This is a genomic window from Brevibacillus sp. JNUCC-41 (assembly GCF_014844095.1).
Classification (GTDB): Bacteria; Bacillota; Bacilli; order Bacillales; family DSM-1321; genus Peribacillus; species Peribacillus aracenensis.
On the sequence record NZ_CP062163.1, the window covers coordinates 5,175,048 to 5,405,733 of the forward strand.

249 protein-coding genes and 3 riboswitches (2 of these 252 only partly in view) are annotated in these 230,686 nt (G+C 41.1%); of the genes, 39 read left to right on the forward strand and 210 right to left on the reverse strand.

Features of this window, described 5'->3' with window-relative positions; genetic code table 11:
* The 10 genes from panD to JNUCC41_RS24955 form a co-directional block, all read right to left on the reverse strand.
* Positions 1 to 209 carry the 5' portion of an aspartate 1-decarboxylase gene (panD, locus tag JNUCC41_RS24910; RefSeq protein ID WP_076365694.1) on the reverse strand. It extends 175 nt beyond the left edge of the window, so only the first 209 of its 384 coding nucleotides appear in the window; it begins with the start codon at positions 207 to 209; its stop codon lies beyond the left edge, outside the window.
* A 26-nt stretch (positions 210 to 235) separates the two neighbouring features.
* Positions 236 to 1,084 (reverse strand): pantoate--beta-alanine ligase, encoded by an 849-nt coding sequence (panC, locus tag JNUCC41_RS24915; protein WP_192205326.1) that lies wholly within the window; start codon positions 1,082 to 1,084, stop codon positions 236 to 238.
* Complete coding sequence (panB, locus tag JNUCC41_RS24920) at positions 1,081 to 1,917, reverse strand: 3-methyl-2-oxobutanoate hydroxymethyltransferase (protein WP_192205327.1); 837 nt, start codon at positions 1,915 to 1,917, stop codon at positions 1,081 to 1,083. The genes panC and panB overlap by 4 nt, the downstream gene beginning before the upstream one ends.
* Before the next feature lie 331 nt (positions 1,918 to 2,248).
* Entirely contained in the window at positions 2,249 to 3,229 is a 981-nt protein-coding gene (locus JNUCC41_RS24925; RefSeq protein WP_192205328.1) for a biotin--[acetyl-CoA-carboxylase] ligase, read from the reverse strand.
* Complete coding sequence (locus tag JNUCC41_RS24930) at positions 3,214 to 4,395, reverse strand: CCA tRNA nucleotidyltransferase (protein ID WP_192205329.1); 1,182 nt, start codon at positions 4,393 to 4,395, stop codon at positions 3,214 to 3,216. The genes JNUCC41_RS24925 and JNUCC41_RS24930 overlap by 16 nt, the downstream gene beginning before the upstream one ends.
* 13 nt (positions 4,396 to 4,408) lie before the next feature.
* Positions 4,409 to 5,548 carry an N-acetyl-alpha-D-glucosaminyl L-malate synthase BshA gene (gene bshA / locus JNUCC41_RS24935; RefSeq protein ID WP_192205330.1) on the reverse strand — a complete coding sequence of 380 codons (1,140 nt, stop codon included), beginning with the start codon at positions 5,546 to 5,548 and terminating at the stop codon, positions 4,409 to 4,411.
* A gap of 4 nt (positions 5,549 to 5,552) precedes the next feature.
* The gene (gene bshB1, locus JNUCC41_RS24940) at positions 5,553 to 6,266 is read right to left on the reverse strand and encodes a bacillithiol biosynthesis deacetylase BshB1 (RefSeq protein ID WP_192205331.1); all 714 of its coding nucleotides are present in this window, start codon (positions 6,264 to 6,266) and stop codon (positions 5,553 to 5,555) included.
* Positions 6,250 to 6,675 carry a methylglyoxal synthase gene (locus tag JNUCC41_RS24945; RefSeq protein ID WP_192205332.1) on the reverse strand — a complete coding sequence of 142 codons (426 nt, stop codon included), beginning with the start codon at positions 6,673 to 6,675 and terminating at the stop codon, positions 6,250 to 6,252. The genes bshB1 and JNUCC41_RS24945 overlap by 17 nt, the downstream gene beginning before the upstream one ends.
* Before the next feature lie 18 nt (positions 6,676 to 6,693).
* A complete protein-coding gene (dapB, locus tag JNUCC41_RS24950; protein WP_098370765.1) occupies positions 6,694 to 7,494 on the reverse strand; it encodes a 4-hydroxy-tetrahydrodipicolinate reductase in 801 nt (266 codons plus the stop codon).
* Positions 7,487 to 7,846 (reverse strand): nucleotide pyrophosphohydrolase, encoded by a 360-nt coding sequence (locus tag JNUCC41_RS24955; protein ID WP_076366321.1) that lies wholly within the window; start codon positions 7,844 to 7,846, stop codon positions 7,487 to 7,489. The genes dapB and JNUCC41_RS24955 overlap by 8 nt, the downstream gene beginning before the upstream one ends.
* Before the next feature lie 167 nt (positions 7,847 to 8,013).
* On the opposite strand from JNUCC41_RS24955, the gene JNUCC41_RS24960 reads away from it, so the two are divergent.
* Positions 8,014 to 8,886 (forward strand): YitT family protein, encoded by an 873-nt coding sequence (locus tag JNUCC41_RS24960; RefSeq protein ID WP_192205333.1) that lies wholly within the window; start codon positions 8,014 to 8,016, stop codon positions 8,884 to 8,886.
* 136 nt (positions 8,887 to 9,022) lie between these two features.
* Here JNUCC41_RS24960 and JNUCC41_RS24965 read toward each other — a convergent pair whose 3' ends face one another.
* From JNUCC41_RS24965 to JNUCC41_RS25125, 33 genes are all read right to left on the reverse strand, one after another.
* Complete coding sequence (locus tag JNUCC41_RS24965; protein ID WP_192205334.1) at positions 9,023 to 9,697, reverse strand: zinc metallopeptidase; 675 nt, start codon at positions 9,695 to 9,697, stop codon at positions 9,023 to 9,025.
* 85 nt (positions 9,698 to 9,782) lie between these two features.
* Positions 9,783 to 10,568: a sporulation protein YpjB gene (gene ypjB / locus JNUCC41_RS24970; RefSeq protein ID WP_192205335.1), complete on the reverse strand. Its 786-nt coding sequence runs from the start codon at positions 10,566 to 10,568 to the stop codon at positions 9,783 to 9,785.
* A gap of 119 nt (positions 10,569 to 10,687) precedes the next feature.
* On the reverse strand, positions 10,688 to 11,281 hold the full coding sequence (locus JNUCC41_RS24975) for a lipoprotein heptaprenylglyceryl N-acetyltransferase LhaT (protein ID WP_192205336.1): 594 nt from the start codon (positions 11,279 to 11,281) through the stop codon (positions 10,688 to 10,690).
* A 176-nt stretch (positions 11,282 to 11,457) separates the two neighbouring features.
* Complete coding sequence (locus JNUCC41_RS24980; RefSeq protein ID WP_192205337.1) at positions 11,458 to 12,225, reverse strand: menaquinol-cytochrome c reductase cytochrome b/c subunit; 768 nt, start codon at positions 12,223 to 12,225, stop codon at positions 11,458 to 11,460.
* A 56-nt stretch (positions 12,226 to 12,281) separates the two neighbouring features.
* Positions 12,282 to 12,956, reverse strand: coding sequence for a menaquinol-cytochrome c reductase cytochrome b subunit (qcrB, locus tag JNUCC41_RS24985; protein ID WP_034307974.1), 675 nt, complete (start codon positions 12,954 to 12,956; stop codon positions 12,282 to 12,284).
* Positions 12,957 to 12,959: 3 nt separating this feature from the next.
* Entirely contained in the window at positions 12,960 to 13,466 is a 507-nt protein-coding gene (locus JNUCC41_RS24990; protein WP_192205338.1) for a Rieske (2Fe-2S) protein, read from the reverse strand.
* Positions 13,467 to 13,626: 160 nt separating this feature from the next.
* Positions 13,627 to 14,088 carry a YpiF family protein gene (locus JNUCC41_RS24995; protein ID WP_192205339.1) on the reverse strand — a complete coding sequence of 154 codons (462 nt, stop codon included), beginning with the start codon at positions 14,086 to 14,088 and terminating at the stop codon, positions 13,627 to 13,629.
* Positions 14,089 to 14,249: 161 nt separating this feature from the next.
* On the reverse strand, positions 14,250 to 14,801 hold the full coding sequence (locus JNUCC41_RS25000; protein ID WP_192205340.1) for a ReoY family proteolytic degradation factor: 552 nt from the start codon (positions 14,799 to 14,801) through the stop codon (positions 14,250 to 14,252).
* 41 nt (positions 14,802 to 14,842) lie between these two features.
* Entirely contained in the window at positions 14,843 to 16,114 is a 1,272-nt protein-coding gene (locus tag JNUCC41_RS25005) for a tetratricopeptide repeat protein (protein ID WP_192205341.1), read from the reverse strand.
* Positions 16,115 to 16,483: 369 nt separating this feature from the next.
* Positions 16,484 to 17,770 carry a 3-phosphoshikimate 1-carboxyvinyltransferase gene (gene aroA / locus JNUCC41_RS25010; RefSeq protein WP_192205342.1) on the reverse strand — a complete coding sequence of 429 codons (1,287 nt, stop codon included), beginning with the start codon at positions 17,768 to 17,770 and terminating at the stop codon, positions 16,484 to 16,486.
* 23 nt (positions 17,771 to 17,793) lie between these two features.
* Positions 17,794 to 18,897, reverse strand: a complete 1,104-nt coding sequence (locus JNUCC41_RS25015) for a prephenate dehydrogenase (RefSeq protein ID WP_192205343.1) — start codon at positions 18,895 to 18,897, stop codon at positions 17,794 to 17,796.
* A 47-nt stretch (positions 18,898 to 18,944) separates the two neighbouring features.
* Positions 18,945 to 20,057 carry a histidinol-phosphate transaminase gene (hisC, locus tag JNUCC41_RS25020; RefSeq protein WP_192205344.1) on the reverse strand — a complete coding sequence of 371 codons (1,113 nt, stop codon included), beginning with the start codon at positions 20,055 to 20,057 and terminating at the stop codon, positions 18,945 to 18,947.
* Between the two features lie 84 nt (positions 20,058 to 20,141).
* The gene (gene aroH, locus JNUCC41_RS25025; protein ID WP_192205345.1) at positions 20,142 to 20,510 is read right to left on the reverse strand and encodes a chorismate mutase; all 369 of its coding nucleotides are present in this window, start codon (positions 20,508 to 20,510) and stop codon (positions 20,142 to 20,144) included.
* A gap of 24 nt (positions 20,511 to 20,534) precedes the next feature.
* Positions 20,535 to 21,614, reverse strand: a complete 1,080-nt coding sequence (aroB, locus tag JNUCC41_RS25030) for a 3-dehydroquinate synthase (RefSeq protein WP_192205346.1) — start codon at positions 21,612 to 21,614, stop codon at positions 20,535 to 20,537.
* Between the two features lie 3 nt (positions 21,615 to 21,617).
* Positions 21,618 to 22,790 (reverse strand): chorismate synthase, encoded by a 1,173-nt coding sequence (gene aroC / locus JNUCC41_RS25035; RefSeq protein WP_192205347.1) that lies wholly within the window; start codon positions 22,788 to 22,790, stop codon positions 21,618 to 21,620.
* 255 nt (positions 22,791 to 23,045) lie between these two features.
* Complete coding sequence (locus JNUCC41_RS25040; protein ID WP_192205348.1) at positions 23,046 to 23,819, reverse strand: CheR family methyltransferase; 774 nt, start codon at positions 23,817 to 23,819, stop codon at positions 23,046 to 23,048.
* A gap of 186 nt (positions 23,820 to 24,005) precedes the next feature.
* Complete coding sequence (ndk, locus tag JNUCC41_RS25045) at positions 24,006 to 24,452, reverse strand: nucleoside-diphosphate kinase (RefSeq protein ID WP_076365651.1); 447 nt, start codon at positions 24,450 to 24,452, stop codon at positions 24,006 to 24,008.
* Positions 24,453 to 24,548: 96 nt separating this feature from the next.
* Positions 24,549 to 25,511, reverse strand: a complete 963-nt coding sequence (gene hepT / locus JNUCC41_RS25050; RefSeq protein ID WP_192205349.1) for a heptaprenyl diphosphate synthase component II — start codon at positions 25,509 to 25,511, stop codon at positions 24,549 to 24,551.
* Between the two features lie 34 nt (positions 25,512 to 25,545).
* Positions 25,546 to 26,256 (reverse strand): demethylmenaquinone methyltransferase, encoded by a 711-nt coding sequence (locus JNUCC41_RS25055; RefSeq protein WP_192205350.1) that lies wholly within the window; start codon positions 26,254 to 26,256, stop codon positions 25,546 to 25,548.
* Positions 26,257 to 26,259: 3 nt separating this feature from the next.
* Positions 26,260 to 27,090 carry a heptaprenyl diphosphate synthase component 1 gene (locus tag JNUCC41_RS25060; RefSeq protein WP_192205351.1) on the reverse strand — a complete coding sequence of 277 codons (831 nt, stop codon included), beginning with the start codon at positions 27,088 to 27,090 and terminating at the stop codon, positions 26,260 to 26,262.
* Between the two features lie 247 nt (positions 27,091 to 27,337).
* Complete coding sequence (gene mtrB / locus JNUCC41_RS25065) at positions 27,338 to 27,586, reverse strand: trp RNA-binding attenuation protein MtrB (protein ID WP_076365643.1); 249 nt, start codon at positions 27,584 to 27,586, stop codon at positions 27,338 to 27,340.
* 19 nt (positions 27,587 to 27,605) lie between these two features.
* Positions 27,606 to 28,172, reverse strand: a complete 567-nt coding sequence (gene folE / locus JNUCC41_RS25070; protein WP_076365641.1) for a GTP cyclohydrolase I FolE — start codon at positions 28,170 to 28,172, stop codon at positions 27,606 to 27,608.
* A gap of 307 nt (positions 28,173 to 28,479) precedes the next feature.
* The gene (locus JNUCC41_RS25075) at positions 28,480 to 28,752 is read right to left on the reverse strand and encodes an HU family DNA-binding protein (protein WP_034308023.1); all 273 of its coding nucleotides are present in this window, start codon (positions 28,750 to 28,752) and stop codon (positions 28,480 to 28,482) included.
* A 505-nt stretch (positions 28,753 to 29,257) separates the two neighbouring features.
* Positions 29,258 to 30,736 carry a stage IV sporulation protein A gene (spoIVA, locus tag JNUCC41_RS25080; RefSeq protein ID WP_192205352.1) on the reverse strand — a complete coding sequence of 493 codons (1,479 nt, stop codon included), beginning with the start codon at positions 30,734 to 30,736 and terminating at the stop codon, positions 29,258 to 29,260.
* Between the two features lie 232 nt (positions 30,737 to 30,968).
* Entirely contained in the window at positions 30,969 to 31,694 is a 726-nt protein-coding gene (locus JNUCC41_RS25085; protein ID WP_427557190.1) for a hypothetical protein, read from the reverse strand.
* Positions 31,695 to 31,707: 13 nt separating this feature from the next.
* Entirely contained in the window at positions 31,708 to 31,905 is a 198-nt protein-coding gene (locus JNUCC41_RS25090) for a DUF2768 domain-containing protein (protein WP_048681698.1), read from the reverse strand.
* A gap of 223 nt (positions 31,906 to 32,128) precedes the next feature.
* The gene (locus tag JNUCC41_RS25095; RefSeq protein ID WP_192205353.1) at positions 32,129 to 33,502 is read right to left on the reverse strand and encodes a putrescine aminotransferase; all 1,374 of its coding nucleotides are present in this window, start codon (positions 33,500 to 33,502) and stop codon (positions 32,129 to 32,131) included.
* 299 nt (positions 33,503 to 33,801) lie between these two features.
* On the reverse strand, positions 33,802 to 35,907 hold the full coding sequence (locus JNUCC41_RS25100) for a sigma 54-interacting transcriptional regulator (protein WP_228467456.1): 2,106 nt from the start codon (positions 35,905 to 35,907) through the stop codon (positions 33,802 to 33,804).
* Positions 35,908 to 36,319: 412 nt separating this feature from the next.
* Entirely contained in the window at positions 36,320 to 36,652 is a 333-nt protein-coding gene (locus JNUCC41_RS25105) for a hypothetical protein (protein ID WP_192205354.1), read from the reverse strand.
* Between the two features lie 121 nt (positions 36,653 to 36,773).
* On the reverse strand, positions 36,774 to 38,111 hold the full coding sequence (locus tag JNUCC41_RS25110) for an APC family permease (RefSeq protein WP_192205355.1): 1,338 nt from the start codon (positions 38,109 to 38,111) through the stop codon (positions 36,774 to 36,776).
* 384 nt (positions 38,112 to 38,495) lie between these two features.
* A complete protein-coding gene (locus JNUCC41_RS25115) occupies positions 38,496 to 39,548 on the reverse strand; it encodes an NAD(P)H-dependent glycerol-3-phosphate dehydrogenase (RefSeq protein ID WP_192205356.1) in 1,053 nt (350 codons plus the stop codon).
* 16 nt (positions 39,549 to 39,564) lie between these two features.
* Entirely contained in the window at positions 39,565 to 40,875 is a 1,311-nt protein-coding gene (gene der, locus JNUCC41_RS25120) for a ribosome biogenesis GTPase Der (protein WP_192205357.1), read from the reverse strand.
* Between the two features lie 498 nt (positions 40,876 to 41,373).
* The gene (locus JNUCC41_RS25125) at positions 41,374 to 41,994 is read right to left on the reverse strand and encodes a YphA family membrane protein (protein ID WP_192205358.1); all 621 of its coding nucleotides are present in this window, start codon (positions 41,992 to 41,994) and stop codon (positions 41,374 to 41,376) included.
* 111 nt (positions 41,995 to 42,105) lie between these two features.
* Between JNUCC41_RS25125 and JNUCC41_RS25130 the strand changes: the two genes are divergently transcribed.
* Positions 42,106 to 42,237 carry a YpzI family protein gene (locus JNUCC41_RS25130; protein WP_192205359.1) on the forward strand — a complete coding sequence of 44 codons (132 nt, stop codon included), beginning with the start codon at positions 42,106 to 42,108 and terminating at the stop codon, positions 42,235 to 42,237.
* Between the two features lie 67 nt (positions 42,238 to 42,304).
* Here JNUCC41_RS25130 and fni read toward each other — a convergent pair whose 3' ends face one another.
* From fni to JNUCC41_RS25230, 20 genes are all read right to left on the reverse strand, one after another.
* On the reverse strand, positions 42,305 to 43,351 hold the full coding sequence (gene fni, locus JNUCC41_RS25135; protein WP_192205360.1) for a type 2 isopentenyl-diphosphate Delta-isomerase: 1,047 nt from the start codon (positions 43,349 to 43,351) through the stop codon (positions 42,305 to 42,307).
* A 19-nt stretch (positions 43,352 to 43,370) separates the two neighbouring features.
* Positions 43,371 to 44,510 (reverse strand): 30S ribosomal protein S1, encoded by a 1,140-nt coding sequence (gene rpsA, locus JNUCC41_RS25140; protein ID WP_192205361.1) that lies wholly within the window; start codon positions 44,508 to 44,510, stop codon positions 43,371 to 43,373.
* Between the two features lie 214 nt (positions 44,511 to 44,724).
* On the reverse strand, positions 44,725 to 45,306 hold the full coding sequence (locus JNUCC41_RS25145; RefSeq protein ID WP_192208331.1) for a lysophospholipid acyltransferase family protein: 582 nt from the start codon (positions 45,304 to 45,306) through the stop codon (positions 44,725 to 44,727).
* A 2-nt stretch (positions 45,307 to 45,308) separates the two neighbouring features.
* On the reverse strand, positions 45,309 to 45,983 hold the full coding sequence (cmk, locus tag JNUCC41_RS25150) for a (d)CMP kinase (RefSeq protein ID WP_192205362.1): 675 nt from the start codon (positions 45,981 to 45,983) through the stop codon (positions 45,309 to 45,311).
* 190 nt (positions 45,984 to 46,173) lie between these two features.
* Positions 46,174 to 46,359 (reverse strand): YpfB family protein, encoded by a 186-nt coding sequence (locus JNUCC41_RS25155; RefSeq protein WP_192205363.1) that lies wholly within the window; start codon positions 46,357 to 46,359, stop codon positions 46,174 to 46,176.
* Between the two features lie 66 nt (positions 46,360 to 46,425).
* Positions 46,426 to 47,088, reverse strand: a complete 663-nt coding sequence (locus JNUCC41_RS25160) for a flagellar brake protein (RefSeq protein ID WP_192205364.1) — start codon at positions 47,086 to 47,088, stop codon at positions 46,426 to 46,428.
* A 160-nt stretch (positions 47,089 to 47,248) separates the two neighbouring features.
* The gene (gene ypeB / locus JNUCC41_RS25165; RefSeq protein WP_192205365.1) at positions 47,249 to 48,604 is read right to left on the reverse strand and encodes a germination protein YpeB; all 1,356 of its coding nucleotides are present in this window, start codon (positions 48,602 to 48,604) and stop codon (positions 47,249 to 47,251) included.
* 14 nt (positions 48,605 to 48,618) lie between these two features.
* On the reverse strand, positions 48,619 to 49,458 hold the full coding sequence (gene sleB / locus JNUCC41_RS25170; protein ID WP_192205366.1) for a spore cortex-lytic enzyme: 840 nt from the start codon (positions 49,456 to 49,458) through the stop codon (positions 48,619 to 48,621).
* A 125-nt stretch (positions 49,459 to 49,583) separates the two neighbouring features.
* On the reverse strand, positions 49,584 to 50,270 hold the full coding sequence (gene prsW, locus JNUCC41_RS25175; RefSeq protein ID WP_192205367.1) for a glutamic-type intramembrane protease PrsW: 687 nt from the start codon (positions 50,268 to 50,270) through the stop codon (positions 49,584 to 49,586).
* Between the two features lie 97 nt (positions 50,271 to 50,367).
* The gene (locus JNUCC41_RS25180; protein WP_192205368.1) at positions 50,368 to 51,333 is read right to left on the reverse strand and encodes an asparaginase; all 966 of its coding nucleotides are present in this window, start codon (positions 51,331 to 51,333) and stop codon (positions 50,368 to 50,370) included.
* Positions 51,334 to 51,360: 27 nt separating this feature from the next.
* A complete protein-coding gene (locus JNUCC41_RS25185) occupies positions 51,361 to 52,329 on the reverse strand; it encodes a YpdA family putative bacillithiol disulfide reductase (RefSeq protein ID WP_192205369.1) in 969 nt (322 codons plus the stop codon).
* Between the two features lie 151 nt (positions 52,330 to 52,480).
* The gene (locus tag JNUCC41_RS25190) at positions 52,481 to 53,758 is read right to left on the reverse strand and encodes a Glu/Leu/Phe/Val family dehydrogenase (protein WP_192205370.1); all 1,278 of its coding nucleotides are present in this window, start codon (positions 53,756 to 53,758) and stop codon (positions 52,481 to 52,483) included.
* A gap of 252 nt (positions 53,759 to 54,010) precedes the next feature.
* Complete coding sequence (locus tag JNUCC41_RS25195; RefSeq protein ID WP_192205371.1) at positions 54,011 to 54,586, reverse strand: genetic competence negative regulator; 576 nt, start codon at positions 54,584 to 54,586, stop codon at positions 54,011 to 54,013.
* A gap of 91 nt (positions 54,587 to 54,677) precedes the next feature.
* On the reverse strand, positions 54,678 to 55,571 hold the full coding sequence (locus tag JNUCC41_RS25200) for a MerR family transcriptional regulator (protein WP_192205372.1): 894 nt from the start codon (positions 55,569 to 55,571) through the stop codon (positions 54,678 to 54,680).
* Between the two features lie 98 nt (positions 55,572 to 55,669).
* Positions 55,670 to 56,485 (reverse strand): metallophosphoesterase, encoded by an 816-nt coding sequence (locus tag JNUCC41_RS25205; protein ID WP_192205373.1) that lies wholly within the window; start codon positions 56,483 to 56,485, stop codon positions 55,670 to 55,672.
* A gap of 95 nt (positions 56,486 to 56,580) precedes the next feature.
* Positions 56,581 to 57,039 (reverse strand): YpbF family protein, encoded by a 459-nt coding sequence (locus JNUCC41_RS25210; protein ID WP_063233188.1) that lies wholly within the window; start codon positions 57,037 to 57,039, stop codon positions 56,581 to 56,583.
* 142 nt (positions 57,040 to 57,181) lie between these two features.
* Positions 57,182 to 57,964, reverse strand: coding sequence for a LysM peptidoglycan-binding domain-containing protein (locus tag JNUCC41_RS25215; protein ID WP_192205374.1), 783 nt, complete (start codon positions 57,962 to 57,964; stop codon positions 57,182 to 57,184).
* A complete protein-coding gene (locus JNUCC41_RS25220) occupies positions 57,942 to 58,568 on the reverse strand; it encodes a CPBP family intramembrane glutamic endopeptidase (RefSeq protein ID WP_192205375.1) in 627 nt (208 codons plus the stop codon). The genes JNUCC41_RS25215 and JNUCC41_RS25220 overlap by 23 nt, the downstream gene beginning before the upstream one ends.
* Positions 58,558 to 60,063 (reverse strand): RecQ family ATP-dependent DNA helicase, encoded by a 1,506-nt coding sequence (locus JNUCC41_RS25225; RefSeq protein ID WP_228467458.1) that lies wholly within the window; start codon positions 60,061 to 60,063, stop codon positions 58,558 to 58,560. The genes JNUCC41_RS25220 and JNUCC41_RS25225 overlap by 11 nt, the downstream gene beginning before the upstream one ends.
* Positions 60,064 to 60,065: 2 nt before the next feature.
* Entirely contained in the window at positions 60,066 to 61,127 is a 1,062-nt protein-coding gene (locus JNUCC41_RS25230) for a YpbB family protein (protein ID WP_192205377.1), read from the reverse strand.
* Between the two features lie 290 nt (positions 61,128 to 61,417).
* Between JNUCC41_RS25230 and JNUCC41_RS25235 the strand changes: the two genes are divergently transcribed.
* Positions 61,418 to 61,666: a ferredoxin gene (locus tag JNUCC41_RS25235; RefSeq protein WP_034308087.1), complete on the forward strand. Its 249-nt coding sequence runs from the start codon at positions 61,418 to 61,420 to the stop codon at positions 61,664 to 61,666.
* Between the two features lie 122 nt (positions 61,667 to 61,788).
* On the opposite strand, the gene JNUCC41_RS25240 is transcribed toward JNUCC41_RS25235, so the two are convergent.
* Positions 61,789 to 62,370, reverse strand: coding sequence for an ECF transporter S component (locus JNUCC41_RS25240; protein WP_192205378.1), 582 nt, complete (start codon positions 62,368 to 62,370; stop codon positions 61,789 to 61,791).
* A 164-nt stretch (positions 62,371 to 62,534) separates the two neighbouring features.
* Positions 62,535 to 62,671, reverse strand: a riboswitch (FMN riboswitch).
* A 310-nt stretch (positions 62,672 to 62,981) separates the two neighbouring features.
* Between JNUCC41_RS25240 and serA the strand changes: the two genes are divergently transcribed.
* Positions 62,982 to 64,556: a phosphoglycerate dehydrogenase gene (gene serA / locus JNUCC41_RS25245; RefSeq protein ID WP_192205379.1), complete on the forward strand. Its 1,575-nt coding sequence runs from the start codon at positions 62,982 to 62,984 to the stop codon at positions 64,554 to 64,556.
* 88 nt (positions 64,557 to 64,644) lie between these two features.
* On the opposite strand, the gene JNUCC41_RS25250 is transcribed toward serA, so the two are convergent.
* From JNUCC41_RS25250 to JNUCC41_RS25335, 18 genes are all read right to left on the reverse strand, one after another.
* Positions 64,645 to 65,868 (reverse strand): GerMN domain-containing protein, encoded by a 1,224-nt coding sequence (locus tag JNUCC41_RS25250; RefSeq protein WP_192205380.1) that lies wholly within the window; start codon positions 65,866 to 65,868, stop codon positions 64,645 to 64,647.
* Positions 65,834 to 66,397 (reverse strand): RNA polymerase sigma factor SigX, encoded by a 564-nt coding sequence (gene sigX, locus JNUCC41_RS25255; RefSeq protein WP_342614122.1) that lies wholly within the window; start codon positions 66,395 to 66,397, stop codon positions 65,834 to 65,836. The genes JNUCC41_RS25250 and sigX overlap by 35 nt, the downstream gene beginning before the upstream one ends.
* 211 nt (positions 66,398 to 66,608) lie before the next feature.
* Positions 66,609 to 68,402 (reverse strand): ATP-binding protein, encoded by a 1,794-nt coding sequence (locus JNUCC41_RS25260; protein ID WP_192208333.1) that lies wholly within the window; start codon positions 68,400 to 68,402, stop codon positions 66,609 to 66,611.
* Positions 68,399 to 69,115: a response regulator gene (locus JNUCC41_RS25265; RefSeq protein ID WP_192205381.1), complete on the reverse strand. Its 717-nt coding sequence runs from the start codon at positions 69,113 to 69,115 to the stop codon at positions 68,399 to 68,401. The genes JNUCC41_RS25260 and JNUCC41_RS25265 overlap by 4 nt, the downstream gene beginning before the upstream one ends.
* Positions 69,116 to 69,410: 295 nt before the next feature.
* Positions 69,411 to 70,589 carry a c-type cytochrome biogenesis protein CcsB gene (gene ccsB, locus JNUCC41_RS25270; RefSeq protein WP_192205382.1) on the reverse strand — a complete coding sequence of 393 codons (1,179 nt, stop codon included), beginning with the start codon at positions 70,587 to 70,589 and terminating at the stop codon, positions 69,411 to 69,413.
* The gene (gene resB / locus JNUCC41_RS25275) at positions 70,582 to 72,231 is read right to left on the reverse strand and encodes a cytochrome c biogenesis protein ResB (protein WP_192205383.1); all 1,650 of its coding nucleotides are present in this window, start codon (positions 72,229 to 72,231) and stop codon (positions 70,582 to 70,584) included. The genes ccsB and resB overlap by 8 nt, the downstream gene beginning before the upstream one ends.
* Positions 72,232 to 72,249: 18 nt before the next feature.
* Entirely contained in the window at positions 72,250 to 72,780 is a 531-nt protein-coding gene (gene resA / locus JNUCC41_RS25280; protein ID WP_192205384.1) for a thiol-disulfide oxidoreductase ResA, read from the reverse strand.
* A gap of 209 nt (positions 72,781 to 72,989) precedes the next feature.
* Entirely contained in the window at positions 72,990 to 73,730 is a 741-nt protein-coding gene (gene rluB, locus JNUCC41_RS25285; RefSeq protein WP_034308106.1) for a 23S rRNA pseudouridine(2605) synthase RluB, read from the reverse strand.
* Positions 73,731 to 74,046: 316 nt separating this feature from the next.
* Positions 74,047 to 74,574: a spore maturation protein gene (locus tag JNUCC41_RS25290; RefSeq protein WP_370662592.1), complete on the reverse strand. Its 528-nt coding sequence runs from the start codon at positions 74,572 to 74,574 to the stop codon at positions 74,047 to 74,049.
* A gap of 13 nt (positions 74,575 to 74,587) precedes the next feature.
* Positions 74,588 to 75,181 carry a nucleoside recognition domain-containing protein gene (locus JNUCC41_RS25295; protein ID WP_076365572.1) on the reverse strand — a complete coding sequence of 198 codons (594 nt, stop codon included), beginning with the start codon at positions 75,179 to 75,181 and terminating at the stop codon, positions 74,588 to 74,590.
* Positions 75,174 to 76,334, reverse strand: coding sequence for a D-alanyl-D-alanine carboxypeptidase family protein (locus JNUCC41_RS25300; protein ID WP_192205386.1), 1,161 nt, complete (start codon positions 76,332 to 76,334; stop codon positions 75,174 to 75,176). The genes JNUCC41_RS25295 and JNUCC41_RS25300 overlap by 8 nt, the downstream gene beginning before the upstream one ends.
* A gap of 147 nt (positions 76,335 to 76,481) precedes the next feature.
* Complete coding sequence (locus tag JNUCC41_RS25305) at positions 76,482 to 78,128, reverse strand: FAD-dependent oxidoreductase (RefSeq protein WP_192205387.1); 1,647 nt, start codon at positions 78,126 to 78,128, stop codon at positions 76,482 to 76,484.
* Between the two features lie 178 nt (positions 78,129 to 78,306).
* Positions 78,307 to 78,870 carry an alkyl hydroperoxide reductase subunit C gene (gene ahpC, locus JNUCC41_RS25310; RefSeq protein ID WP_063233159.1) on the reverse strand — a complete coding sequence of 188 codons (564 nt, stop codon included), beginning with the start codon at positions 78,868 to 78,870 and terminating at the stop codon, positions 78,307 to 78,309.
* 447 nt (positions 78,871 to 79,317) lie between these two features.
* Positions 79,318 to 80,193, reverse strand: coding sequence for a superoxide dismutase (locus JNUCC41_RS25315; RefSeq protein ID WP_192205388.1), 876 nt, complete (start codon positions 80,191 to 80,193; stop codon positions 79,318 to 79,320).
* Between the two features lie 120 nt (positions 80,194 to 80,313).
* Positions 80,314 to 80,802, reverse strand: a complete 489-nt coding sequence (locus JNUCC41_RS25320) for a YpuI family protein (protein ID WP_141993594.1) — start codon at positions 80,800 to 80,802, stop codon at positions 80,314 to 80,316.
* Between the two features lie 22 nt (positions 80,803 to 80,824).
* Positions 80,825 to 81,241, reverse strand: a complete 417-nt coding sequence (locus tag JNUCC41_RS25325; protein WP_228467460.1) for a hypothetical protein — start codon at positions 81,239 to 81,241, stop codon at positions 80,825 to 80,827.
* A gap of 55 nt (positions 81,242 to 81,296) precedes the next feature.
* A complete protein-coding gene (gene scpB / locus JNUCC41_RS25330) occupies positions 81,297 to 81,878 on the reverse strand; it encodes an SMC-Scp complex subunit ScpB (protein WP_192205390.1) in 582 nt (193 codons plus the stop codon).
* Positions 81,865 to 82,632 (reverse strand): segregation/condensation protein A, encoded by a 768-nt coding sequence (locus tag JNUCC41_RS25335; protein WP_192205391.1) that lies wholly within the window; start codon positions 82,630 to 82,632, stop codon positions 81,865 to 81,867. Before JNUCC41_RS25335 ends, scpB begins: the two co-directional genes overlap by 14 nt.
* Positions 82,633 to 82,847: 215 nt before the next feature.
* On the opposite strand from JNUCC41_RS25335, the gene JNUCC41_RS25340 reads away from it, so the two are divergent.
* The gene (locus JNUCC41_RS25340; RefSeq protein ID WP_081108854.1) at positions 82,848 to 82,940 is read left to right on the forward strand and encodes a YjcZ family sporulation protein; all 93 of its coding nucleotides are present in this window, start codon (positions 82,848 to 82,850) and stop codon (positions 82,938 to 82,940) included.
* Positions 82,941 to 83,107: 167 nt separating this feature from the next.
* Complete coding sequence (locus JNUCC41_RS25345) at positions 83,108 to 83,644, forward strand: DUF309 domain-containing protein (RefSeq protein WP_192205392.1); 537 nt, start codon at positions 83,108 to 83,110, stop codon at positions 83,642 to 83,644.
* A 28-nt stretch (positions 83,645 to 83,672) separates the two neighbouring features.
* Here JNUCC41_RS25345 and JNUCC41_RS25350 read toward each other — a convergent pair whose 3' ends face one another.
* A complete protein-coding gene (locus tag JNUCC41_RS25350; RefSeq protein WP_076365552.1) occupies positions 83,673 to 84,017 on the reverse strand; it encodes a GNAT family N-acetyltransferase in 345 nt (114 codons plus the stop codon).
* 581 nt (positions 84,018 to 84,598) lie between these two features.
* Between JNUCC41_RS25350 and JNUCC41_RS25355 the strand changes: the two genes are divergently transcribed.
* Positions 84,599 to 85,468, forward strand: coding sequence for a DUF1002 domain-containing protein (locus tag JNUCC41_RS25355; RefSeq protein WP_192205393.1), 870 nt, complete (start codon positions 84,599 to 84,601; stop codon positions 85,466 to 85,468).
* 38 nt (positions 85,469 to 85,506) lie between these two features.
* Here JNUCC41_RS25355 and lysA read toward each other — a convergent pair whose 3' ends face one another.
* The 17 genes from lysA to spoIIM all read right to left on the reverse strand — a co-directional run bounded on the left by lysA (position 85,507) and on the right by spoIIM (position 101,227).
* Positions 85,507 to 86,835 carry a diaminopimelate decarboxylase gene (gene lysA, locus JNUCC41_RS25360; protein WP_192205394.1) on the reverse strand — a complete coding sequence of 443 codons (1,329 nt, stop codon included), beginning with the start codon at positions 86,833 to 86,835 and terminating at the stop codon, positions 85,507 to 85,509.
* A gap of 261 nt (positions 86,836 to 87,096) precedes the next feature.
* Positions 87,097 to 88,590, reverse strand: coding sequence for a spore germination protein (locus JNUCC41_RS25365; RefSeq protein WP_428834005.1), 1,494 nt, complete (start codon positions 88,588 to 88,590; stop codon positions 87,097 to 87,099).
* Positions 88,568 to 89,149, reverse strand: coding sequence for a stage V sporulation protein SpoVABEA (locus tag JNUCC41_RS25370; RefSeq protein ID WP_192205396.1), 582 nt, complete (start codon positions 89,147 to 89,149; stop codon positions 88,568 to 88,570). Before JNUCC41_RS25370 ends, JNUCC41_RS25365 begins: the two co-directional genes overlap by 23 nt.
* A gap of 43 nt (positions 89,150 to 89,192) precedes the next feature.
* A complete protein-coding gene (locus JNUCC41_RS25375) occupies positions 89,193 to 89,615 on the reverse strand; it encodes a stage V sporulation protein AB (protein ID WP_144526820.1) in 423 nt (140 codons plus the stop codon).
* Positions 89,605 to 90,225, reverse strand: coding sequence for a stage V sporulation protein AA (locus JNUCC41_RS25380; protein ID WP_192208334.1), 621 nt, complete (start codon positions 90,223 to 90,225; stop codon positions 89,605 to 89,607). The genes JNUCC41_RS25375 and JNUCC41_RS25380 overlap by 11 nt, the downstream gene beginning before the upstream one ends.
* A 155-nt stretch (positions 90,226 to 90,380) precedes the next feature.
* A complete protein-coding gene (locus JNUCC41_RS25385; protein ID WP_192205397.1) occupies positions 90,381 to 91,676 on the reverse strand; it encodes an NCS2 family permease in 1,296 nt (431 codons plus the stop codon).
* A gap of 284 nt (positions 91,677 to 91,960) precedes the next feature.
* Positions 91,961 to 92,728, reverse strand: a complete 768-nt coding sequence (sigF, locus tag JNUCC41_RS25390; protein WP_192205398.1) for an RNA polymerase sporulation sigma factor SigF — start codon at positions 92,726 to 92,728, stop codon at positions 91,961 to 91,963.
* A gap of 13 nt (positions 92,729 to 92,741) precedes the next feature.
* Entirely contained in the window at positions 92,742 to 93,182 is a 441-nt protein-coding gene (spoIIAB, locus tag JNUCC41_RS25395) for an anti-sigma F factor (RefSeq protein ID WP_034308139.1), read from the reverse strand.
* Position 93,183: 1 nt separating this feature from the next.
* Positions 93,184 to 93,534, reverse strand: a complete 351-nt coding sequence (gene spoIIAA, locus JNUCC41_RS25400; protein WP_034308142.1) for an anti-sigma F factor antagonist — start codon at positions 93,532 to 93,534, stop codon at positions 93,184 to 93,186.
* A 131-nt stretch (positions 93,535 to 93,665) separates the two neighbouring features.
* Positions 93,666 to 94,832, reverse strand: a complete 1,167-nt coding sequence (locus JNUCC41_RS25405; RefSeq protein WP_192205399.1) for a D-alanyl-D-alanine carboxypeptidase family protein — start codon at positions 94,830 to 94,832, stop codon at positions 93,666 to 93,668.
* Positions 94,833 to 95,030: 198 nt separating this feature from the next.
* Positions 95,031 to 96,335, reverse strand: a complete 1,305-nt coding sequence (locus JNUCC41_RS25410; RefSeq protein ID WP_192205400.1) for a pyrimidine-nucleoside phosphorylase — start codon at positions 96,333 to 96,335, stop codon at positions 95,031 to 95,033.
* 64 nt (positions 96,336 to 96,399) lie between these two features.
* Positions 96,400 to 97,212 (reverse strand): purine-nucleoside phosphorylase, encoded by an 813-nt coding sequence (locus tag JNUCC41_RS25415; RefSeq protein ID WP_192205401.1) that lies wholly within the window; start codon positions 97,210 to 97,212, stop codon positions 96,400 to 96,402.
* Complete coding sequence (gene deoB / locus JNUCC41_RS25420) at positions 97,213 to 98,415, reverse strand: phosphopentomutase (protein ID WP_192205402.1); 1,203 nt, start codon at positions 98,413 to 98,415, stop codon at positions 97,213 to 97,215. It abuts the gene before it with no gap.
* Between the two features lie 299 nt (positions 98,416 to 98,714).
* Complete coding sequence (gene xerD / locus JNUCC41_RS25425; RefSeq protein WP_192205403.1) at positions 98,715 to 99,608, reverse strand: site-specific tyrosine recombinase XerD; 894 nt, start codon at positions 99,606 to 99,608, stop codon at positions 98,715 to 98,717.
* Between the two features lie 5 nt (positions 99,609 to 99,613).
* Positions 99,614 to 99,844 (reverse strand): YqzK family protein, encoded by a 231-nt coding sequence (locus JNUCC41_RS25430; RefSeq protein ID WP_370662551.1) that lies wholly within the window; start codon positions 99,842 to 99,844, stop codon positions 99,614 to 99,616.
* Between the two features lie 157 nt (positions 99,845 to 100,001).
* Complete coding sequence (locus tag JNUCC41_RS25435; protein ID WP_101223459.1) at positions 100,002 to 100,460, reverse strand: ferric iron uptake transcriptional regulator; 459 nt, start codon at positions 100,458 to 100,460, stop codon at positions 100,002 to 100,004.
* Positions 100,461 to 100,579: 119 nt separating this feature from the next.
* Positions 100,580 to 101,227: a stage II sporulation protein M gene (gene spoIIM, locus JNUCC41_RS25440; protein WP_192205404.1), complete on the reverse strand. Its 648-nt coding sequence runs from the start codon at positions 101,225 to 101,227 to the stop codon at positions 100,580 to 100,582.
* 139 nt (positions 101,228 to 101,366) lie between these two features.
* Here spoIIM and JNUCC41_RS25445 point away from each other — a divergent pair, with 139 nt between their 5' ends.
* Positions 101,367 to 101,930 (forward strand): GNAT family N-acetyltransferase, encoded by a 564-nt coding sequence (locus JNUCC41_RS25445; protein WP_192205405.1) that lies wholly within the window; start codon positions 101,367 to 101,369, stop codon positions 101,928 to 101,930.
* 41 nt (positions 101,931 to 101,971) lie between these two features.
* On the opposite strand, the gene JNUCC41_RS25450 is transcribed toward JNUCC41_RS25445, so the two are convergent.
* Together JNUCC41_RS25450 and JNUCC41_RS25455 are read right to left on the reverse strand one after the other, a co-directional pair.
* Entirely contained in the window at positions 101,972 to 103,147 is a 1,176-nt protein-coding gene (locus JNUCC41_RS25450; protein ID WP_192205406.1) for an endonuclease Q family protein, read from the reverse strand.
* The gene (locus JNUCC41_RS25455; RefSeq protein WP_192205407.1) at positions 103,148 to 103,699 is read right to left on the reverse strand and encodes an NUDIX hydrolase; all 552 of its coding nucleotides are present in this window, start codon (positions 103,697 to 103,699) and stop codon (positions 103,148 to 103,150) included.
* Between the two features lie 75 nt (positions 103,700 to 103,774).
* Here JNUCC41_RS25455 and mciZ point away from each other — a divergent pair, with 75 nt between their 5' ends.
* Both mciZ and JNUCC41_RS25465 read left to right on the forward strand, forming a co-directional pair.
* The gene (mciZ, locus tag JNUCC41_RS25460; RefSeq protein ID WP_192205408.1) at positions 103,775 to 103,936 is read left to right on the forward strand and encodes a Z-ring formation inhibitor MciZ; all 162 of its coding nucleotides are present in this window, start codon (positions 103,775 to 103,777) and stop codon (positions 103,934 to 103,936) included.
* 55 nt (positions 103,937 to 103,991) lie between these two features.
* The gene (locus JNUCC41_RS25465) at positions 103,992 to 104,900 is read left to right on the forward strand and encodes an aldo/keto reductase (protein ID WP_192205409.1); all 909 of its coding nucleotides are present in this window, start codon (positions 103,992 to 103,994) and stop codon (positions 104,898 to 104,900) included.
* A 47-nt stretch (positions 104,901 to 104,947) separates the two neighbouring features.
* Here the strand turns inward: JNUCC41_RS25465 and JNUCC41_RS27200 are convergent, their stop codons facing one another.
* Positions 104,948 to 105,070, reverse strand: a complete 123-nt coding sequence (locus JNUCC41_RS27200; RefSeq protein ID WP_286182241.1) for a hypothetical protein — start codon at positions 105,068 to 105,070, stop codon at positions 104,948 to 104,950.
* 108 nt (positions 105,071 to 105,178) lie between these two features.
* Between JNUCC41_RS27200 and JNUCC41_RS25470 the strand changes: the two genes are divergently transcribed.
* Positions 105,179 to 105,604 (forward strand): Ohr family peroxiredoxin, encoded by a 426-nt coding sequence (locus JNUCC41_RS25470; RefSeq protein WP_192205410.1) that lies wholly within the window; start codon positions 105,179 to 105,181, stop codon positions 105,602 to 105,604.
* 45 nt (positions 105,605 to 105,649) lie between these two features.
* Here the strand turns inward: JNUCC41_RS25470 and JNUCC41_RS25475 are convergent, their stop codons facing one another.
* Together JNUCC41_RS25475 and JNUCC41_RS25480 are read right to left on the reverse strand one after the other, a co-directional pair.
* Positions 105,650 to 106,087, reverse strand: a complete 438-nt coding sequence (locus JNUCC41_RS25475; RefSeq protein ID WP_192205411.1) for a MarR family winged helix-turn-helix transcriptional regulator — start codon at positions 106,085 to 106,087, stop codon at positions 105,650 to 105,652.
* Positions 106,088 to 106,246: 159 nt separating this feature from the next.
* The gene (locus JNUCC41_RS25480) at positions 106,247 to 106,507 is read right to left on the reverse strand and encodes a YqkE family protein (protein ID WP_192205412.1); all 261 of its coding nucleotides are present in this window, start codon (positions 106,505 to 106,507) and stop codon (positions 106,247 to 106,249) included.
* Positions 106,508 to 106,637: 130 nt separating this feature from the next.
* Between JNUCC41_RS25480 and JNUCC41_RS25485 the strand changes: the two genes are divergently transcribed.
* Positions 106,638 to 107,537, forward strand: a complete 900-nt coding sequence (locus JNUCC41_RS25485; RefSeq protein WP_192205413.1) for an alpha/beta hydrolase — start codon at positions 106,638 to 106,640, stop codon at positions 107,535 to 107,537.
* Positions 107,538 to 107,573: 36 nt separating this feature from the next.
* Here the strand turns inward: JNUCC41_RS25485 and JNUCC41_RS25490 are convergent, their stop codons facing one another.
* The 3 genes from JNUCC41_RS25490 to JNUCC41_RS25500 form a co-directional block, all read right to left on the reverse strand.
* A complete protein-coding gene (locus JNUCC41_RS25490) occupies positions 107,574 to 107,900 on the reverse strand; it encodes an iron-sulfur cluster biosynthesis family protein (RefSeq protein ID WP_192205414.1) in 327 nt (108 codons plus the stop codon).
* Between the two features lie 206 nt (positions 107,901 to 108,106).
* On the reverse strand, positions 108,107 to 108,439 hold the full coding sequence (locus JNUCC41_RS25495) for a YolD-like family protein (RefSeq protein ID WP_192205415.1): 333 nt from the start codon (positions 108,437 to 108,439) through the stop codon (positions 108,107 to 108,109).
* Between the two features lie 28 nt (positions 108,440 to 108,467).
* Positions 108,468 to 109,727 (reverse strand): Y-family DNA polymerase, encoded by a 1,260-nt coding sequence (locus JNUCC41_RS25500; protein WP_098369880.1) that lies wholly within the window; start codon positions 109,725 to 109,727, stop codon positions 108,468 to 108,470.
* A 411-nt stretch (positions 109,728 to 110,138) separates the two neighbouring features.
* Between JNUCC41_RS25500 and JNUCC41_RS25505 the strand changes: the two genes are divergently transcribed.
* The gene (locus tag JNUCC41_RS25505) at positions 110,139 to 110,798 is read left to right on the forward strand and encodes a C40 family peptidase (protein ID WP_192205416.1); all 660 of its coding nucleotides are present in this window, start codon (positions 110,139 to 110,141) and stop codon (positions 110,796 to 110,798) included.
* Positions 110,799 to 110,878: 80 nt separating this feature from the next.
* Here JNUCC41_RS25505 and JNUCC41_RS25510 read toward each other — a convergent pair whose 3' ends face one another.
* From JNUCC41_RS25510 to JNUCC41_RS25520, 3 genes are all read right to left on the reverse strand, one after another.
* Positions 110,879 to 111,406 (reverse strand): DUF3221 domain-containing protein, encoded by a 528-nt coding sequence (locus JNUCC41_RS25510; RefSeq protein WP_192205417.1) that lies wholly within the window; start codon positions 111,404 to 111,406, stop codon positions 110,879 to 110,881.
* A 164-nt stretch (positions 111,407 to 111,570) separates the two neighbouring features.
* Positions 111,571 to 112,386 carry an SDR family NAD(P)-dependent oxidoreductase gene (locus JNUCC41_RS25515; RefSeq protein ID WP_192205418.1) on the reverse strand — a complete coding sequence of 272 codons (816 nt, stop codon included), beginning with the start codon at positions 112,384 to 112,386 and terminating at the stop codon, positions 111,571 to 111,573.
* On the reverse strand, positions 112,386 to 113,354 hold the full coding sequence (locus JNUCC41_RS25520) for an MBL fold metallo-hydrolase (protein WP_192205419.1): 969 nt from the start codon (positions 113,352 to 113,354) through the stop codon (positions 112,386 to 112,388). The genes JNUCC41_RS25515 and JNUCC41_RS25520 overlap by 1 nt, the downstream gene beginning before the upstream one ends.
* Positions 113,355 to 113,866: 512 nt before the next feature.
* Here JNUCC41_RS25520 and proC point away from each other — a divergent pair.
* On the forward strand, positions 113,867 to 114,712 hold the full coding sequence (proC, locus tag JNUCC41_RS25525) for a pyrroline-5-carboxylate reductase (RefSeq protein WP_192205420.1): 846 nt from the start codon (positions 113,867 to 113,869) through the stop codon (positions 114,710 to 114,712).
* Positions 114,713 to 114,811: 99 nt separating this feature from the next.
* On the opposite strand, the gene JNUCC41_RS25530 is transcribed toward proC, so the two are convergent.
* Positions 114,812 to 115,243 (reverse strand): VOC family protein, encoded by a 432-nt coding sequence (locus JNUCC41_RS25530; protein ID WP_192205421.1) that lies wholly within the window; start codon positions 115,241 to 115,243, stop codon positions 114,812 to 114,814.
* 288 nt (positions 115,244 to 115,531) lie between these two features.
* Here JNUCC41_RS25530 and JNUCC41_RS25535 point away from each other — a divergent pair, with 288 nt between their 5' ends.
* Positions 115,532 to 116,083, forward strand: coding sequence for a MerR family transcriptional regulator (locus tag JNUCC41_RS25535; RefSeq protein WP_192205422.1), 552 nt, complete (start codon positions 115,532 to 115,534; stop codon positions 116,081 to 116,083).
* A gap of 160 nt (positions 116,084 to 116,243) precedes the next feature.
* Here JNUCC41_RS25535 and JNUCC41_RS25540 read toward each other — a convergent pair whose 3' ends face one another.
* The 5 genes from JNUCC41_RS25540 to rnz all read right to left on the reverse strand — a co-directional run bounded on the left by JNUCC41_RS25540 (position 116,244) and on the right by rnz (position 121,105).
* A complete protein-coding gene (locus JNUCC41_RS25540) occupies positions 116,244 to 117,038 on the reverse strand; it encodes an ABC transporter ATP-binding protein (protein WP_192205423.1) in 795 nt (264 codons plus the stop codon).
* On the reverse strand, positions 117,013 to 118,044 hold the full coding sequence (locus JNUCC41_RS25545; protein ID WP_192205424.1) for an ABC transporter permease: 1,032 nt from the start codon (positions 118,042 to 118,044) through the stop codon (positions 117,013 to 117,015). Before JNUCC41_RS25545 ends, JNUCC41_RS25540 begins: the two co-directional genes overlap by 26 nt.
* Before the next feature lie 33 nt (positions 118,045 to 118,077).
* The gene (locus JNUCC41_RS25550; RefSeq protein WP_076365486.1) at positions 118,078 to 119,073 is read right to left on the reverse strand and encodes an ABC transporter substrate-binding protein; all 996 of its coding nucleotides are present in this window, start codon (positions 119,071 to 119,073) and stop codon (positions 118,078 to 118,080) included.
* Positions 119,074 to 119,281: 208 nt separating this feature from the next.
* Positions 119,282 to 120,100 carry a squalene/phytoene synthase family protein gene (locus JNUCC41_RS25555; RefSeq protein WP_192205425.1) on the reverse strand — a complete coding sequence of 273 codons (819 nt, stop codon included), beginning with the start codon at positions 120,098 to 120,100 and terminating at the stop codon, positions 119,282 to 119,284.
* A 63-nt stretch (positions 120,101 to 120,163) separates the two neighbouring features.
* Positions 120,164 to 121,105, reverse strand: a complete 942-nt coding sequence (gene rnz / locus JNUCC41_RS25560; protein ID WP_192205426.1) for a ribonuclease Z — start codon at positions 121,103 to 121,105, stop codon at positions 120,164 to 120,166.
* Between the two features lie 232 nt (positions 121,106 to 121,337).
* Between rnz and zwf the strand changes: the two genes are divergently transcribed.
* The gene (gene zwf, locus JNUCC41_RS25565; protein ID WP_192205427.1) at positions 121,338 to 122,837 is read left to right on the forward strand and encodes a glucose-6-phosphate dehydrogenase; all 1,500 of its coding nucleotides are present in this window, start codon (positions 121,338 to 121,340) and stop codon (positions 122,835 to 122,837) included.
* A gap of 43 nt (positions 122,838 to 122,880) precedes the next feature.
* On the opposite strand, the gene JNUCC41_RS25570 is transcribed toward zwf, so the two are convergent.
* Positions 122,881 to 123,042 (reverse strand): hypothetical protein, encoded by a 162-nt coding sequence (locus tag JNUCC41_RS25570; protein WP_192205428.1) that lies wholly within the window; start codon positions 123,040 to 123,042, stop codon positions 122,881 to 122,883.
* Between the two features lie 294 nt (positions 123,043 to 123,336).
* Here JNUCC41_RS25570 and JNUCC41_RS25575 point away from each other — a divergent pair, with 294 nt between their 5' ends.
* Positions 123,337 to 123,510: a hypothetical protein gene (locus tag JNUCC41_RS25575; protein WP_034308217.1), complete on the forward strand. Its 174-nt coding sequence runs from the start codon at positions 123,337 to 123,339 to the stop codon at positions 123,508 to 123,510.
* A gap of 117 nt (positions 123,511 to 123,627) precedes the next feature.
* Here JNUCC41_RS25575 and gndA read toward each other — a convergent pair whose 3' ends face one another.
* From gndA to mce, 6 genes are all read right to left on the reverse strand, one after another.
* Entirely contained in the window at positions 123,628 to 125,040 is a 1,413-nt protein-coding gene (gene gndA, locus JNUCC41_RS25580) for an NADP-dependent phosphogluconate dehydrogenase (RefSeq protein WP_192205429.1), read from the reverse strand.
* Positions 125,041 to 125,082: 42 nt separating this feature from the next.
* A complete protein-coding gene (locus JNUCC41_RS25585) occupies positions 125,083 to 126,357 on the reverse strand; it encodes a DNA polymerase IV (RefSeq protein WP_192205430.1) in 1,275 nt (424 codons plus the stop codon).
* A 309-nt stretch (positions 126,358 to 126,666) separates the two neighbouring features.
* Positions 126,667 to 126,840, reverse strand: a complete 174-nt coding sequence (locus JNUCC41_RS25590; protein ID WP_192205431.1) for a hypothetical protein — start codon at positions 126,838 to 126,840, stop codon at positions 126,667 to 126,669.
* Between the two features lie 22 nt (positions 126,841 to 126,862).
* Positions 126,863 to 127,984: a tripeptidase T gene (locus JNUCC41_RS25595; protein WP_192205432.1), complete on the reverse strand. Its 1,122-nt coding sequence runs from the start codon at positions 127,982 to 127,984 to the stop codon at positions 126,863 to 126,865.
* Positions 127,985 to 128,205: 221 nt separating this feature from the next.
* Positions 128,206 to 129,756 (reverse strand): acyl-CoA carboxylase subunit beta, encoded by a 1,551-nt coding sequence (locus tag JNUCC41_RS25600; RefSeq protein ID WP_192205433.1) that lies wholly within the window; start codon positions 129,754 to 129,756, stop codon positions 128,206 to 128,208.
* Positions 129,753 to 130,178 (reverse strand): methylmalonyl-CoA epimerase, encoded by a 426-nt coding sequence (gene mce / locus JNUCC41_RS25605; protein ID WP_192205434.1) that lies wholly within the window; start codon positions 130,176 to 130,178, stop codon positions 129,753 to 129,755. Before mce ends, JNUCC41_RS25600 begins: the two co-directional genes overlap by 4 nt.
* Before the next feature lie 167 nt (positions 130,179 to 130,345).
* Here mce and prli42 point away from each other — a divergent pair, with 167 nt between their 5' ends.
* Positions 130,346 to 130,441 carry a stressosome-associated protein Prli42 gene (gene prli42, locus JNUCC41_RS25610; protein WP_155726463.1) on the forward strand — a complete coding sequence of 32 codons (96 nt, stop codon included), beginning with the start codon at positions 130,346 to 130,348 and terminating at the stop codon, positions 130,439 to 130,441.
* A gap of 37 nt (positions 130,442 to 130,478) precedes the next feature.
* Here prli42 and JNUCC41_RS25615 read toward each other — a convergent pair whose 3' ends face one another.
* The 16 genes from JNUCC41_RS25615 to JNUCC41_RS25690 all read right to left on the reverse strand — a co-directional run bounded on the left by JNUCC41_RS25615 (position 130,479) and on the right by JNUCC41_RS25690 (position 150,009).
* Positions 130,479 to 130,994: a L,D-transpeptidase gene (locus JNUCC41_RS25615; RefSeq protein WP_192205435.1), complete on the reverse strand. Its 516-nt coding sequence runs from the start codon at positions 130,992 to 130,994 to the stop codon at positions 130,479 to 130,481.
* A gap of 31 nt (positions 130,995 to 131,025) precedes the next feature.
* Positions 131,026 to 132,015, reverse strand: coding sequence for an aromatic acid exporter family protein (locus tag JNUCC41_RS25620; protein WP_192205436.1), 990 nt, complete (start codon positions 132,013 to 132,015; stop codon positions 131,026 to 131,028).
* Between the two features lie 190 nt (positions 132,016 to 132,205).
* Entirely contained in the window at positions 132,206 to 132,928 is a 723-nt protein-coding gene (locus JNUCC41_RS25625; protein ID WP_192205437.1) for an amino acid ABC transporter ATP-binding protein, read from the reverse strand.
* Positions 132,921 to 133,580 carry an amino acid ABC transporter permease gene (locus tag JNUCC41_RS25630; RefSeq protein ID WP_076366307.1) on the reverse strand — a complete coding sequence of 220 codons (660 nt, stop codon included), beginning with the start codon at positions 133,578 to 133,580 and terminating at the stop codon, positions 132,921 to 132,923. The genes JNUCC41_RS25625 and JNUCC41_RS25630 overlap by 8 nt, the downstream gene beginning before the upstream one ends.
* A gap of 131 nt (positions 133,581 to 133,711) precedes the next feature.
* Positions 133,712 to 134,515 carry a transporter substrate-binding domain-containing protein gene (locus JNUCC41_RS25635; protein WP_192208335.1) on the reverse strand — a complete coding sequence of 268 codons (804 nt, stop codon included), beginning with the start codon at positions 134,513 to 134,515 and terminating at the stop codon, positions 133,712 to 133,714.
* Positions 134,516 to 135,144: 629 nt separating this feature from the next.
* On the reverse strand, positions 135,145 to 135,582 hold the full coding sequence (locus JNUCC41_RS25640) for a BrxA/BrxB family bacilliredoxin (protein WP_034308239.1): 438 nt from the start codon (positions 135,580 to 135,582) through the stop codon (positions 135,145 to 135,147).
* Positions 135,579 to 135,752 carry a hypothetical protein gene (locus JNUCC41_RS25645; RefSeq protein ID WP_192205438.1) on the reverse strand — a complete coding sequence of 58 codons (174 nt, stop codon included), beginning with the start codon at positions 135,750 to 135,752 and terminating at the stop codon, positions 135,579 to 135,581. Before JNUCC41_RS25645 ends, JNUCC41_RS25640 begins: the two co-directional genes overlap by 4 nt.
* Before the next feature lie 24 nt (positions 135,753 to 135,776).
* Complete coding sequence (gene meaB, locus JNUCC41_RS25650) at positions 135,777 to 136,904, reverse strand: methylmalonyl Co-A mutase-associated GTPase MeaB (RefSeq protein ID WP_192205439.1); 1,128 nt, start codon at positions 136,902 to 136,904, stop codon at positions 135,777 to 135,779.
* A complete protein-coding gene (gene scpA / locus JNUCC41_RS25655; RefSeq protein ID WP_192205440.1) occupies positions 136,904 to 139,096 on the reverse strand; it encodes a methylmalonyl-CoA mutase in 2,193 nt (730 codons plus the stop codon). The genes meaB and scpA overlap by 1 nt, the downstream gene beginning before the upstream one ends.
* Position 139,097: 1 nt before the next feature.
* Positions 139,098 to 140,975 (reverse strand): methylmalonyl-CoA mutase family protein, encoded by a 1,878-nt coding sequence (locus JNUCC41_RS25660; protein ID WP_192205441.1) that lies wholly within the window; start codon positions 140,973 to 140,975, stop codon positions 139,098 to 139,100.
* A 626-nt stretch (positions 140,976 to 141,601) separates the two neighbouring features.
* A complete protein-coding gene (locus JNUCC41_RS25665) occupies positions 141,602 to 142,888 on the reverse strand; it encodes a dihydrolipoamide acetyltransferase family protein (protein ID WP_192205442.1) in 1,287 nt (428 codons plus the stop codon).
* A 26-nt stretch (positions 142,889 to 142,914) separates the two neighbouring features.
* Complete coding sequence (locus JNUCC41_RS25670; protein WP_101222514.1) at positions 142,915 to 143,898, reverse strand: alpha-ketoacid dehydrogenase subunit beta; 984 nt, start codon at positions 143,896 to 143,898, stop codon at positions 142,915 to 142,917.
* A 12-nt stretch (positions 143,899 to 143,910) separates the two neighbouring features.
* Positions 143,911 to 144,906 (reverse strand): thiamine pyrophosphate-dependent dehydrogenase E1 component subunit alpha, encoded by a 996-nt coding sequence (locus JNUCC41_RS25675; RefSeq protein ID WP_192205443.1) that lies wholly within the window; start codon positions 144,904 to 144,906, stop codon positions 143,911 to 143,913.
* Between the two features lie 24 nt (positions 144,907 to 144,930).
* Positions 144,931 to 146,352, reverse strand: a complete 1,422-nt coding sequence (gene lpdA, locus JNUCC41_RS25680) for a dihydrolipoyl dehydrogenase (protein ID WP_192205444.1) — start codon at positions 146,350 to 146,352, stop codon at positions 144,931 to 144,933.
* 133 nt (positions 146,353 to 146,485) lie between these two features.
* Entirely contained in the window at positions 146,486 to 147,583 is a 1,098-nt protein-coding gene (gene bcd, locus JNUCC41_RS25685) for a branched-chain amino acid dehydrogenase (protein ID WP_192205445.1), read from the reverse strand.
* Positions 147,584 to 147,951: 368 nt separating this feature from the next.
* Positions 147,952 to 150,009 (reverse strand): sigma-54 interaction domain-containing protein, encoded by a 2,058-nt coding sequence (locus JNUCC41_RS25690; RefSeq protein ID WP_192205446.1) that lies wholly within the window; start codon positions 150,007 to 150,009, stop codon positions 147,952 to 147,954.
* A 205-nt stretch (positions 150,010 to 150,214) separates the two neighbouring features.
* Between JNUCC41_RS25690 and JNUCC41_RS25695 the strand changes: the two genes are divergently transcribed.
* Positions 150,215 to 150,451 carry a DUF2627 domain-containing protein gene (locus JNUCC41_RS25695; protein ID WP_192205447.1) on the forward strand — a complete coding sequence of 79 codons (237 nt, stop codon included), beginning with the start codon at positions 150,215 to 150,217 and terminating at the stop codon, positions 150,449 to 150,451.
* 43 nt (positions 150,452 to 150,494) lie between these two features.
* Here JNUCC41_RS25695 and JNUCC41_RS25700 read toward each other — a convergent pair whose 3' ends face one another.
* The 28 genes from JNUCC41_RS25700 to JNUCC41_RS25835 all read right to left on the reverse strand — a co-directional run bounded on the left by JNUCC41_RS25700 (position 150,495) and on the right by JNUCC41_RS25835 (position 175,601).
* Positions 150,495 to 151,229 (reverse strand): glycerophosphodiester phosphodiesterase, encoded by a 735-nt coding sequence (locus JNUCC41_RS25700; RefSeq protein ID WP_192205448.1) that lies wholly within the window; start codon positions 151,227 to 151,229, stop codon positions 150,495 to 150,497.
* A 113-nt stretch (positions 151,230 to 151,342) separates the two neighbouring features.
* A complete protein-coding gene (locus JNUCC41_RS25705) occupies positions 151,343 to 151,492 on the reverse strand; it encodes a hypothetical protein (RefSeq protein WP_192205449.1) in 150 nt (49 codons plus the stop codon).
* Between the two features lie 233 nt (positions 151,493 to 151,725).
* Positions 151,726 to 152,517, reverse strand: coding sequence for a sporulation transcription factor Spo0A (gene spo0A / locus JNUCC41_RS25710; protein WP_192205450.1), 792 nt, complete (start codon positions 152,515 to 152,517; stop codon positions 151,726 to 151,728).
* Positions 152,518 to 152,847: 330 nt separating this feature from the next.
* Positions 152,848 to 154,140 (reverse strand): SpoIVB peptidase, encoded by a 1,293-nt coding sequence (gene spoIVB, locus JNUCC41_RS25715; RefSeq protein ID WP_192205451.1) that lies wholly within the window; start codon positions 154,138 to 154,140, stop codon positions 152,848 to 152,850.
* Between the two features lie 161 nt (positions 154,141 to 154,301).
* A complete protein-coding gene (gene recN / locus JNUCC41_RS25720) occupies positions 154,302 to 156,017 on the reverse strand; it encodes a DNA repair protein RecN (protein ID WP_192205452.1) in 1,716 nt (571 codons plus the stop codon).
* Between the two features lie 22 nt (positions 156,018 to 156,039).
* Complete coding sequence (ahrC, locus tag JNUCC41_RS25725; protein ID WP_034308279.1) at positions 156,040 to 156,489, reverse strand: transcriptional regulator AhrC/ArgR; 450 nt, start codon at positions 156,487 to 156,489, stop codon at positions 156,040 to 156,042.
* A 327-nt stretch (positions 156,490 to 156,816) separates the two neighbouring features.
* The gene (locus tag JNUCC41_RS25730) at positions 156,817 to 157,644 is read right to left on the reverse strand and encodes a TlyA family RNA methyltransferase (RefSeq protein WP_192205453.1); all 828 of its coding nucleotides are present in this window, start codon (positions 157,642 to 157,644) and stop codon (positions 156,817 to 156,819) included.
* A 4-nt stretch (positions 157,645 to 157,648) separates the two neighbouring features.
* Positions 157,649 to 159,541 (reverse strand): 1-deoxy-D-xylulose-5-phosphate synthase, encoded by a 1,893-nt coding sequence (gene dxs / locus JNUCC41_RS25735; RefSeq protein ID WP_192205454.1) that lies wholly within the window; start codon positions 159,539 to 159,541, stop codon positions 157,649 to 157,651.
* Positions 159,542 to 160,015: 474 nt separating this feature from the next.
* Entirely contained in the window at positions 160,016 to 160,909 is an 894-nt protein-coding gene (locus tag JNUCC41_RS25740; protein WP_192205455.1) for a polyprenyl synthetase family protein, read from the reverse strand.
* Position 160,910: 1 nt separating this feature from the next.
* Positions 160,911 to 161,144, reverse strand: coding sequence for an exodeoxyribonuclease VII small subunit (locus JNUCC41_RS25745; RefSeq protein WP_034308286.1), 234 nt, complete (start codon positions 161,142 to 161,144; stop codon positions 160,911 to 160,913).
* A complete protein-coding gene (gene xseA / locus JNUCC41_RS25750; protein ID WP_192205456.1) occupies positions 161,141 to 162,493 on the reverse strand; it encodes an exodeoxyribonuclease VII large subunit in 1,353 nt (450 codons plus the stop codon). The genes JNUCC41_RS25745 and xseA overlap by 4 nt, the downstream gene beginning before the upstream one ends.
* Positions 162,494 to 162,639: 146 nt before the next feature.
* Complete coding sequence (folD, locus tag JNUCC41_RS25755; protein ID WP_192205457.1) at positions 162,640 to 163,515, reverse strand: bifunctional methylenetetrahydrofolate dehydrogenase/methenyltetrahydrofolate cyclohydrolase FolD; 876 nt, start codon at positions 163,513 to 163,515, stop codon at positions 162,640 to 162,642.
* Positions 163,516 to 163,584: 69 nt separating this feature from the next.
* Entirely contained in the window at positions 163,585 to 163,977 is a 393-nt protein-coding gene (gene nusB / locus JNUCC41_RS25760; RefSeq protein ID WP_098369841.1) for a transcription antitermination factor NusB, read from the reverse strand.
* Positions 163,978 to 164,411: 434 nt separating this feature from the next.
* Positions 164,412 to 164,816: an Asp23/Gls24 family envelope stress response protein gene (locus tag JNUCC41_RS25765; protein ID WP_222620245.1), complete on the reverse strand. Its 405-nt coding sequence runs from the start codon at positions 164,814 to 164,816 to the stop codon at positions 164,412 to 164,414.
* A gap of 37 nt (positions 164,817 to 164,853) precedes the next feature.
* Complete coding sequence (gene accC, locus JNUCC41_RS25770) at positions 164,854 to 166,206, reverse strand: acetyl-CoA carboxylase biotin carboxylase subunit (protein ID WP_076365421.1); 1,353 nt, start codon at positions 166,204 to 166,206, stop codon at positions 164,854 to 164,856.
* 14 nt (positions 166,207 to 166,220) lie between these two features.
* The gene (gene accB, locus JNUCC41_RS25775; RefSeq protein WP_192205458.1) at positions 166,221 to 166,718 is read right to left on the reverse strand and encodes an acetyl-CoA carboxylase biotin carboxyl carrier protein; all 498 of its coding nucleotides are present in this window, start codon (positions 166,716 to 166,718) and stop codon (positions 166,221 to 166,223) included.
* A gap of 620 nt (positions 166,719 to 167,338) precedes the next feature.
* Positions 167,339 to 167,923 carry a SpoIIIAH-like family protein gene (locus tag JNUCC41_RS25780; RefSeq protein WP_192205459.1) on the reverse strand — a complete coding sequence of 195 codons (585 nt, stop codon included), beginning with the start codon at positions 167,921 to 167,923 and terminating at the stop codon, positions 167,339 to 167,341.
* A gap of 14 nt (positions 167,924 to 167,937) precedes the next feature.
* Positions 167,938 to 168,609 (reverse strand): stage III sporulation protein AG, encoded by a 672-nt coding sequence (gene spoIIIAG, locus JNUCC41_RS25785; RefSeq protein WP_192205460.1) that lies wholly within the window; start codon positions 168,607 to 168,609, stop codon positions 167,938 to 167,940.
* Positions 168,610 to 168,616: 7 nt separating this feature from the next.
* Positions 168,617 to 169,225: a stage III sporulation protein AF gene (spoIIIAF, locus tag JNUCC41_RS25790; RefSeq protein ID WP_192205461.1), complete on the reverse strand. Its 609-nt coding sequence runs from the start codon at positions 169,223 to 169,225 to the stop codon at positions 168,617 to 168,619.
* 16 nt (positions 169,226 to 169,241) lie between these two features.
* A complete protein-coding gene (gene spoIIIAE / locus JNUCC41_RS25795) occupies positions 169,242 to 170,450 on the reverse strand; it encodes a stage III sporulation protein AE (RefSeq protein WP_192205462.1) in 1,209 nt (402 codons plus the stop codon).
* A 33-nt stretch (positions 170,451 to 170,483) separates the two neighbouring features.
* Positions 170,484 to 170,873: a stage III sporulation protein AD gene (spoIIIAD, locus tag JNUCC41_RS25800; RefSeq protein WP_228467710.1), complete on the reverse strand. Its 390-nt coding sequence runs from the start codon at positions 170,871 to 170,873 to the stop codon at positions 170,484 to 170,486.
* 14 nt (positions 170,874 to 170,887) lie between these two features.
* Positions 170,888 to 171,091 carry a stage III sporulation protein AC gene (spoIIIAC, locus tag JNUCC41_RS25805; protein WP_034308319.1) on the reverse strand — a complete coding sequence of 68 codons (204 nt, stop codon included), beginning with the start codon at positions 171,089 to 171,091 and terminating at the stop codon, positions 170,888 to 170,890.
* Positions 171,092 to 171,112: 21 nt separating this feature from the next.
* Positions 171,113 to 171,628, reverse strand: coding sequence for a stage III sporulation protein SpoIIIAB (gene spoIIIAB / locus JNUCC41_RS25810; RefSeq protein WP_192205464.1), 516 nt, complete (start codon positions 171,626 to 171,628; stop codon positions 171,113 to 171,115).
* Complete coding sequence (spoIIIAA, locus tag JNUCC41_RS25815) at positions 171,621 to 172,553, reverse strand: stage III sporulation protein AA (protein WP_192205466.1); 933 nt, start codon at positions 172,551 to 172,553, stop codon at positions 171,621 to 171,623. The genes spoIIIAB and spoIIIAA overlap by 8 nt, the downstream gene beginning before the upstream one ends.
* Positions 172,554 to 172,901: 348 nt before the next feature.
* Positions 172,902 to 173,459 (reverse strand): elongation factor P, encoded by a 558-nt coding sequence (gene efp, locus JNUCC41_RS25820; protein ID WP_192205468.1) that lies wholly within the window; start codon positions 173,457 to 173,459, stop codon positions 172,902 to 172,904.
* Between the two features lie 26 nt (positions 173,460 to 173,485).
* Positions 173,486 to 174,547, reverse strand: coding sequence for a M24 family metallopeptidase (locus JNUCC41_RS25825; protein ID WP_192205470.1), 1,062 nt, complete (start codon positions 174,545 to 174,547; stop codon positions 173,486 to 173,488).
* Complete coding sequence (gene aroQ, locus JNUCC41_RS25830) at positions 174,548 to 174,994, reverse strand: type II 3-dehydroquinate dehydratase (protein ID WP_192208337.1); 447 nt, start codon at positions 174,992 to 174,994, stop codon at positions 174,548 to 174,550.
* A 94-nt stretch (positions 174,995 to 175,088) separates the two neighbouring features.
* Entirely contained in the window at positions 175,089 to 175,601 is a 513-nt protein-coding gene (locus tag JNUCC41_RS25835; RefSeq protein ID WP_192205472.1) for a YqhR family membrane protein, read from the reverse strand.
* Positions 175,602 to 175,935: 334 nt separating this feature from the next.
* Between JNUCC41_RS25835 and JNUCC41_RS25840 the strand changes: the two genes are divergently transcribed.
* Together JNUCC41_RS25840 and JNUCC41_RS25845 are read left to right on the forward strand one after the other, a co-directional pair.
* On the forward strand, positions 175,936 to 176,889 hold the full coding sequence (locus JNUCC41_RS25840) for a DUF1385 domain-containing protein (RefSeq protein WP_192205474.1): 954 nt from the start codon (positions 175,936 to 175,938) through the stop codon (positions 176,887 to 176,889).
* A 138-nt stretch (positions 176,890 to 177,027) separates the two neighbouring features.
* Entirely contained in the window at positions 177,028 to 177,402 is a 375-nt protein-coding gene (locus JNUCC41_RS25845; protein WP_081395494.1) for an SA1362 family protein, read from the forward strand.
* Between the two features lie 22 nt (positions 177,403 to 177,424).
* Here the strand turns inward: JNUCC41_RS25845 and JNUCC41_RS25850 are convergent, their stop codons facing one another.
* Both JNUCC41_RS25850 and splB read right to left on the reverse strand, forming a co-directional pair.
* The gene (locus JNUCC41_RS25850) at positions 177,425 to 178,306 is read right to left on the reverse strand and encodes a patatin-like phospholipase family protein (protein ID WP_192205476.1); all 882 of its coding nucleotides are present in this window, start codon (positions 178,304 to 178,306) and stop codon (positions 177,425 to 177,427) included.
* Positions 178,307 to 178,392: 86 nt separating this feature from the next.
* On the reverse strand, positions 178,393 to 179,418 hold the full coding sequence (gene splB, locus JNUCC41_RS25855; RefSeq protein WP_192205478.1) for a spore photoproduct lyase: 1,026 nt from the start codon (positions 179,416 to 179,418) through the stop codon (positions 178,393 to 178,395).
* Positions 179,419 to 179,555: 137 nt separating this feature from the next.
* Here splB and JNUCC41_RS25860 point away from each other — a divergent pair, with 137 nt between their 5' ends.
* Positions 179,556 to 179,741 carry a hypothetical protein gene (locus tag JNUCC41_RS25860; protein ID WP_192205479.1) on the forward strand — a complete coding sequence of 62 codons (186 nt, stop codon included), beginning with the start codon at positions 179,556 to 179,558 and terminating at the stop codon, positions 179,739 to 179,741.
* A 132-nt stretch (positions 179,742 to 179,873) separates the two neighbouring features.
* Here the strand turns inward: JNUCC41_RS25860 and JNUCC41_RS25865 are convergent, their stop codons facing one another.
* Together JNUCC41_RS25865 and JNUCC41_RS25870 are read right to left on the reverse strand one after the other, a co-directional pair.
* Entirely contained in the window at positions 179,874 to 182,444 is a 2,571-nt protein-coding gene (locus tag JNUCC41_RS25865) for a vitamin B12-dependent ribonucleotide reductase (protein ID WP_192205480.1), read from the reverse strand.
* Between the two features lie 391 nt (positions 182,445 to 182,835).
* Positions 182,836 to 183,672 (reverse strand): lipoate--protein ligase family protein, encoded by an 837-nt coding sequence (locus JNUCC41_RS25870; RefSeq protein WP_192205481.1) that lies wholly within the window; start codon positions 183,670 to 183,672, stop codon positions 182,836 to 182,838.
* 203 nt (positions 183,673 to 183,875) lie between these two features.
* Here JNUCC41_RS25870 and JNUCC41_RS25875 point away from each other — a divergent pair, with 203 nt between their 5' ends.
* Positions 183,876 to 184,259 carry a rhodanese-like domain-containing protein gene (locus JNUCC41_RS25875; RefSeq protein WP_076365383.1) on the forward strand — a complete coding sequence of 128 codons (384 nt, stop codon included), beginning with the start codon at positions 183,876 to 183,878 and terminating at the stop codon, positions 184,257 to 184,259.
* Between the two features lie 163 nt (positions 184,260 to 184,422).
* Here JNUCC41_RS25875 and gcvPB read toward each other — a convergent pair whose 3' ends face one another.
* The 3 genes from gcvPB to gcvT are packed head-to-tail and all read right to left on the reverse strand — an operon-like array spanning position 184,423 to position 188,343.
* The gene (gcvPB, locus tag JNUCC41_RS25880; RefSeq protein WP_192205482.1) at positions 184,423 to 185,880 is read right to left on the reverse strand and encodes an aminomethyl-transferring glycine dehydrogenase subunit GcvPB; all 1,458 of its coding nucleotides are present in this window, start codon (positions 185,878 to 185,880) and stop codon (positions 184,423 to 184,425) included.
* Complete coding sequence (gene gcvPA, locus JNUCC41_RS25885) at positions 185,873 to 187,219, reverse strand: aminomethyl-transferring glycine dehydrogenase subunit GcvPA (RefSeq protein WP_192205483.1); 1,347 nt, start codon at positions 187,217 to 187,219, stop codon at positions 185,873 to 185,875. The genes gcvPB and gcvPA overlap by 8 nt, the downstream gene beginning before the upstream one ends.
* 17 nt (positions 187,220 to 187,236) lie before the next feature.
* A complete protein-coding gene (gene gcvT, locus JNUCC41_RS25890; RefSeq protein ID WP_192205484.1) occupies positions 187,237 to 188,343 on the reverse strand; it encodes a glycine cleavage system aminomethyltransferase GcvT in 1,107 nt (368 codons plus the stop codon).
* Between the two features lie 140 nt (positions 188,344 to 188,483).
* A riboswitch (glycine riboswitch) is annotated at positions 188,484 to 188,567 on the reverse strand.
* 3 nt (positions 188,568 to 188,570) lie between these two features.
* A riboswitch (glycine riboswitch) is annotated at positions 188,571 to 188,658 on the reverse strand.
* A 374-nt stretch (positions 188,659 to 189,032) separates the two neighbouring features.
* On the opposite strand from gcvT, the gene JNUCC41_RS25895 reads away from it, so the two are divergent.
* Both JNUCC41_RS25895 and JNUCC41_RS25900 read left to right on the forward strand, forming a co-directional pair.
* A complete protein-coding gene (locus JNUCC41_RS25895) occupies positions 189,033 to 190,721 on the forward strand; it encodes a DEAD/DEAH box helicase (RefSeq protein WP_192205485.1) in 1,689 nt (562 codons plus the stop codon).
* Positions 190,699 to 191,499, forward strand: coding sequence for a YqhG family protein (locus JNUCC41_RS25900; protein ID WP_192205487.1), 801 nt, complete (start codon positions 190,699 to 190,701; stop codon positions 191,497 to 191,499). Before JNUCC41_RS25895 ends, JNUCC41_RS25900 begins: the two co-directional genes overlap by 23 nt.
* Positions 191,500 to 191,542: 43 nt before the next feature.
* Here JNUCC41_RS25900 and JNUCC41_RS25905 read toward each other — a convergent pair whose 3' ends face one another.
* From JNUCC41_RS25905 to JNUCC41_RS25945, 9 genes are all read right to left on the reverse strand, one after another.
* Positions 191,543 to 191,728 carry a YqzE family protein gene (locus JNUCC41_RS25905; protein ID WP_063233067.1) on the reverse strand — a complete coding sequence of 62 codons (186 nt, stop codon included), beginning with the start codon at positions 191,726 to 191,728 and terminating at the stop codon, positions 191,543 to 191,545.
* Between the two features lie 116 nt (positions 191,729 to 191,844).
* Positions 191,845 to 192,231 (reverse strand): competence type IV pilus minor pilin ComGG, encoded by a 387-nt coding sequence (comGG, locus tag JNUCC41_RS25910; protein ID WP_192205490.1) that lies wholly within the window; start codon positions 192,229 to 192,231, stop codon positions 191,845 to 191,847.
* Positions 192,224 to 192,703 (reverse strand): competence type IV pilus minor pilin ComGF, encoded by a 480-nt coding sequence (gene comGF / locus JNUCC41_RS25915; protein WP_192208338.1) that lies wholly within the window; start codon positions 192,701 to 192,703, stop codon positions 192,224 to 192,226. The genes comGG and comGF overlap by 8 nt, the downstream gene beginning before the upstream one ends.
* Positions 192,651 to 192,989, reverse strand: a complete 339-nt coding sequence (locus JNUCC41_RS25920; RefSeq protein ID WP_192205492.1) for a hypothetical protein — start codon at positions 192,987 to 192,989, stop codon at positions 192,651 to 192,653. Before JNUCC41_RS25920 ends, comGF begins: the two co-directional genes overlap by 53 nt.
* Complete coding sequence (comGD, locus tag JNUCC41_RS25925) at positions 192,976 to 193,419, reverse strand: competence type IV pilus minor pilin ComGD (protein ID WP_192205494.1); 444 nt, start codon at positions 193,417 to 193,419, stop codon at positions 192,976 to 192,978. The genes JNUCC41_RS25920 and comGD overlap by 14 nt, the downstream gene beginning before the upstream one ends.
* A gap of 7 nt (positions 193,420 to 193,426) precedes the next feature.
* Positions 193,427 to 193,726: a competence type IV pilus major pilin ComGC gene (gene comGC / locus JNUCC41_RS25930; protein WP_286182430.1), complete on the reverse strand. Its 300-nt coding sequence runs from the start codon at positions 193,724 to 193,726 to the stop codon at positions 193,427 to 193,429.
* 89 nt (positions 193,727 to 193,815) lie between these two features.
* Positions 193,816 to 194,850, reverse strand: a complete 1,035-nt coding sequence (gene comGB / locus JNUCC41_RS25935) for a competence type IV pilus assembly protein ComGB (RefSeq protein ID WP_192205496.1) — start codon at positions 194,848 to 194,850, stop codon at positions 193,816 to 193,818.
* Complete coding sequence (gene comGA / locus JNUCC41_RS25940; protein ID WP_192208340.1) at positions 194,834 to 195,910, reverse strand: competence type IV pilus ATPase ComGA; 1,077 nt, start codon at positions 195,908 to 195,910, stop codon at positions 194,834 to 194,836. Before comGA ends, comGB begins: the two co-directional genes overlap by 17 nt.
* A 101-nt stretch (positions 195,911 to 196,011) precedes the next feature.
* Positions 196,012 to 196,392: a Spx/MgsR family RNA polymerase-binding regulatory protein gene (locus JNUCC41_RS25945; RefSeq protein ID WP_192205498.1), complete on the reverse strand. Its 381-nt coding sequence runs from the start codon at positions 196,390 to 196,392 to the stop codon at positions 196,012 to 196,014.
* Between the two features lie 215 nt (positions 196,393 to 196,607).
* Here JNUCC41_RS25945 and JNUCC41_RS25950 point away from each other — a divergent pair, with 215 nt between their 5' ends.
* Both JNUCC41_RS25950 and JNUCC41_RS25955 read left to right on the forward strand, forming a co-directional pair.
* Complete coding sequence (locus JNUCC41_RS25950) at positions 196,608 to 197,303, forward strand: helix-turn-helix transcriptional regulator (RefSeq protein WP_192205500.1); 696 nt, start codon at positions 196,608 to 196,610, stop codon at positions 197,301 to 197,303.
* 85 nt (positions 197,304 to 197,388) lie between these two features.
* Positions 197,389 to 197,631 carry a DUF2626 domain-containing protein gene (locus JNUCC41_RS25955; RefSeq protein WP_076365317.1) on the forward strand — a complete coding sequence of 81 codons (243 nt, stop codon included), beginning with the start codon at positions 197,389 to 197,391 and terminating at the stop codon, positions 197,629 to 197,631.
* 55 nt (positions 197,632 to 197,686) lie between these two features.
* On the opposite strand, the gene JNUCC41_RS25960 is transcribed toward JNUCC41_RS25955, so the two are convergent.
* Together JNUCC41_RS25960 and JNUCC41_RS25965 are read right to left on the reverse strand one after the other, a co-directional pair.
* The gene (locus JNUCC41_RS25960) at positions 197,687 to 198,805 is read right to left on the reverse strand and encodes a class I SAM-dependent methyltransferase (RefSeq protein WP_192205502.1); all 1,119 of its coding nucleotides are present in this window, start codon (positions 198,803 to 198,805) and stop codon (positions 197,687 to 197,689) included.
* A 375-nt stretch (positions 198,806 to 199,180) separates the two neighbouring features.
* On the reverse strand, positions 199,181 to 199,807 hold the full coding sequence (locus JNUCC41_RS25965) for an MBL fold metallo-hydrolase (RefSeq protein ID WP_192205504.1): 627 nt from the start codon (positions 199,805 to 199,807) through the stop codon (positions 199,181 to 199,183).
* Positions 199,808 to 200,044: 237 nt separating this feature from the next.
* On the opposite strand from JNUCC41_RS25965, the gene JNUCC41_RS25970 reads away from it, so the two are divergent.
* Complete coding sequence (locus tag JNUCC41_RS25970; RefSeq protein ID WP_192205506.1) at positions 200,045 to 200,218, forward strand: DUF2759 domain-containing protein; 174 nt, start codon at positions 200,045 to 200,047, stop codon at positions 200,216 to 200,218.
* Between the two features lie 44 nt (positions 200,219 to 200,262).
* On the opposite strand, the gene JNUCC41_RS25975 is transcribed toward JNUCC41_RS25970, so the two are convergent.
* From JNUCC41_RS25975 to JNUCC41_RS25995, 5 genes are all read right to left on the reverse strand, one after another.
* Complete coding sequence (locus tag JNUCC41_RS25975) at positions 200,263 to 201,435, reverse strand: YqgU-like beta propeller domain-containing protein (protein WP_192205508.1); 1,173 nt, start codon at positions 201,433 to 201,435, stop codon at positions 200,263 to 200,265.
* Positions 201,436 to 201,607: 172 nt separating this feature from the next.
* Positions 201,608 to 202,774: a M14 family metallopeptidase gene (locus JNUCC41_RS25980; RefSeq protein ID WP_192205510.1), complete on the reverse strand. Its 1,167-nt coding sequence runs from the start codon at positions 202,772 to 202,774 to the stop codon at positions 201,608 to 201,610.
* A gap of 143 nt (positions 202,775 to 202,917) precedes the next feature.
* Complete coding sequence (locus tag JNUCC41_RS25985; protein WP_192205512.1) at positions 202,918 to 204,771, reverse strand: LTA synthase family protein; 1,854 nt, start codon at positions 204,769 to 204,771, stop codon at positions 202,918 to 202,920.
* A gap of 167 nt (positions 204,772 to 204,938) precedes the next feature.
* Positions 204,939 to 205,910, reverse strand: a complete 972-nt coding sequence (locus tag JNUCC41_RS25990; protein WP_192205520.1) for an ROK family glucokinase — start codon at positions 205,908 to 205,910, stop codon at positions 204,939 to 204,941.
* Between the two features lie 15 nt (positions 205,911 to 205,925).
* Positions 205,926 to 206,135 (reverse strand): YqgQ family protein, encoded by a 210-nt coding sequence (locus JNUCC41_RS25995; protein WP_076365307.1) that lies wholly within the window; start codon positions 206,133 to 206,135, stop codon positions 205,926 to 205,928.
* A 213-nt stretch (positions 206,136 to 206,348) separates the two neighbouring features.
* Here JNUCC41_RS25995 and JNUCC41_RS26000 point away from each other — a divergent pair, with 213 nt between their 5' ends.
* Positions 206,349 to 207,209, forward strand: a complete 861-nt coding sequence (locus JNUCC41_RS26000; protein WP_192205522.1) for a hypothetical protein — start codon at positions 206,349 to 206,351, stop codon at positions 207,207 to 207,209.
* Here the strand turns inward: JNUCC41_RS26000 and JNUCC41_RS26005 are convergent.
* The 5 genes from JNUCC41_RS26005 to JNUCC41_RS26025 all read right to left on the reverse strand — a co-directional run bounded on the left by JNUCC41_RS26005 (position 207,204) and on the right by JNUCC41_RS26025 (position 210,811).
* Entirely contained in the window at positions 207,204 to 208,742 is a 1,539-nt protein-coding gene (locus JNUCC41_RS26005) for a rhomboid family intramembrane serine protease (protein ID WP_192205530.1), read from the reverse strand. The two genes, JNUCC41_RS26000 and JNUCC41_RS26005, sit on opposite strands and share 6 nt — an antisense overlap.
* 176 nt (positions 208,743 to 208,918) lie before the next feature.
* Entirely contained in the window at positions 208,919 to 209,107 is a 189-nt protein-coding gene (locus JNUCC41_RS26010) for a hypothetical protein (RefSeq protein WP_192205532.1), read from the reverse strand.
* Between the two features lie 76 nt (positions 209,108 to 209,183).
* Positions 209,184 to 209,756 (reverse strand): 5-formyltetrahydrofolate cyclo-ligase, encoded by a 573-nt coding sequence (locus tag JNUCC41_RS26015; RefSeq protein ID WP_192205534.1) that lies wholly within the window; start codon positions 209,754 to 209,756, stop codon positions 209,184 to 209,186.
* Positions 209,757 to 209,934: 178 nt separating this feature from the next.
* On the reverse strand, positions 209,935 to 210,084 hold the full coding sequence (rpmG, locus tag JNUCC41_RS26020; RefSeq protein ID WP_028391797.1) for a 50S ribosomal protein L33: 150 nt from the start codon (positions 210,082 to 210,084) through the stop codon (positions 209,935 to 209,937).
* 118 nt (positions 210,085 to 210,202) lie between these two features.
* The gene (locus JNUCC41_RS26025; RefSeq protein WP_192205535.1) at positions 210,203 to 210,811 is read right to left on the reverse strand and encodes a hypothetical protein; all 609 of its coding nucleotides are present in this window, start codon (positions 210,809 to 210,811) and stop codon (positions 210,203 to 210,205) included.
* A 406-nt stretch (positions 210,812 to 211,217) separates the two neighbouring features.
* On the opposite strand from JNUCC41_RS26025, the gene JNUCC41_RS26030 reads away from it, so the two are divergent.
* Positions 211,218 to 211,598: a hypothetical protein gene (locus JNUCC41_RS26030; protein ID WP_192205537.1), complete on the forward strand. Its 381-nt coding sequence runs from the start codon at positions 211,218 to 211,220 to the stop codon at positions 211,596 to 211,598.
* A 2-nt stretch (positions 211,599 to 211,600) separates the two neighbouring features.
* Complete coding sequence (locus JNUCC41_RS26035) at positions 211,601 to 212,053, forward strand: endolytic transglycosylase MltG (protein ID WP_192205539.1); 453 nt, start codon at positions 211,601 to 211,603, stop codon at positions 212,051 to 212,053.
* Between the two features lie 69 nt (positions 212,054 to 212,122).
* Here JNUCC41_RS26035 and phoU read toward each other — a convergent pair whose 3' ends face one another.
* From phoU to JNUCC41_RS26070, 7 genes are all read right to left on the reverse strand, one after another.
* On the reverse strand, positions 212,123 to 212,776 hold the full coding sequence (gene phoU / locus JNUCC41_RS26040) for a phosphate signaling complex protein PhoU (RefSeq protein ID WP_192205541.1): 654 nt from the start codon (positions 212,774 to 212,776) through the stop codon (positions 212,123 to 212,125).
* A 20-nt stretch (positions 212,777 to 212,796) separates the two neighbouring features.
* Positions 212,797 to 213,552 carry a phosphate ABC transporter ATP-binding protein PstB gene (gene pstB / locus JNUCC41_RS26045; protein WP_228467711.1) on the reverse strand — a complete coding sequence of 252 codons (756 nt, stop codon included), beginning with the start codon at positions 213,550 to 213,552 and terminating at the stop codon, positions 212,797 to 212,799.
* An 87-nt stretch (positions 213,553 to 213,639) separates the two neighbouring features.
* Complete coding sequence (gene pstA / locus JNUCC41_RS26050) at positions 213,640 to 214,518, reverse strand: phosphate ABC transporter permease PstA (RefSeq protein WP_192205543.1); 879 nt, start codon at positions 214,516 to 214,518, stop codon at positions 213,640 to 213,642.
* 3 nt (positions 214,519 to 214,521) lie between these two features.
* The gene (pstC, locus tag JNUCC41_RS26055; protein ID WP_076366295.1) at positions 214,522 to 215,421 is read right to left on the reverse strand and encodes a phosphate ABC transporter permease subunit PstC; all 900 of its coding nucleotides are present in this window, start codon (positions 215,419 to 215,421) and stop codon (positions 214,522 to 214,524) included.
* A gap of 138 nt (positions 215,422 to 215,559) precedes the next feature.
* Positions 215,560 to 216,522 carry a PstS family phosphate ABC transporter substrate-binding protein gene (locus JNUCC41_RS26060; RefSeq protein ID WP_192205545.1) on the reverse strand — a complete coding sequence of 321 codons (963 nt, stop codon included), beginning with the start codon at positions 216,520 to 216,522 and terminating at the stop codon, positions 215,560 to 215,562.
* 210 nt (positions 216,523 to 216,732) lie between these two features.
* Positions 216,733 to 218,907, reverse strand: a complete 2,175-nt coding sequence (locus tag JNUCC41_RS26065; protein ID WP_192205546.1) for a peptidoglycan D,D-transpeptidase FtsI family protein — start codon at positions 218,905 to 218,907, stop codon at positions 216,733 to 216,735.
* A 193-nt stretch (positions 218,908 to 219,100) separates the two neighbouring features.
* The gene (locus JNUCC41_RS26070) at positions 219,101 to 220,321 is read right to left on the reverse strand and encodes an MFS transporter (protein WP_192205548.1); all 1,221 of its coding nucleotides are present in this window, start codon (positions 220,319 to 220,321) and stop codon (positions 219,101 to 219,103) included.
* Between the two features lie 289 nt (positions 220,322 to 220,610).
* Here JNUCC41_RS26070 and JNUCC41_RS26075 point away from each other — a divergent pair, with 289 nt between their 5' ends.
* Both JNUCC41_RS26075 and JNUCC41_RS26080 read left to right on the forward strand, forming a co-directional pair.
* Positions 220,611 to 220,847 (forward strand): hypothetical protein, encoded by a 237-nt coding sequence (locus JNUCC41_RS26075; protein WP_192205550.1) that lies wholly within the window; start codon positions 220,611 to 220,613, stop codon positions 220,845 to 220,847.
* Positions 220,848 to 220,909: 62 nt separating this feature from the next.
* Complete coding sequence (locus JNUCC41_RS26080) at positions 220,910 to 221,128, forward strand: hypothetical protein (RefSeq protein ID WP_192205552.1); 219 nt, start codon at positions 220,910 to 220,912, stop codon at positions 221,126 to 221,128.
* 283 nt (positions 221,129 to 221,411) lie between these two features.
* Here the strand turns inward: JNUCC41_RS26080 and sodA are convergent, their stop codons facing one another.
* Together sodA and JNUCC41_RS26090 are read right to left on the reverse strand one after the other, a co-directional pair.
* Positions 221,412 to 222,020 carry a superoxide dismutase SodA gene (gene sodA / locus JNUCC41_RS26085; RefSeq protein ID WP_034308436.1) on the reverse strand — a complete coding sequence of 203 codons (609 nt, stop codon included), beginning with the start codon at positions 222,018 to 222,020 and terminating at the stop codon, positions 221,412 to 221,414.
* Positions 222,021 to 222,163: 143 nt separating this feature from the next.
* Entirely contained in the window at positions 222,164 to 222,649 is a 486-nt protein-coding gene (locus tag JNUCC41_RS26090; protein ID WP_098369794.1) for a DUF456 domain-containing protein, read from the reverse strand.
* Positions 222,650 to 222,810: 161 nt separating this feature from the next.
* On the opposite strand from JNUCC41_RS26090, the gene JNUCC41_RS26095 reads away from it, so the two are divergent.
* The 4 genes from JNUCC41_RS26095 to ispG all read left to right on the forward strand — a co-directional run bounded on the left by JNUCC41_RS26095 (position 222,811) and on the right by ispG (position 225,839).
* The gene (locus JNUCC41_RS26095; RefSeq protein WP_192205553.1) at positions 222,811 to 223,578 is read left to right on the forward strand and encodes a DUF1189 domain-containing protein; all 768 of its coding nucleotides are present in this window, start codon (positions 222,811 to 222,813) and stop codon (positions 223,576 to 223,578) included.
* A 362-nt stretch (positions 223,579 to 223,940) separates the two neighbouring features.
* The gene (locus JNUCC41_RS26100) at positions 223,941 to 224,066 is read left to right on the forward strand and encodes an anti-repressor SinI family protein (protein ID WP_228467464.1); all 126 of its coding nucleotides are present in this window, start codon (positions 223,941 to 223,943) and stop codon (positions 224,064 to 224,066) included.
* Between the two features lie 121 nt (positions 224,067 to 224,187).
* A complete protein-coding gene (locus tag JNUCC41_RS26105) occupies positions 224,188 to 224,520 on the forward strand; it encodes a LysM peptidoglycan-binding domain-containing protein (RefSeq protein WP_192205555.1) in 333 nt (110 codons plus the stop codon).
* A gap of 212 nt (positions 224,521 to 224,732) precedes the next feature.
* Positions 224,733 to 225,839, forward strand: coding sequence for a flavodoxin-dependent (E)-4-hydroxy-3-methylbut-2-enyl-diphosphate synthase (ispG, locus tag JNUCC41_RS26110; RefSeq protein ID WP_228467712.1), 1,107 nt, complete (start codon positions 224,733 to 224,735; stop codon positions 225,837 to 225,839).
* A gap of 64 nt (positions 225,840 to 225,903) precedes the next feature.
* Here the strand turns inward: ispG and JNUCC41_RS26115 are convergent, their stop codons facing one another.
* Positions 225,904 to 226,374 (reverse strand): DUF4190 domain-containing protein, encoded by a 471-nt coding sequence (locus JNUCC41_RS26115; protein ID WP_228467466.1) that lies wholly within the window; start codon positions 226,372 to 226,374, stop codon positions 225,904 to 225,906.
* Between the two features lie 167 nt (positions 226,375 to 226,541).
* Between JNUCC41_RS26115 and JNUCC41_RS26120 the strand changes: the two genes are divergently transcribed.
* Entirely contained in the window at positions 226,542 to 227,126 is a 585-nt protein-coding gene (locus tag JNUCC41_RS26120; RefSeq protein WP_192205559.1) for a 5' nucleotidase, NT5C type, read from the forward strand.
* A gap of 37 nt (positions 227,127 to 227,163) precedes the next feature.
* Here JNUCC41_RS26120 and JNUCC41_RS26125 read toward each other — a convergent pair whose 3' ends face one another.
* The 3 genes from JNUCC41_RS26125 to JNUCC41_RS26135 are packed head-to-tail and all read right to left on the reverse strand — an operon-like array spanning position 227,164 to position 229,224.
* The gene (locus JNUCC41_RS26125; protein ID WP_034308449.1) at positions 227,164 to 227,589 is read right to left on the reverse strand and encodes a Fur family transcriptional regulator; all 426 of its coding nucleotides are present in this window, start codon (positions 227,587 to 227,589) and stop codon (positions 227,164 to 227,166) included.
* A 15-nt stretch (positions 227,590 to 227,604) separates the two neighbouring features.
* Positions 227,605 to 228,438, reverse strand: a complete 834-nt coding sequence (locus JNUCC41_RS26130) for a metal ABC transporter permease (protein WP_192205561.1) — start codon at positions 228,436 to 228,438, stop codon at positions 227,605 to 227,607.
* Positions 228,439 to 228,459: 21 nt separating this feature from the next.
* On the reverse strand, positions 228,460 to 229,224 hold the full coding sequence (locus JNUCC41_RS26135) for a metal ABC transporter ATP-binding protein (protein ID WP_192205563.1): 765 nt from the start codon (positions 229,222 to 229,224) through the stop codon (positions 228,460 to 228,462).
* A 214-nt stretch (positions 229,225 to 229,438) separates the two neighbouring features.
* Between JNUCC41_RS26135 and JNUCC41_RS26140 the strand changes: the two genes are divergently transcribed.
* Positions 229,439 to 229,699 carry a DUF2624 family protein gene (locus JNUCC41_RS26140; RefSeq protein ID WP_192205565.1) on the forward strand — a complete coding sequence of 87 codons (261 nt, stop codon included), beginning with the start codon at positions 229,439 to 229,441 and terminating at the stop codon, positions 229,697 to 229,699.
* A gap of 98 nt (positions 229,700 to 229,797) precedes the next feature.
* On the opposite strand, the gene JNUCC41_RS26145 is transcribed toward JNUCC41_RS26140, so the two are convergent.
* Positions 229,798 to 230,686, reverse strand: partial view of a deoxyribonuclease IV gene (locus tag JNUCC41_RS26145; protein ID WP_192205567.1) — the 3' portion only. Its footprint extends 8 nt past the window's final position; the window shows 889 of its 897 coding nt (coding positions 9-897); its start codon lies beyond the right edge, outside the window — the gene reads right to left on this strand; its stop codon occupies positions 229,798 to 229,800.

The window sequence follows — 230,686 nt, forward strand, 5'->3', positions numbered from 1 at the left end:
CACACTACACCGCTGCCCCGTTCACCCGCAATCACATACGTTTCAAGTCGTGCACCATTATTATTATTCACGATGGCGACCTTTTCGTTAGGCAGAATACCCACCGCATCAATTATGTCTTCATCAATCGTAATGCTGCCTACATAATTCAAATTAGCTTCAGTTACCCGTGCACGGTGAATTTTCCCATTCATCATCGTTCGAAACATCTCAATTCCCCCTAATTTTTCATGAATCATTCCACATATAAGGTGATATTATCAATTAGTCTTGCATGCTTGAACTTTACAGCCATTGCAATGATGACGTTTCCTGCCAGCGATTCAAGTGGTTTAAGTTCCGGATATTGATAGATTTCAATATAGTCGATCACTCCACTTGTGTGGACAGCAATATGTTCATTTACCAAGGCCGTGACGGTTGCTGCATTTCTTTCACCTGATTCAACCGCCTCTTTGGCCATTAATAAACTTTGGTACAGTTCTTTAGCCTCCATGCGTTCTTGATCTGATAGGTTAACATTTCGCGAGCTCTTCGCTAACCCATCTTCTTCGCGAACGGTATCTACAGCAACTAGCTGGATAGGGAAATTAAAGTCTTTGATCAGTCCATCTATCACGGCGACTTGCTGGGCATCCTTCTTACCAAAGTAAGCTCTATCAGGAAGGATGATATTGAAGAATTTCGTTAAGACCGTCGCTACACCATCAAAGTGTCCAGGCCTTTGTCTCCCGCATAAAACATCCGTCCTGCTTTGGACAACAACCTTCACAGATGGTTCTTCACCGTACATTTCGTGGACTGTTGGATAGAAAAGATAATCCACTCCGCCATTTGCTGCGACATTTTCATCCCGTGCCAAATCCCGCGGATAAGTTTCAAAATCCTCATTAGGCCCAAATTGCATCGGATTCACAAAAATACTCAATACCACAATATCATTTTCGTTGCGAGCCTTTTCCAAAAGGGTTGCATGCCCCTCATGTAAAAACCCCATTGTCGCTACATAGCCAATGCTTTTGTGATTGCTTTTTTCCTCTCTGAGTGCCAGTTGCAAATCAGCAGCTGATGTAAAAGTTTTCATCTTTTCCCTCCATAAAGTTCAGAAAGCTGCTCTTCCTTCATTGTAAAAGTATGTTCTTCCGACGGAAAATCCTTAGATTTCACTTCATTCACAAAGCTTGTAATCGATTGACCAATCAGTTCATTTGCATCTCCATAAACTTTTACGAATCTCGCTAGCCGGTCTACCCCATACTTGATGACATCATGGTAAACGAGGACTTGACCATCCGTTTCTGCGCCTGCCCCAATCCCGATGGTAGGAATTCCTAGGTTCCGTGTGATGAATTCCCCCACTTGATGTGGAACACATTCAAATACTACTGCCATAGCTCCCGCCGCTTCACACTTTCTCGCATCTTCCAAGAGCTGTGCTGCACTTTCAGCATCTTTACCTTGCACTTTATAGCCGCCCAGAACGCCGACTGATTGAGGAGTCAAGCCAAGATGGGCTACAACCGGGATGCCCGCCTTGGTCAATGCTGATATTTTTTCAACAACATCATCCGCGCCCTCGAGCTTCACGGCATCTGCATGACCTTCCTGCATGATTCTGGCTGCATTCTTGAGTGTTTCATCCATAGATAGGTGATAGCTCATAAAGGGCATGTCCGTCACGACAAATGTATTTGGTGCACCGCGTTTAACTGCCTTTGTATGGTGGATCATGTCATTCACCGTAACTGGAATCGTTGATTCATATCCCAATACGACCATTCCTAAAGAATCGCCGACTAAAATCATGTCTACACCTGATTGTTCGGCTAACTTTGCTGACGGGTAATCATAAGCCGTCAGCATGACAATTTTCTCTTGATTTTGTTTCATTTTCAAATAATCTCCGGACAATTTCATTACGTTTCCTCCTTTTGATGGAGGAGATGAAAACATCAGCGAAAACTGGTGTCTATACATTCATGCGCAAAAAAAAGACTGACTAAAAAAGTATCTGTTTTGCTACGAAAAATGGCTTAAAAAGCCAAATATCGACACAGACTTATCTTTTAGTCAATCTTTGTTTCATCAGAAGTTTCATCCCTCCGTCCCCGTCCAGTTCTCTGGATCAAGGCAGATTTTCAAATAATTTGGTATTTATGGGGGTGCAGTTCACATTAGATACTGCCCACTTGCATTATATCAAGCCAAATTAAAAATTTCTATTTAATTTTCACGAATTTGACAAAATCTACTGAATTTCAATATCTGCTGAATATATCGAGTGTACGGTTCCTTTTCCGTCTTCAAGAAGTAAAACGCCTGAATCCGTTATGCCCAATGCTTTTCCGACAATCGTGTCATTAACCGTACTGGCCTTGATAACCTGGCCAAGACTGATCGCATAACTCTCCCATAAATCCTTTATTGGCATGAAGCCTTGATCTAAATAGAGCTCGTACAAATTTTCGAGACGGAACAATGCTCGTTGAATGACCTTGGACCTTGAAACAACCCCTCCACTTTCTATGAGAAGAGAAGAAGCCTTTTCCTGCAGTTCTTCAGGAAAATCCTCCAATTGCTGATTGATATTCATCCCCATTCCGACAATGACGGAATGGATTCTATCTGACTCCGCCTGCATCTCCGTCAGGATGCCCACCACTTTCTTGCGATTCACCAAAATATCATTCGGCCACTTTATTTGTGGCTTCAAATCAGTGGTATCCTCTATAGCCTGAGCCACAGCGACTGCGGTCAATAATGTAAGTTGCGGAGCCTCATGAATCGGGATTTTCGGTCTTAGGATCAGACTCATCCATATGCCGCTGAATTTCGGGGAATGCCAAGATCTCATTAGCCTTCCTTTTCCGGATAACTGCTCCTCGGCAACGACGAGGGTTCCCTCCTGAACGCCTTCATTTGCTAGTTGATGCGCTATTTTTTGAGTGGATTCTACAGTCTCCTGATAGTGGATCATTTTGCCGATCGTTTTTGTTTCCAAGCCAAGTTGTATTTCGCTCTCTGACACTTTTTCCGGAGCTGATATGATCCGGTAGCCTTTTTTCCTAACGGCTTCCACGTTATATCCTTCACTGCGCAGGTCTTCTATATGCTTCCAGACAGCTGTGCGCGAACAGCCAATGTATTCAGCAATTTCCTGACCGGATATGAACGCACCATCCGCTTTTGATAGGGCCTCCATCAGCATTGTTCTTAACTCAGATTGCATTTCACCAGCCACCTCTTTATTTCTTCTTTATCATTTCTTAATTCTTCATTCAAGACAGCCTTCAATATTTTTTCCAAGTATTCTTTGACCCATGGACCTGGCTTTTCTTGATGCCAATTCAATAAATCCGTTCCTGTAACGGCAAGATCCGACATTTGTTTTATAATAAGATCATTGTAGCGCTGATGTGCATTTTCCTCCGCATCCGATACATTACCGCCAGTCAGTGCCGCCTTGACTTTAGCAGCTTGTACTGTTACGCCATGACCTGCCTGAAATACATCGATGGCTGATGGTTCTTTCTTCACTAGCTGTATCGTACGTTGAATGTTTCTAATCGTTTTCAATGGCAGCTTCCATGCCCTCAAAGACTTTTCGAGTTCCTGATCCTTTGTGTGAACCATGATTATAGACCATATTTCTGCCGTTTTTAGCTGATGAAGCGGCAAGTCCAGTAAGTCTGTCAAATGATCTTTTTCACTGGAGAATAGAGGCAGATATTGATATAATCCGCTTTCCAGCAAGAGTGAGAAAGCCCTTATCTTATTGGAGCCGGCAACTAGCTTCTCGAATTCAACCAGGATTCTTTCGACAGCGATTTCACTGATGATCTGAGCATTCTCTTTAAGGGAATGAAAGGTTTCTTGATCCAGATCAAAATCAAGTTGACTTACGAACCTTAATGCACGCATCATTCTCAATGCATCCTCATGAAACCTTTCATGAGGGTTTCCAACCGTGATGATCCTTTTTTCTGCCAAATCACGCTTACCATTAAATGGATCTATGATTTTTCCGGTCTTATCCATTGCCATTGCATTCATCGTAAAATCTCTTCTTTGCAAATCCTCTGTCAAAGAACGGACAAATTGTACAGAATCGGGTCTGCGAAAGTCCGAATACCCGCTTTCCGTTCTAAACGTCGTAATTTCGTATGTACCCGTATCCGTAATGACAAGCACTGTTCCGTGGTCGATTCCGATGTCAGCCGTATTAGGAAAAATCCTTTTGATTTCCTGGGGTGTTGCGGAAGTGGCGATATCCACATCGTTTATGGGCCTGCCAAGGATATAATCCCTTACAGAGCCGCCAACGAAATAAGCCTCGTATCCTGCTTCTTCTATCACTTCCAGAATGGGTACTGATTTTAAGAATAATCGATCCATCAGCATCCCCTCCCTATTCCATGGATTTACCTTCAAGTGCTTGAATGTAGATGGCTTCATACTCTGACATGATCGTATCAGAGTGGAAATCAGTATTAGCCCTTTGCAGCGCAGCTTCAGAAAAACGTTTATGTAAAATCGGGTCACTTAAAAGTCCCACCGCTTTTTCAGCAACCATATCCACATCTCCCAATTCACAAATATAACCAGTCTCCCCATCAACGATGACTTCAGGAATTCCGCCGATATTCGTCCCGATACAAGGAACTCCACATGCCATCGCCTCGAGCAACACAAGTCCGAAACTCTCTTTTTCCGATAATAGGAATATCAAATCACTGATTGAATATAATTCGGCAAGGTTATCCTGCTTACCAAGAAACAAGACGGAATCATCGATTCCAAGATCTTTAGCCAATTTCAATACGGTTGTCACTTCCGGCCCGTCTCCTACAAGTAAAAGCTTTGCGGGCATTTTCTTTTGAGTTAAATAAAACGCCTGGATGACGTCTTTCACTCGCTTGACCGAACGGAAATTCGAAACATGTATGATCACTTTTTCATCTTCACTGATTCCGTATTCATCCTTAAGGTAATCTGAATTGGATTTATGGTAATCTCTTTCATCAATAAAATTATAGACGGTTTTGATTTCCTTATCCGGCGCGATTAATTCGTGCGTTTGCTGAACAAGGGAATTAGATACTCCAGTAACGACATCTGATTGCTCTATCCCGAATTTTATCAAATTGGTCAATGAGGGATCATGGCCTAATACGGTTATGTCCGTACCATGCAGTGTGGTTACGATCTTAACTTTATTACCCGACATCTGCTTTGCAAGGATCGCACAAACAGCATGTGGAATTGCATAATGAACGTGAAGGATATCTAACTTCTCCCGTTTTACGACATCTGCTATCTTGCTGGCAAGAGCCAGGTCATATGGTGGATATTGAAAGACTGAATACGAGTTCACTTCAACCTGGTGATAAAAAATATTACAGTACATCTTATTCAAGCGAAAAGGGAGGCTTGAAGAAATGAAATGTATTTCATGTCCTTTTTCTGCAAGCATCTTACCTAATTCAGTTGCTACGACACCCGAACCCCCAACTGTAGGGTAACAGGTAATTCCAATTTTTAATTTCATAAGCTTATTTTTCTCCTAACAAGTCGGCATCGATCAGTAACGGTTTTTTTGTCATGAATCCCTCCGCATAGGCGACACCCACTTCTTTACCGAACATCCGCTCCCGTGCCTCTACAGTCTCGATATAGCCATTAACTAGCGGTGTTTCTACAGATATTTGACTTTTATCGAATTGGCTGCCATATGCCCTAAGGCTATCCAGCTTTTTCGATATTGTAGAAGTGATATCCACGACGAAGTCCGGTTTGTGAAACCCATTGATCATATAATAGTACATATTTTGGACACGATGAGAATCCAGGCCTTCTTCTTCCATATACTTTCTTACTCCTGCCGAAAAAACTGCTTCCTCGACTAATTTTGCACAATTACCATGATCGGGATGGCGATCTTCCAAAAATGGTGCAAATACAAGGGCAGGTTTATATTGGCGAATGACCGTAATGATTTGATTTATGTATTCCGCTTTCATGTATAGTCCCCGGTCGGGTAGATCAAGAGAAATCCTCTTCACCCCAAGGATTTCAGCAGCCTTCTGCGCTTCCTCTTGCCGCAATGGAACGGTACCATTGGATGACATTTCAGCCTTTGTCAAGTCACAAATGACAATTTCCCTGCCTTGTTGCACATATTTAGCGATTGTGCCGCCCATACCGATTTCAACATCATCCGCATGTGCGCCAAAAGCCAGGATATCTATGTTACTTTTGTTTTTCATTTATCTCACCTTGTTTTTGCCGTAGTTTTAGCCAGTCCATATACCCATGTTTCAACCCTTGTATCAGCACTTCTGCCGTGCCCATATTTGTCGCCAAGGGAATTTCATATACATCTGATAGTCGTATAAGCGCCGATACATCAGGTTCATGTGGCTGTGATGTCAAAGGATCGCGGAAAAATAGGACCATGTCCATTTCTCCGCGTGCAATCATTGCACCTATTTCCTGATCCCCGCCAAGAGGTCCTGAATGAAAACGATGGACGGGCAGTGATACTTCTTGCATGATTCGTTTCCCGGTCGTACCTGTTGCAAATAATTCATGCTGCTCAAATACAGCTTTATAGGCTGTTACAAATCGAATGATATCTTCTTTTTTCTTATCATGGGCAATTAAGGCAATTTTCATCGTAAATCCTCCTGATCCCTATTCGATAATATTTTCAAGGCCGTATACAAGAACATCCAATTTCATGACGGTATCGACGGCAAGTTTGACTCCTGACATGAAGGACGCTCGATTAAAGGAGTCATGCCGAACCGTCAATAGCTCTCCATCACTTCCGAAAAGCACCTGTTGATGGGCAACCAGTCCCGGTAGCCGAACACTGTGGATATGCATGCCATCTACATTTGCACCTCTTGCCCCCTGGATGGTTTCTTTTTCATTAGGGTGCCCCTGTTGTTTTGTTTCACGTACGGCTGCAATCATGTCTGCCGTTTTGGAAGCAGTGCCAGAAGGTGCATCCAGTTTTTGATCATGGTGCATTTCTATGATCTCTACATCAGGGAAATACTTTGCAGCCATTTGGGAAAACTTCATCATCAAAATGGCTCCAATTGCAAAGTTTGGAGCGATGATGCAACCAATGCCCTTTTCTTTTGTTAATGAATCCAGCTTCGCTAAATCTTCCTTAGTAAAGCCTGTCGTTCCCACTACAGGGCGGATACCATGATTAAGTGCCGTTTCGGTATGGAACATCCCCACTTCAGGTGTGGTCAAATCTATCAATACGTCCGCCTTTATAGAAGAAAAGCATTCATTTATATCCGAGAAAACCGGTGCTTCAATACCGTGAAAACCTTCTATCGCGGAGATGCTTTCCCCGTTATGCTTGCGATCTATGACAGCTGCCAATTCAAACCCTTCTGTCCTATGTACAAGCTTCACCGCTTCATTTCCCATTCTGCCACGTGGACCAGCTACAATCACTTTCACTTTACTCATCTTTACCTTCCTCCTCCATTTTCTCTTCTTTTCTTGTCCATCTATCTTTATCACGGGTTGTAAACTTTTCCATGACCAAATCATGCGAGTTTTGAAGGTCAATCCCTAAAGAATTGGCAAAACAAATCAACACAAAAAGCATATCCCCTAATTCCGCTTCAATCGTATTCTCTTCCTCTGTTGCCTTCTTTGGTTTTTCACCATGGTAATGATTGACTTCCCTAGCCAATTCCCCAAGTTCTTCAGACATGCGGGCGAGCATGGCCAGAGGGCTGAAATATCCTTCTTTAAATTGTCCTATGTATTGGTCGACTTCCGCTTGCATTTGTTGGATCGTCTTATGCTTTTCCATATCGTCACCCATTCTTGATTTTCGTTTTCAAACATCATACCTTCTCCATGTTAGCTAAAAGTGAAACAGAAGACAACAGATACGTTCGTGAATCAAAATTGCCCATAGTTGGTTAATTAGTTATAATAAGTAAATTAATGATAGGCAAACCTTTGGAGGTATGGGACATGCTTTTGGGCTTAAAATTGAAAAATATTATATTCATCCTTTTTGGGGCTGGGATATTCGCTTTTGGCCTCGTGCATTTTAATATGCAGAACAACTTGGCCGAAGGCGGATTCACCGGTCTCACCTTGATTATATATCAACTTATCGGAATAAATCCTTCTTATTCTAATTTGGTTTTGAATATTCCTTTATTTTTAATAGGGTGGAAATATTTAGGACGCACTTCTTTCTTTTATACGATTATCGGAACGGTCGGCCTCTCCGTTTGGCTATGGGTTTTCGAAAGATACCAAATCGAAATCGATCTCGGAAACGACTTGATGCTTGTGGCATTGTTTGCCGGGGTTTTTGTTGGTGTCGGGCTGGGCATCATCTTTCGTTACGGCGGGACAACAGGCGGAGTGGATATCATCGCCCGTTTTGCCCATCGTTACTTGGGGATGGGAATGGGACGGACGATGTTCATCTTTGATGCCGTCGTCATTGGCCTGTCCATCCTAACCTACCTTGATTACCGGCAAGCGATGTATACCCTTGTTGCCGTATTTATAGGTGCCAGAGTAATCGACTTTATGCAAGAAGGTGCCTATGCTGCTAGAGGTGCAATGATCATTAGTGATAAAAACAAGCAAATTGCTGAAAAAATCATGAATGATATGGAGCGGGGCGTAACCGTATTAAGGGGATATGGGTCCTTTACCCGCAATGACCGGGAAGTACTCTACTGTGTTGTTGGTAAAAATGAACTAGTCCGCTTAAAGACTGCCATAACATCGGTGGATCCTCATGCATTTGTATCTGTAAGTGAAGTGCATGATGTATTGGGTGAGGGCTTTACCCTTGATGAAAACAAGAATCCCATTGAAAGGTAATCCTTTTATTTGTGGCATACCGATAGTTTGCAATCCTTATGAATGTTGCCCTACTAACTGAATTTTATTAGTTATGTGCAGCAAATACTTATAAAAATAAAAAAGGACCCCATCCAAGATGGTGTCCTTTTTCAAATTAATCCTCTTCCCTCATTCCTGTATACATAAGCAGAAGACGAACTAATTCCAGTACGGCTACAAGAGCGGCAGCAACATAAGTCATCGCAGCGGCACTTAATACTTTTCTCGTTTCCCGTTCTTCATCATTCCGGATGACCCCGACGGAAACGAGTTGATCCATTGCCCGAGAAGAAGCATTGAATTCAACAGGCAGGGTTATCACTTGGAACAATACAGCGGCAGCCATAAATACGATACCTGCTATTAATAAGCCTGGAATTCTGGCTAGCACCCCGATTAAAATCAAAATCCATGATATATTAGAACCGAAGTTAGCGACAGGCACTAACGCATGGCGGAAACGCAAGAATGCATATGCTTCTTTATCTTGAATCGCATGTCCAACTTCATGGGCTGCAACCGCTACACCGGCAACTGAATGGCCGTGATAGTTATCAGATGATAAACGCACCGTTTTATCCCTTGGGTCATAATGGTCCGAAAGCATTCCAGGTGTCTCTTCGACCCTGACATTGAACAGTCCATTTTGGTCCAAGATGGCCCGGGCCGTCTCAGCACCATTCATGCCAGAAGAGGCCGATACCTTTGAATATTTTTTATACGTGCTTTTCACTTTCATTTGTGCATAAATCGGGATTAAAATGATAATCGCCAAATAAATGAAATACATGGTATCCTCCTATAACTATTATTACTCTTAATTCTATGGAATGAAGGCAACCGTGTCAAATATAGTGTTCTCTTCCCGTGTCTTTTTAATCATTATGTTCTTTCCTTGGTTTTTCCCTATCACCTTTATATTTTCTCCAACCTACATAAGAAAGCGTCATGATAATGATTGAGCCTGTCGATATGATGACCCACCAAAGGGAAGGATCTGTGTCATCTTCCCCCATTTCATCAAAGATGGTGCTCAGTTCGTTTTGCAACGCATCCAGTTCCTTTTGACTTTCTCCATCACTGATTACCTCCGGACGGTATTGGTTGATGTATTGGATCCTCGTGTCCAGTTGCTGCATCGTTTCTTTAGAAAGGTCGACTTTCAAGCTTGGATATATCATTTCATATTGTGATAGGAATAAGTTCAATTGGCTATTGAATGTAATTGTGTCTTGATTGATCGCGGCGTTCTTTGTTTGCTGGAAAGAATTCATCATTTGATCTTCCATCTCTGTCCAAAGGGGCTGATGGGTAGACTTGACCGCATCAACAACAAGCCGGAACTTTGTAACAGAATTAACCTTTTCGGAATCTCCCTTGTTCATATCCTTTATTGTCATCAAGGCCTCATTATGAGCTACAGTGATAATTCGAAGTTCGTCCATGTCAAGGATCTGCTCTTTTGCTGTCTCTTTTAAAAACCGGTCAGAAAAAAACGTCAGCATCTTTTCCGAATCTCCATATCGCTTCAACTTGGTCATTTCCAAGGCTCTATCGGAAATGTCATCTAATTGCTCCAAACTTGAAGAGGATTCTGCATAGACAGGGAAATGTAAGACGACAAATAAAACAGCAATGGTTAATATGAATTTTTTCAACATGCTACTCGTCCCTCCTCATATCTCTACTAAAACGATATGAAAGAAAAAACATGAGTAGACCTCGTTCAACATAAAAAAGTTACCCCTGCTTTTACAAAGCTGTATTTAGAGTTAACTTTTTAAGGGAAGGATAGAGTGATACGCTTATTTCTATATCCAAAGTACCAGCCGACAAAAATGGAAAGTATGCTGAGCCAAAAAGTGAAATAACCTATCGAATTCATATATACCAATAAATCACGGTATATTGGCATCATTTCAAAAACATAATCGATTATGTCATTATGTATGGTCCAAATCCCTGCCACTATCATATGCCAAGGTTTTATTCGATAAAATGGTGCATATAATATACCTTGAATCGCCATCCCCAAATGAGAAGCCATTAACATGTAACCTTCCCATGGCAATGAACCTGTTGTCACGTAGGTCATCAAATTCATTACAACTGCCCATATGCCGTATTTGAATAGTGTCATTATCGCCAATGCTTCCATAAGTCCGAAATTCCTTCTTAATAGGAAACCCGTTAAAACAAATACAAAAAACAGGCTGGCAGTCGGGCTATCCGGTACAAATGCCAAAAAAATCGCTGGAGTGTTTTCCAATTGACTACCGTACCAATAATATCCATAGGCTGTTCCGAATATATTTATTAATAATAACAAAACGAGCATTTGCCGATTTGCAAGCCAACTGTAGATAACATTCATTCTTTTACCCTCACTTACATTCTCATGTATACTCATTTTACAGGCCATCAACCAGAAAACCAAGTATTCATTTCAATTTCTTCTCATTAACGCTTCAATTTACCAATAAAAAAGCCGACAACCGTGGTCGTCAGCTTCTTTTACAACATATGAAAGAAAATCTGTTGATGGCTATATTATTTTGTCGATAAACCTGATACAAATTCAGCCAATGTTTTCAATTCTTCATCTGTACCTTTGAACATGCCAGCTGGCATGGCGCCCTGGCCTTTGACTGCGATCTTAGAGATTTCCTCTGGCTTTAAACCAGTGTCAATTAAGCTTGGCGCTCCTGCTCCACCAGTTAATTCTGCTCCATGACAGCTGATACACCCATTAGAATCCATCAATTTATACCCATCGCTCTCTTTATCAATATCTGCACCTTCCACGATCGCTCCTTGCTTCTTGGAAGCTTCCCAATCGTGATGGGCTGCGGATTCCCATGTTAAATAGAAAACGCCGGCCATTGCCAATAACATGAAGCCTACAGCAAAAGGACGTTTCGCCGGGCTCCGCTCTGTACCACGATCCAGAAAAGGTGCCAAAAGCAATGCCCCGAAAGCCAAACCAGGTATTACCATGGACCCGATTGCATTATAAGGACCTGAAGCATAGGTATACTTAAGTAATTGGTAAAGGAATAGGAAATACCAGTCCGGCAGCGGAATATACCCTGTATCTGTAGGATCTGCTATCCTTTCCAATGGTGACGGATGCGCGATTGTCAGGCAAAGATAACCTACAAGAAATACAGCTCCTACCATCCATTCTTTTAAAAGGAAATTAGGCCAAAATGCTTCAGTTTTCCCAGGATATTCTGAATAATCTTTCGGAATATTCGGTTTACGGTCCGCGGAGATACGCGAGTCACCTACGAATTTCATACCTTTCCCACGATGCATTGAACAATTCCCCTCCTTTATGAAAAGGTTTATTTGGTTTTTGGTTCACCATTCTTTTATAGCGGGCCTGAAATACCTTGTTTTCGGATCATCAGGAAATGAGCCGCTAGTAAAGCAAATAATGCTGCTGGCAGGAAGAATACATGGATTGCAAAGAATCGTGTCAATGTCTGTGCTCCAACGATGGTTGGATCTCCTGCTATCAATGTCTTGAGTGCCGGCCCCATCAAAGGTACCGATTCGACAATTGTCAAAGTAACTTTCGTTGCGAATAGCGCTTTCATATCCCAAGGCAATAAATAACCAGTCAAGCCTAATGCCAGCATGATGAAGAAAATCAACACGCCGACCATCCAGTTCAATTCACGCGGTTTTTTGTAAGCTCCCTGGAAGAAGACACGAAGAGTATGTAAAAACATCATAACGATAACTAGACTTGCTCCCCAGTGATGCATACCACGGACAATTTGACCGAAGGCAACTTCATTTTGCAAATAATAAACAGATTCCCAAGCGTTTTTAATGTCCGGGACATAGTACATCGTCAAGAACATGCCTGACAAGATTTGGATGACCGTAATAAAGAAAGTTAACCCACCAAAACAATATACGAATGCAGAAAAATGATGTGCGGGGTTAACATGTTCTGGAACCTCATGGTCAGCAATATCCCGCCATAATGGCGTAATATCTAAACGCTCGTCCACCCAGTCATATAACTTTGTTAGCAATGTTTACGCCTCCCCATGCGGTTTTAGTTGACCCAAATAAAGTATTCCATCTTTTTCTTTCGTGTCAAAGACATCCAATGGTGAAACCGGCGGTGTCCCCTTCACATTCATTCCATCTTTCGTATACCTGCCATAATGGCAAGGACAGAAAAATTGATTCGGATTAGTCTTATCCGTATTCCAACCTACCGTACAGCCTAAATGTTTACAGATTGGAGATAAAGCAACGATCTTACCATCATCCGTTTTGTAAACCCATGCTGTATTTGTTTCTTCAGACTCATACCACCCATCGACCTGTTTAAAACTAAAGTCGACACGGGTTGGTTCGGTAGTCAGTTCACCTACCTTCTGTTTAGTTGCAACGTAATCCCCGCCTTTATCAGCTGATAATACAGGATCAATTGCAAACCTAACCATAGGCATCAACATACCGGCCGCCATAAATCCACCAACGCCAGTAAGTGTGTAATTAAGGAATTGACGTCGTGAAACATTACGCTTGCTCATGCGTTTTCCCCCCCTCTATTACTATACTGAGAGCCCAAAGGACCAATAAATAGCGACACTATAAAACTAGGACATTTCCATGATATCTCAATAATTTACCAAGGTCAATATTTGTAAAACCCAAAAGGTGGCAACTATGTGTCAAATTATGCGAAAAATCCTACTTTTTTTCATTTTTCCAATTATAAGAGAAAATATCAAGGATTTGGAGAACTTGCTGGTTAATCATTTCCCTTGCTTGTTCAATTTCAAGCCCCTCGAGGGGGATGGCAGGAATCCATACTAAATTATTGTCTAATTCCCGCTCTTCCTTTTTCCATTCAAAATCCGATGTAAGAAAAAAAACATGCTCGAAATCATTTTCTTTCACTTCATTGGCCCAACGCTTTAACCGCTCAACCTTATCCATTTCATCACTTATATAATGAAATGTTGGCAATAAAAGAATTCTTCCTTTCATCTGCTTTTCAATTTCCAAGCTTAAAATGGTAAGAAATTCATTCATTGAGCCCGATTGCTTCATTTGTCCTTTAAAAGATAGGGGAACCAAAGGAATCAAAACGGTATCCACGTACTCTTTTGACTGCATATACATGTCAAGATCTTTTGCTGTCCACTTCATGTTTTTCTTCACTCCCGATTATTTGAATCAACTCCTTTTCATTTTACCATTTTTTTTATAACATCTTTACCATATACCCATAGTCTTTACAAAAATGTGGATTTTATCAATATTTTATAAAAAATAAAAACCTTTCCTGATTACGGAAAGGTCAATTTATTTTATCCAAGTACTTTTAATTGATTCAATTGTTCTGTTAAGTTCTTAAATGCTTGTTCATCATGCTTATCAAGTGCTTCATCGATTTCCTTAAGCAAACGGTCCCTTTGGAAATACAACATGCTTCTTTCTAAAAATTGTTCAGCCAGCAGCTGATCTTTTTCATTCGATGCAGTTGATTTCGGCATGAAGGGATTGTTCTCGAGTACCGCTGCATATTGATAGGAAGAGTAAGCCGATTTAAAATTGAGCTGAATATAAATGTCTTCATCCCGATTTAAACGGATATCATGAAAAGATTTCTCTGCATCGGTCGTCATGATATTGGACTTATAGAACCTGAAAGGGACTTCATCCACACAATGTGTCGACATGATCAGTCCACGTGGACAATATTGTGCATTTTCTACAAAATGAACCTTTTTCATTAGTTGATCATGACTCATTAAGTAATTCAATATCCATACGCATTCTCTTCGTTTCAGTTGATAATGATTTAAAAACCACCGAATAAAATCCTTCTTCTCATTCACAGAAACAGGGGCAGCCACCATGAATTCCCTCCTCTGTCTTGATTTAGTGTTGTTTCACTTATCTACATTTCATCCGTGCTTTCACCTAGCCGCTCCAAAATCATTGCATACTCATCATTCGCCGGGTTCATCTCAAGCAGCTTATTAAATACTTCTCTAGATGTCGCTCTGTCTCCTTCTTCAATTAAAAAGAAACCATAATCTTCAAGGAAATCTTGATTGTTCTTGAATGAATTATATGCTTTATGATAGCTGGTTAATGACTCTTTAAATTGTTCGGTTTGCTGATAAGATACAGCAGCTATCCATTCAAACTGCGGATCATCCTCTCCATATCGCCTTACTTCACCAATACACTCCAATACATCTTCATACCTTTCGTGGTGCATATACAATTTCAATAGGGTGAGTGCAGCTTCCAGGTATCCCGGATCAATGGCAAGTGCTTCTTTAAATAGATTTTCCGCCTCTTCATCAAGCCCGCTTTTCAAGGCTATTTTTCCTCCGAAGAAGTAAAGTTCCTTATTGAATTCATCAGCCTTGATTCCTTCTTTGACCGTTTTCAAGGCCTTTTCCAGATCTTCAAGATGTTCATAACTCTTTGCCAGGTACAAATATAGAGAATGGTATTCATGATCTAATTCTTTCAGTTCAATAAACTTTCGTATGGCTGTCTCATAAAGACCTGCCTGAAAAGCTGTAAATGCATATTCAAATAGGGTATTGATTTCAAGTCCATCCTGTAAGGCCTTTTCAAAGTGGGGAAGGGCCTCCTCGAACTTTCCTGAACTGCTTAATGCTTCAGCAAGCCTCTGATTGACATTAACACCAGCGATTTCTTGTTCCTGTTCCAAAACCTTTATGTAATTTGCAATGGCTTCCTGATCCCTTCCTTGATGAAAGAACAGTTCAGCTAGTGCAAAATCAATGATGATCTCATCTGGAAGCATTTCCTTGGCTTGCTGTAATTTCCGTTCGCTGACCTCATCCATCCCCTGTAATTGATAAAGGTCCGCTTCCAAAAGCAAAGCACTTGGATATACTTCATCATCTGCACTTACTTTTTCAAGCAACAGCATCGCTTCATCTTCCTGGTCCATGTCAATAAGGATTTCCGCCAACGAAACAATCAATTCTCCTTCATTGGGATAGAGCTGCAGCAGATGTTCAAAAAGATCCTTTGCCTCCTCCGCAAAACCAAGCTGGAGCATTTCTTCGGCCAGCAACAATATGTCCTCTGCTGACTCTGATGATTTAATTCGATTTATATGTTTAAGAGCTTCTGTTAATTCCCCTTTTTTTAAATGCTGTATAACTTGTTCCACTGTGTTCATTGTTGAATCCTTCCTTTTGCAAGATAGACTTGGTCCCTAGTCATACACACACTCACGCCATAATGTAACATATTGTTCCATTAAGAACAAAATACCTTGTATTCGCGAGATGCATAGTAAACAGTATTCATTAGTTTACCACACTGTAGCCCTGTATTCCATTGATGAAGTCCCCTCCCATTCTCATTAAAAAAAGGTTACTAGTTAATTCTCCACGCTATGGTGAATCTCCTTTTTGATCATGAACCCCTTTTTCATTATTTTCATGACCATACAGGTAAAAAAAGCCCGGATGTTAGCGCTTTCAACACTTTTGAGCATTTAAAAAAAGTTTACAGACCAAATAAGGTATGTAAACTTTTTTTATATTTACTTTATCAATTCACTCAAATGCCCAAAAAATTGTGGATATGATACATCTATGGCATCAGGATCAGCAAGTTCAACTTCCCCATCCGTTATCAAAGCCGCTACAGCAAGCATCATCCCGATACGATGATCTCCATGGCTTGTAACCTTACCTCCATTAAGGGCTTTACGTCCTTTGATGATCAATCCATCTGCTGTCGGGGTTATATCTGCCCCAAGGATGGAGAGCTCATTCGCAACAGTATCAATTCGATTCGTCTCTTTCACTTTAAGTTCTGCTGCATCCTTGATTGTCGTTATCCCTTCAGCCTGTGTTGCCAGAAGTGCAATTACCGGTATTTCATCGATGAGTCGGGGAATTAAATCACCGCTGATGGTCGTCCCTTTTAGTCGGGAACTTCTGACAGTGATGTCTCCTGCAGGTTCACCCTCGCTCGTCTTCTTCTCTATCGTAATATCCGCCCCCATCGATTTCATGACTTCGATGATTCCTGTCCTTGTCGGATTAAGGCCTACATTCTTTAACACCACTTCACTATTTTCCGTAATCGCTGCAGCCACCATGAAGAAAGCAGCCGAAGAAATATCACCCGGCACATGGATGGAAGTCCCTTTGAAGACTTGGTTTCCGCTTACTTTAATCGTGTGACCGTCCTTTTCGATTTTCCCGCCAAACTCTTGGATCATTCGTTCTGTATGATCACGGGTCTCTTCCGGTTCGATAATGATCGTTTCACCTTCCGCCTGTAAACCAGCCAAGATTATCGCTGATTTTACCTGCGCACTTGCTACAGGCAATTCATAGCGAAACCCATTTAATTTGCCACCTCTTATGCAGAGCGGGGTGTATTCCGCTCCTTTTCGGCCATCAATGACTGCTCCCATCTGACGAAGAGGGGTGACTACCCGGGTCATTGGACGTTTGGCTATCGATTCATCACCTGCCAAAACGGCCGAAAATGGCTGTCCTGCCAAAATGCCCATCATTAACCTGATCGTCGTACCAGAATTTCCGACATCCAGAACAGATTCAGGTTCCTTTAATCCATTAAAACCTTTGCCTTCAATTTTGACGTTCTGCCCATCTTGTTCAATATGGACTCCAAGCTGCTTAAAACAGGAAATCGTACTTAAACAGTCGGCTCCTGGAAGAAAATTAGTGACTGTCGTTTCCCCTTCGGCAAGCGCTCCGAACATTATCGAACGATGGGAGATCGACTTATCTCCAGGTATGGCAATCGAACCACGTAATGTTCGGATGTTTGTTTGTAATTTTTTTGAATTCATAAAACCATCCTTTCCTATCAATATTATGCCAGGATCGTTTCATAATCTGTATGTCTAGAAATACACTCCGCAGCTTTGATTCGATCAACATCCGTTTGGAAGCTGATGACCAGCACACCGTATATCTCTTCCCTGGTTTCAATGATCCTTATGTTAGTAATGCTGATACCTTCTTGAGCCAAATATCCGGTAATCTCAGAAATTATTCCGGCATAATCCGGTATATCGATATATAAATCATAAAACGCTGGTATGGCGCCTTTTGCATGTGTGGGCAAATCATCCCTGAAAATCTTGGCATCGGTAAAGAATCGAAGGATTTCTTCACTATCTTCATTCGCAACCAGACCTTTTATATGCTCCATTTCATTCAGCCAATCATTCATTAATTCAAGTAGCACATCCCGGTTATGTAACAAAATGTCACGCCACATTTCCGGACTGCTTGAAGCAATTCTTGTAATATCTCGGAATCCGCCTGCTGCAAGCCTTGAAATCAACTTGTTTTCCTTACTGTAATGTTCTGCCTGCTTAACGAGCCCCGACGCGACAATATGCGGAAAATGACTAATGACCCCAGTCAGCTTATCATGAGTGGCCGGACTCACAACCAGAAAGTTAGCTCTTGTCCCTTGCAGCCACCCTTTAAGCTGCTCAACTTTTTCTTCTTCAATGGAATCGCCGGGAGTAAGCAAATAAAATGCGTGTTCGAATAAATGCAATTTGGCTGCCGCAGCACCGCTTTTATGGGAACCAGCCATAGGGTGCCCCCCGATGAAGGCCACCCCTTTATCTATCAATGGTTTTGCTGCCTTTACGACTGTATCCTTCGTACTTCCTGCATCCGATATGAGGACATCACTTTTTAAATCCATATCGGCCAATTGAGCTAAAATCTTCACGGTTTCATTGACAGGCACAGCAAGTAGAATCAAATCAGCTTCACGTGCTCCCGCTTCCAAAGATGATACAGACTCATCAATGATCCCCAATAGCGTCGATAGTTGAACATTCTTTTCGCTTAGGTCCATACCAACAATCACGGCTTCAGGATGTGCATGGCGTACAGCCATGGCCAGTGATCCGCCAATTAGACCTAAACCTATTACAAAAACCTTACCCTTCACTCTTCTCTCCCCCGCATCTTTTATGCTCCTCTAGGTTTGATGAAACGTTAAAGCAGCGAATCAGAAGGTGCCTCAGCTTCATTCAAAAAAGTTTTAATCGCATTAATCATTCCTTCATTTTCTTCAGTGGAACCAATCGTTACCCTCAGGCTGTTAGGAAAACCGAAAGATTTCCCCGACCTTGCGATGTACCCGCGTTCAAGCAAATATTGAAACACCACGTCGGCATCCTGTTTAAAATGGATAAAGATGAAATTACCTTGTGACGGGTAATAAGCTAAATTTTCCTTATTGCAAAATTCATAGTACCGCTTGAGCCCTTTTTGATTTTCTTCCTTGCATTTTTCAATGAAGGCTTGATCTTCCAAAGCGACGATAGCAATATTCTGTGCAAATGTGTTCACATTGAATGGTTCCCGGGATGGATCTAGTTTCTGAATAATATCCTCATCCGCCAAACCGTACCCTACCCTAAAACTGGCAAGTCCATAAATTTTTGAGAATGTCCGGAGTATGATCAAATTTTTATATTTATTAATCCATTGATTCGTTCTCGGGTAATCCTCAGCCGTTGCATATTCACAATAAGCTTCATCCAAAACGATTAGAACATCTTCCGGCACTTTTTCGATGAACGATACTAAGTCCTGTTCCGAAATGTATTTACCAGTTGGATTATTTGGTGTACAAAGCCAGACAACCGCTGTTTTTTCATCTATAACTTTAAGCATTCCTTCTAGATCATGAGCACCGTCAATATGGGGAACTTCCCTGATTTCCGCACCTTCTAACGTGGCATTATGGCGATACTGCGAAAAAGTGCCTGTTGCCATGACCGTATTCTTTCCTGCTCCCAATAGGCTCCTGGAGATGATTTGAATGTTCTCATCAGATCCATTTCCAAAAATAAGCTGAGTTTCTTTCACACCTGTATGTTTTGCAACAGCTTCCCTAAGCATCGTGGCATATCCATCCGGATAGATGGCAAACGAATGGGTTGAATTCCTAACGGATTCTTTGACTTTTTCCGAACAGCCAAAAGGATTTTCATTTGAAGCTAATTTCGTGATTTTTTCCAACCCGTATAATTTTTTCACTTCATCAGTGGATTTTCCCGGTTGATAAGACTTCAAGGAGAGGACCGCTTCATTCCATTTCAAGTAAATCACCCCTATATATTTTTTATCACTTTAAAGTAACAAAGTGCGAAAGTAGTATATCATATTCATAGATTTTAAATCATCTTATATCTGCTTTGTCAAATCTGGCCGTAATACCGTAGCCCCTGCCTGGTATACATGATGTATTTCTTTTTGAGATTTCGTCGTATTTACGTGGATCATGACCCGGATGCAAAACGGCAGGGAATTGCTCACGGGTATTTCTTTCATGCATGTAACCGGTACATAAGTCCAGCCTTCGAATTTCCTCAAGGCTTTGGCGGGGAAGACAGAGCGAATCTCTTCCGTCGCAGAAAAAAATACAGAAGCTACCATATCGGGATCAATCTCGTTGACCCGAATGATCTCCGCCATCAACTTTTCGACAGCTGAAATCACTTCCATCTCTGTGTCTCTTTCTACTGTAGTGGCACCCCTTATTCCTCTTATCACACATAGTCCCCCTTCTTTAGAACTCTATATCATATCCGCCATTTCCTCTATCAGCTCAGTGTCGGCTAAATCCATTAATAGCGGTGACCCCACTTCGTTTAGCAGAACAAAGGTAGCTGAATCATTGACCGATTTTTTGTCTGTTTTCATTAAATCAAGTAGCATTGCATGTTCCAGTCGGGTTGGAATGATTATTTGATAACCTAAAGAAGAAACCCAGTCAATAAACTCATCTAGTTTAAAATCGAGATCCACTTTTTTCCTGCTTAATCTAAGAGCATATACCATCCCGATTAAAATTGATTCACCATGCGTAAAGTTTCCGTATCCCATTGAACTTTCCACTGCATGTCCAAGCGTATGACCAAAATTCAAAAAGGCACGAATCCCGTTTTCCTTCTCATCCTCTTCGACAATTTTAGCTTTAATGCCAATTCCTTTTGTAATCATTGTCAGGAATTGCTCATCCGTTAGATCATTCAAATCAACAATATTCGACTTTAACCATAGATAAAACTCATTATCTGCTATCAAGGAATGTTTAATGACTTCCGCAAAACCTGACCTTAATTCTTTAAGAGGCAAAGTTTTAAGAAATTCAAGATCATAAATGACCGCTTCAGGCTGATGAAAGGCCCCAATCATATTTTTCCCCAGCGGGTGATTGATGGCAACCTTGCCACCCACTGCACTATCATGGGCGAGCAAAGTCGTCGGAACCTGTATAAATGGAATCCCTCTCATAAAAGTGGCCGCAACGAATCCAGCCAAGTCACCGACTGCACCACCGCCAAGGGCGATAATCAATGACTTGCGATTAATCTGATGGGATAAGCAGAAACTTTGGCATTCATAAAACACATCGAAAGTTTTAGCATGCTCCCCTTCTGGCACTACATGATGCAGGACCGGTTTTCCCGTCTTGATCAGAGCGTTTTTCACAGTTTCCAAGTGAAGTGCCGCCACTTTCTCATCAGTTATGATCAGAATCTTGTTTAGATGATTTAATTCGTGTGTTATTAATTCTGGCAATTCTTTTATTGCCCTCTTGCCAATTAAAACCGGATATTGCTTGGAAGCCGTTTTTATTTGGATGGATTCCATGATTTAAAACCCCTTTACTTCTTCCCGATATGATCTCATGTATTCTGCTAATTGCTCATACCGATCTGATGGGAATTGATCAATGATGGCAGCCGCCAGCTCCCATGCCACTACCGCCTCAGCAACTACCGCTGCAGCAGGAACCGCACAACTATCGGAACGTTCGACACTTGCTTCAAACACTTCCTTCGTATCGATATCAACACTTTTCAAAGGTTTATATAAAGTCGGGATCGGCTTCATCACACCGCGTACAACTATCGGCATTCCAGTTGTCATACCGCCTTCAAAACCGCCAAGGCGATTGGTTTTTCGGTAATAACCCTGATCTTCGTCCCATGCGATTTCATCATGGACCTCACTGCCGAATAGATGGGCCGCTTCAAATCCAAGACCTATTTCCACACCTTTAAAAGCATTGATGCTCATTATCGCTGCGGCTAGTTTCGCATCAAGTTTCCGGTCATAATGCACATAACTTCCCACACCTACAGGCATTCCTTCTACAATGACTTCAACGATTCCGCCGATGGAATCTCCTTTTTGTTTCGCTTCATCAATTGCATCCTTCATCTGTTGCTCTACGTTTTTGTCAAAACATCTAACAGAAGATTCTTCCGTTACTTGTTGTAATTGCTGAATCGTTTCGTATTTTGGCGGTTCTGCCTTCACTCCGCCAATTTCCAAAACATGCGATGCCACTTCTATCCCCAATAAAGACAATAGCTTTTTAGCGACAGCACCTGCTGCCACCCTTACTGTCGTTTCACGGGCTGAAGAGCGTTCCAGAACATTTCTCAAATCGCGGTGCCCATATTTAATCCCGCCGTTCAAGTCGGCATGACCAGGACGGGGCCGGGTGATTTTACGTTTAATTTCTTCTGCTTCCTCTTCTGAAAGCCCTTCACTTCCCATAATCTTTGTCCAATGCTTCCAGTCATCGTTCTCAACCACCAAAGCAACCGGTGAACCGAGTGTGTATCCATGTCTGATTCCCGAAGAAATGAATGCCTGATCTTTCTCGATCTGCATCCTTCTTCCACGTCCATGCCCTTTTTGCCGGCGCCCTAACTCTTGATTAATATCCTCATTCGATATCGGCATTCCTGCCGGTAATCCTTCAATGATAGTAGTCAGTTGCGGACCATGTGATTCTCCCGCTGTTAAATATCTCATCTTCCAGCCCCCTTTTAGCACTTTAAAGTGTATATGTATCAATATACCACAATTTTATGAAATATGGGTATATGTAAAACGTAAAAACCATATTGTTTGAATTTAATCACTTTTCTCTCTATTTTACAAGTACTTAAACATTTTCGATATAGTTTAATCTTTCAAATTTGAGTTCTACTGGATTTGCCTTTTCACGACAAACGAAAAGGGACTGAATGCTTATGTACAGAATCAGTCCCTTTTTATTCAAAGTATTTACTTTTTCTTATAAAAAAATGTGTCGACCGTTTCAAATTGATATTTTCCTGGGGTGAATATTTGCTCTGTACTTCCTACAAAAAAGACCCCGCCACTTTTTAGTGATGCACTGAATTTTTCATATAATAAATTTTTGGCTTCTTCAGTGAAATAAATTAGAACATTGCGGCAAACGATTATATCGAACTCCTGTTCGAACCGATCAGCGAGAAGGTTTTGCTTTTTAAATGTCACCCTTCTCTTGATTTCATCATCGACACGATAAAACTCATCCCTTTTTTCAAAGTATTTCCTTTTGATTTCTTCAGGTACTTCATTTAAGGAACGTTCAGGATACATCCCCAATTTCGCTCGTGCCAATACATTTTCATCCAGATCCGTCGCCAATATCTCTATCTGGCTAAGTGGGACCAAATTGGATAATATCATTGCAATCGTATATGGTTCCTCGCCAGTTGAACAGGCTGCACTCCAAATTTTCAACTTTTTTTTGCTTGCTAATAATCCAGGAAGGATTTTACGCTCCAACACTTCCCATCTTTTCGCATTTCTATAAAATTCGGAAACATTGATTGTCATTCTATCCAAAAACTCATTTAAAACTACGGAATTGGTTTGAATGTCTTTATAGTATTCATGAAATGAATGATACCCTCTTTTTTCATATAGAGTTGTTAGTCGCCTTTTCATTTGCCCTTCCTTATATAATGCCAAATCAATGCCTGTCAACATTTTGATATTACGAATAAACTCTTCATATTCTTGAGGCATTCCTACGACTCCCCTGCACATATTTATTTTAAGCGGTCCTTCCCTTTATATATCGGAGAGTGCCATATTTTCTTTAAACTAAAATAATTCCTCACCTTGCCGGAAAACTAAAAAAGCCATACAAAAAAAGCGGGTTCCATCGCATAATGACGATGGAACCCGCTTTTTATAGAGTGATCGTATTAATTAATAAACCCACTCGCTTACAAGTTTAGAATACTCAACAATTTCTTCTTCTTTGAAGAATAAACCGATTTCACGTACAGCGCTTTCAGCTGAATCAGATCCGTGAATGATGTTTTTGCCGACAGTTACGGCAAAATCGCCACGAATTGTTGCTGCTGCTGCATCTTTAGGATTAGTCGCACCCATCATTTGACGTGCAGTAGCGATTACGTTTTCGCCTTCCCAAACCATTGCGAATACAGGACCTGAAGTAATGAAGTCCACTAATTCGCCAAAGAAAGGACGTTCTTTGTGCTCGCCATAATGTTGCTCGGCCAATTCTTGAGAAATCACCATTAATTTTGCTCCTGCAAGAAGGAAGCCTTTCTTTTCAAAACGGGAAACGATTTCACCGATTAGATTGCGTTGAACGCCGTCAGGCTTAACCATTAAAAATGTTCTTTCCATGAATGTCACTCCTAATATGTATCATTGTTATTTGCCTATATAAGGCAATACTTTTAGAATATTACCATTGTTTGATGAGTTTCGCAACTCCCATTATCAAAACTTTCTTTTTCCGATATTTTTCGCGATGTCCGATAGAGTTTTTCTAGCCTTAATGGCAGGAAGGCCTTTCAATTCAGTAAAAGCCTTTTCTAAATACATATCACTGATCCTCGCCGCCTGTTCAATGGCACCGGAAGTTTTTATCGCATTGATTATATGGGACATTTCGTCTTTTGGCGTATCTTCCCGAACTGTTTCGATAAGCTTTTTTAACTTTGGATCTTCCATAGCAATCAAAACGGGCAAAGTGATATTACCTTGAATCAGATCACTGCCGGCTGGTTTCCCAAGCTCTTCTTCCGAAGCCGTAAAATCCAATATATCATCGGTTATTTGATAGGACATACCGACATAATATCCGAATTTAAATAGCTTTTGATGGACCCTTTCTTCAACACCTGCTGAAATGGCTCCCAACTGGCAGCTGGATGCTATGAGCAATGCCGTTTTCCGTTTGATCCTTCTAAAGTATATCCGCCAATTCTGTTCGAAATTGTACTTATCTTTTATTTGTTCAATTTCCCCTAGACATAGTTCAACCATAGTATCAGCGAGAATTTGATGCGCAAGCGGAGACTCGATAACCGCCATCATTTCCAGTGCACGAGCAAAAATGAAGTCGCCTGTGTACATGGCGACACGATTATCCCATTTTGACTTAATGGTAGCCGATCCCCTGCGTAAATCCGCATCATCCACAACATCATCATGTACAAGGGAGGCCGTATGGATGAGTTCCAAAGTCGCTGCGACATGTTTTACGACATGAATATCATAGTTGCCAAACTTCGCACCCAATAGGACGAATACCGGACGGATCCGTTTTCCACCGGATTGCAGTAAATGCAGGGAAGCTTCCCTTAAAACCGTGGAATCCGCTTCAATTGCGGCTTCCAGCTCTTTTTCTATTAGTTGCAAATCTGCATTCAAAAATGAATACATCATTTTAAATTTCATACATTCCACCCAGCTTTGTCCATTGCTATTCTGTTTATTTTGAAGGCTTGTACCCGAAATGTGTTGCTGCTACCCCACCGAAATGGGCCTTATAACTGACATTTTCCATTCCTGCCTGCTTAAACATGTTTTCAAGCTTTTTCATGCCTGGGAAATCCCGGGCTGATTCCTGCAGCCATGAGTATTCACTATAGCTTTTTGCGAATAATTTGCCGAACATGGGCATAATGAAACGGAAATAAAAATAATAGCCCTGTTTAAAGCCTAGCATCGTTGGCTGTGATGTATCCAGGCAAACGACCATTCCACCCGGCTTGGCTACACGGTTTAACTCTTTAAGCACTTGCATGTAATCAGGGACATTCCGCAGCCCGAAACCGATCGTGACATAGTCAAAGCTATTATCCTCAAAAGGAAGCTCCATTGCATTCCCATGCATTAAGGAGACTTGATCTAGATTGAGTTCGTTCACCTTTTGTTCGCCGATTTTCAGCATGTTCTTACTAAAATCCAGACCAACAACCTTTCCTTCTGGTCCTACTTCATTAGCAAGGGCAATGGTCCAGTCCGCTGTTCCACAGCATACATCCAGTGCATGGGCGCCTTTTGGGACATTCATGATGGCCATTGTAGCCTTACGCCATTTAAGATGCTGTTTAAAGCTGATGAGGGAATTCATCTTGTCATAATTTCCGTAGATCTTTTCAAAGACATGATGAACTTTTTGCTCTTTAGACTGCTCCATGTTTCACCCTTCTTTCACATATGAATTTGCTATACTCTCTGATTGTTCCAAGATGGCCTTCACTCTTTCCAGTAGCTCATCATCCAACTTTGCAAGCTTCCGCAACGAGCGCTCTACGGATTGCCTGGCATCCCACAGGCACTTGTCGAATTGGCTGCGTATCTGTTCTTCTTTTCCCGAAATGGGTACTTCCCCACCAATCGAGTCATCAAAAGGCATTTCCCTTAGGACATCAAAAACGATCGATTGACCCGACTTCATATAACTGCTCTTCTCAACATGCAACCGTTTTAAAAGCAACAGATCTTCCGATAGTTCCATCCAGGCAGGTTCACTATAGTAATCCCCCAGCTTATGAATCAGCGAAGCCTCGATCGCTTTTATCGTCATTAAAAGCGTTGGTACATCATTAATGGAACCTTGTTGGTAAAGGATGATTTTATTATCATTTATTTTTTTTATCGCGCTTGAAAGTATACGGATCATGTCAACATTACCTACACTGGCAAGCCCTTGATAATATAAGCCGCTATAGTAATCTCCGGCAAGCACTTGCAATTGACGATTTTTCAATACTTCTGGCGACTCGATTCCTTCACCCGAATTCGAGACGATCTCATGTGTATCCAGAGCTATTTGCACTAACATGGTTGAAATGATATATTGATTCCGTTTTTCGCTTGTAACGTCCAAATCGTTAAACAATCCCCAAAGCAATATCAGTTTATCTTCGTCCAAGCTTGGCTTTTGTATATACTTCAATAAATATGGATGTTGAGCTTTCGTTTCTATTAATCGTTTTAATTGCCTTATGTCGTCCGTTATGTTTAACAATTGAGATCACCCTTGCATCCCCGAAAGATAATTTTTTTCATACATATTGGTTTCTGTCTGTGTCAAATACACATTATTATACCATAAAAACAATCAGATGAAATGGTCAACGTTTATAAAATGAAACTTCCAAAAATAAGGAAACCATTGTCTTTTGCTCTTCAAAAAAATGGATGCGGGAAATTTACAGCTTGTTAAACCCATATCAGATGATTGATTTACTAATTAACCAGGCATTGAGACGCTATCATTTGTCAGGAGAATTCTTTTTGGAATCACTTTCTATCTCTCCGAATGGAGTATAGACCTTTGCATGGCCCCTGATTTTAATTGCCGAGGTATGCTCGGTGAATTGGGCGATCATCACCTCTCCCGAGTCAAGCTTTTCGGAGTGATGAAACTTGGTGTCCGTTCCCCTTGTCAACCCGATGACATTCACGCTATCCTCAATGGCTTTGATTACGACAAAATCATTCAGAATCTTTTTTTCATTCATTTTTCCTGCCCCCATGTTCTTAGTCTTTAATGAATGCCAGCACTTCAGCTCTAGTACGGTGATCCTTCGCAAACGTTCCCCTTACAGCTGAAGTCACTGTTTTAGATCCGGGTTTTTTTACACCGCGCATGGTCATGCACATATGTTCAGCCTCTACTACAACCATTACACCATGTGGCTCGAGCTTTTCCATTATCGAGTCAGCAACTGTAGAAGTGATGCGCTCTTGAAGTTGCGGACGCTTCGATACAGCCTCAACCGCCCGTGCCAATTTACTTAGGCCAGTCACTTTTCCGTTTTTCGGAATATATGCTACATGGGCTTTCCCGTAAAAAGGGACTAAATGATGTTCACATACTGAGTAAAACGGAATATCCTTTACAAGTACGAGTTCTTCATGGTCCTCCCCAAAAACAGTATCGAAATATTCCTTTGGATCCTGATTAAGTCCAGAAAAAATTTCTTCATACATTCTGGCTACACGGCTAGGAGTATCCAGCAGTCCTTCCCTCGTTGGGTCTTCCCCTACAGCTTCAAGAAGCATTTTAACCGCTTCTTCTAATTTGGCATGATCAACATTAGCCATTGTTTGTACCTCCTAAAAAATCAATAATATTATGTATTCAGATAAAAAATCCAAGGCGTTGCACCCGGATATCCATAATTACGATTATTAAAGCGACCCGTTCCCCCATACACTGACACCCTTTAAAGGCAGTTTCGTCGGAAGCGGTATTCTGATGGTCATTTCCTTGTGGCGGATTTACCATCTGTTAGCGTTTCAAAAATATTCACTGTCTTTTATATTATCACAGATGGAAATTAAGAAGCAAAAAAAGGACCGCGTTTTCACGCGGCCCTTTTCGGTTAAGCACCCGTATGTAATGGTAGAATTACTTCACTGCATCTTTCAGCGCTTTACCGGGTTTGAAAGCTGGCACTTTACTAGCTGCAATTTCGATTTCGTCACCAGTTTGTGGGTTACGGCCTTTACGAGCCGCACGTTCACGAACTTCAAAGTTACCAAAACCAATCAATTGGACTTTATCACCGTTTTTTAGAGCTTCTAAGATTGTATCAAAAACAGCATCAACAGCTTTTGTAGCGTCTTTCTTAGAAATTTCAGTTGCTGTAACAACTTCATTAATTAATTCTGTTTTGTTCATGCCATTCACCTCCTCCCAAAAGGGATCTTTATAAAAAATCATTATTACAACACTATAATAGTGATTTGATATTAGTTTCGGTCAAAAAAATTTTCATTCCCTGGCAATCATGAATTACCAAGCCCGAATAATTTCCAAATAATTCATCCAGAAACCTATAAATAGGTTGAAATCGCTGTTATAACGCGTTTTCTGTATGTAGATTATCACAAATCCTATTAGCTTAGCAAGGGAATTCAAAAAATAATGGGAATCTTTTCATTAATAATTGTATATATTATAAATTTTGTCTTTCGCTATTCATCATTTCCCTTTTTTATAGAAATTAAACTTATTATATTGCTGAAAATCGCTTAACCACAGGGTTTTTTAAGATTATACTAAATAACGGCAGATCATTTCAAATATTAGCATTCATAAATGATATTTTTTCTGCGATCCTGCCGTTCATCCCATGCAAAAAGACCAATCCATAAATGGAGTTGGTCCAGCTTTTAAACGTTTTCTATAAGATGATGGCAATCAATCCCCCACTGCCCTCATTAATGATCCTCTCCAGTGTTTCTTTCAATTTATAGCGAGCATTGTCTGGCATCATCGCTAATTTCACTTGTATGCCTTCCCTTACATAAGAACTTAGGCTTCTCCCAAAAATATCGGAGTTCCAAATGGAAAGTGGATTGTCTTCGAAATCCTGCATCAGATACCGGACTAATTCCTCACTTTGCTTTTCCGTACCGATGATTGGCGAGAACTCGGATTCGACATCGACCTTGATCATATGGATGGAAGGAGCTACGGCTTTTAGCCTGACACCGAACCTGGCTCCCTGACGGATGATTTCCGGTTCATCAAGACTCATATCGTTAAGGGATGGGGCTGCAACACCATATCCAGTTTGTTTGACCATTCTTAATGCATCGGCCACCTGATCATATTCTGCTTTAGCATACGCAAAGTCCTGCATCAATGATAACAGATGATCCTTGCCCCGGATCTCTTCACCGACAATTTCCTTCAAGATATCATCATAGAGTTCATCAGGGGCGTATAGGTCTATTTCTGCAACACCCTGACCCATCTCAATGCCTGCAAGCGCGGCACGGTCAATGAACTCGAATTCATTGAAATGACCGACTACACGATCCACATCCCTCAGGCGTTTAATGTCCTTGACGGTCTCTTTAACCGCTTCCTGGTAACTTTCCCTCAACCAATGATCCTCGCGCAGAACCATTACCCAGCTCGGGAGATTAACATTGACCTCAAGGACAGGAAACTCGTACAGGGCCTCGCGCAGTACGCTATAAACATCCGATTCCCGCATTCCTTCGACACTCATGGCCAATACAGGGATATCATACTTTTCCTGCAGGGATTCCTTCAGTGCTACCGTATTCGGGTGGTGGGGCTGAACGGAATTGACAATCATGATAAAAGGTTTGCCAACCTCCTTCAATTCTTCGACAACCCTTTCCTCGGCCTCTAAATAATCACTTCGCGGAATTTCTCCTATCGATCCATCCGTCGTAACGACTACACCTAATGTGGAATGATCCTGAATTACTTTGCGAGTACCGATCTCAGCCGCTTCATTGAACGGAATCGGTTCTTCATACCAAGGCGTGTGAATCATGCGGGGACCATTTTCATCTTCATACCCTTTAGCCCCTGGTATTGTATAACCGACACAATCGACTAAACGGATGTTCACGTCGAGGCCTTCAGCTACTTGAATCGATGCTGCCTGATTCGGTACGAATTTTGGTTCCGTCGTCATGATAGTCTTTCCGGCTGCACTTTGAGGCAATTCATCCTGTGCCCTGGCACGGTCCGCTTCTGACGGTATATTCGGAATGACGACTAGCTCCATGAATTTTTTAATAAATGTGGATTTCCCAGTCCTGACGGCACCGACCACCCCCAAGTATATATCGCCACCGGTCCGTTCAGCTATATCTTTAAAAATATCTACCTTTTCCAAGGTATCCCCTCCCGAATTAGAGTTTTGGGATTTCGTTTATCCATTTGCATTTATTTAGGACATTATATATCTATGATGTTGTCCTAAAAATTTATTCCAATTATTTCCCTGGTTCAATCCCTTCCTCCACCAGAAATTTTATATAAGGGTTGTTATTTTAAAAGTAAGATGAAATAAAGATAAATGAAATAACCCTTCCCCTACAATATATTTTGCAGAAGAAGGGTTATGCCTATTTTGTAAGAAATATTGGATTATTTGTTTTTCCATCAATTGTATATGGCAATGAATAGGCAGGGACGAACTCCGAACTCTGAACCAGCAGTTTCCGGATATCTTCACCTGGCTTAATTTCCCCCTCATGCTTCTTCAATGCCTCAAGTAAATCCGGGGTATAATCAACAAAAATACTGCCTTGACCATCGACTACAAGATATAAGTCTTTTTGTGAAAATGGGCTCGTGACCGTCGGAGCTTCCTTCAGGCCCATTTTCTCATAATCAAGAGTGAAGACATTATCTGATAACCTTTCCTTAAATGGCGGATATCCGTTGCTTTGCTGATAAGCAGTCAATCTCAAGGAAACATCCTGAATCTTCTGCGCCATCCTGACATCCAACAGCTTTACGGTCGGATCCTTTTCAACATTTACGAGGATGTATTGAAAGACGCCTCCCGATTCAAAGGCATTGTCTGGAGGTTCAGCCATATACCTCGGTGAAATCTTAGAAAATTTTATGACATATTTTTGATAAATCGGTGTTTCAGCTTCTTTTGTAACGATGGGCAGTATGCCGCCTTCATCTTTCTGAAATTGGTCCACTGCACTTTGGACTGATTGTATTTGCTCTTTATAAGGCAGTTGGTTTTGCATTTTTTGCTTTTCCGGATATAAGCAGCCAGATAATGATACAGAGACGCATAATAAACATAATATTTTGAAAAAATTTCTCATCATTTCTCCTCACCTATCAAGTGGTTGGCCCGCTAAGAACAACGATAAGGATGATCAAGCCGGCCAGAATCATAAGTATGTATGCGATAATTGCTGTCAAGACTCTCCAAAAACCTTTTAATTTATAGCGGCTTAAGTAGATTAGAAATATAGAGATAACCATAAAGCCCATAGCTATAAAGGATATCCACATTTTTTGCAGAGCAGGTGTCATATTTTCATCACTCCTTTTTCCAGAAATTATTATAACATACCAAATTACGTTAAAGGAATTAAATCCTTGTCCAATCTGTGTAATTCTCGTTTTCATGACTCATTTTTCTTGAAAAAAATTTCTGAGGAGCAATTATAAAACAAAAATATGTAAGTAATCCCCATACCCTCTCCCTCCAATTCAAAAAAAAACAGCCCTAAGGCTGTTTTTCTGCTTACATAAATTAAGATTGCAGCGTCGGCAAGACTTCTTTAAACGCTTTAATGACTGTATCGACTTCATCCAACTTAATAGTCAATGACGGCTCAATCCTTATTGTTTTGGAATTAATGAGCGTACCTGCTACCAAGATGCCTTTATCAAAGAGGGCTTTTGAGAATTCATAACCCACTTCATCTTTATGGAACTCAATACCGATCATCAAACCTTGGCCGCGGATCTCCAAAACCTTATCTTTGTGCTCATCAGCCACTTCCCTTAACCCATTTAAGAAGTATTCACCAACTTCTGCAGCACGCTGCGGTAAGTTTTCTTCCAAAAGTACGTCGATAGTCGCAATGGCCGCAGCACAAGCTAGTGGATTTCCGCCAAATGTCGTAGTGTGCATGAATGGATTGTCGAACCAGCTTTTAAACACTTTCTCATTGGCTACAACAGCCCCTGCAGGCATTACACCGCCGCCAAATGCTTTTGCTAAACAAATAATGTCCGGAACAACATCATATAGCTCGGAAGCAAACATTTTACCAGTACGGCCCATTCCAGTTTGCACTTCATCCAATATTAATAACGCATCATATTCGTCACATAATGCCCGAACCTGCTTCAAATAACCTTGCGGAGGAAGGATGACCCCACCTTCACCCTGGATTGGCTCCAATAGTACAGCTGCAACATCTTCACCGACCAACGCACAACTTTCAAACGTTTTTCTCATCATATCCACATCACCAAAAGGTACATGACGCACACCTGGAATCAATGGAATGAACGGTTTTCTGAACATGCCTTTTGCCGTTGCCGATAGTGAACCAAGGCTTTTTCCATGAAATGATTTTGTCGTGGAAATGATCGTGTGTCGGTCACTGTACATTTTGGCCAGCTTAAGTGCAGCCTCCACGCTCTCGGTACCGCTATTCGTAAAGAACGAGTATTTTAGATCTCCCGGCGTGATTTCGGCAAGGATCTTGGCAAGCATTGCACGTAATGGATCAAGTAAGTCCTGACTATGAAGGGCTTGTCTTTGCAATTGATCGGTTACAGCCTTTACAACTTTAGGGTTACGGTGTCCTACATTATAAATACCAAATCCACCTAAACAATCAATATATTTTTTTCCATTTACATCCGTAAAACAGGAATCTTGATCAGACCACTCAACCGAAGCGAATTGTGTGTCTTTAGTGACCGTCTTGCGGTATTCCAAAAACCCTGGGTTTACATGCTCACGGAAATTCTCGACCGTTTCTTTTGTTACCCACTGTGCATCTTCTTTTGAAATTTCTTTTTGTTCGATTAATTGAAGCACTTTTTTAATATAATCTTGGGTTGCTGATTGTTTAGTTTGAGTGTTTTTACTTTCTACGTTAATTGACATTTTATAATCTCCTTTTTTTATAACTTTAGTGGATGGTTAATTAAGATTGCTTCTTTATGAAACTTTGATGCTTACCTCCCTTTTTTCTTATACCTATTAATCAAGCAAGAACCATGCCAAGTTAATTAACCAATAAAATCGCATTTCTTTTTGATAAATCCATCCGATTCTATGCAAATGTGCATAGCGTTATTTCACTTTGCATAATCATCTTGAAAATCATTAATAGCTCCCCTAATTCCGTCAATAAAAATAAAAGCCGTTGACAAGTGATTGGCATCACTTGCAACGGCTTTTATTCAAAATGCATTGTTTTCAATTTTCTTATTCTGTTCAGCTAACACTTTTTGATACTTCCTGCTCACTGACGATTGACTTATCCCGAGCGCTTTAGCCGCTTTGGTCGTGGTTTTATACTGTTTCATGGCAAGCATGATCAATTGTTCTTCGACATGATCCTGTGCTTCCTGCAGTGGAAGAATTCTCGTAATAATGGGTTTCGATTGTTTAAAGTCACTGCCCACAGGTATGAACCTTTGAATGAAGTCAGCATCGATCGTCTCTTCATCTGCAGAAACAACCAATCTTTCAATCATGTTCTGCAACTCACGAATGTTCCCCGGCCAGGTATAGACTTCCAGTATATTTAATGCATCGGGGGAAAAGTGGTAATTCCGCTGATACCTTTCATTCAGTTTTTGCAGGAAATGAAAGGCTAGCGGCGGGATATCCTCCGGCCTCTCCCTTAAAGGGGGCACATGTATGGGGATGACGTTCAATCGATAGAATAAATCTTCTCTGAACGTGCCCATCTCGACCATTTTTTCCAGACTCTTATTCGTGGCTGCAACAATTTGAACATCAATGGAAATGGGCGTGGTGCTGCCGATCGGAATCACTTCCTGTTCCTGGAGGACCCGCAGCAGTTTGACTTGAAGGTGTATTGGCATGTCACCCACTTCATCAAGGAATAAAACACCTTTATTGGCCTGTTGAAAGTATCCTACCTTCCCATTTTTATCCGCTCCTGTAAAGGAACCCTTCGTATAACCAAACAATTCACTTTCGAGGAGGTTTTCCGGAATCGCCCCGCAATTTATCTTCAGGAAAGGCCGTTTAGATCGCCTGCCCATTTTATGAATGGCCTCGGCTATCACTTCTTTACCTACTCCCGACTCCCCATTGATTAATACAGTAGATGAAAAATGAGCGATTTTCTTGACTTGGCTGATTATCTGCTCCATTTTAGGACTTGCAAAAACCAACTCTTTATAAAATTGATCTTGTTTTTTGAAAGAGTCCAGTTCTTTCCTCATTTCATTTAATTCCGATTTCAATTGGGTCGTTTCCGTTATATCCCTTGATGCAATGACTATTCGATCTATATCGCCTTTTTCATTGAACACAGGAGTACCCACGGATAGGACTTTCTTATTCATTTTCGTATCCTGGACAACCGATACTTTCTTTTTTTGGTCAAGGACTAACCGGGTGACCGAAGGATTAAAAATCCCTTCATCTTCTAATTGCAAGAGATTCTTCCCTATATAATCTTTTAAGTCCTTCCCCCAGAATCCTGAGATGATGCTGTCACTATAGCGCAGCAGCTCTCCTTTTTGATTGACTACAAGTATTTCATCATAGATATTCGCCAAAATGGCATTCAAGTCTTTATTCGAGCTTTTTATCAATTCTATTTCCATGGCCATTTCCTCAACCATCGGTAAATCCTGAACGATGATGATCAGGCCTTCGACTTCTTTTTCATGGTTCAGAATCGGGCTATAGTCGACAAGCACACTCATGACATCAGTAATCTCCAACTGATTCAGAATACTGCTCCTGCTGGCAAACACGCTATGTATATGCTGCTTATTAAAGATGTTCGCAGCAGGTTCATTAATGACTTGATCAGAAGGCTTTTTTATCATCTTCAAGCCTGATTCATTAAAGTTCACGATATTTTTTTCTTTATCAGCCACAAAAATCCCCATAGGAATGGAGGTTAAAATCACATTAAGCAGGTCTAAATTTTGTTTGCTGTCCTGCTTGAATAATTCAGCTAATACATCTTCCCTTTTTACATAACCGGTTAGCAGGCCATCATCCGTTTTTATCAGTACGATAGGTTCACCGATAATTTGAAACAGATGCGGCAAGGAAATGTTAGGGTGCAATTTACAGACATTATCAATCGAAAAGGCATACTGTAAAAGCTGATCGACTGTCGTTATTTTTCCATTTAACGGGAGGTCATCCATGCGGATATACGCAAACACTTGATTCTCCTTCATAAGAAAGAAGAAAGGTTCCTGTATCTCATGAATTTTTTGGTCTGAAAATGTAGGCTGATCAATTGTTATAGTTATGAATGGTCTTATTTTATCATCCGGAATAGATAACACATTTTCACTCTCCTTTTGTAACCTAACCTATATTTTATCACAATTCCGAATTGCAAGATAAAAAATAACATGCACCATTACCCATTATCGATCATTTACCTTTATTCGTTCCACAACAAAAGGGTCCTTTAACGGACCCTTTTGACCTAAAAACATGGTATGCACCTTAGATTTATTTTATAAAGGACCGCTCACTTTTTCTTAGCCTTTATAGCATACCCCTGCTTGTTATGATTCGAGGATGGCCGTCCTCGCGCCTTGGGCGCTTTTTTATAAAGATAGGGAGGCTTCCACCATACCGTCATTACGGTTCCATACCTGTTTGCAAAGTTTTAAAAACACTATAAGAACTTAATGGTCTTTGCTTTCAAAGGTTCTGCTACCGTCACTTCTCCTTGTCCCGTATGAAATATCACAGATGGATGAAACGATGAATATGACCTTGACAAAACGTCGAAATAATCAGTAAATTCAGCGCCGATGCATAATCGGGTACAGAAGTAATGCTGTAAAGAAAATGCGGAACAACAATTAATTGACCCATTCGAATGGATGATTCATTCATCAGTATCGACTTACCTGCAAGAAAACAACCGGAATATGTATAAATAGATTTTTTCGTATACCCATTTACCAAACCTGCCGAAGGAATGATCTTTCCATAACTGCACGCTGTGAAAAGCATCACCATAAAAGCAAGCCAGCAGGCTCCCGGAACCATACCAAGTGACATATTCTTGCTCATAAGTACTAACACAAGTCGCTGACGCCATACGAAAATAGAACAACAGGCATGGGCATTAACGCCTCCTTCATTTTCCCATCAGCTATATAATAACCACCCTTGTTTCATGAATACAATAGCTTCACTGTGCTTTTTCAAAACGGAATAGCGGAGGGGATTCCGTAAACCATTTTGTCCGATACAGAAGATAGCCAATCCCAATTACCGCCCAGACAATCCCTAAAATCAATGAACTCATCTCGAGATTAAGCCAAAGGATGAAGACCGAAGCCGCGCCTAAAATCGGGGAAAGAATAGTTGAAAGAAATCCTTTAATCGTTCTGAAGCTTTTGTTTCTTATTGCGTGGACGATTACGCAAATATTCACGAAGGTAAAAGCGATTAAAGCCCCAAAGTTTATGAGGGAAGTGGCCGTAACCAAATCAAGGAATAAGGCAACCAATGATATGGACCCGACAAAAATGACATTAAAAAATGGCGTGTTATATTTGGGGTGGATAAAACCAAATAGTTTTTTCGGGATCATTTGGTCACGCCCCATGACATATAGCAACCTAGAAACACTAGCATGAGATGCAAGACCGGAGGCAAGTGTACCGCATAAGGTTCCTGCTAGAAAGAAAGCCTGAAATAACTTCCCGCCAACGAAAAGGGCAATTTCCGGAGAAGCTCCTTCAGGATCGCTAAAACGGGAAACATCCGGGAAAAATAACTGTGTAAAGAATGATGCCGTCACAAATAATCCCCCTCCGATAAGGGCAGTCAAAAAGATGGCCCGTGGTACCGTTTTGGATGGATTTGACGTTTCTTCCGATAAAGTAGTGACTGCGTCAAACCCCAAAAATGAAAAGCAAAGGATTGTAGCACCAGAAATGAGCGTCGACATTTCCAAATGTGGCCCGATGAATGGCTGAATCGACAAGACCTCTCCAGCGCCTTCTCCACCCATGACCCCTTTAACCACAAGTGCCACAAAAATAACGATGACCAACATTTGAAAAAATACAAGGAAGCTATTAAAGTTGGCTGCAAGATTGACATTGAATAAGTTAATGAATGTCATTAAAAGGACAAATGCCACCACCCATATCCACGGATATACTTCCGGAAAAAGAGCAGTTAAGTATATTTTTGTTAAAATACCGTTCACCATCGGTAAAAATAAATAATCTAGTAAAGAAGACCACCCGACAAGGAAGCCTAAATGTGGATTAATCGTTTTTTGTGTGTAAGTATAGGATGAACCTGCCTGCGGATAGATTTTCACCATTTTTCCATAACTGGCTGCAGTAAACAACATCGCTGAAAGAGCAATGACATATGCGGTTGGCACATGCCCCCCCGTTTTTTCGGAAACTATGCCGAATGTATCAAAAACAACCATCGGCGTCATATATCCAACACCAAGCAATACGATATGCCATAAATTTAAAGACCTTTTCAGTTTACCTGTTTGCATGTATCATTCCCCTTCCTTTTTTAGCGAGAAAAGTAAACCAACTTTCCTCGCCTCCCTAATAATTTTTGGTCATATTATACTTCGCAATTTTCATACCAAAAAAAATAGTCGATTTTTAACCAAAAACAAGGAAATTTGTAGAATGTTTTATGCAATACTGAATAAACTATTCAAATATTCATAAATTAAATGAAATCCGATGATTTTTTGACCATAAAAAAAGCAGAAGATATTTGGATATCTTCTGCTCATTTGACTAAATCCCCCGTGCCGAGGTCAAATTACTAGTTTACTTTCGTTGCATTGTATGCTGATACACGGCAAGGCGCATCATCAAATGCCTAATTTAATGAAATTCTTTTATGAAAACCAACAAATTGGAGGTTAATCCTGCTGCCTGCTATCCAATATGTTATAAAGTTCTTCCATCTCATTCGTTTTTGAACGATTCATCAAAAGGTCAACAGCCTTTTTCACTTCTTCCCCATTGAATAAAACATCGTACAAGGCTTCTGTGATCGGCATGTTCACTTCGTACTTTTGGGCTAGTTGATAGGCAGCTTTAGTGGTTCTGACACCTTCAACGACCATACCCATGTTTTCCAAAACTTCTTCAAGCTTTTGCCCTTTACCAAGCATATTCCCAGCTCTCCAATTACGGGAATGAACGCTTGTACAAGTGACGATCAAGTCGCCAATCCCAGCTAAACCTGAAAACGTTAGTGGGTTAGCCCCCATGGCCACCCCTAAACGGGATATTTCAGCCAATCCCCGTGTCATTAATGCCGCCTTGGCATTGTCCCCATAGCCTAAACCATCCGTAATGCCGGCAGCCAAAGCAATGATGTTCTTCAATGCCCCTCCGATTTCAACACCAACCATGTCCGGATTTGTATATACACGGAAATTATTATTGATAAAGATGTCCTGAACCCTTTCGGCAGCCTTCATATTCTTTGAAGAAACGGCAACTGTTGTCGGGTGACGGAGACTTACTTCTTCAGCATGGCTCGGTCCTGAAAGAACCACTATATCCTTAAGCCATTCAGACGAAGAGACTTCTTCGATCATTTCCGATATACGAAGCAGTGAATCAGGTTCAATTCCCTTACTCACATGAACGATTGTCAATGGTTTATCATGAACCTCTTCAATCTGACCAAGCACTTCCCTGTAGGCTTTGGTCGGAACTGCCAAAATAATTATTTCAATCCCGGCCAGCGCTTCCTTAAGGGAAGAATAACCTTTAATCCCCATAGGCAATTCAATCCCAGGCAAGTATTTTTCATTCGTATGATTTTGATTTATTTCATTGATTTGTTTCTGATTATGTCCCCACAATCTCACTTCATGCTGGTTATCGGCGATTACGAGCGCTAAAGCAGTTCCCCAGCTCCCAGCTCCAATCACTGCGATACTTTCTTTATCTTTCACCATGATATAACCACCTTTACTATTTTCTCTGGCGTCCAAAAATTCGTATTGGTGTTCCTTCAAAACCAAAGGCATCCCTAATTCGATTTTCTAAAAATCTCTCATATGAGAAATGCAATAACTCAGGATCGTTAACGAATACAACGAAAGTTGGCGGCTTGATTGCTACCTGAGTCGTATAATAAATTTTCAAACGGTTGCCATTATGAGTCGGTGTCGGATTCATCGCAACCGCATCCATGACCACTTCATTCAAGACATTTGTCTGAACCCGGATAGCATGATTCTCACTAGCCTGATCAATGACCGGTATTAAGGTATGTGTCCGTTTTTTCGTTAAGGCAGAAAGATAAATGATTGGCGCATAATCCAAGAATAGGAAATGGGCACGGATCTTTTCTTCAAAATCCTTCATCGTTTTTTCATCTTTCTCGATGGCATCCCACTTATTGACAACGATGATGACAGCCCTACCCGCTTCATGGGCATATCCGGCAATTTTTTTATCCTGCTCACGAATACCTTCTTCTGCGTTCAGGACCACAAGAACAACGTCTGAACGCTCAATTGCCCTTAATGCACGAAGTACGCTATATTTTTCCGTACTTTCATACACTTTACCTTTTTTCCGCATCCCTGCTGTATCAATAATGACATATTCTTTGCCATTATATTTATAAGGAGAGTCAATCGCGTCGCGAGTCGTACCTTCAATATCACTTACAATGACACGTTCTTCACCTAACAATGCATTGACCAGAGATGACTTACCTACGTTCGGTCTTCCAATCAAACTGAATTTAATGACATCATCAGCATAATCCTGGCCGCTGAAATTAGGGAAATGTTTGGCCGCTTCATCCAGAAGGTCACCAAGACCAAGTCCATGAGACCCGGAGATTGGGAATGGATCCCCAAAACCTAACGCATAGAAATCATAAATTTGATCTTTCATTTCTGGGTTATCAACTTTATTTACTGCAAGGACAACTGGCTTTCTCGATTTATAGAGTATCTTAGCTACTTCTTCATCAGCAGCCGTTACCCCTTCACGACCATTCGTCATAAAAATTATCACATCAGCTTCGTCAATGGCAATTTCAGCCTGCTGGCGAATTTGTTCCAGGAACGGCTCGTCACCGATATCAATTCCACCTGTATCAATTATGTTAAAATCATGTGTCAACCATTCACCAGAACTATAAATCCTGTCCCGGGTTACTCCAGGAACGTCTTCGACAATCGAAACCCGTTCTCCAACTATTCTATTAAAGATTGTCGATTTTCCCACGTTCGGACGACCGACTATCGCAATTACCGGTTTTGGCATTGCTATTCACCCTTTCTGCTACTATATCTCTGTCAAAGTCACGAAATTCATGAATGCATTTATAACGGTTGCTTTGCATTATTGATTTTCATCATTTCCTTTTAAAGGAAAAGGCTGTATCCATCATCATTTAAAGGAATCTTTCATCAGTAAGAAAATCCTAACTGATGTTCAGTTCAACTCATCAAGTATTCACGGGCAGTTTGTCCACTTGACGCCCCGGTTCCTAATGTGACGTGAAGCAGAACCCCTACATGCACAAACTTGATTATAAACAGCCCAAAAAAATGAAGAAAGCTTCGACATACGGCTTCCTCTTAAATTGTTTAGAGCATTTTACGATTTATCTACAGACCTCTAACTATCCTATAGTAACAAATTTCTCGCGAATCAACAATGATTGTATGAATAAAAGCCTTCTAATTCCAATTGGTTCCAATTATACTTCTACCTTTTGATAAAGCGGTTAATACCCCATATCATTTTTCACCATACTCTTCATTGATTAAAATTCTCTTTTCCTTGTTTCGATAAAAATTTCGATTGGGATATTAAATAAATGTATTGGCCAACCATTTCCAACATTCTCCACAATATGTTTGTGCCCAATACCAGAACTGCATTATCATGCCATGCGTAAGCAAGGGCCACATAAGGTAAAGAGTGGTAAGCAAGTAATCCAGAATATATGATATCTCCCATCATCATCCCCATTAAAAGGACGAACAATCGATGTTTCCAATTTTTAAAAAGTAATAGGATAAGATAATTCAGGAAAATACACAAAAGATAAGAGGGCTTCATGATTAGCCATATCGGATCAAGTAAAGAAAATAGTTGAAAGCTGGCATAAGCGAGAGTGATAATAAGACTTCCGCTGATCAGTTCCATCATCTTGATGATTGATTTCTTCCTAATATATACACACAGTATAAAGAAAAGGTATGGACCGCTCAAATGAACGGAAACCAATGGAGTCTCCAATTTATAGCCCGCTAATACCATAACGGCTAATAGATGAAAAAGAAAATCAAAACGAAAGGGAACCGTTTTCGGAATAAAAAACATGACAATGACCCAAACTATCCATGAAATCCAATAAAATATAATTCCATCCATGCAGTGTCCCCCTTTTAGGAACATTATGGCTGGTTTATTCAAAGTATAAACATAAAGCACGGCATTTAATGAGGAAAAACTTCCCCTTATCAATTAAAAGGAGGTGTGAACATGGGAAAAGATCGGCAAGAGAAGAAATTGAAAGAGAGTAAACGCGTGGAGTCTGACAGGGACCAATCACTGGGTCATAAAGGGGCAACAAGGATGGAAGGACCTGAAGAGGCACGAAAAAGGAATAGTTAAGTCTATCCCTAAACAAAAAGAAGCATCTCAATTTCGTTTCAATTGAGATGCTTCCTTTTTTGGTCATTCATTTAGCATATGCTGAACAATCAATGCCTCTTTGAGATAACCAATGATAGGTATTTCCTTTGATGACTAATTTCGATTTCCTTAGTTCTGGGATATTACCGCACCCGAGTGCAGTCATGATGACCTTCAAATCTTCATGTATGTAATGTATTTCTTTAATCAATTGTTCCAAGCCCAACTCTTTATAGATTTTGAGGAAATGTCCGGCCAACCCGACTCCTTTTGCTCCTAATGCCAGGCTTTTTGTAATTTCCAAAGGGCTTTGAATGCCACCAGACCCAATGACTGAAAGCTGTGGTGAAACATTAACGGCTTCGACAATCGAAGCGGCTGTCGGTATGCCCCATTCATTAAAATATCCGAGTATTTTTGCTCGTCTTTCATTCTCGATTTTAGCAAAATTCGTTCCGCCAAACCCGCCTACATCAATGATCGAAACACCCACGGAATGTAATTGCCGCGCCGTTTCCATACTCATCCCAAATCCAACCTCTTTTACGATGACAGGAATTCCGATCGTACTGTTGATTTTTTCTATTCTCGAAAGGGTACCCGCAAAATCCCTGTCTCCTTCAGGCATCGTCAATTCTTGAATGACGTTAATATGAATCTGAAGGGCATTGGCCCCGATCATTTCGCTTGCCCGCTTAGCCTGTTCGACTGTTGCTTCACCACCGAGATTACCAATCAACACACCATCAGGATTTTCCTTCCTTACAACTTTAAAAGAAGCTTGCTGGGCGGAATCCTTGATGGCTGCCATTTGCGATCCTACCGCCATGGCGATTCCTGTTTCCCGTGCTGCAATGGCTAGGTCACCATTCAATTTTTCGGTTTCAGGGCCTCCGCCTCCGGTCATGGCATTTATAAAAATTGGCGAACTTAATTCAAGTTCGCCAACTTCTGCTGTGAGGTTCACATTATTCAAGGAAATACCTGGTAAGCTTTGGTGAATAAACGAAATATCTTCTAGCCCGGTTTTATGTTGCTGTCCTGTCTTTAGCGCAAATTCTATATGATCTAATTTTCGTTGTTTTCTCTCCAAGGCTATCACCATTATTATTTTATTTTAGTTTTTTCAATTGATCACCGATCATTTCACCTAGCTGAAAGCCCTTCGATTCCTCTGGGAGCTCATAATCTGATGTGTTGTAATTGGACTGAGGTTCTTCAAGTTCCTTAATGCTCAATGATAGACGTTGATCCGTTTCATTGACTTCCAGCACTTTCACTTTGACAGACTGGCCTTCTTTAAGTACTTCCTGCGGGGTGGCAATATGCTTGTGCGATATCTGTGAAATATGGACAAGTCCTTCTACCCCTGGAAAAATCTCCACGAATGCACCGAAAGAAACAAGGCGTTTCACGGTACCTTCCAGTGTAGAGCCTTTGGCCGCTTTATCTGCAATTCCTGCCCAAGGTCCCGGAAGGGTATCCTTAATGGAAAGTGAAATCCTTTCATTATCACGATCGATGGATAGCACTTTCACCTGTACCTTATCCCCTTCGGAAACGACATCGGATGCCTTGTCGACATGCTGATGGGAAAGCTGGGAAATGTGGACAAGGCCGTCTACGCCCCCAATATCCACGAATGCACCAAAATCGGTAATCCTTTGGACCAAGCCCTCAAGCACTTGCCCGCTTTCAATCTTATCCAAAACGTTTGCTTTTTGCTTTTCCTTTTGGTCTTGGACCACTGCCCGATGTGAGAGGATTAAGCGATTCTTGTCTTTCTCAAGCTCAACGATCTTGAATGTTAAAGTTTTGTTTTTGTAATCAGAAAAGTCTTCAACGAAATAGTCTTCTACTAGAGAAGCTGGAACAAAACCACGTACGCCTAGATCTACAACGAGCCCGCCTTTGACGACATCTTTAACTTCTGCCTCAAATACGTCTCCATTTTCAAATTTCAATTCCAGGTCATCCCATGCTTTAAGAGCATCAATTTTACGTTTTGATAGAATGAGAGCTTCTTCTTCGACTTTAATGACTTCCAACTCCAACGCATCACCTTCCGAAACGGCATCTGACGCCTTTTCGACATGCAGGCTTGAAAGCTCACTGATGGGTATGATTCCATCCGTCTTGCTGTTTTCCACATCGACCATGACCTGTTTTTCTTCTACCTTTGAAACGGTTGCCCTAACTTGATCCCCAACTTTGTAATTGTTCACTTCTACCTGGTTCATATCTTCTGTCATTACTAACTCCTCCTTAACCCATGACTGATCAGCAAATTTCCTCTTCATCGGCCACATATTTTATTTAAAGTGGTTCAATAAAAACACTTTCCTAATAAAGATAAAAACAGTTTTTTTAGAGTAATAAAGTTATATTCCTTTTCATCTGAAATAAGGAACAATACCCTTATTTTATAAATTCTAACAAAATCAGAAAATTGTCAAGTATGAAGGACTATTTATGCTCGGAAATCAATTTCCGAATATGGTCCATGATGATTTTTGTAGCTTCATCAGCTGATATTTTCTGTTCGCGATATTCGGTAAAATTTATTGGAGGACCGTAAACGACTTTCAACGGACGCAAAAATTTATAAGGGCCGATGATTGCACACGGTATGATAACGGCATCAGAACGCAACGCGAAAAATCCAGCCCCCGCCAAACCTTCTCCCAATTCACCAGTTTTGCTTCTGGTTCCCTCTGGAAACAGACCAATTGCCTTGCCTTCCTTCAAAAGCTTCAAACCTTTTCTAAGGGATTCCCGATCGCTATTGCCCCGCTTCACGGGAAATGCATTTACTCTTGGTAATATACCCTTTAAAATAGGTGCTTGAAACAACTCTTCTTTCGCCATGAAATGGATATCCCTTGGAGATGTCATGCCAACTATGGGCGGATCCAGATTATCAATGTGATTGGCACAGATCAATACTCCGCCCTCTTTAGGGAAATGTTCCTTTCCGAGCGCTTTAACCCTAAACGAAGGCATTAAAATGCCTTTTACTACGTTCTTGGCAAATGTGTAAAAATCCAATGTCATCTTTTCCTCTCTTCTATTAAAGACATGATTCTTTCTGCAACTTCCTGAATCGATAATGAAGTCGTATCGATTTCGATAGCATCCGCCGCCTTTTTCAGTGGCGATACTTCGCGTTCGGAGTCCAGTTTGTCCCTTGTTGCGATTTCTTCCCTTAATTTTTCGATATCTGACGGAAAACCTTTCGATATATTTTCCTGATGCCTCCTCTGTGCCCTTTCATCCACAGAAGCGATTAGAAATACCTTTACTTCGGCGTTCGGCAAAACATGCGTACCGATGTCCCTGCCATCCATGACGACACCGCCATTTTCACCAAAGGTTTGCTGCCTGCGAACCAATTCTTCCCGGATGCTCCGGTGCTTCGCCACTTCCGAAACGGAACCGGTCACTTCATTGTTCCTGATTTGGGCTGTCACGTCCTCATTATCCAAGAACACCAGCTGTCCGTTTTCACTAGGTCTTAATTCGATTTCAGTATTGATGAGAACTTTTGATAATGCTTGTTCATCATCAAGAAGAATCTTTTGATTAAGGGCCTTATAGGTAAGGGCCCTGTACATTGCTCCTGTATCCACATATATGTAATTGAACTTTTCTGCGACAATTTTAGCAACCGTGCTTTTTCCAGCAGCAGCTGGTCCATCGATTGCGACTGATAATTTTTTTTCCATAAATCCTCCCAAGAATCCTACAATCATGCTGATTATTTAGTACCCTTTCATTTTATCACAACTAACGGGAAAATCATTAATAAAAGGGATGTGCACTTTCAAAATAAACTTTGTTCTTTTTTGATCGCTACAGCCATCAACGTTATCCTTTACCTGTAAATCTTCATACAAAAAAAGCGGATCACCGCTTTTACTTTTGGGTCCCATTGAATGTTTCAATGATTTTCGTATAATTATTGCTGGTGACACCTTCATACCTTGAGAGCTTGGTCAAATCAAAGATTTGATCCTCCCTGCTCAAAAGGAACTGGAAAACAAATAAGCAGGCCAATTGGATGATGATCACTTTAATTAATAGTCTTTCAAATGTTTTCATAAGCCGCACCCTCCATCCGTTTATATTAGCAGTATGGATGGAATCGCTGTTTTTCATTCAATCATGTTAAACATACAAGCCTTTTTTCTTTAAATCCACCTGCTTTTCAAATATAAATCTCATTAATGTCTGTACATCCTTTTTTGCAGGTTCAAGAAATTGGACGTGCAGCAGCATATTTCCATGCTTTTTCTCCGTTACGCGAATGACTTTGCTTTTCAGCCTTAAATAATGAATCTCACCTGATTTTAACGTAAGCGCCACCCACAGGTATAATTGCGAAACCGATTGAATATCAGTGCCTTTTAAAAGCCTTATCGAAGCTCCGCCCGCACTGATATCCTCAGTTAATGCGCGAAAAGGGGTAAACTCGGAATGTTCTGGATGAATGGCTGTATCCAAGGTTACATCCAGGCGCACGTATTGCCTCCGTTGGATTTTCACAAACGTTCCTGATTCGGGCAGCAATAGCTGCATCATGGGTATTCTCCCTTTCACTTTTCCAAGCACTTCTGAATCGAATACATAAACTGCCTGCTCTTCATTGGTAAATGTGACGTTGAACTGTGTCCCATCCATGAGAAATGCAATTTTTCCAGTCCCTATATTGATGGGAAAGTCGGTATAGACATAACCCGGTCCCATTTCGACAACCATACAATTGAACTTTTCTTTCTGTTGAGAGTATTTCGGTTCAAGCATTAATATATCCCCAATTTTAACCATCATCATCCACGTCCTTTTTGATCGGAAGGAAACTGCATAATATTACCTATTATTTTTCCAAATAATCCAACATTCATTTAATTTATTATGTCATGAAATAAGAAAAAGGGAAAGTGACTAAGCACATTCCCCTACAACCAATGATTCATGACAATAGTTTAAATTATATTATATTCTCGTATACCGGTTCGGAATTCTTTAATTTTTCCACCTTTTCTTCTTGACCGGTATCTGCATTAATGAAAATACGGTAGGTATCATCTTTGATCGTACCGAGAAATTCATAACAAAGAACTTCTTCACCAATATCATTGATGATTAACGCCTTTCCTTCGTCCATTATTTTTACATTATTGTTGATTTTGTCTTTAGCTTCTTTCTCGGATATATTCGGATTCCCTATTTCCCTGGTTTTATGTGATTTTAAATACTCGTCGGCTGAAAACCCTATAACGGATCCATCATCCAATGCAATTTTGACCTTGACTGAATCTGGGTAAATCTTGACACCATTTTCTGATGTTACGAAATTCAATAATGCGATATTATCGTATTGAGCACTTTCAAATAATTCAAGTGAACTGAAATCATGTTCCTTTAAAAATTCTTCGGCTTTTGTATAGGCTTGATTCAAATCAATATTTGTTTTGTTCACGTCCCTATTATTGATATACCAAATGGGGTAGCCGCCTTTTTTTGTCAAATCCATATTCAATTCGGTATCGGAATCTTTATCGAGGATGCTCACACTATAAAATCCAAAATCGGAACCTTTTCCGTTCTCTTCCACATTCACCTTCAAATTCTTGCTTTTTGAGTGTGCATAGTTTTTTGCCGTGGCAATTGCTTCTTCTTTTGTAATCGTTTTACCTTGCAAATTTTTGAAATTTTCATCCCTCTGTTGTGCAGAAGTAAAGGTCGGATTCATCTCATTCGTTTCCCCGTACCCAGATACTTTTTTCTCTACAGTCTTTAATCCATCGATGATCGTGTTATCAGAATTTTCTTTCCCTGATGCAAGAGCCATTTCGACATCCATCCATCTTAAATTGTTTTTAAGGACTAGATACTGCACTTTTCTTAACTCGCCCTGGATATCCCCTGCCTGTGTGTACAATGATTGGAGAGTCGCATATTCCTTATCATTCAATGGTTCTTTTTCAAGGTCACGTACCGCTGTTTTATAACTGAAGTCCGCAATTTTGGATAAAAATTCCTCTGTCTTATTAAAAGGAAGCAAAGTCAATGGCAACTGCCCGACATCACTTTGGGCTTCTGAAGTGATACGCCAAACATCTGTTAAAGCCGGACTTAATGAATAACGTGAATTCATTGCCAAAGTACTGCCGACCTTATCATGCAATATATCCACTTGATAGCTTAAATCATGAAAGGCTCGCTGATACGTATTTTCCGCGTTGATTAATACTGCATTTTTTTCCTTATGCTCTTGATAGCCCCAGAATGCAGTTCCCGCAACAACTACAACAAGCAGGGCAATCACTATATTCCTGATCATTTTCCTTCACCTCTTTACTTACAAAAGATATGTTTTCCGATTCTTTTAATTTGTTGCCTTGACCAGATCCATTTGCTTGTTGCTGTATCGGGATTAAAGTAATATTCTGCATTACCGCTTGGATCCCACCCGTTGATGGCGTCCACCACGGCTTCTTTCGCCCTCTCGTTCGGTGTCAGCCAAATCTGCCCATCCGCAACAGCCGTAAAGGCCCCAGGTTCAAAAATCACTCCCGAAATGGTATTAGGAAAGGCAGCACTTTCCACCCTATTCAGAATTACTGCTGCAACAGCAACCTGACCAGTATATGGCTCCCCTCGTGCCTCTCCATAAACGGCATTGGCCATCAGCTGAATATCGTTTTGAGAATATCCTCCTGGAAGATTGGCTGATGTCGTAGTTTTGGAAGGGGCCTTACCGGTAGCGGCCCCTCCGGAAGTAGATTTATTTCCTTTCGCTTTTACCTGTTTTTCAATGGGGACTCCCCCATAATAGGTGAACTCGTTCCCTTTATTGATCTGTTCGTGAACAAATTGTTTATTGAAATTAGACGCATTCGTCAACTTCTGTTTTGTTGTTGTACCCGCCAAACCATCGATTGGAAGCCCGAAATCTTGTTGAAAGTTTCGAAGTGCCCAATAAGTGCCCCATCCATAGGCTCCATCAATCTTTCCTTTATAGTAACCGATGTTTTGCAGGCGTGCCTGCAGCTCAATTACATCATCTCCAACCGCACCCTTTTGAATGACTTGGCCCGAAAAGGCATTTGTTCTTGTTTCCGGGTAAATTACGAAACAAATAGTTATACACGAAAACAGCAAAAGCCATTTCCATTTTGACGAAATTCCTTTCATCAAAAACACTCCTCTTTTTCTTGAATTAATGTAATTCTATTTTCTTCTTTACCGGTCTTTTTATTCCCAACATAAAAAAAACGGAGCGGGCAAAATATGCCAGCACTCCGTTTTGATAGTATTCGTCATTTGCTAAGGTAATGATTTTGTGAAAGTTTTTTTGCGTGAAAGTCAGACAACAAACGTGCTTTCTTTACTTTTTTCATGCCTAACCACCATAGATAAATCATGAATGGCATAATAAAGTACACCCAAAATTTTTGGGAGACTAAAATATAATCGTAAACCCCATGTAACGAAATCGGTATGATCAATGCCAATAATAAATAGACCCTATTATTCGAAGCCGAAAATTTTGCCTTGCCCAAATAATATCCCATGATCACACCGAACAAAGCATGACTGGATACAGGTAGTACCGCCCTGAGAAAAGCGTGTTCCACCCCGTTGGCCAACAGGTACAAAATATTCTCCATTGTGGCGAATCCAAGGGAGACTGCAGCTCCGTAAACAATCCCATCATATGGCTCATCGAATGCCACATGCTGATAAATAACATAAATGAGTATGAACCACTTGAAGAATTCCTCAAGCAGTGCAGCCCATAAAAAAGCATTTGCTAAATCAGTATCCAGTATGTGTTCGGTTTCGAGCACATACTGTATGAACATAATCGGCAATACAAGAAATACACCGAATAAAAATGTTTTGACCACAACCGATATCGGTTCGGTTTCATATTGATCTTTCAAATAGAAATAGCTCAGTAGCGCCAATCCTGGCGCAATAGCCGCTGACAACATGACCAGCATTAGCTGACCCTCTTTTCATCTTCTTTTCCTTAATCGTACCATGGAATGAAGAAAAACTGAATCCAAGAATCAAGTCTTCCAAATTTTATTTATTCCTTCAGTACTTAAAGAAGGTCTCATCTATATCGTTCTCGCTTGCCAGCATGACAGCTAACTTGATTCGAGCCTTCTTGCTGTCATAATCAGCACCTAATATCACACCGCGTTGTTTTAAATCAAATGCGCTGCCTTCATAATCATAAGCGGGGTAAACTTTTCCTTCTTCTGCACTTGTAGTCATGATGATCGTAATTCCTTTATCGATTGCAGCTTGTATGGAAGTAACCATTACAGGGGTAACTTGTCCCCTTCCTACACCCTCGAGCACAATTCCTTTCGCACCGTTTGCAACCGCAGCATCAATAAAGAGGCCATCAGCGCCTGTATGGCACTTGATGATATCGACCCTTGGGATAAGATTCTGAATATCATAACTCTCCCTATGCAAAGGTTTTTGATAGATGCTTACGACATCATTGTCAATTATCCCCAAATACCCATAACCAAAAGATTCGAACCCCTGCAAATTGGAGGCATGAACTTTTTTGACATACTTTGCAGAATAGATCCGCTCATTAAAAACGACCACGACACCAACATCCCTAATAAGATCACTCGCAGCGCATAAAATCGAATTCCTTAGATTGGAATATACATCTGTGCCCACCTCTTGAGGAGATCGTTGGGAGCCGGTTAATACGATAGGTCGTTGATCCTTACTCGTGACATCAAGGAAATAAGCCGTTTCCTCAAGTGTATCCGTACCGTGGGTCACGACGATTCCCGTAACATCCGGATCCTCCAATTCCTTTTGAATGGCTGATTTAAGCTGTAGCATTTTCTCAAAGGACATGGACATGCTTGAAATTTGGAAAAGATCAACCACTTTAACCTCAATATCTTTGGGCAATTCGCAAAGTGCTGCCAACTCATGGCCAGTCAATGCACCAGAGGCTAACATACCATTCACAGTTTCTTTACTGGCAATAGTCCCACCAGTGGTTATTAATGATATTTTTTCCATACGGTCACTGCTCCTCATTTAAATAATTCACTTTTCTTTAACAGCCAAATGATAGGCAATCAATCCACCATGAAACCTGCCGTTCTCGATGAAGATTTCGTTCGCATTATTTCCGGCTGCCAGAACCCCTGCAATATAAAGACCCTTAACGTTCGTCTCCATCGTTTCCTCGTTGTATGCCGGCCTTCCAGTCTCCTTATCAATAGTAATGCCCATTGATGCTAAAAAGGAATGGTCAGGATGGTAACCAGTCATTGCAAATACAAAATCATTTTTAATGACTTTTTCCTCATCCCCCACATGATAGATGACGCTGTCTTCCGTTATCCTGTCAACATTTGCATTAAATTCCATCTTGATGGTTCCATTGCGGACTAATGATTCAAATTCAGGAAGAATCCAAGGTTTGATACTTGGAGAGTAATCCGAGCCTCTATAAAGGACTGAAACCCTTGCACCTGATTTGACCAATTCCAGAGCTGCATCCACACTTGAGTTTTTGCCCCCGATGACTGCAACATCACAATTGAAGTAGGGATGGCCCTCCTTGAAGTAATGAAACACTTTAGGGAGCTGTTCACCCGGTATGCACATATAATTAGGATGATCATAGTAACCGGTCGATATGATCACATGCAAAGCTGTATACTCCCCTTTGGATGTCTTGACTAAAAACTTCCCATCTTCTCGTTTCTCCACCTTTTCCACTTTTTCGAATTTATTGACCCGCAATTCCTTCCTTCTGACTACCTCCCTATAATAGGCTAGCGCCTGATTGCGGACCGGTTTACGGTTTTCGATTATAAAAGCAATATCACCAATCTCAAGTTTTTCACTCGAACTGAAAAATGTTTGATGTGTCGGATAACGGTAAATGGAATCAACCACATTGCCTTTTTCAATGACCAAGGACTGTATTCCCACTTCTTTAAGAGCGATCGCAGCAGCCAATCCGCAAGGGCCCCCACCTATGATAATGACTTCTTCAACATTCATCTTTATTCCACTGCCTTTCCATGCACTATGTAATTCGTTCGTCTAAAAATAAAAACTCCTATCAATACATGATAGGAGTTTTTACAAATCATTTCAATGATAATGCAATGAACATGATTTTAACTATAAATCAATACTTGATTTGAATCTTTTAGATCCAACCACGGAAGCGAGAAGCTTCAGCCATTTTTCTTACGCCAATCATATAAGCTGCTAGACGCATATCAACACGTCTTGATTGTGCAAGTTCATAAATGTTATTAAAAGATTTTACAAGGATTTTTTCCAGCTTTTCGTCAACTTCTTCTTCAGACCAGTAATACCCTTGATTATTTTGTACCCATTCGAAGTAAGAAACCGTTACACCGCCAGCAGAAGCAAGGACATCAGGAACAAGTAGGATTCCGCGATCCGTTAGGATTTGTGTCGCTTCAATCGTTGTAGGTCCGTTAGCTGCTTCGACAACGATCGATGCTTTGATATCAGCAGCATTTTCTTCAGTGATTTGGTTTTCAATTGCAGCCGGAACTAAAATATCACATTCCAATTCAAGCAGTTCTTTATTTGAAATTGTGGTTTTAAACAATTTCGTTACAGTTCCGAAACTATCTCTCCGATCGAGAAGATAATCGATATCCAATCCTTCAGGATCATGAAGAGCACCATATGCATCAGAAATCCCAATAACTTTAGCACCTGCGTCATGCATGAATTTAGCTAAGAAACTACCTGCGTTACCAAAACCTTGAATGACTACCCGTGCACCTTTAATATCGATGCCGCGCTTCTTGGCAGCTTCATTGATACAAATCGTCACACCCTTGGCAGTGGCTGATTCACGGCCATGAGAACCACCAAGCACTAGCGGTTTACCCGTAATGAATCCTGGCGAGTTGAATTCATCCATACGGCTGTATTCATCCATCATCCAAGCCATGATTTGGGAATTCGTAAATACATCAGGTGCCGGGATATCTTTAGTCGGCCCCACGATTTGGCTAATTGCGCGAACATAGCCCCGGCTCAGCCTTTCAAGTTCACGGAATGACATATTACGGGGATCACAAACGATACCGCCTTTACCTCCGCCGTATGGCAAATCAACGATACCGCATTTCAAGCTCATCCAAATGGATAATGCCTTCACTTCACGTTCCGTTACATTCGGGTGAAAACGGATACCACCTTTTGTAGGCCCAACAGCATCATTATGCTGTGCACGGTAACCCGTGAAAATTTTAACCGAGCCATCATCCATGCGGACCGGTATCTTCACCGTTAATAAACGCAATGGTTCCTTCAACAGCTCAAAAACTTCTTCCGGGTAACCCAGCTTATCCAAAGCTTTATGTATTACAGTTTGGGTAGACCTCAATACGTCGTGTTTTTCTTCTTCATTTACATGGCTATTGCCTTTTGCCGATTCCATTGAAAGTACCTCCTAGAAAATCTCCATATATAAAATTATAATGTACAAATAGTCCTCTTCATGTGCTAGTATACACCTTCGTTACATTAATGCAAGAGTAAAAATGGGAATTTAAAAGTTGGAAATATTCTAAAAATGAAAACGTTATCATATCAACTGTTTTCTCACTCTTTTAGCGTATATTTTCTTCGGCGGAAAGTTGACAAAAAAGGCAAACCACATTGTTTTTACCATAATGTGGCTGCCTTTTCATCAGCTAAAATGTGTGAGCAAAACATGTATCGCTTCATTTTCGATTATACAAGTTCCATATTCATTGATGCGGCTTAGTGTCAATGTAGATGCATGGCCATACTCAGCCGCTAAAGATATGACCGTGTCATAGGTCGTGTCTTTAACATTTTCGATAAGCAAATAGTATCTTCCCTCAAAATGATAAAGAGTACTATTAAGCAATCCTTGAAAAGATAATCTGCGACATAATTGGACGATATCTTCAAAGTCACTGAAAACATACAGGATATGGGGGAAGTCATCTATTTTCACTTGTAAATCCAAGAATTCCTCTTCGTCAGTCAATAATTCCTCTTCGTCCTTTGTCACAATGATTATCAACCCTTGTGCAGGCAAAGAGAAAATTTCAATTGCAATGGAGCCACTCATTTTAAAGCTGAGTTCTTCGCACGCTTCCTCGACCATATCCTGAAATAGCTTGTGGACCTTTAAGGAATTCCCTAAAATATCTTCTTTTGTTATGCCTCTATCAATTAAATCATCAAGGGTCAAAAAAATCTTGATTTTATTATTAGTTAATCGCTCCAGCTTCATAAAAAAATGCCCCCTGGTTACCATCTTCATACATCATATGAAGCCTTGGTCGCAGGGTGCATATCCATTATTTCTCTTAAGCAGGCCGCCCTTAACCTTTCAGCCATTCCTCCCATTTCGACTGCGTGTCCCCCATTAAAACTCCGCTGAAAGCCGTACGGTTTTCCTCGGAAATGAAGCTTAGAGCCGCACCGCCAAGACCCACCTTCAAATCCGGGAAATCCTTTATTAATGTTTCAACCAGCCTAAATGTTCCATCAAGATTCTCTTTCAGTGAACATGACATGAATAGGTAAGTAGGTTTTATGATGTTTAAAACGGTAAGAAGGTCATTATCAGCAATGGATTCACCTAAATAAATGGTTTCATACCCTTTCCTCTTCAAAAAAACGGTAAAGACCAACAGTCCAAATTCATGTTTTTCACCGGGAGCACAAACAGTAAGGGCTTTCGGCAGAAAACCATTAGTCGGAATGGTATGCATAACTGAACTGATCCTGGATTTCAGGATGTTCGAAGCAAAGTGTTCATGAGCAGAAGTAATTTCTCCCCTTTCCCACTTATCCCCAATCTGAACCAATATGGAGCCAAGTACATCAACTATGGTTTGTTCGATGGTATACATACTGAATGCTTGGCTTATCAGCATATGAGCTTTATTTTCATTGAAATTCAATAGAGCTTCGATTAATTCTTCCGATAACTTAATCGCTTGTTCATTCTTTCGGTTCGTTTCAGGAACTCCAGGAGCTAGAGTGCCAGTACTTTCGAGAAGTGAAACGGCTTGGCTTATTGTAAAACCTTGCTTTGTTTTATTGATGAGCCACTTAAGGATTTGCAGATGTTTTTCAGTATACAGACGGTGCCCCGATTCATTCCTGACAGGCTCGATAAATTTATAGCGCCTTTCCCAAGCCCTAAGGGTTCCCGACTGAATGTCCAGCAGTTTTGAAACTGCCTTTATATTATATTTACCTTCTTGCATGGTTTTACAAGGCCTCCAATAACTGTACGATCATTTGTTGAAATTATAGTGGATTTTTCATGGTCTGTAAAATTCCGATATGCTCGATTAATAGCAGCCTAATAGGTCTTTTCCTCAGCTTCGCCTATTTTAGTGTCTTTCCCCCTTTTCAGGGTGAAGAGGTGCGTTTCCGGCTTTGCCTCGAGCCTTAATGGCACTGCGCTTGTCCCATAACCATTACTCGTCATATATAAACAGTCCCCCTCTTTTTCAATGCTGCCGATCTGATAGGGCCCGAATCCGAATATACGAATCTGCCCGCCATGGGTGTGACCTGACAGGACAAGACTAATATGGTGTTCCGGGGTCAACTGTTTCTTGACCAATGGATTATGGCTCACCAAAATACGAAAGTCTTCATTCCCGCAATCCGACAGGGCAAGGTCAAGCCTATCACGTTCTTCCGATATATCATCAATGCCCAGAAGAGCGATTTTGCTGCCATTTTGAGACTCAAAAGAAACAGCTGTATTATCAAGGATTTTCACACCATGTTTTAAAAGAGTCGCATCCAGTTCATGGAAGTCTCCTTCATAATCATTATTACCCCAAACAAAATAAAGGGGACCAAGTTCTTTTAGTTTCAATATATTTTTTTCTACACGCTCTAAGGGAACCCCGCTTTCCCTAATGTCACCGCCGATTATCACCAAATCTGCCTTGTCACGAGATTCCTCAATTAATTTATCCGCAACGATCCTCCGATGAAGATCGGATATAAAAAAGATCCGAACATCTCCAAAGCCTTCAGGAAAGTCTTTAAAATATAAGTCTTGATAAATCACCCTATCTTGCATAGCCGTACGCCACATGTAAATGATCGTGGCAAATGACAGCATAATGATGACTAAAAATAATCCAGATAACCATAACATCTAAGTTAAACCTTCTTTCCATCCTTATCCCAAACGTACTTTCATATAACCATAAAACCATATTACCCGCAATTAAATATGATTTAACGCGATCATCATTTATTTTCATGATATAAGTTAATATCATAATTCTTCTTCATCATTTCAAAAACCTTATGGCGGCTTTTCCATTCTTCCTCTTTTTCCCACAATTGCTTACTTTTATTAATGATTTCACAGCGTAGCAGTTGAAACTCCTTTTCAGCTTTATCAAGCTTTTTTTTAATTAATACCATATATCCATATAAACCAATTGCTGCAGCCAAAAAAAGAAAATGGCTAAAATGGTCGACGAAAACACTAAACATACTGAAAAAGGAATAGGAATAGGGTACAACGATATAAAAATATAGATAAATCATAAAAAGGGCAGCAACGATCATGGTTGCCCATAAGCTTTGAAGGTGCTTCTTTTTAAGTGCCTCGAATTTTTTCTTTCGATCCACGACATTCTGCAGCATTTGCTTTGTTGCTTGATCCGTTTTCTCATCCAATAAAATGATTGTCGATTCCATCGCATTTCCTCCTCTGCTCTTTCAAATCATGATATGAAAAAGCAGAGGAAAAAATGATAAAGTACCTGTCACGTTTACCTTTAAACTGAACTAAGTCATACAATCTTAAAAACACCCTGCCTATAAAGACAGAGTGCCATCGTTATTTCTTGATAGGAATTTTCAATACCTGACCTTTGGAAATTTCATTGCCATTCAGCCCATTCCACTCCCTGATCAGAGCAATCCCTTCCTGTGATTTGTAGTAATTCATGGAAATGCGAAATAATGTTTCCTCACCTTGAACAGTATGTAAGACAACTTTGTATCCCTCTTTATCCGGTTTCGCAGCTTGAACATTTTCGGAAGCCTTTTGCTTTTCTGTTTCTGCCTTCTTTGCTTTTTCATCAGCTATTTGCTGTGCTTTGGCCTTTTCTTCAGCTTCTCGCTGTGCTTTGGCCTTTTCCTCAGCTTCTCGCTGTACTTTGGCCTTTTCTTCAGCTTCTCGCTGCGCTTTGGCTTTTTCGTCAGCTTCTTGCTGCGCTTTGGCTTTTTCCTTAGCTTCTTGCTGCGCTTTGGCTTTTTCCTCAGCTTCTTCTTTTTCTTTCTCCGCTTTAGCCTTTGCCGATTCTTTTTCATTTAAATCATCTGCAGTAGCTGTAGTTGGAATCGATTCCTCACTAAAGACGACTTGGTCACTTTTCACAACAGGTACAGGCCTACCCTGCAGATATGTATAAAGGGTGTAAAATCCAATTGGAAGTAAAATAAAAAATAATGCTAATAATTGTATCATTGGGAACTTCTTCACTTTACTTTTTTTCTTTTTATTCTGGTGGACTTTGCTCCGTTTGGGCAATGAGGACTTGGCCTTCTGACGTTCAATTCGCGAACGGAGTTCACCAGCCTGATCGTTTTCATTTTCATTCTTTTGCACTCGGCTCATTCAAGTCACCCCCTTTCTTGCTAAACCCTCTTTGCTTTTTGTTCCTGATTAAAATACCAAGGATAAAGTCAATTAAAAAGTGAGCTGTTATCGTCACGATGAGATTATCGGTCATTTCAAATAAAAAACCGATAAAGAAGCTCAAAACCAAAACATTTAAAAATAAAAACCAATTAAAAAGGTAACGATAATGAACGGCTGCAAAAATTAGGCTCGTAAGAAGCAAACCAAAATGTGTTTGCAGCACTCCGCGGAATAATACTTCTTCACTTATCGCAACCACTAAAGTTACGGCAAAAATCATCGGGTATGACAAATTACTGAAAATGCGTTCGTTAATACCTCCATCATCCTGATAGGAAGATGGTGTCACTTTCATAAACAATATGTCAAATAACACGACAATAACTCCAGCGGGAATTCCAATTAGCAAAATGTTCAGGTCATCAAAGATAAATAAGTCGAAAAAAGCTGAACGGTCTTTAAATAAAATAATACCTAAAAAGATGGCTAACGTTAAGAGAATAATTTGCGTAAGAAACAAATTATATAGCAACTGTTTATCTGTAAGTTGTTTAATTATTTCAGCTTGCTTATTTTTCATTGCCATTTTCCTTCTTTAATAAGATATAAGCCAATTCCTTTTTCCAAGTGGAAAAGGAATTCACCGGATCCATCTTCACTTCCGGCCATACATCAGCCATTTTTTCGACATCCATCCCACAAATATCACAGCAGATGGGATTCACTTCCCGATGCATTTCTCCAAAGTAGTCCAGTATCCCTAAACGGCGACATTCCTGGGCATATATCCAGTGAAGGAATTTATACAGCTTTTCCTGATTCCTTGATTTTCTCTTTTGACAATAGTCTTTCATCTCTTCCATTTGATCTAGGTTATTGCCCGTGATAAGCTGCGTAAAAAAACGGAGCTGGGTTTCGTTCAACGAAAAGGATTGAGACAGCTGATCTTTTTCCGTGAGGGTCAAATTCGCCATATTTTTGTGTGATGCATTAAGGAAAGAACATACACCATCGATTTGCGAATCCGTAGGCAACTGTTGCTCCATCAAATGCAGGGGAAGCCCTTCATCCCCTTCGCTATATAATAAGACAGCCACACTTTGTTTCCGATCTCGTCCCGCCCTGCCTATCTCCTGAAGATACCCTTCCATCGTGGACGGGATATGAAAATGGACAACGTATCTGACATCCGATTTATTCACACCCATTCCAAAAGCACTTGTCGCACATATAATTTTCAACTGGCCGGAAATGAATTGCTGCTGAATGAGCATCCTTTGCTCCTGTTCCATTCCACCGTGATAATAATTGACACTATCGATCCCGTTATCCTGTAAAAACCCAGTGACTGATTCCGCCACTTTTTTAGAGGAAAAATAAATAATTCCGCTTCCGGTAAATTTCTTGACAAGTTCCAGCACACGGGCTAGCTTCTCATCGTAGCTGAACATCCGCTCGACAATAATTGCAATATTTTCCCGATCAACAGATGAGACCATTTCCTTGGCCTGCCCAATGTTGAGTTTACCAACGATGTCCCTCCGGACCTCATCGGTTGCAGTTGCCGTCAGGGCAAGAGTCAACGGATTGTTCAATTCACGCCTCACTTCTCCTAAATTCAAATAATCCGGACGGAAATCATACCCCCATTGTGAGATGCAATGTGCTTCATCTATGACGAATAAACCTATGTCTATGGATTTCAAGGATTTTATCACTCCGTCCAGGCTTAGCATTTCAGGGGATAAAAAGATAAAACGATAACTATGTAACCGGTCAAAAGCTTTCCTTTTTTGATTTAGCGTCAAAAAAGAGTTGAGGGTCAATACACTTTTTTCGCCGCTCATCTTCAGCTGATCTGCTTGATCCTGCATTAAAGATAATAACGGGGAAACAATTAGAACAGTCTTATTTAAGAGATAAGCAGGCAGCTGGTAACATAATGATTTACCTGACCCGGTTGGGAGCATCGCTAAGGTATGACGGCCGGACATCAATGATTCAACCACTTCCTTTTGTCCAGGGCGGAATTCATTAAATCCGAATTTTTCTTTGAGGACCCGTTCTATGTTCATCATCACTCACCTATTTTCGCAAGTACAAGTCTTATTTGGAAAAAGCTTATTTGTTTATTATCGACCATTTGCTTGATTGCTTTAAGCTTTTTCGTACCAAGTTCCTTAATAGCTTCAGCAATGTCCCTCTCATCCTCGATAGTTACATAATCGGAAATCGGAAAATCTTTTTCCGATAAGACAATTTCCACGAGGTGATCTTCGATGGTGTTGACCTTCAATCTGCGGATTCCAGCTATTTCATCCAGATTTTTCCCTTCCTGGATGTATCGTAAAGTTGTCTTTGTAGATTGTGTCAATTGAGGATTCCCACTGCTTTTCCAATCATTGGTTAATGATGACAAGAGTGGGTAATCCTTTCCCGATTCCATTTCTGCAAGCATTTGATGCAATGTGTCAAGAAATGTAAAGCGAACATACTCTTCTTCTATCTCTTTCCTTTTTGCAATCTGTTCAAACGTAAGTCCAATCCTGTTTATTCCGGTTAACCTCAATATGAAAATGTCTCGTTTCATATCACTTTGACTTTCTAAAAGGAATACCAGTTCATCATATAGATGTTGGGCAATCACCGCTCGATCCTGACGATTGACATGTAAAAATTCCTTTACGAAGTATTGGATTTTGGGATTTCGTTGAATCGGATAAAAACGTCTTTCATTGTGGACAATATGGGATATGGTTTGAATGAGTAAGTTTAACCTTCCCCAGAAAACCGGGGTTATATTGTTATACTTCCAACCATTTATATACGCCGGAAAAGGATATTTTTTAAAGTAATCGCCTAACATTCCCTCACCTTGCATACTAATTTCATACGCATCTGATTTATCCGTTAAATCAATCATCTCATGCTTAAGTAAATGTTCAATGTTTTGATTTAATTGCTGACGGGTAAATCGGGGTATTGTCCCAAAAATATCCGTTAAGCCGAATAAATGGGCATCCTGGATTGTTTGTGACGATTTCTTACCCTGAAGCATATGGTATATAGCATAAATGGAACGTTCGCCTTGAAATTTTTTTATCGCATATAGAATGATGGCCTGTAGATAATTATTCATGGGACTCACATCCTTGTTTCATTTAACCAATAACCCCATTGTAACAAAAAACTGCAAAAATCGCCGTTATTATTGATGAATACAAGGAAAAATATGTGACTAAATGACGAACCATGGAAAGAACCAAGTTAATAATTTCGATGCTTTTCGTTGACATTCAGCTACATGATAGTTATTATCAATACAATTTCTATTGAAAAGTTTGGCATTCGGTCTTACAATAAGAAAGAGATAATAATCTGAAATAAAAAGATTATCAGTTGTTAATCAACTTAGGAGGGGTTATATTCATGGCTAAATTTACTATTGTGGATAAAGAAACATGCATAGCTTGTGGAGCTTGCGGAGCAGCCGCACCAGATATATATGATTATGATGACGAAGGGATTGCATTTGTTACCCTTGACGATAACGAGGGAATCGTTGAAATTCCAGATGTACTTATAGACGACATGATGGATGCATTTGAAGGATGCCCAACGGATTCCATTAAAGTTGCTGACGAAGCATTTGACGGAGACGCACTAAAATTCGAATAACGGTACAAGCCATTTTCTATCGAGAATGGCTTTTTCTTTTGTCTCATACAAAAAAAAACAAACATAAAAAAACAACCGAATATGGATATCCGGTTGTTTTTTCATTTCTATCGTCAATGCCGTTAAGCATTTTTATATAATGTTTGTTTATTGATCCATGTCTGTAATTTAATGAACAGCAACATGAATACAGATGTGATGAGCACGCCTTTAATCACGTTGAAAGGCAAGATTGCCGTCGTAACGAACTTTCTTGACTCTGGCGCCGACATTGCATCCCATCCCATAAAGAAGGTATATGCCGGTAAAAAGACAAAATAGTTTAAAACACTCATGAATACTGCCATGGAAACTGTCCCCGCAAGTAAAGCGAACGTCATCCCTTTTTTTGAATTGATTTTCTTAAATACATAATAAGTTGGCAAGACAAACAGTATTCCGGCTATGAAGTTAGCGATATGCCCCACAGGTACAGCAGTCATGGTCCCAGTCATGACTAAATCCAAAAGGTTTTTAATGAACTCGACTAGAATTCCAGCCATCGGACCGAAAATCAATGCCGCCATCAGTGCTGGTATGTCGCTAAAATCGACATTGAGAAAAGGCGGGAATCCTGGAAACGGGAAATTTAAAAGCATCAATAAATAAGAAATGCTTCCCATCATCGCAAGTGTGACCGTTTTTTTCACTTTGTTCTTATTCATAGTTCTCTCTCCTTCTTTTCCGATCTACCTGAAAAAGAGGTTTGGGTTCCAAAATATGCTGATGCTCAATAAAAAACCTTTAATTCCAATAGAATTAAAGGGATAAATTAAAGGCTACATCAAACAAACGTTCAGCAAATAACTGTTGAAACGCACTCAGGAACCTCCATCTTCTCCCATCCAGACTATACTGTCGGCTTTGGAATCACACCAAATCCTGCCTTGTAAGGCTCGCGGGCTTAGAAGAAGAAATTCCTTCATCACCGCCGGTGGGGAATTACGCCCCGCCCCGAAGATAGACCTATTAAATTTTTATACTTCCCATTATATCTGAAATTCCTTTTTTTTGATAGCATTTTCTCTCGATTAATGCATTTAGGATGAATATCGATCGAAAGCAATGAATGCTTTAAAACAAATAAGCGAAATTTTTTTATATTATGCAAAAGAAGACGAAGCCATTTATATCACGATATTAATCAAAAAATCAGATGAAAAATCCTGTTATTAAGCGCTTACATCCAGATAAGCCAAATTGACATAATCAGCATTTCAATTGTAAAATTAACTGAAATTTAAGATAATTCTTTTCCCTAGGAAGGTGTTTAGACGTGTATCGGATTTTAGTAGCAGACGCCATTAAACCAGAAGGACTTGGACCGCTATCAGAGGCATCCAATATTCATCTCATTCAGAAAACCGTAGAGGAAGCTACAAACGAACTAGATCGGATCGATGCAATTCTTGTGAGAAGTGCAACGAAGGTTTCGGAAGATTTAATGAACCGTATGCCGCAATTAAAAATTATAGCACGCGCTGGTGTCGGTGTTGATAACATAGACATCCCGGCAGCGACAAAACGCGGGATTGTCGTGGTTAATGCACCTGACGGCAATACCATTTCAACAGCTGAACATACATTTGCGATGATGGCTTCATTAATGCGCCACATTCCGCAAGCTTATGCTTCACTGAAGAATGGGGAGTGGAAACGTTCTTCATATACGGGAACTGAACTTCGCGGTAAAACATTAGGTATAGTTGGCTTTGGACGTATCGGAGGGGAAATTGCAAAACGTGCTAAAGTGTTTGGCATGGATGTCATTGTCTATGATCCGTACCTGACAGTCGATCGTGCAAAGAAAATGTCCGTAACGGCCCTGCCGTTAGATGAATTGCTTCCTAAAGCAGACATCATTACAGTTCATACACCACTAACGAATGATACTAGAGGATTAATCAATAAAGAAAAACTGCTTACCTGTAAAAAGGGGGTTTATGTACTAAACTGCGCCCGTGGTGGAATTCTGGACGAAGATGATTTATATGAAATGTTAGTCGAAGGACATGTTGCAGGGGCGGCACTGGACGTTTTCGTCGAAGAACCTCCACTTGGCCATAAACTGCTTGAACTGGATAGCGTCATTGCTACACCGCACCTTGGTGCTTCCACGAAAGAAGCCCAATTAAATGTTGCGGTACAGGTTGCCCAGGAAGTATTGACCTATTTTGAAGGAAACCCAGTCTCAAGTTCAATCAACCTTCCAGCCATATCTAAAGAAGTGTTTGAAAAGGTACAGCCTTTCTATCAACTTGTTCGGCAAATGGGATCCATTGCTTCTCAGTGCATGAATGAAGGCATTCAGGAAATCTCCGTTACGTATGCAGGAGAATCATTGGATTTCGATACAGCGATTCTTACAAAAAGTCTAATCTCTGGCTTTTTCAGATCAAGAGTCGATGCATCAGTCAATGAAGTGAATGCCTTGTTGATCGCAAAAGAGCATGGCATAACCGTTGGTGAAAAAATCTCTACGGATTCTTTAGGTTACTCGAATTTGATCAGCCTTAAAGTAAAAGGTGACAACCGTGAATTAACAATCAGTGGAACCTATATCGAAAATTACGGTTCTCGAATTGTAAGTTTGAATGGTTTCAAAATCGACTTTCAACCAGAATCGAATTTACTTTATATCCAGCATACAGATAAACCTGGGGTAATCGGTAACGTAGGTAAGGTCCTAGGTGATCACGATGTGAATATCGCAACCATGCAGGTTGGCCGAAAAGAAGCTGGCGGTGAAGCCATCATGGTTTTGAGCTTTGATTTACCATTAGAAGACAACATGAAACAATATTTAATGGAAACAGAAGAAATTACATTCATGGCCCGTATTTCATTATAAATAGAAAAAAGTGCCCGTCCAGCACGGGCACTTTTTCTGTGAATGCAAGAGGCTTTTGCCAACCATAGACCGGGTGTTTTATCACACCTCAATTCACTTGGTTCGGTGCTTTGGGCACCAATATGTCTTCAGTTAAATTCAGCTGGCCTACCTCTTCAATGGGAGCATTTTCAAACTTCACTTTTTCAAAACCAAAATCCTTGGCAATGAAGAGTATGGCTTCTAAAGCTTGAAGGGATTCCTTACTATCTTCAATGGCAACTTGATCTGATAATTGAATGATCACAAGATTTCCATTAGAACTTATCCTTTCCCATTTCAGGTCATGCGGGATTGCAGGTGAAATTCCTTCGATGTCCGCCTCCCCTTTTCCTGCTTGCAGCGCCTCCTCAAAGTCCTGATAACCCATATTGCTTGGAACAAGGAACCTTGGGGAGGACTCATCCTTTTGGTAAAGAAAGTATGTGCGATTTTTTTGATGAGGTATATCCACCTCTTTTAAATAACCTGCGTGCGCAAACATGGCACCTTGCTTACCATCTGTAGAAAATGTCATTTTCTCTATATTGTTATAGGAAAGCGTTTCCTCCATCGAATGGAGAAAAAGTGTATCTTCATCCAATAGTCGGCTTTTTTCTTGAAAATCAATATGAGCAGTGGTCATATCGTTTCCTTGGCTGATTTTTATATCAAGTGGAAAATAGTCAGATAGCCCATATTGCTCTTCATCCATATCGGACATTTGATTAACTAACTGATTCAGTTTATCACTTTCGTCATAATGTTTGAGTTTAATCGAAATGGGAACGATGAAATTCATTTGATCATCTGGAACACCCATCGTTATGATCGATGCATTTTTAAGGTCATCTTGATAGATGGCTTGTGTAAATGTTTTTTCCTTTTCCCCTTTTCGGGGTTCCATTTCTGAAACCTTTTCTTTAGATTCGATTTCCGCTTGCTTACTCGAAAACTTTTGATTATCCTGTCTATCCGCTGAATGATTTTCTATGTTACTCGCATCATGAAGTTCAAGATCTGCCATTCCCTTATTTTCAGATAGAGATAATTTCCCACTACTGCCGCTGTCCTCATGACTTGTCGTTCCTTTTTTTTCAACAATTAAAGATGATGCCAAAACAACCATTAAGAATAAGGAGGCAACACCCGCAAATAGAGGTATCCAGTGTTTCTTTTTCTTCTTAACATTTATTCTCGCAAACACCTCTGCCTTGGTTCGGTCATCTTTTAATTTCGGAAGCTCGCACAGCATGTCTTCAATTTCGCTTTCTTTCCAACGGGATCTTCTCAATGCGGTGGCCCTCCTTTCCTGATAAATCTTCCATCAACTTTTTAATAGCCTTCAAAGCACGGTGCTGGGTCGTTTTTACCTTACTTTCACTCCAATTCAGTACTTCAGCAGTTTCCGTAATGGACAATCCCTGAATATATCGTAAAATGATGACGGATCTTTGATTCGTGGTACACCGGTTTAAGCAATGATAAATATCTTGGATTTCATCGTTCATGATAGCCACTTCTTCCGGAATGGGCTCTTTATCTTTTATCAATTGCCTATCCCAATCAAAGTTAGGGAAGATTTTATCTTTCCACCCTTTTTGTTTCCGAAAGTAATCAATCGTCACATTTCTTGCAATCGAGTACATCCACGTTTTTTCACTGCTTTTTCCTTCGAAGCGTTCATAGGCCTTCATCACCCGTATATATACTTCCTGAACTAGGTCCTCCGCCGTTTCTCGATTTTTAGTCATATAAAAAATGAATTGATATATTTCCTGATGATATTTTTCATAAAGATCGTGGAAAACGGAATCCATCATTTCCCCACTTCCGTTCATAAATATAGTCGTCAATCCAAAACAAAAGTTACATACTTCGGCTTTAATCTTATTATAAAATTCCGTTAATTTCCATATATCAAGGACTTCTTATTTTGTTTCCTAAAAAAAAACAAAGACAAGTTGGAAAGAAATCCAATTGCCTTTGTTTTCTCAGTTCCTTATGAAACAAGATTTTTTGGCAAGCCACCCGTCATTCAGCATTTTCCAAAATTCGAGGCAGGATAAAGCTGAACGTCGTCCCTTTATTAGGTAAACTGTTTACCGAAATGAAGCCATCATGGGCATTGATTATATTTTTTACGATTGCCAAACCCAAACCGGTGCCCGAACGGCCGCGGGTCCTTGCTTTATCCGCTTTATAAAACCTCTCGAATACAAAAGGCAAATCTTCTTCGGGAATTCCAGATCCAGAGTCCCTCACATCAATGATCAGTCCCCTTCGATCACTTGTCCTCTGAATGACATCAATGTTACCGCCCGGAGGAGTATGACGAATCGCATTATCAATTAAATTGGTCAAAACCTGTTCAATGCGGTCCGGATCGAAGTGCCATTGAATTTGATCGTCTTGCATGCTGGCTGATATGGTGATTCCCTTTTCTTTAGCCAGCCCGGAAAACTTACTTGTGATCCTCTTTAAATAAGGAGAAATAGGTACGCATTCATAGCTAAGGTTCATTTTACCCGATTCCAATTTAGCTAGATCGAGGAGATCGTTGACTAAACGGCCCATTCTCAAAGACTCATCATAGATGATGCGGGCCATTTCCACCTTTTCCTCTTCACTGCTCGCAATGTCATCTACGATCGCTTCACTATATCCTTGCAACATTGAAATCGGCGTTCTTAACTCATGTGAGACATTCGCTATGAAATCAGTCCTAAGTTTGTCCATACGTCTTTCATCGCTCATATCCCGTATGATGGCCACTGCTCCCCTAATATTGTCGGCATTTGTATATAGCGGACTGACAATGAATCCCCAATCGCGGCCCTGCAAAGTAATTTCACCGACTTGCTCCTTATCGAAGGACTCTGATTCATCAAAAAGATTCATCAAAACCAATGGGACATTGACATTATCTTCCCGGTTATAGCCCTTTTCAAAGTACCAGGATTGCAGAAACCTTTCTGCTGGCGGATTCGTTTCAAGAATTGTGCCATCTTTATTGAAGGTAATGACCCCATCTGCCATACTGCTAAGAATGCTAGAGAGATGTTCCTTTTCCTGACTAAGTGCATTCATATTGAATTTCAGCTGTTTTCTCATCTGGTTAAACGCTATGGCAAGTTCACCGATCTCATCTTGAGTCAAGATGGGAACCTTTGTATCAAATTTCCCCCGGGCAATCGCTAGTGCGGCTTCCCTCATCTTCACCAATGGTGCATTGATTCTTGTAGATAAAAAGAAAGCAAAAATCGTTGTCAAAATAATGGCGATGCCTGCTGCTAATAATATGAACTGTGTAGTCGATTTTGTGGTTTCTTCCATGGACTCCAACGATTGAAATAGGAAAACTTCATCCTGTTCCCCATTCAATTCAAGTGGAATGCCTACTACGATTGCGGACAATTCCTTATTGTCTGCATCATCGGATAGCGCCATTTCCTTTTTCACAGTCTTTCTTTCCGTAAAAACCTTGATCAATTCGGAATCATTTTTAATGAGTTCCGGCGTGATTTCGAACTCATTTTCCCCTCCGATTGATGAGAATACCATTTTGTCATCATTAAGAATGATCATTTTCGTTTCATTGCCTATTAATTCCGAAGCTATTTGTAAAACCTCATTGCTGGACCCCTGGTGTTCATTCGTTACCTTAATGATTTGTTCAGCGGTTTTGGTTAAATCATTTTCAATATTTTCAATCTGGAAATTCTCAAAGAATTCGACTAGCAGAACGGTTAAAACAATTAGTACAAATGACACGAGCAATAGGATCGTTGCCCATAGCTTCCCTACAACACTGCCCCATAGCATCAGTCATTAATGACTTCGAACTTGTAACCTACACCCCAAACAGTGACAATCATCTTAGCTGCGTTTTCGGATATGCGGTTTAATTTTTCACGTAAGCGTTTAACATGCGTGTCAACAGTTCGAAGATCCCCAAAGAATTCATAGTGCCACACTTCTTTTAACAATTGCTCCCGGTCGAAAACCTTATCTGGGGATTTCGCCAAGAAATATAATAATTCATATTCTTTGGGTGTTAATGAGACCTCTTTGTTATCGGCAAGAACACGGTGAGCATCATTATCAATGGTTAGATGCGAGAAGACGATCACATCTTTTGCCGTCGTTTCCGTCTGCATGTAACTAGTGCTTGAAGAGCGACGTAATAAAGCTTTAACCCTTAATACGACTTCACGGGGACTGAACGGCTTTACGATATAATCATCGGTCCCCACTTCGAATCCTTGAACGCGGTTCACTTCTTCCCCTTTAGCAGTCAGCATGATAATCGGTGTCGTTTTCTTTTCCCTTAATTCACGGCAAACTTCGATTCCATCTTTACCAGGCATCATAATATCCAATAAAATTAAATCATACTCATTTTCAAGGGCTTTTGTTAAAGCCATATCTCCATTTTCGGCTTCATCGATTATGTATTCTTCTCTTTCCAAATACATCTTTAGCAGCCGGCGGATTCTTTCCTCATCATCCACCACGAGAATTTTTATAGCATTATACATTATGTAATCAGCCTCCTATCCTATATTCTACAAAATGAAAACTTCCATGACTAATACTTTTTCCTTATAAAGTACGATAAAGAGCCATTTTTGCTTGGCTTCCATGAACCTTTCACCATTTTGTCACAAAAAAAGGCTTCGAGCGCTCACTAAAAGTTCATAAATGCCATTTCACCGAAATATCCTTATTAATGGCATTGACTGAAAAAGGGATCATTCTCTAGAAAAATCGATAAGCCAACTCCTCGACGTTTCTATCAAAAGACCCCCTTCATTTAAATATTACAATACAGAATCAAGCATATGAATGCAAACCAGCAATAACAAGATTGACGAATATCAAGTTAAACATAATGATGGCAAAACCGATGACGGCAAGCCAAGCTGATTTTTCCCCTTGCCATCCCTTTGACATGCGCAGATGCAAGAAAGCTGCATAAAACAACCAAGTAACCAGTGCCCAGACCTCTTTCGGATCCCAGCCCCAGAATCGTGTCCAGGCCACTTGAGCCCAGATCATTGCAAAAATGAGGGCACCGAGAGTGAAAATCGGAAAACCGATAAGGACCGAACGATAGCTAATCTCGTCCAATAAATTCAAATTCACATTTTTAACGATCGGTTTAATCAATGCTGCCACTCTTTTACGAGCAATCAACCTTATTAAACCATACAAGATGAGCCCTATACCGAATGACCAAAGTACAGTATTCAGTTTCTTGGCATTGATCAGTGCAGGCATGTCCACCAGTGGTTCAAATCGATCAGTCTCGATAAGTTTCCCTTCATTGGGACCAACCAATGCCGGTAGGTTGAATTCCTGTTTGACCTCGGCTCCGTGTTTATCGACCCAATCAAAATTCGCCTTATAATCCATCACAGCAAAAGAAGAAGTGATGATGACGAACCCGATGGTACAGACTAATGTGAACATGATGCCTTCAAGCCAGAACGTTCTTTTGCTTGATTGTGTCTGATCGACGAATTTGATTAAATAAATGATGGCAGTAACGAAACTAATGGCAAGGATCGACTGTCCTGCCGCTGCAGTCGTTACATGAATATGAAGCCAATCGCTCTGCAATGCAGGAATGAGTGGCGATATCTCTGTAGGGAACATACTTGCATATGCGATTATCAATAACGCAATCGGTAAAGCGAATAGCCCAAGGGCAGGTGTTTTATAAAGAAAATAAATTAATATGAAAGCACCGACCAGCATCATTCCGAAAAAGGTCGTAAATTCAAACAGGTTACTTACCGGGGCATGGCCGGCAGCAATCCATCTAGTGATGAAATACCCAATTTGAGCCACGAAACCGAAAATGGTGATGAAAATGCCCAGTTTAGCCCATTTGTTTTGTTTCTTTTCCTCCGCTCCTCGTTTATCCTTGATCGATCCGCCAAAGAAAAAGGTAGCGACAAGATATAATAAGAAAGCTGCATATAAAAAGTTACTGCTCAATTCAGCCATTTAAAACTTCCCCCTTACTAGAAGATTTCTCATCTTCAAGTTGATCCATTGGTTCGGAAAGTGATGTCGATTCTATCGCTTGTTTTATATCTCTTTTAATACCGTGCCAGTTTTTGTTTGTATGGCCGGCCATTAATATCTCATCATCTTTCCTCTTAATCCATATACGCCGGTGATTCCAATAAGACCCTTGGACAACTCCGATCATGAAAATGATTCCACCCGTGAATAATATCCAAAGCGTTAAATCCTTCCTGACTGTCAAAGCCGTGACATCTTGGGTTTCCACACCATTAAAAGCCATTTTATAAGTATTTTCCCCTAAAGGCTCCACAGTCTCCTTAATCGCCACGAAACTGACCTCACCCTCTGGCTTATCCGGGGTATGCATTTTAAAGATAAATGCTGGATTATTCGGAATCTTCGATATCGTTCTTGGTTCACCTTTTTCATCGAACTCGAAATCGGGGAAGTAACTGATCAAGTCAACGGAATATCCTTCTTTCAACTCGTATTTCTTTTGTGGATTGTTCAAATCAACCTTTAAGCTTCCATATTTCTCTTCGGTTTTTTTATTTATCAAATTAAAAGACATCATACTGAGCTCATCCAGTTTATAGTCTACTTGGTAGAGGGCATAATGATCATGTTTCAGAGGTTCATTGACTTTGATTTTATAATCTTTAAGTTTAACAAGGTCCACTTTTTCCCCTGGTAAGGTTTCTCCCTTGCGCTCATACAACGTAACATCGGATTGATAGGTTTTTGCGATCGTACCGGTTTTATCAATTGCAGCACTGTACTGCTCATCTTCATCATTCTCTTTGTCATACACCTCTAAGGTAAATTCATTATTCTGGAGGTAATATTCACCATTTGTACCCGGGATTTCTTTTCTCTCGCCTTCACGCAGCCAAAGTACTTTGTCGATATACATCCCAGGGACAGAACGCAATAATGCTCCAATTAAGAAAATGATAAGTCCAATATGATTAACATATGGTCCCCAACGTGAAAAACGACCCTTTTCGGCAAGTATATGACCGTTCTCCTCACGTATATGATAACGCTGCCTTTTTAGTCTATCCTTTACTTCTTCAAGGTTTATATCTTGGTCTTCAAGCTTTGTCACCCCATAAATCCGCTGACGTTTCATGAAACCGTCATGACGTGTGACCCCTTGTTTTTTTAACGATCGATATAATGGAAAGAACCGATCGATACTGGCAATCAATAGTGATATGCCCAGCATGCCTATGATAATCAGATACCACCATGAACTATACAAGTTATGGAACCCGAGTTCATAATACACTCTTCCGAACCAGCCGTATTCCAGTTCATAATGCTCTGCAGGCGTAGCTGTTGAAGGGATGTACATTTCCTGAGGTAAAATCGTCCCGATGGCTGAAGCGATCAAGGCAATGACAATGAGCGTCACCCCTACCTTAACGGAAGAAAAGAAGTTCCATATTTTATCGATGATCGTTTTTTTATATGTTTGTGAACGCCTGGCACTTCCTTCATATCTCATATCAATAAGCTTGTTTTCTCGTTCGTTACCAAGCACCATTCCGCATTTCCCACAAATATTTGTGCCAAACGGATTTATATGACCACAATCGCATTTTACTTCTTTCATGTCAAAAACTCCCCAATATTATGGTTTAATTCTCTCCATATGTTTTTGGATGCTCTCTTCTGTCAAAGCTCCGGTGATGATATCTATCACTTTCCCCTCTTTATCGACCAAAAAGGTGACAGGCAATATATCCACGCGATAAGCATTTTCCACTTCCCTACCTTTATCGATCAGGACAGGAAAGGTCAGATCATGCTTTGTAATGAAATTATTGACAGCATAGTCAGATTCCCCGACATTTACCGCCAATATTTCAACGCCCTGTTCTTTAAAGTTTTTATATTGATTGTCCATATAAGGCATTTCGTATTCACACGGCTTGCAATATGTACCCCAGAAGTTCAGGAAGACGCCTTTTCCCTTGTAATCGGAAAGTTTATGCTCTTTGCCTTCCATATCAGTCAAGACGAAATTCGGTGCATCGGATCCTTTTCTCAGACTTTCATTCTTATCTTTAGTGAAGTTCGTATAAAGGGCAAACACTAAAGCTGCACCTAAAAGCAGAAGAATGATGGTTCTGCTAATCAGGCGTCGCTTCTTTTTATCCATAGAGATCCTCCTAAGGCCACACTAAATTTAACCATACCATTATACCATTTAACGCCATGTCCTTTTTATTTACATTTCTGAAGGTTTTGTGACATTCTTTCCTGATTCATGAAGGAAAAGGTATTTACAGGTTGTTTTCCACCACCCATTCTTCCAGGTGAAGAATGGGGTAGTGGTTTCAACCTATTAATACAGGGGAAAATTCTTTCTTACATTCTCCGCTGTTTAGGTTCGGTCGTTGCTAAAGTCCGCATTAATTTAACTTCATGTGGAGTCAGCTCCCGGGAATCTCCTGCTGTTAAACCGTCCAAGGTCAAGAAACCATATTGTTCCCTCTTCAATTTAATGACGGGATGGCCAATTGCTTCGAACATCCGGCGGACTTGCCTGTTCCTGCCTTCATGTATTGTAATTTCAACTATCGCCGTTTCCTTTTTCTTGTCGGTAGACAATACCCTTGTCTTGGCTGGTGCAGTCTTGCCATCCTCCAACTTGATACCTTTATCCAACTTTTTCAAGCTTTCACGCAAAGGCATCCCTTTCACTTTTGCCACATACACTTTATCCACTTCATGCTTAGGATGCATTAACGTGTTTGCGAATTCCCCGTCATTGGTTAAAATCAATAAGCCCGAAGTATCGTAATCCAAGCGGCCAACTGGATAAATCCGCTCATTGATGTAAGGGAAAAAGTCAGTTACGACTTTTCTATTCTTATCATCAGAAACTGCCGAAATGACGCCGCGCGGTTTATAGAATAGGAAATAAACCGGGGCTTCTTTTTCTAGCGGGACTTCATTAACCTCAACTTTATCATTAGGTCCAACTTTCACACCTAATTCCTTCACTACTTTGCCGTTCACCTTTACCTTACCTTCTAAAATCAACTCTTCTGCTTTACGGCGGGAAGCCAGTCCAGCATGTGCTATCACCTTTTGTAATCGTTCCATCTATCTTCACCCCATAGTATAATCATTCGTTTGTTATTGTCTATACATACACAATCATACAATTATTACATATTGAGAGGCAAAAACAAAAGGTTTTTCGCGAATAAGAGCTTTTCTTTTATTATTACACCAATAATGGGACGGTTAAATGGGTTGGTTTCCATAATGAGTGTAACATAGCTTATTTTTCCATACAAAAAAATGTTTCTTTTGGATGAAAGTTCGTTTCCGTTTAAAAATGGAGAGCTTAACATAGCCGATTGTTTAAGAAAAAAAGACAAAAAAAAAGAAATGGAATCGCCCATTTCCCTAGCCTTTAATTCATACCGAAAACCAATGTAACGACGATAACGGCAGCTATGATGCCGATCAAGTCTGCCAAAAGACCGACCTTTAGGGCATCACCCATTTTTTTGATCCCGACAGCTCCAAAATAAACGGTCAATACATAGAAGGTGGTATCTGTACTTCCCTGAATCGTGGCAGCCAAGCGCCCAATAAAGGAATCCGGTCCATAAACAGATATCAGGTCGCTGGTCATTCCTAAAGCGGCTGTTCCGGATATTGGTCTAATGATCGCAAGGGGTAAAACCTCAGACGGAAAATGAAGAAGGGAAAGCAAGGGGTGCAGTGATTGTACAATGAAGTCCAATGCCCCCGATGCCCTAAATACTGAAATCGCCACTAGCATCCCTACCAGAAAAGGGATGAGGGAAAAAGACATGCTGATTCCTTCTTTCCCCCCCTCAACGAAGGTCTCATAGGTGGGGACTCTTTTCAATGTTCCGTACAGTAATATACAGAGGATCAAAATCGGTATCATCCAAATTGAAATGGTGGTCATCCAGTGCAACATCCTATTCCCTCCCGCTCCTCTTTCTCTTGTAATAAAAATATCGATCTATCGCGATTCCTCCAACTGCAGAAATGGCCGTTGCTATTATGGTCGGAAAAACGATGTCCGTCGGGGAGTGGGCATCGTAATTCATGCGGATAGCAATGACTGTAGTCGGAATCAACGTTACGCTTGAAGTATTGATGGCTAAAAAAGTGACCATCGAGCGGCTGACCGTTGCTTTTCCCCCATTTAGTTTCTTTAGCTGTTCCATGGCTTTTATACCAAGAGGCGTAGCTGCATTCCCCAATCCAAATGTGTTTGCCATCATATTGGAAAGTATATACCCCATAGCGGGATGATTGGGAGGCACTTCAGGGAATAGCCATCTCATGAACGGCTTGAACAAATTGGATAGTTTATCTAACAGCCCTGATTCCTCCGCTATTTTCATCAAACCCAGCCAAAAGACAAGTATGCTCATCAGTCCCAGGCAAAGGGTGACCGCTTCCTTTGCGCTGACAAATAGAGCTTCATTCACCTGGTCCATCGTCCCATTGATCATGCCAAAGACAATACCGATTACAAACATCCCGACCCAAATGTAATTAACCATTGCGTCCGATTCCCAATACCGCTTCAAATACCTCAGCCCATGAAGATTGGAATGATTGTTGCTTGAAGCTTTCTTTTGATTCCCCATAAAAAATCGAACGACTACCTATTTTCTTTCCATCAAGATAGATGGATGCTCTGCCGACCACTGCTGGGATTTTCCTTTTATCCTTCCAAGCCCTCTTTGGCTTCAACAATTTCATTTGCACATTGACCAACTTTCTCTCTTCTTTTGTCAGTGGGTATGAAAAATCATTTTTAATGTAGACATGCCCTTTATATATTTTATTTTCCATATTCTTTACCATGCCTTCAGGTAAAATTTCTGTTGGCTTATAATCCTTAAATGCGGATTCGTACATTTGAATATGATCATTCCAATCATCCGGACCATTCAATGTCACAGCAATCAGGTCATGCCCGTCTTTTGTTGCGGTTGTGACCAAGGTACGTTTTGCTAGTTTGGTATACCCTGTTTTCCCCCCTGTGCAATACTCATACAATTGTGTAAGTAGGCGGTTTTTGTTCTTCCATACATAATCCCATTGTTCTGTGGAATTAGGTGCCCTGTGTTCCTTTGTGCCGGCAATCTTTGCATACGTTTCATTTTGCATGGCATAACGAGTGAGTATCGCCATATCATATGCGGTTGAATAATGGTTTTTCGTATTGTCCAAACCATGTGGATTTGAAAAATGGGTATTTTTCATCCCGATTTCTTCCGCCTTTTGATTCATCATCCACACGAATCCATCCAGGCTTCCCCCAACCTTTTCGCTGATTGCGACTGCTGCATCATTACCTGAACGAAGCATCAAACCATAAACCAAATCTTCGAGCTTAATTCTTTCTCCTTCTTTTAAATAAAGTGACGAGCCCTCCGTCCCGAAGGCATTGCTGCTAACCTTCACTTTTTCATCCATTAGTCCCGATTCAATAGCCAAGATAGCCGTCATTATTTTCGTAATGCTTGCTATGCGGTTCTTTTCATGAGCATTCACTTCATATATGACCCTTCCGCTATCCTCATCCATTAAAATCGCACTATGGGCACTTACGGATACATTTGCATTGGCGCTTTGTACGGGTGCCATAAAAGACAACAGGAGAATGACGATACACAAACTTGATAACCCTTTATATGGAAAACGCATGAGTGCCCCCTCGTCTCTTTACTTGTTTTTGTACAAGTTTATGCAAATGGACAAGGGTTATGAATAAAAGAATGTAAACCTTCATGATATCTATTGATTTTCAACATAAAAAAAATCGATAGGGGCCCCTATCGATTTAGTGTTCTATCATACTAATAATGCAGCGATTTCATCAATTTTCTTAGCTCCGAATACCACTTCTTCATCATTGATGATCATGGCCGGCACGCTCATGACTTTATATTTCTTCTTGATATCCTGGAAATTGCTTATATCGACCATTTCAGCTTCAACGTTAGGGTTTTCAATCGCAATGCGCTGTGCACCCACTACAACGTCTGGACAGTAGTGACATGCCAATGAAACCATAACCTTAATGTTCGCTTTTTTACTGATTCCCTTAATTGAATTCAATACGACTGAATCCAATGCTTGACCAGGACCTGCCAAGTTATAGATAGCCAAAATGAAGGAATTCAACTCATGGCCGCCTGGTACACCGTGGTATTTGACGCCACTGTATTCACCATTCGAATTTAAGAGAGAAACGACAGGGAACTTATCTGCATTGATTTTTCCTTCAATTTCCGGACTTTCCCCCTTGTTGTATAACTCAAGATGCAGCTTGTCTCCTAATTCCGCAACATCCAACAAGAAGTCTCGCAATTCGACTGATTTTGGCAAGCTTTCATCGACGATGGACACCAATGTTACTTCGCTCTCCATCTTGCCGAAGATTCCCTTTAATTGGCCGCGTAACGCATCACTTAATAAAGCGCTCTTACCTGCCGGGACAGCAGCCTGTTCTTTTTTCGCCGGTTTTTCAACTTCAGGTTCATCTTTGATTCCTAGGCGATCTTTTTCTTCTTCAATATATTTACCTGCATCCGTTGCTGCAATCGCTCCATCAGATACAGCTGTAATAATCTGGCGTAAGGATTTTGGCCTTAGGTCGCCCGCTGCATAGACACCTTTCACATTAGTCTTCATATCATCATCGGTTAAAATGTATCCGGCATGATCCATTTCGATGTGGCCCTTGAACATTTCCGTTTTCGGCTCATACCCTATGAAAACGAAAACTCCAAACGTGCTATCTTCTTCCTTCGCCTTATATTCAAATTCTTCTTTAGTCGCATTATTGATGAAACGGGCACTTTGAATCATCCCGTCTCCATATACCCCAAGAATCTCTGTATTGAATTTCACTTCAATCTTATCATTTGCCATTACTTTATCCACAATGGACGGGGCACACGAGAAGCTTGATTCCCGGGCGATGATTGTAACTTTTGTGGCAAAGCGGGTCAGGAATATAGCTTCTTCGGCAGCTGCATATCCTGCCCCGATAACGAAAACTTCCAACCCTTCAAAGAATTCACCATCACATGTTGAACAATATGCTACACCGCGGCCAGTAAATTCCTCTTCACCTGGAAATCCTAGTGTTCTTGGAGAAGCACCCGTTGCAATGATGACGGCGCGGGCATGGTAGTCCCCGCCAAGCGTTTTAACGACTTTCACCTCACCGGAGAAATCCACGCCCGTTACATCAGCTTTAGCGAATTCAACGCCAAAATCCTCGTTTTGAAGCTTCATTTCTTCAACTAACCTAGGGCCCGATATATGACGGATACCAGGATAATTGGCTATTTCCGATGTAGTTGCAGCTTGTCCGCCGCCAGTTCCTTTTTCAAGAATTATTGTTTTTAACTTAGCTCTTCCTGCATAGACGCCGGCTGAGAGGCCTGCAGGTCCGCCGCCAATAATTAATAAATCATAGATTTTTTTCATCTTTTGTGCTCCTTGCTGAATGATAATACGTGCCAAATTGATTATTTTGAAAAACAAAAGGCACTTATTTTAGGTAAGTGCCTTTTGTCATAAGATCTTTCTGGACGAGTTGTCCCAGTAATCGTAATCAATGCTGGGTATGTCCATTACCTGTAGAAATGGACCATCCCATTTTAAATTAAAGTTTACCTACAAGGTCTAGGCTTGGTTCAAGAGTGGCTTCACCTGGAGTCCATTTTGCAGGGCAAACTTTATCTCCATGTTCCGCTACGAATTGCGCAGCTTGAACTTTTCTTACAAGTTCTTCAGCATTACGGCCAATTCCTAGGTCATTAATTTCGTATGCTTTAATTTGTCCTTCTGGATTCACGATGAAAGTTCCACGTAGAGCCAATCCATCTTCTTCAATCAATACACCGAATTGACGGGATAAAACGTTTGCTGGGTCAGCTAACATTGGATATTGGATTTTACCGATTGTATCAGTAGCATCAGCCCATCCTTTGTGGCTGAAATGAGTATCTGTTGAAACTGAGTAAACTTCACAACCAATTTCCTTGAATGTTTCATAGTTATCTTGAAGATCAGCTAATTCAGTTGGACATACGAAAGAGAAGTCAGCTGGGTAGAAAAAGAATACTGCCCATTTTCCTTTAACATCTTCAAGTGTAACTTCTTTGAATTCTCCTGCATGGTAAGCTTGTACTTTAAAATCTTCAACTTGTTTATTGATCAATGACATAATAAATTCCTCCAATAGCTATTTTTTTATATGCTCCTGTTTATAATAATTATTAAATAGAAATTAGTCAATAAATATACCTTAATAATTTTTAAGTTCACAAATTGGTCACAGTTTTTATATTGATATAAATTAATTATTTTTAAAAACCCATAGTACTTCTAAATAGCATATTTAACACATTCCCAATATTATTTCAAGGATTTATATAAGACACATGCTCATTATTTCGTGAAATGATATCATCTCCTTTTCAATCTAATTATAATATCCAAATGAGAATCATAAGTCGCTTCCAAAATAATAATTTGCAATTCTCTTTCATATCCTTCCCATATTTTCCCTAAAAAATTCTTGATACAGTATTTTGCAAAAAAAAAAAAAAACGAACCTTCACGGCTCGTATATTTGCAATTTGTTCTCAAAAGGCTTCCTGTATTTTGTCAGTTATTGCTTTTTCCAGATAAGTTTTTTCGCTTCGGTGAACCTTACGGCAGTTTTCGGCCAGTTTACAACGTCCCACCATTTGTCCACATAGGCTGCCCGATTATTTTTATATTGCAGGTAATAGGCATGTTCCCATACATCAAGAACAAGAATTGGGATCGTATCCCACTGGGTCAAAACCATATGCAATTCCGATTGAAGTATTTCTAGCCGCCGCGCACGCGGAACCCAGACTAAAATCGCCCAGCCAACTCCTTCTACTTGTTTGGCAGCTTCACTAAAATGACTTTTAAAAGCTGCAAAGCTTCCAAAATCCGTCTCAATCTGATTGAGTAAATCCCCCCTTGGCTGTCCGCCCCCTCCCGGAATCATCTCTTCCCAGAACAGCGTATGGAGATAATGGCCTGACCCATGAAAGGCTGCTTCCTTTTCCCAATGTTTCAACAAGGAAAAATCTTTCGTTTCCCTCGCTTTTTTCATCATCAATTCCGCTTTATTCAGACCATCGACATATGCTTGATGATGCTTATCATGGTGCAGATACATGATTTCCCTTGAAATCGTCGGTTCCAACGCCTCATAGGCATAAGGTAACGGCGGTAGCGTATGCTTCCCAATTGGCACTGATTGCCTATCCTGTATACTGAATTCTCTAGCGATTTCTTCAATTTCCTGGTAGACCCGAGCCATCTCTTCTTCAATCAGGACCATATCCTCATAATCCATTTCTTCCTCATCCATATCTTTTGTCAACTGGGAAAGCCGTTCAATATTCGACAGCAATGGCGAATCGGTGATATCGATCTTCTCAAGATATTCCATCACTCCATCAACCCAATCACTTACCTCTTTAGTATAATCTCGTTCATCGGACATCTTGCAACCTCCTCTTAACCTTTATGCACATAAATCATCAAAGTATTTTATGTTTCGATTAAGCGGAGATTCCATTTATAGCTAAAAAAAACAGCTAGGCCTCTTAAGCCCAGCTGTTTCTTATCTTGACTGTAACATTTTCGTCCGGTAATCCGTTTCATAAAACTCCAATTCTTCACGCATCGTCTGGAATCCACTTTCCACGGCCTTCAGAATGGATATTATGCTGTCAGGTACACTTTGGTGAAATTTAATCGAGTTTTTTCCTGTATAGGCAGATCTGCTGTCCTCAAACCACCTATCTGATTTTGGGGAAAAGTATTCTTCGATACATTGATGATAAACTCTATAAAGCGTCTTTTCTGCTGCAGCTTTATTGAAAACATCATTTTTCAGAACGATTTGGCAAGCCTCCAAGCCCTCTTCACAACTTACAAGCATTCTTCTTAAACTAGAAAGGATTCCTTTATAATAGGTTTCATCCCCGCTTTTTTCCTCTTGCAGCTTAGAATAGGTCGTCTCATTCATAAATTCTTCTAGTTGAGCCACTGTCGTTTCTAAAAACCCTTTTACATCCTCAAGCTGAGATTTTACCAATGTATTCCCCAACCGTGAACCCTCCTCAAAATGATTAAGATTGAATATAATAGTCAACATGTGACTCTATATCATATGGTTTAGCTTGGTCAATAGATATAAACACTTTCTCCAATTTTTCAAAATCTATATTTTCGAAATAACCAGCCATCTCTTTTTCTGCATTTATATAAATACGTTTTCGGTTAACCAGGCTCGGATTTTTAAGTAAACAGACCATGGCAATGATATCAGCCATATAAATATCTCTGTTAGTGCTTTTGAATATTGGATTGGCGGGATATGGGGTCCAACGGGTGACCATCTCATCAAAATAGCGAAGATACAGTACATTCAGTGTCTTTTCTTCTCCATCCTTTATGTATTGTATAACGGATCGATTAAAGAAGTCCTCAGGTGAATTTGACTTTTCCTTTTCAAGCCCAAATCCATTGCATGCTACAATTCGCACCTGCAATCCCCCCGCATTCATTTTTTTCTATATTATCACAATTTATTGAAAAATGTTATTCGATTGTTTGCTGAAATTTTTCAAAAAACAGATCGGCTTCACCATTTTCAAAGCCATCATCCGAATTATCAGCGAGAGGCGGTAATTCATCAATGGAATTCAGGCCGAAGTAATCCAAAAACTCTTTAGTTGTCCCATATAAATAAGCCCGGCCTGAGCCTTCGGCACGTCCGACCTCTTTTATTAAGACTTTAGTGACAAGTGTATGAATGGGGCGATCCGTTTTCACTCCGCGAATTTCATCAATTTCAGCTCTAGTAATCGGCTGTTTATAGGCAATGATTGCGAGTGTTTCCAAAGCCGCCTGGGACAATCCTTGAGTGCTTGATGTTTCCACCAGCCTTTTCAAGTAATCCGAGTGCTCTTTCTTTGTCGCCATTTGATAAACACCCGCTATTTCGATCACCTGAATCCCGCGTACATCCGATATATATTCTTCCTTTAAACCTTCAACGATGTCCGTTGCTTGATATTCCGTAATCTCCAGGACAGAGGCAATTTGTTTGACGGACAGCCCTTCATCTCCGGCAGCAAACAATAATGCCTCAAGAATCCCTTTCCAATTAATAACTTCCAACTGGTTCTACACCTTCCTTAGCAGCAATCATGATGTCCGAAAAATTATCTTCCTGTTCAACGATGATTTCATTTAATTTCATCAGTTCCAGCACCGCCATGAAAGTGATGACGATATGCTCTTTAACCGGGAGCGAGAACAGTTCAAAAAAACTTTTCTTTCCTTTAATGGATTGTAATTCAAGCATGATTTCATCCATTCGTTTCTCTATCGATATCTCTTGTTTCGTTACCTTCGTGTAAAGCGGTTTTTGAATTTTTTGCCTTCGCAGCAGTTTTTGAAGAGCCCCCAACATATCGTATAAACTTATATTCAACTCTTGCTTATCACTTTCCGCTTCTTTTACATAAACTGATAAATCACTTGGGGGTTTGGTGAAAATCAAGCTTCTTTCTTCTTCCATCCCTTTAAATTCTTCGGCTGCATTTTTATACTTTTTATATTCTAATAGTTTTTCCACAAGCTCATCACGTGGATCTTCCTCAAACATTTCCCCATCTTCATCCATTATCAGTTCATCTTCATGCTTTGGTAGCAACGTTTTACTCTTGATGGCAAGCAACGTTGCAGCCATCACTAGATATTCGCTGGCGACATCCAATTCAAGATGCTGCATCGTATGGATGTAACTTAGGTATTGATCTGTAATATCAGCCATCGGAATATCGTAGATGTCTATTTCCAGGCGATTAATCAAATGCAGAAGTAAATCCATCGGTCCTTCGAAAGCGTCAATTTTTATATTATAACCCATTAAATTACCTCATTTAAATCTAATTGGCCAATATAGACCTATTTCTTTTACTAATCAAGTATAGTGGATTGCCGCCCTTTATCCAAATAATAATTTATTGACCTTAGAAAAGTTTTTATTTGGGATTACCGTCAAATGGGTCGTTGCCCAATCACATTCCGAAATCCAACATAACCTAGAAATGTAAGAATAGCAGAACAAAGGAGGAACTTATTATGGGCGCAGGTGGTTTTGGACACGGCGGCGGATTCGCGTTTATTGTAGTATTGTTCATTTTATTAGTTATCGTCGGTGCTTCATGGTGTTAATTCAAGACTGATGAATCAAGCTGATTGCCTTGCAATCGGCTTTCCTTATTTTCCAGGAAAAAATTCTATGCTAAACTTAATGAGTATACATAGCGAGTGTTAAGCTATAAGAAAATGGCTTTTTGCCTTACTTAAGTTGATTCCATCAAACAAAAGGGGTGCTCCTATTGAATTACGCGGAAGACTACCTTTCTTTCCTTGTCCATTTCCATGGGCCAAGGGATTACTTCGAATGTCATGAAATTCTCGAAGAATATTGGAAGGAAACCGCACCAAAAGAGCGTGACTCTCATTGGGTCGGACTCATTCAAATTGCGGTTGCCCTGTATCATGATCGCAGGGGAAACAAAAAAGGGGCTTCAAGGACCCTGTCTAAAGCCCTGGCAAATCTCCACCTTAAAAAGGCCGAGCTCCTGAAGTTGGGACTCAATCCAGAACGACTGTTCAAATTGCTCGAGGACACCCATGAGCGAATGTTATCACAAAAGCCATATAAAAGCATTAATCTGCCGATAGCCGATCAAAACTTGATTGAAAAATGCCAGTCCATCTGTTTGCAAGAAGGGTACATATGGGGTACAGATAGCGACATGGCTAATGCAGCAATAGTTGATAAGCATCTAATGCGTGACCGTTCGGATGTCATTTCAGAAAGGGCTCGGCAGCTAGCCCTTCGAAAAACAAGAATGGAGGACCGCCCTTAAAGGTGGTCCTCCATTCAAGCTTTCAAATTCAAAAATCTTCACACCTGTCAAGAAAGCTTTCCGTAAACTCATTTGCTTTTAATTCTTTGTCAGGATATTGCTCCTTGATGGCCCTGACCATCGTTTTACCGATACCTTGTTTCCGGAAGGATGGATTTACGGATATATGTTGTATCTCAATGTGGTTTGGAGAGACCTCTATCCCGATCAAGCCCGTAATCTCTTCATCTTTCCATAAGAACAGCTGTAGATTTTCATCCGTTTCATAATTCTTCATCGTATTCCGAAGCGTTTTTATTTCTTTTTCATTTGGCATGAAAGATAATAATCCCATGGCAAACTTCTCATAACTTTTCTTATACTTAATCAACATAATATCCCTCGTTACTAAATAACGTTTTTATTATCTTCCTGTTTCCGATTAATTTGCTTTGAATAATAATCCTCACATATAACATTTACATCATACATAAAAATCCCGTTCGTTTCAACATCACTTTCAGCACTTGATTTATCGGTGTGCTATGTGCTAAGCGATAAACAGCCAATATACGATTCCCCACATCAAAGCGATAATAAGCATCATAAGTAAAAGAGCCTTATTACTTTTCCTCATTCCATACTCCCTCTATGAATGGTCCAAATATTTAAATAACGAATTCATTCTACTATAACTTAACACAATCTGACAAATATCCTTGCAATCTTGCTTCGATTTTACTACATTGGTAAAGTGATCTAGGTTCATAGAGTGTCCTCTCAAGCATAAAAGACAATGATACACCCAACTTTTTCGTTAAAAAAACCTAGCTTTCCTTGGCTATATAAATTTTTTTCAGGAAAATATGTATCTTTTTTATCCTTTGTTTCGTCAAATACTATGAATCTGATTTAAAGTGCCACCCTTTTATTGAAAGATTCCCAATTCAGCAGGAAAAGTTAAGGAGGATTATCATGAAAAAAATGAATAAATGGGTCATTATGACCATTTTATTATGTCTATTATTGCCATATAAAGCTTTTGCAGATGCAGCTGTTGGTGAAATGATTGTCACACTTGGTGAGAATTTGACAAATGAACAAAAAAATATGATCTTATCAGAAATGAAAGCTCCAAACGATGTCGAGGTCCTGACAGTTACAAATGCGGAAGAACATGAATACTTAGGTGACTATATCGCTAGCCGTCTGATCGGTACAAAAGCGATTTCATCTTCTGCCATTACTTTGGAGGAAAAAGGTACCGGACTTAAACTGGAGTCTAAAAACATTAACTGGGTTTCCGATGAAATGTATATCAATGCACTGGCAACTGCTGGAGTAAAAGATGCTACCGTTTATGTCACAGCACCTATACCCGTTTCCGGTACAGCGGCTTTGACAGGAGTCATTAAAGCCTATGAAATCTCTGCCGACAAGAAGATTCCTGAAGATGTGAAACAGGCAGCGAATGAAGAAATGGTGAAAACAGCAAAATTGGGTGACGAAATCGGTACAGAAGAAGCCTCTGCACTGGTTACGAAAATCAAAGAGGAAATGGCTGCAAATCCACCAGCCAATACTGAAGAGGTCCGCGAGGTTGTCGAGTCTTCAGCAAAAGACCTTGGAATCAGTTTAAATGATGCTCAAACTCAAAGTTTAATTGATTTATTCAATAAGCTAAAAGAATTGGATATTGATTGGAACGCTGTCGGTGATCAGCTTACTGCAGCTAAAGATAAACTTTCCAATTTTCTTGAATCCGAAGAGGGTCAATCATTTCTGGATAAATTGAAAGAAGTCTTCAGTAGTTTAATAGACGCAATCAAGTCACTTTTCAGCTGAATCAAATGAAAAAAGGATGGCCACTGCCATCCTTTTTTCTATTCTTTAGTGACGACTGCCGCTTCATGAAGGGCCAAATCCAAATGGATAAGATCTTCGTACGTCTCTCGTTTGATGACCAACCGGGCTTCTCCATTTTCAGCAAAGACGACAGCCGGTCTTGGAATCCGATTGTAATTATTTGACATGGAATATCCATATGCCCCTGTACAAAATACCGCCAAGACATCACCGCGGCCAGCTTTTGGCAATGGTAAATCCCAAATCAACATATCTCCGCTTTCACAGCATTTCCCGGCAATGGACACTGTCTCTTCTACAGGGTCAAGCGGCCGGTTTGCGAGAATGGCATCATATTTCGCTTCGTAAAGAGCGGGACGTATATTATCACTCATGCCCCCATCAACGGCAATATATTTGCGGACATTAGGAACTTCCTTTTCAGAACCGACCTTGTACAGTGTCACACCGGCGTCTCCGACTAATGAACGGCCAGGTTCGATCCAGATTTCAGGCATCACTAAATCAGAATCTGCAATCAGGTTCTGCACTTCCCTAACGATTTCCTCAACATATTGGGATGCCGGTAGCGGGTCGTCCTCTTGTGTATACCGAATCCCGAAACCCCCTCCGAGATTCAATACCTTTGGTTGAAACCCTACCGAGCCGTGCCAATCATTCAGCTTGCCGATAATTTTTTGGGCTGCAAGAAGGAAACCGGTCGTTTGAAAGATCTGGGAACCGATATGACAGTGAAGCCCCAGCACTTCGAGGAATTCACTTTGCAGTGCTTGCCGAAGGGCAGCTTCGGCCTGGCCGTTAATAAGATCAAAACCAAATTTCGAATCTTCTTGTCCCGTCAATATATAATCATGCGTATGGGCTTCGATACCTGGTGTTACACGAAGAAGGATTTTCACCTTTTGTTCACGGTTTGTACAAATTTCTTCCAACAGTGTCAACTCTGAAAAATTATCGACTACTATACAGCCAATGTCATGATCCAAAGCCATATGTAGCTCTTCATCACTTTTGTTATTTCCATGAAAATGAATTCGTTCTGTTGGGAAATTCGCCTTAATTGCCGTATACAATTCCCCCGCCGAGACAACATCGAGAGAAAGTCCTTCTTGCTCTGCCAACTGGATCATGGCAATCGAAGAAAAGGCCTTACTTGCGTAAGCAACTTGAGCCGAAATCCCTAATTCCTCAAATGTTCTCTTGAACCCTCTTGCCCGTTCGCGAATTAGCTCTACATCATAAACATATAATGGTGTTCCAAATTGCTCGATCAATTCGATCGTGTCCACTCCGCCAATCTCCAGGTGTCCACGTTCATTTACACCACCGGTTCCGTACAAATGCATGATTGCCTCACCTTCCTGACTTAAAACTAAAGATTAATAAGAAATGAGGCAGCCTCAAATAAAGAAACCCTGCTGTAAAAGGTTCTCTATATGAACAAGCCTCATTCGAATCGATATTGTTCTCTATGACTGCTTTGTAGTTCGAAGGGAAAGACAGATTGGTTTAAACTCCAAAGAGTCATAGTAGCTCTATCTCTTTGTGAAGCCTAACAATACCTCTTTATCCGAATAAAATTAAATTACCACAACTTTTCGACAACATCAACCTTTAGATTTTCTCGGCTGCCTATAGAGATCCTGGGGATGTACAATACTCGGACGTTCTATAGTGCCAGGATAAGGTCTTCTTAATATTATATGTGACAGGGCCTTTGGCTGAAACGGGAGAAGCGGCCATAAATAAGGCGTATTTAACGTTTTTATATTAGTAAGCATAATAATGTAGAGTGTGATGCCTATGACTAGGCCAGGCACTTTAAATAAAGCGACCAATACTAGCAGGACTAATCGGGAAATCTTATTCGCAACCCCTAGTTCTAAACTCGGAGTGACAAATGTGCCGATTGTCGCTACGGAAGCGTAGAGAACCACCTCAGGAACAAATAGCCCAACATCTATCGCTATCTGTCCTATCAAAACTGCCGCAACCAAGCCCATTGCCGTAGAAAGCGGGGTCGGGGTATGGACGGCTGCCATCCTTAAAAATTCTATCCCAATATCTGAAATGAAGATTTGGATCACGATGGGTATATGCGTTTTATCATTCGGCCCGATATACTCGAGCTTCTCCGGCAGGAGGGAAGGCTCTAAACAAAACAATAACCAAATCGGCAGCAAGTATAACGAAACGAAAATCCCGAGAAATCGGACCCAGCGTACCAAGGTTCCAACAGCAGGTGCCTGCCGATACTCCTCAGCGTGCTGCATGTGATGGAATAGAGTGGACGGGGTTATGATGACACTCGGTGACGTATCCACATAAATAAGGACATGCCCCTCAAGTAAATGTGTTGCAGCTACATCAGCCCGTTCCGTGTACCTGACAAGCGGGTATGGGTTATATTTTTGCTTGACGATGAACTCTTCGATCGTTTTATCGGCCATCGTTATGCCATCAACATCAATATTATTCAATTCCTTACGAACGATTTCAATTAAATCAGGATCGGCAATATCTTTAATGTAGCCGATGGATATATCCGTTTTCGATCGTTCCCCTACATGCAACATTTCGAAACGTAATCTTTCATCCCTGATCCTCCGTCTTGTTATCGCTGTGTTAATGATGATATTCTCGACAAAACCGTCCCTTGATCCACGGACGACTTTTTCCGTATCGGGTTCTACTGGCTGTCTCCCTGGATAACTCCGGACATCCACAACCAATCCTATTGGTTTACCATCAACAACAACGACTATTAATCCGGATAAAACCTGATCAACAAGCTCATCCATCGTCTTTATTTCCTCAACGGATTGGTGTACAAGCAACTCTTTGACTGCATCAAAAACTTTAGTGGTCAAGATTTCCGCATTTTTGTTATGAATAAGAGAATCGAGGATTTCAATGATGTACTCTGTATCCGTCAGCCCGTTTACATAGTAAAGATGCACATCTTTTCTTAGAACCTTTATCCTTCTTACCCCTAAGTCGAAGCTGACGCCCAGACCTACATTCTTTTCCATGTACGCGTCAACTTCCGCTACCCTATTCGGAATCGGTTTCATGTTTTCAGGTTTTTCTGAAGTCATCATGACCACTCCTTTCCAATATGATTTCCACCGCTAGCTTCGTTATCGGTGCTCCTCTTTTAAAATCATCCTGATGGGACATTTTCCCGATATCCCCTATCCCCACTACTATGGGAACATGTAATTGATCGATGCAATACACCGTATCTCCAGTTATCTTGCCGAGTTCAAATTCTTCGGCGCCGTATTTATCAACCCCGTTCGGTGTCAGGTTACCATCACGGTCAATACAGATATCCACTTTGGTCCATTCTTCCCTTCTACTCTTTGAAGCGACCGCTATCACACCAAGGACATTAATATCAGGGTGACCGGCAACTACCTTCATTGCCTGTTCGCCTGATCCTTCTCCGATAAAACCGCTATCATCAAACATGACCAATACTGGATCATACTTCGCCTTTTTTATTAATTCAACTAGCTCCAAGCCCGTATATCGTGATGGATTACCTTGGGACATGGAGATACACCTTCCCCCTATTTCCTTCGCTACGTGCTCGACAGCCCGTTTCGCATACTCATCTCCATCCGTAATCAATATCACGTTTCGTTTGGTCACCATCTTGGGCCTACCTTTCATCATCAGGAATAGTTACCTTATAAACTTATAAATCCACTAAATAAATCCATTGGAATAATGATCCGGCTATTTTTCCCAATACGAGTGCCATTAACAGATAAATGATTTTCTCTTGAATTCCGATTCGCTTTGACAAAACCGGAAATACATTCAGGACTTCAGTTAAGGCAGCAGCAAGCATTCCATTAAATATCCCGTCAGCCAAACCGATCGGAATTAATAAAAAATACGGGAGGGAAAATTCCGTTTCCTGTAATCCTAACCATGTCCCTGCGACAACGCCCGCAATGATGGCTCCTTCATAGTAATGAATCATCTTCATTGTTTTTGTCAGCTGGGTCAGTCTCGGAATCACCCCAAGTACAGTTAAAAACGCTACAAAACCGGCACCTGTCGCAAAACCCCCGGCCAAACCGACAAAGATTCCAAATATAATTTTACCGGTCATCAAGGTGGCGCACATTCTCCTTATTTTCATTCATGATTACATAACTGTCCAAATCCTGCTGATAGTTGAACATTTCAACCTCGAGCGGACTAGGTTCCTCATTGAAGCGTTTTTTAAAAAAGTGATTAAAAAATAGAATCATGCCCATACCAAGGCCGAAGCTATATGGGATTTGGATCAATAATGGCTTATCTTCCACTTTTCCCGTGATTATAGTAAAGATTTTTTGATGCACTTCCCCCATGCTGACATCCACATGAAAATTCATGATCGTCATCCCGCCGCCGATAAATAACAAAAACCAAACCAAGGCGAATGTCAGGTATGACATTTTCTTTTTCGAGAAGATGATTTCGATGATCGTTTGGGAGGGCCCGAATGACTCCAGTTCAATAGTCGGGTCCATCTTGCGGATGGCCACGATAACTTGAGCCAAATCAACGACAATAATATTCTTATCTTCCTTCTTGACCGTTAATAATATAATTTCTTCAATGTTGGTAATCACTTCTTCAGGTCCGATTATCCTTGCAATATCTTTTATCCTCACCGTTTGATTTCCCTTTACTTGTACACGGTTCCTCATCCTGATATATACAACTGCCACTATCATCACATCCCGACCTTTTATTTCCTTATGCTAGTAGTATGGTTTGGAAACAGTTTGAAAATGCAGGAAGTGAACCATGTCCAAATATTACTAATTTAAAAACAAAAAAAAGACACGCTGCAATGACAGCATGTCTTTTTGATTACATTCATACCTTAATGAGTAGGGAAGAAAATCAGCTGAATCAAAAATATAAATCCGAAAATATAAATGAGAGGATGTACCGATTTTCCTTTTCCACTGAATACCTTCATAAGGGGAAATGTAATGAACCCGATCGCAATCCCTGTAGATATACTTGAAGTAAGCGGCATCGTTAAAATGATCGCAAATGCCGGAAACGCCTCATCGAAAATTTTCCAATTTACTTTAGCCAGCCCTTCCATCATGAAACATCCTACAATGATCAAAACGGGAGCTGTGATTGCTTGAACGGAAGAAATTGCCGATATCAATGGAGAAAAGAAAATCGACGCAGCAAACAAGATTGCCACGACAGTAGCGGTTAATCCCGTACGTCCCCCTGCGGCTACTCCCGTACTCGATTCAACATATGCCGTCGAAGGGCTTGTACCAAACATCGAGCCGACTGTCGTCGCAATCGCATCACCTAAAAAGGCTTTCTTGGCACGAGGGATTTTCCCATCCTTCGTTAGTCCAGCCTGTTCCGTCACGCCAATCAAGGTTCCTGTCGTATCAAAGATCGTCACAAGTAAAAAGGCGAAAACAATTGAATATAATGAATTCGTGAAGACCCCAGCAATATCGATATCGAAAAATACCGGTGTTGGAGGTACAGATAAGACCCCATCAAAGTTGAGCAAACCGATAAAGTAGCCAATGATTGCCGTAATGATCATACCAATGAAAATTGCCCCTTTAATATTACGGGCCATAAAAATCAAGGTAATGAATAAACCTGCTAGCGCCAAAACGGTTCCAGGCTGGTGCAAATCTCCAAGCGACACCATCGTTGATTCATTAGGTACTACGATTCCAGCATTTTTCAATCCGATAAACGCAATGAATAAACCAATTCCGGATGTGATGCCATATTTTAATGAATTAGGAATCGCATCAATTATCATTTTACGCAAGCTTGTCACGCTAATTAATAGAAATAGCAAACCAGCAATGAAAACCGTACCGAATACGGTCTGATATGAAAGGCCCTGTGCCCCCACTACGCTGGCAAAATAAGCATTCAAACCCATCCCTGGTGCTATCGCAATCGGGTATTTTGCAACAAGCCCCATGATAAGGGTACCAATCACCGCTGATATGACCGTTGCCATGAAAACTTGTTCAAATGGAATTCCGATTGAAGACAATAAAGCCGGATTCACAATAAGGATATAAACCATGGTTAAAAATGTCGTAACACCCGCCATGACTTCTGTACGGACATCCGTCCCATTTTCTTTCAGGGAGAAAAATTTTTCCAAAAACATATTTTAGACCTCCAGATCTAAAGGAAACACCGACAACCGTTTGCACGAAAGTACAAGGTGTCCTAATATTGTACTGCATCGACGTTTTTCTTGATCGTTATTCATTGAAAGAAAGATAAAAAACGAATGAGAAACGCGACCTTTACTATAATATTCGTTTTTATCTCTAAATTCAACTAAAAATTCCACCCCATTCATATTTTCGCCCTACTTGATAAGAAATCACTTTTACTTTTTCCTAAAATAAAGATTTATTTTCAGCTCAATAAAAAAAACCACATGAATCACTGATTCATGTGGTTTTTCATTTGCTGAAGGATCTTCTTTTCCAGCCTTGACACCTGGACTTGGGAAATACCAAGTCTTGCCGCCACTTCCGATTGCGTCTGATCTTTATAATACCTCAGGAAAACAATCAGCCTTTCACGTTCATTCAATTCATGTATGGCTTCTTTCAAAGCGATTTGATCGAACCAGGATGTTTCATTATGGTCGGCGATCTGGTCAAGAAGAGTAATCGGATCTCCATCATTTTCGTAAACCGTTTCATGGATCGAAGAAGGGCTCCTGCTTGCTTCTTGGGCCATGATGATATCCTCTGGCGACAGCTCTAGATGTTCCGCCAATTCATTGACAGTCGGAACACGGCCATAAGTTTTTGAAAGTTCCTCTTTGGCCCTGCGAATTTTATTCGCCATTTCCTTTAATGACCGGCTTACTTTAACCGTTCCATCATCACGGATAAAACGTTGGATTTCACCAATGATCATAGGTACAGCATACGTTGAGAATTTCACTTCAAACGATAAATCAAATTTATCCACGGACTTCAAAAGGCCAATACAGCCTATTTGATAAAGGTCATCCGGTTCGTAACCTCGATTGAGGAATCTTTGCACCACTGACCATACAAGCCTCAGATTGCTGTTGACAATCAGGTTCCTCGCATCTTGGTCACCGCTCTGGCTGCGTTGGATTAAATTCCGCAATTCCTCATCTTTTAAATGGGGCTGGCCTTTCTTGCTCTTTTCTTTTTTAACCTCCACATCCATATGCAAGTCTCCCTTAATTGCACAAAGCTCTGCTTGTAGTTAAGTGCTTTTTTAATCGAATGATCGTGCCTTCGCCCTTGTGGGAAATAATATTGATTTCATCCATGAAATTTTCCATGATGGTGAATCCCATACCGGAACGTTCAAGTTCGGGTTTTGTCGTAAATAACGGCTGTTTAGCCTCCTCGACGTCTTCAATGCCCAGCCCTTCATCCCGGATGGTCAATTCCACAGTATCGCCTTCGATGACCACTGAAATGTAGACCCATCCTTCCGGATCGCTTTCATAACCATGGATAATCGAATTCGTAACGGCTTCTGACACGACAGTCTTGATCTCTGTCAATTCATCCATCGTCGGGTCCAATTGGGCAATGAAAGCCGCAACAGTTACCCTGGCAAAAGATTCATTTTGGCTAAGTGCAGAAAATTTCGTTTCCATTTTATTTTTCATCTTAGGCAACCCCCAGTCTTTGCAAAGCGTTTTTTTCGGATAGTTCCATTTTAACAATTTTAAACAACCCTGACATCTCAAATAACCGCTTTACTGCTGGAGAAATTGCACAGACCACCATTTCACCTTGCTTTTTGTTTACCTGCTTATAGCGCCCTAAAATAACTCCGAGCCCCGAACTGTCCATAAAATCCAATTCTTCCATGTTAAGGATGATATGCTTGATATTATGCTTTTGAATGGCTGCCTCTGCCTGGTTTTTCAATTTTTCTGCTGTATGATGATCCAAATCACCTTTGAGACGAATGCACAATACGCGGTTTTTCGCCTCCATATTAATCGTAAGACTCATTATATACAGCCTCCTTCACTGTCTTATAAAGAGTCAAATTCTCTTTTTCACCTGGCGATTCCTCCTTACTAGCAAAACTAGTGGAGTTTCGCCTAAATTAGTACGATTAACAGGCAATGCGACAATTTATTCTATTTCGCGTGGGTAAACATGCCGAAAGCCCTTTTATACAATTGCCACCAGCTCGCTTTTTCAATAGTTTCCTTCGCAACGATCGGAGATTCGACATACACCTTACCGTTTTTCTTCAATTCAAGCGTACCAATTTCATCCCCTTTTTTAATCGGGGCATCCAAATCTTTATCAAGCGTGATTTTTTTTGTAAAGTCCTTTGCCGTTCCGTTTTTGGCTGTCAAAACTGAAATAGGTTCACTTGTGACCCCCACCACGGATTTTTTGTGTCCTTTACTTACCTTGGCTTCACCTAACACCTCGCCGCGTTTATAAATCGGGTATGTGATGTATTGTGAAAATGCATAATCTAACATCTTGGTGACCTGAGCATTTCGTTCTTTTGGAGAAACTGCTCCGAAAACGACGGCAATGACACGCATATTCCCTTTTTTGGCAGTCGCTGTCAAACAATACTTCGCTTCATTTGTGAATCCTGTCTTCAATCCATCGACCCCAGGGTAAAATTTCACTAATCTGTTCGTGTTGACAAGCCAGAATTTCTTTTCGGTATTTTCACGGAGATAATCTTCATATGTACCCGTGAACCTTGTAATCGTATCGTATTTCAATAATTCCTTTGCCATGATCGACATATCATGTGCCGAACTGTAATGATCTTTAACAGGAAGGCCTGTTGCGTTTTGGAACTTTGTATTTTTCAATCCGAGATCTTTCGCCTTTTTGTTCATTTTCCTAACAAACTCTTCTTCCGAACCAGCTAGACGTTCAGCCATAGCCACCGATGCATCATTCGCCGAACCGATCGAGATGCCCTTGAGCATTTGTTCTGTGGTCATTTCTTCACCTGGCTCGAGAAAGATCTGGGAACCTCCCATCGATGCTGCATACTCACTAGTCCTGATTTTCTCCTTCATGCTAAGTTCGCCTTTATCGATCGCTTCCATGATCAACAGCATCGTCATGATTTTCGTCATGCTTGCCGGTGAAAGGCGAACGTCTGCATTTTTATCATAGAGAACAGTACCTGTATCCCGTTCAATCAAAATAGCGGATTTAGCATTTGCCGCCAATTCGACTCCTTTTTCTTCAGCTGCTTTTGTATGTGGGATGCTAAAACCCAATGCTACCAAAACGGTTAAAAATAGAGAAAGAATCCGCTTCATCTCCATACCCTCCAATCTTTATAGGTTTTATTTTTTCCATTAAACCCATTTTTATACAAATAAAGATGAATTTTGAAACATATATTGGATATAGGGTAACAAAGTGAACCAAATTAAAAGAGGATGCGCATGGGCATCCTCTTTTAACATTCAATGGAATAAACGTAAAAAGGCCGCTTAATGGCGGCCTTTTTACGTTTATTCCATGATCTCTTTATAGATCAATGTAGGTTTTTCTATTTTCTCTTTTGAAATCGCAATGCTTTCATACAATTTTTCTTTTACTTTTGAAACATCTTCAAAATTGCTGTAAATCGTCACTAGGGATTCACCTTTTGCCACGGTTTCCCCGATTTTTTTACGAAGTACCAGTCCGACTGCCAAATCGATCTCTGATTCTTTTGTTGCCCGCCCGGCGCCTAACAGCATGGCTGCCGTTCCTACCTCATCAGCGATGATTTCCGATACATAGCCGTCCTCTTTCGCTTCCAGCTCGAAAGTATGAGCAGCCTGCGGTAGTTTTTCAGGCTGATCCACAACCGAACCATCGCCTCCCTGCGCTTCTAGGAAAACCTTGAATGAGTTAAGTGCAGAACCATCCTTAATCGCATTTTCCAGCAAGGTTCTTGCTTCTTCCAGCGAGCTTGCCTTTTTGGCAAGGTATACCATATGGCTTCCTAGTGTTAAAGAAAGTTCCGTTAAATCTTCCGGTCCCTCTCCTTTAAGCGTATCGATGGCTTCCTTCACCTCTAAAGCATTTCCGATTGCGTAACCCAACGGTTGGCTCATATCGGAAATGACGGCCATCGTGTTTCGTCCCACATTGTTTCCAATGCTAACCATTGCATGCGCCAACTCTTCGGAATCTTCGAGAGTTTTCATGAAAGCGCCCGCTCCCGTTTTAACATCAAGTACAATTGCATCAGCACCAGCGGCGATTTTCTTACTCATGATCGAGCCAGCAATCAAACCGATACTGTTAACGGTAGCCGTAACATCGCGCAATGCATATAACTTTTTGTCGGCTGGAGTCAGGTTACCACTTTGTCCAATGACAGCTATCTTATTTTTATTAACAAGTCGAATGAACTCGTCGTTTTCTATTTCGACATGAAATCCTTTTACAGACTCCAACTTATCGATCGTTCCGCCTGTATGACCAAGACCGCGTCCTGACATCTTTGCCACTGGAACACCTACAGCCGCAACCAATGGTCCAAGCACTAGCGTTGTGGTATCACCAACACCGCCTGTTGAATGTTTATCGACCTTAATTCCTTCAATCATCGATAAATCAATTTGATCTCCTGATTCGACCATCGCCATGGTTAGATCAGCACGTTCCTGCTCATTCATGCCTTTGAAATAAACAGCCATTGACCAAGCGCTCATTTGGTAATCCGGAATCGTGCCATCGGTAAACCCTTTGATGATGAACTGTATTTCTTCCGTAGTAAGAGCCTTTCCATCACGTTTTTTCTCGATTAAATCTACCATTCTCATATTAGAATCCCCACTTTTTCAAAGACACCGGATTTCTTTAGGTGTACTTGTATTTTTGTTCGATTTATATGTCCTTAACGATATGCTTAACAAATTCAAGAAAACTGCTTTTCACTTTTTCAGTCGTTTCAATTACCTCTTCATGCGACAAAGGCTGATCAAGAATGCCTGCGGCCATATTTGTAAGGCATGAAATTCCAAGCACCTTCATACCACTATGCCTAGCCACGATAACTTCCGGAACTGTCGACATACCAACTGCATCCCCGCCAAGGATCCTTGCCATTTTCACTTCTGCCGGCGTCTCATAGGTCGGTCCTGTATTTCCGATATAGACACCTTCTTTAATATCCAAGCCTAGTGAAGCTGCTATTTTTTTTGCTTGCGTCCGAAGGCCTTTATTATAAGCCTCCGACATATCAGGGAATCTAGGGCCGAAGCGCTCTTCATTAGGACCAATCAATGGATTAGCCCCCATTAAATTAATATGATCCGTAATGAGCATCAAGTCACCTGGTTCATAGCTTTCATTTACGCTTCCGGCAGCATTCGTTACAATTAACTGCTCAACACCAAGTAGTTTCATTACTCGTACAGGAAAAGTGACCTTCTCCATCGAGTAACCCTCATAAAAGTGGAAACGTCCTTGCATGGCTACAACTTTTTTGCCACTTAAATGTCCAATGATAAGCTGTCCAGCGTGTCCCTCCACAGTCGATACCGGGAATTCCGGAATTTCGTGGTAGGGAATAGTTATCGGATTTTCAATTTCATCCGCCAATACTCCAAGCCCAGAACCAAGAATCAGTCCTATCTCCGGAGAGCCTTCAATTTTACTTTTTATAAATGACGCAGCAATCTCTATTTTATTAAACATCTATTTACTCTCCCCTAAATTCAGATCGCCCAATATATTTTTTCCAAAGGCAGGCATTTTCACATCAAAATTAGCAGCGACCGTCGCCCCAATATCAGCAAATGTATCTCTTATCGGTAGTTCGGCACCTTCTGTAAATCGTTTGGAATAAACTAATAATGGGACATATTCACGTGTGTGATCGGTTCCTTCATGGACCGGATCATTCCCGTGATCGGCAGTGATGATCAATAGATCATCCTCTTTCAGTTTATCAAGGACTTCCGGCATCCGGGCATCGAATTCTTCCAATGCCTTTCCGTAACCCTCTGGATCGCGGCGGTGACCGTATAAAGCATCGAAGTCGACTAGATTAAGGAAACTTAACCCTTTGAAATCCTGTTCTACCGTTTGGATTAATTTATCCATTCCATCCATATTGGATACGGTCCTCAATGATTCAGTGACACCTTCCCCATCAAAGATATCAGAGATCTTCCCGATTGCGAGCACATCATATCCAGAATCTTTCAATTCATCCATTACAGTCCGGTTAAAAGGCTTCAACGCATAATCATGACGGTTAGGCGTTCTTTTGAAGTTGCCTGGTTCACCTGTGAACGGTCTGGCAATCACGCGTCCAACCTTGAACTCATCAGCCATTGTGATTTCACGGGCAATTTCACATATCTTGTATAATTCGTCTATTGGGACGATATCTTCATGTGCAGCAATCTGTAATACGGAATCAGCTGATGTATAAACGATCAGCGCACCCGTTTTCATATGTTCCTCGCCAAGCCTTTCGATAATTTCCGTGCCGCTTGCCGGGACGTTCCCAATAATTCCCCGACCCATCTTCGCCTCAAGTTCATTGACTAATAATTCCGGGAAGCCATCTGGAAATACACGGAATGGAGTCGATATATTTAACCCCATGATTTCCCAATGTCCAGTCATCGTATCTTTTCCTGTAGAGGCTTCCTTCATTTTCGTGTAGTATGCGAGAGGTTGCTGAGCTTTATCAATCCCCTTGATTTCACGGATATTGCCTAAACCCAATTTTGCGAGAGTCGGCATGTTCAATCCATTCATTCTTTCTGCGATATGGCCAAGTGTATCCGCCCCTTTATCGCCGAATAAATCTGCATCAGGCGCTTCGCCAATCCCAACTGAATCCATAACTATTACAAATATTCGTTTAAATGCTGAATTTCCTTTCATGAGTCATTCCTCCTAAAATAGTAAATCACTTTTTATACTCTCTATAATACCCTTATGCTGCTCAGTTACTCTTCATTTAAATGAAATCGCAAGAACGTCAGAAGTCTGACCTCTCTACATTGTAAACGATTACCATGATGTAGACAAATAATATATTTCGTAATGAAACAAAGTGCTCCAAGATGCATGTTGGAATTATTTGCAGCCTCTATAGCAGTCCGTACAAACGGAGAATAAGGCTGCTCCTCCAACTGCCTCGCAGTTAAATTCACAACCTTTTCTATCATTCTACTATTCTTTTAAGCTCGCGGATGGAATTTTGAATATACATCCTTGATCCGTACGTTCGTAATATGTGTATAAATTTGAGTTGTCGAAATATCCGCATGACCAAGCATTTCTTGGACGGCACGTAAATCAGCCCCGTTCATCAATAGATGTGTCGCGAACGAATGTCTTAGTGTATGCGGTGTAATTTCTTTTTCAATTTGTGCCGATTTTACAAGTTTTTTTAGAATCTTCCAAAATCCCTGCCTTGTCAGCCTGTTTCCATGATGATTCAAAAAAAGTGAATCCGTCCTGTGCTTGGGACTGGCCATTTTCCCCCGGGAACTTTCCATATAATGTTCTATCGCACCCAATGCAGTTTGTCCAATCGGAATGATCCTCTCTTTATTTCCTTTCCCTACGCAACGGACAAAACCCATCGATGCATGGACATCACTCACATCCATGGATATCAACTCACTGACACGCATACCCGTCGCATACATCAGTTCTAGCATCGCCTTATCGCGTAAACCGAATTCATCCATTTTCTTCGGGGCATCCAATAGTGCTTCAACCTCTTCCATGCTTAATACCTTTGGAAGGCTTCGTTCCGGTTTTGGTGTTTCTATATGTATGGACGGATCCTGCTCGGTTACTTTTTCCCTTAGAAGAAATTGATGAAAAGACCGAATGGAAGCTATATGACGCGCCACCGTCTTCGACGATTTCCCTTGATCCTTCAAATGCATGAGAAAATGCAGGATGTTCACCCGCCGTGAATCATTCCAAGCTTCAATGGTTTCAACATCTTTCAGATAGCTCCAATATGATCTTAAGTCACGCTCATACGAGACGAGCGTATTTTTGGCAAGTCCTTTTTCAATGGTTAAAAAATGAATGAAATCCCTAATTTGATTCTCCATATTCATTACTCCCCGTTTAAATAAAACAACATTAAGCGTTCAAGCCATGCATCATCACCCGTATCAACAGCTTTCGATACTTTTACGGCCATGCCTTTCGGTTCATCATAACGATGATAACTTTGATATTCCTGATTTAACCATACCATTCCTATATAAAAAAGAACAGTGAAGCTAACAAAGAGAACCATCACTTTAGCCGTGTGCAAAACAAGCGATAATGATGTTTTCATCATCTTTCCCCTCCCATTCGATCCTTTGTATCAATCTATGCCCAACAGGACAAGTTTTATACGTGTTTCGGAAAGGAGAAAACAAAAACAGTCCTTCCTTTTAGAAAATAGGTTTTTAAAATGCAGAAAACCTTCTCCATTAAATGGAAAAGGTCCGACTTCATTCACCTTTATTCTCTTCTTTGTCATGACATCGATGACAAATGCCATGAAAGGTTAATCTATGGTCTTTAATCTTGAAGTTCCAGTCGCGTTCCACAATGTCTTCTACGTCTTCAAGTAGGTCTTCCTGGATCTCATCTACCGCACCACATTCCACACAAACAAGATGATGATGGAAATGCGCAGCTCCTTCTTGTCTTAAATCATAACGGGAAACCCCGTCTCCAAAGTTAATTTTATCTACTATCTTCAATTCAGTCAGCAACTCTAGCGTACGGTAAACTGTTGCCAATCCAATTTCCGGCGACTTTTCTTTGACAAGGAGGTAAACGTCTTCTGCGCTTAAATGATCCTCTTCATGCTCAAGTAAAACGCGGACGGTCGCTTCTCGCTGAGGCGTTAATTTGTAGCTGGACGAGTGTAACTGCTTTTTTATCCTATCAATTCTGTTTTCTATTTCCATACCTAATATTCCCTCCCGCGCCGCTATCTTATCCATTATATCAAAAGAGGGAAAACTGTCAAAATAGATTTCTTGTTAATGATAAAAAAATTTGCGGGAACGGTAGATTTTCATTAATGACCCAATAAACTTACGACATTTTTCATTAAAGAAGGGGATAAGTATGCTTCAAACGCAGCAGCCGTAATCAAAAATAACCCCGACAAAACCAATGAGAAAATATACCGCGAAATTATCGGCTTCAGCGGTTCACGAACCTGCTTTAGGAAAATCCGGCTGATCATTTTCATTGATAGTGCGACGGCAAGGACGGTTATTACGATGAATATCGGGACAATGAATATATTTTGGGGCAGAATGGCGACAAACGATAATAAGAATCCGCTCCATCCCATTTGATTGACTAAAAAGCCGACTGTGAATCCAACAACCATCCCTTTTATAAATAACAAAACCAGGATGACAGGCAAACCGATGACCGATATTCCCAGAATCCAGATGACCCCGATATATTTTATATTATGCATAATACTTTGGCTGAACATATCATGCGAAGATGCAAATTCACCCTTGGATACTTGTCCGAAAAATTGCGATAAATAATAGAACAAGTCTTCCTTTTGCGTAAAGCTCAAACTATTCACCAATATTGCCCCAAAAATGACGCCCATCAAAAAAAGCACAGTGATAAAGACATATAATGAGGAATGTTCGTTAATATGTTTCATTACGGCATTTTGTACGACAGATTTTTTTTTCATCTTTCATCCTCCCAACTCCGCTTACTAGAATCTATGTTTTCACTCTCTCATTTATGCTAAGAAAACTTTCCCCATCAGCCAAACACTTTGAATCCAATCCGTGTTATAATTTTCCATATCAATAATATGGAGGCCGGATATGAAAGCTATATTAATGGATTTTCCCGAAAAAATTGAAACCCCACGATTATATCTAAGACCTTGTCAACCTGGCGATGGCCTGGACCTTTACGAAGCCATTGTCCATTCTAAACCTGAATTGAAACAGTGGCTGCCGTTTGCACATCAAGATTTTTCGTTGGAAACTTCTGAACAGAACGTCCTTAAGTCCTTTGCGGACTTTATTTTAAAAGAGGATATCAGGCTCCATATTTATAGGAAAGAAGACGATCAATTCATTGGCTCCACTGGTCTGCACCGAATTAATTGGGATATCCCTAAATTCGAAATTGGCTATTGGATCGATACAAGATACAGTAAACTAGGCTACATAACGGAGGCAGTGGAAAAGTTAACTAAATTTGCCTTTTACCATTATGGCGCAAAACGAGTCGAAATCCGCTGTGACCCTAATAATATAGCCAGCAAACGGATTCCTGAGAGGCTGGGATATACCCTTGAAGGTATTTTGCGTAATGACTGCCTCAGTGCAGACGGCAAGGAAGTGCGGGACACCTCCATTTATGCAAAAACAACAACCTGAAAAAGTCCTGACAGATCTCATCTGTCAGGACTTTTTCAGGTTTATTCCTTTTTGACCTTTCCGTACTTTCCTCCGCCCCCCACTTCAAAAGAAAGCGTCCCTTTTCTGGCAGAATCGATGTAGAACGCCAATTTTTCAGGAACGATTTCCATGAGCTGTTCAAGCGTAACTTCATGAAGGATATTCATCTCTGTTCCAAATGCCGCCAACAGTTTTTCCATGGATTTAGGTCCGAGTCCTGGGATGAAATCGAGTGGCACTTGATGGATATACGGCGGCCTTTCCCTTCCGTTTCTTCCGGCCAGCTCGGAAATGGAGAGTTCTTCGATCCTGGACGATACCCCTTTAATAATGGATTTATTACCACACTCGGGACATTGTTCATCATCCCTCAATACCTGGTGTAAACACCCTGAACATACGGTTTGATGATACTTTCCCAATAAGGGGTTCAATCCATAATTAACGGCCACCTTACGATTCCCTTTTTCTTTAAGGGCTTTTGCAAGCTCATTGAAACTTGGTTCTTCAAGCAGGACTTTTTGATATTCACGGGCGATTTTCCCAAGCGAATGCGCATCGGAATTTGTCACGAATACATAGGAGTCCAACTCCTCGATATCCTTGACCATTTCTGTATCTGAACTTAAACCAAGTTCGATGGCATCAATGAGCTTCGGATCGAATACTTCTGTCAGACTGGATCGCACCCCTTTTCCATATAAGCTTTTAAATGGGGTAAAAACATGTGCCGGAATAAACAGGCCTCCCAGTGACTTCACGATCTTTTGCAGCGTTCTTCCATCACAATAAATCCTTTGGGAGCTCAAGGTGATATTTTTAACATGTCCACCCATCCATGAAGAGAATTCCTTCATCGCTTTTAAAGTGGGAAAATAGGCGAGGACATGGATCGGTCCATTACAATTCTGATCATAAATTTCAATCTCCGAGCCTGGAATGATGGTTGTATTCTTGTATTGAAGTCCGCCTTCAATCTTTTCCGTGATTTCGCCATCAAGAATCCCCGCTTCGATTTCTTCGATAATTTCAGGAGAATGGCAATCGATTATTCCGATTAGATCAAGGCCCTTCCTTTCACTTGCCACTTGCAGCACATTGCTGAAGGTTAACGTTTTAGCACCTGTTATTTTTACGGCCCTTCCGCTTCTCGTTCTGCCTATATGGATATGCAGGTCAGCGTAAAATTCTTTCATTTATGATGTCATCGCCCTTTTCAACTGCAGATACTGAACTGCATATGCCGTTTTGGCATCCTGGATTTTCCCTTCATCCATATAAGTTTGAGCTTCCTCCAACGTGAGTTCAAGCATCTCGACAAATTCATCTTCATCCAGTGGGGCCGCATTTTCTTTCTTTTTCAAATTGTGGGCCATATAAAGGTGGACCAATTCATCGGCGAAACCTGGGGATGTATAGAAGGATATGATGTGCTCCATTTTTTCACATTCATAACCTGTCTCCTCTTCCAGTTCCCGTTTAGCCGACAGAACCGGCTCTTCGCCTTTTTCCAGCTTTCCTGCAGGAATTTCCACCAAGCTCCTCTCCAGCGCTTTACGGTACTGCTCAACCATGATGATTTTATTGTCTGCCGTGAGAGCTATGATGGCAACCGCCCCCGGATGTTTGATTATTTCACGTTTACCCGTTTTCCCATCTGGAAGCTCTACATCATCCACTTGCAGGCTGATTACCTTTCCCGTAAAGATTTTTTTCGAAGATAGCGTTTTTTCTTCAAATTTTTTCATCCTGACCACTCCTCTGTTCTAATTGCAGCATGATTCCTCATACATTTTACCATAATAGAGATGGAGGGCGATTTAATGAAAGTTTACGTATTGGAAAAAAGCGTTACTTTATCCGGAAAGAGTTGGGAAATCCTTCAAAAACTAAAGCAATTACAAAATCAATATGTCTATATCAATGATTGGATTGCCGACATACATGATCAGGTGCCGCCCACTCCTTTTAAACGGATCAAGTGAATTCTTTGAGTGAAATGGATTTCTCCTTTACAATGAAGTAAAGGGAGTGGATAACATGAAAAAACGCAGACTAGGAAATTCTGACTTGCTAGTTTCTGAAATCGGGCTCGGATGCATGTCATTGGGGACTGTTGAAAATCATGCATCCGAAATCATACAGTCCGCTTTAGATGAAGGAATCAATTATTTTGATACGGCTGACTTATATGATTTCGGAATGAATGAAGAAATCGTCGGAAAGAATTTAAAATCGGTCCGCGATAAAGTATACATAGCCACCAAGGTCGGAAACCGCTGGAATGAAAATAAAGATTCCTGGAGCTGGGATCCATCTGGAGCCTATATTAAAACGGCAGTAAAAGATAGCTTAAAGCGATTGGGTACTGATTATATTGATCTTTATCAGTTACATGGCGGCACCATTTCAGACAATATCGGAGAAACGGTAGAAGCATTTGAAGATTTGAAAAAAGAAGGCTATATCCGATATTATGGCATTTCCTCGATTCGTCCGAATGTAATCAAGGAATTCACTGAAAAGTCTGAGCTTGATTCCGTGATGATGCAGTTTAATCTACTTGACCGCCGCCCAGAAGAGTGGCTGTCCCTTTTGGCCAACAAACAGATCAGCATTATCGCCCGTGGCCCCCTTGCCAAAGGGCTGCTCAGTGAAAAAATGCTTGAAAAGGCAAATGAGGATGGATATCTTGACTATAGCTATCACGAACTTAAAGATTTGCTTCCGCAAATAAAAGACAAACTTTCTGATAGGAAGTTGAATGAAACCGCACTTCAATATGTATTGTCACACCAAAGCGTCGCTACCGTTGTACCAGGAGCAAGCTCAGTACAGCAGCTCCGTGAGAACTGCCAGGCCGCTAACAGCCCTTCACTGTCCAAAACCGAGTTGGATATCTTGAAGCAGTTGACCAAAGCGAACAAATATGAAAGTCACCGGGAGTAAAAGAATAAAACTAAACTAAATGTTTCAAAGGAACGTCAGGACACCCTTTAGGCTGCACTATCTCCGTTTAACCAACGTGATAGGCAGCCTTTTTCCGTTCCTTCATTTTTTCGCCTTACTGCTTCTTTACCGCTTTCAAGTTCCCCATCATTCCAATCCTTCCAAACCAATTTAACTTCATACCAACATTTTTAACTTTTTCATTAGACATTCGCAATTTAATGTTGTACAATTCAGTTGTACACAATTGAAAATAAGAAGATAAGGGAGAAAAAATGATGACAAAAACATTATTTACAACGTCTGTAACAGTTGATGGCGGAAGAGAAGGAACAGCAATTTCTGCTGACGGCAACTTCACGGTTGATATTGCGATGCCTGGTACACCTAGGGCTAAACAGATGCCTGAAGCATCTAATCCGGAACAGCTTTTTGCAGCTGGATATGCTGCATGTTTTGATAGTGCTTTGCAATCAGTTGGTAAAATTGAACGCGTTTCTTTCGATTCCAAAGTCACCGCAAACGTCAGTCTTTTGATGGGTGAGATGCATCAGTACAGCTTGGCTGTAACTTTGGCAGTGAAGGGATCCGGGGTCGACAAGGAGACGTTCGAAACCCTTGTTCATAAGGCGCATCAAATGTGTCCTTATTCAAAAGCGATCAATGGCAATGTGGACGTCGCCTTTGAAATAGATGTAGATTGAAATCCGACAAAAAGACGCTTGGCATCACCAAGCGTCTTTTCTTTGCTAAAATTCCTGTAATGTTTTCAATAGTTGGAGCAGCGAAGCTTTTAAATCCTCAACCACCTTCTTATCATCACCCGACATTGCCGAAATGCGATCTGGAATGAAACAGGCCTCTTCCTGTAAACCAAGTCCCTTATCCGTCAACTTAATCATGACAGACCGTTCATCCTCAGACGAACGTTCACGGACAATCAAGCCATTCTGCTCCATTCGTTTCAACATGGGGGTAAGCGTTCCTGAGTCGAGGGCAAGGAGCTCCCCTAGTTTTTTTACTGTAAGTGTATCCTGTTCCCATAATAGAAGAAGAACAAGGTATTGAGGATATGTCACTTCGAGTTTATCAAGCAGCGGTTTATATTTCTTCGTCATTTCCCTTGAACTTGCATAAAGCAGGAAACATAATTGGTCTTCCAGTACTTTTTCTATTTTACTTTGCATCATATCACCAGCTAATTGTAGTCCATCCGATATGAAAGCATATCGAACTTATCTTTAATATAATCGTTATACTTTATAAAATAAAGGAATATCAGCAAGGAATGGTCTTTCTGAATGGAAAAAGGGAGCCAGCTCTCTTAATAAACCGCTCCCTGTTCTTCATTTATAGTTCTTCCAGTTCAGGTTGCTTTCACCCAATAGTTCTTCGAATGATTTATTCTTCTCCCGACGCTTTCTTTCTTCGCGTTTTTTTTCTTCTTCCGCTGCCCGTTTTTCTTGTTCAGCCTCATTAAGTTCTTTTTGCTTTTGACGAAGCTGGGACATGATATCTTGATTGATCATATCACCGAGTTTCAATGAAGATGATTCTTTATCTTGGTTTTTGCTTTGATTTTGATTTCGCTGCTGTTTCTTTTTCACCCTTAAAACCTCCTGGCCATTTATGAAATTATTATATCACGACTGCCGTTTTCCTCGTCATGGTTTTCAAACAGTGTTTTCCCATTTCCCTCATGGTAAAATAAAGAAAATCAACTGAGGAGGACCTCTCATGAAGAAATGGTGGTTTACACTGGCTGGAATCCTATCGTATATCATCGGCGTCGGCATTTATTTTTCCAATCGGATCATGTACATGAAAAAGAAGGAAGGTGATTTTATCCAGAATCGTGAAATCATGGCTAAACGCCTGATCACGGAGGATTTTGATAATCTGCCTAAAACGGAAATTTGGGTATCGTCACCATCCGGATATTCCTTGAAATGCTTGTTTATCGAACCGCATGATACTAATAAGTGGGTGGTCATTTCCCATGGTGTGACGGAGAACAAAGTCAATTCGATTAAGTACATGAATATTTTTCTTAAGCGAGGCTTCAATGCCATCATTTATGACCACCGCCGGCATGGGGACTCCGGGGGCAAGACGAGCAGTTATGGACATTATGAAAAATTCGACCTGAAGGCTGTAATCGATGAATTGAAAAGACGTAAAGGTCCCGACCTTCATATTGGCATTCATGGAGAATCCATGGGGGCTGTAACCCTGCTTTTATATGCCGGAATGCTTGAAGATGGTGCTGATTTTTACATTGCCGACTGTCCATTTTCAAATTTCGAGGATCAGATCAAACACCAGCTTAAACAAGTAGTCCCACTTCCCTCTTGGACCGTGTTTCCGCTTGGGCGTACGTTCATCAAACTCCGTGATGGATATTGGACAAATGAAGTGTCACCAATCGATTATATGAAAAATATCCGAAACCCCGTGCTCTTCATCCATAGTGAAAATGACAGTTTCATTCCCGCTTCCATGACAGCGGAATTATATGCAGCAAAAGAGGGCCCAAAGCAGCTGTACATCGCTAAAAAAGGGGCCCACGCTCAATCTTACAATGAAAATCCAAGAGAATATGAAGATCAAATCGATCAGTTTCTAAAACTTGTCTGAGAAGAAAAGAGAGGGAATCAAGATTCCCTCCTTGCTTCATTTAGATTTTATAAAAAAGCTCATCCTCGGATTTAAGATTTGATTCGGACTTTTTAATTGAAAGCTGTTCGCTTCCGGAACAAAGTCTATTTTCATGACTTCATCAAGGAAAATCATTTTTGATTTCTCCACATATAGAGGAATCCCGTTTGTTTCCACTTTTTCGGTACCTTCTTCAGGTTCGTTGACCCACCATAGCGCGGTCACACCACTTACCACGCAGCCACAGCCATCAGTATCATATTTCAACTGTAAATATCCTTCTTGTTCCTGTACCTTATCGACTATTTTCTCAGCCGCTGTTTCCGTCCATTCAATATACATGATTGCACGCCTCCCGATGTCTTTCCTTTCCCCCATTATAAACGATAAAAACGCTTCTGTTAAAGAAACTGCCTGCTTCCTTTTACAAGATCAGCCACACGAACACCGTGCTAGCAAATGCCGATTCTCTTACGCATCGTAATCCCTTTCATCACGATGCCGTTTCGAAAATGAAAGGCTGTCCCTTGGAACAGCCTTTCCGCTCATCATTCCGTTATCCTTACATCCGCTATATCGGAAAGCCTGATATAGTGAACCTGCTGAAACCGATCAACGATATGAAGTTTTTGGGTGGGTTCATTATAATAATGGATCCTGCCGATTAACAGCTGATACCGGTTTCCTTCATAATGTGCAATCGTAACATCCTTTCTTTCCTCCATCGCTTCCCCCATTACAGCATTCATTTCTTCCAATTGCTGCTCATCCAAGATGCGCTTCGTTTCATAGCCATCCTCCACCACCCAATCCCGCAGCATCTTCACATGCTCCGGTAACATCATCGATGTCCATTTGATACGGCCGCGATCACGAATCATTCTTTTCCCTCCCTTCAAAAAGTCACCCCTACGCCTTATGCCCACCAAGCAGCCTGCTTCGGTAAACGGCTGTACCCGCTTCCGTATACGAAACCGCACGCAATAACGATTTGGCTCCATATTTATGGCGAATTCGATCAACCGTGTAACTCAATTCCCGCTTCTTCCAGCGCGAAGCATCGAATAAAGTCAGCTGCATTTCGTTATCATCCACAATATTCGAGAGTCTGACCTCTATGCTCCGAACCGTTTTTTGCTTATAGTTCTCATGAAAAAGCTCCAGACAAACTTTATATAACTCCATCGTAATGTTGGTCGGCTCGCTAATCGAACGCGAACGATGGAAACCCCCGCCAAACTCATCCTTGCTGTAACCAATGCTTAGGCTCACCGTTCTTCCTGCCTTGCGATGGGTGCGTGCCCTTCTTCCAACTTCTTCGCAAATTTCCAGCATGACCTGCTTCACCTCATGCTCCTCCTTATAATCCCGCAGCAGGATTTGGCTTTTGCCGAAGCTTACCTGCCCTTCGATGATCGCTGCCCCCATATCGGATAAATCTATTCCCCACGCATGGTGGTAAAGCTGATTGCCCATAATCCCAAACTTCGCTTCAAGTAATTCAAGATCATAGTTGGCAAGCTGCCCAACCGTAAATATCCCCATTCCATGAAGGGTTTTTTCAACGCGCCTGCCGATCCCCCACATTTCACGAAGCGGGGAAATCGGCCAAAGTTTGCTTGGCACATCCTCATACTTCCATTCGGCAATCCCTTTATGTTTGGCATCCAAATCAAGGCAAAGTTTTGCCATAAGCATGTTCGGTCCAATTCCAATTGCACACGGGAGCTGTAATTCGCGTTCGATTTCATCCTTTATCTTTTCAGCTATCATCCGGGCATCTCCCCATAAAGAAGCGGCACCATCGACTTTCACAAAACTTTCGTCCACACTATATACGTGAATCGCTTCTTTGGGCACATAACGGTTGAACAAGCGGGTGATTTCCGTCGAAACCCTTAAATAGGTCGCCATTTTAGGTTCAACGACGACAATCCTCGGATCATTCGGGATCTCAAACATCCGCGACCCTGTCTTTATGCCAAATTCCTTCTTCATTTTTGGAGAAGCCGCGAGCACAATGCTTCCTGTCCTCTTCAAATCACCAACCACCGCCAGATAACAATCAAGCGGGTCCAGACCAAGCATGACTGCTGAACAGCTTGCATAAAAACTTTTCATATCGATACACATAATTGATTGTTTCGGCATCGTCCCATAATCCATCATTTCTTCACCCTAATAAGAATATACGTTCGCTTTTATTATATTCATAACTTTAACCGAATATACGTTCTTATTCAATGGAAGTTTTCATACAAATTTCTACTTTTTATTGTAATTTCCTTGAAAAATATAATCGACACTAAAAATGGATAAAATACCAAATTTAAACTCTGTATCCAAATTGTTTTTTTAAAAGAGAATCAATTAGTAGCTTGAATAATTTTCAATGAATCCATATACTCAGTTTTTTGAAATTCACACACCCTTTTCAATAGACTTTAGTCCGTTTATCATTTAGTCTTACTGCTCATTTTTTGTAATGAAACTGTAACCAAAATTATGTCTAATTGTCATAATGGTATTGTAGGATAATATTGTTAAGAATTATAGAGAGATAGAGAGGAAATGAAAATTATGAAGAAATGGATCGCTTCAGCTGCTGTTGCATCTGCCATGATGCTAACCCCACTGCAAGCCTCTGCAAATATTGGAGATCAAACCCTCAGACCCGGAATGACACATAGCGATGTCAAACAACTACAACAACTTTTAAAAACCAAAGGGTATTTCACATATACAGGTTCACTGACTACATATTACGGCACCTATTCTACATCTGCAGTAAAAAAATTCCAGAAAGCCAAAGGATTAACTGCCGATGGAATTGCCGGCCGGGGCACATTTAATGCGCTTGGTGTTTATAATGTCAATAATACAAGCCTGATAAGCTATGCAAAAACCTTAATCGGCAAACCTTACAAATGGGGCGGGACGACACCGACTGGATTCGACTGCTCAGGCTTCGTCTATTATGTATTCCAGAAATCGCAAGGAATTACCTTACCGCGTACAACATCATTACTCTATTCCAATACAGGTTTAAAAGTATCTTCACCAGCTAAGGGTGATCTTGTATTCTTTGATACTTCTTCTGGAAGAACAGGTGTATCCCATGTTGGAATCTATATCGGAAATGGTCAATTCATTAGTGCTACGTCTTCTAAAGGAGTAACCATCACGGATATGGATAATACTTATTGGAAACCAAAATATTTAGGTGCGAAAACTTTATAAAATCAGGACAAGAGCTCATCCTTGTGAGTGAAATCCAATAAAACAACCGGACAGATTCCAAGTGATTCAGTCCGGTTGTTTTATTTTATATATAATATTTCATCCGTTAAATCCTCTACTGTCACCATGAATGAAGAGTCTAAGTTAGAACGATTCATCATTTCGATATTATAAACATGCTCCAAGGGTAAATGGACGACTTCGAGAACCATGAATCGCTGACTTTCCGCTTTACTGACATGATTGAGGGCAGCAGTGACTGCCCTTTGTTCAGCTAAGCTTTTTTCATCCGTCAAAACAAGAATCAATTCCGCTTCCGCTTTCCCAGGAAATGATTTCTTCACCCCGCCCCGGTGCCATGGTTTCACTTTCATCCCGATTTCCAGCTCGGAATAATCGAGGGCATTACCATGTTGATCTTGAATATATGTATCATTGGTCACCTTATAGTACGTTCCTTTAATCAAAATCCTTTCATCGTCAAGATCCGTAATGAAACCTTCTTCCCCCTTATCAATGACTTCATCCATGTTCCAATCAGGGGATTGGCAGCTGCCCAGAATAAAAGCAACGAATATAGAGATATAAAGGTTCACTATCATCTTCATACAAATCCCTCCTAATAGAAATAGACGGCTTCTCGCTGAAATAGTTACCAATTATTTATTTAATATAGACAACTTCGGCCATTTCCAAAAGGGGAATGTCATCGACATTCCCCTTTGCCTATTATTAGACCAACTTTCACCTTTACCGGTATCGAAAGTTTAGCCTACTTTTTAAAAAATGCTTTTTTCCCTAATGTTTCGGTGATCTTCGGAAACATGTTATACCATTTCCCAGCTAAATTCATCCAGCCAGGGAGATTGATTTCCCTCTTATTGGTCAGCATCGCCGCTACGATTTTGGCAGCGACATCTCCAGGCTTAAGCATGAATTTTTCAACATTCTTTAAGTATGTACCTGATTCATCCGCAATGTTAAAGAAATTCGTTTCTATGGGTCCAGGATTGACGGTGGTCACAAAAACATGATCGTCCATCAGCTCGAGCCGAAGTGCGTTTGAATAGCCAAGAACCGCGAACTTGGTCGAAGAGTACAATGTTGATTTAGGAGTGGCGATTTTACCGGCCTGTGAAGCTATGTTGATGATATGCCCCGCTTTTCTCAGTTTCATATACGGAAGAACCAGCTTTGTGCAGGCCATCAATCCAATGACGTTGACAGCAAACATTGCTTTCGTTTCATTTAACTCCGTATCCTGTGCTTCTTTAAACGTGCCGAAACCAGCATTGTTGACCAACACATCCACTTCTCCTATTTGCGCATGGATGTCATTAAATACATTTGTCACCTGATCAGTATCTGCAACATCAAGCTTATAGGCATATGCATCAATCCCATATTGGGTGATCAGTTCATTCTTTAGCTGCAGTAATTTATCCAGGCTTCTGGCCAAGAGGACGAGACGGGCTCCCTGCTTTGCACTTTGAATGGCAACTTCCTTGCCAATCCCTCCGGAAGCACCGGTAATAACAATGACTTTGCCTTGCAACTTATTCAAAAAAATGAGCCTCCTTGCGAACATTAAGCGATTGAATACAGAATGACCCCTGATTGGATTTCTGTTTCGACTTCACCCAAGTCTTCTAAATAGTCCAGCTGACCGACCGTTTCCGAAAGTGTCAGGCCCACTTCCTGAAGGTATACTTTCGGAAAAAGCTGCTGACAAACTTCAAAGGCCGATAAAGGCCGATCTTGAAGCATGTTTTTCACCTGCATGGCACGGTTATGCTGCCGCTCGAATCGATATTGAATCAAGTCGGCAACCGCCTCTCCTTCCACTTCAGATCCATGTCCGGAGTAAACAGTGGAGATGGAAAGATCCAATAATTTCTGAAGTGATGCATTATATTGCAGTAAAGGACGAGGCCTCATGCCTCCGGGAAGTAAAGGTGGTTCCATTAATGGATTAGGTGAGATCTTGGCAAGCAAGTGATCGCCTGCGATCATGACACCGTCACTTTCCCGGTAAAAGGATAAATGACTTTGAGCATGCCCAGGAGTCTCGATCACTTTCCAGCCTGGAAGACCGGGGAGCTCATCTCCCTCAGCCAAATATCCATGAAGCTTCCGTTCACTAAGGAAACTGATTTCGTCGCGGTTATGGGTCAGTTCATTTTTCAGCTCTTCTGCCACTCCGAACTTTGTGGCATAATCAAGGAAAAAACGATTATGGGTTTCAAGGAATTCATCACTGATAGTCAACCAGCGCTGATTATTTTTGTGTCCATAAACCGGGATTTCCTTTTCAAAGAAATCGAGTGCACCAGCATGATCAGGATGATGATGGGTTAAAATGATTTGTTCGATATCAGTCAGTTTCAGACCCAAATCCCCAAGCCCTTTAGTCAGGGCTTCCTTTGATCGTTTTGTTTTCACTCCCGTATCGATTAACGTTAAAGCATCCCCTTTAACTACATAAACATTCACATCACCCACTGCAAACGGCGTGGGCAAAGCAAGTTTTGCAATATCTCCATTCCAATTCGCCATTATCTTATCCACCTTAGAAAATTATATTTATATAAATCTTTTTATACGCTAAACAGGATTCCTAGTATACTTATCATGTATAATTACCATTTTACATGTATTTTAAATCACTGTCATTATTTTCACATAATTCATGTCTACTTTTTGTCGTCCTTGCATATATTATCATTGACAGAGTACTGATATATCCTTCATAATCACAAGTAATTAAAGACGGCGTGGCATTGATTAAGGCCAAGTAAATTTATGATGGCGTAAAGAGAGTGAAGCTCGGAATGTGCTGAAAGGCTTCACCGCCCCCTCATTATTGAACCTACCTTATGAGCCTTCAGGAAAACCTGACGTAATTCCCGCGTTAGAGGATTCAAGTGCAGCTTTTCTGTTTATTCGTTATGGAAAAGTTGAACAAAGGTGGTACCACGGAAGCTAGACCTTTCGTCCTTTATTGGATGAGGGGTCTTTTTGTTTTTCAAAAAAAGGCCGAAAATACAAAAGAAAAAGGAGCGGGAAATATGGAAAAAATCGCATTTATCGGAGCTGGATCGATGGCAGAAGCAATCATTTCAGGGCTGGTGACCCAACAGGTGATCGAACCAGCAAATATTTTTGTTACAAATAAATCAAATGATGATCGGTTCGATTATTTAAAGAACCAATATGGTGTTACTGCCACAAGGTCGCTGCAGGAATTAGTACAGGATGCAAGCCTTGTCGTCCTGGCGGTGAAACCGAAAGACATTTTAGAAACGATGCAATCAATAAAAGAATACATCCGTGAGGAAATGCTGTTCATTTCCGTTGTTGCCGGGGTTCATACAACAAGCTTGGAAGGAATCGCCAACAAGCGGTTCTCGATCGTCCGTGCCATGCCTAATACATCGGCAGCCGTAGGAAAATCAGCAACGGCCCTTGCGGCTAACGGTCATACGAAAGACTCGCAATTACAAACTGCGATTACCCTTTTTGAAACGGTAGGTACGGTGGCAGTCGTAGACGAAACCCAGCTAGATGCGGTAACAGGCTTATCAGGCAGCGGCCCTGCTTATATTTATTACTTGGTAGAGGCATTGGAAAAATCGGCAGAAAAAATAGGTCTCGATTCCGAAACCGCCAAGCAATTGATTCTGCAGACACTGATGGGTGCGGCCGATATGTTACAGAAATCACCTAAAACGCCTGCCGTACTAAGAAAGGAAGTAACTTCACCAGGCGGAACGACTGAAGCAGGTCTGAAAGCACTTCAAGCACATCAAGTGGAAGAAGCATTCATTGCCTGTGTACAAGAAGCGACAGAGCAATCGAAGCGAATGGGTAATCAAATAAGTAAAGAACTGGCCAAATATGTAGTTTCGCAGTAAGACGCATGATGATGATCAGCTGTTGCCTGGCCACCCCTACAGCAGTGGCCAGGCAACAGCCCTTTATAAGATCTGGGCATCTTATAAAGGGTAACAGCGTTACTTTATAATCAGCATATCATTTTCATCGAAACTCCAATCCTTCGAATACGCAACCTCCCAATAGTAACCGTCGGGGTCTGAAAAATATCCGCTGTATCCTCCCCAAACAACATCCTGAGGTGATTTTTCGATTGTTCCCCCAGCCTTTCCAGCCTTGTTGATCACATCATCCACTTCTTGAATTGATTTAGCATTATAAGCGAGCGTAAGACCTGGGAACCCCTTTTTCTTAGGCGGTTCTTTTTCGTTGATGTCTTTTACTAACTCCTCTAAAGGATACAAAGCAAGTTTCGTTCCGGCATTATTAAAAAATACGATTGCGGGTTCGCCCTCTTTAATCGATGTACGGAATCCCAATCCGTCCCGGTAAAACCTCAATGATTCAGTAATATCCCTGACACCTAAAGTGATAATGTTGATCCTGTTCATACTAGTCCTCCTTTTTCCATGTTTTAAGGGTAAATTCGACATCTGGATCACTTTTCCCTTTATAGCTTGATTGATCATCAGCCACACCATCACAAATGCTTCTTAAAGTTTCTAAAAATGCTCAACATTTGCATAAGGATCAATCCAAGGTGGAATCCCATCTTGAATTGATCCTTATGCAAATCACGTAGGAATTTCACTTTCTTTGCCGAATGAATACATGTTTTGTCATCTGTAAAGGAATTCCCTCATACTTATCGAATTCAACAACCAAAAGGGGGAATCTCGATGAATACAAGTGCAGTTGCCCGGTTACTGAATGTTTCCCATAGTACGATTCAACGCTGGGTCACCCAATTGAACATGGAAGTAGAACGGAATCAGCTTGGCCACTACCAGTTTTCGGATGAAGACATTGCATTATTGAGAAAAATCCAAGATCAACTGAACGAAGGCATCATTCTCCAAAAGGTCAGCATCTCAGATAAAAAAATTAGAAAAGCAAGCATCCAGAAACACTCCGAACCGGATAAAGAACATGATCAACTGCTAGAACGGGTCACCCGGCTTGAAAATGGTCTGAAAACAAAAGCGGACGATGTTGTATCCTATCAGCTTTTACAACACAGAAGTGAAATGGAAGACATGCACAAACTCGTTAAGAAACTCGAAGCCCGTATCGAAGCGTTAGAAACACCAATGGGTCAGCCGTTTGATTATTTACTCGCGGCTGAAGAGGCTGCTGCCACTAAAAAGACAAAGAAAAGGCCATTTATAAAAATGATTTTTGGAAACAGAAAGAATGATAGTTCATCATGGAGTACAGCCGACAGCGATTAACATCGGTTATCATTCATGATGAATCATGAGTACCCCACGATAGCCATTTTTCTCATGCCAGGCATTTCTTCAGTAATAGGACCTGATCTAATTAATCACCCCAAAAATAAAAAGGCCCGGCCAAGGTTTAAGTCTCACCTGGGTCGGGCCTTTTCTCATCTTAAATCAACACTGCACGGTCATTGAGCATTTTTTCACCTTTAATGCGCTGGAATTCGTTAAGCAGTTTTTCAACTGTAAGCTTCTGCTTTTCAGCACCTCTTGCTTCAAAAATGATTTGTCCTTTATCCATCATGATCAAGGAATTTCCAAGATCGATTGCCTGCTGCATATTGTGAGTCACCATCAACGTCGTTAGCTTGTTCTTTTCGACGATTTCCTTCGTCAGATTTGTAACAAGCTCTGCCCTGGAAGGGTCGAGTGCGGCTGTATGTTCATCAAGAAGCAGGATTTTAGGATCGGTGAAGGTCGCCATCAACAATGATAATGCCTGGCGCTCCCCTCCAGATAATAATCCCACTTTTGCAGTCATCCGATTTTCCAGGCCTAAATGAAGGGTACCCAAACATTCTTTAAAAAGTTCTTTCCGTTTTTTTGTCACCCCGAAGCCTAATCCTCTTCTATTGGTTCTGCCATAAGCGATCGCCATATTTTCTTCAATCGTCATATGTGGTGCAGTACCAAGCATGGGATCCTGAAAAACGCGGCCAATCATTTTAGCACGGGCATGTTCTTCAATGGCCGATACATTTTCCCCATCAATGATGACTTCACCGGCATCAGGGAGAATTTTGCCGGATATCATGTTCATCAGCGTCGATTTACCTGCCCCATTACTCCCGATGACTGTAATAAATTCGCCTTTTGCCATCTGCAGTTCCAGATTCCCAAGGGCTAGCTTTTCATCTGGTGTCCCTTCATTGAAGACCTTATAAATCTGATTTAACTGAAGCATATCCTTCTCCCCCTTTCGATAAAGTCCCACCATGGCGCATCTGTATTTCTTTGAGACGCCTTTTCTTTCGGCTTTTCTCTTTTTGTTTATCGGTAATTTTCGGAATGACAAGTGCCCCTACCACAATAAGTGCCGTAATTAATTTAACATCGCCTGTTTCAAGAAATTCTACGCGAAGTGCCAAAGTTACGACGATTCGGTAAATAATCGCTCCTCCAATGACCGCAAGGGTCGCACGTGCAATCGTTTTGGAGCCAAATAATGCTTCGCCAATTATAACGGATGCCAATCCGATGACGATGATTCCAATCCCCATGCCAATATCGCTAAACCCATTATATTGGGCAACCAAGGAACCCGAGAAAGCCACAAGTGCATTTCCAATCGCAAGGCCCAGGATCTTCATGTTTCCTGTATGGGCGGAAAAACTCTTGACCATCGCTTCATTATCACCCGTTGCCCGTAAAGCTAGACCGATTTCCGTTTTTAAAAAAGCTGACATCCCAGCTTGAATGATTAAAGCCACAATCAACATAACAATTAGTATGGCCCACGTTTTTGGCAAGCTATCACCAAGGCCCACAATCGATAAAAGACCATTCAACATATTGTCCAGGCCAGTGCCAGCCCAGGCATCCTGGATATTCGTGATAATGGTCGTTTGAGAAAGCAACGGAATGTTGGATGCACCCATGATCCTTAAATTGATGGAATAGAGGGCAATCATCATTAAGATACCTGCCAGAAGTGGATTGATTTTTCCTTTCGTATGCAGGAATCCCGTTATTGTCCCAGCAATGAAACCTGCCACCATGGCACAAAACGTGGCCATGGCTGGCGAGAAACCGTTAACGATCATAATGGCGGCCACAGAGGCACCTGTCACAAAACTGCCTTCCACAGTCATATCCGGGAAGTCGAGAATCCTGAATGTTAAATAAACACCTAGTGCCATAATCGCATAAATCATTCCCGACTCAAAAGAGTTGAATAAAGCTGAGAACATTTTTTTTCTTCCTTCCCCGAACAAAAGCAGAGTTTATTTTACAAACTCAGCATCTGCTTTCCATTCTTCTTTTATTTCAACACCCATATCTTTTGCTGCCTTTTCATTGATGACCAATTTCAGTTTTTGTGGATATTGAACTGCAATATCTCCAGGCTTTTTGCCATCCTTCAAGATTTCAACCGCTTTTTGCCCCGCTTCATAACCAATATCATAGTAACTGAATCCATATGCTGCAAAACCACCAGCATTCACGGAATCAAGCTCACCAACAAACAATGGAATATCTTTATCATTTGCCACCGAAATGACCGATTCCAGTGCTGAGACAACGGTATTATCAGTAATGATATAGAAAGCATCGGCTTTTCCGATTAATGATTCCGTTGCCTGTTTAACCTCGGCTGAAGTGGACACGGATGCTTCCACGACTTTCAAGCCCGCTTTTTTCGCTTCCGCTTTCACGTTTTTTATTTGGACGACGGAGTTTTGCTCCCCTGTATTATAAACGGTCCCAATTGTCTTGGCGCCAAGTTCTTCTGCCAGGAATTTCATTGATTTGGCAATGGCTTCAGGATGGGAATCCGTCGTACCCGTCACATTTCCGCCTGGCTTATCCAAAGATGTAACGAGCTCCGCCGCTACAGGATCGGTAACCGATGTAAAAACGATTGGTATATCCTTTGTCGCATTCAAAGCGCTAAGAGCACTAGGAGTAGAATTGGCAAAGATTAAATCCACTTTATCCCCAACAAAGTTATTGGCGATCGTTTGACTATTATTTTGGTCACCCTGTGCAATTTGAAGATCATATTTGGCATTGATGTCACTATCCTTCAATGCCGCCTGGAATCCTTCATAAGCCTGGTCCAGGGAATCATGCTGAACGATTTGTGTTACTCCAATGTTGAAGGTATCCTTTTTGCTTTCATCCTTTGCCGTATCTTTTTCCTTGTCATTTCCACACCCAGCCAATAATAATCCTGCGACCAATGTCATAGCTGCAGTTGAATATAATTTCTTTTTCATATTTTCCCCCCGCTTTTCTCTTATTTAAGATTAGGTTTTTTCTAGCGACGTCAACTTTTTCGCTTTTATTTCCTAAATTATAATCGTTTAGTCCCAATTATTCCAATATATTTTTTAACTTTTTAGAATTTTTTGAGTTCTAAATATAAAACATAAAAAAAGCTGCTGTGAAAGGGATGGTAACTTTCACAGCAGCTTTATGGAAAAATCAGTGTTCGACAACTTGGCTGACAATTTCGGTAACTGTAGTACGATCGATTTTTTCTTTGCCTTCTTTTAGGGCTTTCAATGTGGCTTTTGCCAATTCCAAGGGTATTTTACAGAATTGGATGATCTCTTTCGTTTCAATCTCTCCAATGTACGCATCGGCTAATGCAAGATTATGTTCCGTATGGGCAAGCATCTCATCGAAACCCCAGCCATCCGGATAAAAGTTCACACCACGTTCTGCATCTTCCTCACGGTTACGCAGGATATTGACCGTTTGGAGTCCGCGTCCAAATGCGATGGCAAGCTCGCGGTCCGTTTCGGTTCCATCGTACCAGTTCCACATATCAGACAGCATGACCCCCACTAAACCTGCAACATAATATGTGTAATCATCGAGTTCCTCTTCATTATGGATTTGCCAGTCCATAGTAACCCATTTTGCCATGCCTTCGGCCATTTCCTTTGTCGATTCCAAGACTTTGCCTTTTGCACCGGGAGGACAAAATTCAATCCAGTCCGAAAGAAACAGGGTCACCTCGGGAAGATCATCCTTATATGGTTCAAATAACGATTGAAGATCTTCTTCCCTGAAATCTGCATCAAGCAACTCACTAAGAGCCTTTAAAAGGGAAACCTTAATATCTGCAGGAAGACTGGGGTGATCCTCGATCTCATCGATGGCGCGCATGCAAAGGTACGCAGCTCCAATAGCTTCTTGCAATCCCTTTGGAAGGTAGCTGATTGGAATGAAAAAAGTCCGGCTTGTTTTTAGGAGAAAATCCATTGCTTTAGTATGTAGGTCACTTTTGTCAGTCATATTTACACTCCTTTAAATATCCAATGAACAATTGATTAATTATATCAAACATTGGCTTTGATTTCAGCTGCCCGATTCCCCTGAATACAAAGGAACTTTAATTGCCATTAGATCTTCACCCATAATCGTGTTTGCAAAGACCGCTTTGCTTTCCTCTTTTAGCCTCTCGGCATCCTCCGGAGTATACCGTGAGCTGATATGCGTAAGGATTAGATTCTTAGCTCCCGCTTTCAAAGCCGTTTCTGCAGCCTGAACGGTGGTCGAATGATAATAGGCTGATGCCATTTCGGATTCTTCCGCTGAAAATGTAGCTTCATGAACAAGGTAATCCGCCGATTCAGCAAGAATGATCGCATTGCTGCACATTCTTGTATCACCAAGAATCGTGATGATCCGTCCTTTTTGCGGAGCACCGAGATAGTCCTTCCCATTTAAGACACGGCCATCATCGAGATAGACCGTTTGTCCATTTTTCAATGCTTTAAAAAGAGGCCCCGGCTTCACACCTTCAGAACGCAGCCGGTCAACCAGTAAGCTTCCTGGTCGATCTTTTTCAACAATCCGGTAACCGATGCTGTAAATGCCATGATCAAGCGACATGGCCGTGACTGTGAATTGTTCGTCCTCAAACACTGCGCCTTCTTCTATTTCGATGATTTCCAAGGGATATTTTAAATGAGTTCCACTCACCTGTAAGCTCGTCTTAATAAATGCATCTATTCCTTGTGGACCATATACGGTCAATTTATCCACACCGCCCTGAAAAGATCTGCTGCTTAAAAATCCAGGCAGTCCGAAGATATGGTCACCATGTAAATGGGTGATGAAGATCTTTTCAACCTTTCGCGGCTTGACCGCGGTTTTTAATATTTGATGCTGTGTTGCTTCCCCACAATCGAATAACCAAACCGTCCCTCGTTCTTCCAATAATTGCAGGGCGATTGATGTCACATTACGCGCTTTAGCCGGAACGCCGGCGCCTGTACCCAATAAAACGAAATCCACTCATACTACCTCCGTTGCAAATGCTACTTTATCCATTAACTATAGCATAACCAAGGCCCTGTTTCATTTATGACCCCTAAAAACCGAAACCAAATTAAACTTTTAATGAAATATGAGAAAAAATGCGCAAATTGATTGCTTTGAGGGAAAGCTATACGTAAAATTAGAAATTGGTACACATACGGTAATTCCAACTTTATAGACAGATTTAACGGAAAGTTGAGGTTTTAACATGACAGAAAACAATAAACCCACAGCATTGATCATGATTTTTGGTGCTACCGGAGATTTAGCGAAAAGGAAATTGTTTCCTTCCATATATCGACTATTTCAAAAAGAGAAAATAAATAAGTTCGCCGTCGTTGGAGTAGCAAGGAGGCCATTGACGAATGAGGAGTTCCAAACAAGTGTCAAGGATTCCATACTTACTTTCGGACATGCAAAAGAAAAGGTCGACGAATTCATTTCCCATTTCCATTATCACTCCCATGATGTCTCCAGTTCGGAATCATATCTGCAGTTGAAGGACATTGCCGAAAAATTGGACGGACAATATCAATTAGAAGGAAACCGGATCTTCTATTTGGCGATGGCACCCGAGTTTTTCGGAACGATTGCCGAACAGATTAAAGCTCAAGGCCTGACCGACACGAATGGATATAAGCGCCTTGTCATAGAAAAGCCGTTTGGGCACAGTTTCGAAACAGCACAAAAATTGAATGAGCAGATTCGAACGGCATTCGCTGAAGATGAAATCTACCGTATCGATCATTATTTAGGTAAAGAAATGGTACAAAATATTGAGGTCATCCGTTTTTCAAATGCCCTATTCGAGCCGCTTTGGAATAACAGATATATATCCAATATCCAGGTTACTTCAAGCGAAACACTTGGCGTTGAAGAACGTGGGCGTTATTATGAAACCAGCGGTGCCCTGAGGGATATGGTCCAAAATCATCTGCTCCAAATGGTGGCCTTGCTTGCCATGGAACCCCCGATCGCTTTGACGACAGAAGAGATTCGAAGCGAAAAAGTGCGGGCATTGCGCTCACTTCGACCAATGAAAGTGGACGAAGTCAATCAATACTTCGTCCGTGGCCAATATGGTGAAGGAACGATAGACGGTCAAACACTTCCGGCCTACCGAAATGAACATAACGTAGATCCCGAATCCAACACTGAGACCTATGTGGCGGGTAAATTGATGATTGATAACTTCCGTTGGGCCGGTGTTCCTTTTTATATCCGTACCGGTAAGAGGATGGATGTCAAATCAACGAATATCGTCGTCCAATTCAAAGATATCCCAATGAATCTGTATTATAAAACGGAAGAAACGCTGAACCCGAATCTTCTCGTTATCCATATCCAGCCTGACGAAGGGATCACACTGTACTTAAATGTTAAGAAATCCGGGACGACATCCAATACAAAGCCAGTAAAACTGACCGTCTCCAACAAAGGGATCGAACACATCAATTCTCCCGAGGCATATGAAAAGCTATTGTTTGACAGCATGCGCGGGGATGCTACCAACTTTACGCACTGGGACGAGGTTGCCCTATCATGGAAGTTCGTCGATACCATTTCCAATGCATGGGAAAATACTAAGGACGATTCTTTCCCTAACTATGAAGCGGGATCCACAGGTCCGCTGGCATCCGATGAACTCCTGAAAGAAGATGGACATATTTGGTGGGAAATCAAGAATAACGAAAATGATGTTGACTGAAATGAAGAAGGGATGCAGATTTGAATCTGCATCCCTTCTTCATTCATGAAACACTCTTCCTCAGCAATTTATTCCGGATAATATCAAACATTTCCTTGGGCTTAGACATTCCTTCCTCTATTTCCGAATTAAGCCAAAAGGAAACACCAGATTCTAAGGCAATGAAAAATAAAAAAATGGCTACAGCCCACCAGATGATGAACATAAGTCTCCGCTCCTTCTCTCTTCTTTCTGCCTACTGTATCCTACGGTCCGTCCAACTCTTTCAATATTTATATTCCTTTTTCCGCAGGTGTTTAAACCTAAAAAGCAAGGATGAATGACCTACATCATACTACATATTCCCTAAAAAAGGTAAAATAATTGGAACTATTTACAATTAGTTCGTTTTTCCCATTTTTACCCTCATGGAAAAAGAATGCTAAGTCCTTGCTAAGGTTACACTATAAAAGGTGCCAGAGGACGGCACTACTAACTTCGGTGTGGAGGGATTAAACTTATGGACATTCGTGAAGGATTAATTCCAACAGCATTGGGCACAGCCGTGACAGCTGCGGGTTATGCAATGAAGCAGACCCGGGGCTCAAACAAAATGGTTGCTAATACGGTTTTTGGTTTCGGTTTGGCACATGTTGTATTAGGGGTCATCGACCTTGTAGAACATCGGAGATAGCAAAAAAAAAAAGGGCGCATGGAAGCGCCCTTTTTTTCTGATCCTTAACATGATGAATATTACAACCAAAAAAAGCCGGTATAAAAGGGAATCCCCTTTTATACCGGCTTGAACTTTTTATTTTTCCATCCATTCGGTATGGAACGTTCCTTCTTTATCAATACGTTGATAAGTATGAGCTCCAAAATAGTCACGCTGAGCTTGAATCAGGTTAGCTGGCAGCGTTTCTGTGCGATAGCTGTCGAAATAGGCAAGTGCTGATGACAGGCAAGGAACCGGAATTCCGTTCATTACAGCCGTTGACACTACCTCACGTAAAGCTCCTTGATAGCTTTCGACGATCCCTTGGAAGTATGGATCTAGAAGAAGATTGTTCAAGTTCGCTTCACGATCATACGCCTCCTTGATTTTTTGGAGGAATTGTGCACGAATGATACAGCCGCCACGGAAAATCATCGCGATTTCCCCATATTGCAAGTTCCAGTCATTTTCTTCTGATGCTGCTTTCATTTGTGCAAATCCTTGTGCATATGAACAGATTTTGCTCATATAAAGTGCTTTACGGATATTTTCAATCAAAGCCTTTTTGTCGCCTGTAAATGATTCGGCTTTTGGACCACGAAGGATTTTACTCGCTTCAACGCGCTCTTCCTTGATTGCTGAAATAAACCGGGCAAACACGGATTCCGTAATGATTGGAAGCGGAACGCCAAGATCAAGCGCACTTTGACTTGTCCATTTCCCCGTACCTTTTTGGCCAGCTTTATCTAAAATGACATCGACCATCGGCTTACCGGTTTCTTCATCATATTTTTTGAAAATATCAGCAGTAATTTCAATTAAATAGCTGTCAAGTTCCCCTTGATTCCATTCAGTAAAGACTTCATGGAATTCTTCAGCAGATAATCCAAGGAGATTTTTCAAAAGGAAATATGATTCGGAAATTAACTGCATGTCCCCGTATTCAATACCATTATGTACCATTTTAACATAATGACCTGCTCCATCCGGTCCGATATACGTACAGCAAGGATCACCGTCCACCTTAGCTGAAATATCCTTCAAAATCGGTGCAACAAGTTCATATGCTTCTTTTTGACCTCCAGGCATGATGGATGGACCTGTTAGAGCTCCTTCTTCCCCTCCTGAGACGCCTGTACCGATGAAATGGATGCCAAGCTTGCTTAATTCCTCATTGCGGCGCTGAGTGTCCTTGAAGAAGGTATTCCCTCCATCAATAACGATATCACCTTTTTCAAGTAACGGTTTTAATTGCTCGATCGTTGCATCTGTTGCCTCCCCGGCTTTAACCATCAATAAAATTTTGCGTGGCGTTTCCAAAGAATTGACGAATTCTTCAAGCGTATAAGCGGCTGATACGTTTTTGCCTTCCGCTTCCTTCATCATTTCGTCCGTTTTTGATCCTGAGCGATTATACACGGAAATTGAATATCCCCTGCTTTCAATATTAAATGCAAGGTTCTTGCCCATTACGGCTAGTCCGATAACGCCAATCTGTTGTTTTGTCATGCTTCATCTTTCCCTTCTCTATATCTTTACACAACTTGTCCGCTATTCTTTGTCAAAAGAAGGATCATTCCTCCTGGATTGCCCAAAGAAATCTTTGCTGAAGCTAGTGTCTGTTCCAATTGAACGGTTTTTCAAGGGTAATCCCTTTTTAATAATATTTTCTCCGTACTTATTTTGCAAGTGTTCCATCGCTTCATACAGAGGTTCTTTTTCTGCATCCTCTTGAAAGGAGAAAATATCCAGTTGCTTGAAGGCCGACTCTTTTTCGATGACATCATAGGCCGTGACACCAAGAAGCCTGATTCCTTCCCCATTCCAATTTTTCTTAAAGAGATCGATAGCTCCATGTAAAATATCCTTTTTTTCAAAAACTGGATTAGGGACCGTTCTGCTTCTCGTTATTGTGCGGCGGTCTTTGTAACGGATCGTCACACCTATTTTTTGACCAAGCAGGCGTTTATTTCTCAAACGGGCTGCTACCTTCCCGGAAAGCTTATCCAGTACACCGATCAGTTCTTTTTGATTGGTGGAGTCATGCGGAAGAGTTGTAGAGTTCCCAATGCTCTTATGCTCAAAAATCGCTTCGGGATCCACTGCCCTTGGGTCGATTCCATTAGCCCTATCTTTCAAACGGATACCATTGATCCCTAGAAGCTGTTTAAGTTGACTATCATTGGCGTGTGCAAGGTCCCTGATCGTCATTATCCCGATAGTTTGAAGCTTTTCCGAGGTCTTATCCCCGATGCCATGCATTTGGCCAACTAGTAAAGGCCAGAGCTTTTCCGAAATGTCCCGTTTCCTTAACACGGTGATTCCCATTGGCTTCTTCATATCAGAAGCAGTTTTGGCCAAAAATTTATTAGGGGCAATCCCGATGCTGCAAGGAAGATCCATCGTATTAAAAATTCTTTCCTGAATGCTATTGGCTATATCTAAAGGGGAACCCAATTCGGCGCATTCACTAATATCCAGATACCCCTCATCTATCGAAACCGGTTCAACCATCTCTGTATATTGCCTTAAAACATCAAAAATAGCCAGTGATGCCTTTCGATAACGCTCGAAATTCGGTTTCTGAATGACTAATTGAGGACATAGTTTTTTCGCCTGCCAAATCGGCATGGTCGTTTTAACCCCGAACTTCCTCGCCTCATAGCTGCAGGTGACGATAATGCCCCTTCTCTCTTCAACATTGCCTGCAATGGCAAGCGGTTTGCCTTTTAATGAAACATCATATGACATTTCCACTGAAGCATAGAAACTATTCATGTCTACATGGAGAATGACCCTGCCATTTTTGGGATACATGTCCTTCATGTTTGACCGTCACATCCTTGTAAAATTAAAAAATACCGGATAATAGGCCCAATAAAAAACCACTTCTATTAAGGTACCCCTATTTATCTTTGGTAACCACGTTGAAAGATGCTTCCACTCCAAGAAAAACAGCCATCATGTCATTGATGACTGTTCATATATTCCTTCAATACTGTTAACACCTTGGCAAATATATACGAGTTTTTGCTGATCAATGATCGTAATCAAATGGCAACACCTTGAATATATTCGGTAAAAATCAAGATTTCACGTGACCCTGGACAATAGTTTGATGGAGGATATCCTTCTTTATTGCAATCCACCTTTGACCATCATAGCTTGGGCTGATTTACCTGGCTGCAGGAAATCCGGAAAGCAAGGCATCAGGTCTTGCGATGGAATCACGAATTCAAAAGGCATGGCATATTCTACGCCCTCTGCAAGAAATCCGATAACCTTTTTACCCAGGAAACTCTCCCCCATCTCCCTGTCATATTCCGGGTGATTATTCCCCTGATACTTCTTTGATGATAGTGACAACCATTTCAGCTAGCTTCGTTAATTCCTCAACTGGGATTCTTTCATGCGTAGTATGGATATCTTCATAGCCCACTGCGAGATTGACAGTAGGGATGCCAAAGCCTGCAATGACATTCGCATCGCTTCCTCCGCCGCTTTTAACCAGCTCGCAATGACGGCCGATTTTCTCTGCTGCCTTTCTTGCGATTTCGACTACATGATCACCAGCACCATATTTAAAACCAGGATACATGACGTTAACTTCAACTTCAGCACGTCCACCCATTTCAATGGCTGCAGTCTCGAATGCCTCTTTCATTTTCGCTACCTGTATTTCCATTTTTTCAGGAATCAATGATCTTGCTTCTGCAAGGATTTCAACATGGTCACAAACAATATTGGTTTGCTGTCCCCCCTGGAAACGTCCGATATTGGCTGTCGTTTCCTCATCGATTCTGCCCAATGGCATTCTAGAGATTGCTTTGGCAGCGATCGTAATGGCCGAAACGCCTTTCTCAGGAGCGACACCAGCATGAGCAGTCTTGCCTAAAATGGTTGCAGATACTTTCGCCTGAGTAGGTGCAGCAACAACCACATTTCCTACTTTTCCATCACTATCAAGTGCAAAACCGAATTTAGCCGTTACAAGGGAGCGATCCAATGCCTTTGCCCCAACCAAGCCAGATTCTTCACCTACTGTAATGATGAATTCGATTGTACCATGTTCGATATTCTGTTCTTTCAACACTTTAAGCGTTTCTAACATGACCGCTAATCCAGCTTTGTCATCTGCACCTAAAATGGTCGTTCCGTCTGACACTATGTATCCATCCTTGATGGAAGGCTTGATTCCATTACCTGGTACAACCGTATCCATATGGGAGGTGAAATAAATGGTATCTACGCCTTCTTTCATTCCTTTTAAAGTACATACTAAATTCCCTGCTCCATGACCTGTAACTGCTGTTGTATCATCTTCAAAAACCTCTACACCCAGTGCCCCGAATTTTTCTTTCAGCACTTTGGCGATGGCTGCTTCATTTTTCGTTTCGGAATCAATCTGCACCAATTCCATAAATTCATTAACTAAACGTTCTTCATTTATCATAAAATAAAACCTCCAAAAAAGTTTTCCTCTTTAATTATACTTCTAAAAGCGGCGCCCCGGCAAATAATGTGAAAAGGAAGACCCCAGAATGGCATGCTGGTCATTTCCCTGCCAAAATGTGAATGATGACATATAAATGGTTTTCTTTTAAATGATATCTTCCCCAGTATGGAAAGGAGCCCAAAACAGATAGTTTGGGCTCCTTGCAATGTTGGATCGGATTACAACGGGATATTTCCGTGTTTTTTCCATGGTCGGTTTTCTTTTTTGTTGCGCAGCATATCAAGAGATTGAATGATCTTAATCCTTGTTTCACGGGGATCAATTACATCATCCACCATTCCAAGACTTGCGGCAACATATGGATTGGCGAACTTCTCACGGTATTCTTCAATTTTAGCTGCACGTGTCGCTTCCGGATCTTGGCTATTTTGAATTTCACGGGCAAAAATGATATTTGCCGCTCCAGCAGATCCCATTACAGCGATTTCAGCATTCGGCCATGCAAACGTAAGATCCGCACCGATGGATTTACTATTAAGGGCCACGTAAGCTCCTCCATATGCTTTACGCAGAATGATCGTCAATTTTGGTACTGTTGCTTCCGAATAAGCATATAGCAGCTTTGCACCATGGCGAATGATCCCGCCATGTTCTTGTTTAACGCCCGGGAAAAACCCTGAAACGTCTTCAAACGTAATTAGCGGAATGTTGAACGAGTCACAGAAACGAATAAAACGGGCAGCTTTATCTGATGAATCAATATCAAGTCCCCCAGCCAACACCTTTGGCTGGTTACAGACAAGCCCCACTGATTTCCCTTTGATACGCGCCAAGCCGACCACAATGTTTTTCGCAAAGCCCTCTTGAACTTCCATAAAGGAATCCTCATCGACAACCTGCTCCAATACTTTCCGAACATCATATGGACGGATCCCTTCATAAGGGACTACATCCGTTAAGTCCGGACGGTAGTCATCTCCTTCGTCGGCTTCCAAAACCGGCGGCTTCTCTTCATTATTTTGTGGAAGATAACTCAGGAGACGTCTAACGTCCGCCAATACTTGCTCCTCAGATGCTCCCTTGAAATGGGCATTACCGCTTATGGTATTATGTACTGCCGCTCCACCCAATCCTTCAGATGAAATCTTTTCCCCTGTAACCGTTTCAATGACTTTAGGACCTGTTATGAACATTTGGCTCGTTTTTTCAACCATGAAGACAAAGTCGGTTATGGCTGGGGAATATACAGCTCCACCTGCACAAGGTCCCATAATAACCGAAATCTGTGGTATGACCCCTGAATAAATGGAATTCCGGTAAAAAATTTGGCCATATCCGTCTAGCGAAACCACGCCTTCTTGAATACGCGCCCCACCAGAATCGTTTAAACCTATGAAAGGGGCTCCATTCTCCGCTGCCAAATCCATAACATTGGCAATTTTCAGAGCATGCATTTCACCTAGTGCCCCGCCAAAAACAGTAAAATCCTGTGAAAACAGATAAATATCACGGCCGTTGACCTTTCCGTAACCGGTGACAACCCCTTCTCCTGGCCCTTCTTCCTTTTCCATGCCAAAATTGGTATTACGGTGTTTGATAAAAGGATTAAGCTCTATGAAAGTACCCGGATCAACTAAAAGTTCAATTCTTTCCCTTGCAGTAAGTTTGCCCTTTTCATGCTGCTTATCGATTCTTTCTTCCCCGCCGCCCATTTCCACTTTACGGCGTCTGTCATATAGGTCATTGATCGTATCGTATATGTCTGTCATTCCTGCTCCTCCTTTGATACTGCTTGTTCACAAAGCTCATATAATACACCCGCGGTAGACTTGGGATGAACGAAAGCAACATCCGCATTGTGTGCTCCCTTTCTTGATGAATCATCAATCATCCGCAATCCAGATTCTTTAATTTCTTTTATTCTCTCTTCGATGTCATCGACGCCAAGTGCCACATGATGAATCCCTTCACCGCGTTTTTCGATGAATTTGGCGATTGGGCTTGCCGGTGACAACGCTTCCAACAACTCCAAACGGGTATTGCCTGCCAGGATGAAGGCCACTTTCACTCCTTGGCTCCCAACTGTCTCGATTCCTTCAAGTTTCAATTTCAACGTTTCTGTGTAAAGTGGCAAGGCCTCCTCAAGTGACTTGACGGCAATACCTATATGATCGATATTTTTAATCATCATAAAAACCCCCATGCTATGTATTATTGGATGTCTCCATTAGAATACTACTAATCTTGCATTAAAGCCTTTTAAGATTCGGAATAATATGAACATTATACTTTTACTTGTTTCTACTAAATGTTCAAGTTAAAATAAAATCAATTAAACTGTTTTAAGGGAGAGAGCATATGGGAAACAAGAAAATCAGAAAAATCGTCGTGTATTTAATGCTTATCTCAATGTTATTAACGAGCTTATTATCAGGTATCGCATTTCTTTTGTAATAGAAACCGTTGGGAGGGGAGCAAAGCTTCCCTCTCTTTATTTTATCGCTCCATTTTTCTTTGCCAACGTTTCGAAATCCTCGTTCGATATGGTGATCAAAACTTTAGTGCCGATGGGGACTTTTTCGTACAAACGCTCTACATCGGATTTATGCATCCGTACACAGCCATTTGAAATGTATTTACCAATTGATGATGGCTTATTCGTACCATGAATGCCGTAAATCCTCCCATCGGTATTTCGTGCATCGAATCCAATCCACCGCGACCCTAGAGGGTTCCTGGGATCGCCGCCAGGAATATTTTTTTTCCGGTAATATGGATTGACTGCTTTTACTTTGACCGTGAAAATCCCTTCGGGTGTAAGTTCCTGACTCTTTCCCGTACCGACCGGCAGAATCTCCTTGACCTCATTATCATCAATGAACGCCAATTTATTGTTAGCTTTATTGATGATGATAAACGGATCGCCAGGCTTAACCGATTGAGGTTGGGCCTGTACCTGCAACGGCCACAAAAGTAGCATAAGCAACAAAGAAAGGATCCATTTCATTTTGTATCATTCCTTCACTTTTTTGCTTAGTTTAAGCCAAGTGCCTCTTTTTCATTCGGTTGCCGTTCAGCTTGGGTAGTCCTTTGAAGGAATGCTTCAACAATAAATAACGCTCCATTTCCTTCATGAGCTGCAGTAATGCGGCCCTGGATTCGAACTCTTCCCTTGTATGCGGCAGTGCCATTCCCCTAAAATGAATCTCCATTTCTTCAAGCTTCTTCAGATAAAGAATGGCCGTATTTTGTGGGTGGACGTTTTCTGCCAAATCTTCTATAAAATCAGCCACTATTCCGCTTTGCTTGACGACCAATGGAATATTCGTGACAAGGGGCAGAATTCGCTCAATTATTTCAAATTGCTTTTCACGCATTTTGAAATAATGGTAATACAGGTCTTCTTCCCTTAAAAAATGATTTTCCACGTCCCTGAAGGCAAGGCTTTTGGCTTGATTAAGAAAATTGGCCGTTTCGGTGATTTCCTTACCATCCCATGTGTGATCATTATCCCTTAAATAGCGGACAATTCCCATCAAGATCGCACTAAAGTTCGTTTCGATGCTTTCCTGGTAGGCCAGCAGTTTGTCATCGACACTGGGCATGTACAGATTCATGACAAGCGCCACTCCAACTCCAATCGCGATTAATATCGTTTCATTGATCAGCAGGGAAAAAGTGATGTCACCCGCCCCGTATAGATGCATGATGATGACGCTGCTCGTCACAATCCCCTCATTAATCTTCAAGGCAACAGTCGTTGGAATGAAAATCAAGAGAATCAAACCTATTATCAGCGGATGGAATGCGATGAAATGAAAGAATAGGGATGCATAGGCCATAGCGATCAAACAAGCTAAAAAACGGTGCCAGGAGGCATACACCGACTTCTTTTTTGTAACTTGAATGCATAAGATCGCAATGATTCCCGCAGCAGAGAAATATTCGAGATTAAGCATTTGTGCAATAATAATTGCCAGGGTGGCCCCCAAAGCAGTTTTAATCGTCCTGTACCCGATTTTAAACATTGTTATGTATCACCTGGCTCTTTCTCTATCTATTATAATACTATCAGGAAATCAGATATTTTCACAGTCCTTTGCGAGTTAAATTTCCATTTTTTCTAAATACATTCACACAAAAATACATTATAGGAAAAAAATAAAAAAGGTAACCTAAACGTTACCTTTTTTACAATTATATACTATTTTCTTCAGCTTATAAAACTTTTTCCAAGAAGTCTTTTGCACGCTGGCTTTTCGGATTGGAAAAGAATTCTTCCGGAGCACTTTCCTCAACGAGCAGCCCCCCATCCAGGAATAGTACACGATCGGCCACTTCCCTGGCAAATCCCATTTCATGCGTTACGATCAGCATGGTCATCCCCGTATGTGCCAGTGACTTCATAACCTCGAGCACTTCTTTTACCATCTCGGGATCAAGCGCTGAAGTCGGTTCATCGAAAAGGATTACTTCCGGGTTCATTGCCAATGCCCGCGCAATCGCGACCCTTTGTTTTTGCCCGCCTGACAGACGATTCGGATAAGTCGATTCTTTATCGGACAAACCTACTTTGTTCAAAAGTTCACGAGCTTGTTTTACAGCCTCGGCCTTTGATAGTTTTTTCACCTTCATAGGTGCATATGTCAGATTCTCCAGTACGGTTTTATGCGGAAATAAATGAAAATGTTGAAATACCATCCCGACATTTTCACGCACTTTCATGATATTGGTCTTTTTTTCAGTGATGATTTGATCTTTAAACCTGATTTGACCATCAGTTGGAGTTTCAAGCATATTGATGCAGCGTAAGAAAGTTGATTTTCCCGAACCGGATGGGCCGATGATTGCTAACACTTCTCCCTGCCCTATCTCGGTGCTGATTCCTTTTAATACTTCGAGCTTACCATAGTTTTTTTTGAGTCCATCAATTTTAATCACTGCGTCTCATTCTCCTTTCAATCACTTTGCCTAAGATGGTGAGAACCATGACCATCACATAATAAATGAGACCGGCAAATAATATCGGCTCGAAGAATTTATATGTCTCACCGCCGACAATATAAGCACGGCGCATGATATCCCCTAATCCAATAATTGTGACTACGGCTGATTCCTTGGTTAAGGAAATCAATTCGTTCACAAGCGATGGCAGGATATTCTTGATGGCCTGCGGAAGGATAATATTTAGCATCATCCCTGAATAGGGAACCCCAAGTGCGAGCGATGCCTCTCGTTGGCCTTTATCGACAGCTAAAATGCCTCCCCTGATAATTTCAGAGATGTATGCCGCTGAATTTAGCCCGAATGCTAAAAATGCTGCTTGGAACGCTTCGATTTGAATCCCCAATATTTGTGGTGAACCAAAATAAATCAACATTAATTGCAATACCAAAGGTGTACCGCGAAAAATGGATGTATAAAAGTCAGCAATCCAATTTAAGGGCTTAATTCTGCTTATTTTAAGTATAGATAGTAATATTCCCAAAACAAATCCGATTACTGCCGCTACCGCAACAACCTTTAATGTTGTCGGTATCCCCTCCAGGATATATGGAAGGGAAGGCATAATCCTTTCAAATTCCAGATTCACTCCATTCATCCTCTCTTATGAAGGCCTTTATCTTATGTCCTTCCTCCTGCTTCATTTTATTAACAATAAAGCGCGGAAAAACGTTCAGAAGGCATACTAGATCTCTTCTGAACGCTTTTCATCTCTCTGTATTATTCAGTTTCACTGCCACCGAACCATTTTAATATTAATTTTTCCATTTCACCGTTCTCTAACATTTTTTTCAACTCGGCATTGAATTCTTCAGTTAACTTGCTTCCCTTTTGGAAAGCGATTGCTGAACCGGCATCTTGTTCACCGGACTCGATCAAATGCCCCACCAAATCTTTATTATCATTCAAGTAGCCTTTTGCAACAGTATCTTCCATGATTACGGCATCAAAACGTCCTGTTGACATCTCTTGAACAACCTCAGGAATACGATTCCGTTTTTCAATTTTCATCCCGATATCTTGGGATTTATTCAAGTCATTTGCCAATGTCTCCTGAATGGATGCAAGCTGTACGCCCACGGTTTTCCCTTTTAAATCTTCAACAGTTTTGATTTTGCTGTTCTTTGTCGTGATGATCATGTTTTTAGCTGTATAGTAAATATCACTGAAATCGACTGATTGCTCACGTTTTTCAGTTGGAGTCATTCCAGAGATAACGAAATCGACCGATTTATTTTCCAGAGCAGGCACAAGACTATTAAAGTCAATGTCCTTCACTTCAACCTCATAACCTAATTTTTTTCCTATTGCTTTCGCGATATCGATGTCAAATCCTTTAATTTCATCACTTTTAGATGTTTCAACATATTCAAATGGCGGATAATCCGCAGATGTTCCCATTACCAGGACCTTTTTATCTTCTGTACCTGCTGTGTCTTTATCTTCTTTCCCCGATGTTCCGCATGCTGCTAAAATACCTACTAATAAAACAGAAGTAAGCAACAATGCTAACTGCTTTTTCAACTTCATTATTATTCCTCCAAAATGATATTTTCAATTCTCTTGTTATTGAATTTGGTTTAGTTAAAATTTGAATAACTAATATTCATACACTAATGTGTATTTTAACACACTCTTATAATTATTCAATAACGTAAATAATAGATTTATTTTTCAGAATATTGCTATAATTTTATTTCTAAATTATGCGCTTTAAGCTCCAAAGGAAATATATCGGCATCCTTATCTATCTTCTTTCCTAAATGCCCCTGACTTATGCAAAATCATGGATAAAAAAATCCGCCGCAAGGGCGGTTTTCAGACTGTATTCAAACTTCAAGAAAAGCGAGTTTGACTACGGTTTGTTTCTAAAAAAAACATTCCAATTGATTTCAGAAATCCGCTCCCTTTCCGCCGACTATCTGCTAAGCCTCCTCGCTCAAGCGCCTCTAGGGTCTCGGCTTGACAGTTATTCGGCAGGAGTGCCGCATATTTCTTCAATACAATAAGGATTTCATCCCCTATAAAAAAGGTAACATCCATGAAGAATAACTTTTTATAATCACGGTTCGGGATGAGACTACTTCCAAACCCCTTTTTGTCGTCAAACTAAAACCCGCCGATTGGCGGGTTTTTTAGCTATGGCTATGGGCTTACACTTCTTCGCAATATTGATCGAAGTAGTCTTGTAATTTTTCTACTACAGACATCGGGTGGTGCCCTTCAATTTCATGACGCTCGATCATGGTGATGATTTTTCCATCCTTCAGCAATGCAAATGATGGGGATGACGGCGGATACCCTTCGAAATAATCACGGGCTTTTTCCGTCGCCTCTTTATCTTGCCCAGCAAAAACGGTTACAAGCTGATCTGGGCGTTTATCATTATGGATTGCATGAGCAGCTGCAGGTCTAGCAATTCCCCCAGCGCAGCCACAAACGGAGTTTACCATGACAAGTGTCGTACCTTTTTGCGCAAATACTTCCTCTACTTCCTCGGGAGTAGTCAATTCTGTATATCCAGCAGTCTTTATCTCATCGCGAGCCTGTTTGACTACGTCGTTCATTAAAAAATTAAAATCCATATTCATGGCATTTGCCCCTTCCAAGTTTTCTCTTCAACCCTATCATAACAATTGCCACTTCTTGATTCAATAAATTTACCTGTTAAAACCGCATAAACCGCTTCAAACGAAATAGAAGCGAGAACCATGTGCGAAACAAATAGGCTTACAAAAGGATGGGGCATGCCAGGAGACATTCCACGCTGCCCCCTATTTCTTTTTTAATTTGATTTAAATGTTTCTGTAAAAGATCCAAAGGCCTGCTTAACAGCAGCAGTGACCGTTTTATTCCCTGACATCACTTGATTCTCGAGTATAGGGAGAAGACCTTTGACGGTTTCATTTTTATAAAACATCGTTTTAAGCTGGTGATCAATCAATGAATAAAGCCATTCCTTGGATTGCATTCTTCTCCGTTCTTGAAAAACACCCGATTCCTTGGTCATATCGGAAAATTCATTCAATACATCCCAAAGCTCAGGGATCCCTTTACCGGTGATGGCGGAACAAGCATATGCCTTTCCTGCCCATCCCTTTGTTGCAGGCTGAAGGAAGTGCAAGATTCTGCTATATTCGGATTTCGTCCTAATCGCCAGCGGAATATTCTCTCCGTCGGCTTTATTGACTACAATTCCGTCCACAAGTTCCAGAATCCCTTTTTTCATCCCTTGTAATTCATCTCCGGCACCTGTTAGGACAAGGAGCATGAAAAAGTCGACCATACTACGTACTATAGCTTCACTCTGACCGACACCGACAGTTTCTATCAGTATCACATCAAATCCTGCCGCTTCACAAAGCAACATCGTTTCCCTCGTTTTGCGGTGAACTCCGCCTAGAGTGCCTTCGGATGGTGAAGGTCTTATGAAGGCATGAGGGTTTCTTGCCAGTTCCTCCATCCTTGTCTTATCACCTAATATACTTCCGCCATTGATTGAAGAGCTTGGATCGACAGCTAGAACGGCAACCTTATGGCCCCTGTCACATAAGTAAGTTCCGAACGTCTCGATGAAGGTACTTTTTCCGGCACCGGGCACTCCGGAAATCCCGATGCGAATCGAGTTCCCTGTATGGGGAAGGATGGCATGCAATAATTCCTGTGCATGATCCATGTGGTGGGATGCATTGCTTTCAACCAATGTAATCCCTTTAGCTAGCTTGGCCCTGTCCCCTTTTATGATTCCCTCTTTAAGTTCAAGGACCGGTATGTTTACATTATGTTTTTTGACGAATTTGCTTTTTGAAGGCTTGTTTTGGCTGGCTGCTAATTCCACACCTGGCTTTAATGAAGAAGCAAAACCTTCCTGATTGTTAAGATCGACCCATTCCGGCTTCTTGTCTTCACTCATTATTGGGCCACTTCCTCATATCCGAGGCGATTGTATATTTCCTGAAGCACTTTCTTCGCTGCCTGTGGTATGACCGTACCAGGTCCAAAAATGGCTGTAGCCCCATTTTCCATTAGGTAATCATAATCCTGTGCAGGGATGACACCGCCTACGATCACTATTATGTCCTCACGGCCCAAGTTCTTCAGTTCCATCATAAGCTGCGGCAACAAAGTTTTATGGCCGGCAGCAAGCGAACTCATTCCGACTACATGCACATCATTTTCCACGGCTTGGATGGCTGTTTCTTTCGGTGTTTGGAATAATGGACCGATATCGACATCATAGCCTAAATCCGCAAATCCCGTTCCTACTACTTTAGCTCCACGATCATGACCGTCCTGACCCATTTTAGCCATTAACAAACGAGGCCTTCTTCCTTCATTTTCAAGGAACTCTTCCGTCATGCGGACGACCTCCTCAATTTCCGCTTCTTTTGAGTATGCCGAGCTATATACGCCGCTGATGGAACGGATCGTTGCTTTGTGACGTCCAGCAACCTCTTCGATCGCATCGGATATTTCACCTAATGAAGCCCGTACTCTTGCAGCTTGCACAGCCAGTTCTAGAAGGTTACCTTCGCCAGTTCTGGCAGCCATGGATAGCGCTTGAAGTGCTTCATCTACCTTTGCCTGATCACGTTTCGCTTTTAATTCGCTCAAACGCTTAAGCTGACTTTCGCGAACTACCGTATTATCAATCTCCAGTATTTCAATAGGATCCTCTTTTTTCAAACGATACTTATTGACGCCCACGATCGTTTCAACTTGAGAATCGATTTTAGCCTGACGCTTTGCAGCTGCTTCCTCGATCCTCATTTTTGGAAGGCCGGTTTCAATAGCCTTCGCCATTCCACCCAGACCTTCGATTTCTTCTATGTGAGCCCAAGCCCGTTCGATTAATTCATTGGTGAGCGATTCTACATAGTATGAACCCGCCCATGGATCGATTACTTTTGTGATCCCGGTTTCCTCCTGCAGATATAGCTGTGTGTTACGGGCAATGCGTGCCGAGAAATCAGTTGGCAAGGCAATGGCCTCATCCAATGCGTTCGTATGCAGGGACTGTGTATGCCCAAGTGCAGCCGCATGCGCTTCAATAAGGGTCCTAGCGACATTGTTAAACGGATCCTGCTCGGAGAGGCTCCAGCCTGAGGTTTGGGAATGCGTCCTCAATGCCATCGCTTTATTATTTTTCGGTTCAAATTGTTTCATCAGTTTTGACCAAATGAAACGAGCTGCCCTCATTTTCGCCACTTCCATGAAATAGTTCATTCCTATGGCCCAGAAGAATGAAAGGCGTGGTGCAAATTTATCGATATCAATACCTGCTTTCATTCCGGTACGTGCATACTCAAGCCCATCCGCCAACGTATAGGCAAGTTCGATATCAGCCGGCGCCCCCGCTTCTTGCAGATGATAGCCGGAGATGGAAATGGAATTGAACTTGGGCATATATTTGGATGTATACTCAAATATATCAGCTATGATTTTCATGGACATTTCCGGTGGATAGATATACGTATTCCGAACCATGTATTCCTTTAAGATGTCATTTTGAATCGTGCCTGAAAGCTTATCCTGTGTTACGCCTTGTTCTTCAGCTGTCACGATATAAAATGCAAGAATGGGTAATACAGCACCGTTCATCGTCATTGACACGGACATCTGATCAAGCGGAATGCCGTCGAACAGGATTTTCATGTCAAGAATGGAATCAATGGCAACTCCCGCCTTCCCCACATCACCGACAACGCGTGGATGATCGGAGTCATAACCACGGTGTGTAGCTAAATCAAAAGCAACTGAGAGCCCTTTTTGCCCCATCGCCAGATTACGCCTGTAAAAAGCATTGGATTCCTCGGCAGTCGAAAAACCTGCATACTGACGTACCGTCCAAGGACGATTGACATACATGGAAGGATAGGGCCCTCTTGTAAAAGGAGCGATGCCTGGCACACTCTCCATATGCTCCAAATCGCGATTATCTTCCTCAACATAAAGCGGTTTGATTTTTATTTGTTCATTGGTTTCAAACAGAAGATCCTCCATGTTTTTTTCAACTGCTTTTTCGGCTTCCTTTTTCCAAGCTTCCACCGTACCTTTAATCTCAGACTTAGCAGGATTTATAGCAGAAAAATTCGGTCTTTTCATTTTAGTTCACCCCAAGATTCTGCAATAATTCCGATAAAATGGATATTGCATTTGTTTTAACATGGACAAAATCTTTGACTCCGGCTTCAATTAGTGTAATCTCCAATTCTTCTTTTTGCTTGCCGGCACAATAAATAGTGATTTCAGGGAATTGCTTTTTAATTTCTTTAATGGCGGCTGGTGCGAATTCCGAATAGTCAGCATCACTGCCGCAAACACAATAGATAGGGAGCTTGGTCGCAGCTACATAATTGACTGCTTCCTCCACGGTTTGACACCCCTTACTGCCGTTCGTTTCAATACCACCTGCTGCAGCAAGACTTTTAACGAAATCTGCACGAGGTTTAAAGGATTTGAGATTTTTCAAATTAATCAAACCAATAGTTGGAGCCGTTCCATTTATTTCTTTATACTTTTCACTGCGTAGTCTTAACTGTTCGAACTGAATGGATACCCGATTCAAGTCAAGTGGGGTAATGCCCACCGGCTTCTCAACGTTCATATATGACACATGGTTATTCCGTGTCGGGGTTTTAATCTTATCAGCTGGATTCGGATAAACATTCGTTCCGATGATGCTTTCTTTTCTGAAAGCCGCATTTTGGACTCTTCCTTGGTAAACTTCAGCTATTTCTTTTTGAAGGGTTCCTTGTTTAATTAGCTCAAGTATTCCTCCAGCTGCATCGATTTCAAGGAATTTCGCCCAAGCCTTTTCAGCCAATTCATCCGTTAGTTGCTCAACATACCATGAACCGCCAGCAGGATCGACCACTGTTGTTATATTTGTTTCTTCTTTTAAAATCAAGTGAGTGTTACGGGCAATTCTTTCTGAAAAATCATCGGTTTCACCAGTTGCATGTGTGAATGGATGAATTTGAAGGTATTGAATGCCTCCAATAGCTGCAGCGAAAGCCTGATTTGTGGTCCGAAGAATATTGACATGCTGATCATATAGCGTTTCTGTCAACTCGGAAGTAACGGCATGTATCTCCATTTTAAAATGATCCGATGCCGTTTCGAAAGCTTCTGCAAGTCCTGCCCAAAGCCTTCTGGCAGCCCGCAGTTTAGCGATGGACATGAAGTAATTTGAATCCAAAGCAAAAGAGAATACTATTTTTTCGGAAACAGAAGCAATGGAAAGCCCTTGTTTTTGACCTTCCAATAGATATTGGACGGCAGCCGCTAAACCATAAGCTATTTCTTGTACGGCATTAGCTCCCCCATTATGGTAGACTGCCGTATTAATCAAAACTGTTTTTAAATCCCTGCCTACACTCTGATAATCTTGGATCGTCTTCAGCCAGTCTGCAAAATAGTTATCCGTATCTTCTGGCAGCTTACCGCAAATGAGCCATTCTGCAATGGGATCTTCAGCAATAACGCCTGTCAATTGGGTATTTTGTGCTTCGGCTACCGCCTTGAATTGAGGGAATAATCCTTTTTGTTTCCCCTTTAGGTCAATGAAAACCGGAATTCCTTTTAACGGGATATCCTTAAATAATTTTTCTGCCCTTGCGCCCTCTGCAAGCAATCGTGCAGGGTATGCCACGACATTTTGACCGCGTTTGAATGAAGCCTTCATCTTTTCATTTGCTTCTTCAGCCGTGATACCGCTTACAGGTTGAACGACAAGCCAAGGTTTTTCGTGATATCCCGTTGGGGAAGTTCCTCGGGTGAAAGGGAAAAATCCTGGTAATTCAGCTTCTTTTTCCGTTGAATTCTCCGTTTCTGTATAGAGCGGTGATAAAGTGATGCCCTCATATGTATTCGTTTTTAATTTTTCTACACTTTTCCCTTTTAAACTTGTTTCCGCAGCTTCTTTCCACTCTTCAAAAGAAGGCTTAGGAAAGGTTATGTTTTTTACATCTTTCAGTTCCATCTGTAATCGCTTTCTTATCTTCTGCCGCATCATAAGCCCTGTCCTTTCATTGGGAGAACGAACGCTCAGTCAGTTTTGGATAAGAAAACCACCCTCCCGTCAATTTGTTCTGGATTATACTACATTCTACCATAATTTTCTTTAAATTTAAGAAAATAGAAATTAGAAAATCGGTTATTAGGAAAAACACTAGCCTGTTTCACCTTTTTTAAATCAAGTACAGCCGCTGACCTGTATTAGAACAGCCCTTAATAAAATAATAGCAAAAATAAAATTTTTGTCGATGTTTTTCTACGGAAAAGAGAAATGACAAGGTCTGAACTTTGGCGAATCAATAGCTGCTGGATTAAAAGATGGTCAGGAACCCCCCTCGTCACCATAGTCATTGTTTCTATCATTTTTTTAAAAAAAGGTGATTGGAATGGGTGTGCAAGACTCCAGCAGGAATGGCGCGTCCAAGGAGAGACCCCATAGGCGCCAAGATTGCCGAGGGCAACCCGCCCGGGAAATCGAGTGCGGAGTTCCAATTAACATGAAAATTGTACCAATCAAAAAAAAACTGTAGGCAAACCCGATTTTCATCGAGTTTGCCTACAGTCTGAAGGTACAACTTTCCGGTCATCCTTTTAGTATATGGAAGTGTTATCTTTGGAAATCTTTTCGATGATTTCTTTAACCCTTGCAAGGAATCGTCCGCATACCAGTCCGTCCAAAACACGATGATCAAGTGATAAACAGAGATTCACCATATCTCGTACTGCAATCATATCATTTATGACCACTGGACGTTTTACAATCGTTTCAACTTGTAAAATGGCCGCCTGTGGATAATTGATGATTCCCATGGACTGGACAGAACCGAATGAGCCAGTGTTATTAACAGTGAACGTACCACCTTGCATATCCTCCGCTTTTAACTTACCCGCCTTCACTTTGAATGCAAGTTCCTGTATCTCCCTTGCTATACCTTTGATTGATTTTTCATCGGCATTTCTAATGACCGGTACAAATAAGGCATCTTCGGTTGCAACGGCTATGGATATATTGATTTCTTTCTTTTGTATGATATTTTCGCCTGCCCACATCGAATTGAGCTCTGGAAATTCCGTAAGAGCTTGAGCAACCGCTTTGACGAAAAAGGCAAAGTACGTTAAATTATAACCTTCTTTTTGTTTAAACTCGGATTTAAGATTATCACGCAACTTCACCATATTGCTTGCATCAACTTCCACCATCGTCCAAGCATGCGGAATTTCGTGCTTACTTTTCAACATATTGGATGCAATTGCCTTACGGATGCCGGTAACAGGTATTTCCTTGTCCCCAGCCGCAGTCGGCATGTTTGGTACTGGACTGGTTTGACGATTAACTTGAGGTGCGTTCTCTACAGGAGACGAATCGGATATTGCGGAAGGCTCATCCGCCTTAGGAAGATTCCCTGATTCAACAAGTTTCAGTAAATCTTTACGGGTGATCCGTCCCTCATTCCCCGTTCCTTTAACTTTTGAAAGATCGATTCCATGCTCCTGGGAAAGTTTTAACACAGCTGGCGAATAGCGAGCTTTCCTTGATGGTTCGGCCGACGCTTGCTGCACATCTCTTATAGCAGGTGCATCAACAATTTCCTCACTATGAGAAACTTGCCCAGCATTTCCGTTATCCGTCTTTGCCGCTTCAACTTCAATCGAGCAAATGACTTCCCCGACTGCCAATGTTTGATTCTCATCCGCTTTCAATTCCTTGATGATGCCGGTGAAGGAAGAAGGAACCTCAGCATTTACTTTATCCGTCATCACTTCAGCTAGCGGGTCGTATTTCGTGACATGATCCCCGGGCTTCACAAGCCATTTACTGATGGTCCCCTCTGTGACACTTTCGCCTAATTGAGGCATCTTCATTAATTCCATAGCCATAATTCGTTCCTCCTTCTTAACAGTCATTAATACTCGGCCAATTCCCTCATTGCTTTTTCCACTTTATCAGGATTGACCATAAATTGTTTTTCCATCGTAGGCGCATAAGGCATGGCAGGTACATCAGGTCCGGCCAACCGTTTTACAGGGGCATCCAAATCAAAAAGGCAATGCTCGGCAATGATGGCTGCAACCTCACTCATGATGCTTCCTTCTTTATTATCTTCCGTAACCAGTAATACTTTCCCCGTTTTAGAAGCTGCTTCTATGATAGCATCCTTATCCAAAGGGTAGACCGTACGCAAGTCAAGAACATGTGCAGAAATTCCATCTGCAGCTAATTTTTCTGCTGCCTGAAGGGCAAAATGTACACAAAGGCCATAGGAGATGACAGTAATGTCTTCCCCTTCCCTTTTCACATCCGCCTTACCGATGGGAAGGACATAATCTTCAGTCGGTACCTCACCCTTGATCAAGCGGTATGCGCGTTTATGTTCAAAGAAAAGCACTGGGTCTTCATCGCGAATGGCAGCTTTAAGCAACCCCTTTACATCATACGGAGTGGAAGGCATCACAATTTTCAAGCCCGGCTGATTGGCAAAAATCGCTTCAACCGATTGTGAATGATAAAGAGCTCCATGAATTCCTCCTCCATACGGAGCACGGATTACCATAGGACAGCTCCAGTCATTATTAGAACGGTATCTAATTTTGGCTGCCTCTGAAACTATTTGGTTAATGGCAGGCATGATGAAATCAGCAAATTGCATCTCAGCTATCGGGCGCAGCCCATACATGGCGGCTCCAATTCCCACTCCTGCAATTGCAGATTCAGCGAGCGGAGTATCGATGACTCTTGCTTCACCGAATTGGTCGTACAAACCATTAGTGGCTTTAAAGACCCCACCTTTTTTTCCTACATCCTCTCCCAATACGAATACACGGGAATCGCGTTCCATCTCTTCCCTCATTGCCATTGTCACGGCATCTATATAAGAAATCACTGGCATTCTATTACCCCCTTACTTTTGTGCATACACATGATTCATAGCACTTTCAGCCTTCGGATATGGAGCATTTTCAGCATAATCGGTTGCTTCATTTACTATCTTCATGACTTCATCATTCATTTGTTTCTCAAGGCCATCATCCATGATTCCCACTTCTTTTAAATACGCTCCAAATGTCATAATCGAATCCTTCGTTTTGGCTTCGGCCACTTCGTCCGCAGTCCGGTAGCTTCGGTCATCATCATCACTTGAATGAGGCGTGAGCCTGTATGAAACGGTTTCTACAAGTGTAGGGCCTTCTCCCCTTCGTGCACGGTCAGCCGCTTCTTTCACCGCTGCATACACTTCCAATGGATCATTGCCATCCACCGTTATTCCAGGCATCCCATAGCCAATCGCCCTGTCGGAAACATTTTCACACGATAGCTGTTTCTCAATAGGAACGGAAATCGCATATTTATTATTTTCACACATGAAAATGACCGGTAGCTTGTGCACACCTGCAAAGTTGGCACCTTCATGAAAATCGCCCTGATTGGATGAACCTTCCCCAAACGTTACGAATGTCACCAAATCCTTACCTTCCATCTTCCCTGCAAGTGCAATTCCAACAGCATGCGGGACCTGTGTCGTTACAGGCGATGAACCAGTGACGATCCTATTTTTCTTTTGACCAAAATGACCAGGCATTTGGCGCCCGCCGGAATTGGGATCTTCCTCTTTCGCGAAACCTGAAAGCATCAAGTCTTTTGCGGTCATTCCGAAGGTAAGAACTACACCGACATCCCGATAATAAGGCAGTACATAATCCTTTTGCCGATCCAGCGCAAACGCAGCCCCAACCTGTGCAGCTTCTTGCCCCTGGCAGGAAATCACGAAGGGAATTTTCCCGGATCGGTTTAAAAGCCACATGCGCTCATCAATTCTGCGGGACAAAAGCATTGTCCGATACATATCTAAAACCGTTTCCTCATTTAAGCCTAATTGTTCATGACGTTTTTCTACCATCATAAAACCTCCTGACCTTATTCTTTATGAATGAATGGCACGTCCATCGACAGCAAGGGCCGCCTCTCCGATTGCTTCAGAAAGACTTGGGTGCGGATGAATTGTCTTGCCTATTTCCCAAGGTGTCGCATCAAGCACTTTTGCAAGTCCGGCTTCTGAAATCATATCCGTAACATGTGGTCCGATCATATGAACGCCCAGTATATCATCCGTTCTCTTATCGGCGATGATTTTCACAAAGCCATCCGCTTCCCCGAATACAAGGGCCTTACCAACTGCACGGAATGGGAATTTCCCAATTTTAAGGTCATAGCCTTCTTTGTTTGCCTGTTCTTCCGTCAAACCGACACTTGCAGCTTCAGGGCTTGAATACACACATTTTGAAATGAGCGAATAATCCAGCCGTTCCGGTTTTTGGCCTGCGATATGTTCAACGGCCGTAATACCTTCATGGGAAGCAACGTGAGCCAACTGGAGACCGCCAATACAATCACCGATTGCATAGATATGTGATTCCTTCGTTTGGAAGAAGTCATTGGTTTCAATAAAGCCTTTTTCTTTCACAATTTCCGTATTTTCAAGGCCGATTCCTTCAACATTAGCTGATCTGCCTACGGAAACCAGCATTTTTTCAGCTGTGAACTCCTCCACCGAACCCTTGACTTCTGCAGAAATGGTAACTGAATCATCCGTTTTCAGGGTTTCAGGCATAACCTTCGCACCTGTAACGAATTTGACGCCTTTTTTCTTTAAGAGACGAAGCATTTCACTAGAAATATCATGGTCCTCAGTCGGGATGATTCTATCTGCATATTCCAGTACTGTCACTTCCACACCGAAATCATTGAGCATCGAAGCCCATTCAATGCCGATGACTCCACCGCCTACAATAATCATTGATTTTGGCAGGCTCTCAAGCTTTAGAGCTTCATCCGATGTAAGCACCAATTCCCCATCAATCGCTAAACCGGGCAGTGTCTTCGGACGCGAACCGGTAGCAATGATGACATTCTGAGGAATGAGCATTTCATTTTCACTGCCATTATTCATTTCCACGGAAATTGTCCCAGGCATCGGTGAAAATATAGAAGGACCAAGTATACGCCCTAACCCTTCATAAACCGTTATCTTTCCTTGTTTCATCAAGTGCTGAACACCTTTATAGAGTTGATCGACCACTTTATTCTTTCTTTCCTGCACCTTAAGGAAGTCTACCTTTACATCCCCGGTAACTATACCGAATTCCTCACTTTTCACTGCAGTCTGATAAACTTCCGCACTCCTTAAAAGTGCTTTCGAAGGGATACAGCCTTTATGTAGACACGTTCCGCCGAGCTTGCCTTTCTCCACGACAGCCGTTTTCAATCCTAATTGAGCAGCCCTTATTGCCGCCACATACCCGCCAGTTCCTCCTCCGAGGATAACGAGGTCAAAATCTTCAGCCAAAACCACTCCTCCTCACAAATACATACTATTTAATCACCATTTTTACTTGGCATATGTTTATTACGTTATCCATGTTGAAAATTCCTGTGTTTAATTAAAAAAACACAGGAATCTATATCTTGTGAAACTACAATCATTTTCTTCCATTCAAGATATGTTTTTCATTTTGCAAGAATTGGCTCCTTGAATTCCTCATGCGAGCAATTCGCTCCTCTGCCATCCTATCCGCTGCTTTATATGTTGGGATTTGATCGCGTTTTGCAATCTCGATGACTCTTTCAATTGTATCATAAACCGTTTCCACTTTCTTAAGGGCTCTTTCCCGATTATATCCTAAAAGCTCATCGGCCACGTTTATGACTCCACCTGCATTAATTACATAATCAGGTGCATATATAATACCTTTTTCATGAATTTGATCGCCATGAACAGGTTCCTTTAATTGATTATTGGCCGCACCAGCAATGACCTTCGCCTTGATTTGATTGATTGTATGATCATTTATGACAGCCCCTAATGCACAAGGTGCATAGATATCACAGTCGACTCCATAAATTTCGTCAGGATCAACTGCATTCGCCCCAAAGGATTCAACCGCACGGGCCACGCTTTCTTTATTGATATCCGTAACGATCAGCTGGGCGCCCTCCTCATGAAGGTGACGGCATAAGTTATAAGAAACATTCCCTACGCCTTGGACCGCAATCACCCTGCCTTCTAAAGAATCAGTTCCGAATGCCTCTTTCGCAGCAGCTTTCATACCGCGATATACCCCATAGGCAGTTACAGGGGAAGGATTCCCCGAAGAACCGAATGCAGGGGAAATCCCAGTGACAAAATCCGTCTCCTCATGAATGAGATCCATATCCTCAACCGTTGTACCTACATCTTCCGCCGTTATATATCGCCCATTCAGCCCTTGTATATACCTTCCGAAGGCACGGAACATTTCTTCATTTTTATCCTTACGGGGATCGCCGATGATGACAGTTTTTCCTCCGCCTAAATTCAAGCCGGCAGCTGCGTTCTTATATGTCATTCCTCTTGAAAGCCTTAAGGCATCTTCAATGGCATCTTCTTCAGATGCATACGTCCACATCCTTGTGCCTCCAAGCGCAGGCCCTAACGTCGTATCATGAATGGCAATAATCGCTTTCAAACCCGATTGTTTATCCTGACAGAATAACAATTGCTCGTAATCATACTTTTCAAGATATTTAAAAATTTCCATAAAGGAATCCTCCCTAGATGTTTTAATTCATATCAGATATGAGAACACTGAATTACTCCTCATTCTTACTTGTTACTACGTTCATTTAAAATAAAATCCGCTACTAGCATGATATTTTCCCAATGGGTAATGGTTCCCGTGAATGAACCATTCACTTTTAAATATGCAAATAACATGCCAATTAAATACATAACGCGAGCCTTTTTATCCAAATAAAGGAGATGCTGGTTAATATGTTGGGCAACTATAGCCTATAACAAATTCAAAAAAATTTCATGTTAGAAGTGGAGTCTCGCTTAAATTAAAATAAATCAGAAAATTCCACGCAGTTTTTTTCATAGTACGCAATTATTTGCGTGCAAAAATTTTCACAGTTTTAGTTTTTCAATTTTGTAATATAGATTTCTAACTGAAATCCCTAGCGCTTTTGCCGTAAGTGTTTTATTTCCCTTGTGGGTATGGAACGCCTGCTGAATGATTTCGGCTTCATACTGGTCTATTATCTCCGAGAGCGGTTTCCCCGATACGTAGCCAGAAGGCTTCATTAATAATTTCTCCTGTTTTACTGGAATCCCTTCGATAAAATCCGGAATATGTTGTATATCAATGACCGTCTCGTTCAATTTCATGAAAATGATTGCCCGTCCCAAGATGTTTTCCAGTTCCCTGACATTACCCGGCCAGTTGTAAATTTGCATTTTATGTATAGCTGCTGCTGTAATTCCCTCTATGCTCCGTCCATACTCCTGATTGATTTTATTAATCAAATGCTCCGCCAATTCTCTCAAATCTTCTTTTCTCTTTCTTAATGGTGCAATGAAAATAGGCATGCGGTTCAGCCTGAAATACAAGTCTTCCCTGAATGATCCGTTTGCGATGGCCTGTTCAAGATTGATATTCGTAGCGGCTATTACCCGGACATTGATGGGGATTGGCTTCGTCCCCCCCACTCTGATGATTTCCTTTTCTTGTAATACCCGAAGTAATTTAGCTTGGATGTTGGCTGGCAATTCACCAATTTCGTCCAAAAAGATACTCCCTTGATTTGCCTCTTCAAAAAAACCGACCTTCCCCCCCCTGCTTGCCCCAGTAAAAGCTCCTTCATCATAACCGAACAGTTCACTTTCAAGTAATGATTCCGAGATGGCTGCACAATTTACCCGTACGAATTTATTGAATTTCCTATCGCTCGCATTATGTATGGCATGTGCAAATAACTCTTTGCCAGTCCCTGATTCCCCTCTTAATAAGACAGTAGCAGGTGTTCTTGCCGATAATTTCGCCTGTTCAATGGGAAGCTTCATCTCTTCGGAAGCCCCAATTATATCATCAAAGGAATATTTAGCCTGCAATGTCCGGATAATCTGTCTTGCCCGATTCAGTTCGTGGGTCAAGGCTTGAATTTCCGATACATCATGAATGACGCCAACGCTCCCTTTCAGGCACCCATCCACAATGATTGGAGCAACATTTACGATCACTTCCTTATGTTTTGGACCGACACGCATATTGACACCCCGAACAGGCTTTTTTGTCTGAAGCACTTTCATATGCATACTTTCACCTTCGTAAATATCGATGGAAGCCGGCTTACCGATCACTTGGGTCTTTGTTAAGCCGGTGATTCTTGTATATGCCGGATTGATCAAAAGCCCCCTGCCTTGTTCATCCACAACAGATATGGCTTCATCACTGGATTGAATGATCGCCTGGAGCATCGTCTGTACCTCTTTTAAATCAGTGATCTGCTCTGCCAATTGTACAGCTTCCGTTTTATTCCTAAACATGGAAAAAGCCCCTATGATTTCTTTATCGGCATTCACAAGAGGGATCCTTGTCGTTATGAGTTCCGTCCCATTGCTAAGGGTGATTTCCTGATTTACTTCTTTTTGGTTCGTTTGCATAACTCGCAGCAAGCCAGTAGAAGGGATGAAATCTTTGATATGTCTGCCAATCACATCTTCACGCTTTGTGTCAGATGCACGTTCCGCACTATCATTGAACATGATGATGAATCCTTCATGATCAATCACCACCATTCCTTCACTGGTCGTATTAAGAATCAAGTCCATTTTTGCCGAGGCATTCTCCAATTTACTTATTAATCGATTTTTCTCTTCAAACAGCTTAGTCATAATGAGGGCGACACTTCCAGGAATGAGAATCGTTTGTTCGCCCATGTCCCTTTTTATCTTTTTATAGACAGATGGGTCTCCGGTCGTATCAAAAATGATGTCCAAATCCCGCTCCAATCCCACGCTCCAATCAGTCACTGTAGGAATACTTCGTTCATTTGCGGCAAGCATCCCTTCAGCAGATTCATTCGTATCAGCCATACAAACAATGGAGAATACTTCACTTTCCGAGAGGAGTTTCAACACGGTTGTCCCTCCCACGCCTCCCCCTACTATCATGACCTTTTGCATGAGCCATCCCCCTTAAGATATTATTACACCTTTTAATAGATCGTTCCCTGCAATTTTTTTCATACTCCCAACCATTTTATCATATTGGCTCCCTTTAAAAACAGCCACCAACTACCAGTCATTATCTTGATTCCCGGAACTTGACAAATAATTTATATCCTTTATCATTTTTTAAAGACGGAATTTTCGGAAGGGATTTGACCGCATGAAACGTTTAATCGCTTTTTTGATTCTTTTTATACCTGGTGCCTTTGCTGCCTATGGCATAAAAATAATGAGGGACATGGTATTCGGTATTTTACAGCCTCCCTATCCATTCCTTTGGCTGCAATTTTTAATAGGACTGCTCATTACGATTGGCGGAATAGCCTTTATCGCCGGCTTCATCCTTCATCGAGACCGAAAACAAAATAAGGTCCAAAGCAGGTTCACTAAATTTTAAACGTAAAAAGAAGGGGCCATATCTCATATGGCCCCTTCTTTTTTTATCTTGATTTCAATCCTTCTCTGATTCGTACGGCTGCCTCGGGAAAATCGGTAATGATGCCGCTGCACCCCAGTTTGAATAACCGCTTCATCTCTGCTTCTTTATTAATGGTATATGGCCGTACAGGAACACCCATACTCATCGAAGCTTGAATTAGTGCATCAGGGGCAACCCTGATATTTGGGTGGATTGCACTACCGCCTATTGCCTTGGCATATATCCATGGCATGTATAGACCATCCCTATAAAGCGGTGCGGTTTCCAATTCAGGTGCCAATTGGTGGCAATTGACCAAACTGCAATGATTGAATGAAGAAAGGATTACCCTTTCCTCCATTTCGTAAGTGCGGATGAGCCAGATGACTTTCTCTTCTAAGCCTGGATACAGAAAAAGAGTATTTTTCAGTTCAATATTGCAAAAAAGCTGATTATCGTAAAGCCAAATAAATAGTTCTTCAAGCGTCGGAATCTTTTCTTTTCCCAATTTTCCCTTATGGGTTGCAGATGCATTAAGTTTTTTCAACTCCATCAAGGTCCGGTCTTTTACATACCCCGAGGCATTCGTTGTACGATCGAGCTTTTCATCGTGAATGATGACCACTTCCCCATCTTTCGAGAGCTGGACATCCGTTTCAATTCCGTCCGCCCCGACACGGGCAGCTTCTTTGAACGCCGCCATCGTATTTTCCGGATGAGTCCCTGCAGAGCCTCGATGCGCAAAGATTAAGGTCATGATGAAACGCCGCCTCTCTCAATAATTGTTATATCCCAATTTATGAACAGAAACAGCAAATTATTTTCATCTAGATCAATCCTTCAATCAAAATGCAGGTGATTATTTTTTGACTAGAATGTTCCTTTCGTCAAAACACCCAATTTCTTTTCCAAGCTTTTGATTTGCAAGCGGGTATCCAAGAAGGCCATTTGACCAATCGTAATTTCCCCTTCACCTTTTGATTCAGGCATGTCCATGATTGACTTCCGTTTTTCGTCCAAAACAAAAACGCCTTTTATTTATGGGATTTCCTTTAAAATCCAATAAATAAAAGGCGTTTAATTTTTTAAACCGGCGTAAAAATTTTGAAGTTGCCGATTAGAAAAAATCAAGAAGCAACTTCTTCCTGTCCCTTACCTCCAGACGGAGAGTTCCTATTTATATTTAGCGGCTCTAGCCTTTATATGGTCAATTATTACCCTGAATCCTTACAACCGGTTTTTCCCTACCCCTGTCAAGAAGCTTTATGCTCGAGGCGCAGCTTATCTGCAACCATGGCAATGAATTCGGAATTTGTAGGTTTTGCCTTAGTCATGCTTACGGTATATCCGAAAAGAGATGATATGGACTCTATATTTCCACGGCTCCAGGCCACTTCAATCGCATGACGGATAGCACGTTCGACACGGCTGGCCGTAGTATTGTATTTTTTTGCGATATCCGGATATAAAACTTTGGTGATAGAACCCAATAGTTCAATATCATTATATACCATCGAAATCGCTTCCCTTAAATACAAATAGCCCTTAATATGTGCAGGCACTCCAATCTCGTGAATAATGCTTGTGATGCTGGCATCGAGGTTCTTCGGCTTGGATTCATTTTGGGGACGATAGCTAAATTGACTATGATTTTTTAAAACCGCCTGCCCTTTACCGCTTACCTGACGTATGTGATTGGCCAGATTTTCCATATCGAATGGTTTCAGGATGAAGTAAGACGCACCCAAATCAACAGCTTTTTTCGTTACATCTTCTTGACCAAATGCAGTAAGCATAATCACATTAGGCATAGCACCCCGTTTTACTTCACGAAGTTTTTCAAGTACACCTAACCCATCCAAATGAGGCATGATAATATCGAGGATCAATATATCCGGATCAACGCTTTCAAGCATTCCCAGGCAATCTTGACCGTTATGTGCCACCCCAATTACTTCCATGTCTTCCTGTGCAGAAATGTATTCATCCAGAAGGCCAACAAGTTCTCTATTATCATCTACAACGCACACCTTAATTTTTTTCACGCTTGATTTCCTCCTCAACTACAATTGGTCTTTTTTTCTATATGACTAAATTCTATTGTAATTGAACTTTTCGACAATGGAAACTAAATTCCTTTTATTTTTGAAAAAATATAAGGAATTCAATATTATTCTCCGGATATCTCTTGTTTTCGACTTCGTTTGCTATTCGAATAAAGCGATTGTCGAAAAATCTTCATATCGTTATCATTTTATCACATCGTTTCAAAAAAACCTCTATTTTTTACAGAAATCAAATTTAATTCCTACCCAAAACCTCTGCTAACCATAACTTTCCATTAAAAAGGGGCATCCAAAAGGATACCCGGATTCTTAGCTTGCTTTTTCAAAATTATTTTTGTCGTATATATTTATACCGGCTTCGTTTAACATCCATTCGATATGGACTCCATACCCACTTGTAGGATCATTAACGAATACATGGGTGACTGCACCGATTAATTTCCCATTTTGTATGATAGGACTGCCGCTCATTCCTTGAACGATCCCACCTGTTTTTTGCAGCAATTCTTTATCCGTCACTTTTATGACCATACCTTTAATTGCAGGAAACTTCTGTGGTATGGAACTGACGATTTCGACATCGAATTCCTCTACTTCAGAACCGTCCACCACTGTAAGGATCTTTGCTGGTCCTTCCTTTACCTCATGTGAAAGGGTGATGGGGAGTGGCTTGTCGTTAATTCCATTTTTATAATCTTGATTTAATTTCCCAAAAATTCCAAAGGGACTATTGCGATTGATATTTCCTATTTTTTCTTTATTAGAAGAAAAGCGTGCCAATTTTTCTCCGGGATCACCATTGCTTCCTTTTTCGATGGATGTGACCGTCGATTGAACAATCTGTCCGTCCTTAACAACAATCGGCTTTTTTGTGTCCATATCGGATATGACATGTCCCAACGCCCCATATTTTTTTGAATCCGGGTGATAAAACGTCATCGTTCCGATACCAGCTGCCGAATCACGGATATACAAACCCAATTTGTAAGTTCCTTCATTCTTATCTTTTAGAGGTAATAGGGTACTGTGGAGCACTTCATTATCACGGTTAATGACAAGATTCAACGCCTCACCCTTTTCACCTGCCTGCTGAACAAAAGGGGTTACATCCCCCATCTTCTTTATCGTCTGACCATTGATTTCTGTAATAATATCACCGATTTCAATTTTCGCTTTTTCTCCCGGTGATTTTTTCCCCTGCGCAGTATCAATAAGATGATGACCTACTACGAGCACCCCAAGAGTATTAAGCTTTACTCCAATGGATTGGCCACCAGGCATGACTTTAAAATCTTTTAACACCCTGATGTCGACCTTTTTGGCAGGCAAGCCTGCTACATCCAGTAACACTTCATTCGTACCTGGTTTCTCAGCACCAAGCGTAATCGAGGCTTGTTCATCATGAAGCGAAATTCCTTCACTGGATCTCGAAGTTTTTGCAGAAACAGGCAATGACTTGGAAATACTATATTGACTTCCTTCAAATAGTACAAGATGATTTGGAATTAAAAAATATTCACGAGATGGCTGGTATAACCCTAATGTTAATAGCGAAACAAGGAGAATTCCACCGATGATTCTGTTTATCCATATAAATTTCAATCCATTCACTCTCCTCGCTCTCTGAAACTTAATGGCTACACCTTTAATTTAGCCCTCATGACAGTCATTTATAACAGGTGCAAAAAATAAAAGCTATCCGTTTTTGGATAGCTTTACAATGAATGCTTATGATTAGTTTAATTAATCTACTTACCGGCCCTTCAAGATGTTATCTTCAACCTTTTGGCAAGCTGGATTAATTCATTGGCATGCTGTTTAGTCAAATCCGTTATCTCTACTCCTGAAATCATCCTGCCAATTTCTTTTATTTTTTCAGTTTCAATTAACGGCTTTACCGAGGTATTCGTGCGTCCGGCCCTTACATTTTTCGCTATGAAAAGGTGAGTATCCGCCATAGCTGCCACCTGTGGCAAATGGGATATGCACAGTACTTGTGATCCAGTTGCCACTTTATAGATCTTTTCTGCAATGGATTGCGCAACCCGTCCGCTCACACCTGTGTCCACTTCATCAAAGATAATGGACGTTATGCCTTGGTGCTTGGAGAATATGCTTTTCAATGCAAGCATGATCCTCGACAGTTCACCACCAGAAGCGATTTTAGATAGAGGTTTTAATGGTTCACCTGGATTGGTGGAAATATAAAATTCCATTGAATCCAGCCCTGACTGATTGATGCCCTTATCTGACAATTCATCGAAAGTATAGGCCGTTTGAAGGAAATGTGGTTCGAAAATTGTCTTTTCCATGTATAAATCTTTTAATTCCTGATGAATCTTTTTTGTAAGCTGCTGAGCGAATTTCTGGCGAAGTTCAGACAGGTTCTTTGCTTCGACAATTAAATCTGCCTTGATGGATTTCATTTCCTTTTCAAGCTTCGCTATATGGGTTTCCCTATTTTGAAGTTTTTCGACTTCTTCTTCAATAGCGGCCCCATATTCCAGGATTTCCTCGATGGTCCGCCCGTATTTACGCTTTAATTGATTTATTTCATTAAGGCGACTTTCAATGAATTCCACTCGTTCTGTATCATAATCCAAAGAGTCTAATTGGTCACGGATGTTAGACACGGCCTCTTCAAGCAGGAAGTAGCTATTTGAAACGGTTTCAGAGCTGTTCTTTAAACCTTCATCAAGCCCTGCCGCTTCCTCCAAATTATTCATGGCTACGGAAAGCCAATCAATTGCATGCTGCTCACCATTTAAAGCATTATAACTGGTTTGCAGCGCTTCATGGATTTTTTCAAAATTATTAATTTTCTTCCGCTCTTCCATCAATTCTTCATCTTCGCGTAATTTCAAATCAGCTTTTTGGATTTCATCGAATTGAAATTGGATCAAATCAAGGCGGTGGACCATTTGCTGTTCATTTTGGCTCAAACCATTCAATTGTTTAGAAGCGGTTTCATAACGTTTATATAGCTTTTGGTATTCAGTGAGTGCAGATGCGATCTTTTCACCGCCGAATTGATCGAGCAGTGGAAGATGGAGTCGTTCGTCCATTAATTCCTGATGTTCATGCTGGCCATGGATATCTATCAACGTCCGCCCTATCTCACGTAAGATGGCAATCGTTACAAGCTTTCCGTTTACCCTGCAAACGCTTTTGCCGCTCAGTGAGATATCCCTTCGAAGTATCGCCATCCCATCATTCATATCGATGCCCAACTCTTCCGCCTTGGCAAAGACGGGGTGTTTTTCATCTTCAATTTGGAATAATCCTTCTATTTCAGCCTTCGACTCACCATGCCGAATGAACTCTGCAGAACCACGTCCCCCAACCAAAAGATGAACGGCATCTATTATGATTGACTTCCCTGCCCCTGTTTCTCCTGTCAAGACCGTCAAGCCTTTCTCAAATGAAACGGACAGGCTGTCTATGATCGCAAAATTCCTAATCGATAGTTCTGTTAACAAACTAGGTCACCTCACAACATTATTAGAGCATGTCCAAGAATTTGCCGGAAATGATCTTTGCATCTTCCTCAGAACGGCAGATAATTAAACAAGTATCGTCGCCGCCGATCGTCCCGAGTATTTCTTGCCAATTTAAATTATCAATCAATGCACAGATTGCCTGGGCATTACCTGGAAGCATCTTCATAACCAGTAAATTGTTGGCTGAGTCAATGCGTACAAATGCATCGACAAGGATTCTCTTTAATTTTTGAAGTGGATTGAAACGTTGGTCGGCCGGCAGACTGTATTTATATCTTCCATCCGTTAAAGGCACTTTTACAAGGTGAAGCTCTTTAATATCCCTAGAAACAGTGGCTTGAGTTACATTGTATCCAGCTAATTTCAATTCTTCAACTAACTCATCTTGGGTTTCGATATCATTATTCGTTATAATGTCCCTTATTTTTATATGTCGTTGTCCTTTATTCATAAGTAGAAGCACCTCTTCTCAACTGTTGCTCATTTAATGGTAATGGTTCACTTTCATTTCTTACTTAAGCAGTCTGCCCCAATATGGGATTGCTTCAATTATCAGTACGTGCAAATAGGCCGCTTTTGAAAGTGGCTAATATTAATGTTATCGGATTTTTATGCAATTGTACAACTTTTTTCTCTAAAAATGAATATAAGTCTATTATTTGTACTTACCTATTTTATGTATCCATCGATAAATGATTCAAGTACATGACGCACAATGTATAGTTAAAAAGCTCCTTTAGCCAACCATTCAGCCAAAGGAGCCCATACAAAGTTCTAGCTATTCTTTTTTAAATTGGGCATGGGCCTCTCCAACGATGTCATCAACCGTTTTCGAAAGCAATATCGTTCCATCTTCCTTCGAGCCTTGCCAGTGTAAATGAAGTAAGAATTCAATATTTCCATCACCGCCGGTAATCGGCGAGAAGGAGGCATCCTTAATATCATAGCCTTCCTTTAAAGAAAAAGAAATGATCTTATCCAACACTTGTTTATGGATTTTGGGATCACGAACAATCCCCTTTTTCCCCACTTGATCCTTCCCAGCTTCGAATTGCGGTTTAACCAAGGCAACGACATCACTATTCGGGACGAGCAAGGTCTTTAGCACCGGTAAAATTAACGTAAGCGATATGAAAGAAACATCAATGCTTGCAAAGTTTGGCATCTCCCCATCGAGATCGGCGGGTGTAACATAACGGAAATTGGTCCGTTCCATTACTTTTACCCGCTCATCCTGTCTAAGCTTCCAGGCAAGCTGATTATAGCCGACATCAAGCGCATAAGACATTATGGCGCCATTTTGCAAAGCACAATCCGTGAACCCACCAGTTGATGAACCTATATCAAGCAGTATTTTTCCATTCACTTGTAAATCGAATTCCCTTAATGCCTTCTCAAGTTTAAGACCGCCTCTTGAAACATAAGGCATGACTTTTCCTTTGATCGTAAATTCGAGATCGACCGGCACTTTTTCCCCCGGTTTTTCATACCTTTCTTCATTCGCGTAGACAAGACCTGCCATAACCATACGCTTCGCTTTTTCACGTGTATCGGCCAAGCCTTGTTCTACAAGTAATACATCTACTCTTTCTTTCATCACTTTCATATTGTCAGGCCCTTTTTTCTTTTTTGGGTGTTATCATTTTAATCTTTTTGATGGCTGTCTCAGTCGTTAAACCGATTTCTTCAAGAAGTTCATCGACACTTCCATGTTCAATGAAATAATCAGGTATTCCCATTCGATCTATAATTGCACCATAAAATCCTTGATCATGGGCATATTCAAGTACAGAGCTACCAAAACCACCTTGAAGTACCGCTTCTTCTATTGTCAAGATTGGCATTTTTTCACCAAGGAGACTGCTTAACATGTTCTCATCCAAAGGCTTAATGAACCGGGCATTGATGACCTTAACTGAATAATCCTCTTTCTCCAGCATTTCTGCCGCTTCAAGAGCCATGGGAATCGTTGTTCCGAACGTTAAGATCGCAGCATCCGTTCCTTCTTTAAGAACTTCCCACGAACCGATTGGAATCTGCTTTAATTCGGTATCCATCACAACTCCCCAACCATTCCCACGAGGGAAACGCATAGCAATCGGACCATCATTATAGTTTAAGGCTGTATTGACCATATGCTGACCTTCGTTTTCATCTTTAGGCATCATCAACACCATATTCGGAACATGGCGTAAGAAAGCAATATCGAAAACGCCTTGATGCGTTTCACCATCGGAACCAACCAATCCGGCACGATCGATCCCTATGAATACGTTCAAGTTTTGACGGCAGATATCATGAACGACCTGGTCATAAGCTCTTTGCAGGAAGGTTGAATAAATAGCCAGGAAAGGTTTCATTTTTTGCGTTGCCAATCCTGCAGCAAAAGTTGCAGCATGCTGCTCGGCAATCCCTACATCATAGAAACGCTCTGGGAACTCTTGAGAAAAGCCCACCAACTTCGATCCTACGGGCATCGCAGGTGTAATCGCGACAATCCGCTCATCGTCACGAGCCAGCCTGCTGACAGTATCACTTACAAGAGCGCTCCAAGCAGGACCTTTACTAGGGGATTTCACGAAATCGCCAGTCTCGATCTTATATGGACCTGTCCCATGCCAGTTCCCTGTTGTATCCAATTCGGCAGGTGAATATCCTTTGCCCTTTTTGGTGATGACATGCAACAGTACAGGTCCCTTCGTTTTCTTGGCATATCTTAAATTCTCCAGCAATTCTTCATAATTGTGACCATCTACCGGTCCAAGATATGTGAAACCAAGCTCTTCGAAAAAGATTCCTGAGACCAATAAGTACTTCATGCTATCCTTCAAGCGTTCAGCTGTAGCTGCAAGTTTACCACCGACTGCAGGTATTTTTTTCAAAAGCTGCTCTAATTCATCTTTTGCCCAGTTATATTTACCTGCTGTCCGCAATCTTCCCAATATCGTGTGTAAAGCACCTACGTTAGGGGCTATGGACATTTCATTATCATTCAGGATAACGATCATGTCCTTTTTTTCATCACCGATATGGTTCAACGCTTCAAGCGCCATTCCGCCTGTTAGTGCACCGTCCCCGATTACAGGCAGAATAAAACTGCTTTCCCCTTTGATATCACGGGCAGCCGCCATTCCCATTGCAGCTGAAAGGGAAGTCGAACTGTGACCTGTTTCCCAAACATCATGGGGGCTTTCAATCATTTTCGGAAAACCGCAAAGACCTTTATATTTCTTTAATGTGTCGAACTCTCCTGCTCTGCCAGTCAGGATTTTATGGACATAGGATTGATGTCCGACATCCCATAAAATTTTATCATTCGGACTGTCGAATTCTTTATGCAAGGCTATAGTCAACTCGACGACACCTAAATTGGGCCCAATATGCCCACCCGTCACCGATAATTTTTCCACTAGAAATTTACGTATTTCCATACTTAACTCGACAAGTTCTTCATTATTCATCTTCTTCAAAAAAGAAGGGTCTTTTATAGATAGAAGATCCAAACAGGACCACTCACTTTCTGTAATTTTCGGTTTTAAGCATAAACAAAGCCTCATTAAAGAGGAATGGATGACTAGACCGAAAAATTGGTTTTAAGTTAAGGCTGTTTTCGCATACTTTGTTGCGATTTAACAAGTAATGCGGTGTGGTTGATTTCCCCTCCAGATGCTCGCTTTCCGCGGGGCGGGCGGTGAGCCTCCTCGGCGTAAACGCCTGTGGGGTCTCACCTGCCCCGCTGCTCCCGCAGGAGTCTCGCACTTGCGCTCCAATCAACCTTAAATCGTTTCGTTTTAAAAACAACAATCTTTACGAAAACAGCCTAAGTTAAAAAATAGCCGCCAACACCCAGGTGATTTCGGCGGCTTATCATACCTATTTTATCACGTATCTCAATAAAAAAATTCATTTTGATTTTCACATATTTTTGCACAATGAGTATACCATAAAACCTCAATTGATAACAAATTTAGCCACAATCAATGATTACGGTTCGCTATTAAATCAGTTAGATCATTCAACAAACCCGTTTGTAAGGTTGTTTTTCCTAAAGCGGCATGGGCAAGTTCTATATGATGTTCCAACTTTTCCTTTGCCCCTTGAAGCGTAAGTAAAGATGGATATGTACTTTTATGATTCCCCACATCACTGCCAACCGGCTTGCCGATCAACTCGACCGACCCTTCAATATCCAGGATATCATCGCGAATTTGAAAAGCAAGCCCCAGGTGGTATGCAAAGTCACGTAAATGCAGTTGCTGTTCTTCATTCGCCCCGGCTAATATAGCACCGGAAAGGATGCTTGCAGTCAATAACTTCCCTGTTTTATGTTCATGTATATACTCCAATTCCTGAAGGGTCAACTGTTTATTTTCACCTTCCATATCCGCAACTTGACCTCCAACCATTCCTTCGGCTCCGGCAGATTTCGCAATTTCACTTACCAGGTTCAGCTTCATTTCAGCCGTCACCTCGGGATCGATCATATCCGTCACCAATTGAAAGCTATATGTAAGAAGCGCATCACCTGCCAGTATTGCTACCGCTTCACCGAACACTTTATGGTTCGTCGGTTTTCCGCGGCGGAGATCATCATCATCCATCGCCGGAAGATCATCATGAATCAAAGAATATGTATGAATCATTTCAATGGCAGCCGCTGCAGGAATCCCCATCCTCAAGTTTTTTCCAAAGGCCTCCAGAACGGCAAAGACCAATAACGGGCGAATCCGTTTACCTCCTGCCTCCAGTGAATAGACCATGGCTTCTTTGACCACTGCCGGAGCTTTAAGTTTATTGACATATTCCACGGTTTCCCGTTCTATAATCGCCTTATATTCTTTAGAAAACATTTCAAAGGACTCTGTACCCATGTCATTCTTCCTCCTGTACAGCGAAGTTTTCAAGTTCCCCATCTTCGCGTAAAATTTGAGTCAACTGATCTTCAACAGCCTTAAGCTTCGAATGGCAAAGCCTTGATAAGTCCATTCCTTGTTTATATATGGAGATGGCTTCTTCCAAGGGTACATCGCCTTCTTCCAACTGCTCTACAATTTTTTCGAGATTCTCCATCGCTTCTTCAAATGTAGCTTCCTGTTTTTTTGTCATGGTTCAATCCGCTCCTTTATTTCTTTAATTTCACATTCAAGTGTTCCATCTTTTATCGAAACCGCTATCTTATCCCCTTTGGATACTTGCTGTGTACTTTTCACTAATGTCTCATCCTCAGCAAAAACTAATCCATAACCCCGTTCCATGATTTTTAGTGGACTTAGGGCAGATAAAGTGGCAGTTACATGGACGAACTGCTGTGATTTTTGCCGATAGATGGCTTCCATGGCCCTACGCAAAACCTTTGCATGCTGCTGTAATTCATCTTTCGCATTTTGCACCGCTTGTTCAGGATGCTGCTTTTTCAGAATATCGTTCAGCTGATTCAGCTCATCTCTCTTTTTCATGAAATACCGCGTGCTGGTCCTTCCTAGCCTGTCCATCGTCTTGTCTAGCTGTTCCAGCTTCTGTTCATACATTTTATGTGGATAACGGAAGGCATAAGACCTCTCCATCCTGGTCAACCGGGTTCGTTCAAAATTCACCGCTTCTTGAATGGAGCGGGTCAATCGGTTCTTGCGGTTCATCAGGCGTTCGAGTATTTCATTCAAGTGAGGAACCGCTAACTCTGCTGCACCAGTCGGTGTAGGAGCACGCATATCGGCGACAAAATCAGCAATTGTAAAATCGGTTTCGTGACCGACAGCAGAAATTACCGGTATATCGGAATCATAAATCGATTCAGCCACAATCTCTTCATTAAACGCCCATAGTTCCTCGATCGATCCGCCGCCCCTTCCGACAATGAGAACATCGCTTTCCGCCCTTGCGTTAGCCATGGAAATTGCCTTTGCAATCGATTTAGCTGCATTATTCCCTTGTACAAGGGCTGGATAAACGATGATCCTGGCAATTGGATATCTCCGCTTGATGGTTATCAAGATATCCCTTAATGCCGCTCCGGTCGGCGATGTTATGACACCTACAGACTTAGGGTACTGCGGGATCGACTTCTTGTGTTCGGCCAAAAACAAACCTGCAGCCTCCAGCTTTTTCTTCAGCTGTTCATAAGCAAGATACAAATCCCCCACACCATCAGGGGCCATGCTTTTCACATAAAGCTGATACTGTCCCCCTGCTTCATATAATGATATATCACCCTTAACAAGTACCTTCATGCCATTTTCGGGCAGGAACTTCATCCCTTTATTATTGGCGGCAAACATAACGGAGAGGAGTCGGGCTTTCTCATCCTTTAAAGTAAAATACATATGTCCGCTTGTATGTTGTTTGAAATTTGAAATTTCACCTTTTATGTATACATTTTGCAAATGGGGGTCGGCATCGAACTTCCTTTTGATGTACTTCGTTAAAGCCGACACACTCAAATATTGTTGGTTGCTCATATCATGTCTCCTTCCGATGGAAATCGGATATAAAGAAAACCGCTATAGATTATACTTGAAACTTGATCAATCCATGAATGGAAAAAAGCGGTCTCCCGTTATTATAAAACAAGAGGTCCGCTTCTTTAAAATAATTTAACGTTTTTTCAGCTTTTTATTGCTTGCTCGTACTTTTCATGTGCTTTTTGAGCAGATTTGACCGTATTCTTCATAAGCATCGTAATCGTCATTGGACCAACGCCTTTAGGAACAGGTGTAATATATGAAGCCTTATTTTTCACTTCTTCAAACGCCACATCACCGCAAAGCTTCCCTTCATCATTCCTGTTCATTCCGACGTCAATGACGACTGCGCCTTCTTTAATATGGTCACTGGTGATCGTGTCCCTCTTTCCGACAGCTGCCACAACGACATCGGCTTGCTTTGTATAATAGGCAAGATCCTTTGTCCGTGAATGACAGTATGTAACGGTTGCATTTGCATTTAAAAATAATTGTCCGGCTGGTTTTCCGACGATATTACTTCTCCCTACGATGACAACATGCTTACCTTCAAGGTCATAGTCGATATACTCAAGCATCACCATGACGCCGTATGGAGTACAAGGTAAAAAGGCATCTTGCCCCGTCATCATCCGCCCAATATTAATCGGGTGGAATCCATCAACATCCTTTTCAGGCGAAATCGCTTCAATGATCGCTTTTTCCTGAATATGTCCAGGCAATGGCAGCTGCACCAATATACCATGAATGCTGTCATCCTGGTTTAATTCAGCAATGCTCTGAATTAATTCCTCCTGTGAGAGCTCCTCAGGCTTTTTAATCAATACGGAATGCATGCCCAAATCCTCACAGGCCTTTTGCTTATTGCGCACATAAGTTTGTGATGCTTGATTGTCACCCACCAGGATTACAGCCAAACCCGGAACGATATTTTTTTCACGTAATTGTTGAACTTCCTTACTGATGTCCTGCCTAACTGACTCTGCAATTTCTTTACCATTAATGATTTGAGCTGACATGTGTTTATTCCTCCCAAGTTAATTTAGCTAAAGAAATTGCTGTGAGAATCCTTGTTCAAGGCTACAACTTTAGCTGCCGCTTTTCACCTTTACCTTGGATAAAACGGCATTTACAAAGCTGCTCGATTGATCATCACCGAATTTCTTAGCAATTTCAATAGCTTCATTCATTGCAACACTTACAGGAACATCTTCACTGTGAACCATTTCATAAACCGCGATCCGCAGTAAATTCCGATCAATGTTCGCTAGTCTTTCCAACGTCCAATTCTCTAAATTGTCCCTGATCATTCCATCAATTTGTTCTCGATTTTCCGTTATCCCCATTACTAATTTCCTGAAATATTCATCAGTTGGAGCACCATCCAATACGCTTTCCATTGCTTCTTCTGCATTCGAGTTGGCAATATCTATCTGATATAGTGCTTGAAGGGATTTTTCACGGGCTTCTCTTCTTTTCATAATCTTACTCCTTTAACATCTACTATTATATATGAAAATGCTAGAACAAACGAACATTAAATAACATTTTTTCAAAAATATTAAGATTTTCGCTATTTTTTTAAAAAATCAAGCTAAATCCCACTAAAATCAAGGCCAAAAGGTTCAATATCTTGAATCAAGATTACTTTCCAATTTAACGGCCAACACAGTCCCATACTTTTTGAAAGTGTCAAAAAGCTCATGCCTAGCTTTCATGCTCATATTTCACCTTTTACACTCTAACAGAAATCACCCTTGAATTAAAGGGAAACTTCCAGACACCGCTTTATTATGTTCATTTAAATTTAATATTATAAGCAGGCTCCAAATTAGGGTTGTCACGGAGTATACATTCAAAAAAACAAAAACCCGGCTTTTTGCCGGGTTTTTGCAGGTTTGAATCGAATGAACACTTAAACTTCTTGTTCGTAATCCGCTTCTTGTTTAGCGTTTTCAAACGCAATGCCCACTACATGAATGTTCACTTCGCCAGCGTCGATAGCGGTCATATTCAACAAAGCTTCACGAATGTTATCTTGCACTTCCTGAGCAACTTTCGGAATTGAAACACCAAACTTCATGACACAATAAAGTTCGACTTTGATGGATTCTCCCGTTAAGTCCACTTTAACACCTTTACCGTGATTCTTTTTACCAAGCTTTTCAACAACACCCGTAGCGAAATTCCCGCGCATATGTGCAACACCTTCAACTTCCGATGCAGCGATACCCGCGATCACCTCTATCACCTCAGGCGCAATCTCCACTTTGCCCAGCCCACTATTATAATCATTCATTTCCAGTAATTGGCCTTCCATTTCACTCATTCAAAAGCACCTCCTGTCTTCCTTTACATTATGAGTTCATTACATCATATATTTCAAGGAATTTGGTATTAAATTCCCCGGAAACAAATTGTTCATGTTGAAGTAACTTAATATGGAAAGGAATTGTGGTACTGATTCCTTCAATGACAAACTCACCTAAGGCGCGTTTCATCTTCTCGATCGCCTCTTCTCTAGTCGGTGCATGGACGATCAATTTAGCGATCATGGAATCGTAATACGGCGGTATCGAGTACCCAGGGTATGCCGCGGAATCCACACGAACTCCGTAGCCGCCTGGCGGTAAATACATTTGAATCTTACCTGCGGAAGGCATGAAGTTCTTTTCTGGATTTTCCGCATTTATCCGGCATTCGATAGACCATCCGTTAAAAGTGACATCTTCTTGTGAAAGCGATAGTTTGTTACCTGAAGCAACTTTGATCTGTTCTTTAATCAAATCCACGCCCGTTACCATTTCCGTAACTGGGTGTTCAACCTGGATACGTGTATTCATTTCCATAAAGTAGTATTTTCTATTCACATAGTCATAAATAAATTCTACCGTTCCGGCACCTGAATAGTTAACGGCAAGTGCAGCCGTTACTGCAGCCTGCCCCATTTCCGCACGTGTTTCACCATCCAACGCTGGTGACGGGGTTTCTTCAACAAGTTTTTGCAAACGTCGTTGAATCGAACAATCACGCTCACCTAAATGGATGGCGTTTCCATGATTATCTGCCATGACCTGTATTTCAACATGACGGAAGTCCTCGATGAACTTTTCAATATACACGCCAGGATTCCCAAATGCCGTAGCGGCTTCCTGTTGCGTAATATTAATGCCCTTGATAAGATCTTCTTCCGTCCTTGCAACGCGGATACCTTTACCGCCTCCGCCGGCAGTAGCTTTGATGATGACTGGATAGCCCATTTCATTAGCTAGGGCTACACCCTCATCCGTATCTTTAATTATTCCTTTAGAACCTGGAACGATCGGTACACCAGCTTTGCGCATGGTTTCCCTTGCTACGTCCTTTGTTCCCATTTTATTGATCGCTTCGGGGCTAGGACCGATGAAAATGATATTGCATTCACGGCATAGCTCAGCAAAGTCGGCATTTTCAGCTAGGAATCCATACCCTGGATGAATTGCATCAGATCCCGTTTTCTTGGCTGTGCTGATAATGTTCGTTGTATTCAAATAACTGTCTTTTGATAATTTAGGACCGATACAATATGCTTCATCCGCAATTTGAACATGTAATGCTTCTTTATCTGCTTCTGAATAGACTGCAACAGTCTCGATTCCTAATTCCTTGCATGCCCGGATGATTCGGACAGCAATTTCCCCACGATTGGCAATTAACACCTTTTTAATCATTTAGAAACAGCTCCTCATTCCGGCTTTACTAAAAATAATGGTTGACCATATTCTACAAGCTGCCCTTCTTTTACAAGGACTTCAACGATTTCACCGCTTACTTCAGCTTCGATTTCATTGAAAAGTTTCATGGCTTCCACGATGCAGACGATGGAATCCCCCGTTACTTTATCACCCGTTTTTACGTATGCAGGTGAATCCGGTGCAGGAGATTGGTAGAATGTCCCCACCATCGGAGAAGTGATTTTATGTAAATTTTCCTGTTCGGTGGCTGCAGCAGCAGGTTTTGCTGGTTCAACAGCTTTCGTCACTGCAGGAGCAGGGGCCGCTGCGGGCTTGACCTCTACAGCTGCATTGGCTTGAACAACATCTGGAGCAGCTACTGATTGTAATACTGTACCCGCTTCAGTTTTTTTCAATTTAAGTTTCGTTCCTTCATTTTCAAAAACGAATTCATTGATATTTGATTGATCGACTAGCTTAATAATTTCACGAATTTCTTGCACTTTCATTTTGTGGCACCCCTTGTCTAATTTAGTATGAATTTGTGAGGCAATAATATTTTATGTAACCATACCCTTAGCTTATCCTACTTTGTCCAATACTGCACAAAGTAGCCGCCTTCTTTATGAGAATGCGAATAAACTGAATACAAACCCCATCTGTATTATAACAGATATTTCACTTTCTCAAAATATTGTTTCCCTAGAAAATTGAAAAGTTTATGACCAGCTTCTAACATCATACAATATTAGCTTATACAAATTCAATGATAGATTAGTTGTAACTTATTATCCATACTTCTATCTTACACCTTTATTATAATATTGTGAATATTTTTCAACTGGGGCACCTTAACGCCTTCCCTTGAATTTTGCCTTTAATTCCTAAAAAACCAGCAATAATATCCACTTTTATTACTTTTCTAGAATATTACGGATGGTCATTATCACCATTTTCATTTGAGTTCCTTATGCCAATTGACATAAAAAAACTTTTCCTCTAAAGTTTCCAGATTGTAAGATAGTTAAAAAAATCATCATAAAAAAGCCTCCTTTTTTTTGCTAAGGAGGCTTTCAAAATTTTATGATGCTGAACTGTTCTGTATCAGCATTTTTTTCTGTATGTGTGTTTACTTTTCCGGTTGGAAATCGACCACAACATTTTGTGCATCGCTCACTTCTTTCCTTACAAGGCGGATAATGTTATTGGCCTCTGTTTTCGTTTGTTTATCGGCCTTGACACTCACCTTTACATCCGTACCGTCCACCCGGACCAGTGCTGCATTGTAATCCATGGCAACTATTAAGTTTTCGATGATATTTTCTTTTACTTTCGTTTCACTTAATTGTTCGATTTTTGCATAAGCCTCGTCTCTTTCTTCAGCTGATAGTTCTGTGTTGCCCATCTTTGCAGTCAATTCTTCATTCAGCTTCGCCCGTTCATCTTCGATCTGCATCCTTAACGATTCGAACTCATCTCCAGATGCAATGGTTACAGAGGAACCTTCTGTATTTTTGGTCGTTTCTTTTTCACTTTTATTTTCCCCTTTTGTATCCGCTTTGTTCTCTGTTTTAGTTTCCGCTTTATTTTCTTGTTGCTCTGTTGCCGTCATATCAGCGGCATTTTCTTCAGGAGCGGTTAGATAATAGACTGAAAGCACAACGACCAGACTTAGCATAGTCAATAACCAAACGGTTTGTTTTTTTAATAACATGTAGATTTTCCCCCTTATTTTTTAGGCATGACAGAAACCCTGTGACTCGGTACATCAAGTGAGCGTGTAACAGCCTCGATAATCCACTTCTTTATTTGAATGTTTTCGGCCCCTTTAGCGACAACCAGGACTCCTCGCACACTAGGTTTTTTCGTTTCCGAAATGATCGGTCCTTCTTTTTCTCCGCTCTTGACCAAAACTAGCTGTTCATCAACAGATGTGTCTTCGACTGTCCTTTTTCCGCCTTCCTGGTCGGTTTCTTCAGTGACTTGTTTTTGGGTGACTTTGTTTCTTTCATATACTTTTTTCTCGGATGCATCGACGTAGATCACGACTTTTACATCCTGGACGCCTGCGATGGATTCAAGCGCTTCCTTCATTTCATTTTGAAGATATATTTCATAGTCTTTTGTTGTCTTGAATTCTGATTTCTTCTGGCCAAATGTTTCAACATCCCCTTCATCATCCTGCTGTTTATCATTATTGAATACAGTCTTCACTTCAGGTGTTTGTCCAGTCTGGTTGGTGGTTAACAAATTCCCGGCCATCATGATTCCCGCTCCCAAAAGGACAACTATTAGAGCATAGACATACAGGGAAGGTTTTTTTTCCTTAGGCTCTTTTTGGTCAGGGTCTTTATTTAGTATTTTTTGCAGCCAGGATAATGGACCTTTGTCTTTGTTCAATACTCAGTCACTTCCTTTCCCCGGCGATTTCAATGATTTCTTCATCAACAGACCAACTTGTTGCCAGAAACCTTTTGACAGCATCCAGATTGGCATCATTTGAAGTGGATGGGCCATCTGCATTGATATCAACCTTCGCTACTGCCTCTATCTCCGAGTTTTCTTTCCCTTCTGCCTTTTCCAATGAGATGGTTATGTTCTGCAGATCATCAACACCCGGATCTTCCTCATTCTTGACCCCTACATCAATTGAACTAATCTTCATGTTATAATCCACCATCAGCTCCTCTTCCACTTCTGCCTGTAAGTCAACAGCCATTTGTTTTAAAATATATGCACCCTGGGTAGCTTGTATTTCTTTTTTCTTCATTTCTGTCAAATTTCCTAAATCTTTTTTTTCCTGATCCTCAAATTCACTAGTAGCCGCAGTGAGAATATCGTCGAAATCCATATTGAATAATCCCAATATAGGAGTGATGATGATTGCAATCAGTAAAAGTCCGATGACCATTTTTGCATACTTCTGTAAAGCTGAATTGGGAAGAAGCATATCAATTACAGTAGCCAGCAATACAAAAATGATGATGTTGGATACCCAGCCAGCTAAAAAACTCACCAAGCCCTCCTCCTTTCTAACGAACCATCAGGGTAATGTTTCCTGAGGCGATAATGACCGTGACACTTAAAAAAAACATGAGTGAGACAATGGCCAATGCAGCGAAAATATAAATCATGCTTTTACTTATAATGTCAAGGCATTTTATTACAGGACCTCCGCCCAGCGGCTGTAAAAGACTCGCTGCCAATTTATATACAAAAGAAATCATCAAGATTTTTATGGCGGGAAATGTGGTAATGAGCAAGAGAATGATGACGCCTGACAAGCCAACAGTATTTTTCAAAAGAACGGAGGCACTGATGACCGTATCCGTTGCATCGGTAAACATGCGCCCTATTACCGGTATAAAGTTACCTGTCACGAATTTGGCTGTCCTGATGGTCACTCCGTCTGCTACAGCTGACGATGCTCCCTGAACGGAGATCACACCAAGGAATATGGTCATGAATGCTCCGAGGATACCGATGGCAAAATTACGGAGAAGTTGTGCCATCTGAGTCACTTTGTAATGTTCGGTCAGCGTGCTGACTATGCTTAAAATCGCTGCAAAGAATAATAACGGAAGGACGACAAACTGGATCAAGATGCCGCTTGTATTCATCAAAAACATCAATACCGGATGAAAGAATGCTGCCGATACAAGTCCGCCTGAAGCAGCTATCAATGCCAAGAGTAAAGGGATGAGCGCCATTAAAAAGGAAATCATCAAATCTATCGTATCTTTTGTATATTCCATAGCCACATGAAAACTGTTAAGTGCCAAAATGATCAGCACCATATAAACGATTGCATAAGCGACCTTACTTACGGAGCTTTGCTCGAACGCATTCTGCAAAGACTGGAGGAACATGCTGAAAACGGTTAATAAAATGAGTGATCCCAGCAGCTTTCCATTCACGAGCAGTTCATGAAAGATGAATTTTGTCATTCCCTTTATCCATTGGTCAAAGGAAAATTTCTTATCGCCGCTGACAAAATCCATGAAGCTCCCTTTCTGGCTTTCCGGTAAGAATCCTCCATATTCCGTAACGATGTCATCCCAATATTGTTTGAGCTCATCGACACCCAGTCTTTCTATTTGGGCTTGTACCAGTTCGGACTGCATGATCGGCTCTTGATCGATTTCGCCATTTTCTGGATTTTCGGCAGCTTGTCCAATAGATGCATGCAAAAAAAAGAGTAAAACGAATAGAATGGATAAGTAAGGCATCCGCTGCTTCATACATTCACCTCATTGACTAGTAAGAATAATCCGTTAACTTGGGAGCATCTGTAAAATCGTTTCGATAATGACCGTCAAAATCGGAATCGCCATGGCAAGAATCAAGATTTTTCCGCTCAATTCTATTTTGGAAGCTAGCGAGCCTTGCCCCGCATCTTTTGTAATTTGAGAAGCGAATTCTGCAATATAGGCAATTCCGATTATTTTTAAGATGGTCTCTAGATACACTGTATTTACATTCGCATTAACTGCAATTTTTTCTAACATTAAAATGATTTCGTATATTTTGTCAGCTAAAAAAAGAAAGATGGAGCACCCTGCAAAAACGACTAGCAGGAATGCGAAATTTGGTTTTTGCTCTTTGACAATCAGTGCCAAAAAGGTGGCAACTAGGGCAATGGCCACGATTTTTATGATTTCAATCGCGAATCCCTCCCTTACTGAAATAGAAATACAGATTTAATTTTTTGAAATAAATCCTCTACAACAGAAGCAACCATGAATAAAATATAGATAAATCCGAAAAGTGTCACCCACTGGGCATATTCCTTCTTCCCAACCTGATCGAGTATCGTGTGAAGAAATGCCACAACTAGCCCAACACCCGCTATTTTAAATATGATGTCCACATCAATGCCCATTTTCATTCCCCCCACATATTCCTACATCAGCAAGATGATCAATAATAGCCCTGTTAAAAAACCAAGACTTTTCATCATTTTTTCATATTTCCCCTGGCGATCGAGTGCATCGCTCTCTTCCCGTTCCAAGTGTGCCATCGTTAGCATGATTTGCTTTTGCTGATGATATTTATCGCTTTTTCCAAGCGTCTCCCCAAACTGTGAAAGAATCTCGAATTCTCCCTGTTGTAAAGCAAGGGATTGCCATATTTTCTTTAAACTATCATCCCATGCTTCTTTGACGGTGGTCTCACCTGACTCGAGTCGATTTGCAAATGTATCGAAAAAGATGGATAAAGGTTTGGCCATCTGTTTAGAAAGTTTCCTTGCCGCTTCTTTCAAAGGTGTATGACCATACATGATTTCAGCTTCAAGCGATTGCATGGCGACTTTCAGTTGTCTAAGTTGACGAGGCCTCATACTTAATTTTTTCGCAGCTTCGAAACCTGCCCATGTCGTTGCAATAATAATTATCGCTGCTCCTATTATCTTAAACATGCGGATTCACACCTTCTCCCAAGAAAATGGGAACCCCCGCTGCATCAAGGACTTTGTAGCTCCGCTTACCGGATTTACTTCTCTGTAATTCTATAAAGCGTTCAAAGATGTTTTGCTTTAATATTTCGGCGATGAAAGGTCGCTTCTTAACCTCATCCAGTGTATGGCCATGTGTGGTTATAATGAGTTTAATACCTGCATTCACCGCTTCCAGCACAGCCTGCGTATCCGCTGCACGACCTATTTCATCCACGATCAATACATCCGGGGACATTGAACGGATCATCATCATCATCCCTTCCGCTTTAGGACATCCATCAAGCACATCAACCCTTGTTCCAAATTTGAGCTGCGGCACTCCATGAACACATCCGGCAATTTCCGAGCGCTCGTCCACTATCCCCACCTTTTGAGGAGCGATGCCGCGTTCTTCATTACCACTGGATATCATTCGTGCAATATCACGTAATATGGTCGTTTTTCCCGTTTGCGGAGCACCGATCAACATAGTATGCTGCCATTCTTCGTCATACAAATATGAAGTGAGTGGTTCAGCTGCACCTATTTTTTCACGCGCAACCCGAATATTGAATGAGGATATATCCCTGATTGCTTTGACCGACCCATTTTCAAGGATCACCTTTCCAGCAAGCCCCACCCGATGTCCGCCCGCTATGGTTATATAACCTCGCTTTAATTCTTCCTCAAGTGTATATAACGAAAATTGACCTATTTGATTCAATAATTGATCTGCATCCAGATGGGTCACTTCATAGGAAAAGAAGTATGGTTCCCCTCCCACGATGACCTCAAGCGGCCTTCCAACCCGAATTCGCAGCTCTTCCATCCTATCGATCATCATCGGTGTCATACCCCGGAGTTGCTCGTTTAATTTTTTCGGTAAAAAAGAAAGAATCGTTTCCATTTTGACAATCCTCCTGTATACACCACTTTCAATAAAATATATGCCGACAAGCCCATAATGATGACACGCTATTAAAGGAACAGACCGATTATTGATTTTTTATATCTTCCCTGTTCAAAAAAAAAGACCGAGAAATTAATCTCGGTCTACAGTGTTTTTATATTAGAAAGTTCAAGCTGCATCCCAGAAAATCCACTCCCATTCCGCCGTCTGTCTGCCAAGCGTCTTGGTGTCTCGGCTAGCCAGTTTTTCAGCAGGAGTGCCGAAGTCTTGTTTTCCAGGTAAGCATTTCCTCGATAGAACCCACAACAAACGGAGGCCGAGAAATTAATCTCGGCCTCCTTTCATTTATGCACGTGATACGTAAGAACCTTCATTAGTGTTGATCAATAATTTGTCACCTTGGTTGATGAAGAATGGAACTTGAACCGAAAGGCCCGTCTCAAGTACGGCTGATTTCGTGCCGCCTGAAGATGTATCTCCTTTAATTCCCGGCTCAGTCTCCGCCACTTCAAGTTCCACTGTGTTTGGAAGCTCGACCCCAAGTGTTTCCGATTGGAAAGTCATGATATGTACTTCCATATTTTCCTTAAGGAATTTAAGTTCACGTTCAATGCTTGAAGCAGGCAGTTCGATTTGATCATACGTTTCGTTATCCATGAATACATGGCTATCTCCACTTGCATAAAGGTACTGCATCTTGCGGTTTTCGATATGTGCTTTAGCGACTTTTTCACCAGCACGGAATGTTTTCTCCTGGATTGAACCCGTACGAAGGTTACGAAGTTTAGAACGTACAAAAGCTGCACCTTTCCCAGGTTTAACATGTTGGAACTCGATAACCTGCCAAATTCCATTATCTACTTCAATTGTAACACCCGTGCGAAAATCGTTTACAGAAATCATAAATTTGTCCTCCTACATGTACATGTTTACAGAATGATTAACTCTTTGGTTGAATGAGTAAGTGCTTCGTTACCTTCAATTGTAACGATTGTATCATCTTCAATCCGCACTCCGCCTACACCCGGTAAGTAAATGCCCGGTTCAACGGTTACAGCCATACCTGGTTCTAAAATGATATCAGACCTTAAGGATAATGCTGGACCTTCATGAACTTCAAGACCGATTCCATGTCCGGTCGAATGACCAAAATACTGCCCATATCCCTTTTCTTCAATTAGATTACGAGTTAGTGCATCCGCTTCCCTGCCAGTCATACCAGGTTTGATCCCAGCCATTCCCCGCAGTTGAGCTTCCAAAACAATGTCATAAATATTAATAAGTTCTTCACTTGGCTTGCCAACTGCTAATGTCCGAGTGATGTCAGACACATATCCGTTATAGTATGCCCCGTAATCCAATGTGACAAAATCGCCCTTTTCGATGATTTTATCCGTAGCCACTCCATGCGGAAGTGCGGACCTTATGCCGGATGCTACAATGATATCGAAGGAAGAAGAAGTTGCCCCTTGTTTCCTCATAAAGAATTCAAGTTCATTGGATACATCCAGTTCCGAGATCCCTGGACGCAGGAAATCCAGGATATGTGTAAACGCAGCATCAGCAATAGCAGCCGCTTCCTTTAATATCTTAATCTCTGATGAAGTCTTTATCAAGCGTAAATTCTCAATGACACCTGACACCGGCAAAAGTTGACCATCAATGGCCGCCTCGTATGCCTTATATGCAGCATAAGTCAGGTGCTCTTGCTCAAAGCCCAGCTTGCCGATATTCATCGCTTTAGCCTGCTTGCCCACTTCTTCGATGATGGTTCCTTTGTGTTGAACGATCTCATAATCCGGTGCCTGCTTGCCCGCTTGTTCCACGTATCGGAAATCAGTGATGAATTTAGCTTCATTTTGGGAAATAAGGACAACGCCTGCACTTCCCGTAAAGTTGGTCATGAATCGGCGGTTATATGTACTGGTGATCAAAAAACCATCAATGCCCACCTTTTCCATTGAGGCCCTTAAGCGCATTAGTTTATTCATTTAATTTCTCCCCTTTGCAATCTTTATGATCGCCTGCAACGCCAATTCATATCCGTGTATCCCCAAGCCGACAATCTGTCCCGCCGATACCGCCGCGGTCACTGATTCATGCCGAAAGCTTTCACGGGCATGTATGTTCGAAATATGCACTTCCACCACAGGAACATCAATACCGGCTATTGCATCACGAATCGCATAGCTATAATGAGTAAAAGCTCCAGGATTAATAATAATCCCGTCAATCCCATAATCCTCTGACCAATGTAGCTTGTCGATGATCGCTCCTTCATGGTTTGTTTGAAATGAGGTTAATTCCACATTTAAACCTTGAGCTTGCTGCATCAATTGTGCTTCCACATCCGCAAGCGTCGAGGATCCATAATGCGCAGGTTCCCGCTTCCCCAACCGATTTAAATTCGGACCATTGATTAGTAAAATTTTTGTCATCATCAAACACCTGCTCATGTTAAAAGAATGCTTTCCATGAACATTCTATCATAATTACAAATTGTCTTACTACTTTTTTACAACCAATAAGCAATCAGCTTTCTGACTGCTTCTCGGCTTTGTTTTTTTGACGCATATATTCCTGATGATCGTATGATATAGAAAACCCTATAAAAAGTCCGTATATAATAAAAATGCAGACACTTGTTATAACCGTATTTGCTGTCATTTTAGAAAAGGTTGGCAAATCGACGAACATCGGTTTTAGGACAAATACCAGCAAAGCCCAGCAAACCACTCCTAAAAAAATACCCGTAAAAATACCCTTCATCCTTTTAAAAAGACTATAGTATAAAAAGGCGATCCCCACGGATAGAATCCCGAATAAAATTATGGTCATTACCGTACCGAGCCATTGATCGATCCAGGTCATGTTGGACCATGAAGTCAGTATGAATTTTGGGCTGAAATCCATTAAATTAAAATAATGGGCACAGATACCGATAAAACTTGCTAAAGCCCCCCCAACAAAACCGACAGCAAGTACATTGTAGATTAACATGCTTTGATATCCCTGTTGAATTTGTCCATTTTCATTAGAAGACATATCAATCACCTCCGCTACGTAGTATGCCCTTTGTTAATTAGAACTATTTTTTTTTGTTCTTAGGAAGGAGAATCACTAGAGGTTTTGTGATTTATTCTGTATGATTAAATCATAAATAATCTACTTTTTTCAGAGGAAAATAGCCATCCTCTGTGGAAGTTTATAATGTACACAGGATACTACCTTCCTGTGATTCAACATTCATAAAGTAATCGCAGGGTTAGAGCTTCCATTCAATTTTATTGGAACGCCTTTAAACCCTTGTGATGCTTGATAATAAACATGTTAGCACCCTTGAGAGAGCTACGTGAATAACTATTAGGTTGGTGTAGAAATGTCTGAGGTTCAAAAACCCGTTTATGGAGGGCAGGCTGTAGTGGAAGGCGTAATGTTCGGCGGCAAACATCACACAGTCACTGCGGTACGCCGCAAAGATTCAACGATTGTATATTATCATCTTCCGCGTGAATCGAAACCTGTTGTCAACCGCTTAAAAAAAGTACCGTTTCTACGCGGTATCGTATCACTGATTCAGTCAAGTGCCACCGGCTCGAAACATCTAAACTTTTCAACTGAACAGTATGAAGAAGAAGACGGGGAAAAGCAGGAAGAAAAGAAAAAAGAAACGAAAGAATCTTCTAAAATAAGTGTATGGCTGGGAGTTGCCGTAATCGGTGTTCTTTCCTTCCTATTCGGGAAGTTGCTTTTCACTTTGATTCCAGTCTTTCTTGCCGAATTGACAAGACCCATATTCAGCGGCCATATGGCCCAGGTTTTAATGGAAAGCTTGTTCAAGTTGATATTATTGCTGGTATACATTTACGTAGTATCCATGACGCCTTTGATCAAGCGTGTCTTTCAGTATCACGGGGCAGAGCATAAGGTGATCAACTGCTTTGAAAGCGGAAAAGAATTGACCGTAGCAAATGTGCAGGCAAGTTCACGCCTTCATTATCGCTGCGGCAGCAGCTTCATTTTATTTACAGTCATTGTAGGCATGTTCGTCTATATGCTTGTTCCGACCGATCCATTATGGCTCCGTGTCGTGGATCGAGTATTGCTAATCCCCGTCGTGCTTGGCATAGCCTTCGAGGTACTGCAGTTGACCAACAAAGTAAGGGATATTCCCTTTCTTCGTTACCTCGGCTATCCCGGACTTTGGCTTCAGTTATTGACAACCAAAGCCCCTACCGATGATCAAGTCGAAGTCGCATTAGCATCCTTCCAAGAACTGTTAAGGTTGGAAAAAGAAACAGAAAAAAGTTTAGAATCCGATGTAATTGTGTAAAACTTCTATACACATTTTGATTATGGAAAATCATATACTAACTATGGGAATGCTCTTTACTTTTTTTTAAATATTTTACATTAATGATGTTTAAAATAAGCTAGAAATGCTTATGATGCTCTTAAGGAGGTGTCTTTGTTGAAACGTTTCATATCTTTCATGATATACGGAATCATCGCCCTCGGAGTCCTCGGACTAATGAGCCGACTATTTAATGACCCGATTGGCTTTTTTAGAAACATTCTCATAATAGCCATTGTCGCAGGGATTATTTATATGATTTATACCGGATTAACAAAGGGAAAACCAGTTAAGAAAGAGCAGCAGGCATTCCGAAAGGCTGCCCGCCAATCGAAAAAAAGGCTAAAAAACCGAACTTCGAAAAAAGATAATGTGGCTAGCTTCTCTGCAGCAAAATCATCAAAGAAAATAAAATGGAGAAAGAAAACGGATAGTCACTTAACCGTCATCGAAGGGAAAAAGAATAAAAAGAAAAATCGGGCTTCTTTTTAAGAGCCCGATTTTTTATTTACAATCAATAAGTCCATTTTTTAAGGAATTCTCTCGTGCACTGCCTGCCCCGATTCATCAATTCACCCTTTTTTTCATCATTCAGATTGAAATCCATTGCAGAAATTCCCTTCATCGGAATAAATACAATATTATGGACGTGTTTCTTGGAAATATACCGTGCATCATGGGCATCTTTCATCGTTTTGAATAATGCGGAGAACAATTCAACCGCATTATCCACCTCATGCGGTTTCCATATCTCATCGACACTTAGCCGCAAACCGATGACTGGCCTTTCCTTTCTTACATGATCGGAATTGAATAGCCACATTGGAAAATTGCTTAACACACCTCCATCTACAAAAAGGAACTTGCGTTTTCCGACATCAAGTTTGACTGGCTCAAAAAAATAAGGAATGCTACAACTCATTCTTACTGCCTTTGCCACTGGAAAAGTGCTCGGATCAATGCCATAGTTCGGTAAATCATCAGGCAGTACCACCAATTTCCCATTTGTAATGTCAGAGCTTATGATTCTGAGGGAATTCGGTCGAATATCCTTAAAGGTGACTACATTCCTTTCGGCAAGTTTACCGGCGACCCATGTCTCCAGAGCGTTGCCTTTATAAAGGCCAAGTTTCCAGTATAAAAGGATCCATTTGGCAAACGGGATAGGCAAAAGACCACGCCTTTTGTCCAGCAGACCGCTTAAATCTATATCAAGAAAAAGCTTTTCCATTTCTTTACCTGTGTATCCAGCTGCTACAAAAGCTGCAATTATGGAGCCTGCACTTGTACCGGCTGTTCGATGGAATACAAATCCCCGTTCTTCTAATTCCTGCAGGGCTCCCACTAAACCATAGCCTTTAATCCCGCCTCCGGAAAAAACGCCGTCAATAATCATAGCTGCCCTCCCCTAATCCGGTCTTTACATTTCTAAGCAGGATTAGAGCGATTTATGACAGTTTTTAATAGAAAAATTGCCTTGATTCAGGTAAAGTACTGAATTACCGCCTTAGGGAAGAATTCCGCGATATACCCACGAATGGTCGTTTCCAGTTCTGCGGCTTCTTCTTTTTGATAAACATATTTACCAATTCCATATCGGCCCCATTTATATTTACGCTTTGTTTCGTCCAGTTCCAATTTTGTTTTCGGGTAGTTTTTTTGAATCACTTTTTTTGCTGGGCCAGTAAACCGATGCTGAATTAATTCGAAGGTCAAGTCAGGGATATCCACCCCATTCAAAGCCTCACTTAACCGTTCGAATAATTCATGGTAGCCCTCCTTCCATGCTTCATGACGATATATTGGAGCTACGATAAAACCGAGGGGATATCCTGCCCCTGCCACTTTACGTGCCGCTTCCATCCTTTCTTCGAAGCTCGAAGTTCCGGGCTCGAAATTCTTTATCACATAACGTGAATTTATACTGAATCGAAATCTTGTTTTTCCATTATGTTCAGCATCCAACAGATGGTCGACATGATGAAATTTAGTTACGAACCTTAGAACCCCATATTCACTTTTTCCAAAATATTCTATGGCCTTTTTTAACGAATGTGTCAAATGGTCAATTCCGACGATATCCGATGTACAGGCTGCCTCAAAACGGGTAATTTCAGGCTTTCTCTCATTTATATATTTTTCGGCTGCTTCGAAAATCTCATCAAGATTCACATATGTCCTAATATATGGTTTTGATCCGAGTGTCGTCTGTAAATAACAATAGTGACAATGCCCCATACACCCTGTAGCAAGAGGTATGGCATATTCAGCAGATGGCTTTGAGGAATCGAATTTCAATGTTTTTCTGATTCCTACCACAAGCGTCGATTTGGCGACACGATATTTTTGCAGATCATTTTCTCCAGGTAGATCCCTAATTTGGTTATGCGATGTGGTCTCACGGATTTCAATGTTCAAATCTTCAAATTTCTTTTTTAATTCCCGGCCAAGCGGGTATTCCAGTGCCCTTGGCTCAATATATACTAACTGTGGCATAAATGGTTTCATTTCGATCTCCATTCTTTTATCGATTTGTTCATATTTTCAATCGAACTACACAATCTAATTCATAAGGATAGTTTTTCTTTATTCTGTTAGCCTCATGATTGTTTATACTTGGTAATTCAAAATGAAGGAGATGCGATATGGTTAATAAACGAGACTTCTTGACAAATGGAACGGGGAAACAAGCGATCACCGTCCAAACAGATAATAAATATCCAAATCCAAGGAATATACCTGGAGACTCGGTCGATGAATTTTCGGTATTGAAAGATGGCAACCAATATCTAGCTGAAAAGGAAATAGGGCAGCAAAATGAAAATGGTTGATTGAACGCAAAAAGAAGACCGAATTTACGAGGATTCGGTCTTCTTTTGCTATGTAACTGAACAGGCTGTTACTTGAAAAAAAAGTCGTTAAGATAGCTTTGCAGCATACTTAACGACTTCCCTTCCATCAGCTTATAGCCCACATTTCAATTGTGCTCCGCAATTCGTACATGTATTGCATCCGCCCATTTCCTGAACTTCACCTTTACGGCAGACCGGGCAAGTGTTACCCACTTCCGATCCAATTGTAACATTCGTCGAACGCAGTTCATTTATCGTATCGACCAAAACAACTTTCTTCTTAACTTCCACATCTGTCAATTCATCCATTTCAAGCTGCTCGTCCATTTGGTTTTCTTCCGCTTTGAGCGTAAGGACCTGACTGTCACGGCTTCCGTCCACATATACAGTACCGCCTTTTGCTCCGCCTTTATAAAGACGTTCATATACTTTTTCAACTTGTTCGACCGTATATCCTTTTGGCGCATTGACTGTCTTACTGATCGAACTGTCAATCCAGCGCTGAATGATGCATTGAACATCAGCATGCGCTTCCGGGGCTAATTCCATAGCGGAAATGAACCATTTTGGAAGCTCTTCTGTATCGGCTTCCGGATGACGTTCCAAGTATTCCTGTACAATGTCAGCCTTCACCTCTATGAATTTACCCAGACGGCCGCTGCGGAAATACGTGAAAGAGAAATATGGTTCAAGACCTGTTGATACCCCAACCATCGTTCCTGTGCTTCCTGTAGGGGCCACTGTCAATAAATGAGAGTTACGGATGCCATGTGCAGCAACACTTTCCCTGATATCTTCCGGCATTTTTTCCATAAACCCAGTTTGGGTGAAACGTGTTCTAAGCTCATTGGTTTCTTCGTCCGTTGACCCGATCAGGAACGGGAAACTGCCTTTTTCTTGAGCAAGTTCCACAGAAGCCCTGTAAGCAGTAGTCGCAATCGTTTCAAATACCTTGTCAACCAGGATATTTCCTTCTTCAGAACCATATTCCGTTTCACAATAAATCAATAGGTCATGCAGACCCATTACACCAAGTCCAACCCGTCGCTCGCCCAGTGCCTGTTTTTTGTTTTCATCCAAGAAATAAGGAGTTGCGTCAATGACATTGTCCTGCATACGCACACCGACTTCGACGGTTTGCTTAAGTTTCTCGAAATTAACCGTTTTGCTATCTTTATCAGCCATTTCAGCCAAATTGACTGCCGCAAGGTTACATACTGAATATGGGGCCAATGGCTGTTCGCCACAAGGGTTCGTGGCAACGACCTGCTGACCGTATGCTTTGGCATTCGTCATTTCATTAGCATTATCAATAAAGAAAATTCCTGGTTCAGCAGAATATGTCGCACAAATGTTTATTAAGTTCCAAAGCTCTTTAGCTCGGATTTTACGGTAAACACGGACTTTGTGACCCATTTTTTCCCATTCACGAACATCACCGACATTATGCCATTCTTCATTGTAAATGGCCATTTCTTCGGCATTATAGCTCTCTACATCAGGAAAACGCAATTCGTATTCCGCATCTTGTTCCGCCGCTTCCATAAATTCCTTAGTCAGGCAAATAGAGATATTGGCTCCAGTCAGAAAATCCGGATTATGGACACTGTACGTTCCACCTGTACGGATCTTTTCTTCTGCATCCCTAATGATTTTCTCACTGAACCCACCTTGGCCAGGAATCTCCTTATAATTGATGATCCCTTGATACATAGCCGTTTCCTGTTCCGTATGCGGCGTGAATTTCAATTTATCCGTCGCATATTTCTTGATGGCTTCATCTTTAGTGTTTTCCACTAGGTAACGCAGAATCCTTGGATTTTGCATTTTGGAAATGATGAACTCCGCAATATCAGGATGCCAATCAGCAAGCATGATCATTTGCGCGCCGCGTCTGCTGCCGCCCTGTTCAACAAGATGCGTCAGTTTTGCAATATCGTCAAGCCATGATACTGAACCAGAGGATTTTCCATTCACCCCTTTTGCCAGAGTGTTTCTTGGACGCAGTGTCGATCCGTTCGTACCCACTCCGCCGCCGCGGCTCATGATCTCCATCACTTGTTTCCTATGTTCTGAGATCCCTTCACGTGAATCCGGTACGAATGGCATTACATAGCAGTTGAAATAAGTAACGTCCGTATTGGAACCTGCACCGTATAATACTCGTCCTGCCGGGACAAAATTAAGGTTCTTTAATTCTTGATAGAATTTATTGAACCATTCCGTTCTTTTTTCTTCCGTGGTTTCCACTGATGCCAAGCCCGTTGCATTACGTTTCGCAATTTGTTCATAGTATATTTCAAGCGGCTTTTCGATTATATCCAACGGACGGTTAATAATTCCCGTCTCCACTTCTTCCGGATTATCCAATACGCCACGGAATTCTTCATCCACCAATACCTTGGCTTTTTTGGTTTCCCAATCAATTTCAACGATGTAACCGAGACCCCTTGCCGGGAATTTCGGATCTTCCTTAATCGTCAACACGACGAAATCGCCTGCCGAGAGTGTGATTTTTTCAGTATCCTTAAAAGAATAGCGGTCAAGCATGACTAGACGGGACACTCCCTTATGCGCCATTTTCATATCAGCAGTTACAGGGTGAACCTGGGGAAATAAAGAAATATCCTTATTCAACCTTTCTAGATCAACCTTTAAAGCTTCTTTTATTACAACCGACATAATTCCCTCTCCTTTATATGTTTCAAGATCCGTTCTTGCTGCCGCAAAAATCCTTATGTAGCCTTACATGTCCGTTTCGCTTAACAAGTACCCTAAATTTATCATAGCGAAACTCAAAAATCAACATATAGTGTCGCATTAAATATTTCAACTACTATATATTGTGTTTGTTTTGAATAACTTTTAATTTTGTCAAACGATAAATCAATTAATATAGTTAGCAAAAGGGAGGAAAATGTCGATTTACGATAATTTTTCATCAGATTTCAATTAATTTGGACCTTGCTTTTTCCCCATCCCTTTTAGGGCTTATCCCTGCAAGGGATATCTTATTAGGTCAAAAAATCTGAAAAAACTTTTTTCTTTTATCACTCTTATTATCCCACTTCTTCTATCTCATAAAATTCCATTCATCGCTTTCATATTTACTTTCTGCAATGGCCTTCACTTCCTGCAATTGCTTTTCGGTTAGGACGTATGGCTCTAAATCGATCGAAAGTCCTTCGGCAAAACCTTTTTCAAAAGCTTCTTTCGCTTCAGGGATGGTAACCTTTCTTCCAGCAATGTCATTTATGGCCACAGCTTTATTTTTCAGGTTTTTTTGCATTCTCTCTTTAACCCTGTCATTTGAGAATTTAAATACGCTAAAAAGCTTATCATCATCAAGATCAAGCAAAATGGACCCGTGCTGAAGGATGACGCCTTTTTGCCTGGTTTGAGCGCTGCCAGCGACCTTCCTGCCCTCGACGACCAGTTCATACCAGCTTGGAGCATCAAAACAGACGGAAGACCTGGGCGATTTTAAAGCTTCTTTTTCCTGATTGGTTCGAGGCACGGCAAAATAAGCATCCAATCCCAGATTCCTGAACCCCATTAATATTCCTTCAGAAATGACACGATATGCTTCAGTAACGGTAGTTGGCATTCCCGGATAGGATTCTGGAACGATTACGCTATAAGTCAATTCATGCTCGTGCAGTACCGCTCGTCCTCCTGTTGGCCTGCGAACAAAACCAAGTCCCTGCCTTTTGACCTCTTCCAAATCAATTTCCGCTTCAGCCTTTTGAAAATAACCAATCGACAATGTTGCTGGATCCCAGCCGTAAAAGCGTATGATTGGCGGAATTTCACCTTTGCTTTGCCAGTTTAACAGTGCTTCGTCCAAAGCCATATTAAAACCCGGTGAACAATACCCCGAATCTATAAAACCCCATTTTTCTTTAGTCATCCTTACCCCTCGTTTCAATAGACTGTTTTTCAATCCCCCACAAAAAACTCACATGTAGTAGTTTAACAGACTTTAACACTCTAAAAAAGAACGTGCTATCAAGTCGATGAAGAATTTGATGAAAATTCTTTTTGATTATTGGGTAAAGCAATTATATAATAAGGATTGTCTGTATTCGTTAAGGTAGAAGGGAGTTTTTATGTTTGGAAATATTATATACGCTGCTCATCATCTTGGGAGTGGTTATTGCGTATTCACTTTTTAATTGGTACCGCCAGCGTAAAATCGTTAAAACATTAACACAGGACGAATTTATCGCTAACTACAGAAAAGTGCAGCTAATCGATGTGCGGGAACCGAATGATTTCGATAATGGTCATATCTTAGGCGCAAGAAACATCCCTATGACTCAAATGAAAACCCGCTTGGTCGAAATTAGGCCGGACAAGCCTGTATATTTGTACGCTCAGAGCGAAATCATCAGCGGAAGAGCTGCAGCCATGCTATACAAAAAGGGCTACAGGGAACTTTTTCACCTAAAGGGCGGTTTCAAGATGTGGACCGGGAAAATCAAAGCAAAGAAATAAGACCCCATCTCCGCATGGGCTCTTTTAAATTAAAAAGACTTCTTCTGCATCATGCGGGCTTTAGGGAATGAAAGTTAACTGTTGAACTTTTAATGAACTCTTACATAAACATGAAAAAATCCCCGCCGGCTGGCAGGGATTTTTTTTCGTGTAAGCTATCAGTCTATGCTTGAAAACGCAGAACAGGTTTTCTTGCAGCAAGAGTTTCGTCAAGCCGCTTTATAACGGTTGTATGCGGAGCTTCCTGAACGATTTCCGGGGTTTCTTCCGCTTCCTTGGCAATCTGGATCATCGCATCGATGAACGCATCCAGCGTTTCTTTAGACTCGGTTTCAGTCGGTTCTATCATCATTCCTTCTTCCACGTTCAACGGGAAGTAAATGGTCGGAGGATGATAACCGAAATCCAGCAATCTTTTGGCTATATCGAGAGTCCTTACCCCTAATTTCTTTTGACGGCGTCCGCTTAATACGAATTCATGCTTACAATGACGATTATATGGTAAGTCAAAAAATGGTTCCAACCTACGCATCATATAATTGGCATTGATGACCGCATTCTCGGTGACGGCTTTAAGACCATCTGGCCCCATTGAACGAATGTACGTATACGCCCTCACGTTTATCCCGAAATTACCATAATAAGGTTTTACCCTACCGATGGATTGCGGACGATCATAATCAAGAACGAATTGCTCACCTTGTTTGACCACAAGCGGTTTAGGCAAGTAAGGAATCAAGTCCGACTTCACCCCTACAGGACCAGAACCCGGGCCGCCGCCGCCATGCGGGCCTGTGAATGTTTTATGGAGATTTAAGTGAACCACATCAAAGCCCATATCACCCGGTCGTGCTTTCGATAGAACTGCATTCAGGTTGGCTCCATCATAATAAAGCTTCCCACCTGCGTCATGGACAAGTTGGGCCATTTCCAAAATATTTTCTTCAAACAATCCCAATGTATTGGGATTCGTCAGCATCAAGGCCGCGGTATCCGGTCCGACAACACGCTTTAAATCCTCAAGGTCGACTAACCCATTTTCATCCGACTTCACTGTAATCGTTTCAAGGCCGGCAACAGTTGCAGAGGCAGGATTCGTACCGTGTGCAGAATCAGGTACAATCACTTTAGTCCGTTCTGTATCGCCATTCGCTTCGTGAAAAGCGCGAATCATCATCAATCCAGTCCATTCACCGTGAGCACCTGCTGCAGGCTGTAATGTCACTTGGTCCATACCGGTGATTTCCGTTAAGTGTTCCTGCAAATCAAATAATAGTCCCAATGCTCCCTGAACAGTAGCCGGATCCTGATATGGATGGATATGGGCAAAACCGTTGAAGCGCGCCACATTTTCATTTATTTTCGGATTATATTTCATCGTGCATGAACCCAGCGGATAAAAACCCGAATCCACTCCATGATTCCGCTTGGAAAGTGCTGTATAATGACGCATGATATCAAGTTCGGACACCTCAGGAAGTTCTGCCTCTTCTTCACGGATGTAGTCGGCAGGAAGAATTTCTTCGAGCGAAATAGTTGCAACATCCATTTCTGGCAGACTGTATCCGATTCGACCGGAAGTACTGATTTCAAAAATGAGTGATTGATCTTGATTATTCATGTTGATCCCCCAATTCCTGCGCAAGTGCATCAATTTCTTCTTTTGTTCTAAGTTCAGTTACCGCGACCAGCATATGATCTTTCAGCTCAGGATAAACCGTCCCTAAATCGAAGCCGCCGATCATCCCTTTTTCAAAAAGGTTTTTATTGATTTCTGAAAACGAAGCAGGCAGTTTAATGACAAATTCATTAAATGAAGGACCGTCGAATATCACTTCCACCCCTTTTGCCATAATTGCTTTTTTCGCATAATGCGCTTTTTGAATATTTTGCACAGCCATTTCTTTGACACCCTTTTTCCCAAGCGCGGTCATTGCGACAGAAGCTGCCAAGGCATTCAAAGCTTGATTGGAACAAATGTTGGATGTGGCTTTGTCACGGCGGATGTGCTGTTCACGAGCTTGAAGGGTCAGTACAAACCCCCTTTTACCATTTTCATCCACCGTTTGACCGACGAGTCGGCCCGGAACTTTCCGAACAAGTTTATTAGTAACGGCAAAATAGCCACAATGAGGTCCCCCAAATGCCGCTGGAATGCCGAATGGCTGGGCATCCCCCGTTACGATATCTGCACCGAGTGCTCCAGGGGATGTCAAAGCTCCCAATGCAAGCGGGTTACTGGAAACGATAAACGTGGACTTGACACCATGAATGATTTCCTCCATTTCTTTCAATGGCTCGATGCGGCCAAAAAAGTTCGGATATTGCACGATCACTCCTGCAATGTCATCATTCGCCAATTCCCTTAAAGCAGCTAAATCCGTCACACCGTCCTTATAAGGAATTTCGACCACTTCCACCCGTTGCCCTTTCGCATATGTCTTCACAACTTCCCTTGATTCAGGATGAACGGTTCCTGAAATGAGAATCTTCTTGCGCCGCGTCTGGCCAGAAGCAAGCATGGCTGCTTCGGCTAGTGCCGTCCCGCCATCATACATGGATGAGTTAGCTACATCCATTCCCGTCAATTCACATATCATCGTTTGATATTCGAAGATTGCCTGAAGCTCGCCCTGTGAAATTTCTGGCTGATACGGTGTATAAGCCGTATAAAACTCAGAACGGGATAAAACATGATCGACGATGACCGGTGCGTAATGATCATAGACACCCGCACCAAGGAAGGAAGCATAGCTTTTAAGGTCCGCATTCTTGGCAGCTAGCCTTGATAATTCTTTCATTAATGCAGGTTCCGATTTAGCAGGCTTAATATCGTATTCTCCTTGGAAACGAACGCTTTCAGGGATATCATTGAAAAGTTCTTGAGTAGAAGATACCCCTATCACTTCCAGCATTTCTTGTTTATCTTGCTCTGTCATGGGTAAATAACGATGTTTCATCTAATGACCATTCCCCTCTATTTACGTGGTTTTTTATAAAAAGGTGTTTGTATGATAACGGCTTTCAAACGCTTGGAACGGATTTCCACTTCTACTTCCGCATCCAGTACCGAAAATTCCTTATCGATAAGTACCAATCCCACGTTTTTCTTCAACGTGGGTGATTGGGTACCGGTCGTGACCTCACCAATGACTTTATCACCGCTGTAGATCTTATACCCATGACGCGGAATGCCACGGTCAATCATTTCAATTCCCACAAGCTTGCGGGGAGCTCCATTCTCCTTTTGCTCAGCAAGAACGGCTTTCCCGAAAAAATCCGCTTCCTTATCCACTTTCACTGCAAAACCAATACCGGCTTCTATCGGGGTGATGTCCGCTGAAAGCTCCTGCCCATAAAGCGGCAGTTTCGCTTCAAAACGCAGGGTATCACGAGCACCTAAACCAATCGGCTGAACCCCCTCTTCCTTTCCGGCTTCCATAATCGCCTTCCAAAGGGCAGGACCATTTTCACTGTCACTATATATCTCAAAACCATCTTCACCAGTGTATCCAGTACGGGATACCAGCGTGGAGATACCGTTAATCAGGACATTTTCCTTGAACTTGAAAAATCCAATTTCACTTAAGTCAGTATTTCCCGATAGTTTTTGTAATATCTTTTCTGCAGATGGTCCTTGAAGTGCCAGCTGTGTATAGTCACTCGATACATTCGTAATTTGGACATCTTCCGTTAAATTAGCTTGAAGCCAATTGAAATCTTTTTCTGTATTCGCTGCATTGACCACGAGCAGATAGTCGTCCTCTGCCCTTTTATACACGATAAGATCATCAACCGTGCCTCCGTTTTCATAACACATGGCGGTATATTGGGCACCGCCCTGCTGCAGCTTTGATATATCATTAGTGAGCATTTTCTGTAAAAAGGAAAGGCTCCCAGGACCCTTAACATCGACTTCCCCCATATGGGAAACATCGAATAACCCCGATTTTGTACGTACGGCTTCATGTTCGTCCTTGATACCCGAAAATTGGACAGGAAGTTCCCAGCCGCCAAAATCGATCGTTTTACCTCCGTATTCACGATAAACCTCGAATAGTGGTGTTCTTTTTAAATTGGTCAAAAAATGACCCCCTTCAGATTTTTTTTAAAATTAATTGGCTTCATTATCAAAAGCTTCTTGTCATTTCGCATCAGGTATATCCTGATTCATGCTGTGAAAAAAGCACAAAAAAGGACAGAGAAAGCCCATTTGAGCTTTTTCTCTGTCCTGAAACCTGAAAGTTTACCTATGTAATAGGTTTTCCCCTTTGGTGGCCGTCCCAAAACGGGCGGCGCTCTCCAGAGTTGCGTCCAATAAGAGTTCTTTTGCCTGAGAGATTCACTGCTAAGTTTGCTCCTTCGGCGCTACATCCGTAGTCTCTCCCCTTATCTTCACCCGCATATGAATGGTCTGCCAATGAAAGGAAGCGAAATAGCCCCAAGCATCGGTAAAACCTTTGAGCATCATCGAATGCATTCCCTGCCAATTCTCCTAAAACTTCAGAAACCGTTTGAGTGATCTCCTTCAGTAATCTTGGATAAATTAAGAGCCTATAGCCCATACTAAGAAAACGCGAACTGCAAAATCGATGTACAAAGATTCTTTGTAGCGTTTGGAAATTGAATTTTCTAAATATACTTATATCCTACCCTAAGAAACTTATCTCTGCAATATCTTTTGAAGATAAATATTTTTCTTACTTCACATACAAAATGTTCGGGTTTTGACCCTTTATTAAGGAAATTATGATTTAAGAGGGAGTTATTTCTATGAAAATCAATATATCCTTCAATTCTGAATGGAATGACGAGCTTCTGCAAAAAGTGGAAAATGACGGTCCATGGGGAAATTGGGAGCTTTATAAGCTGGCGGTTCAAATGGAGGAAAATCTTATTATCCCTGATTTTGAAGGTTTACAGGCGCCCAAACACCTTCCGCAGTTAACCCCGCTTCCCCATCAATTGGAAGCAGCAAAGCAAGTGGTGGAAAAGATGAATGGAAAGGCCATTTTAGCTGATGAGGTGGGGCTCGGAAAAACAATTGAAGCAGGCTTGATCCTAAAAGAGTATATGATTAGGGGCCTTGTAAAAAAAGTATTGATCCTTGTTCCAGCATCCCTTGTCACACAATGGGCGTTTGAATTGAATACCAAGTTTCATATACCGGCAGTCGTTCAGAGAAAAAGTTATGTTTGGGACTCCTGTGATGTGGTCATTTCATCCATCGATACAGCGAAACGCGCTCCGCATCGAGATATCATTTTCACTCAGGAATATGACTTCATCATTATTGATGAAGCTCATAAACTTAAAAATAATAAGACGAAGAACTATGAATTCGTCCAAAATCTGAAAAAGAAATTTTGTTTACTCCTTACAGCCACTCCGATTCAAAATAAAGTCGAGGAGATTTTTCACCTCGTTTCGTTATTGAAACCGGGCCACTTGGGAAATGCTTCGCTCTTTTCGGAAAAGTATAAAGGGAAAGGCCGCAACATCATTGAAGATGAACACCTAAAGGAACTGGTCAATACTGTCATGATTCGAAACCGGCGGGCCGATACTGGCATTGAATGGACAAAACGGCATGTGGAAACCATCACCATTGAATTTTCTCCAACGGAACAGGCATTGTATGATGCTGTTTCCAAATTCAAGCCTATTTCGGATGGATCAAAAGGAAGCGCATTTTCAGCTCTCACTCTCCAAAGGGAAGCATGCAGCAGCAGAGAGGCGGTCTTTTATACTTTAAAGAATATGAAAGAAAAGTATGATCAGCCTTCCCCTGACTTTTTGGCAAAGCTTGATGATTTATTTTCTAAAGTGAATGAAACAGTCCAGAACTCCAAGGCTGAAAAAGCTTTGGAACTGATCAAGAAAATTGATGACAAAGTGATTATCTTTACCGAATACCGGGCGACTCAGCTATATCTCCAATGGTACCTACAGCAGAATGGAATTTCTTCGGTTCCTTTTCGAGGCGGTTTTAAGCGAGGAAAGAAAGACTGGATGAGAGAATTATTCCAAAAGAATATACAGGTATTAATTGCAACAGAAGCTGGAGGGGAAGGGATAAACCTTCAGTTTTGCCATCACTTGATTAATTTTGACCTGCCATGGAACCCCATGAGGCTCGAACAGAGAATTGGACGGATTCACCGCCTTGGACAGGAAGAAGATGTGATGATTTATAACTTCGCCACGAAAAATACAGTAGAAGAACATATTCTGAAGTTATTATACGAAAAAATAAATTTATTTGAAAAAGTAATTGGAGAATTGGATGATATTCTAACCAAACTGGATATTAACAACATTGAAGAATATTTAATCGATGTGGTCGGCGAGTCCAAAACAGAGGGCGAAATGAAGATCAAGATGGATAATTTTTCATCATTAATCCAATTCGCTCAATCCATGAAGGAAGGTGATGTTCATGCAGCAACGGGAAATTCATGATTTTTTAAAAACTTACTTTAAGGCCAACGATTGTGAAATACTGGATAATGCGCCGACCCACCTTACAGTCCAATTGACGATTGAAATGGATAAAGAATTAATGAACAGACCCTTTTATTGGCATTATCTAGAAAAAACAGGTGGCGTTCCGAACCCAGCACAGATGACTTTCATTACCGATCCAGAACAGGCTCCATCCGATTTAAAGGGAGAAATGATTCATTTTGGCTCCCCACGCCTACATCAGATTATTCAATCAACCAAAAAGCTGGCAGGTTATACTAGACTTTTTGAGGATACTCCTCCACCAAAGGGCGGCGGAAATAATCCTTTGTTTCCTTGGCTGACCCTGAATGTGAAAATATCCTATCAATGCGACCGTAAAAAAGATACTTTCATGTCGATCGGATTGAATTTAATCTCGGGTGAAATCATGGAAGGGTTTCACCATCGGGTTTTACCTGTAAAGGTCACCCCAAAAATACCGGATTACTCCTTTACGCTTTCACCTTTAATCATGCCCAAGAGTGGATTGGCAAGACTGGATACATACATCAGGACCAGTTTCGAGGATGATGACCATTCCTGGGCGGAGGAAGCAATGCTGCGCTGGCAGAATGATTTGAATTTATTGGAGCATTTTTACAAGGATATGGACGAAAAAAGTGAGAGTTATTATACCGAGAAAGAAGCACTAAAAGCCCAATATGAACCCAACATCAGAATATCCATCATAAACGGAGGATTATTTTACCTTTCAGATAGGGCATTGGGATAAGTATAGAATGAAAAACAGATGTCCTAAGTTCGGGACATCTGTTTCATTTTTTGATATTTTTCCTTACGAACATCGACAAAGCAAAAGGGACAATGCCAAACCAATGGGACATACCATGATTTTTATCCTCTTTTCTATGACGGCGCTTTTCTTTTCGTTCTTTTTTCGTCAGATTAAAATACTCGACAAGCTGCTGCGTCAGATATTTAATATAAGCGTTTGTAGACATTTAAAATCATCACCCTAAGCAAAGTATGCCCGGTTTACGCCCCTTTTATTCTTTCGCATGTACCCTGAACACGTGAACCTGTCGCGTACCATTAAAAAAAAGTGTTGATTTTCGTATTACACAGCCTGTTTTTCCAACCATTCCTTCACTTGCCCAGCTTCTTTATCGTATTGAATGATGACCCTCCCTTCGCGATCATTTTTGGTCGTGGAAGAAAACTCGATATATACGTAAGGACCTTCTTGTTTCATCAAGGAATACCGCACCACACCATTGGGATATGAAATTTCCCCCTGGATGATTTTTGGAATCTCTTCGCCCCAATCTGCCGTCACATCCTTGATGGCTAGATGGACAAGGTGGTCGGCCACAAGCGATTCTTCCACTTCTTTATAAAACTTTTTATCAATGATAAACTGGTCTATCATTAGTATCGTGAACATGATGAAAACACTCGCTACAATCATGACCATCGGAAAAACGACTCCTTTTTGATTATTCATCGACTTTCGCAACATTCCTAATGAATGGGTGAAATCTACGACTAAAAGTAGTCCCTGCTTTATCAGTTATATTTATTACAATGGCACCGCCATCCTTCTCAACCTGGAATTCAGAAATGTTCTGCAAGATGACCTCATGCCCCATTCCATTCACTCGTCTTCGGACCTTATCTTCATATTGTTCATACGATGATAATTGCTCACCTGAAAGCAAATATAATTTATTTCCCATTACATCCTGAACTTTGGAACTCCGGACCTCCTGCTTCATTTGCATGGTAAAGACCTCCCACTCTTTAGGATGCAATTTATCAACGAACCCCATTTGGGTGTGAATGATAGAAAAAAGCTGTAGAACAAAAAGGGACGTCGTCATTAAAATCATTAAAGAAAAAAGCATTTCGATCATCGTAAAGCCATCATTTTTTCGCAGCATCACAAATGGATTCCAGATTATCCGATTCATCTTCATAACGTACACACCCTTCAATCATTCCCGGGAAATCCCCATGGTCCTTCCAAACCAATTCATAGGATTTTTTTTTATAAATGATCTCCTGACCAACTGCTTCTATCTCCCCATCCATGAACGCCGTCAATCTTTCATATAATAAATGGTGGGCTTCTGTCCTTACGGCAATATCTTTCCGATCCATCAATAACTCTTCAAGAATTGGCAAAATGGCAAGGACCAGAAATATACAAACGGCAAAAGCGGCTATCAGCTCAAGGTAGACGTAACCTTTACAATTTCTCAATCCTGAACCTCCCTTTACCGATATTGAGGACCAGCTTGTACTTTCCCTTTGAGGTGTCAATCATAATCGTTCCGGCTTTTGAAGCATTTCCATACTGATTAAAATGAAAGCTGAACCCCAAAGTGCCACTTAAAAACTGTATATCCTTCGGTATGCTTCTCTCTAGGACGACCCCTTCCTTATATGACGAAACGGTATAAACCTTTTGGGTATTATCAATATGGAGGTAAATCAAGCTCTCATGACTGATGGCATACTGTTGTGCATAGAAAAGATCTTCATGGAATTGAGAAAGGAATAGCCTATTTTCCATTCCTTTTGTGAAGCTAGGATATAGATTAGGACCAATGGAAATCAGGAGTACAAAAATAGCGAGGACAATGAGGGTTTCAGATAGTGTATACCCCCCATTGGAATGCCGTATTTTCACTTCTCTCCTACTCAACGACCGTTACCTTTCCTTTACTATCCAAACTAATATCATCCCCATTAGGACAGGATGTCTGTTTGAGATAGCCTTGACTTTCCAATTCACCGATACTTCCGGGCAGTTTAGCATTGTCGATCTCATAAGCCTGTACCTGTGCTTGGGCCATCTTCACGAATGCTTCACATCCTTTAGACTGGATCGTTGATTGGTTCTTCGTGATATTGGGGATCGTTATAATCAAAAGGATGGATATTACCAGTAAAACAATAAGCATTTCAATTAGTGTAAAACCATGTTCATTCATCATTTTCTTCAACATATCATCATGCTCCTGAAACCATCTGAATACCAGATGACCTTCGAGCATTTTCACCTCCGGAATACAAAAATGAAATCCTATATACCTTCGAGCAGTGAGAACATCGGCAGCAAAACTGCCAAATAAATGGATACAATCAAAAGACCTATAAGTGAAAACATAAGAGGCTGAATGATTTTCAAGATTGCATTCATTCTCTCTTCAATTTTCTCCAGTAAAAAACGACTGTAATGAAGCAGCTCCGCATCAAGTCTGCCGTATTTTTGACCATTTGCAGCGACCACAGGTAAATTCCCATCAAAATATGGGAGCTCACGGAAAATCATTTCAAGTGATCTGCCCTCGATCAAATCATCCTTAATGATATTGCATAGTTTTTGATAAAAAGGCTGCTGTTGATTTATCGAGAATAATTTGATGCTATCGTTTATCGATAGCCCTCCGGAAAGTAAGCCACTGAATTGGCTAGCAAAAAAATAAGTTTCGTATAATTTGATGAAGGTCCCGAATATCGGAATTCCCATCAAAATCCTTCGCTGCCTTAATGGGCACAATCCGTTAAACCAAAATCGTTTGAGTACATACAAGAACAGGAGCAATCCGAGTAAAAAGAAGGGGAGTGCTGGAAGAATGAATGTGGAGGCTGTCATTAATTTTAAGAGTGCGTGCTGATCGACATCCATCGTGAAATAGATTGTCTGGAATTTGGGAAGGAGAACACTCTGAAGAATATAAAAAACGATGCTTACAAAAAAGACTAAGAATACGGGATACACCATTAACTTTTTTACTTTATCCATATCCTCGGTTCTTTTCTTCCAATATCGCCCTCCTTCTTTCAACGCCCGCTCCAGGTCGCCATATTGTTCTCCATAAAATATATAACTTACAAGCTGCGGATGAAAACCAAGATGGGTCAGCACCATGTACAACGGGTAACCATTCCTTAAATCGGCTTTAGCCTGAGTGAAGTCTTCCGCTTTCTTCTTTGATTCCTGAAACTCAAGAAAATGTAAAGCATCCGCCAAAGGATAACCATGATTCAATAATTCACCTAGCTTCGAAATAAAGACTGCCTGTTCTTTTACCTTCCATTTACTTTTTGGTTTCATCATATACCAGCCGTTCATATTCCTCGGAATCCACATAGCCCATCGCAACCGCTTTTCCGATTTCATCCTTCAATTGGCGGTAGCTGACCGTTGCCTTTCCTTTTTCATCTCCCATTATCCCGAGAACCTCAGCTAGGCTTTTACCATATAGCAATTCATATACACTTGCCCTTTTATTCCTGGCAGTCATTTTGCAAGGTAAAGCACAGTCCCCTTTACATGGAGGACATCGCAATTCAACCAGCCGCTGTGCTGTCACGCCAATCAAACTCTGCTCAACCTCAAGCAAGCTGACACCAAATTCCAGTAACCTGGAGATGGCGCCCTGGGCGTCCCTTGTATGCATGGTTGTAAGTACCAAATGACCGGTCAATGCGGCACGCACTGCGATCTTGGCGGTTTCTGCATCCCTGACTTCCCCAACCATGATCACGTCTGGGTCATGCCTCAGAACAGCTTTTAGACCGACAGAATACGTAATGCCCGCCTTTTCATTGATTTGGACCTGCAATACTTTTTCGGATACATTTTCAATGGGATCTTCAAGTGTAATAATATTTCGATTGATCATCTCATTGGCATGGTGAAGCAGGGAATATAGTGTCGTGGTTTTTCCACTGCCGGTCGGGCCGGTAAATATGAGCATGCCATGGGAATGCTTCAGGAGCGCAATCAATTTTTGAACGGTGCTTGGAAATAAGGATAACTGTTCTAGAGGAAGGATATTCTGTTGGGGGATTAAGCGGATGACCAAACTTTCGAGATGGGCAGTGGGTAAAGTGGAAAGGCGGAGTCCGACCACCTGGTTGGCCAAATGGATGGTGATGGCACCACTTTGGGGCCTCCTTTTCTCCCCTATATCCATCGAGGCAAGGAACTTCAAATGAGCGATCAGCCTCTCTGCTTCAAAGAATGATAAGGTTTCCTTTGGAACAAGCTTATTGTCTATCCTGAATTGGATGAGAGGTCCCTCCCTTCGAAAAAAAATGTGGATATCCGATGCCGATTCCTGGACAGCACGGGTCAATATTTTTTCTGCGGTCTTTTCAATCGATATCAATTCATTCATCACCTCCTATGATTCTTGTTGTATGGATTCGACAATCCACGACAAATTCCTTCTTCAAAAAAAAAAAATTCCCGAAAAGAATCGAGAATATCTCACATGCTCATTTTCAAATCAAAACTTTTGGAAACCAAATTTCTTAATGCGTCTACATTATGACCAATCACCAGTTTTTGCCCGTCTATGAGAATGGGCCTTCTTAATAACTTCGGTTCTTTTGTTAATAATTGGATTGCATCGGAAAGCATCATTTCGTCCATATTAATTTGTAAGTCTTTGTATGCTTCACTTCTTGTTGCTAAGACTTCATCAAGCCCTTCCGATGTCAATTCAAGAATTCTTTTTAACTCTGCTACAGTTGGAGTCTCTCTGAATAAATGTCGCTCATCGAAGGAAACTTGATTGGCCCTTAACCATTTTTTTGTTTTGCGGCAAGAGGTACAACTTGGATACGAAAAAAAAGTTAACTGTGCCATACTCATCACTCCCCGTTCACAATTTGTATACATTATCAACCTATGTAACAATTGTATAACATTTGCACAACTATTGTATAGATATTTGCTTTATAAATCAGCTTTATTTGTGAACATTTTATAAATTAAAGGGAGTTTGCTCTTTCTCTTATTCCATTTTTTTCTGCCTGCATTATAATGGACATAGTTAAACTATGGAATTGCAGGAGGAAGTAATGGAACAAACGTTAAAAATAACAAACGTGTTAGCTGATCCCACCAGATATAATATATATCAGTATATTGTGAATAAGCATGGTGATGTATCGGTACAGCAAATCGCCGATTCTTTTAACATCCATCCAAATGTTGCCCGTTTGCATTTGTCAAAACTGGAGGATATCGACATGTTGACCTCGGATGCCCGAAAGACCGGGAAAGGCGGTCGTCCCAGCAGACTTTATCGATTATCCGATAAAGTCATTCAGCTAAATTTTCCATATAGGAACTATCAGCTGCTTTCAAAGATTGCCATCAAGACGATGATGACATTAGGGGAACAAGGAAAACAGGCACTTTATGAAACGGGAAAAGTATTCGGGGAGGATTTGATCAATCAGCAACTAGCCTTGACATCGATCGATGGACTTAGTTTTGGGGAAAAGGTCAATATGCTTAAAAATGCGGCTACCCTCGCAGGATTATCTCCTGAAATACAAGCAAGCGAAGAAGAAAATAAAATATACTTCCGTATCTTCAATTGCCCGTTTAAGGAAGTGGCTGAAGTGGAGCCAAGAACAATCTGCTCCATGCACAATTCATTTTTAGAAGGTATGTTCGAAGCTTTGTTTGAGAATGTCAATATTGTGGAATTAGAAAATATGATGTCCAATTGTGCAACATGCTCATACCAGGCTTCGGTTCTCACATAGAAACAAAAGGCATCCTTTACATTACCTTACAATTTCATTTATAATTATTTTGAATGTACACGTCTAGACATAAGGAGGGATTCGGGTGGAACGCATGTTCAGAGTATGTGGATTTTGGACAGGAATTATGGCAATTTTCTTTTATCTTGGCCATATGCATCAAACGTCTTTGCTTTTCTTTGCACAAACGATCTTTTTTGTACTTTTAAGTTATTTGAAATTATCTGAGCGCATGTATATTTATGTTTTCGGCGCCTATCTTACCGTTTTCTTTGCAGGGTTTTCCTACTGGAGCGTATTTATGATGACTCCGGGTACCGCGCATTAAGAACAAGCAATATTACATAACCCATGAATTTTGATTCATGGGTTTTTACTTGTCATCATTCAGGAAAGATCCTCACATCTTCTGCTAAATTCTTTGTTTGGAGCAGCACTTTGAAATGCTCACTAAATCCCCCTGGAACGATTAGCCCCCGAATTGCACGATTACGCTTTGCCGTTTTCGAGAATGGATCAGTTCCTTGATGGTCCTTCAATTCTTCCAATATCCCTGCTTTAAGCAAGAAATCATTTTGAAGAAATAGCCCCTGATTGGAAAGTTCCTTTCTTTTTCCAATCTCGAGTAATGTGTCAAAATGGATATGTGTCGTCAAATCCATTTCACCAGGATACATAAGCGCATCTTTAATCATTTGATGCTGATGATAGCCCCTCAAGCTCCCTTGAAAATGAGCTGGCTCCTTCCATTCCCTTTCAGTATAGCCATAATCAATCGTAAGGAGAATACCCGATTCGATACAGGAAATGATTTTCTCATATTCAAGGACCATTTTTAGCGGAACTTCATATCGTTGTTTTTCATTTAAGGTGATAGTTCGTTCTGTAAGGTAAGATAGAATCTCAGGGTTGTCCAAAGGTTCCCTCTCTTCCACCAAATCGCCTTCCTTTTCAGTGACGAATAACTCTACCAGGGCTCCGTTATACTTTTCAATGACATGTACAGGCAGCGCGTCGAAAAGTTCATTTGAAAAGACGATTCCATTTACATTCGTCCATTTTTCTAAACTGGGGGCAGAAACTGCCTGTTTGAACATCCCAATACGTTCTTGCTGAACCTTTCTATGAAAGGGACTGCCATCCACAAGGATATAAGTCAGAGAGTCCCATATCTCCGGTTCCATTTCTTTTATGAAAACAAGGATGTCATAAGCCAGTTTACCGTCCCCTGCGCCGACCTCGATGATACTTGGTGAAACTCCGCACCTTTTTATCAAATAAACGAACCACCTGGCCAGTGATCTACCAAATGCATCCCCAACATTGCCAGACGTATAAAAATCCCCTCTTGAGCCAATTTTCTCTTTTGCGCGTGCATAGTAGCCTATATTTGGCGTATATAAAACAGCATCCATATAGTCATGATAGGAAATCCTTTTTTGGGGGCTTCCTGCAATCAATTCCTTCAAGTGATTTTTCAATACAATAGCCTCCGTCTCCATGATCTTCCACCATATTGAAAATTAAACTTTCCTTTTTCTTAATAAAACACAAAAATAAGTTTTTTTATCGACCATACAGGAAAACAAATTTAAGGTTCACAAAATGTTCAATTTTTCATCTCACAGTTTTTAAGGGTGCCACCATTAAAAAAATGATTGCTTTCGGTAAATATTAATATACGCAACATGCTTCAGAGCAGGATCAGAAGAGTCATCCACACTAGGAAGACACCAGAAATTTTCTTTAAGCCTTTTAAAGGTGAATGTCAAAACGTTTTTTTATTCAGTATAGTTGCGGAAATGACCCGTTTCAATATTTTTACATCATAAAATGCTAAAAATAAAACAGGTGCCATATGGCACCTGCAAAAGTCATTATCTCAAAAAGGGATTAGTATTCTTTTCATCCATAATGGTCGTGACAGGCCCATGCCCAGGAAAAACGATAGCATCATCAGAAAGTGTCAGCAGCTTCGTTTCAATGCTATTTAACAGCACTGCCTCGCTTCCCCCTATTAGATCGGTTCTGCCAACGCTTCCTTGGAACAAGACGTCCCCTGAAAAGAGGAAACGTTCTTCCTTCGCATAATACGAAACGCTCCCTGGTGAGTGTCCGGGAGTTTCGAATACTTCGAAAGTGAATCCTCCAATAGTAAGCTCCTGCTCATTTGCCAGGATGTGATCGGCAGGCTTCATTCGCATCGGATTTTCTGGGAACCAGTTTTGAGAACCATTCAACGCGGGATCAAGCAGCCACTTGGCCTCTTTTTCATGAATATATGCAGGTATCCCATAATGATCCCGAATAGCATCAAGAGCACCGATATGGTCAAAATGTGCATGTGTCAATAAAATCGCCAAAGGCTTTAAATTTTTTGTTTGTATGTACTGTATGATTTTCTGTGGCTCTTCACCCGGATCGAAAATGATGCAATCCTGTCCATCGGAGACTACATAACAATTCGTTTGCAGCGGACCTAAAGGAATTTGTTTCCATTTCATTTCCATCAACTCCAATATTATTTTCTATCTTCATCTTACACTAATTAAGCTGCTAATGTTAATCCAGTTTACTCAAGTCATAGAAGTGTCACCTATTAAACCTCGACAAATAATTGAAAAAATATTAAGATATTAACAAATGCAATCTTTTCTACATATTTTTGGTAGTTGCTTTATTCTCTGGGTATATTATTAGGGATTAGGTATTTATTCATTACGTAAAAAGGGGGTTTTGACATGATATTAATGGTTGTTTTCGGACTTGTGGCTATTTTAGCAGTGGCAGCTGTGTTTACCTCATTAAAAAAGAGAAACTTCTTAGGATTCATTTTTGCAGCCGGCAGTGCAGTCGTGTTTGGCTGGTTCACTGTCATGACTATCATCAACAGCGGTTTTCCTGTAGCCCATTGAAGAAAAAAGCTCGCCATCCGGCGAGCTTTTGTTTTTTTAGGTCATCATGTTTGTTTGAATAATCTTTGTATTTGATGGGTTTTCATATCAATGATTTTCTCAAATTGATATCCATATAAGCAGAAGTTGCCATCAAGCGAACAGCTTAATGGTTCATTTTCCATGTCCTTCATCAATTCTTCTTGTGTGCCTTTTTCCCAATTTAATTTAGTTAAGGTAAACCTTCCCTCATATTGGTCCGCATCTTTTGATTCATTAGGAATGAACGTTATGAATTCCTTGTTTTTTTCAATGAAATCATAGGATGGGATCACCCAATCTGAAAAGCTTTTCAATAGCGGCATGGAAAAAGAGTGGATCGGCTTGTTTGTAGAATCATAAAATGCATATGTACCCCGATCTTTTTTTTCTGTCTCCACTTGAATCGTCATCAGCGCTTTTTTTATCTTTTTAAAGTGAATGACATCGAGCATAACACTGTCCGCTCCATCCTCATTCAGCGCTTTTCTTTCTAGGGGAGCCGTCAAAGCAGGTTCTTCCTTGTCCCAATCCAGAAACATCAATTCATTTTCACTTGCCCATTGAGCAAAGGGCTGCGGAAAGTCCAGAGTTTCCATAGTTTGTTCATCTGGATTCAACACATAACTGCTGTATGTCCAATCTTCATAAAAACTCGAAACAAACAACTGGCCATCTTTAAATGAATTCCACTCATAAGCTAATTCATAGGCTGGGATCGCCACGGAATACAATGGATTTCCCGTTTTATCGAGTATTGTGATTGATGCTTTATCCGAAGATGTGAAGGACGATAACAAAATATGCGTACCAGACGGACTGATCGATACTTCAGAAAACGCAAAAGCCGGCTGATAGAAAACGGAAGTATCATTCGTCTCCAAATTCCATGTCATCAACTGGGATAATTCATTACCATCCCGCTTCACAGAATATAAAATGGTTTTAGAATCCAGCCATCCAAAAATGGCTTCGATTTTTTCCGTTTCTGCAGTCGGGACCTTTAAATTGCTTACTGAAATTTCCATGTTGGATTGGGAATGTTCTTTTTCCGTAACATTTACGGGTTTACTAAGGTCCTTGGAAGGCTCACAAGCCGAGATAAGAAGGATAGTGGAGATAAATAATGGGACGAAACACAACATCTTACAAATGGAAAGCCGCATACAAAGTGCTGCTTTGGATACTTTAATCTCCACACACCTCCCACTTCAAAACTAAAACGCCTGGCATATGTGAGCGAGACATTAGAAAGAGAGTAAGGACTGACCAATCGAATCCTTACTCTCTTTCATTATAAAGTAAAAAAGAGAAAATGTGGCGGATAATGATCTTATATTTTTTTGGAAGTATATTCCTTAGAAGAATGCATCACATATATAGGCCTGCCATCAAAATCTTGACAGAATCCTCATATATACCAGGCAAATGGGATAGCGGAAGCGGATTGATGCCCTTTCCCAGTTCGATTGTGAATCCGCCCCGTTTAAATTCCTGAATGAACCAATCTTTATACCCGGCATGGCTGTCAACATATTGTACGGACCGATATCCGCTGCGCTCCTCAAACTCCCTCGCAACATTCGCTGCCTGTTCGGGTTCATGGCCCTCATATCCCCAATAGAATTCTTTTCCCTGGGTGTGAAGTGCAAGCACTCTTTCAAAATTCCGTCTTATAGCCAGCTCCTTCATGGCCAATGCTTCTGGTTCTGATAGCGCGGTCTCTCCTGGAAAATCCCTCGGGGCAGGAGCTTTTGGAATCTTTCTGCGCTTTTCAATCTCCCAATTGGCAGGATATTGATTATTCAGGTCTACACCGCGGATATTGGCTTTCCAAGCATAAAAAGCAGGATTTCCATTATTTATTTTTAAAACATCAACCTTCCCCTCTGCCGCCTCCTTCCCCTTTAGGACAAGCTCGACTCCATCCGGATTCACCATTGGAACCATCGAAATGGTCATATCCCGATAGAAGGGCATACAATCCATTTCACATAGTGTACGATCATTCGTTACCGCCAGCAGAAAATCATTCAGCCATTTCATCAAAACTGCCGTAGTGATCCATTCATTAGCATGGAATGAACCGTTATAATGTATGACCTTTTCACCTTGACCGATTCTTACCTCAAGTAGTTCTTTTCCCAACACACTCCTCCCGATTGATTCAACCTTAATAAAGGGGTAATGACAAGATAGAATATCGAGATCGTCAAGAAGTGATTGATATCCATAAGGCTTGTCGGTGACAATCATGGGATTCATCACCCGGACGGGTACGGAAAAAGGTTTTTGTCCATCTTGATTCAACAATATTATCCCATCGATGGGCATGTGATATTGTAAAGCGATTTCGGCAAAATCAATATCTAACCGGGACTCTTCCTGAACAATGTACCCAGGTATCTGTACTTCCCTGCCATTTGGCAAAACCCCGCCAGTAATGGCGGGATTGGCATCCTCAATCAAAACCCGAGGAACTTGGAACAATTGACTGTAATATGTCAAATCATCCCCGCTTCTGCTCACAACTTTCATTCATCCTCCGCCCCTTTCATTGTTTTATCTTTATGAAGCGAAAAACAGAAAGATGTTCAGGAAGACTCATATGTTTCATAATTGTAGTGCTTCTGACTCTACCGAAAAAATAAAAAAACCTGGATTGTGCCAGGTTTCCTTTTTCAACGTTGCTCATAAAACCGGAGCAAATCCCCATAAATGATTTTGTCGGAGTACTCAAGTTCCTGCTTTGCCTTATCCAAATACTTTTCACATGAATCCTTTGCTATCGCCGCTCCGGTCTTTTTATCATAACAGGTATCCATCGTATAGAGATGATCCTTTGTGATGAAACTGCTATCGCGAAGAACGGTGAATTCCAATTTTTCATCAGAAAAAAGATCTTTGCCGAATTCAATATAATCATCATTTTCAATCCCCAATAAATGAAGGAGAGTAGGCCTTACATCAATTTGGCCGGAAACGGTGGAAATCATTTTCCCCTCCTGCCCAGGGATATGTATGATGAGCGGAACACGCTGAAGTTGGATGGATTCGAAAGGCGTGATTTCCTTCCCAAGGAACTGGCTCATGGCAGAGTTGTGATTTTCCGAAATTCCATAATGGTCACCATATAGTACAATAATGGAATCCTCATATAATCCATCACGTTTCAAATCACCGATAAATTGTTCCAAGGCTTCGTCTGTATAACGTACAGTCGGAAAATACTGATTCAAAGTTTTGGAATTCGAATCATATGGTTCCAATGTCCGTTCTTCTTCATTCAAAGTGAATGGAAAATGATTGGTTAACGTTATGAACTTGGCATAAAAAGGCTCAGGCATCCGCTTCAAGTGAGAGATTGATTGCTTGAAGAACGATTTATCATTCAAACCCCAATTGATGGAATTCCCTTCAGAGACTTTGTATTCATCACTATCATAAAACCGTTGGTACCCTAGAGAAGCGTACATTATGTCACGATTCCAAAAGCTTTTCTTATTGGCATGGAAGGAAGCCGTATTGTAACCTTTTTCCGTTAAGATTTCGGGGGTGGCTTTGTATTCATTTTGGGCATGAGTGAAAAATACGGCACCCCTACCTAAAGGATAGAGGGAATTCTCAATAATGAATTCTGAATCGGATGTTTTCCCCTGGCCAGTTTGGTGATAAAAGTTATTGAAATAATAGCTCTCTTTAATGAATTGGTTCAGAAAAGGAGTGATTTCTTCACCATTGACAGTTTTATTGATTACAAAGCTTTGAGTGGATTCCAATGATACTACGATCACATTTTTGCCTTTTGCCAAACCATAAAGGACATCATTAACCCCTTTTTGATTTGCACGGACATAATTTTCAATTTCCGACAATTCACTACCATCCGCAAGGGCCCGCTGGGCAGATGATTTCGTCTGTAATATTGCATCATACAGGTGATAATGATACGTACCGATATTCTTAACGAGGATTTCGCGGTCAAACGTTCTTGTCAGGAGTTCGGGACGCGCCGCTTCCGCTAAAGCCAAGTTAAAGAATGTCACTCCCAAAGCCATTAACAAAAAGAATTTACGGTCCTGGGGATTGTATCGATATTCATGGAATGTTTTTGGTCTGTATTTCAGCAGAAGCATCAAGACCAGAATATCGGCAAAAAACAAAAGGTCACTTGGATTGATCAATTCATGTACACTGCTTCCAAGATCGTTCATATTGCTCGTTTGAAAAAGAACGGGAATGGTTAAAAAGTCATTGAAAAAGCGAAAAAAAACAAGGTTGGCAAAAAGGACGAAGGTGATGAAAAAACTCATGATCAATAAATATGCTGTCCTTCTATTTTCTTTTAAAAAAATATTCACGCCAAGAGTAAGCAAGAGGAAACTGACAGGATTGATGAATAGTATGAACTCCTGGATCCAATTATCAATATCTATCTCAAAACTTGTTTTATAAGCAATATATGTTTTAAGCCAAAGTGAAATCAATACGACCCAAAACAATGAATATCCCTGTTTTTTGAAGACCCCTTTCAATCCCGGTCCCTCCTCATCGAAAAAGCGCTGGAGCCATGATGCAGAGCGCCTCAATCATGGGGCATGGTTCTCGCAGGAACGATTGCCCCCGCCCTCAAAAGGGAAGCATTTTTTGAAGATTCCATCTTTTTTTCTTATAGCCCTGTTTTCCACAGGGCAGCAAGGAATCACGTATGCAGTTGGCTTTTAATGAGCCAGGCTGCACCTATTACCCCTGCATCATTGCCCAGTGTGGCCAGGCTGATTTTCGTTGATTTACTAACTCGTTTGAATGCATACTTTCCGAAGGCAGAACGGACAGGATCAAGCAAAATGTCTCCCGCTTGCGAAACGCCCCCACCAATGACGATTTTATCTGGATTCATGACATTCCCAACATGTGAAAGTGCCAGCCCCAAGTAATTGGCCACCTTATTTACCACAGCTTTGGACAAAGGATCACCTGCTGCAGCGCATTGGAATAACAGTTTGGAAGTAACCGCATTTCCCTCTTCGACTTTCTGCTGAAGCATTGACTGTTCATCGGAGTTATTCAAGGCCTCTAAAGCCATACGGACGATTCCCGTTGCCGAAGCAACCGTTTCCAAACAACCAGTCTTACCGCAATTGCATGGTGCGCCTCCGTCCGTTACGACCGTTATATGCCCTATTTCTCCAGCAGCCCCACTGGTACCATGGACAATTTGCCCATTATGGATGATTCCGCCGCCTACACCCGTTCCTAAAGTTACACAAACGAGGTCTTTGGCGCCATTACCGGCACCTTTCCACATTTCGCCCAAAGCTGCCATATTCGCATCATTATCGATCACAGCCGGAAGAGATGTCTCCACCTCCAATAAATCTTTTAGAGGATAGTCCTTCCAGCCTAGATTGACGGCTTCATATATGGAACCGTTAACAAATTTAACGGGTCCGGGAGCCCCCATCCCTATCCCCACTATCTTACTCTTCGGTTCATTAAGTTCCACGAGCTTCGCATCAATTGCTTTGGCTATGTTAATCGTGATGAATTTTCCCTTTTCGGAGATGTCCGTGCCGATTTCCCATTTATGAATAATCTCTCCGTATAAATTGATCAGAGCCAGTTTGGTAGTTGTACCGCCTAAATCCACACCCATCAGCCACTTTTCCATCATTCTCACCTTTTTTTATCAATTTTTTTTCTGTTTTTCCCTTTCAAGAGACAATTGCTGCCTAATCAAAAGAATCGCCATTTGATAATCTTTTGTATCCATCATCTGCATACGGTGGATTTCCCTTATTTCGGCTTCCATCAGTTCAAGCTCGGCTAAGCGATCACCAATATAAATAAATGTACCAAATCTTTTCAAGTATTGTTGAAGATCATAATATGTTTTCATAGTAAACCTCTTTACTCTTTTCTATAGGAAAGTATATCGAATCAGCCTCTTTGTAACAAGCGCCCATTTCCCCTTTGATAATTTCCCCCTTCCCCCTCATACATGTCCAATTGTATTCATATGATGAAATATCAAGAATTTGGACTCTTTCGATTTGATTTAACAGCTTAATGTTTTTAATGCATTCATCACGCGTGAAAACGGAGGGGAAAAATGAAAGTACAATTGAAGTATACCGTCTTTTTGGTTTTAACCACCATTTTTGTCATCCTTTATTTATCGAATCATAAACAGACAGAGGAAACCATCATTTTTTTTCCCATCGATTCCTCGCTCCATTTTGAACATGCCTCCACCCATCTGACACCGAAGGGTACCGGGGATTCCACCTATACCATCACTTGGAGGGTGGAGTCTACTTTGGACCAGCCTGCTTACTTACGCCAGGACGTATCGCTTTTATACAAAAATGGAAAATTGGCAGGAGCTTTAAAAAATTGGCGCCAAAATAAACAAGAACTCTCTCAAAAAGCAAAATCTAGAGAATCCGAGAGCGGGCGTTATGAAGCGGTAACGTTTCATTATGCCGAAGTTCATCCGAGTGACACAATTTTCACCAGTGCCCAGCAGCTCAGTAAAGATAAACTCTATACAGTAACGACACCGGCTTTTCAATTTTTCCATCGTCCCCTATCAGAAGAACAGGTTCAGTGGAAAAAAACGCTGGACGGCTTGACAGATCAAACGGTTCGAAATGGTTTGGAGAAAGCTGGTCAAGCTTTTCAGGTTAATCTGGAACAATACAATATCATCTCTTTAACAGATCTGCCCTCAAAGAAAAATCAATGGCTTGCAGCCTTTCCCCAATTCAAACGGGAGGAAATCGTGGGAAAACTATGGGAAGGTCTTTACAAAAATTATGTGTTGGGAATAAAAAAGGAGGATGGATCCACTGTGACTCCACAAGGTAGCACCACCCCCCTATTGCTTATGGCGAAGAATCAAAGTGAAATACTTGTCTTGTTTACCTTGAAAGACGGTACCCCAATCATGTTGCGTCAAAAGTTGTTATAGTTGCTTTTCAATTTCCGCCAGAAGTTTAGTGTATGACTTATTATCCGGGGCAAGCTCAATGGCCTTATCAGCTTGCTCCTTAGCTTGATCGAATGATTCGAGATTCATGTACACTAAGGCAAGATTGTAATGGGCTTCATGCAAATCAGGATTACTTTCAATCGCTTTTTCATAATAATCCCTTGCTTTGTATATGTCCTTTTTATCAAAAGATAAATTTCCCAGCATAAAAAGCGATAGCGGTGCTTCAGGATTTGCATCCACATATTTGAATAGCATCTCTTCCGCTTTGTCCTCTTCATCATCATCTATATATTTCTGGGCCATTATGGCCATGGTATTATCATCTATAGCTGCACTTTCCTGATGATTGAAACCAAATTGCAGCAGGGCATAGGTCAGTATTACCGTGCCTATCAGAAAAGCCAGCTGCCGAAAGATATTCTTGGATTTTGGCAGGTGGACCACTCCAGCAGCCAAGAACCCTCCGATCAAACCTCCGATATGTCCTGCATTATCAATTCCCGAAACGGTGAAACCATATATTAAGTTAATGATGATCAACACGATCACCGATGAGCCCATCGAGCGCATGAATAATTTCGGATAGACGATGCCAAAGTACAGAAGTGCCCCAAAGCAGCCAAAAATGGCTCCGCTCGCTCCCGCGGATAGATTCGGGGTCATGATGAAGCTTCCTAAAGTTCCAGCGAAACCAGCGAATATATAGATGATAAGGAACCTGGCATTCCCATAAATCCTTTCAACTTCAGCACCGATTAAATACAATGAAAATGTATTCATCAGTAAATGAATGAACCCAATATGGACGATCATCGGTGTAAAGAACCGCCACCATTCCCCTTGTATGATATAAGGGGAAAATTTCGCACCAAACTCGATCAAAGTTTTGGAATTGGTGCTGCCTCCATTAAACCCCATCAAGATGAATATAGCTATTTGTATCGCCATGAATATATATGTAAAGAATGGCTTATTGGCATTTTGAAATACCTTTTGCTCTGCCTTAGCCTTTTTAACTGACTCCGAGATGGCGGCCTTCTTTACTGCGAGGACCTTTTCCTCATCTATTTCATTTTCTTCACGAATTTGAATTGAAAGTGGCTTTTTCAAAACAAGTTCAAGGTTTTGCAACGAATCATGAAAGTTTTCACACGTTAGAAGAAACGTGTTAACATTCGTTTTTTTAAAGGAAGCCACCCGTGAACTAAATTCATGATCATCCACCGGGGCGAATTTACTAACATAGATACTTAATATATTTATGGGCTTCTTGTATAATTTCCTTCTGATCCTTTCCCCATTCTGCAATGTTCGTTCGATATCGCGTTTCAGCCAATTAGCCCAATCCAAATCATGTCGAATGAGTCTTATGACTGGAAACTCCTTATTCTTATCGCTCTCAAGCCAAATCTCCTGATGGTTTTCCGTGACAGTGATCATTCGATAATCATAATGGGCAGTCAACTCCCTTATGGTTTCCCAAAACAAATAATCCTCTTTAAATCCCAATGCCTTCCCCACTTTCCAATGAAACTTAAGCTTTTAAAATTCCTGTTTCTTTAATTAAAACTATAGACGAAAACATGTAAAAAGTAAAAAAGGAGACTGTTAAAATCCACTCCCCCCTATCCTTATAAATAAAAAAGGAACCCCTGATCAGGTTCCTTTTTAAGATGCTGGCATCCTCATTTAGTCTGAGTGAACATGCTTTGCATCATTTTATCCCTGAACATTGGCATATCCAAGGATTTTGTCACTAGAAATCTTCTCAGCATGCCGTTGGACAGCGCAACATTTATCAGGCGATACCGGTTTTGGTAACCTGCATAAACAACTAAACCTACCAAGAAGATTTGAATAATTAATCGAAGCATAACAATCCCTCCTATCAATAGTTTGATACAGGACAGGATTTTTATGAGCTAAAAGTGATAATTAATAATCTTCTTCTTAATGGGCATACGTGCGTATAACCCTGGATGGGGTAATGAGTTTGCCGACCGCTATATCATGTACCTCTATCGGGAGTTCATCCATTAATTGAAGCTCGTATGTAAGGGCCAATGTATCTCCCCGGTAATAGGATAGGAAACGGTCATAATAGCCTCCTCCAAAGCCTAGGCGATACCCTTCCTTGGTAAAAGCAAGACCGGGTACGATCAATGCATCCAAATCCTCTTTGCGAGCCTTGGCTGTATCAGCCACTGGTTCTAGCAATCCGTAATAAACAGACTCCAGCTGATTGAAGGACGAGATTTTTTTGAATTCCATTGTCTTTTTTTCAGGATCACATTTTGGTACAGCCACTTCTTTTCCTTCATTCCATGCTTGTTCGATGATCCGTACCGTTGGAACTTCAGGCGGGATGGAGATGGTGATGCCAATTGTTTCAGCTTTTTTCCATTCCTCCAGTGAAAATAAGTTTTCAGCGATTCTGTTCGATAGTTCCTCATGTTCTTCTTTAGTCAGCTCCATTAAACGGGACCTGACTTCTTGACGGAGCTTATTCTTGTTTTCTCTCATCTCTTCCGACTCCTTTAGTCTACTTCTATCATTATCTCATAATATTTGTTCATTTTCGAAAATACCGTGTCGGAAATTGCCGAATCATTAGCGTTTTCTGAAAATATTCACTAAAGGAAAGTGAGATAGAAGGAATTAAAAAAATGAATAAAAAAAACAACAGGAAAAATCCTGTTGCTTACTTTGTTTCACGGTGAGTCGTGCTGCGTTTTTCTCTTGAGCAGTACTTTTTAAGCTCAAGACGGTCTGGATTGTTACGTTTATTTTTTTTAGAAATATAGTTACGGTCTCCACATTCAGTGCAAGCTAATGTAATATTCACGCGCATTGTGTATTTCCCTCCAAACATATTGACATTTTCACATAGGACTTTTCTATAATACCATTATTCAATGCGAATTGCTAGTATGTTTTTTGGGAAATCCAACATTAACTTTTTTGAATTCTTAATTGTTCACGTTTTGCATCGTCAGGAGGAGCTGATTATTTATAACTTTCGCTTCTTCTTTCGTTTCAGCATGAATGACCCAAGCCACGGCTTCCACACATTCTTTCGGTAAGATTTCCGTCTCTAACGTAAACACGCTGGTCACTTCCCCTTTGGCGAGCGGTGAATAAGCCAGGAGCCCTTCTTTCAATGATTTGAAGCATCCCTCTTGATAAAGGCTTCCCTTACCTTGGATGCAATATTGAGAGATGCTTTTTCCTTTCACCAATCCACCCAATAAGGCAATCGATTGAGGGGCTACATGTAAAATCGCCCGTTCATTCGGACTGTAAAAGGCTACTGCCTGCCTTTCGAAAGCGTTTTCATAGTGAAAAAACACTTTAGGGCGCTTAGTCTCGAATGAGGTATTCCTAATCGTGAACTTCGAAAAGGTCACCTTCCCCTGGGTATATGTTTGTGAAAGTGTCCGGATCTCTCCATTAGGATGACTCATCATATCTTCCTCAGGATACCAATCAAAACTCTCATCCATCCATAGTCCAACCTTTAGTCCCTTGCGAAATATATCCTGGTTATCCTGCGGCATATACGCGAATAGCGAATTCATAATAATCATCCCTTCCCCTTTATTTATCCTTATATAACTTATCGTTAGGCGCTGACAGTGAAACAATCCACTATAGAATCTGCACACCATTTTCTTATAGGTCAACCGTTTTTTAACTATTCATAATATTTTGTTTTTTCTATTTATTCTATCTTTATGTTAGCACTGAATTGGCTTATGGACAATAAACACTTTTTGTCGAATTTTATGTATGTTATCTCTCAAAGGTTTTTTTTTCCATTTTGATACCTATTTTTTTTTCTTCAACGACGGTCATAAGGCTTTTCGACAATATTATTTAAAAAATGAAGTATAAGGCCCACTTAGAATAGGAAAATCTCCATTTTTTTAAAAATATGTGTAAAATATAAGTATATTGTCGAAATTTATCATCTGAGGTGAAAACATGGAAACACTTATCATCCTTCTTTTTTCATTAGCGATCGTCCTTCTTATCATCTCCTTTTTCGGTAAAGATAAAGTTGCCAAATTAGAAGAAGATTTAGAACAGATGACACTAACGTATATGCAGGATATCTATCAATTAAAGATGAAGGTGAAGATTCTAGAAGAGGAATTCGTTATCCAGGACGACATTCTTCCCCCTGTAAAGGATAAATCACCTGTCAATCCCAACGATATCGAACCCATTCATGAAATTCTAAAAAGCCAGGTTCTGTCTTTATATAGTCAAGGTCTTTCTTTGGACCAGATCGCTAGACAATCCTCGTTGACGAAGGAACAAACCATATCAGTGATCGAGCAGCAAAGAGTGCGGGGTGAATGAAAATGAACAAAGCAAAACTGCAAGGTCTTTCCGCCGGTATCATTTTTACCACAACAATCTTTGCCAGCTTTTATTATGGCACCGGATTATCCGCAGGCACTCCCACTACTGCTGAGGAAGCTAAGGAATTTCTCGTGAAGAAGGGATTCGTCGTTACACTTCCTATGGAGGAAGCTACAAAGACCGTCCAACCAAAGGATCCGGATAAGGATTTAGTGGAGAAAGAGGCTTCGAAAAAAGAGCCTTCCATCGTCTCCTATACAATTAAAGTGAAAACGAATATGACCACAACCGAAATTGCCGATAGCCTTTACAAAGAAAAAATCATCAATGATGCTGCTGAATTCGAAGCTTACATGAATGACCGGGATTTCTCAAAAAAAATACAAATCGGCGAGTTTGTTGTTACTAATAATATGTCATATAGACAATTGTCCAATACTTTGACCCATTAATGAATAAGAGAGACTTTTAAATGGACGATGTCCGAGAAAAAGCCTCTCTTTTCCTAAGTTTAGGATGGTTCATTCATTCCTGCTGATATATCTGCCTCTTACCAGGAAGTAAATATTCTCTGCGATATTCGTTGTATGGTCCGCTGTCCTTTCCAAATATCGGGCAATTAAGGAAAGCTGTGTAACCTGCTGCAGGTTTTTTTCATCTGAAAGACGAAGGAGACTTCGAATCATATCTCCATAAAAGCGATCAACCTCATCATCCATTTCAATGATTTCCCTTGAAAGGACAACATCTTCCTTCTCGAATGCTTCTATTGAAAGTTGAATCATCTTTAATGTAATATCATGCATCTGCTTTAAAGGGGTTAAAGGCAAAATGAATGGCTGGTCACCGATCCGGATGGATGCTTTAGCGATATTCACACCAAAGTCCGCCATCCTTTCAATATCCGAGGCGATTTTTATGGCAGCAATGATGCGCCTTAAATCAATCGCAACCGGCTGCTGCTTAGCAATCAGTAAAATCGCAAAGTCATTGATTTCCTCTTCCAGTAAATCAGCTATTGTATCATCATCGATAACTTCAAGAGCATCATCTACATTATTGTTTTCTAGTGCGGCATATGATTTCGATATGGCACCTGAAGCTAAATTAGCCAATTTCACGATTTTCTCCTGTAGCTCTTTCAATTGAAGTTCGAAATTTTCACGAACGATCATTATCGCATCTCCCTTTCTCTTTAACCGAAGCGCCCGGTAATGTAATCTTCTGTTCTTTTATCATTCGGATTAGAGAAGATGGTGTTTGTATCAGAATATTCGATGACTTCCCCATTTAAGAAGAAGGCCGTTCTATCTGAAATACGTGCAGCCTGCTGCATGTTATGGGTAACGATGATAATGCTGAAATCCTTTTTCAGTTCTTGGACCAATTCTTCTATTTTCAAAGTGGATATCGGATCAAGGGCAGAAGTCGGTTCATCCATTAAAATGACATCCGGTTCGATTGCCAAACATCTGGCAATACAAAGGCGCTGTTGCTGTCCACCTGAAAGTCCATATGCATTTTCATGCAGACGGTCTTTCACTTCATCCCAAATGGCTGCCCCTTTTAAACTCTTTTCAACGATCTCATCAAGAATTTTTTTATTTTTAATTCCATGGATCTTTGGTCCGTATACAACATTTTCATAAATTGATTTAGGGAAGGGATTAGGCTTTTGGAATACCATCCCCACCTGTGTCCTTAAATCTTCCACCTTATAGGACTGATCGAGGATATTTTTATTCCTATATTTAATCTGTCCTGTCGTTTTCACATCCGGGACTAGTTCTATCATACGGTTCAATGTTTTGATGTATGTGGATTTCCCACATCCTGAAGGCCCGATGATGGCGGTCACTTCATTTTGATGCATATCCAGATTAATATTTTTCAAAGCATGGTTTTCTCCATACCATAAATTGAGATTGGATGTTTCATACACCTTTTCCATCAAGGCAGCTGATCCGGCATTTTCGATCCCGATTGCCGGTGACTCTTTTTCTCTCGTTAAGGTCATATTCACGCTTCCTTCCTCCTATCAGTATCTTTTCTGGAATTTATTTCGAATTATAACCGCTATTGAATTCATGATTATTAACAGGATGAGTAGTACGATGATTCCCGCGGCAGCAACCTGCTGGAATTCCTCCTGCGGACGAGATGTCCAATTATAGATCTGCATTGGCAGCACTGTAAATGTATCCATGACCGATTGTGGCAGAAAGGCGATGAACATTGGTATGCCAACCACCACCAATGGCGCCGTTTCACCGATTGCCCGTGACAAAGCAAGTATTCCTCCAGTTAAAATGCCAGGTATCGCAGCCGGAAGGACCACTTTCAATATGGTTTGCCACTTTGTTGCACCCATTCCGAATGAAGCTTCTCTTAAATCACGAGGTACGGCACGTATGGCCTCTTGGGCAGCTACTATGATGACCGGGAGAACGAGCAGGCTCATGGTCAAGCCTGCTGCCAATATGGACCGGTCCAAGGCTAGAGCACGAACGAAAACCGTTAAGCCCAGCAGTCCAAATACAATTGAGGGGACACCTGCCAGATTGGAAATATTCACTTTGATAAAAGTGGTGATCCAATTCTTCCTGGCATATTCCTCTAAATAAATGGCCGTTCCAACACCAAGCAGCAGAGAAACTGGAGCCACGACTACCATCAACCATATTGAACCGATCAGTGCTGCTTTTATACCAGCCTCTTCAGGTTTCCTGGAAGCGAAATTCTGAAGGAAATCCCCATTCAGACTGCCAATTCCTTGAGTGAATATCCGATAAAATAAGATGGCCAATACGAGGAGGCCAACCAATGTTGCCAAGAAGAATAATCCTTTAAAAATCGTGTTAACAGCCAGCCTAGCAGGCATTTTTTTTGCAACATGACTTTTGTTTATCAGTTTCATGTCTTAATATTCCTCCCTGAACTTGCGAGAGATGAACTGCGCCAGTAAATTCATGACAAGCGTAAAGACGAACAGTGTCATTCCAACCGCATATATGCTGTAGTAAATCGTTGTCCCGTATCCTGCATCCCCTGAACTGACCTGAACGATATAAGCGGTCATCGTTTGAATCGATGAAGTGACATCCATGCTCATATTCGGGGTCGAGCCGCCGGCAACACTCACAATCATGGTTTCCCCGATCGCTCTTGATAAAGCAAGGACGATGGATGCCACAATTCCTGAAATGGCTGCTGGCAATACCACTTTTATTGTCGTTTCGAGTTTCGTTGCTCCTAAAGCATACGCACCTTCGCGAATCGACTTAGGTACCGATACAAGGGCATCTTCCGACAATGAGGCTATCATCGGCATGATCATGATACCTACAACGATCCCGGGACTCAAGGCATTGAACATGTCAAGGGAAGGAAATAAATCCCGTAAAACCGGTGTTACAAAAGTTAAGGCAAAAAAACCGTAAACGATAGTAGGAATCCCAGCTAAAACTTCTAAAATCGGCTTAATGATTCTCCGTGTTTTCTCTGATGCATATTCACTCAAGAAAATGGCTGTTGCAAGCCCAACTGGAACTGCAACCACCGCTGCTATGACTGTTATCTTCAGCGTTCCCACGATAAGGGGCATAATCCCAAAGGAAGGTGTAGATGCAAATGGCAGCCATTTAGCTTCTGTAAAAAATTCGACGATCGATACTCTGTCAAAAAAGATAAATGTTTCAAATATAAGCGTCAAGATGATCCCGATTGTAGTAAAAACGGAAATTGCCGCCGTAAGGAACAAAAGCTTAGGTATTACTTTTTCCATATTTATTTTTTTCTTACTTTTCTTTTCCAGGATCATTTGCTGTACAGAATAGGTTTCTGTTTTTCTAAGTTCCAACTTGCATCCTCCATTTCAGACACGCAATATTTGGATTTACAAGCTGTTACCCCCGCCTTAATCGAATCAAGGCGGGATTTCAGTAGCCTGTAATATCGTTTATTTTTCCAGTTCTTTTAATTTATCAAGATCTTTCTGGTATTCTTCTTCCGGCAGGCTGATATAACCCACTTCTTCAGCAAGCTCTCCTGCATTTTCAATGACGAATTGAGTATAATCTGCGACTTGTTCCTTTTCAGCTACAGACTTATTAGCTACATATGTGAAAAGTGGACGTGATAATGGTGCATACTCCCCACTTTTGATCGTTTCATGTGTTGGCTCAACAGCGCCTTTGCCATTATCGATGGAAATGATCTTTAACTTATCCTTATTTTCTGCATAGTAGGCATAACCGAAGAATCCAATCGCATTTTTATCACCTTCAACACCTTGTACAAGGACATTATCATCTTCTGAAAGCGTAGCATTTTCCACCATCGGTTTTTCTTCAAGGATCACTTCATTGAAATAATCATATGTGCCTGAATCTGTTCCCGGAGAGTAGAATTTAATTTCTTCCTTCGGCCATTCAGGACGTATATCAGACCATTTCTTCACCTTTCCATTATCCACCCACAGTTTTTGAAGCTCTTCGACTGTTAGTGAATCGATGAATTCATTATCTTTATTGGCGACGATTGAAATCCCGTCAAATGCCAGTTTCAATTCTGTATATTTAACTCCCTTTTCATCAAGTAAGGCACTTTCCTCTTCTTTGACCGGACGGGATGCATTGGCCAGGTCGGTATCACCAGCGATGAATTTCTTGAATCCCCCACCTGTTCCTGACGATCCAACTGAAACCTTCACATCAGGCTGTGTACCCATATATTCTTCAGCAACTGCCTCCATGATTGGAAAGACCGTTGAAGAACCATCCGTAATAACTTCTCCCTGCAGTTGGCTAGATCCTTTTCCTTCACCGCTGCTTGTCTTAGCGTCATCGGATCCACAACCTGCCGCTACTGCAATTACTCCACCCATCATTACAGTCATTGCCATACCTTTGAAACGTCTCATTTGTAAATCCCCCTAAGAATTTTTTATGATTATTTTGTCCTACTCTCACATCATACTTTCAGACTGTAAATTCCGTTTAAAGCATTTGTAAATATTCAGTAAATAATTGTGTTTTATTTGTAAAGACGAAAAAACTGCGCTGATCTCGTTCTCAAAACACACAAAAAAAACACGTTTTCGGTTTTACCCAAAAACGTGTGTTTTAACCTTTTATTCATTTTCTTGGCTTTTCCTAACTTCAGCCTGATCCTTTTGAACGTCTTTACCATTCTCCACTTTCAAATCAGTCGAGGTTTCTGTATTTTCCTTATCCTTTTTAGCCCGTTCTTTTTTCAGTTCGAAATAAGTATCCATAATTTCTTCACCTATCTCTTTACTCATGCTGTGGCCTGTATGTCCTTGGTATGCCCACGGTACAACGACCGCAAAAGCGACCTCCGGATTTTTGGCTGGGGCATAGCCAACAAGCGTGATGTTCATCGTTTCTTGGGGCTCGCTATAATCCAACCGGTTCGGGCCGTCATAGAATGCTTCCGCCGTTCCGGTTTTAGCTGCAACTGTATACGATTTATTCCCAAAATACTTATAAGCCGTTCCGCCTTGTTCCATCGCCACTTTATCGAAACCGCTCTGAACACGTTCAATCCACTCTTCCTTCATATCAAGACGATTAAGGACAGTCGGTGAAACGTCTTCGGCAACAGGTCCCAATTCCTCATTATTATCAACTGGATCGCGGATTTCCTTGACCATATGTGGCTTCATGCGGTTACCGCCATTCGCAATGGTTGAAACATATTGCACGAGCTGCATCGGTGTGTACGTATCATACTGTCCGATAGCAAGGTCAAGCAGCTTACCTGGAGATGTTTCGGAGCCTTTGAACCCGCTCATTTCATTCGGGAGATCAATCCCCGTGCGGACACCCAAGCCAAACTGGGCAAATGAATTCCGCATGGTCGAAAAGGCGCTTGAACTAATATTCAATGGCTCATTCGGCACATAATGCGCACCTGCAATATTAATTGCCGTTCTGAACATATAAACGTTCGAAGAAACCTTCAATGCTGTCAAATCATTTATGTTTCCGAAGTTACTATACGAACCTTTGGCCGGTGTACCTTTGATTTTCAACTTCGTATCATAAAAGTACGTACCCGGCTGGATCGCACCTTGCTGATAACCGGTTAGAACGGTAGCACCTTTAACCGCAGAACCCATCGTATAGGAAGTCGTGATATTTCCTAATGCGAAGTCCTCAATCGAGGATTTCCCCGTTTTTGGGTCCTTCTCATATTTCTTGCCAGCCATCGTTAATACTTCCCCTGTATCGGGATCCATCATGACGACAAAGGCCCTGTCCAAGAATTTCGTGTTACCCATTCTTTTCTTGGCGATCAATTGCTTTTCAATGATTTCCTCTGTTGCAAGCTGTAAATCCATATCAACGGTCAATATAAGATCTTTTCCTCGCGAACCTTCGGTAACCACTTCGGAATCGACGACATTTCCTGATTTATCGGTCACATTCCTTACTTTCGCTTTCTGACCTTGGAGGATATCTTCATATTGCGCCTCAATATAACTCTTACCTACACGGTCATTCCGGCTGTAATCACGTGCAAGGTAGTAGTTCAGGCTTTCACTGGGCAACCCTTCTTCAGATGAGGAAACTTTACCCAATACAGATTTAAGTGTTTTATTATATGTATAAAAACGATCCCAATCTGTAGATATATCGACCCCTGGGAGAGAATCAAGGTTTTCACTCACCTTGGCGAATTCTTCTTTTGTTACTTTCTTGTTTTTCACAATTTGCGGGGTAAGGGCATATCCGCTTGCAAATTCCCTGTAGATGGCAAGGACTTCCAGATCTTTTTCCGAAAGCTTTGTTTCTTCTTCAGTAATCCGTTCAATCTGAAGCTTATACAAATCACTTTCTTCCATCTCGCCCTCTTCCACTTTTTTCCGTTCTTTATCCGTTATCTTTTTCTCGGCCAGCTTTGGATTTTTCAAAATCCAAAAATCCTTTTTATCGCGCTCAGTCACTTTGTCTGTTTCCTTTTCGATCAACTTCGCGAGTTTCTCGGCCGTTTCCACCATTTCGGTTTGTTTCGTACCTTGCTTTCGTGTATATGTAATTGCATCCAGTGGTTGGTTATCGACCATCAATTTTAAATTCCGGTCATACATTTTCCCACGGGGCACCGAATTATTCACGGTCACTTCCTCTGTTCTTTCAATCTCACGCCGGTAATCATCACCATAAACAATCTGTACAACACCCAAGCGTAAAATTAAAGCGGAAAACAAAACAAACACTAAAAAGAAAAGAATATTCAATCTGAAAGGCACATGCGTCTTTTTCTTTTTCTTTTTATTCACACTAAGCCACACATCCTTTTTACATAGTCATAATAGGTCCTATACTATTCTATAGAACATTTATATTTTTTTCTACCTTAGTGTTCTAGAAATATTAAACAACTAACGAACTTTACATAAAAAGTGACTTACGGCTCATAAATCTTAAAACCGTAAGTCATGTATATTGAAAAGAGGCCGCTAAGGCCTCTTTTCAATCTTGGTCAATGATATCGATTTTTCGTACAAACCAATATATCACGGTATGCCCTGCACCGACGATTAACAGATAAATCGGCAGTAATTGCTTTAGGTCGAATAACATGACGGAAATTATGAATCCTGATATGGATACAATCCTTCCAATATGAACGAACAGTTCCCTGACAACGATATATTCAATCCTCATTTCCGCTGCTTTCCAAGCGCGGCCTATAATGTCATAAGTCAATGATATATAAGGGACCAAAAGAATTGGATAAGCGGTAGCGACAATTGCCCCATAAATGAGAAGCTTCCCGAATGTGATATCAAATGCAATCAATAAGACCCCTGCATACAACAGGATTCCTCCAATAAGAATTGCTTTTTTTCGCATCGGTTGTTTTATATATCGTGAAGCTAAAAAATACGCAACGAATGATATGGCCGAATTTAACAGTCCATAGCTCCCTAATGCAAGTTCACTTTCCGTCTGAATGAAAACGATAATCGAAATGATGAACATGAATGTGCCCTCTCGTATCCCTTGAAAAAAGTGAGCACGAGTAATCAAGAGCCAATTCCGATTATTTTTCCGTTCCTGCAATATCCGAAGGAAACAGTATCTGCCATGCGCTGGACGTCTTTTTAACGAAAAGCTAAGAAACACCGCAACGGAAAACAAAAGCAAAGACAATCCGAATACAATGGAATAACCCGTGAATTTTTCTAGCCTCGAAATGATGAACCCTGAAAGAATCGGACCGACCATTCCCCCAAATGATGATAGAATCCCTAAAAAACCATTGAAGAAATCTCTTGTTTCCGGTTCAGTTATCTCAAAAGTCAATACATTATAGGCAAGCCAATAAAACCCATAACCAATTCCTAACAGTCCGCCAAGCAACCAAAGGAATTCTGTAGCCCGTGTGCCGACCAATAGGACTGATAAATAAAATAGGGCCAAAAAAATAACACCCAGACGCAAAACAATGATTCGATCAACCTTTTTCGCCAGCCTGCCAGCAAAGACAAAAGTCAGCGGTTGAAATAGCACCACGGTTAGATTATACACGGCAATATCAACAATTTGACCGGATTGTTTCCACAAGTACACATTAACGAATGTATTGGATAAAGCAATACTTAGGCTGTACAGTCCGCCAATAAACAAAAGGAGGTGCAGATCCTTCTTCCCTCCCGCTTCACCCAACCATCTCTCTAAAATACCCATTGTTTTAACTCTCCTTTAAATTCCACTCTAGTGTTTGAAAAAACAAAAGAATTTATGTAAAAAAAGGTAAAGAAAACTCTTCGATTGGCGAGCCAGGAGGGCGAAGACAGAGAAGCAGTTGTCCTTACACTGTTTTCCTTAAAGGCTCTTTCTTTTAAATCCAAAAACAGTGTAAAGAAAACTCTTCGATTGGCGAGCCAGGAGGGCGAAGACAGAGAAGCAGTTGCCCTTACACTGTTTTCCTTAAAGGCTCTTTCTTTTAAATCAAGAACAGTGTAAAGAAAACTCTTTGATTGGCGAGCCGGAGGGCGAAGACGAAGGGGATGTTCATGAATTTGGAGTGTTTACTCGTGAATTCGGGGCTTTTACTCGTAAATTTCGGGCTTTTACTCGTGATTTTGAAGATATTACTCGTGATTTTCGAGATTTTACTCAGGAATTGGAGTGTTTACCCGTGATTTTGTACGTTACTCGTGAATTCGGGGCTTTTACTCGTGATTTTCGGGCTTTTACTCGTGAGTTTTGAGTGTTACTCGTGAATTCGGGGCTTTTACTCGTGATTTTCGGGCTTTTACTCGTGAGTTTTGAGTGTTTACTCGTGAATTTGAAGATTTTACTCGTGATTTTCGAGATTTTACTCAGGAATTGGAGTGTTTACCCGTGATTTTGTACGTTACTCGTGAATTCGGGCTTTTACTCGTGATTTTCGGGCTTTTACTCGTGAGTTTTGAGTGTTTACTCGTGAATTTGAAGATTTTACTCGTGATTTTCGAGATTTTACTCAGGAATTGGAGTGTTTACCCGTGATTTTGTACGTTACTCGTGAATTCGGGCTTTTACTCGTGATTTTCGGGCTTTTACTCGTGAGTTTTGAGTGTTTACTCGTGAATTTGAAGATTTTACTCGTGAATTTGTGCGTTTCTCTTAAATTCGCAGCGTTTACTCCTGCATTTCTTTCACTCTTTTGGCGAAACAGCAATACGAGTTGCCTTTATATTATTTTCCTTTAATGTTCCCGTTCGGATAAAAGAAACGAAAAAAAGACAGGATTCCTTTTAACATAAGGAATCCTGTCTTTTTTAATTACAAATTATTTTGCAGCACTGTAACGTTTTGCAACTTCATCCCAGTTTACAACATTCCAGAAAGAATTGATGTATTCAGGACGGCGGTTTTGGTAGTTTAAGTAGTAAGCATGTTCCCAAACGTCCAATCCAAGAAGCGGTGTTTTACCTTCTGATAATGGATTGTCTTGGTTCGGTGTACTAGTTACTTCCAACTCGCCATTGTTGACTGCAAGCCAAGCCCAGCCAGATCCAAAACGAGTAGTAGCCGCTTTAGCGAACTCTTCTTTAAAGCTGTCAAAGCTTCCGAATTTTGAAGTGATAGCATCCGCTAATTCACCAGTTGGTTGTCCGCCGCCGTTAGGTGAAAGGATTTCCCAGAATAAAGTGTGGTTAGCATGTCCGCCACCATTGTTGCGTACAGCTGTACGAACAGCTTCAGGTACTGCATCAAGGTTAGCGACGATTTCTTCAACGCTTTTGCTTAGAAGTTCTTGGTTGCCTTCTAGCGCATTGTTCAGGTTTGTCACATATGTGTTGTGATGTTTAGTGTGGTGAATGTTCATTGTTTCTTTGTCGATGTGCGGTTCTAATGCATCATATGCATACGGTAATTGTGGAAGTTCAAAAGCCATAATAAAATTCCTCCCTATGTAAGCTGTTTTTTTGAGGGCTTCAGTTCTCGAAAGATACCTAAAGCTCGCTAGCAATAGAGTATCAAATTTTTGTAACCGTTTCAAACCTTATGCCTCAAATTTTCATTTTTCGATTATATTTCCTATGAGAAAACCACGAATATAAAATATCCAATCATCAGAAGTTGAATGATGCCTTTTGTGATTACGCTGCTTATAAAGCCTACAACGGAACCAAGGCCGATTTTTGAAGCAGTAACCGGGTCTTTTTTATGTACAATTATCTCAGCCAGGAATGCCCCGATGAAAGGACCTATTAGTATTCCGACGAACGGAATCACGAATGGCCCGACCAGAAGCCCTATCGTACTTCCCCAAATCCCCGCTTTCGTGCCGCCATACTTTTTGACCCCGACCATATTCGCAATATAATCAGCTGCGAATAAAAGGATGACGAATAAAATTTGGACCGTCCAGAAAAACCAGCCAAATGGTTCAAAAGAATAAAATAGTCCATATAACAATATTCCGCCGAAAATGAACAAAACACTTGGGATGATTGGAAAAATCAGACCGACAAATCCCATTATGAACATGAGGGTAATTATTATCCAAAATAGTGTATCCATAACTAAACGCCCCTTTCTAAATCATTTATGATTTGACTTTATCTCTCCATAATTACCTCATTACTGATGATTGAAACCAATGAAGCGGAATACAGGTTGTTTTATTTTTCCGATATAGTTAAAATTGGTTAGGAATCTTATATAGTTAGGTGCTGAAAACATTGAACATATTCAAACAACTTTGGGTAAGCTTATATTCTCCTAAAGATATCGCTTCCTTTCAAAACCAAGGTATCGGGAAAACGATTTTATTCGTTTTCTTTATAAGTCTCATCGCCTTTCTCCCTTCAGCTTTTTATTTCGGTACAATGGTAGCTGACGGGATAGATGCCATGCATGAAACAGTATCCGAAGACTTACCGCCATTTGAAATCAAAAATGGCATGTTGACGACTGAAAAAGATGAGCCATTTAGCCTGAATAAAAACGGATATCAAATTTTTGTAGATGGCACGGGAACCTTGACCCCGGAAGATGTAGCTGCAAAAGCTGATGAGGCTGTCGCGCTTTTAAAGTCTGATCTGGTTTTCGTATCCGGAGGCAACGTGCAATCCTCTACATATTCAGTTCTGGAGGGAGATAATCAGGAAATATCCACTTGGCTTGATTCAGTGGAATCTGTGCTGCCGATCATCCTTCCCTTGCTTCTACTTATATTATACCTGTTTACTGCTAGCGGAATCTTCATTAAAGTGACAATCCTTGCCGCTTTCGGTCTTTTTTTCAAAAATGCTCTTGGCCGTCCCCTTTCCTATAGGCATCTTTGGAGAATCGCTGCATACAGCATAACGCTTGCCACCGTATTCTTCACCATCATGGATGCTTTTCAAGCAATTGTACCATTCGCTTCCATCATTAGTTGGTTTGTGACATTGATGATGTTATATTTATCCATTAAAGAAACATCAGCCAATAAGATCGGAAAATGAATTAAAAAGATCCGAACTCATACTGTAGGCAAACTTGATTCTCATCCGGTTTGCCTACAGTCTTTATGCGTTTGTAAAATTCGAACGTTGATTGGAACGTAGGACACTGACTTTCTGCTGGCGGTTCTCTTTGCTCCTGAGGGTTCTATCAACTTGTTAAATTTAGATAGAACCCATTAGCCTCCAAACCAAGATCCGACGCACCTGGTCCGGATCTTTTTGCTCGTGTATAAAATCAATTAATCCGTGCCTTTCCCTCATATGACTACAGTAATCATTTTTTATATCTACTTAATTCGACAAAATGCTCACCAAGTTATTCCTATACTTATGGTTGAAATAGTATTAAAGAGGTGATAGACGTGAAGGAGAGTCATATTGATGTACAGTGGTTGTTACTCATAATGGAGGCAAAAAAGATCGGCCTGACCCTAAAGGAAATTCGCTCCTTTCTTAGTACACATTCAAATATTAAGGATGTTCCTTAACCAAAATAGAAAATATGATTGGTCAATCCCACATTCCATTAAAAAAAACGCCCATTTTTAGGCATATTTTTTGTTCCCTCCAAGTATGATGAATTAAAGACAAGCTTGGGAGGATGGAAAATTGAAACGGCTACTGCTTTTTATCTCATTCTGTTTCACTTTATTCATTATTTATTTTGATTTGACTACGGGTACCCTGCCGGCTTCCCATCCACCGGCCTCTACAGGCGAACCGGCCGTGCCGGCCAGCCAGCCAGCATCCGCACCATCTGCCGCTTATAAAGAAATCACCATGAAACCCGGGGATACCTTACTCTCCATTGTTGAAACGGAAAAAGACGGATCCAATCAGCCAATCGAAACGATCATCGCTGACTTTCAAAGTTTGAATGAAGGATTGAAACCCGAAAATATGCAGATTGGCAAAACATATAAGATACCCGTTTATAAATAACTGTCAAAAGGGGTCTGAGCCTTCACAAGAACCATTAAAGTGGATTTCCAAGCACCAGGTATATCCTGAAATAGGAAATATCTCATATTGAAAAAAGATTATGAGTCCTATTTCCTTGTCAAGCGGTATGTACATTGATACAATATTTCAGAGAAGCAAATTAAAAATCAAAACTGATTTTTTCCTAAAGGAGAGAATTCCACTTGAGTGAAATCATACATCGCACCAAGACGCGGCCAATTAAAGTCGGAAACTTAACGATTGGCGGCAATAATGAAGTTATCGTACAAAGCATGACAACGACAAAAACACATGATGTTGAAGCAACGGTTGCAGAAATCCTTCGTCTTGAAGAAGCGGGATGTCAAATCGTACGTGTCGCCTGTCCGGATGAAAGGGCAGCTGATGCAATCTCTGAGATAAAAAAACGGATAAACATCCCTCTAGTAGTTGATATTCATTTCGATTACAAACTTGCTCTGAAGGCCATTGAAGGCGGAGCGGATAAAATCAGGATAAATCCTGGTAACATCGGACGCCGTGAAAAGGTTGAAGCAGTCGTGAAAGCTGCAAAGGCTAAAGGAATCCCAATCCGAATCGGGGTAAATGCTGGTTCTCTCGAGAAGAAAATCATCGAGAAATATGGCTTCCCGACTGCTGATGGAATGGTGGAAAGTGCTTTACACCATATCAAGATCCTGGAAGACCTCGATTTTCATGACATTATCGTTTCCATGAAAGCTTCCGATGTCAATTTAGCCATTGAAGCATATGAAAAAGCTTCAAAAGCATTCGATTATCCTTTACATCTTGGAATTACGGAATCAGGAACACTGTTCTCCGGGACCGTAAAAAGCGCTGCCGGACTAGGTGCCATCCTAAGTCAAGGAATCGGGAGCACGATGCGTGTTTCCTTAAGTGCCGATCCTGTCGAAGAGGTGAAGGTGGCAAGGGAGCTTCTAAAAGTATTTGGTCTTGCGTCTAACATGGCCACTTTAATTTCCTGCCCTACTTGCGGCCGAATCGAGATTGATTTGATATCCATCGCCAATGAAGTTGAAGAGTACATCCAGACGATTAAAGCACCAATCAAGGTATCAGTGCTTGGTTGTGCGGTAAACGGCCCTGGAGAAGCCCGTGAGGCTGATATCGGCATTGCCGGGGCCCGAGGTGAAGGTTTACTGTTTAGAAAAGGTCAAATCGTACGTAAAGTGCCTGAAGAGACGATGGTCGAGGAACTTAAAAAGGAAATTGACAAAATCGCTGAAGAGTACTATGAAAAACAAAGAGCCGAAGCTGCAGCTACACTAAATAAATAAACCAAAAAAATCCCGAATTTTCATGATCGGGATTTTTTTGGTTTATTTGAAAAACCCTTTGATGCTAAAAGAACGGCAGGATGAATATAGCAACGATGATAGAGACTGCACCTATGCCGATGGCCCAGGTACCTAGGTTCGATCCACGGCTTCTGGCCACTATTCCTACAATGATACCTACAATCCCTAAAATGAAAGGCATCATGAATAACGATAAAATGGAGATGATCAATGATATGACACCAATCGCTTTTCCTCTTGATGCCACATCCCCCGAACCATTATCCTCTGCAGGTTCATCTTTTCTATAGGACCCGATTCGCTGAGGTGGTGTTGAAATTTCGGCAGACGTTTCTTCCTGATACCGGTTATCCATATTCGTTATGGACCCACGACTCTCATATCGCCTGTCATCTTCAGGTGCATCTTCATTATAATACCGTTCATGATGCTGATCATCCACAACGGTTGGTTCACTGCCCTCTTTCGCCAATTGCATTTCATCGTCGATACTGGAGTATTGATCTTTTTCCATTCGCGCATCCCTCACTTTCGTTTGTGAAGCATTTATAGTGTATGTAAAAATTACAGGAACCATCGTGAAAATGGTTTCATGTCTTGGAAATAAATATGGGTTTTTACCAAAGCTCTGAGGGGATATGTTACACTAATACAAGTATTGAAAATGAGGAGAGATTCATCATGAAAAAACGTTTTGGCATCGATATAGATGGGACTGTCACAAGACCTGATTCCATGGTCCCCTTTTTAAATAAAGCTTTTCAGCTGAATTTAGCTTATGAAGACATTACCGAATATGACTTATTCCCTTTCGTGAATGTTCCAAAAGAGGATTTCACTAAATGGTTCATTGAGACCGAGCCACTCATCTATTCCGAATCATTATTGGCTGAGGGTGCGAAAGATGTATTGGAAAAATGGACAGAACAAGCCAACCTTTACTTCATCAGTGCCAGGAGCACCCGTCTATTGGATGTAACGAAGGATTGGTTCTCGACTAATCAAGTCCTATATGATCAGATAGAACTTGTTGGTTCACATGATAAGATTGCTGCAGCCAAAAAATTCGAAGTCGAACTCTTTTTAGAGGACAAGCACGATAACGCAGTGGCGATTTCAGAAGAGTGTAAAATACCCGTAATTTTATTTAATACCCCCTACAACCAAGATCCCGTGCCTGAAAGGGTGATTCGGGTCAACAATTGGCAAGAAGCCTCAGCCTGGGTAAATAATTGGATGTCAGGGAAAGTGGCTAGTATAAAATGAGACAAGAAAAAAACCATTGACTGGAGGTCAATGGTTTTTATGCTTCCAAAGATACGCTACATGCGGGACAGCGTCCGTAAATTTCAAATTTATGCCCCGAAACATCGTAGTCCTTCAGGCTTTCCTGAAGTTCCTGCATCGGGCACAGTTCGATTTCTTTCGTTTTTCCACAATTCAAACAGATGAAATGGTGATGGTGGGAAGAATGACCGCATGTAAAACGAAAACGCTTTTCCCCTTCCAACTCGGTCGCTTCAAAGATGCCAAGTTCGACAAATAAGGAAAGGTTCCTGTAAATCGTATCGAAGCTTAATCCTGGATAATCCTGCTTCATATTCTCCAATACATCTTTGGCCGTTAAATATTTATCACTGGAAGAGAAAAGCTGAAGCATTTCTTCCCTCTTTCCTGTATGCTTAAAACCTTTATCTTTTAAAAGTTGCATGGCAGTAGTTACGTTCAAAATACATCACCCCATCTATCGATTTTTCCACTTATCAAACAAAATTGACAAGATGAGAATTAGTACAGCTATTATTACAATGGTCCCACCAGGAGCGAGGTCAAGGTTGTATGATAAGAATAATCCGCCAATGACAGAAACTTCACCGAATAATACCGAATAACCGATCATCTGCTTAAAGCCCTTCGCAAAACGGAGGCTAGCTGCTACCGGGAGCGTCATAAGCGAAGAAACAAGTAATATGCCAATGATTTTCATGGAAGCCGCAATGACCAATGCGACCATGACAATGAAAATAAAATGTATCGCTTTATACGGTATTCCAGACGCTTTGGCATGCTCTTCGTCAAAAGATAACAGAAATAATTCTTTATACAATAAGGTAAGCATCAAGGCTACGACTAACCCCACTGCCAAAATGACATACATGTCCGCCCGGCTGACGGCGCTGACACTGCCGAATAAATAACCATATAAATCGGTATTGAAACCATCTGCAATGGATATGAAAATGACACTAAGACCCATGCCTCCGGACATGATGATCGGGATTGCAAGCTCTTGGTAATGCTTGTACACCCCTCTTAATTTTTCAATGAATAATGAACCACCTACAGAAAACGCCATTCCAATATAAAGTGGATTCAATCCTGCTAAAGATAAAAAGCTCTTCTGCAGCAATAAACTAAACGCTATACCAGCAAGCGCTACATGACTGAGCGCATCGGAAATCATCGACATCCGCCTTACCACGACAAAAACGCCCACTAATGGCGCAATCGCTCCGATGATGATTCCGGTCAAGAATGCGTTCTGCAAAAATTCAAATTGCAATATCCCCGATATCATTGGGCTATCCTCCAAAACATATTAATGATCATGATTTAAAAATTGGACCCCATGTCCATAAATGGACGAAAGCTCACCTTCATCCAATTCATTATATTCACGGGCATCCCCATGAAAATGAAGCTTTTTATTCAAGCAGGCGACATGCGTGACTTTATCGGTCACAGTACCAACATCATGTGTTACTAAAATCAGGGTTATTCCTAATTTTTCATTCAACATCTCAAGCATTTCATAAAATTGATGGACGTTTTTTGAATCAACGCCAACCGTAGGTTCATCCAATATCATCAATTCCGGTTCGCTGACCAGTGAACGGGCAATGAATACCCTTTGCTGTTGGCCTCCGGACAATTCCCCGATATTACGGTTCTGATAATCAAGCATATCCACGGATTCCAGAGCCTTCTTCACCTTTTGCTTATCCTCTTTGCCTGCAAACTTAAACAAGCCAATTTTTTTGGTCAAACCGCTCTGAACCACTTCAAAAACAGTGGCAGGGAATCCTGAGTTGAAGGAATTCGCCTTTTGGGAAACGAACCCGACCTTTTGCCAATCTTTAAAGCGTCGTATGTCTTCCCCGAATATTTGAATTTTCCCCTTTTGGAGCTTAAACAGACCAAGCAACAACTTCAAAAGCGTTGACTTACCGGATCCATTCGGCCCAACGATAGCTAAGAAGGCCCCTCTGGGAATTTCAAGTGAAACATGTTCCAGCACTAGATCTTTTGTATATTTGTAAGATATATCTTCAAATTTAACTATGGGGTTTACTACATTGTCCAAAGAGATCACCTATTTTTTAAGAATCATTACGATTAACAATCGTTAGTATAAATCAAAGAAGTCCAGTTGTAAAGAATCCGGTCTTCTTAACATGTGCCGATACACCCCGAATCACAAAAAAATGTCACCTGAACCAATTTACCGTAACCAAAACGAAGTTTCATGTTCACATCCGTCTACCTCCTTCATATGTTTTAACAAAGGAGGAGATCGTTTGAAATTATTTGAAATGATGGTCAATCATAAAATCAACAATATACGCCCCGGTGAACTGCTTTCCCTTGCTAAACAGCATAAGGTTGCACTCACTCAAAAACAGGCACAGGATATCACTGCACTTCTAGCCGGTAAAAATATTAACATTTTTGATATACGTCAAAGACAGAACGTACTTGGTCAAATTACAAAAGTTGCCGGTGCAAGCACAGCCAGGGAGATAGAAGCCCTCTTCAACAACCTTACTTCCACTTTTTAAAGATCTTAAGCCTGTTGCTATTTGAGCATACTTAATCCCAATGCAAAATGAAAGGACGATTCATCTTCATTTCAATGAATCGTCCTTTTCTATAATGATTATTGTTGGAACCTGATCTTTTCCAATAAATCTTCTTCAAATTGATTATTCTTGAACATATCAATTTCGAATTTATAAGGTGCCCTTTTGTCTTTTTTGTCTTCCCCTACATAAGGTGTTTCCAGGATTTTCGGAACAGTGCTTAATTGAGGATGGTGCACAATTTCATTCAACGCCTTAAAGCCGATATGACCAAATCCAATGTTTTCATGGCGGTCCTTACGGGTGCCGCGTTCATTTTTGCTATCGTTTATATGAAGGACCTTGATACGGTCAACACCGACCAATTTATCGAATTCATTCAGTACGCCATCAAAATCCTCGATGATGTTATAACCTGCATCATGAGTATGGCAAGTATCGAAGCATACCGATAATTTTTCATTATGGGTTACACCATCAATGATCATCGCCAGCTCCTCGAAAGACCTGCCACATTCAGAACCTTTACCCGCCATCGTTTCAAGGGCAATCTGAACTTTATCGTCGGCAGTCAGCACTTCATTCAAACCTTCAATGATTCTCTTGATCCCCAGTTCACTGCCTGCACCAACATGAGCACCTGGATGAAGTACGATTTGCCTTGCGCCAATCGCTTCGGTCCGGTCGATTTCGCTGCGTAAAAAGTTGACTCCAAGCTCATATGTGGCTGGATTCGTGGTATTTCCTATATTAATGATATATGGAGCATGGACTACGATATCGCTGATTCCATTCTCCTCCATATGCAGTCTTCCGGCTTCGATATTTAAATCCTCGATTTTTTTACGTCTTGTGTTTTGAGGGGCCCCTGTATAGATCATGAATGTGTTGGAGCCATACGAAGCCGCTTCTTGACTCGCAGCAAGAAGCATACCTTTCCCGCTCATTGAAACATGCGATCCAATC

Bases quoted from the DNA above. Each gene is read 5' to 3' on its own strand.
- panC (WP_192205326.1), bottom strand. From the start codon at position 1,084: ATGAAAACTTTTACATCAGCTGCTGATTTGCAACTGGCACTCAGAGAG.
- panB (WP_192205327.1), bottom strand. From the start codon at position 1,917: ATGAAATTGTCCGGAGATTATTTGAAAATGAAACAAAATCAAGAGAAA.
- JNUCC41_RS24925 (WP_192205328.1), bottom strand. From the start codon at position 3,229: ATGCAATCTGAGTTAAGAACAATGCTGATGGAGGCCCTATCAAAAGCG.
- JNUCC41_RS24930 (WP_192205329.1), bottom strand. From the start codon at position 4,395: ATGGATCGATTATTCTTAAAATCAGTACCCATTCTGGAAGTGATAGAA.
- bshA (WP_192205330.1), bottom strand. From the start codon at position 5,548: ATGAAATTAAAAATTGGAATTACCTGTTACCCTACAGTTGGGGGTTCG.
- bshB1 (WP_192205331.1), bottom strand. From the start codon at position 6,266: ATGAAAAACAAAAGTAACATAGATATCCTGGCTTTTGGCGCACATGCG.
- JNUCC41_RS24945 (WP_192205332.1), bottom strand. From the start codon at position 6,675: ATGAAAATTGCCTTAATTGCCCATGATAAGAAAAAAGAAGATATCATT.
- dapB (WP_098370765.1), bottom strand. From the start codon at position 7,494: ATGAGTAAAGTGAAAGTGATTGTAGCTGGTCCACGTGGCAGAATGGGA.
- JNUCC41_RS24955 (WP_076366321.1), bottom strand. From the start codon at position 7,846: ATGGAAAAGCATAAGACGATCCAACAAATGCAAGCGGAAGTCGACCAA.
- JNUCC41_RS24960 (WP_192205333.1), top strand. From the start codon at position 8,014: ATGCTTTTGGGCTTAAAATTGAAAAATATTATATTCATCCTTTTTGGG.
- JNUCC41_RS24965 (WP_192205334.1), bottom strand. From the start codon at position 9,697: ATGTATTTCATTTATTTGGCGATTATCATTTTAATCCCGATTTATGCA.
- ypjB (WP_192205335.1), bottom strand. From the start codon at position 10,568: ATGTTGAAAAAATTCATATTAACCATTGCTGTTTTATTTGTCGTCTTA.
- JNUCC41_RS24975 (WP_192205336.1), bottom strand. From the start codon at position 11,281: ATGAATGTTATCTACAGTTGGCTTGCAAATCGGCAAATGCTCGTTTTG.
- JNUCC41_RS24980 (WP_192205337.1), bottom strand. From the start codon at position 12,225: ATGCATCGTGGGAAAGGTATGAAATTCGTAGGTGACTCGCGTATCTCC.
- JNUCC41_RS24990 (WP_192205338.1), bottom strand. From the start codon at position 13,466: ATGAGCAAGCGTAATGTTTCACGACGTCAATTCCTTAATTACACACTT.
- JNUCC41_RS24995 (WP_192205339.1), bottom strand. From the start codon at position 14,088: ATGAAGTGGACAGCAAAAGATCTTGACATGTATATGCAGTCAAAAGAG.
- JNUCC41_RS25000 (WP_192205340.1), bottom strand. From the start codon at position 14,801: ATGGTGGCTGCCCCTGTTTCTGTGAATGAGAAGAAGGATTTTATTCGG.
- JNUCC41_RS25005 (WP_192205341.1), bottom strand. From the start codon at position 16,114: ATGAACACAGTGGAACAAGTTATACAGCATTTAAAAAAAGGGGAATTA.
- aroA (WP_192205342.1), bottom strand. From the start codon at position 17,770: ATGAATTCAAAAAAATTACAAACAAACATCCGAACATTACGTGGTTCG.
- aroB (WP_192205346.1), bottom strand. From the start codon at position 21,614: ATGGAATCCATCCAAATAAAAACGGCTTCCAAGCAATATCCGGTTTTA.
- aroC (WP_192205347.1), bottom strand. From the start codon at position 22,790: ATGAGATATTTAACAGCGGGAGAATCACATGGTCCGCAACTGACTACT.
- JNUCC41_RS25040 (WP_192205348.1), bottom strand. From the start codon at position 23,819: ATGCCTCAAGAATATGAAGAGTTTATTCGTAATATCAAAATGTTGACA.
- ndk (WP_076365651.1), bottom strand. From the start codon at position 24,452: ATGGAAAGAACATTTTTAATGGTTAAGCCTGACGGCGTTCAACGCAAT.
- hepT (WP_192205349.1), bottom strand. From the start codon at position 25,511: ATGAAATTTAAAATGATGTATTCATTTTTGAATGCAGATTTGCAACTA.
- JNUCC41_RS25055 (WP_192205350.1), bottom strand. From the start codon at position 26,256: ATGGAGCAGTCTAAAGAGCAAAAAGTTCATCATGTCTTTGAAAAGATC.
- mtrB (WP_076365643.1), bottom strand. From the start codon at position 27,586: ATGAATGAAAAAAAGATTCTGAATGATTTTGTCGTAATCAAAGCCATT.
- folE (WP_076365641.1), bottom strand. From the start codon at position 28,172: ATGGCTAATGTTGATCATGCCAAATTAGAAGAAGCGGTTAAAATGCTT.
- JNUCC41_RS25075 (WP_034308023.1), bottom strand. From the start codon at position 28,752: ATGAACAAAACAGAATTAATTAATGAAGTTGTTACAGCAACTGAAATT.
- JNUCC41_RS25085 (WP_427557190.1), bottom strand. From the start codon at position 31,694: ATGATGAGAAATTTTTTCAAAATATTATGTTTATTATGCGTCTCTGTA.
- JNUCC41_RS25090 (WP_048681698.1), bottom strand. From the start codon at position 31,905: ATGACACCTGCTCTGCAAAAAATGTGGATATCCTTTATAGCTATGGGC.
- JNUCC41_RS25095 (WP_192205353.1), bottom strand. From the start codon at position 33,502: ATGTCAATTAACGTAGAAAGTAAAAACACTCAAACTAAACAATCAGCA.
- JNUCC41_RS25105 (WP_192205354.1), bottom strand. From the start codon at position 36,652: ATGAGCAAGAATATGTCACTTGGTATGGTTCCGGGAGCCTGCTGGCTT.
- JNUCC41_RS25110 (WP_192205355.1), bottom strand. From the start codon at position 38,111: ATGCAAACAGGTAAACTGAAAAGGTCTTTAAATTTATGGCATATCGTA.
- JNUCC41_RS25115 (WP_192205356.1), bottom strand. From the start codon at position 39,548: ATGGTGAAAGATAAAGAAAGTATCGCAGTGATTGGAGCTGGGAGCTGG.
- der (WP_192205357.1), bottom strand. From the start codon at position 40,875: ATGCCAAAACCGGTAATTGCGATAGTCGGTCGTCCGAACGTGGGAAAA.
- JNUCC41_RS25125 (WP_192205358.1), bottom strand. From the start codon at position 41,994: ATGGATGGAATTATATTTTATTGGATTTCATGGATAGTTTGGGTCATT.
- JNUCC41_RS25130 (WP_192205359.1), top strand. From the start codon at position 42,106: ATGGGAAAAGATCGGCAAGAGAAGAAATTGAAAGAGAGTAAACGCGTG.
- rpsA (WP_192205361.1), bottom strand. From the start codon at position 44,510: ATGACAGAAGATATGAACCAGGTAGAAGTGAACAATTACAAAGTTGGG.
- cmk (WP_192205362.1), bottom strand. From the start codon at position 45,983: ATGGAAAAAAAATTATCAGTCGCAATCGATGGACCAGCTGCTGCTGGA.
- JNUCC41_RS25155 (WP_192205363.1), bottom strand. From the start codon at position 46,359: ATGAAAACATTTGAAAGACTATTAATTAAAGTGATCATCATCCAATTG.
- JNUCC41_RS25160 (WP_192205364.1), bottom strand. From the start codon at position 47,088: ATGATGGTTAAAATTGGGGATATATTAATGCTTGAACCGAAATACTCT.
- ypeB (WP_192205365.1), bottom strand. From the start codon at position 48,604: ATGATCAGGAATATAGTGATTGCCCTGCTTGTTGTAGTTGTTGCGGGA.
- sleB (WP_192205366.1), bottom strand. From the start codon at position 49,458: ATGAAAGGAATTTCGTCAAAATGGAAATGGCTTTTGCTGTTTTCGTGT.
- prsW (WP_192205367.1), bottom strand. From the start codon at position 50,270: ATGCTGGTCATGTTGTCAGCGGCTATTGCGCCAGGATTGGCGCTACTG.
- JNUCC41_RS25180 (WP_192205368.1), bottom strand. From the start codon at position 51,333: ATGGAAAAAATATCATTAATAACCACTGGTGGGACTATTGCCAGTAAA.
- JNUCC41_RS25185 (WP_192205369.1), bottom strand. From the start codon at position 52,329: ATGAATGTTGAAGAAGTCATTATCATAGGTGGGGGCCCTTGCGGATTG.
- JNUCC41_RS25190 (WP_192205370.1), bottom strand. From the start codon at position 53,758: ATGGAATCGGCAAAAGGCAATAGCCATGTAAATGAAGAAGAAAAACAC.
- JNUCC41_RS25195 (WP_192205371.1), bottom strand. From the start codon at position 54,586: ATGAAGCTGGAGCGATTAACTAATAATAAAATCAAGATTTTTTTGACC.
- JNUCC41_RS25200 (WP_192205372.1), bottom strand. From the start codon at position 55,571: ATGCAAGAAGGTAAATATAATATAAAGGCAGTTTCAAAACTGCTGGAC.
- JNUCC41_RS25205 (WP_192205373.1), bottom strand. From the start codon at position 56,485: ATGTTATGGTTATCTGGATTATTTTTAGTCATCATTATGCTGTCATTT.
- JNUCC41_RS25210 (WP_063233188.1), bottom strand. From the start codon at position 57,039: ATGGAATCGACAATCATTTTATTGGATGAGAAAACGGATCAAGCAACA.
- JNUCC41_RS25215 (WP_192205374.1), bottom strand. From the start codon at position 57,964: ATGAGCCGAGTGCAAAAGAATGAAAATGAAAACGATCAGGCTGGTGAA.
- JNUCC41_RS25220 (WP_192205375.1), bottom strand. From the start codon at position 58,568: ATGAAAAATAAGCAAGCTGAAATAATTAAACAACTTACAGATAAACAG.
- JNUCC41_RS25225 (WP_228467458.1), bottom strand. From the start codon at position 60,063: ATGAACATAGAACGGGTCCTCAAAGAAAAATTCGGATTTAATGAATTC.
- JNUCC41_RS25230 (WP_192205377.1), bottom strand. From the start codon at position 61,127: ATGAATAATTATCTACAGGCCATCATTCTATATGCGATAAAAAAATTT.
- JNUCC41_RS25235 (WP_034308087.1), top strand. From the start codon at position 61,418: ATGGCTAAATTTACTATTGTGGATAAAGAAACATGCATAGCTTGTGGA.
- JNUCC41_RS25240 (WP_192205378.1), bottom strand. From the start codon at position 62,370: ATGAATAAGAACAAAGTGAAAAAAACGGTCACACTTGCGATGATGGGA.
- sigX (WP_342614122.1), bottom strand. From the start codon at position 66,397: ATGATGGATTCCGTTTTCCACGATCTTTATGAAAAATATCATCAGGAA.
- JNUCC41_RS25265 (WP_192205381.1), bottom strand. From the start codon at position 69,115: ATGTATAATGCTATAAAAATTCTCGTGGTGGATGATGAGGAAAGAATC.
- ccsB (WP_192205382.1), bottom strand. From the start codon at position 70,589: ATGGCTGAATTGAGCAGTAACTTTTTATATGCAGCTTTCTTATTATAT.
- resB (WP_192205383.1), bottom strand. From the start codon at position 72,231: ATGAAAGAAGTAAAATGCGATTGTGGTCATATAAATCCGTTTGGCACA.
- resA (WP_192205384.1), bottom strand. From the start codon at position 72,780: ATGGATAAAAAGAAGCGACGCCTGATTAGCAGAACCATCATTCTTCTG.
- rluB (WP_034308106.1), bottom strand. From the start codon at position 73,730: ATGGAACGATTACAAAAGGTGATAGCACATGCTGGACTGGCTTCCCGC.
- JNUCC41_RS25290 (WP_370662592.1), bottom strand. From the start codon at position 74,574: ATGACCACCATTTCAATTTGGATGATACCGATTTTGATCCTCTGTATA.
- JNUCC41_RS25295 (WP_076365572.1), bottom strand. From the start codon at position 75,181: ATGGTTAATTACATTTGGGTCGGGATGTTTGTAATCGGTATTGTCTTT.
- JNUCC41_RS25300 (WP_192205386.1), bottom strand. From the start codon at position 76,334: ATGCGTTTTCCATATAAAGGGTTATCAAGTTTGTGTATCGTCATTCTC.
- JNUCC41_RS25305 (WP_192205387.1), bottom strand. From the start codon at position 78,128: ATGAAAAAAATCTATGATTTATTAATTATTGGCGGCGGACCTGCAGGC.
- ahpC (WP_063233159.1), bottom strand. From the start codon at position 78,870: ATGTCATTGATCAATAAACAAGTTGAAGATTTTAAAGTACAAGCTTAC.
- JNUCC41_RS25315 (WP_192205388.1), bottom strand. From the start codon at position 80,193: ATGTCCGATGAACGAGATTATACTAAAGAGGTAAGTGATTGGGTTGAT.
- JNUCC41_RS25335 (WP_192205391.1), bottom strand. From the start codon at position 82,632: ATGGGTTATAATATAAAAATTGACGCTTTCGAAGGACCGATGGATTTA.
- JNUCC41_RS25340 (WP_081108854.1), top strand. From the start codon at position 82,848: ATGGGCGCAGGTGGTTTTGGACACGGCGGCGGATTCGCGTTTATTGTA.
- JNUCC41_RS25350 (WP_076365552.1), bottom strand. From the start codon at position 84,017: ATGTTGATTAAGTATAAGAAAAGTTATGAGAAGTTTGCCATGGGATTA.
- JNUCC41_RS25355 (WP_192205393.1), top strand. From the start codon at position 84,599: ATGAAAAAAATGAATAAATGGGTCATTATGACCATTTTATTATGTCTA.
- lysA (WP_192205394.1), bottom strand. From the start codon at position 86,835: ATGCATTTGTACGGAACCGGTGGTGTAAATGAACGTGGACACCTGGAG.
- JNUCC41_RS25365 (WP_428834005.1), bottom strand. From the start codon at position 88,590: ATGATGACTTCAGAAAAACCTGAAAACATGAAACCGATTCCGAATAGG.
- JNUCC41_RS25370 (WP_192205396.1), bottom strand. From the start codon at position 89,149: ATGGTGACCAAACGAAACGTGATATTGATTACGGATGGAGATGAGTAT.
- JNUCC41_RS25375 (WP_144526820.1), bottom strand. From the start codon at position 89,615: ATGACCGGTAAAATTATATTTGGAATCTTTGTCGGTTTGGCCGGGGGT.
- JNUCC41_RS25385 (WP_192205397.1), bottom strand. From the start codon at position 91,676: ATGTTTTTGGAAAAATTTTTCTCCCTGAAAGAAAATGGGACGGATGTC.
- sigF (WP_192205398.1), bottom strand. From the start codon at position 92,728: ATGGATGTGGAGGTTAAAAAAGAAAAGAGCAAGAAAGGCCAGCCCCAT.
- spoIIAB (WP_034308139.1), bottom strand. From the start codon at position 93,182: ATGAAAAATAAAATGGAAACGAAATTTTCTGCACTTAGCCAAAATGAA.
- spoIIAA (WP_034308142.1), bottom strand. From the start codon at position 93,534: ATGAGTCTTACGATTAATATGGAGGCGAAAAACCGCGTATTGTGCATT.
- JNUCC41_RS25405 (WP_192205399.1), bottom strand. From the start codon at position 94,832: ATGAAGCGGATTCTTTCTCTATTTTTAACCGTTTTGGTAGCATTGGGT.
- JNUCC41_RS25410 (WP_192205400.1), bottom strand. From the start codon at position 96,335: ATGAGAATGGTAGATTTAATCGAGAAAAAACGTGATGGAAAGGCTCTT.
- JNUCC41_RS25415 (WP_192205401.1), bottom strand. From the start codon at position 97,212: ATGTTTAATAAAATAGAGATTGCTGCGTCATTTATAAAAAGTAAAATT.
- deoB (WP_192205402.1), bottom strand. From the start codon at position 98,415: ATGAAAGGAAATTCAGCATTTAAACGAATATTTGTAATAGTTATGGAT.
- xerD (WP_192205403.1), bottom strand. From the start codon at position 99,608: ATGGAGAATCAAATTAGGGATTTCATTCATTTTTTAACCATTGAAAAA.
- JNUCC41_RS25430 (WP_370662551.1), bottom strand. From the start codon at position 99,844: ATGATGAAAACATCATTATCGCTTGTTTTGCACACGGCTAAAGTGATG.
- spoIIM (WP_192205404.1), bottom strand. From the start codon at position 101,227: ATGAAAAAAAAATCTGTCGTACAAAATGCCGTAATGAAACATATTAAC.
- JNUCC41_RS25445 (WP_192205405.1), top strand. From the start codon at position 101,367: ATGAAAGCTATATTAATGGATTTTCCCGAAAAAATTGAAACCCCACGA.
- JNUCC41_RS25450 (WP_192205406.1), bottom strand. From the start codon at position 103,147: ATGAAAGAATTTTACGCTGACCTGCATATCCATATAGGCAGAACGAGA.
- JNUCC41_RS25455 (WP_192205407.1), bottom strand. From the start codon at position 103,699: ATGAAAAAATTTGAAGAAAAAACGCTATCTTCGAAAAAAATCTTTACG.
- mciZ (WP_192205408.1), top strand. From the start codon at position 103,775: ATGAAAGTTTACGTATTGGAAAAAAGCGTTACTTTATCCGGAAAGAGT.
- JNUCC41_RS25465 (WP_192205409.1), top strand. From the start codon at position 103,992: ATGAAAAAACGCAGACTAGGAAATTCTGACTTGCTAGTTTCTGAAATC.
- JNUCC41_RS25470 (WP_192205410.1), top strand. From the start codon at position 105,179: ATGACAAAAACATTATTTACAACGTCTGTAACAGTTGATGGCGGAAGA.
- JNUCC41_RS25475 (WP_192205411.1), bottom strand. From the start codon at position 106,087: ATGCAAAGTAAAATAGAAAAAGTACTGGAAGACCAATTATGTTTCCTG.
- JNUCC41_RS25485 (WP_192205413.1), top strand. From the start codon at position 106,638: ATGAAGAAATGGTGGTTTACACTGGCTGGAATCCTATCGTATATCATC.
- JNUCC41_RS25490 (WP_192205414.1), bottom strand. From the start codon at position 107,900: ATGTATATTGAATGGACGGAAACAGCGGCTGAGAAAATAGTCGATAAG.
- JNUCC41_RS25495 (WP_192205415.1), bottom strand. From the start codon at position 108,439: ATGATTCGTGATCGCGGCCGTATCAAATGGACATCGATGATGTTACCG.
- JNUCC41_RS25500 (WP_098369880.1), bottom strand. From the start codon at position 109,727: ATGATGGATTATGGGACGATGCCGAAACAATCAATTATGTGTATCGAT.
- JNUCC41_RS25505 (WP_192205416.1), top strand. From the start codon at position 110,139: ATGAAGAAATGGATCGCTTCAGCTGCTGTTGCATCTGCCATGATGCTA.
- JNUCC41_RS25510 (WP_192205417.1), bottom strand. From the start codon at position 111,406: ATGAAGATGATAGTGAACCTTTATATCTCTATATTCGTTGCTTTTATT.
- JNUCC41_RS25515 (WP_192205418.1), bottom strand. From the start codon at position 112,386: ATGTTCGCAAGGAGGCTCATTTTTTTGAATAAGTTGCAAGGCAAAGTC.
- JNUCC41_RS25520 (WP_192205419.1), bottom strand. From the start codon at position 113,354: ATGGCGAATTGGAATGGAGATATTGCAAAACTTGCTTTGCCCACGCCG.
- proC (WP_192205420.1), top strand. From the start codon at position 113,867: ATGGAAAAAATCGCATTTATCGGAGCTGGATCGATGGCAGAAGCAATC.
- JNUCC41_RS25530 (WP_192205421.1), bottom strand. From the start codon at position 115,243: ATGAACAGGATCAACATTATCACTTTAGGTGTCAGGGATATTACTGAA.
- JNUCC41_RS25535 (WP_192205422.1), top strand. From the start codon at position 115,532: ATGAATACAAGTGCAGTTGCCCGGTTACTGAATGTTTCCCATAGTACG.
- JNUCC41_RS25540 (WP_192205423.1), bottom strand. From the start codon at position 117,038: ATGCTTCAGTTAAATCAGATTTATAAGGTCTTCAATGAAGGGACACCA.
- JNUCC41_RS25545 (WP_192205424.1), bottom strand. From the start codon at position 118,044: ATGTTCTCAGCTTTATTCAACTCTTTTGAGTCGGGAATGATTTATGCG.
- JNUCC41_RS25550 (WP_076365486.1), bottom strand. From the start codon at position 119,073: ATGAAAAAGAAATTATATTCAACTGCAGCTATGACATTGGTCGCAGGA.
- JNUCC41_RS25555 (WP_192205425.1), bottom strand. From the start codon at position 120,100: ATGACTGACAAAAGTGACCTACATACTAAAGCAATGGATTTTCTCCTA.
- zwf (WP_192205427.1), top strand. From the start codon at position 121,338: ATGACAGAAAACAATAAACCCACAGCATTGATCATGATTTTTGGTGCT.
- JNUCC41_RS25570 (WP_192205428.1), bottom strand. From the start codon at position 123,042: ATGTTCATCATCTGGTGGGCTGTAGCCATTTTTTTATTTTTCATTGCC.
- JNUCC41_RS25575 (WP_034308217.1), top strand. From the start codon at position 123,337: ATGGACATTCGTGAAGGATTAATTCCAACAGCATTGGGCACAGCCGTG.
- gndA (WP_192205429.1), bottom strand. From the start codon at position 125,040: ATGACAAAACAACAGATTGGCGTTATCGGACTAGCCGTAATGGGCAAG.
- JNUCC41_RS25585 (WP_192205430.1), bottom strand. From the start codon at position 126,357: ATGAAGGACATGTATCCCAAAAATGGCAGGGTCATTCTCCATGTAGAC.
- JNUCC41_RS25590 (WP_192205431.1), bottom strand. From the start codon at position 126,840: ATGGGGGAGAGTTTCCTGGGTAAAAAGGTTATCGGATTTCTTGCAGAG.
- JNUCC41_RS25595 (WP_192205432.1), bottom strand. From the start codon at position 127,984: ATGATAAATGAAGAACGTTTAGTTAATGAATTTATGGAATTGGTGCAG.
- JNUCC41_RS25600 (WP_192205433.1), bottom strand. From the start codon at position 129,756: ATGACAGACATATACGATACGATCAATGACCTATATGACAGACGCCGT.
- mce (WP_192205434.1), bottom strand. From the start codon at position 130,178: ATGATGATTAAAAATATCGATCATATAGGTATTGCCGTCAAGTCACTT.
- prli42 (WP_155726463.1), top strand. From the start codon at position 130,346: ATGGGAAACAAGAAAATCAGAAAAATCGTCGTGTATTTAATGCTTATC.
- JNUCC41_RS25615 (WP_192205435.1), bottom strand. From the start codon at position 130,994: ATGAAATGGATCCTTTCTTTGTTGCTTATGCTACTTTTGTGGCCGTTG.
- JNUCC41_RS25620 (WP_192205436.1), bottom strand. From the start codon at position 132,015: ATGTTTAAAATCGGGTACAGGACGATTAAAACTGCTTTGGGGGCCACC.
- JNUCC41_RS25640 (WP_034308239.1), bottom strand. From the start codon at position 135,582: ATGAATATGGATTTTAATTTTTTAATGAACGACGTAGTCAAACAGGCT.
- JNUCC41_RS25645 (WP_192205438.1), bottom strand. From the start codon at position 135,752: ATGTCTCCTGGCATGCCCCATCCTTTTGTAAGCCTATTTGTTTCGCAC.
- meaB (WP_192205439.1), bottom strand. From the start codon at position 136,904: ATGAGTGAAGACAAGAAGCCGGAATGGGTCGATCTTAACAATCAGGAA.
- scpA (WP_192205440.1), bottom strand. From the start codon at position 139,096: ATGAAAAGACCGAATTTTTCTGCTATAAATCCTGCTAAGTCTGAGATT.
- JNUCC41_RS25660 (WP_192205441.1), bottom strand. From the start codon at position 140,975: ATGGAACTGAAAGATGTAAAAAACATAACCTTTCCTAAGCCTTCTTTT.
- JNUCC41_RS25665 (WP_192205442.1), bottom strand. From the start codon at position 142,888: ATGGCTATGGAATTAATGAAGATGCCTCAATTAGGCGAAAGTGTCACA.
- JNUCC41_RS25670 (WP_101222514.1), bottom strand. From the start codon at position 143,898: ATGCCAGTGATTTCTTATATAGATGCCGTGACAATGGCAATGAGGGAA.
- JNUCC41_RS25675 (WP_192205443.1), bottom strand. From the start codon at position 144,906: ATGGTAGAAAAACGTCATGAACAATTAGGCTTAAATGAGGAAACGGTT.
- bcd (WP_192205445.1), bottom strand. From the start codon at position 147,583: ATGGAAATTTTTAAATATCTTGAAAAGTATGATTACGAGCAATTGTTA.
- JNUCC41_RS25690 (WP_192205446.1), bottom strand. From the start codon at position 150,009: ATGCAAAAGGTCATGATAGTAGGGGGAGGCGTGGGAGGGACAACCGTG.
- JNUCC41_RS25695 (WP_192205447.1), top strand. From the start codon at position 150,215: ATGAAACGTTTAATCGCTTTTTTGATTCTTTTTATACCTGGTGCCTTT.
- JNUCC41_RS25700 (WP_192205448.1), bottom strand. From the start codon at position 151,229: ATGACCTTAATCTTTGCGCATCGAGGCTCTGCAGGGACTCATCCGGAA.
- ahrC (WP_034308279.1), bottom strand. From the start codon at position 156,489: ATGAATAAAGGACAACGACATATAAAAATAAGGGACATTATAACGAAT.
- JNUCC41_RS25730 (WP_192205453.1), bottom strand. From the start codon at position 157,644: ATGAAAGTGATGAAAGAAAGAGTAGATGTATTACTTGTAGAACAAGGC.
- JNUCC41_RS25740 (WP_192205455.1), bottom strand. From the start codon at position 160,909: ATGGGTACAGAGTCCTTTGAAATGTTTTCTAAAGAATATAAGGCGATT.
- JNUCC41_RS25745 (WP_034308286.1), bottom strand. From the start codon at position 161,144: ATGACAAAAAAACAGGAAGCTACATTTGAAGAAGCGATGGAGAATCTC.
- xseA (WP_192205456.1), bottom strand. From the start codon at position 162,493: ATGAGCAACCAACAATATTTGAGTGTGTCGGCTTTAACGAAGTACATC.
- folD (WP_192205457.1), bottom strand. From the start codon at position 163,515: ATGTCAGCTCAAATCATTAATGGTAAAGAAATTGCAGAGTCAGTTAGG.
- nusB (WP_098369841.1), bottom strand. From the start codon at position 163,977: ATGAAAAGAAGAGAAGCCCGTGAAAAATCCCTTCAAGCACTATATCAG.
- JNUCC41_RS25765 (WP_222620245.1), bottom strand. From the start codon at position 164,816: ATGGAAGGCCAATTACTGGAAATGAATGATTATAATAGTGGGCTGGGC.
- accC (WP_076365421.1), bottom strand. From the start codon at position 166,206: ATGATTAAAAAGGTGTTAATTGCCAATCGTGGGGAAATTGCTGTCCGA.
- accB (WP_192205458.1), bottom strand. From the start codon at position 166,718: ATGAAAGTGCAAGAAATTCGTGAAATTATTAAGCTAGTCGATCAATCA.
- JNUCC41_RS25780 (WP_192205459.1), bottom strand. From the start codon at position 167,923: ATGTTATTAAAAAAACAAACCGTTTGGTTATTGACTATGCTAAGTCTG.
- spoIIIAE (WP_192205462.1), bottom strand. From the start codon at position 170,450: ATGAAGCAGCGGATGCCTTACTTATCCATTCTATTCGTTTTACTCTTT.
- spoIIIAC (WP_034308319.1), bottom strand. From the start codon at position 171,091: ATGGGCATTGATGTGGACATCATATTTAAAATAGCGGGTGTTGGGCTA.
- spoIIIAB (WP_192205464.1), bottom strand. From the start codon at position 171,628: ATGTTTAAGATAATAGGAGCAGCGATAATTATTATTGCAACGACATGG.
- spoIIIAA (WP_192205466.1), bottom strand. From the start codon at position 172,553: ATGGAAACGATTCTTTCTTTTTTACCGAAAAAATTAAACGAGCAACTC.
- efp (WP_192205468.1), bottom strand. From the start codon at position 173,459: ATGATTTCTGTAAACGATTTTCGCACGGGTGTTACAATTGAAGTAGAT.
- JNUCC41_RS25825 (WP_192205470.1), bottom strand. From the start codon at position 174,547: ATGAATAAACTAATGCGCTTAAGGGCCTCAATGGAAAAGGTGGGCATT.
- aroQ (WP_192208337.1), bottom strand. From the start codon at position 174,994: ATGACAAAAATTTTACTAATCAATGGTCCGAATTTAAATCGGTTGGGG.
- JNUCC41_RS25835 (WP_192205472.1), bottom strand. From the start codon at position 175,601: ATGTCTTCTAATGAAAATGGACAAATTCAACAGGGATATCAAAGCATG.
- JNUCC41_RS25840 (WP_192205474.1), top strand. From the start codon at position 175,936: ATGTCTGAGGTTCAAAAACCCGTTTATGGAGGGCAGGCTGTAGTGGAA.
- JNUCC41_RS25850 (WP_192205476.1), bottom strand. From the start codon at position 178,306: ATGATTATTGACGGCGTTTTTTCCGGAGGCGGGATTAAAGGCTATGGT.
- splB (WP_192205478.1), bottom strand. From the start codon at position 179,418: ATGAAACCATTTATGCCACAGTTAGTATATATTGAGCCAAGGGCACTG.
- JNUCC41_RS25860 (WP_192205479.1), top strand. From the start codon at position 179,556: ATGGTTAATAAACGAGACTTCTTGACAAATGGAACGGGGAAACAAGCG.
- JNUCC41_RS25865 (WP_192205480.1), bottom strand. From the start codon at position 182,444: ATGTCGGTTGTAATAAAAGAAGCTTTAAAGGTTGATCTAGAAAGGTTG.
- JNUCC41_RS25870 (WP_192205481.1), bottom strand. From the start codon at position 183,672: ATGACTAAAGAAAAATGGGGTTTTATAGATTCGGGGTATTGTTCACCG.
- gcvPB (WP_192205482.1), bottom strand. From the start codon at position 185,880: ATGAATAATCAAGATCAATCACTCATTTTTGAAATCAGTACTTCCGGT.
- gcvPA (WP_192205483.1), bottom strand. From the start codon at position 187,219: ATGAAACATCGTTATTTACCCATGACAGAGCAAGATAAACAAGAAATG.
- JNUCC41_RS25895 (WP_192205485.1), top strand. From the start codon at position 189,033: ATGAAAATCAATATATCCTTCAATTCTGAATGGAATGACGAGCTTCTG.
- JNUCC41_RS25900 (WP_192205487.1), top strand. From the start codon at position 190,699: ATGCAGCAACGGGAAATTCATGATTTTTTAAAAACTTACTTTAAGGCC.
- JNUCC41_RS25905 (WP_063233067.1), bottom strand. From the start codon at position 191,728: ATGTCTACAAACGCTTATATTAAATATCTGACGCAGCAGCTTGTCGAG.
- comGG (WP_192205490.1), bottom strand. From the start codon at position 192,231: ATGAATAATCAAAAAGGAGTCGTTTTTCCGATGGTCATGATTGTAGCG.
- comGF (WP_192208338.1), bottom strand. From the start codon at position 192,703: ATGAAGATGAATCGGATAATCTGGAATCCATTTGTGATGCTGCGAAAA.
- comGC (WP_286182430.1), bottom strand. From the start codon at position 193,726: ATGATGAATGAACATGGTTTTACACTAATTGAAATGCTTATTGTTTTA.
- comGB (WP_192205496.1), bottom strand. From the start codon at position 194,850: ATGAAACCAAAAAGTAAATGGAAGGTAAAAGAACAGGCAGTCTTTATT.
- JNUCC41_RS25945 (WP_192205498.1), bottom strand. From the start codon at position 196,392: ATGGCACAGTTAACTTTTTTTTCGTATCCAAGTTGTACCTCTTGCCGC.
- JNUCC41_RS25950 (WP_192205500.1), top strand. From the start codon at position 196,608: ATGGAACAAACGTTAAAAATAACAAACGTGTTAGCTGATCCCACCAGA.
- JNUCC41_RS25960 (WP_192205502.1), bottom strand. From the start codon at position 198,805: ATGGAGACGGAGGCTATTGTATTGAAAAATCACTTGAAGGAATTGATT.
- JNUCC41_RS25965 (WP_192205504.1), bottom strand. From the start codon at position 199,807: ATGAAATGGAAACAAATTCCTTTAGGTCCGCTGCAAACGAATTGTTAT.
- JNUCC41_RS25970 (WP_192205506.1), top strand. From the start codon at position 200,045: ATGATATTAATGGTTGTTTTCGGACTTGTGGCTATTTTAGCAGTGGCA.
- JNUCC41_RS25980 (WP_192205510.1), bottom strand. From the start codon at position 202,774: ATGAAAGTTGTGAGCAGAAGCGGGGATGATTTGACATATTACAGTCAA.
- JNUCC41_RS25990 (WP_192205520.1), bottom strand. From the start codon at position 205,910: ATGATGGAAAAGTGGCTGATGGGTGTGGATTTAGGCGGTACAACTACC.
- JNUCC41_RS25995 (WP_076365307.1), bottom strand. From the start codon at position 206,135: ATGAAAACATATTATGATCTTCAACAATACTTGAAAAGATTTGGTACA.
- JNUCC41_RS26000 (WP_192205522.1), top strand. From the start codon at position 206,349: ATGAAAGTACAATTGAAGTATACCGTCTTTTTGGTTTTAACCACCATT.
- JNUCC41_RS26010 (WP_192205532.1), bottom strand. From the start codon at position 209,107: ATGCTTCGATTAATTATTCAAATCTTCTTGGTAGGTTTAGTTGTTTAT.
- JNUCC41_RS26015 (WP_192205534.1), bottom strand. From the start codon at position 209,756: ATGAGAGAAAACAAGAATAAGCTCCGTCAAGAAGTCAGGTCCCGTTTA.
- rpmG (WP_028391797.1), bottom strand. From the start codon at position 210,084: ATGCGCGTGAATATTACATTAGCTTGCACTGAATGTGGAGACCGTAAC.
- JNUCC41_RS26025 (WP_192205535.1), bottom strand. From the start codon at position 210,811: ATGAATTCGCTATTCGCGTATATGCCGCAGGATAACCAGGATATATTT.
- JNUCC41_RS26030 (WP_192205537.1), top strand. From the start codon at position 211,218: ATGGAAACACTTATCATCCTTCTTTTTTCATTAGCGATCGTCCTTCTT.
- JNUCC41_RS26035 (WP_192205539.1), top strand. From the start codon at position 211,601: ATGAACAAAGCAAAACTGCAAGGTCTTTCCGCCGGTATCATTTTTACC.
- phoU (WP_192205541.1), bottom strand. From the start codon at position 212,776: ATGATCGTTCGTGAAAATTTCGAACTTCAATTGAAAGAGCTACAGGAG.
- pstB (WP_228467711.1), bottom strand. From the start codon at position 213,552: ATGGAAAAGGTGTATGAAACATCCAATCTCAATTTATGGTATGGAGAA.
- pstA (WP_192205543.1), bottom strand. From the start codon at position 214,518: ATGAAACTGATAAACAAAAGTCATGTTGCAAAAAAAATGCCTGCTAGG.
- pstC (WP_076366295.1), bottom strand. From the start codon at position 215,421: ATGATCCTGGAAAAGAAAAGTAAGAAAAAAATAAATATGGAAAAAGTA.
- JNUCC41_RS26060 (WP_192205545.1), bottom strand. From the start codon at position 216,522: ATGAGACGTTTCAAAGGTATGGCAATGACTGTAATGATGGGTGGAGTA.
- JNUCC41_RS26070 (WP_192205548.1), bottom strand. From the start codon at position 220,321: ATGGGTATTTTAGAGAGATGGTTGGGTGAAGCGGGAGGGAAGAAGGAT.
- sodA (WP_034308436.1), bottom strand. From the start codon at position 222,020: ATGGCTTTTGAACTTCCACAATTACCGTATGCATATGATGCATTAGAA.
- JNUCC41_RS26090 (WP_098369794.1), bottom strand. From the start codon at position 222,649: ATGGATACACTATTTTGGATAATAATTACCCTCATGTTCATAATGGGA.
- JNUCC41_RS26115 (WP_228467466.1), bottom strand. From the start codon at position 226,374: ATGGAAAAAGATCAATACTCCAGTATCGACGATGAAATGCAATTGGCG.
- JNUCC41_RS26120 (WP_192205559.1), top strand. From the start codon at position 226,542: ATGAAAAAACGTTTTGGCATCGATATAGATGGGACTGTCACAAGACCT.
- JNUCC41_RS26130 (WP_192205561.1), bottom strand. From the start codon at position 228,438: ATGATATCGGGGATATTGCAATTTGAATTTTTGCAGAACGCATTCTTG.